Raw genomic sequence first — 227,271 nt, 5'->3', positions numbered from 1 at the left:
CATGGGAGTCCTGAAGAAGTTCGAGCAGCGTCTCGAAGGTCTGGTGAACGGCACCTTCGCCAAGGTCTTCAAGTCCGAGGTCCAGCCCGTGGAGATCGCCGGCGCGCTCCAGCGGGAGTGCGACAACAACGCCACCATCTGGAACCGTGACCGGACGGTCGTACCCAACGACTTCATCGTGGAGCTGAGCACGCCGGACTACGAGCGGCTGAGCCCCTACTCGGGCCAGCTCGGCGACGAGCTGGCCGGCATGGTGCGCGACTACGCCAAGCAGCAGCGCTACACCTTCATGGGACCGATCAAGGTCCACCTGGAGAAGGCCGACGATCTCGACACCGGCCTGTACCGGGTGCGCAGCCGTACCCTCGCCTCCTCCAGCAGCCAGCAGGCAGCACCTGCGCCGCAGGCCCCGCAGGCCCCCGGCGGCTACGGCCGCCCGCCGGCCGCCGCGCCCGCCGGCGCGCCCCCGATGCCCGCCACCCCGCCCCCCGGCGCCCGGCCCGGCGGCTACGGCTACCCGCAGCCCGCCCCGCAGCGGCCCGGAGCCGCGCCGGCGAGCGGCGGGCGCACCCGCTACTGGATCGAGATCAACGGCACCCGCCACCAGATCTCCCGCCCGACGCTGGTGCTGGGCCGCAGCACCGAGGCCGACGTGCGGATCGACGACCCCGGCGTCTCCCGCAGACACTGCGAGATCCGGACCGGGACGCCCTCGACGATCCAGGACCTCGGTTCCACCAACGGCATCGTGGTGGACGGGCAGCACACCACCCGCGCTACGCTCCGCGACGGCTCGCGGATCGTCGTGGGCAGCACCACCGTTATCTATAGGCAAGCCGAAGGGTGAAGCGGGGGCAATGTCAGAGCTGACCCTCACGGTCATGCGGCTGGGTTTCCTGGCCGTACTGTGGCTGTTCGTGATCGTGGCCGTGCAGGTCATCCGCAGCGACCTGTTCGGTACGCGCGTCACCCAGCGCGGATCGCGTAGGGAGGCCGGGCGCCAGCAGCAGACGGGCCGGCAGCCGGCGGCCCGGCAGCAGGCCGCGCCCCCGCAGCAGCGCGGGCAGCAGAGCGGTGGCCGGCGCGGTGGCCGCAACGCCCCCACCAAGCTGGTCGTGACCGAAGGCACACTGACCGGCACCACCGTCGCGCTCCAGGGCCAGACGGTCACGCTGGGCCGGGCGCACGACTCCACGATCGTGCTGGACGACGACTACGCCTCCAGCCGCCATGCCAGGATCTACCCGGACCAGGGCGGTCAGTGGATCGTCGAGGACCTGGGCTCCACCAACGGCACCTACCTGGACCGGTCCCGGCTGACGACTCCCACGCCGATCCCGCTGGGCGCGCCGATCCGCATCGGCAAGACCGTCATCGAGCTGCGGAAGTAGTGCTACATCATGAGTGAGCGCGAGCGGAGCGAGCACGCAGCGGCAGGCCGCCACCCGGCCGCCGCCGGCGCGCTCCCGACCGGAGGGTGGGCAGTGTGGCTCGACACGACCGGCTGTACCCGGAGCCGACGGGCGAGGTGGGCATGAGTCTGTCACTGCGCTTTGCCGCCGGATCGCACAAGGGCATGATCCGCGAGGGCAACGAGGACTCCGGTTACGCCGGCCCGCGGCTGCTCGCGATCGCCGACGGCATGGGCGGCCAGGCCGCCGGCGAGGTCGCCTCCTCCGAGGTGATCTCCACCCTGGTCACGCTCGACGACGACGTGCCCGGCTCCGACATCCTCACCTCGCTCGGCGCCGCCGTGCAGCGCGCCAACGACCAGCTGCGCACCATGGTCGAGGAGGACCCCCAGCTCGAGGGCATGGGCACCACCCTGACCGCGCTGCTGTGGACCGGACAGCGGCTCGGTCTCGTGCACGTCGGCGACTCGCGCGCCTATCTGCTGCGCGACGGCGCCCTCACCCAGATCACCCAGGACCACACCTGGGTGCAGCGGCTGGTGGACGAGGGCCGGATCACCGAGGAAGAGGCCACCACCCATCCGCAGCGTTCCCTGCTGATGCGCGCCCTCGGCAGCGGCGAGCACGTCGAGCCCGACCTGTCGATCCGCGAGGTCCGCGCCGGCGACCGCTATCTGATCTGCTCCGACGGCCTGTCCGGCGTCGTCTCCCACCAGACGATGGAGGAGACCCTCGCCAGCTACCAGGGCCCGCAGGAGACCGTGCAGGAGCTGATCCAGCTCGCGCTGCGCGGCGGCGGCCCCGACAACATCACCGTCATCGTCGCCGACGTCCTCGACCTGGACACCGGTGACACCCTCGCCGGGCAGCTGTCCGACCAGCCGGTCGTGGTCGGCGCCGTCGCCGAGAACCAGCACCACCTGCACGACAACGGCATCATGCAGACCCCCGCCGGCCGCGCCTCCCACCTGGGCCGGCAGTCCGGCAAGCACGGCCACGGCGGCGGCGAGTTCGGCCCGCCCGGCTCCGGCGACACCACCGGCTACGTCCCGGCCGGCTCCTTCGGCGACTACGCCGACGGCGAGTTCACCAAGCCGCGCGCCCGGCGCCCCTGGCTGAAGAGATCCCTGTACGGCGCCCTCGCCCTCGCCGTGATCGGCGGCGGCCTGTACGGCGGCTACCGGTGGACGCAGACCCAGTACTACGTCGGCGCCAACGGCGAGCACGTCGCGCTGTACCGCGGCATCAGCCAGAACCTGGCCTGGGTGTCGCTGTCGCAGGTGGAGAAGGACCACCCCGAGATCGAACTCAAGTACCTGCCGCCCTACCAGCAGAAGCAGGTCAAGGGCACGATCGCGGCGGGCGGTCTGCAACAGGCCCAGACGAAGATCGACGCGCTGTCCGTGCAGGCCTCCGCCTGCCGCAAGCAGGCCGAGCGGGCGGCCGCGGAGAAGAACGCCAAGACGAACCGGATCAAGGCCGCGGGCGGCACCGGAACCACCGCCGCCTCCTTCACGTCCAAGGCATCACCGACGCCGCACCCATCGGCGCCGACCTCCCCGACGTCCCCGACCGCGCCCTCCAAGTCCCCGTCCGCGACCGCCACTCCCCACCCCGGCCCGAGCCTCTCCGAGGATGAGCAGAAGGTCGTCGATCAGTGCGGCAAGCAGTGAGCCAGCCGTGAGAGGCCCCGTCACACGATGAGCAGTACGACAAACCCGCCGACGCACCACACGTCCACGATCGGCGCCATCGGCGCGCCGAGCCGCCGCAACACCGAGCTGGCCCTGCTGGTCTTCGCCGTGGCCATCCCGGTGTTCGCCTATGCCAACGTGGGCCTGGCCATCAGCGACAAGGTGCCCTCCGGGCTGCTGAGCTACGGACTGGGCCTCGGTCTGCTGGCCGGCGTCGCCCATCTCGTCGTACGGAAGTTCGCGCCGTACGCCGACCCGCTGCTGCTGCCGCTGGCGACGCTGCTCAACGGACTCGGACTCGTCGTGATCTGGCGCCTTGACCAGTCCAGGCTGCTCCAGAACCTGCCCCACTTCGCCCCCTCCGCGCCCAAGCAGCTGCTGAACAGCGCGCTGGGCATCGCCCTGTTCGCCGCGGTGCTGTTCTTCCTGAAGGACCACCGGGTCCTCCAGCGCTACACCTACATCTCGATGTTCGGCGCGCTGATCCTGCTGATCCTGCCGCTGGTGCCGGGCCTCGGCGCCGACATCTTCGGCGCCAAGATCTGGATCAGGGTGCCCGGCCTGGGCTCCCTCCAGCCCGGCGAGTTCGCCAAGATCGTCCTGGCGGTCTTCTTCGCCGGCTACCTGATGGTGAAGCGGGACGCCCTGGCCCTGGCCAGCCGCCGCTTCATGGGGCTCTACCTGCCGCGCGGCCGCGACCTCGGCCCGATCCTGGTCGTCTGGGCGATCTCGATCCTGATCCTGGTCTTCGAGACCGACCTCGGCACCTCGCTGCTGTTCTTCGGCATGTTCGTGATCATGCTGTACGTCGCCACCGAGCGGACCAGCTGGATCGTCTTCGGTCTGCTGATGTCCGCGGTCGGCGCCGTCGGCGTGGCCAGCTTCGAGCACCACATCCAGACGCGTGTGAACGCCTGGCTGGACCCGATGCGCGAGTACCAGCTGAGCCGTCAGATCACCCACGACGGCGTCCTCCACTCCGACCAGCTCCAGCAGTCGCTGTGGGCGTTCGGCTCCGGCGGCACCCTCGGCACCGGCTGGGGCCAGGGCCACTCGGACCTGATCAAGTTCGCCGCCAACTCCGACTTCGTCCTCGCCACCTTCGGCGAGGAGCTGGGCCTCGCCGGGATCATGGCGATCCTGCTGGTGTACGGCCTGATCGTGGAGCGCGGCCTGCGCACCGCCCTCGCCGCCCGCGACCCGTTCGGCAAGCTGCTCGCCGTCGGTCTGTCCGGCGCCTTCGCCCTCCAGGTCTTCGTCGTGGCCGGCGGTGTCATGGGGCTCATCCCGCTGACCGGTATGACCATGCCGTTCCTGGCCGCCGGTGGTTCGTCCGTGCTCGCCAACTGGGCGCTGATCGCCATCCTGATCCGGATCAGCGACACGGCGCGCCGCCCGGCGCCCGCGCCCGCCGCCAATCCCGACGCCGAGATGACCCAGGTGGTCCGCCCGTCATGAACAAGCCCCTGCGCCGGATCGCGATCTTCTGCGGCCTGCTCGTGCTGGCCCTGCTGATCCGCGACAACTACCTCCAGTACGTCCGGGCCGACCAGCTGAGCAGCGACAAGGACAACCGCCGGGTCGCCATCGAGCGCTACGCCCACCCGCGCGGCGACATCATCGTCGACGGCAAGGCGATAACCGGATCGGTCGAGGCCCAGAACGGCGACTTCAAGTACAAGCGGACCTACAAGGACGGCCCCATGTGGGCCCCGGTCACCGGCTACTCCTCGCAGGCCTTCGACGGCAGCCAGCTGGAGAAGATCAACGACGGCATCCTCAGCGGCACCGACGACCGGCTCTTCTTCCGCAACACCCTCGACATGCTCACGGGCAAGCAGAAGCAGGGCGGCAACGTCGTCACCACCCTCAACGCGGCCGCGCAGAAGGCGGCCTGGGACGGGCTGAAGTCGCGGGGCGGCAAGGGCGCCGTGGTCGCCCTGGAGCCGTCCACCGGCAAGATCCTCGCGCTGGCCTCCTACCCGTCGTACGACCCCTCGTCCTTCGCGGGCAACTCCACCAGCGTGGACGCCAAGAACTGGAACGCGCTCCAGAAGAAGAACAACCCCGCCGACCCGATGCTCAACCGGGCGCTGCGCGAGACCTACCCGCCGGGCTCCACCTTCAAGGTGGTCACGGCCGCGGCCGCGCTGGAGAACGGGCTGTACACCTCGGCCGACCAGAACACGAACTCCCCGCTGCCGTGGACCATGCCGGGCACCCGGACCGAGCTGAAGAACGAGGGCAGCATCCCCTGCAAGAACGCCACCATGCGCGAGGCGCTGCGCTGGTCCTGCAACACCGTCTTCGGCAAGATCGGCGCGGACCTCGGCAACGACAAGATGCTGGCGGAGGCGAAGAAGTTCGGCTTCGACGCCGAGCAGTTCACCCCGGTCCGCTCCAACGCGTCGGTGTTCTCCAACGGCATGAACCAGTCGCAGACCGCGCTGTCCTCCATCGGCCAGTACAACACCGCCGCCACCCCGCTCCAGATGGCCATGGTCGTCTCGGCGGTCGCCAACGACGGCAAGCTGATGAAGCCGTACATGGTCGACAAGCTCCAGTCGTCCAACCTCGACACCCTGGAGCAGACCCAGCCGAAGGAGCTGAGCCAGCCGCTCTCCTCCAAGAACGCCCAGATCCTCCAGGACATGATGAAGACGGTCGTGGAGAAGGGCACCGGAACCAGGGCCCAGATCCCCGGCGTCACCGTCGGCGGCAAGACCGGCACCGCCCAGCACGGTGTGGCGAACAGCGCCAACCCGTACGCCTGGTTCATCTCCTTCGCCAAGCTCCCGGACGGCAGCAGCCCGGTCGCGGTGGCCGTGGTGATCGAGGACGAGAGTGCCAACCGTGACGACATCTCCGGCGGCGGCCTGGCCGCGCCGATCGCGAAGAACGTGATGGAGGCGGTCATCAAGTCCAAGAAGTGAGACCGTGGGCCCAGGGAGGCACGACAGTCACTCACACAAGTGAGCCCCCTCACACCTCCTTCACATCAGCGCACGTTGCGATACCGGTCCTGTATCGGGTTCCGGGCTTGGCCAGGTCATACAAAGCGAGCCGGGTACCGTAGGCCCGGACGGCAGCCTCGGACGCACACCTCTGTGACGGCCGAGACCGACGGAGAGGGCTGGTAGGTAGCTATGGAAGAGCCGCGTCGCCTCGGCGGCCGGTACGAGCTGGGCCAAGTGCTCGGCCGTGGTGGCATGGCGGAGGTCTACCTCGCGCATGACACCCGCCTCGGCCGCACCGTGGCGGTGAAGACCCTGCGCGCGGACCTCGCGCGTGACCCGTCCTTCCAGGCCCGCTTCCGCCGGGAGGCCCAGTCGGCCGCCTCGCTCAACCATCCCGCGATCGTCGCGGTCTACGACACGGGCGAGGACTACATCGACGGGGTCTCCATCCCGTACATCGTGATGGAGTACGTCGACGGCTCCACGCTCCGTGAGCTGCTGCACTCCGGCCGCAAGCTGCTGCCCGAGCGCGCGATGGAGATGACCATCGGCATCCTCCAGGGCCTGGAGTACGCGCACCGCAACGGCATCGTGCACCGCGACATCAAGCCGGCCAACGTCATGCTGACCCGCAACGGCCAGGTCAAGGTGATGGACTTCGGCATCGCCCGGGCGATGGGCGACTCCGGCATGACCATGACCCAGACGGCCGCGGTCATCGGCACGGCCCAGTACCTCTCGCCGGAGCAGGCGAAGGGCGAGCAGGTCGACGCCCGCTCCGACCTGTACTCCACCGGCTGCCTGCTGTACGAGCTGCTGACCGTCCGGCCGCCCTTCGTCGGCGACTCCCCGGTCGCGGTCGCCTACCAGCACGTCCGCGAGGAGCCCCAGCCGCCGAGCGTCTTCGATCCGGAGATCACCCCGGAGATGGACGCGATCGTGATGAAGGCGCTGGTCAAGGACCCGAACTACCGCTACCAGTCGGCCGACGAGATGCGCGCCGACATCGAGGCGTGTCTGGACGGCCAGCCGGTCGCCGCCACGGCCGCGATGGGCGCGGTCGGCTACGGCGGCTACCCCGACGAGCAGCCCACCACCGCCCTCCGCCAGGAGCAGGGCGGCGGGGCGACCACCGTGCTCCCGCCGATGGGCCCGGACGACGGCTACGGCTACGACGACCGGCCCGACCGGCGCCGCCAGCAGCCGAAGAAGTCCCACACCTCCACGATCCTGCTGGTGGTCGCGGGCATCCTGGTGCTGATCGGCGCGATCCTGATCGGCAAGTGGGTGACCAGCAGCCACAACACGGGCGACGGTCAGGTGGAGGTCCCGAACTTCGTCGGCCAGACGGTGAGCAGCGCGCGCAGCATGGCCGACAACGTCGATCTGAAGGTGACGGTCGGCTCCCGCAAGGCCTGCCAGGAGCAGCCCAAGGGCAATGTCTGCGCGCAGAACCCGGACGCCAAGACGAGCGTCGACAAGGGCACGACGATCACTCTGACGGTGTCCACCGGCGCCCCGAAGGTCCAGGTGCCCGACGTCCGCGGCCTCCAGTTCGACCAGGCGGAGAGCCAGCTCAAGGGCAAGGGCTTCCAGGTCGAGAAGAAGACCGTGGTGTCCACCCAGACCCCCGGTGTCGTCACCGCGCAGGACCCGGTGAACGTCGAGAAGGAGAAGGGCACGGTGATCACCCTCACCGTGGCCAAGGCGGAGGAGAAGGTCACCGTCCCGAACGACGTCGTCGGCAAGTCCTGTGACGACGCCAAGACCGAGCTCCAGAACCTGGGCCTGACCCCCACCTGCAACGACGTCGCGGTGACCGACCCCGCCCAGGACGGCAAGGTGCAGAGCACCAACCCGGGGGCGGGCACGCAGGTCTCCAAGAACACGCCCATCGCGGTCAACGTCGGCAAGCTCCAGAACAACCAGGTGCAGGTGCCGGGCATCCAGGGCCAGAAGCTCAAGGACGCCAAGCAGATGCTCGCGCAGGCAGGCCTCCAGCTCGGCAACGTCCAGGGCTCGAACGACGACAACGCGGTCGTCGTCTCCTCGAACCCGACGCCGGGCAGCACGGTCAACTCCGGCCAGACCGTCGATGTGATCACCATCGGCGGCGGGGGCAACGGCAACGGCAACAACGGCGGCAACAACGGCGGAGGCACCCTCTTCGGCGGTCTCAACGGCTGACGCCTCCCCGCTGCTACGAGAACGAGCCCCTGCCGGTGCATCACCGGCAGGGGCTCGTTCGTGGCGTCAGGGCATGTGGCTTCAGGGCCTGGCTTCAGGGCTCAGCGCAGCTCCGCCGGAGGCGTCCGCTTGCTGTCGACCTTGTCCACCCGGACCAGCTCGCCCCAGACCACATAGCGGTACAGGGACGTGTACACCGGGGTGCAGGTCGTCAGGGTGATGTAGTGGCCCGGCTTCTTCCGGCCGGCCTCGGTGGGGATCTGGGAGATGACCTTGACGTTGTACTTCGAGGTCTCGGGGAGGATCGCGAAGACCTTGTAGACGTACCAGTCGTCCCGCGTCTCGAAGACGATCGGGTCGCCCTTCTCCACCTTGTCGATGTTGTGGAACTTGGCGCCGTGGCCGTCGCGGTGGGCGGCCAGGGTGAAGTTGCCGTCCTTGCCGGACATGGGCAGGACCGCCTTGACCGGGTCGGTGTAGTAGCCGGCCACACCGTCGTTGAGGACGTCGGTGCCGGTGCCCTTCTCGACCAGGACCTCGCCGTTGTGCATCGACGGCACGTGCAGGAAGCCGATGCCGTCCTTGGTGTCCAGCGCGCCGGGGGTGTCGTCCGTGGACCGGGCCCAGTGCTGGCGGACCCGGTCGGCCCGCTGGTCCGCCTTGCGGTCCGCTATCACGTTCGTCCACCACAGGGAGTAGACGACGAAGAGGGCGAGCACCAGGCCCGCCGTGATGAGGAGTTCGCCGAGGACGCTGACCGCGGTCGCGATCCTGCCGAGGCGCCGGGGGCGCTCCCCGGCGGGCGGGGCGGGGTCGGACGCGTCCGTGTGTTCTTCGGTCTCGTCGGCGGTCGCTGCCACAGTTCCTCTGCCCTTACTCGCTGAGCCCTACTCGATGAGCGCGTCCGGCTTTCCCTTGCTGCGCGGGCGTTCCTCGACCATCTTGCCCCAGACGATCAGCCGGTACGTGCTGGTGAACTCCGGGGTGCAGGTGGTCAGGGTGATGTACCGGCCCGGCTTGGTGAACCCGGAGCCCTTGGGTACGGGGTCCAGCACACTGGTGTTGGCGGGCGAGGTGACCGGCAGCGTCGAGGTCACCTTGTACACGAAGTACGTGTCCTGCGTCTCGACCACCACCGCGTCGCCCGGCACGAGCCGGTTGATGTAACGGAACGGTTCGCCGTGGGTGTTGCGGTGCGCCGCGAGGCCGAAGTTGCCGGTCTTCGCGTCGGGCATCGCCGTCTTCAGCGGGGGCTCGCCGTAGTGCCCGACCATGCCCTTGTCGAGCACCTTCTCCTTGCTGACGCCCTCCGCGATCGGCGCGACCACGTCCAGCTTGGGGATGTGCAGGATGGCGAAGCCCTGACCGGGTTCGAAGACGCCCGGGTTGCGCCGGCCGTTCGCCCAGTCGTCCTGGAGCTGGTGCGTCTCGTTGCCGGCCTGCGCGTGCGCGCGGATGTTGGTCCACCACAGCTGGTAGGTGACGAACAGCAGCATCAGGACGCCGGTGGTGATGAACACCTCGCCGATCACCCGGCTCGCGATGACCGCCGGCCCGGGCTTGGCCAGCCGCGCCTGTCGGCGGGCCTCCACCCGGGACAGCGGCCGCCGCGCCGACTGGGCGGGGGACGCGTTCTCCGGGCTGCTGTGGCGCCCGCCGCGCCGCTTGGCGGCCTTTCTGCGGGCCGCACGGCCACCGGCGGGGGTTCCAGGCACCGGAGGGGCTGTTGGGGCCGCAGGGTCCCGTAGCGGGAGCCGCAGCGCCATCGTCTGCTCGTCCCCGCCGGCCGCCGGGCGGATGCGGGACAACACCACCGTCGACTCACTGGTGACCGGCGGCAGCCCGGCCGGCGGCTCTCCGAAAACGGGCGGGAGGACCATCGTCGGCTCCCCGGAAACGGGCGGCAGAACGGCCGTCTGGTCCCCGGAGACCGGGGGTAGGACGACCGTCTGATCCCCGACCGGCGGCAACACGACCGTCGGCTCCCCGGACGCGGGGGGCGGCGGTGCGGTCCGGGGGTCGGCGTAAGGCGCACCGCCGTAGGGCTCGTACGGTCTCTCCCCGCCGTACAAGTCCTCGCGCTCGGGGCGCAGCGAGGTCACGCCGTGGCCCTGCCCACCACCGGGGCCAGCCCCGCCGACCTCGCCACGGCACCCTGGTCGCCGCACTCCACCAGCCAGTTGGCCAGCATCCGGTGCCCGTGCTCGGTCAGGACCGACTCGGGGTGGAACTGCACGCCCTCGACCGGGAGTTCACGGTGGCGCAGGCCCATGATGATGCCGTCGTGGGTGCGGGCCGTGACCTCCAGCTCGGCGGGGACGGTGGCCGGTTCGGCGGCCAGGGAGTGGTAGCGGGTGGCCGTGAAGGGGGAGGGCAGGCCGGCGAAGACGCCCTTGCCCTCGTGCTCCACCGGCGAGGTCTTGCCGTGCAGCAGTTCCGGCGCCCGGTCGACCACACCGCCGTACGCGACCTGCATCGACTGCATGCCCAGGCAGACCCCGAAGACCGGGACGCCGGTGGCCGCGCAGTGCCGGACCATGTCCACGCAGACCCCGGCCTCCTCGGGCGTGCCCGGGCCCGGCGAGAGCAGGACGCCGTCGAAGCCGTCCTGGGCGTGCGAGGTCGACACCTCGTCGTTGCGCAGCACCTCGCACTCGGCACCCAGCTGATACAGGTACTGGACGAGGTTGAAGACGAAGCTGTCGTAGTTGTCGACGACGAGAATCCGCGCAGTCACTGGTTGTCCACCGTCACATCGTTGAAGGGCAGCAGCGGTTCCGCCCACGGGAAGACGTACTGGAAGAGGACGTAGACCACGGCCAGAATCAGTACGAGCGAGATGAGTGCCTTCATCCACGCGTTCCCCGGCAGATGCCGCCAGATCCAGCCGTACATGCCGTCCCTTCCGTTTCGCCACGGCACCGGAAACCCACGCCGTACCGCACCAGACTAACGGCGCAGGGCCTTCGGTGGCCCGGACTCCACAGGCTGTGTGGAGTCCAGGTGCGCCCACACGATCAGCCGGTGGCTGTGCCCCCATTCCGGATCGCAGGTGGTCAGGGTGAGATACCGGCCCGGGCGCCGGTAACCGGACGCGCCGGGCACCGGGTCGATCACCGCGACATCCGTGGGAACCGTCCGGTAGGGCCCTGTGTCGATCCGGTACGTGAACCAGGTCGTCCCGTCCGTGAGGACGACCGCGTCTCCCGGGCGCAGCCGGGGGAAGTCCTTGAACGGGTCGCCGTAGGTGCGCCGGTGCCCGGCGACCGCGAAGTTGCCCGTCCGCCCGAGCCGGGCCGTCCCCCGGTAGTGGGCGAGGCCCTTCGCCAGGACGTCCCGGCCGGTGCCCTCCAGCACCGGCTTGTTCCACGTGAAACCGAACCGCGGGATGTACATGATCGCGAAGGCCTCACCGTAGTGGTACGGCGCGGGGCGCGAGGGAGCGGAGGCGGCCGGCGCGGTCCCCCGCGACCACTGCCGGTGCAGCTGGTCGATCTGGTCGCTCATCGCGCCGTCGGCCCGCACTCCGGTCCAGAACAGCACGTACACGACGAAGAGCACGATCAGGGTGCCGGCGGTGATGCACAGTTCGCTGAGCGTCCTCACGATCACGCGCACCGGCGGCTCCTGACGGGGGCCTGGCTACTCCACTGGCTTCGCGTAGTGCAGGTCCACTGTGCCGGAGTAGCCGGGCAGAGTCACCGTCCCGTCCTCGGTGACTTTCCAGCCGAGGCCGTAGACGTTGACGTACACCATGTAGGTCTGGATCGCCTTGCTCGCCGCGAGCGCCTTCTGGAGCCGCCCCGGGTCCCCGATCGCCGTGATCTTGTACGGCGGTGAGTAGACCCGGCCCTGGAGGATCAGCGTGTTGCCCACGCAGCGCACGGCGCTGGTGGAGATCAGCCGCTGGTCCATGACCCGGATGCCCCGGGCGCCGCCCTGCCAGAGTGCGTTCACCACGGCCTGGAGGTCCTGCTGGTGGATGACCAGGTAGTCGGGCTGCGGCTCGGGATAGCCGGGGAGCTTGGCGGTGGCGTTGGGCGGGGCGTCGTTGAGGGTGACGGTGAGCCCGTCGCCGGTGAGCGGCTGGGTGCCGGCGCTGCGCTCCAGCCCGGTCAGCCGCCGGTCCTGGGCCTTGCTGCTGCCGTCGTCGCTCTCGGCCAGCGACTCCACGCCATGGCGCAGGGCCGCGTTGGAGTCGTCCAGCTCCTTGTTCTTGCGGCTGCGCTCCTGGATCAGGTCGGACAGCTTCAGCAGCGAGCCGTCCTGCCGGATGTCGGTGCCCTTGGCGGTGTCGAAGCTGGTGAAGAAGATGAGCCCCGCGAGGGCGAAGACCGCGGCCGTCAGGATGCGCACCGGCCGGACGCGCAGCCCACGGCCGGGGCGGGAACCCATTGATCCCGTCCCGGGGGAGTCGGCAGAATTGCTCAACGTACCCTTATCTCCTTCGGCGCCACGGAAGCACTACGCTAACGGACGCGCCCGACCCAGTTACCTGCGCGGCCACGCAGCGCATCGACAGGAGAGACCCTCGTGCCGAAGTCACGTATCCGCAAGAAGGCCGACTACACGCCGCCGCCGGCGAAGCAGGCACAGGCGATCAAGCTGAACAGTCGCGCCTGGGTCGCCCCCGTCATGCTGGCCATGTTCCTGATCGGCCTGGCCTGGATCGTGGTCTTCTACGTGACCGACGGCTCGCTGCCCATCGACGCACTCGACAACTGGAACATCGTGGTCGGCTTCGGCTTCATCGCGGCCGGGTTCGGTGTCTCCACGCAGTGGAAGTAGCGGTCGAGTGACCGTTTGAGTTATCCACAGGCCTGAGCTTCTGTCCACATGTTCCTGGGGAAAGAAACTACGATCTGTGGATAACTCCTCGGGGGTTGACGCTGGTACGACTGCACAGCTGGCCCTCGCACATCTCTTCGCCCTCTGTCTGACCTGCGAGAACTCATTCGAGCGGCAGGGGGCGCAGGCGTGCCCGCACACTGTGCACAAGATCCGCCACCCGCTGTGGACAACGGTTCGCCCCGGCCGGGCCGATCAGGTCAGCTGAGCCGTTCTCACCAGGGTCAGGACGACCACCACGGCCAGGACCAGCGCACATGTGCCGTACTGGACCAGCGTCCGCTTCTGGCGCGGGGCGTGGATCATGGCGTAGCCGGTGACGACACCGGCGACCAGACCGCCGATATGGGCCTGCCAGGCGATGTTCATGCCGGGGCTGAAGGTGATGACCAGGTTGATCACCAGCAGAGCGACGAGCGGGCGCAGGTCGTAGTTGAGCCGGCGCATGAGGACGCCCGTCGCGCCGAACAGTCCGAAGATCGCTCCGGAGGCGCCGAGCGACGGCTGGTTGGGCGCGGCCAGCAGAAAGGTCAGCGCGCTGCCGGCGAGACCGGAGACGAAGTACAGGGTGAGATAGCGGGCGCGGCCGAGGGCCGCCTCCAGGGGGCCGCCGATCCACCACAGGCTGAGCATGTTGAACGCGATGTGGGCATAGCCGCCGTGCAGGAACATCGCGGTCAGCAGGCGGTAGTACTGGCCCGCGGCGACGCCCTGCACCCCGGTCAGATCGGGGGCGTAGGCCTGGCCGATCAGCTCGAACCGGTGGGTGAAGCCGTCGCCGACGGCCATCTGGACCAGGAAGACCGCGAGGTTGATCCCGATGAGGATCTTGGTGAGCAGGCGCGGGTCGGCGGTCAGCGTGCCGCCGGCGACGGTGCGCGGGCGGGCGGCGGCCGCCGCCCGGCCGGCCTCGGAGTCTCCGCGCACACAATCGGGGCACTGGAAACCGACCGAGGCGCTGACCATGCACTCGGGGCAGATGGGCCGCTCACAGCGGGTGCAGTGCACGCCGGTCTCGCGGTCCGGGTGCCGGTAGCACCCGGGCACGCGAGGGGCCTGCTGCGCGCTGCCTGCGGGCTGGTCCATCGGTTCCCCTCGCATGTCGTGATGCATGTCCTGCTCATCCTGACGGACGAGCGGGGCGTTTTGTTCCCGTGCGGCCCGGCCTCGGCGCTTCTCGATGACGGCCGGGAGCGGCCTCAGCGCTTCTCGATGACGACCGACTCGATGACGACGTCCTCGAGCGGGCGGTCGGTGCGGGGGTTGGTGGGGACGGCCGCAATGGCGTCGACGACCCTGCGGCTGGCGTCGGCGACGACCTCGCCGAAGATGGTGTGCTTGCGGCTCAGCCAGGCGGTCGGGGACACCGTGATGAAGAACTGCGAGCCGTTGGTGCCCGGGCCGGCGTTGGCCATGGCCAGCAGGTACGGCTTGTTGAAGGCCAGGTCCGGGTGGAACTCGTCCTTGAACGTGTAGCCGGGACCGCCCATGCCGGTGCCCAGCGGGTCACCGCCCTGGATCATGAAGCCGCTGATGACCCGGTGGAAGATCGTGCCGTCGTAGAGCCGGTTCTTGCCCTTCACACCGGTCTCGGGGTGCGTCCACTCCCGCTCGCCCTGCGCCAGCTCGACAAAGTTCCTGACCGTGGCCGGCGCATGGTTCGGGAGAAGCAGGATCTCGATGTCGCCGCGGTTGGTCTTCAGGGTGGCGTACAGCTGCTCGGCCACGGTCTGCCTTCCGTTGTCCTCCTGTGGTGCCCCCGATCCTCGCACGGCCCGGAACGCTCGCCGCGCGTCGGTCATCAGGTGCATGAGATCCACCGACACGGCCGGTGAGGCGGCGCGCGGCGGCGATTCGTGGCAGGGTCGACGGAAGGTGCGGTTGCCCGGAATTCACCTGTGATGGAGGCGAACGAAGCGATCGGCACCCATATGCCCGCCCGCGCATGCCGCACAGGCTGTCGGCAGGCATGATCCGTAAAAGGGTGGAAAGTCGAAATACCGTACGCCACCGAGGAGGAGGAACCCGTGACCCGCATCGACAGCGTGCGCGCCGCGACCGGCTCGGCGAAGGACAGCGTGCTGCACGCCGCGGAAGTGGTGGCGCCCTACGCCGACACGGCCAAGGAGCGTGCCGCGTACTACGCGCAGGAGGCACGCGTACGGCTGGCGCCCGTGGTGTCGCAGGCCGCCGAACAGGCCCGCGTGCAGTACGACGCCCGGCTCGCCCCGCGTCTGGAGCAGGCTCGTACCCATGTGCCGACCAAGGTGGACCTGGCCGCGCACGAAGCCGCCGTACGCACCCGCAAGGCGGCCCAGCAGGCCGCCGAGTACTCCCGTCCGAAGATCGAACAGGCCATGGCCGCGGCCGCGCCCGTGTACGACGAGGCCGCGCTGCGCGGTGCCGCCGCGCTGGCCGCGCTGCGCGGCAATGTCTCGGCCGAGGAGATCCAGAAGCTGGCCGAGCGCAATGTCCGCCGGTCCCGGCGCGGCCGGGCGCTGAAGGGGCTGGCGGTGCTCACCGTGCTGGCGGCCGGCGCCTTCGCGGCCTGGAAGTGGTGGGACAAGCAGGCCAACCCCGACTGGCTGGTCGAGCCGCCGGCCGCGACGGAGGTCCCGGAGACCGGCCGGCTGAGTTCGGTGGACGGCACCGGGCCCTCGGTGCTGGACCCGGAGGTACAGGCCAAGCAGGCGGAGGAGGAGGGGGACGGGGACGACCGGGGGTGAGCCGGCCGGCACCGCGAGAGGGCTCGGCGAGAGGGCTCGGCGAGAGGGCTCGGCGAGAGGGCTCAGTGAGAGGGCTCAGTGCTCGCAGAGGGAGAACTCCCGCTCGTAGAGCTGCTCGTTGTGTTCGTTTACGAAGAACTTGCGTTCCTGCATGAGCTCTTCGCGGTATCCCCTGGCCTCTTCCAGTGTCATGGTCGAGGTGTCGGACCACGGCTGCTGCGGTGGCACATCGGAGGTCGAGACGATCTTCTGCTCCGGGTCGACCAGGAAGAACGCGAGGATCTTGCGGTGCCCGGGGCGGCCGGGGTCGGCGAGGCGGAACGAGCCGACCCGGTGTTGCAGGACGTTCGGGAACGCCAGGCAGCGGCCCGCCGGGGTCGCTGCCGATCCCAGCACCTGGTTCAGCGCGTCCTCGTCCTCCAGGCCGTAGACCTCGCGCACGCCGTTGTCGTCGTTCTGCTCGTAGTGCGGGTCGTCGAGCGCGGTCCGGAAGCTCAGCCGGCTCTCGGTGATGTTCTCGCTGTCCCAGTAGTAGAGCGCGGTCGAGACGATCCGCTCGTTCAGCATCCCCTCGACGTGCCAGGAGCCGCCGGGGTACTCGGGCTTGTCCGGGGTGAGATGGATGGTGGCGAGCTTGACGATGACCTGGAGACCGCGGCCGCGCAGATCGACCCGGGCGGAGGCGTCGGGCGGCTCCGGCGGGGTGAAGGCCGGGGCGTCCGGGACGACCGGGCGGCGGTTCTCCCACCACTCCTCGTGGACCGTCTCCCAGGCACGGATGGCTTCGCCGTAGGCCTTCTTGTCACTGTAGGAGGATTTGTCCGGATACTCGGGCTCAGAGTCGTACCAGCCGTAGGGATCGACCTCGATCCGCAGCGGCCGCGGATGACGCAGATCGGTGAGCACGTTCTCCAGCAGCGGGCGCATGCGCGCGAACACGTCCGGCAGGACGGCGGCCAGGTCCCGGTGGTTCTCCGGGTGGACGTTGTTGACGTACGACCGGAAGGTGACGTCACCGTCGTCACTGACGTCGACGTCCGTGGGCAGCCACTGGAACCGCTCCGAGAACTCGTACCGCGCATGCCGGTCCGTCGGGTTTCGCCAGGCCCGCTCGGGCTCGCCGCTCACCCCTCTGACCAGGCAGAACAGTGAGGGATGCACCAGGTCCAGCACCTGGCCGCCGGAGCCGGGATGCCAGTCCCGTTCCGCTTCGGGAACCTCTTCCAGAACCCGGACCGCCTCGCGCAGCCGGGCCCTGAGCCCCTCGTCGACCAGCGTGTCCGACTGCCACACCCCGTCGACGGCGGACACCTCGACGCCGGTCCGCCCGTCCCGCAGCGCCGCGTAGTGCCCGAGCTCGTCGAGCACATAGCGGACCTGCGCCTCGGTGAGGCCCTGGGCGAGCGCTTCCCGGGTCCACCGGGCGACGATGCCGGCGTCGTGCATCTTGTCGAACCACCCCGGCTTGGCCCGGATGTGGGCGCTGCACTCCATCATCTCGAGCTCCCGCAGCGTCCGAGGTGTCGCGTACGGCAGGGAACGGGAAGCGTGAAAGGGGAGCGGGAAGGCAGGCAGGCCGGTCAATTCTCTTGTTCCTCCGGGGCGATGTGCGGTGACCGGAAGGCTACGGGAGGGCACTGACACCGCGGCCGGGGCGGGGCACGGCGGGGACAAGAACACCCCCCTGCCAGCGTTTCCGCAGGTCAGGGGGGTGTAAGGAGTGGAGCCTAGGGGAGTCGAACCCCTGACATCCGCCATGCAAAGACGGCGCTCTACCAACTGAGCTAAGGCCCCGGGAAGGAGCGGCCGACCGGAGGAAGCGGGTTCCGGTGGCGCCGCAGACCAGAGTACCGGGTGACCCCGGGTATCCCGCAAAAAGATTGGGGGTCCCCGCCGATGACCACTCTCCGTAAGATGCTCGACGTGGTTCGCGTGAGCGAACCGCGGTTTTTTTAGGGGAAGCGATGGGGAGACGCAATGGACGCCGCACAGCAGGAAGCCACCGCCAGAGCGCGGGAGCTCCAGCGGAACTGGTACGGGGAGCCGTTGGGGGCGCTCTTCCGTAAGCTCATCGACGATCTCGGGCTCAACCAGGCCCGTCTCGCGGCGGTCCTCGGCCTGTCCGCTCCGATGCTGTCGCAGCTGATGAGCGGCCAGCGGGCGAAGATCGGCAATCCTGCGGTGGTCCAGCGGGTGCAGCTGCTCCAGGAGCTGGCGGCCCAGGTCGCGGACGGCAGCGTCAGCGCCGCCGAGGCGACCGAGCGGATGGACGAGATCAAGAAGTCACAGGGGGGCTCCGTGCTCAGCAACACCACGCAGACCACGAGCAGCTCGGGGGCGCCCACGGTCAAGCGGGTGGTCCGGGAGATCCAGTCGCTGCTGCGCTCGGTCGCGGCCGCCGGCGACATCATCGAGGCCGCCGACAGCCTCGCCCCCGCCCACCCCGAACTCGCCGAGTTCCTGCGGGTGTACGGCGCCGGGCGCACCTCGGACGCGGTCGCGCACTACCAGTCCCACCAGAACTGACCGGAGGCGGGCGCGCGGGGCTCGGGGGGAAGAGCACCGGGGCGCGACGCCACGGGCGTACCGCCCGTCACGGGGGCGTTCGTATCGCTCATCACCGGGGAAGCAAGGGGTAACCGCACGGGGTACCGGGGTGAGCCGAGGGGGAGGAGCGTCGGGCTGTCATGGGTGAGGTCTTCGCCGGCCGGTACGAGCTGGCCGACCCGATCGGACGCGGCGGTGTGGGGGCCGTATGGCGCGCCTGGGACCACCGCCGACGCCGTTATGTGGCCGCCAAGGTGCTCCAGCAGCGCGATGCCCACTCCCTGCTGCGCTTCGTCCGCGAGCAGGCGCTGCGGATCGACCACCCCCATGTCCTCGCCCCGGCCAGCTGGGCCGCCGACGACGACCAGGTGCTGTTCACCATGGACCTGGTCGGCGGCGGTTCGCTGGTCCACCTGGTCGGCGACTACGGCCCGCTGCCCCCGGCCTATGTGTGCACCCTGCTCGACCAGCTGCTGTCCGGCCTCGCCGCCGTCCACGCCGAGGGCGTCGTCCACCGTGACATCAAGCCCGCCAACCTGCTGCTCGAAGCCACCGGCACCGGCCGGCCGCGGCTGCGGCTGTCCGACTTCGGCATCGCCATGCGGCTCGGCGAACCCCGTCTGACGGAGACCAACCTCGTCGTGGGAACGCCGGGCTATCTCGCCCCCGAGCAGATGCTGGGCGCCGACCCCGACTACCCGGCCGACCTGTTCGCCGTGGGCCTGGTCGCCCTGTATCTGCTTGAGGGCGCCAAGCCGGACGCCAAGGCGCTGGTCGAGTACTTCGTGGAGCAGGGCACGCCCGGCCCGCCCAAGGGCGTCCCCGAACCGCTCTGGCAGGTCGTCGCCGGCCTGCTCCAGCCCGACCCGGCGGCCCGGTTCCGCACCGCCACCGGCGCGCGCAAGGCCCTCGCCGCCGCCGCGGAACTCCTGCCGGAGCCCGGCCCGGACGACGAGCTGATCGAGGTCTTCGACCAACTCGGCCCGCTGCCGCCCGGTTTCGGACCCGACGGCCCGCTCAAACCGGCCCGTGGGGTGCGTTCGTTCAGGGACCGTGCCGATGACGCGGGCGGCAGTCCGGGTGACAGTACGGGGACCGGCGGGGCCGGGTCTGCGGTTTCCGAGCGGGTCTCCGACGTGCCGACCCCTTCCGACACCGGCAGTTTCCGGCTGCCGCCGCCCCCGGAGGAGCGGGCCGCCTCCTTCGGGCCGTACACCCCGCCGTCCGTCCCCCAATCCCCCTACGGGCACCAGGCGTTCGATCCGGCGCAGCACCCGGCCTGGCCCCCCGCGAGTCCTCCCACGGCGACTCCCTCCTCCCCGACTCCCCCCACCGCCGCGTACACCGCCCGGGACCCGCGGACCCCGCCTCCCTTCGCCCCGCCGATGCCGATGCCGACGGCGGCGCCGGTGCGGGCGGTGGCTCCGGTGCGCGGCCGGCGAGCGCGCCGTACCCGCCGGGCCGGGCCTCCGGCCAGGGCCGCGATCCCGATCCTGCTGCTGGCGCTGGCCTGTTACGCGGTCGGCTTCTGGGCGTTGACCCGGGTCTGAGCCCGCCGGGCGGCCAGCGTCCAGACCGCGAGCACCAGCAGCAGCGCGGTCCCGAGCCCGATCCCGGTGGCCGCGACCAGCTTCATCCGGGTGCCGCCCCCGCCGGCCCCGGTCAGCACCGCCTCCCGGTCCCGGGCCGTGACCGTGAAGACGCCGGCCGGCTCCGGCCGCCCGGCGTACTCCGGCCCGGCCTGCGCCGCCCCGGACAGCCGGACCCGCAGCGTCACGGCGAACGGCCCCTGCCCGAAGGTGGCCGCCACCCGCTCGCTGAGGTGCAGCACCAGGTAGTAGTCCCCGGCGAAGCGGACGGAGGTCACCGCGGCGGGGACGGCGTACCGGTTGGCGTACGCCACCGGCGGGAGCGGGGCGAGGGCGGCCGACTTCGGGGTGCCGGTGTAGCCGAGGGAGGTGTCGTCGACGAGACCGCGCACCGGGTTGTGCAGGGAGAGGGTCAGGGCGCCGCCGACATAGCCGTGGCCGGGGGAGCCGGCCAGCTCGGCGGAGGCGTACAGCTGCCGCCCCCAGTCCAGCGGCACCCTGTAGAACTGGGTCGCGCCGGGCGCCAGGGCGGTACGCCAGACGCCCGGGCCGAGGGAGCGGGCCCAGGCGAAGCCGGCGCCGCCGGAGCGGTCGCGGGGCGCGCCGCCGAGCGGTTCGGGTGTGGCGGAGTCCCATGTCTGCGGCGCGCCGGTGGGTCCGGGGTGGGCCAGGCGCGGTTCCGTGACGGGCACGATCTCCAGATCCCAGGGCCGCGCCGCCGCTCCCTCCCCGCCAAAGGTGCCGAGGCGTTCGACCACCACGTAGTACGTCCCAGCGCCCTGGCACACCGTCCTGTCCGCCTCCCGCCGCCCCAGTGCGGTGACCGGCCGCGGGCTGATCGCGGCGCCGAAGCGGGCGGCGGAGTAGGAGCACGGCGTGCCGCGCGCGTCCTGCACGGACACCCGGATGCCGTCGGTGGCGGAGACGGTGGCGTCCGCCGGGGGTACGGCGGTGACCGGGACGTAGGCCGTGTCGGCGGCGGTGAGATCCAGGCGGTAGGAGAGGGTGCCGTGCGCCGGGAGGTGGCTGCGGTAGGTGCGGCCGGGGGCGAGGTGCCCGGCGTCCGCCCGTCCGACCCCGCCCTCCACGCTCCGGGCGCCGGGGGCGAAGGCGTACGACCCCGGTCCGGACGGCGCGGCGACGGCGGGCCCGGCCGGCACCCCGACGAGCAGCCCGGTCAGCACGGTCAGCACAGCCAGAACAGCCGGAAGGGCCGGAACGGCGCGAGTGGTCGACCGCCGGCCGCCCCGCCTCGACCCCGCTGTACGCCCCCGCACGCGCCACCCCCTGTCGCTCACCGCCCATCCTGCCCCGTGGGTCACTGCGCCATCCGGGCAACGCACACGTCCGTCCGAAACACCCCGCCAACACGCTGCCCCGCACGCCGCCCCCGATCACCGCCGTACCCCACCCCCCGCGACCTCGCAACGCGAACCGTGAGCCGGGAGCCGGGAGCCGGGAGCCGGGAACAGCACAGGACCCCGGCCGCGACGGCGGCCGGGGTCCTGGTCAGATTCTGGTGTCGGTACTCACGAACCCGTGGGCACGGAGTCAGTCGCCTCCGTCCACAGGTCCTGCTCGGCGCGATCCGCCTGGATCTGGCGGTACACGAGGAGACCGCCGATGGCGGCCAGTGCGACCAGGAGCAGCTTCTTCACCGCGCGACCTCGTCTTTCGTTGACGTAGGGGACCTCTGGCGCCCGACTATACACACCGACCGATATCGATCGGTGACCTGCGTCGGGCCCCAACTCCCGCCCGCCGGAGCCCAGTAGGCACGCCCCGCACCGTTCCGATCGGAGGGTGATCACACCCCCACGGACGGTCACTTTTGCTCCCCCTTCGCTCACTCTCGCCAGCTTTCAGGGGTTTTGTGGGCCTCTTAGGGCCATCCGAGTGGTGTTCATCTGAACATCGCCGCGCCACGGGCGTCGGTCCACCACTTCGCGATCCGCATACACATCATGAGGAAAGTACGCAAATCGCCCAACCCGAAAGTGAGGGGCCATGACCCAGAACAAGGTCATGAAGCTGTGGACCGCCATCGTCACCACCTTCCTCGCGCTGTGCACGGCGCTCGGACTCGCCTCCGCCACGACCGCCACGGCCGCGGCGGCCACACCCCGGACCGAGAACACCGGCACCGGAGCGAGCACCGCGACGAACACCGCGACCAGGACCGTCCCGACGATCCCGGCACCACGCCACTGGGCCTGGTCCCACGGCAAGGCCCTGCCCCCCACGATGAAGCAGCGGATCCGGGCCGAGGCCCACGGCAAGACCCCCCGCTGCCGGCGCCGGGGACTGCCCGGCACGCAGGAGAACGCCCAGGACGACCCCCAGGAGCCCGCCCATACCTCCGCGACCGGGACCGGACACCGGACGGACGACCAGCGGTCGGCGCCCCTGGCCTGCTGACCCCCGGCTCACCCGCAGTACCGCAACGTCTCGACCCAGGCGACTTGCGTACGCACCAGTCGACACGGAAAGACCCCCGGCCGGGCTCGGCCGGGGGTCTCGCGCTGTACCGGGCACCCCGAACCGGACGCCATGCCCGGACGCCATGCCCGGACGCCATGCCCGGACGCCATGCCCGGACGCCATGCCCCCGAGGAACCCTCGGCTCACTCCGTCAGCACGATCGCCTGCGAGGGGCACCGCTCGGCCGCCTCCCGCACCTCCGGCGCGCCGCCCGACTCCTCCCGTCCGGGCCGTACGACGCCGTACCCGTCCTCGAACGCGAACACGGCCGGCGCCCGGTGCGCGCACTCGGCGGAGCCGTAGCACAGCGAGCGGTCGACGGAGACCTTCATGCATCCTCCAGCCCTCAGCGGTGACTGCCTGACTTCCAGGACGTCACTGCCCGGCGGAGGACACACCGAACCGAGCGGCCCCGCGCGGTCCCTCCCGCCCTCCGGCTACCGCTCCCCGCCCGCGGCCGACAGCCAGTGGGCCACCCGGCGGACCGTGGGCTCGTCGAGCCGGTCGGCCAGCGCCCGGACCGCCGCCTCGTCCTCGGGCCCCAGCTCGTACAGGCCCGCCTTGGCCAGCCCGGCGACGAGCACCTGGTGCCGACGGCCCGCCATGCGCTCCGCGAACCGGGCGGGTGCCGGGGCGGATGCCGGGGCGGGCGGCCCGGACCGGTGGGCGGCGGTGGCCTGGGCGTCGTAGCGGTGCCAGGCGCCCTCGCGCGGCCCCCACAGCGCGACCGTCACCTGCTCCCCCCGCGCGCGCAGGGTCCGGGTCATGTCCCCCACGGCGTACAGCACGGGCGCCCGGTACGGCGACTGCGCGCCCACGCTCCAGGAACCATCGCCGGATCCCCGGGCGGGCCGGTGGAACAGCGCGACCCAGCGCGGCTCGCCGGACGGTCGCGGGCAGGCAGGACTGCTCTCCATCCCTCACTCACCCCTTCTCTCCCCGGCCCACAGGCCCTGGGGGACGGCCGGAGGGCGACCGTAGCTGACATACCGTCAGATAGCCATGGCGTCCTTCTGGTCTCTTCACGGCCGGCGTGACACCCTGCCCGCGCCCACGCCCGCCCCGGAACGGACCGAGAGGGAGGCCGAGGATGAGCGCAGAGACAACCGAAGAGAGCGCGGGGGCCGCGAGCGAGGCCGCCGTGTGCGCGGCCCACCGGGCCCGTGCGCACAGCGCCTACGCCCGTGCCGTCGCCGCGTGCCGGTACGCCGGAGTCGGCCGGGAGGCCGCCGAGACCGTGCCCAGGGACCTGGCCGCCAGGGCCGCGAGCGCGCTGCGGCTGACGGAACGGTCGCTCGCCGCGCTGGCGTCGGCCGCGCCGGACCCCGCGGCCGACGCCCGCTGCGCCCGCAACGCCGCCGCCGGCGCGGCCCTGGCCGCCCAACTGGCCGCGTCGGCACACGAACCCGATTGGGTCGGAGCATCCGGGGCATCCGGTCCAGGCGGGGCATCCGGGGCGGCGGCCCTGCGGGCGGCGCTGGCCGCCTCCCTGGCGGCCGCGGCCGCGGCGGGCGGCAGTGCGCCGGGCCGGGATCCGTCGCTGAACGCCGCCGCCGAGCGGGCCGAGCACGACGCCCGCACCGCGGCACGCGCGGCGGGCTGGCCGGAGCCTCGCCCGTAGCCGAACCCTGAGACAGAGACGGGGGCCAGGATGGGGAGCCGACCCGTGGTTTCTCCCGCCCGTCCGGTACCGGTCCCTCCCCTCGTGGGGACCGGTACCGAACGGTGCAGGAGCGTCGGCCCGTACCTGGTCGGCGAAACGGCACGGGTCGAAGCAAAGGGGGCGAAACATCTCCGGGCGACCCGCATGGGCTCACCCCATGGAGCGGTCGTCGCTCCCCGCGTTCGGCATCGACAGAAGTTGACCGAGAACATTCGGCGCCATGGGCTGCCTCTTTCGAGCACTGAGCCGGTGGCCTGTTCGGACGGTCCGTGACCGTCCCGCTACCGGGGTTGCGATCCTGCCATCTGTTCCGGCCCCCGAGGAGATTCCGGTGTCCGGTCCAGGCCTTATCCGCAGGTCAGGCGTATAAGGTGAGTTTTCCGGTCCGGACGTCCAGATGCGGGGGGAAGTAAGGGGTGGGACCTTGGGTTCCGACTCAGGGGCACGCACAGCTTTCGCCGAGCGCCTCGCGCTGCTGTACAAGGAGGCCGGAAACCCTCCCCTCAAGAGCGTCGCGGAGTCGGTCGTACGGCTCCAGCGTGTCGACGAGCGCGGCCGGCCCGTACGGGTGTCGGCCCAGCGGATCAGTGACTGGCGCCGTGCCAAGAACGTGCCGGCCCAGTTCGCCGCCCTGGCGGCCGTCCTCCAGATCCTGATCCCGGAGGCCCGGCGCGCCCGGCCCGCCCCGGTCTCCAGCGGGCTGTACGACATCGGCCACTGGCAGCGGCTGTGGGAACGCGCCCTGGCCGACCCGGTCGGCGACCGTCCGGTGCCCGCCGGATCGGCCGAGGAGCAGAACCAGCCGCCCCCGGCCCAGGCGCCGCCCCTCAGCGGAGGCGTGTGCCCGTACCGCGGGCTGGCCCCGTACCGGCAGGAGGACGCCCGCTGGTTCTTCGGCCGCGAACGCAGCACCAACGCGCTCGTCGAGCAGCTCCGCGCCGCCGCGCGCACCGGCGGGCTGGTGATGCTGGTCGGCGCCTCGGGCGCCGGCAAGTCCTCCCTGCTGAACGCCGGCCTGGTCCCCGTGGTCCGGAACGGCTCCCTGAACGGCATCACCGGCACCGCCCGCACCGATCCGCCGCTCCCGGCGGGCACCGCACCATCCGGGACCTCCGCGGACGGCGGAACGGCCGCCGAAGCCCCCGGCGCCGCCCCGGGCGGCACCACCACAACAGCACCCCCCGCCCCGCACGGCCTGGTCGTCCAGCTGGTCCCCGGCGCCGACCCGCTCGCCGAGCTGGTGCGCCGTATCCCCGACCTCGGCCCGGTCGCCGCGAAGGCGCGCGAGGCGGAGCGGGAGGCCTCCCGGAACCCGGCCGCGCCGGGCTGCGACGCCCCGGAGATCGCCGCCGCCGTACGCGAGGCCGTCACCGCGTGGGCGGACCGGGAAACCGCGTCCGCCTGCCGGCCGGTCGTGGTGGTGGACCAGTTCGAGGAGGCCTTCACCCTCTGCCCGGACGAGGCGGACCGCCGTACCTTCATCCAGCTTCTGCACGCCGCCTGCACCCCGCCCGCCGACGCCTCGGCGGACGCCCCCGTCCTGGTCGTCCTCGGCATCCGCGCCGACTTCTACGAACAGTGCCTCGGCTATCCGGAGCTGTCCGACGCGCTCCAGCACCGGCACATGGTGCTCGGCCCGCTGACCAGCGGCGAGCTGCGCGAGGCGGTGACCGGCCCGGCCAAGGCGGTGGGCCTGGAGCTGGAGCCGGGGCTCGCCGAGCTGATCGTGCGCGAGGTCAGCGCCGACGGCCCGCGCGGGGCGCACGACGCCGGTGTGCTCCCGCTGCTCTCGCACGCCCTGCTGGCCACCTGGCAGCGCCGCAAGGGCGGAAAGCTGACGCTGGCCGGCTACCGCGCGGCGGGCGGCATCCAGGGCGCGGTGGCCGCCACCGCCGAGCGCGCCTGGTCCGGCCTGGACCCGGCCGCCCGGTCCGCCGCCCGGCTGCTGCTGCTGCGCCTGGTCCGGCTCGGCGAGGACACCCAGGCCACCCGCCGCCGCGGCACCCGGCGCCAGCTGGCCGAGGAGTCGGCGGACCCCGGCAAGACGGAGGAGTCCCTCGAGGCGCTGGTCCGGGCCCGGCTGGTGACCCTGGACGCGGACACCGTGGAGATCACCCACGAGGCGCTGCTGCACGCCTGGCCGCGGCTGCGCCACTGGATCGACGACAACCGCAACGACCATCTGCTGCGCCAGCGGCTGGAGGAGGACGGCCGGGCCTGGGAGGACTCGGGCCGGGACTCCTCGCTGCTGTACCGGGGCTCCCGGCTGGAGCAGGCCCGCAGCTGGGCGCGGTCGGCCGGGGACACCTATCTGACCCGCAGCGCGGTGGAGTTCCTCGCCGCCTCGGTACGGCTGCGCAAGCGCACGGTGTGGATCAGCCGGGCCGCGGTGGCGGCGCTGGTGGTGCTGGCGATCCTCGCCGGCGGTACGGCTGTGATCGCCTGGCAGCAGCGGGACGACGCCGTGTTCGAACAGGTGCTCGCCGAAGCCGACCGGGCGCAGCGCACGGACCCCTCGCTCGCCGCCCAGCTGGACCTGGTCGCCCACCGGCTGCGCCCCGACGACGAGGGCACGTACAGCAGGCTGATCTCCATCGTGAACGCCCCGCTGGCCACCCCGCTGTCCGGGCACACCGGCGCGGTCTACCTGACCTCCTTCAGCCCCGACGGCCACACGCTGGCCACCGCCAGCTACGACCGGACCGTCCGGCTGTGGAACGTGACCGACCCGAGCCGCCCCACGCCCCTCGGCGCCCCGCTCACCGGCCACACCAGCTGGGTGAGCAGCGCGGTGTTCAGCCCGGACGGCCACACGCTGGCCAGCGCCGGCGACGACGGCACCATCCGGCTGTGGGACGTGACCGACCCCGCCCACCCGTCCCCCGTCGGCCGGCCGCTCACCGGTCACAAGGGCACGATCTACCTGGTCGCCTTCAGCCCCGACGGCCACACCCTGGCCTCGGTCGGCGAGGACAGCACGGTACGGCTGTGGGACGTGGCCGACCCGCACCGGGCGCGGCAGCTCCAGGCGCTGCACGGGCACACCGCCGCCGTGCGCTCGGTGGCGTTCAGCCCCGACGGGCGGCTCCTCGCCGCGGGCAGCGATGACGACACCGTGCTGCTGTGGAACACGGCCGACCCGCGCCACCCCAAGGCGCTGCCGACCGCCCTCCGGGGCCACACGGACATCGTGCACTCGGTGGCCTTCAGCCCGGACGGCCACACCCTGGCCAGCGGCAGCGCCGACGACACCATCCGGCTGTGGGACCTCACCGACCCCGCGCACCCGGCCCCGCTCGGCCAGCCGCTGACCGGGCACACCGGCCCGATCTGGTCGGTGGCGTTCAGCCCCGACGGCGGACGGCTGGCCGCGGCGAGCGCGGACTCCACGGCCAGCCTGTGGAACGTCAGCGACCCGTCGTCCCCCTCGCAGATCGGCGAGCCGCTCACCGGCAGCAGCGGGGAGATGTACGCGCTGGGCTTCAGCCCGGACGGCCGCACCCTCGCCACCGGCAGCGGTGACAGCAAGGTGCGCCTGTGGTCGGTCCCGGCCTCGGACATGATCGGCCGCAGTGCCGCCTTCCGGCCGGACGGGCGGGTCCTCGCCACGGCCGCCCGGGACGGCAGGCTCCGGCTGTGGAACGTGACGCGGTCCGGCCGGCCCGTGGCACTCGGCAAGCCCTTCATGCGGGCCGACGACGGCTCGCGCGACCTGCGCTTCTCGCCGGACGGCCGCACCCTCGCCGTCCTCACCGGCGCCCGCAGGATCTACCTCTGGAACGTCACCGACCCGGCCCACCCGGTCGTCGCCGGACCGCCGCTGGTCCTGGCGACCCGTTTCATGGGCCCGGACGCGCTCGCGTTCAGCCCGGACGGCCGCACCCTCGCCACCGCCTGGGACGACCACACGCTACGGCTGTGGAACGTCTCCGACCCGGCCCGCCCCGCACCCCTCGGCGCCCCGCTCACCGGGCACCGGGGCTATGTCAACGCCCTGGTCTTCAGCCCGGACGGCCGCACCCTGGCCAGCGGCAGCGCGGACAGCACCATCCGGCTCTGGCGGGTCACCGACCCGGCCCGCCCGGTGCCGCTCGGCCGGCCGCTCGCCGAACACTCCGGCCCCGTCAACTCGCTCGCCTTCAGCCCGGACGGGCACACCCTGGCCAGCGGAAGCGACGACGACACGGTCCGGCTGTGGAACGTCACCGACCCGACCGCCGCGAGCGCGCTCGGCGCCCCGCTCACCGGGCACACCGAGGCCGTCACCTCGCTGACTTTCAGCCAGAGTGGCAGCACGCTGGCGAGCGGCGGCAACGACAACACGGTCCGGCTGTGGAACGTCACCGACCCCGCCTCGGCCGCCCCGATCGGCCAGTCGATGACCCCCAACGCCAAGACGGGCAACTTCCTGGCGTTCAGCCCCGGCAGCCGGGTCCTGGGCGTGTCCAGCGGCACCGACACGGTCCGGCTGTGGAGCCTGGACGACGAGGCGGCGATCCGGCACATCTGCTCGGTGACCCGCGGCGTCCTCACCCCGGAAAAGTGGCACGAGTACCTCCCGCGCCTCTCCTACGACCCTCCGTGTGGGCGATGATCGGCCAACCCGCCTGATTTCCCCGCGACTTGGCCCCGCGGACCGCCCAATGTTGTTACCCTTGGCCATAGCCCGATCGCTGGTGCATCCCCCGTCGCCAGCGGTCGGGTCTTTTCATGCCCCGGTTCATGCCCCGGTCACCACGACTCGGCCTCGACGAACAGCCTGACCGCCTCCACCAGGCACCAGACGGAGAACACCAGACAGCCGGCCCACAAGCCCCACAGCCCCCACCTGACCTCCCGCCGCACCCGCATCCCGCGATCGCCTCCCCCACTACGTCGGATAAGCAGTGTCCCAGCGGGAACCCGGATCAGAGGCGGCCCAGGCAATCTCCGGGACGGGGGTCCGGCGGGAGTCTCTGGTGACGGGAGGCGGCGATGACGGGCCCGGACGGTTCACAGGAAGCGGTTGCGCGGGCGCTCGACAGCCTCGGCACGGGCGCTTACCTGACGGACGAGCAGGGGGTGATCGTCGCCGTCAACCCGCGGGGCGAACAGCTCCTGGCCCGGCCCGCCGATCATCTGGTCGGCCGGGACGCCCACGATCTGCTGCACCGCACCGGTTGCGGGGAGCCCGTGCCGCTGGTCCAGTGCCGCCTCAGGCAGAGCGCGCTCGGCGGGCACACGGAGCAGGGTGAGGACGAGTGGTTCGAGCGCGGAGACGGCACGCTGGTGCCGGTGGGATGGCTGGTCACGCCCGTCCGCCCGGCGGCCACGCTCGTCCTCTTCCACTCCCTGGAGCGCCCCACGCGCCCCGCCCAGCGGCCACCGGCCGGCGGACGCCTCTCCGAACTGGAACGGCTCGCGCTGCTCGCCGAGACGACCACCCTGCTCACCTCCACCCTGGACATCCACGAGGCGCTGCGCCGCCTGATCAGCCTCGTGGTGCCCCGGATCGCCGACTGGAGCGTCATCGACCTGATCGGCGAACGGGACGACGTCCGGCGCTTCGCGGTCGCCCATGCCGAGAACGGCACCGTGGTGTTCCGGGAGGACCTCCAGGGGCCCATGCCGCCGGTGCCGCAGGAGTCCTCGATGCCCCTGTCCCTCGCCCTGCGCGGCGTCGCGTCCTCCATGGCCGGCCCCGAGACCTATCAGGGCCCGCCCGACTCCGGGATCGCGGTGGAACAGCGGCGCCTGTTCGAGGTGACCGGCATGCACTCGGCCACCGTGGTCCCGCTGCGCAGCCTGCACGAGGTAATGGGCGCCCTCACGCTGGGCCGCGCCGACCAGCCCGAGCGGTTCACCGCGGCGGAGACCGCCCTGCTGGAGGACATCGCCCGGCGGGCCGGCCTCGCTCTGGAGAACGCCCGCCTCTACCAGCGCCAGCGCCAGGTCGCCGAGACCATGCAGCGCCATCTGCTGCCGAAGCTGCCGCGTTCGCCCGGCCGCAGCATGAGCGCCCGCTACCTGCCCGCGCCGGACGCCTCCCACGTCGGCGGCGACTGGTACGACGCGTTCACCCTGACGGACGGCACCACCGCGCTCGCCGTGGGGGACGTCGTCGGCCACGACCTGGAGGCCGCGGCCGGCATGGCCCAGCTGCGCAACATGCTCCGGGCGTACGCCGTGTCCCAGCAGAAACCGCCGAGCAAGATCGTGGAATGGCTCGACCAGGCGACCCTGCACATCGCGGAGGTCTCCATGGCCACGCTGATCTTCGCCCGCATGAGCGAGAGTCCCGACGGCCGGTGCGAGCTGTCCTGGACCAACGCGGGCCATCCGCCACCCCTGCTGGTCACCAGCGGGGGTGAGGCCCGCTATCTGACCGACGGCCACGGGATCCTGCTGGGCGTCACCCCCGAGCAACCCCGCCCCGACGCCACGGCGGAACTGCTGCCCGGCTCGACCCTGGTCCTCTACACCGACGGTCTGATCGAGTCCCCGGGCCACACCCTGGACGAGGGCCTGGACCGGCTGCGCCGGCACGCCGCAGCCCTGGCCGGTCGCCCCCTGGACCCCTTCACCGACGAACTGCTGGCCCGGGCCCGCCCACCGGACAACGACGACGACGTGGCCCTCCTGGCCGTCCGCCACGGCACGGACACGGCTTGCTGACGTCTGACGGAGGATGGGGGGGAGCGAGCGGGTCTGCGCGGTGAAGTGTGGGCCTCCGATCACTCCGACAGCAGGGAGCGCTTCGTCCGATGCCCACACAGTCCACACGCCCTGGGCGCGGCGGTGCCGGAACCGCCCCGGTCATGGACGTCCCGCCGTTCAGGCCTCCTCTCGTCAAAGCGGTCTTCAGGGACGTGACCTCGATGCACGTCTCCCGGCCGGCCGCGTGGGCCGCCGCGTCGGTGACACGGACGGTGCTGACGGAGATCATCGGCGGCGCGAGGAGAGCGGCGGCGGCGGAAGCCCGGAAGAAGCTGATTCCCCGTGACCTTCTCTCGGCGATCGACCGGAACGTCGAGCTCGAGGTGGGGACCACGTGGTACGACCACAGCCCGACGTTTCACGGCCTGACCGGTGTCCTGTACGACGCCGAGGGCGTCCTCGTGCCTTCTCGTCGGCGCAGCAGGTCGCGCAAACCGAGTGCTGTGGTCGGCGCCCACAGGTTCGAGGCCGGGGTCAGGAAGCTGCTGCGGAGCCAGGGGGCGACGGCCGTCCCGGCGATGGTCCGCGACCTGGACGGAATCGCGAGCGTGTTCCTGACGGACCTCGCCCGGGACGCGGCCTCCACCCGGAGGGGGCACGGGCGGACCATCGGCAGGGACGACATCCTGGCCGCCCTCACGATCCAGTTGTTCGGCGGCAACCTCAGACAGCGAGCCCTCACCGCAGCACGCCAGGGCGCCGAGCTGCTGGAGGATCCGCTCATCGGCTGACCGCCGCTGTTGGTGTCAACCATGGACGCCAAAAGACCCCCGGCCCAAGGGACCGGGGGTCTTCTCGCTGGTGGGGCTAACAGGATTTGAACCTGTGGCCTCATCCTTATCAGGGATGCGCTCTAACCAACTGAGCTATAGCCCCGCCGCGCTGTGCGGTGTGTGTCCCGCGCGCTGACTCCTGAAGATTAGCGCACGACCACGCCAGTCCCAAAATCGGTTGTCGGGGGACCGTCAGGTCAGGGGCCCGCAGGCGTCACTCGTCCTCCGCGAGGGTCAGCTCGACGCCGCCCACGAAGCCCGCGGAGAGGTTGTAGATGAACGCGCCGAGCGTCGCCAGCGCCGTCGCCAGGACGACGTCGATGACCGCGATGATCGACGTGAACGTCAGCACATGGGGGAGCGACAGGAAGGACTGGAGGTCGAAGCCGTTCGCCTCGTTCGAGCCCGTCGCCTCCGAGATGGTGCCGCCCACCGTGGAGAACACACCCATCGCGTCCATCACCATCCACAGCACCGCCGCGGCGACGACCGTACAGATGCCCAGCGCGATGGAGAGCAGGAAGCTGACCTTCATCACCGACCACGGGTCGGCCTTGGCCACCCGCAGCCGCGCCTTGCGGGTCCGCGGAGCCGTGCGCACGCCGGTACGCGGCACGCGCACCCCGCCGGTGGACTGCTGCGCCACATACGCCTGCGGCGGGTGGTACGGCCCGTCGGGCTGCTGCGGGCGCCGCTCACCGGGCAGCGGCGACGCCGGACGCGCCTCGCCGGACGCGGCCGGGCCTCGGGTGTCCGTCACTGTTCCCCCCTGGGAAGCGGATGGACCGGCGGAGTCCTGCGCGGACACCTTCACCGGCTTGAGGTTGGTCGTCTGCGGGTCGGTCGCGAGAGCAGCGCCCTGGGACGCGCCCGACGCACCCTGAACACCCCCGGTGGAGGCGGCAGACGCGGCGGAGCCACGGCCGCCGCCGTCCGTTTCCGTACCCCTGGAGGTACCGGCCGATCCGGCGCCCGTGGCTCCGCTCACGATGACTCACTCCTCGTGCCTACTCGGCCGAGGGCGCCTCACCCTCGTCCGTGCCGATGGTCACGGCGTCCTCGGCGGCCTCGCCGACGGCCTCCTCGCCGTCGACCTCCTCCGCCTCACGCCCCGCCTCGGCGTTACGTGCGATACCGACCACGGCATCGCGCTTGCCCAGGTTGATCAGTTGGACGCCCATGGTGTCACGGCCCGTCTCCCTGATCTCGTTGACTCGCGTACGAATCACACCGCCGGACAGGGTGATGGCGAGGATCTCGTCGGTCTCCTCGACCACCAGCGCGCCGACCAGCGAACCACGGTCCTCCACGATCTTGGCGGCCTTGATGCCGAGGCCACCGCGACCCTGGACGCGGTACTCGTCGACGGCGGTCCGCTTCGCGTACCCACCGTCCGTGGCAGTGAACACGAACGTACCGGGTCGAACGACATTCATCGAGAGAAGCTCGTCGCCCTCCCGGAAACTCATCCCCTTGACGCCGGAGGTGGCGCGGCCCATCGGGCGCAGGGAGTCGTCCGAGGCGGTGAACCGGATCGACTGTGCCTTCTTGCTGATCAGCAGCAGATCGTCGTCCGCCGAGACCAGCTCCGCACCGATCAGCTCGTCGTCGCCGCCGTCCTCCCGCTCGCGCAGGTTGATCGCGATCACACCGCCGGAGCGGGGCGAATCGTAATCCTTCAGAGGCGTCTTCTTGACCAAGCCGGACTTGGTGGCCAGCACCAGGTACGGCGCCGCCTCGTAGTCCCGGATCGCGAGGATCTCGGCGATCGCCTCGTCCGGCTGGAAGGCGAGCAGGTTCGCCACGTGCTGGCCACGCGCGTCCCGGCCGGCCTCGGGCAGCTCGTACGCCTTCGCCCGGTACACCCGGCCCTTGTTGGTGAAGAACAGCAGCCAGTGATGCGTGGTGGAGACGAAGAAGTGGTCGACGATGTCGTCTTCCTTCAGCTTCGTACCCCGCACGCCCTTGCCGCCGCGCTTCTGCGCCCGGTAGTCGTCCGTCTTGGTCCGCTTGACATAGCCGCCGCGCGTGACGGTGACGACGATGTCCTCCTCGGCGATCAGGTCCTCGATGGACATGTCGCCCTCGTACGGGATCAGCTTGGTCTTGCGGTCGTCGCCGTACTTCTCGACGATCGCCGCCAGCTCCTCGCTGACGATCCCGCGCTGACGCACCGGCGAGGCGAGGATCTGGTTGTACTCGTTGATCTTCGCCTGGAGTTCGTCGTGCTCCTGGACGATCTTCTGCCGCTCCAGGGCCGCCAGGCGCCGCAGCTGCATCTCGAGGATCGCGTTGGCCTGGATCTCGTCGATCTCCAGGAGGCCCATCAGGCCGGTGCGCGCGATGTCGACGGTCTCGCTGCGCCGGATCAGCGCGATGACCTCGTCGATGGCGTCCAGGGCCTTGAGCAGGCCGCGCAGGATGTGCGCGCGCTCCTCGGCCTTGCGCAGCCGGAAGCGGGTACGGCGGACGATGACCTCGATCTGGTGCGTCACCCAGTGCCGGATGAACGCGTCCAGGGAGAGGGTGCGCGGCACGCCGTCGACCAGCGCGAGCATGTTCGCGCCGAAGTTCGTCTGGAGGTCGGTGTGCTTGTACAGGTTGTTCAGGACGACCTTGGCGACCGCGTCCCGCTTGAGCACGATGACCAGGCGCTGACCGGTGCGCGAGGACGTCTCGTCGCGGACGTCGGCGATGCCGCCGATCTTGCCGTCCTTCACCAGGTCGGCGATCTTCTGCGCCAGGTTGTCCGGGTTCACCTGGTACGGCAGCTCGGTGACCACCAGGCACTGCCGGCCCTGGATCTCCTCGACCTCGACCACCGCGCGCATCGTGATGGAGCCGCGCCCGGTGCGGTACGCCTCCTCGATGCCCTTGCGGCCCACGACCAGCGCGCCGGTCGGGAAGTCCGGGCCCTTGATGCGCTCGATCAGCGCGTCCAGCAGCTCCTCGTGGCTGACGTCCGGGTTCTCCAGGTACCACTGGGCGCCGGCCGCGACCTCGCGCAGGTTGTGCGGCGGGATGTTGGTCGCCATACCGACCGCGATGCCGGCGGAGCCGTTGATCAGCAGGTTCGGGAAGCGGGCCGGCAGGACGGTCGGCTCCTGGGAGCGGCCGTCGTAGTTGTCCGTGAAGTCGACGGTCTCCTCGTCGATGTCCCGGACCATCTCCATCGACAGCGGCGCCATCTTGCACTCGGTGTAGCGCATGGCCGCCGCCGGGTCGTTGCCCGGCGAGCCGAAGTTGCCGTTGGAGTCCACCAGCGGCATCCGCATCGCCCACGGCTGGGCCAGCCGGACCAGGGCGTCGTAGATGGAGGAGTCGCCGTGCGGGTGGTAGTTGCCCATGACGTCGCCGACGACACGGGCGCACTTGTAGAAGCCGCGCTCGGGGCGGTAGCCGCCGTCGTACATCGCGTACAGCACGCGGCGGTGGACGGGCTTGAGACCGTCCCGGACGTCCGGCAGCGCACGGGACACGATGACGGACATCGCGTAGTCCAGGTACGAACGCTGCATCTCCGTCTCGAGCCCGACCGGCTCGACACGCAGGACGGCCTCGCCGCCCTCGGTCCCGGGGGTCTCTGGAGTGTTCTCGTCGGCCATTGCTGGTGAAGATCCTTCCTGGTGCGGTCAGCTGAGACCGACTCAGATGTCGAGGAAGCGGACGTCCTTGGCGTTGCGCTGGATGAACTGGCGGCGGGCCTCGACGTCCTCGCCCATCAGGACCGAGAACAGGTCGTCGGCCTGGGCGGCGTCGTCCAGGGTGACCTGGCCGAGGACCCGGTGCTCCTGGTCCATCGTGGTCACCCGCAGCTCCTCGGCGTTCATCTCGCCGAGACCCTTGAAGCGCTGGATCGAGTCCTCGCGCACCCGCTTGCCGCGCTGGCGGCCCATCTCGATCAGCGCGTCGCGCTCGCGGTCCGAGTACGCGTACTCGATGTCGTCCCGGCCCCACTTGATCTTGTACAGCGGGGGACGGGAGAGGTACACGTGCCCGGCCTCGACCAGCGGCCGCATGAAGCGGAACAGGAAGGTCAGCAGCAGGGTGCTGATGTGCTGGCCGTCGACGTCGGCGTCCGCCATCAGGATGATCTTGTGATAGCGGAGCTTCTCGATGTCGAAGTCCTCGTGCACACCCGTGCCGAAGGCGGAGATCAGCGCCTGGATCTCCTGGTTCTGGAGGATCTTGTCGATCCTGGCCTTCTCGACGTTGAGGATCTTGCCGCGGATCGGGAGGATCGCCTGGTACTGCGGGTTGCGGCCGGACTTGGCCGAGCCGCCGGCGGAGTCACCCTCGACGATGAAGATCTCGCACTTGGTGGGGTCGTTCGACTGGCAGTCGGACAGCTTGCCCGGCAGCGAGGCCGACTCCAGCAGACCCTTGCGACGCGTCAGGTCGCGCGCCTTGCGGGCCGCCACGCGCGCGGTGGCCGCCTGGATGCCCTTGCGGATGATGTCCGCGGCCTCGTTCGGGTTGCGGTCCAGCCAGTCGTTGAGGTGCTCGTAGACCGCCTTCTGCACGAAGGTCTTGGCCTCCGTGTTGCCCAGCTTGGTCTTCGTCTGGCCCTCGAACTGCGGCTCGCTCAGCTTCACCGAGATGATCGCCGTCAGACCCTCGCGGATGTCGTCACCCGTGAGGTTGTCGTCCTTCTCCCGCAGCAGCTTCTTGTCGCGCGCGTACTTGTTGATCAGCGACGTGAGCGCGGCCCGGAAGCCCTCTTCGTGGGTACCGCCCTCATGGGTGTGGATGATGTTCGCGAAGGAGTACACGCCCTCGCTGTAGCCGCTGTTCCACTGCATCGCGACCTCGAGGGACAGGCTCTTGTCCTTGTCCTCGGCCTCCAGGTCGATGACGGTGGGGTGCACCACCTCGCCCTTGCGGGAGTTGAGGTACTTCACGAAGTCGACGATGCCGCCCTCGTAGTGGTACGTGACCGTCTTGACCTCGGCGGTCTCGTCCGCGCCCGCCTCGTCCGCACCGCTGGTGGCCTTCGCCGACTCGCGCTCGTCGGTGAGTTTGATCGTCAAACCCTTGTTGAGAAACGCCATCTCCTGGAAACGCCGCGACAGCGTCTCGAAGGAGTACTCGGTGGTCTCGAAGATGTCCGGGTCGGCCCAGAAGGTGACCGAGGTGCCGGTCTCGTCCGTGGCCTCGTGCTGGGCCAGGGGAGCCGTCGGGACGCCCAGCTTGTAGTCCTGCGTCCAGCGGTGGCCGTCGGTCTTGATCTCGACGGAGACCTTGGTCGACAGCGCGTTGACGACGGAGACGCCGACGCCGTGCAGACCACCGGAGACCGCGTAGCCGCCGCCGCCGAACTTGCCGCCCGCGTGCAGCACGGTCAGCACGACCTCGACGGCCGGCTTGCCCTCGGAGGCCACGATGCCGACGGGGATGCCACGGCCGTTGTCGGTGACACGCACCCCGCCGTCGGCGAGGATCGTCACGTCGATCGTGTCCGCGTACCCGGCCAGCGCCTCGTCGACCGAGTTGTCGACGACCTCGTACACGAGGTGGTGCAGACCGCGCTCGCCCGTGGAGCCGATGTACATGCCGGGCCGCTTGCGGACCGCGTCCAGCCCTTCGAGCACGGTGATGGCGCTGGCGTCGTACGAGGCGGAGGTGCCGGCCTCGGCGGCGACGCCGGCGTCGGTGGACGGGATGTTCTCGTTGGGGTTGCCGGAATCGGCCACGAAGCGCCCTTTCTGGCACAGCACGAGCCGGGCTTCTCGGCGGGTTGCCGGAGCGGCTGCGGCATGTTGCGTTGGTAAGCCTTGATCAGCGTTGCTCAGCTTTTCCCGGGCGGTCCCCACGTTGGGGCGGGATTGTCTTCCAGTCTACCGGTAGCACTGACATCGATGGGGGTTTGCCGGTACCTGAGTCCCCATGTGCCGCCCTGAACCGGCCTCGACCGGGTCCCGATATGCGGAAGGGGGCTCCAAGGGGCTCACAGCGGCGCTCAGCGCTTCGGGCCGTCATCCCTTGGCTACTGGGGGGTCAGCTCACCGGTCGCACCCGTGTACGGACGTACGACAACGCCCCACATCGGCACGATCGACGTGAGGTACGTCACCCATAGGTGTCGCCGGAACCGCCGCTTCCCGGAGCCCGCAAAGGCCCGTACCGGCGGGCCGGACCACCCGGACCCTGCACCTTGAGCAACCGGACCGTGCCGTGCCCGAGATCCTCGTTGAGCCGGCGGACCAGCTCCGGCGCCAGCAGCCGCAGCTGCGTCGCCCACACCGTCGAGTCGCACTGCACCGTCAGCACGCGCTCGTCCTCGTCGTACCGCTGCGGCACACAGTGCTTGGCCAGGTCCTCGCCGACGATCTGCGGCCAGCGGCCCATCACCCCGCCCACCGCCGCGGGCGTCTCCCAGCCGCGCTCGCTGATCAGCCGGTTGATCGCCGCGCCGAGCGCCATCGGATCACGGCCGTCGGCGCGCGCCCCGGAGCGCAGCCCGCCGCCCCGCCGGGCCTGCTTCTTCTGCCGCACCGCGTCCCCACGCGCGCGTGCCTGCTCCTTCGCCGCGCGCAACGCCACGCGCGCGAGGTCGACACCGGAGGGCTCGGCCTTCTTCCCCTTGCCGTCGTCGGTGCTCATACGCGCTCCACGCTCCCGCCGGACACGGCGAACCGCGCCCCGGCCAGCACATGCGGTACGTCGTCGTCCACGGCCGCGGTGACCAGCACCTGCTCACCGGGCGCGACCAGCTCCGCCAGCCGCTCCCGGCGGCGGGCGTCCAGCTCGGCGAAGACGTCGTCCAGGATCAGCACCGGCTCGTTGCCCTCGGCGCGCAGCAGGTCGTACGAGGCCAGCCGCAGCGCCAGCGCGTACGACCAGGACTCGCCGTGCGAGGCGTACCCCTTGGCCGGCAGCTGCCCCAGCTTGAGCAGCAGCTCGTCCCGGTGCGGCCCGACCAGCGTGACCCCCCGCTCGATCTCCTGCCTGCGCGCCTCCGCCAGGGCCGCCATCAGCTGCGCGTACAGCTCCTCGCGGGTGTGCGCCTCCCCCGGCGCGGACGGCTTGTACTCCAGCGCCACCGGACCACCGCCCGGCGCCAGCTGCTCGTACGCCTTGTCCGCCAGCGGCTGGAGCGCGGCGATCAGATCGAGCCGCTGGGCCAGCAGCTCGGCACCCGCCCGCGCCAGATGCTGGTCCCACACGTCCAGCGTGGACAGGTCCATCGACCGCCCGCCGTGCCGACGGGCCAGCGCGGCGGTCTTCAGCAGGGTGTTCCGCTGCTTGAGCACCCGCTCGTAGTCGGACCGCACCCCCGCCATCCGCGGCGACCGCGCGGTGATCAGCTCGTCGAGGAACCGCCGCCGCTCCCCGGGATCGCCCTTCACCAGCGCGAGATCCTCGGGCGCGAACAGCACGGTCCGTACGATCCCCAGCACATCCCGGGGCCTGACCTGCGAGGACCGGTTGATCCGGGCACGGTTGGCCCGGCCCGGGTTCAGCTCCAGCTCGACCAGCTGCTGCCGCTCACCCTGCCGGACCTGCGCCCGGATCACCGCCCGCTCGGCGCCCATGCGGACCAGGGGCGCGTCGGAGGAGACCCGGTGGCTGCCCAGGGTCGCCAGATAGCCGACGGCCTCGACCAGATTGGTCTTCCCCTGCCCGTTGGGGCCGACGAAGGCGGTGACGCCCGGGTCGAGCGGGACCTCGGCCCGGGCGTACGAGCGGAAGTCGGCCAGCGAAAGATGCGTGACGTGCATGGTCGTCCGCCGACCTCCCTGCTTCTCTACGGCTGTACGGCCCGCCGGTGGGCCTTACTTCTTCTCCACTGCGTGACCACCGAACTGGTTGCGCAGCGCGGCGATCATCTTCATCTGCGGCGAGTCCTCCTGCCGCGAGGCGAACCGGGCGAACAGCGACGCGGTGATCGCCGGCAGCGGCACCGCGTTGTCGATCGCGGCCTCCACCGTCCAGCGTCCCTCACCGGAGTCCTGTGCGTAACCGCGCAGCCCGTCCAGGTGCTCGTCCTCGTCCAGCGCGTTGACGGCCAGGTCGAGCAGCCAGGACCGGATGACGGTGCCCTCCTGCCAGGACCGGAACACCTCGCGGACGTCCGTGACGGAGTCGACCTTCTCCAGCAGCTCCCAGCCCTCGGCGTAGGCCTGCATCATCGCGTACTCGATGCCGTTGTGGACCATCTTCGCGAAGTGGCCCGCGCCGACCTTGCCGGCGTGCACGGCACCGAAGTCGCCCTCCGGCTTCAGCGCGTCGAAGACCGGCTGCACCTTGGCGACGTTCTCGGCGTCGCCGCCGTACATCAGCGCGTACCCGTTCTCCAGGCCCCAGACGCCGCCGGAGACACCGCAGTCGACGAAACCTATGCCCTTGGCGGCCAGCTCCTCGGCGTGCTTCTCGTCGTCGGTCCAGCGGGAGTTCCCGCCGTCCACGACCACGTCACCGGGCTCCAGCAGCTCGGCGAGCCGGTCGATGGTCGACTGGGTGGCCTCGCCGGCCGGGACCATCACCCAGACCACCCGCGGACCGCTGAGCTTGCCCACAAGCTCTTCCAGGCTGTGGACATCCGCGAGGTCGGGGTTGCGGTCGTAACCGATGACGGTGTGGCCCGCGCGGCGGATCCGCTCGCGCATGTTGCCGCCCATCTTCCCGAGTCCGACGAGACCGAGCTCCATCAGTGGTGTTCCTTAAGGTCGCTGTGTGGCGTGAGAGGCACCCACGTGCCGAGCCGAGCCTAAACCCGCCCACTCCTGCACAGTTGTGGGCATACACGCTCACCTGGGAGAACACACACGGCGGCCGCCCGTCCCCGCCGACCCGCAGCGCCGGGCACCCACAGGGGCACCCGGCGCTGTGGACAACCGCGCGGACAACCGCGACCGGCTCAGCCGCTGAGCCGCACCGGCATGATCAGGTACTTGTACGCCTCGTCCGCCTCGGCGTCCACGGCGGGCTTGCCGCTCAGCAGCGCCGGCTTGGTGGACGTCGTGAACGAAAGCTGGGCCACCGGGGAGTCGATCGCGCTCAGACCGTCCAGCAGGAAGGTCGGGTTGAAGGCGATGGAGATGTCATCGCCCTCCAGCTGCGCGTCCACCCTTTCCACAGCCTGTGCGTCGTCGCTGGAGCCCGCCTCCAGGATCAGCACGCCCTGCTCGAAGCTCAGCCGCACCGGGGTGTTCCGCTCGGCCACCAGCGCCACACGCTTGACGGCCTCGACGAACGGCGCGGTCTCGATCACGGCCACGGAGTTGAACTCGGTCGGGAACAGCGTCCGGTACTTCGGCAGATCGCCCTCGAGCAGCCGCGTGGTCGTACGCCGCCCGGCGCCCTCGAAACCGATCAGGCCCTCGCCCGCGCCCGAGCCCGACAGCGCCAGCGTGACGCTGTCACCCGCGCCCAGCGACTTGGCGGTGTCCAGCAGCGTCTTGGCGGGCACCAGGGCGACCGCGGAGGCGTCCGGGTTCTCCGGCTTCCACAGGAACTCCCGGACCGCGAAGCGGTAGCGGTCGGTGGAGGCCAGGGTGACCGTGTCGCCCTCGATCTCGATGCGCACACCGGTGAGCACGGGCAGCGTGTCGTCACGGCCGGCGGCGATGGCCACCTGGGAGACGGCGGCGGCGAACACCTCGCCCGGCACGGTGCCGGTCGCGTTCGGCATCTGCGGCAGCGCCGGGTACTCCTCCACGGGCAGCGTGTGCAGGGTGAAGCGGGAGGATCCACAGACCACCGTCGCCCGTACACCGTCTGTGGAAATCTCCACCGGCCGGTTGGGCAGGGCACGGGAGATGTCGGCGAGCAGCCGGCCGGAGACGAGGACCGTGCCCTCCTCCTCGACCTCGGCCTCGACGTTCACCCGCGCGGAGACCTCGTAGTCGAAGCTCGACAGGCTCAGCTTGCCGTCCTCGGCCTTGAGCAGCAGGCCGGCGAGGACAGGCGCCGGCGGACGGGCCGGGAGGCTGCGTGCCGCCCAGGCCACTGCCTCCGCGAGTACGTCGCGTTCCACCCGGATCTTCACCGTAAGCCGCCTCCTGCTGCTGTTGCTCTCGAGTCCTCCGACTCGGTGTCACCGCTCCCTGCGAAGGGAAGGACACCGGGGACCAGTCTGACGCACCCCACTGACAGTAGGTGCCCGTCGGGGTCAAGTCGGTCCGGGAGGCGGCCGGACGCGAGACCGCGAGTTGTGCACAGCCCCCGCTTCAAAACGATTGCCGAGCTCTCTCTAGTCGGGAGTAGTAGTAGGGGCTGTGGATACCGTGGATAACCACGTTTGCCCAGCTCAGCGCAGGAATTTTGTCCACCGGTCCTGTGGGTGGAGGCAGTGGACAACTGGGCTCTTCTGTGGAGAACAGAAAGTTCTGCACACACCGCCCACAGGGAGAGGGCAGTTCTCCCCAGCTGCATCCCCAGGTTTACCCACGTTTCCCACACCCCAATCCGGCACCTTCGTGTGACGCCTTTCACTCGACGCGGTGAGAGGGGGCGTCGCCTTGCCGAACAGTGGACAGTCATGTGGAGAAGCCGGTGATCGCTGGGGACAACCGGCTCCAACCTGTGGGGTACCGGTGGAAAACCTCATGCACAGCCTGTGGATCTCCAGTTTTTCCACACCCTGTGGAGAGTCTTCGTCCACGATTCCACAGGCCCTTGAGCTGGGCGAACGCCACGCTTACAGGCTCCCTGTGGACACCGTTCGGGACAACTTCGCAGTCCCCAGCGTGTGGACACAAAAAAGTCCGTACATCTGTGGAGAGCAGCCGTAACCCACCCCAAAATCGAACACCCAGCAGCCGCCAGGTCGCCCCAGCTGCGGGCAGTCGTGCCGCTGGGGCGGCACGGGTGGGCGCAGCGGCACCTCTCAGCGAGCAGCGCTTCCACCGGCCCCCGCCCAGCCACAGCGCCGGGCACCACGCCGAGACGCCCCCGGGAACGCAAAGGGCGCCTTCGGGGAGCAGATCCCCGAAGGCGCCCTCAGCCAGGCCTCGCCGCCGGCCTCAGCCGTTCTTGATGCGGTTGGTCAGCTCGGTCACCTGGTTGTAGATCGACCGCCGCTCGGCCATCAACGCCCGGATCTTGCGGTCCGCGTGCATGACGGTCGTATGGTCCCGCCCGCCGAACTGCGCCCCGATCTTCGGCAGCGACAGATCCGTCAGCTCACGGCACAGGTACATGGCGATCTGCCGCGCGGTGACCAGCGCCCGCCCGCGCGAGGTGCCGCACAGGTCCTCCACGGTCAGCCCGAAGTAGTCCGCGGTCGCCGCCATGATCGCCGTGGCCGTGATCTCGGGCGCCGAGTCCTCGCCCCCCGGGATCAGATCCTTCAGCACGATCTCGGTCAGGCCCAGGTCCACCGGCTGCCGGTTGAGCGAGGCGAACGCCGTCACCCGGATCAGCGCGCCCTCCAGCTCGCGGATGTTCCGCGAGATCCGGGAGGCGATGAACTCCAGCACCTCCGGCGGGGCGTTGAGCTGCTCCTGCACCGCCTTCTTGCGCAGGATCGCGATCCGCGTCTCCAGCTCGGGCGGCTGGACGTCGGTGATCAGGCCCCACTCGAAACGGTTCCGCAGCCGGTCCTCCAGCGTGACCAGCTGCTTGGGCGGCCGGTCGCTGGAGAGCACGATCTGCTTGTTGGCGTTGTGCAGGGTGTTGAAGGTGTGGAAGAACTCCTCCTGCGTCGACTCCTTGTCCGCGAGGAACTGGATGTCGTCGACGAGCAGGATGTCCATCTCCCGGTACCGCTTGCGGAAGCTGTCGCCCTTGCCGTCGCGGATGGAGTTGATGAACTCGTTGGTGAACTCCTCCGAGCTGACGTACCGCACCCGGGTGCCCGGGTAGAGGCTGCGCGCGTAGTGCCCGATCGCGTGCAGCAGATGGGTCTTGCCGAGCCCGGACTCCCCGTAGATGAACAGGGGGTTGTACGCCTTGGCCGGCGCCTCGGCGACCGCCACCGCGGCCGCGTGCGCGAACCGGTTGGAGGCGCCGATGACGAACGTGTCGAACAGGTACTTGGGGTTCAGCCGTGCCGTCGGCTCACCGGGCCCGCTCGCGGCCGCGGACGACGCCGACGGCGCACCACCGGGCGCACCCGCCGGGGGCAGGTCCGGGCGGCCGGGGCCGCCGCGGTGCGCCGGGCCGCCCGCCGGCTGCTCGGGCAGCTCGCGGCGGACGGGGTCGCGCTGGTCGTACTCGGCGCGGGAGGGGTCGTAGGCGTCGCGCCCGGAGTCGTAGTCCTGCCGGGGCGGTTCGTAGTCGCCGCGCGGGCCCTCGTACTCGCCGCGCTGCTGCTCGTACGACGGGCGCTCCCGGCCCTGCGAGCGGTAGTCGTGCGTGCCGTAGCTGTCCGGGCCCGGGCCGTAGGCGTCCTGGGACGACGGCGAGGCGTAGGGGTCGCGCTCGGGGAAGCCGAGCCGCGGCTGCTGCCAGCCGTAGTCGTCCTGCCCGGGGCGCGGCCAGCCGCCGGGCTCGGGGCGCTGGTACTCCGAAGGGTAGGCGGGCCGGACCGTGGGCATCTGGTGGTCCCCGCGGCCGGACTGCGGCTGGTCGCCGCGCGGCTGGGGCTCGGTGCCCGGCAGCGGGTCTGGGGCGCGGTGCCGGCCGTAGCCCTCGTACGCCGGCCCGGAGGGCAGCTCGGGCTCCTCGTAGCGCGGCTTGGGCGGCTGCGGGGCGGGCGGCGCGGCGGGGGCCGGCGGCTCGCCCGCGGTGTCGTCCACGGTGATCGCGATGCGGATGGGGCGGCCGCACTCACGGCTCAGGGTCTCGCTGACGATCGGCGCGAGACGTCCCTCCAGTACGCCCTTCGCGAACTCGTTCGGTACGGCGAGCAGCGCGGTGTCGGCGACCAGCGCGAGGGGCTGGCAGCGTCGGATCCAGTGCTCGTCCTTCGCCTCGACACCCTGTCCGCGGCCCTCGCCGAGGAGCTGCTCCAGTACGCGTGGCCACACTGCGGCAAGATCGGCAGGTACGTCAGCCACAGGGCACGCTCTCTCACAGGTCCCACGAACGTGTGATCGCGGGACGGGTCGGGGGGTACAGCGGGTGGTCGGTGGGGCAAACCCGCCGGGGCGGGGGACAAAAGAACGAATGGGAGTTCAGCCACGGTAGTCAGCGCGGCGGGTACGGTTCAAGTTGTTGTCCCCAGCCTGTGGATAGTGTCTCTCGGTGACCCTCGGTTTGACCGAATGGCGCAGTCCCGCGTACCGTAACCAGGTCGAGTTGTCGATGGCTGCTGCCGCCTGCCTCCGATGGGCACAGGTCACGTCAGGTGATCGGTAAGCGGTGCACTCGGGCGTGAAGCGAGCTACTCGTGGGCGCACGGTGACAGCCAGGACGGCACCCCGCCACTACTGAACCTTTCTGGAGCCCCCGAGTGAGCAAGCGCACCTTCCAGCCGAACAACCGTCGTCGCGCGAAGACCCACGGCTTCCGGCTGCGTATGCGCACCCGTGCCGGCCGCGCGATTCTCGCGTCCCGCCGTAGCAAGGGTCGCGCCCGCCTGTCCGCCTGATCCCGATCAGGTCATGACGTCGTGCTGCCCACCGAGAACCGGCTGAGGCGGCGCGAGGACTTCGCGACCGCGGTACGGCGAGGGCGCAGGGCAGGTCGCCCGACCCTCGTCGTCCACCTTCGTAGCGGTGCCACGGACCCGCACGCGCCTGGGGAGAGCGCTCCTCCGACGCGTGCGGGTTTCGTCGTGAGCAAGGCCGTGGGTGGCGCGGTCGTGCGCAACACAGTGAAGCGCAGACTGCGTCATCTGATGCGTGACCGAGTCGCCCTGTTTCCCCCCGGTAGCCTGGTAGTCGTACGAGCGCTGCCCGGAGCGGGCGACGCAGACCACGCACAGCTGGCCCGAGACCTGGACGCCGCCCTTCAGCGGCTACTGGGAGGGGGCGCGCGATGAAGTACCCGCTGCTGGCTCTGATCAAGCTGTACCAGTGGACGATCAGTCCGCTGCTGGGGCCGGTGTGCAAGTACTACCCGTCGTGCTCCCACTACGGATATACGGCCATCGACCGGCATGGTGCGATCAAGGGAACGGCACTGACCGCTTGGCGCATCCTCCGGTGCAATCCGTGGTCGCTGGGCGGTGTGGACCATGTCCCGCCGCGCAAGCGACCGCGGTGGCACGAAATGCTGCGCAACGCCTGGCGCGCACGCAGGGGCGGGTCCTCCGCCGCCGAACCGGCCACCGAAGCGAAGCTCTCCTCCAACTCTTCCGAGCTTGGCTCGAGCCCGGCCGCAGAGACCTCGTCCCATGCCCAAGGAGCATGATTAGTGGACACGATTGCCAGCCTGTTCAGTTTCATCACCTGGCCCGTCTCCTGGGTCATCGTCCAGTTCCACGCGGTGTACGGGGCGATCTTCGGACCTGACTCCGGGTGGGCCTGGGGCCTGTCCATCGTGTCCCTGGTGATCCTGATCCGCATCTGCCTGATCCCGCTCTTCGTGAAGCAGATCAAGGCCACGCGTGCGATGCAGACGCTCCAGCCGGAGATGAAGAAGATCCAGGAGCGCTACAAGAACGACCGGCAGCGCCAGTCCGAAGAGATGATGAAGCTGTACAAGGAGACGGGTACCAACCCGCTCTCCTCGTGCCTTCCCATCCTGGCGCAGTCCCCGTTCTTCTTCGCCCTGTACCACGTGCTCAACGGCATCGCGACGGGCACGCAGATCGGCGCCATCAACGAGTCGCTGCTCAACAGCGCCCGGCACGCGCACATCTTCGGCGCCCCGCTCGCCGCGAAGTTCATGAACAGCGAGGCGCAGGTCGCCGCGCTGGGCGCCTCCCTGACCGACGTCCGCGTCGTCACCGCGCTCATGATCGTCCTGATGTCGCTGTCGCAGTTCTACACGCAGCGCCAGCTGATGACGAAGAACGTCGACACCACGGTGAAGACGCCGTTCATGCAGCAGCAGAAGATGCTGATGTACGTCTTCCCGGTCATGTTCGCCATCTTCGGCATCAACTTCCCGGTCGGTGTCCTCGTCTACTGGCTGACCACCAACGTGTGGACCATGGGCCAGCAGATGTATGTCATCCGCAACAACCCCACCCCGGGTTCCAAGGCTCAGGCCGCCTACCTGGAGCGTCTGACCAAGCACGTCACGCAGCACGGCAAGATCCGCCGGCGCAGCGAGAAGACCATCGTCAAGGCGATCGTCAGCAAGGGCCGGGACCGCAACGAGTTCGAGCGCAAGTTCATCAACGCGCTGAACAAGGCGGGTCTCGCCGCTCAGCCCGACGGCAGCGTGGTGAAGAGCGCGGCCCAGGCCGCGGCGCAGACCGAGGACGGCGCGGTGATCACCGAGACGGCCGCCGGCAGCGCCGCCGCCCGGCGTCAGCAGCCCAAGCGCCAGTCCAAGTCCCAGCGCCAGTCCGGCGGTGCCAAGCAGGCCGACGAGACCACCTCGCTGGAGAAGTCCGACGAGCCGCAGGACGCCAAGCCCGCCGCCGCCAAGCAGGCGCCGAAGACCGGTTCCGGCACCCGCAGCCGGGCCCAGTCCGGCCAGCGCAAGGGTGGCCCGCAGCGGCCCAAGTCCCCGTCCAAGAAGTAAGAAGGAGCCCATCCCGTGACGGAAGGCACCACCTCCGCCGCTGCCGAGGGTGCAGACGCCCTCACCCGCCTGGAGCAGGAGGGTGACATCGCAGCGGACTACCTGGAGGGTCTGCTCGACATCGCCGACCTCGACGGCGACATCGACATGGACGTCGAGGGCGACCGCGCCTCCGTGTCGATCATCAGCGACGCCGGCAGCCGCGACCTGCTGAAGCTCGTCGGCCACGACGGCGAGGTGCTGGAGGCGCTGCAAGAGCTGACGCGTCTGGCCGTGCACCGGGAGACCGGTGACCGCAGCCGGCTGATGCTGGACATCGCGGGCTTCCGGGCCAAGAAGCGGTCCGAGCTGTCCGAGCTGGGCGCCAAGGCCGCCGCCGAGGTGAAGGCCAACGGCGAGCCCGTGAAGCTCAAGCCGATGACCCCGTTCGAGCGCAAGGTCGTGCACGACGCGGTCAAGGCTGCCGGGCTGCGCAGCGAGTCCGAGGGCGAGGAGCCGCAGCGGTTCGTCGTCGTGCTGCCCGCCTGATCGGCCCCACGTTTCACCGGCCCCGTCTGTAGCGCAGACGGGGCCGAACTTTGTCAGCCTGTAGTTCTGGTGGCCGGCGCGCGAAGCGCCGGTGCTGTACGGAAGGACGGTCCCCGTGACGGAGGCAGCGGAGCTTCCCCCCGCGCCCGAGCAGGCTCGGGAAGTGTTTGGTGATCGCTTCGCCGATGCGGTCCGCTATGCGGAGCTGCTCGCCGAGGCCGGTGTGCAGCGCGGACTGATCGGCCCGCGGGAAGTGCCCCGTCTGTGGGAGCGGCATCTGCTGAACTGCGCGGTGCTCTCCGAGGCCGTTCCCGAGGGAGTGACGGTCTGCGACGTCGGCTCCGGCGCGGGGCTCCCGGGCATCCCGCTCGCCCTGGTCCGGGAGGACCTCAACATCACCCTCCTGGAGCCGCTGCTGCGGCGCACCAACTTCCTGACCGAGGTCGTCGAGCTGCTCGGCCTGGACCATGTCACCGTGGTGCGCGGCCGTGCCGAGGAGGTCATGGGCAAGCTGCCCCCGGTCCATGTGGTGACCGCCCGGGCCGTCGCCCCGCTGGACCGCCTGGCCACCTGGGGCATCCCGCTTCTGCGCCCGTACGGCGAGATGCTGGCCCTGAAGGGCGACACGGCCGAGGAGGAGCTGAAGGCCGCGGCCACCGCGCTCACCAAGCTGGGTGCGGTGGAGACGTCGATCCTGCATGTGGGCGAGGGCGTCGTGGACCCGTTGTCCACGGTGGTGCGGGTGGAGGTCGGGGAGAGCCCCGGCGGTGTCCGCTTCGCCGCCAAGCGCGCGAAGGCGGCGCGGACCGGCCGAGCCCGCCGCCGTCGCTGAGACGTACTCCACACAAGCTGCCAAACCCGCTCAAGTCGGAGTGTCGCGAAGGTCCGGCCGACGGCGCTGTGCATCGTGTTTCACGTGAAACGTCGCTCACTGCTGCACGGCATCATCAGTCGTGGCCGCGCCGCGGCCGAACCTCGCGACCGTAAGCCCCTCGGGTCACTCGGAGGGGCATCGGAGTTGTCCACAGAGGTGGATTTCTCCACAGAACGCCAGACCTCACTGGTTCGCGACCCCGAAGACATGGGAGGCTCTGTTCATTGCGAGCCTGAAGTCGAGGAGAGTGAATCCTTGCGGTCCGACGCCAACATCGCGGGACCGATGACCGATCCGGTCCCCGGTCCCCGTACCGAGTCGATGGGGGCGGATGTTTCACGTGAAACACCGCCCCCGATGGACGACACTCCGATCGGTCGTGCGGCCCAACTGGCGGTGGAGGCTCTCGGTCGCGCCGGGGAAGGCCTGCCACGACCGGAGCAGACCCGTGTCATCGTGGTCGCCAACCAGAAGGGCGGCGTGGGCAAGACGACGACGACCGTCAACCTTGCCGCTTCGCTGGCTCTGCACGGGGGCCGCGTCCTCGTGATCGACCTCGACCCGCAGGGCAACGCATCCACGGCCCTCGGGATCGACCACCACGCGGAAGTGCCCTCCATCTACGACGTCTTGGTCGAGAGCAAGCCGCTTGCCGAGGTCGTCCAGCCCGTCCCGGACGTCGAAGGCCTCTTCTGCGCCCCCGCCACCATCGATCTCGCCGGTGCGGAGATCGAGCTGGTCTCGCTGGTCGCCCGCGAAAGCCGGCTCCACCGTGCGATCCAGGCGTATGAGCAGCCGCTGGACTACATCCTCATCGACTGTCCGCCCTCCCTCGGTCTGCTGACGGTCAACGCATTGGTCGCGGGCCAGGAGGTCCTCATCCCGATCCAGTGCGAGTACTACGCCCTCGAAGGGCTGGGACAGCTGCTGCGCAATGTCGACCTGGTGCGGGGCCACCTCAACCCCGGGCTGCATGTGTCGACCATCCTGCTCACCATGTACGACGGCCGGACGCGTCTCGCCTCCCAGGTCGCGGAAGAGGTGCGCACCCACTTCGGGGACGAGGTGCTGCGGACGAGTATTCCCCGCTCGGTCCGCATCTCCGAGGCACCGAGCTATGGACAGACGGTGCTGACCTACGATCCAGGATCGAGCGGTGCCCTCTCGTATCTTGAGGCGGCCCGAGAAATCGCGCTGAGGGGTGTCGGCATCAGCTATGACGCGAGCCATGCCCACATCGGCGCCCAGAACGACCCGAGCATGGTGGAGGGGATCCAGTGAGTGAGCGACGGAGGGGGCTGGGCCGTGGGCTCGGCGCACTGATCCCCGCTGCCCCGACCGAGAAGAACCCGGCCCCGGCCGCACTGGGAGGGGCTGCATCCGCCTCCCCCGCCGCCGTCCCGGTGCTGACGACCGACCGTGGCGTGGCCGCGGCAAAGGTGGCCACCCTGCCGCCTGTTTCACGTGAAACCGAGGCGCGTCCGGCGAGTCCGGCCACGGACCTGCCCGCGGCGCCGGTAGGGGCGCACTTCGCCGAGATCCCCCTCGACGCGATCACGCCGAACCCGCGCCAGCCGCGCGACGTCTTCGACGAGGACGCGCTGCACGAGCTGGTGACCTCCATCAAGGAGGTCGGCCTTCTCCAGCCCGTCGTCGTACGGCAGCTGGGGCCGGCCCGCTATGAACTCATCATGGGTGAGCGCCGCTGGCGCGCCTGCCGTGAGGCCGGCCTGGAGGCCATCCCGGCCATCGTCCGGGCCACCGAGGACGAGAAGCTCCTTCTGGACGCGCTGCTGGAGAACCTGCACCGCGCGCAGCTGAACCCGCTGGAAGAGGCCGCCGCCTATGACCAGCTCCTGAAGGACTTCAACTGCACCCACGACCAGCTGGCCGACCGGATCGGGCGCTCGCGCCCCCAGGTCTCCAACACCCTGCGGCTGCTGAAGCTGTCGCCGACGGTGCAGAAGAGGGTCGCCGCCGGGGTGCTGTCCGCCGGTCATGCCCGGGCTCTGCTGTCCGTGACGGACTCGGAGGAGCAGGACCGGCTGGCCCACCGCATTGTCGCCGAGGGGCTGTCCGTGCGGGCCGTCGAGGAGATCGTGACCCTCATGGGCTCGCGACCGCAGAAGCCTCAGCGCCCCAAGGGGCCGCGGGCCGGCTCCCGGCTCTCTCCGGCGCTGAACGAGCTGGCGACCCGGCTGTCGGACCGCTTCGAGACCCGGGTGAAGGTCGACCTCGGTCAGAAGAAGGGCAAGATCACCGTGGAGTTCGCCTCCGTGGAGGACTTGCAGCGGATCCTGAGCACCCTCGCCCCGGAAGAGGGTCCGGTCCTGCACAAGGAGATGCAGGACAGTGAGGGGGAGGAGCAGGAGGACTGATCCTCGTGTGACCCCGCCCGACCGTGTGAGGAGCGGGCCGTGTCCGGTGTGCACCGGAACACGGCCCGCTCTTTGCTGGCATGCAGTATCGAGTGCATCGCATCGTGGATACGATGCGAACGGGTATGGCGCATCCACCGGACAGCATCTGCATCTCTGAGTGGGGAGACGGGGCCATGCGAACGATGAGCCGCACCGGACTGGTGAGCGCGGGCCTGGGCCTTGGAGCGGTCGGCGGATTCGTCGGCAGTCTGCTCAGGGGACGGAGCACTCTGTCAGCCGCTCGGTCTGCGGCGGGCGAAGGAAGCGAGGATCAGCCTTCATGGGGCGTCGGCTCGTACCGCTCACGCTGGACAACCTTCAGGACCTTCCCCCACGCTGTCGCTCGTGCGTCTTCTGGGAGCTGGATCCCGTCAGCGGCGAAGCGGCGGTGAAGGCGGGCACCTCCGCGCTCGAGAAGGAGTCCTGGATCTCGGCCGTCCTGCTGGACTGGGGCTCGTGCGGCCGGATCGTCTATGTCGACGACCTACCGGTCGGCTATGTGCTCTACGCCCCGCCGGCCTATGTCCCGCGCTCGGCGGCCTTTCCCACCAGCCCGCTCTCGCCGGACGCCGTCCAGCTGATAACCGGCTTCGTCCTGCCGGGGTACCAGGGCCAGGGACTGGGCCGGGTGCTGGTGCAGACGGTCGCCAAGGATCTGCTGCGCCGGGGCTTCAAGGCGATCGAGGCCTTCGGTGACGCCCGCTGGAAGGAGCCTGCCTGCCTGCTGCCGGCCGAGCATCTCCTCGCCGTGGGTTTCAAGACGGTCCGGCAGCATCCCGCACACCCTCGGCTGAGGCTGGAGCTGCGATCCACGCTCTCCTGGAAGGAAGACGTGGAGATGGCGCTCGACCGGCTTCTGGGGGCGGTCCACAAGGAGCCCGCGCTCAGGCCGCTGTAGCGTCAGGACGCCGGCACAAGCGAATGGGCCAACCCCAAGGGGTTGGCCCATTCGTGTTTCACGTGAAACGTCACTCGGCGATGAAGTCGGCGAGGTCGCGCTCGATCGCCGCCTTCGGCTTGGCGCCGACGATCGTCTTGACGACCTCTCCACCCTGGTAGACGTTCAGGGTCGGGATGGACATGACGCCGTACTTGGCGGCCGTCCCCGGGTTCTCGTCGATGTTCAGCTTGACGATCTCGATCTTCTCGCCGTGCTCGGCGGCGATGGCCTCGAGGGACGGGGCGATCTGACGGCACGGACCGCACCACGCGGCCCAGAAGTCCACCAGGACGGGCTTGCCACTCTTGAGAACAGCCTCATCGAAATCGGCGTCGGTCACTGCCTTCAGGGCCACGGCTGGCTCCTTATCTTGATCATGCGGTGGGGCGGGGAAGGGGCGAAAGATCAGACAGCGGCGGTCTTCTCGGGCTCCGCCTTCTCCTCGTCCGCGAGGGCGGCGAGGAAGCGCTCGGCGTCGAGGGCGGCAGAGCAGCCGGTGCCGGCCGCGGTGATCGCCTGACGGTACGTGTGGTCGACCACGTCACCGGCGGCGAAGACACCGGTCACATTGGTGCGGGTGGACGGCGAGGCGACCTTCAGGTAGCCCTCCTCGTCCAGGTCCAGCTGGCCCTTGAACAGCTCGGTGCGCGGGTCGTGGCCGATCGCGATGAACAGACCCGTGACGGGCAGCTCGGACAGCTCGCCGGTCTTGACGTTGCGCAGCTTCAGGCCCGACAGCTTCTGCTCGCCCTGGATCTCGGCGACCTCGCTGTCCCAGACGAACTTGATCTTCGGGTCGGCGAAGGCGCGCTCCTGCATCGCCTTGGAGGCGCGCAGGGTGTCCCGGCGGTGGACGATCGTCACGGACTTGGCGAAGCGCGAGAGGAAGGTGGCCTCCTCCATCGCGGTGTCGCCGCCGCCGATCACGGCGATGTCGTGGTCCTTGAAGAAGAACCCGTCACAGGTGGCGCACCAGGAGACACCGCGGCCGGAGAGAGCGTCCTCGTTCGGCAGGCCCAGCTTGCGGTGCTGGGAGCCGGTGGTGACGATGACGGCCTTCGCCCGGTGCACGGTACCGGCGGTGTCGGTGACGGTCTTGATCTCACCGGTCAGATCGACGGAGACGATGTCGTCCGGCACCAGCTCGGCGCCGAAGCGCTCGGCCTGCGCGCGCATGTTGTCCATGAGGTCGGGGCCCATGATGCCGTCGCGGAAGCCCGGGAAGTTCTCGACCTCGGTGGTGTTCATCAGCGCACCACCAGCGGTGACGGCACCCTCGAACACCAGGGGCTTCAGCGACGCACGGGCGGTGTACAGCGCCGCCGTGTAGCCTGCGGGCCCGGAGCCGATGATGATCACGTTACGGACATCGCTCACGGCTTGATTCCTCGTCTCTGGTCTGCGTCGATCGACCGGGGGGAGCCCCTTTCGGAACTCTCACCCCACCCAACGGATCCTACGGGGCGCGCATTCCCACTGTGTCCGGGCACACGCGTACGCATGCCGTGGGGGCGGAGCCGCCCGGCGGGTCACGGAGCCCAGGGAGTGCTCCGGCGGGTTCAGGGCCTGGGGAAGGACTGCTTGAGCAGCACCGTGCCGGTGGAGCCGGGCTGTCGGCCGACGCAGGCCGCGTCGACGACATAGGCCGTGACCTGTCGGCTGTCGGCCGTGTCGGGCACCACGACCAGATAGGCGGACTTCCCGGCGTAGCTGCCGGTCTTGGCACCCAGGACGTCCTTGTCCGGAAGGATCGCCTGCTTCACACACTCGGGGACGGCCGTGTTGGTCCCCAGAAGGGTGTGCGCGCTCGCGGTCGAGCCCGGGACGTTCTGCTCGGTCTCGGTGCCCTTCCGGGAGCGCGGGCTGTTGGCCGCGTCCGGGTTCTTCTCCGTGGCGAGCAGGGAGTCCACCTGGTGGTGGACGCTGCTGCCGGAGAAGGCCACGGCAGGCGGGGGCGCCTGGTCGTGAGCGGTGGAGTGCGAGGAGTGGCCGCCCAGCGACTGGATCACCAGGGATCCGGCGCCCAGCGCGGCCACGGTGAGGACAGCGCCGAGCGCCAGGCGCCTGCGGCGTCGGGCCCGGTCGTGCCCCTTGCGTCCAGGCCCGGTCGCAGCGTGCGGACGTCCGGCCGGCCGGTCCGGTGCGAGCGATGTTTCACGTGAAACATGCGCTGCCTCGTCAGCCTCCGCGGAGCCTGGAGCCTGGGCGGTCTCGACAGCCTGTGCCGCCTCGGCGGCGAGGGCGGCATCGATACGGAGGGCCACGTCGTCGGGCATGCGGTCCGGCACCGGCACGGATCCCAGCAGCCCCCGGATCTCCTCCAGCGACACCTGCACATCCGCGCACAGCGCGCAGTCGTCCAGGTGTCGCCGTAGATCCGCGGCGCGCTCCGGAGGGAGGAGGCCTTCGGCAAGCTCGGAGATCGCCGCGACGTCCGGGTGCCCGGCCGTGTCTGTCGTGGAAGTCACGCTCGCCCACCTCCGCCCTTCACTACGGCTGAATCATTCGGTCCCGCGTTCCTGGGGCGTGCGCCAGGAGGCTCCGTTGCCGGTGGGACGGATGCCTGCTGCATCCGGTTCCGTTCCGGGCCGGATTCCCTTGAGCGCCCTCTCGCGTCCCCGCCCGGACCGCCTTCGGGCCGTAGGTGGGTGAGCAGCGGCAGGAGTCTGGCTCTCCCCCGGGCGCACCGGCTCTTCACCGTTCCCGCCGGCACCTCGAGGATCCGTGCGGCCTCGGCGACCGGGTAGCCCTGCATGTCCACGAGGACGAGCGCCGCCCGCTGTTCCTTCGGAAGGGTGCCGAGCGCTTCGAGGAGCTGGCGGTGCACGTCGTTCCGCTCGGCCGGTGCCGAAGCCGATTCGTGCGGCTCCAGCAGCTGCTCCAGCCGCTCGGTGTCGTCGACCGGGGCGGTCTTGCGCGAGGCGGCCTTGCGGGCACGGTCCAGGCAGGCGTTCACGGTGATCCGGTGCAGCCACGTGGTGACGGCCGACTGGCCCCGGAAGGTGTGAGCGGCCCGGTAGGCCGACACCAGGGCGTCCTGGACCGCGTCGGCGGCCTCCTCGCGGTCCCCGAGCGTCCGCAGCGCGACCGCCCAGAGCCGGTCCCGATGCCGCCGCACGATCTCACCGAAGGCGTCGGGGTCGCCCTGCACATGGCGGGCGAGCAGGTCCTGGTCGCCCACTCCGTCGTAGCCGGTGCCCTCCGCCATCTGCCCCCTCCGCTCCGGGTGAGACGTCAGCCCGTGAACTGCACTTCGCCGATGGCCTGCTTGTAGCCGGCCATGGAGTACGTCTGCGGGTCCTCTCCCGAGTACGGCACGGCGGTCAGCCACACGAGGACGTACTGCGTCTTCACCGGCTTGCCGAGCTTCACCGTGACGGAGGTGCCGCTGGTCTGGGCCGAGCCGAGCCGGTGCATCGAGGCCAGGGACGGCGGCGTCAGCGAGTCGGCCGAGTAGAGCTCGACCGTGGTGTGGTCGTTGCCGTAGCGCAGGCTGAGGGTGGCCGTGCTGAGATTCCTCGCCGAGCCCAGGTCGTAGACGATTCCCACGCCCGGCTTGTAGGGCGCCAGCTCCGGGCCCTCGGTGAAGCTCCTGGTGCGCCAGTACGTGGACGGGTTCCCGTCGTACGTCTTGGCCGTGTCGCTGGGGTGCTGGGCGCCTCCGTCGGCGATGAACTCCCGGCTGTCCTTGATGCTTATCCTCGTCGGCTTCGGCGCGGGGTTGTTCTTGTCGCCGTTGTCCGAGGTCTGGCTCTTGTTGGTGTCGTTCGACGTGTCGTGGTCCATCAGCGCGTCCGCCAACTGCCAGCTGCCCAGGCCGAGAGCGGCGATGAGGAGGGCGGAGACCGCCCACTTCAGGGCCTTGCCGGTGCGGCTCTGCAACGGCGGCGGCGGGGCCGTGATCGGCTGCGTGGCGCCCGGATGCGGTGCGGTACGGCCGTACGTGCCCTGCTGGTAGGCGGTGCGCTGGTACTCCGGAGGCGCGGTGAACGCCGGCTCCGGCGGGCGGATGCGCGGCATCTCGCCGATCGCCTTGACGAGTTCCTCCGGCGTGGTGCACGGGGACTCGTGGCGGGAGGCGGTGGCGCCGTCGTTGGCGAGGGCGCGCATGGCCAGCTCGGACAGGCCGCGGTGGACCCCGGCCCGTACCTGGTCCGGGGCGATCAGACCGATGTCCTTGGGCAGGCCGGACAGCCCGTAGGCGTCGTTCTCGTACGGCCAGCGCTGGGTCAGCGCGGCGTACAGCAGGGCGCCGATGGACTCGGTGTCGGTGCGCTGCGGGGTGTCGGAGCTGATGCCGCGCAGCGCGGCGTTGACCGCGAGGCCGCGCAGCCGCCACTGGCCGGTGGAGGTGCGCAGCACGGCGTTCGGGTTCAGCCGCAGATGGGCGAGGCCTTCGCGGTGCGCGGCGGCCATGGCGGAGGCCACCTGACTGACCATCTGGTAGGCGTCGTGCGGTTCCAGCGGTCCGGCCGCGAGAAGCGTGGTCAGCTCGGTCGCGTCGGGCAGCCATTCGTGCACGACGTAGACGAGGTCGTTCTCCTCGACGGCGTCGAGGACCTGGACGAAGCGGGGGTCGCCGAGCAGCGCGGAGGCCCGGGCGGCGGCCAGGACGGAACGGGCCCGTGCATGGTCCGCGGGCAGGATGTGGACGCCGACGGCCCGGCGGAGTTTCTCGTCGACCGCACGCCAGCTGCTGAATCCGTCCAGACGGGTGACGCACTCCTCCAGGCGGTACCGTCTGGCCAGCTTGTGGCCGCTGTGCAGTTCGGGAGGCGAGGCCTTCTTCGCGGCACCGTCGGTGCCGCCGCTCATTCCTTCGTCGCTGTCCGTATCCCGCTCCGGGTTCTGGGCCACCCCGTCGGCCGTGGACTGGTCCGCCTTGGCGGTCAGCGGTTGCTCACCACTGGTGTCTGCCACGTCGACGGCAGCCGTGCTCCGTTCCGCCACCGTCGTCCCTGCCTCCCCATCCGTTGCGCGCTGTCCGACGCCGAAACCAATTGTGCCCATAGTCCGCTGCTATGCACGACACACAGCGGCGGACGATGGTTGTGCCCCTACCCTCGCCTCAGCGCCCCAGACGCCCGCGGACCATTCCCACGAGCGAGTTGAGTTCCTCGATGCGCATCCTGCGGGCGGCGACGAAGAAGACACCGAGCAGGACGGCACCACCGACGATCAGCGCGGCGAACGAGCCGAGGACGCCCTGGCCGAGAGTGTGCCCGATGCCGTAGCAGGCCGCGCCGCTGAGCAGGGCCGCCGGGATCGAGGCGATGCACAGGCGCGCGTAGGTCCGCAGCACCCGGGAGCCGTCCAGGTCGCCGGCGAGCCGCTTGCGCAGCCGCCGCCAGGCGACCCCCACCCCGATGGCGTAGGCGAGGCCGTACGCGGCGGCCATGCCGGCGACCGCCCAGCGGGCCGGGAGCAGGAAGTAGCAGAGCGCGGAGGCTCCGGCGTTCACCACGGCCACGATGACGGTGTTGTAGAAGGGGGTGCGGGTGTCCTCGTAGGCGTAGAACGCGCGGAGGACGACGTACTGCACCGAGTACGGGATCAGGCCGAGGCCGAAGGCCATCAGCATGTAGCCCATGTTGGTGGCCTCGCCGGTACCCGAGGAGCCGAAGATCAGCGTGCACATCGGGATGCCGAGCGAGAGGAAGCCGAAGGCGATCGGGACGATCGCGACCGCGGTGGTGCGCAGGCCCTGGGAGATGTCGTCGCGCACGGCGCCGCCGTCGCCCTCGGCGGCCGAGCGCGAGATGCGCGGCAGCAGGGCGGCCATCAGGGAGACGGTGATGATGGCCTGCGGCAGGCCCCAGATCAGCTGGGCGTTGGCGTAGGCGGCGAAGCCGGTGCCCGCGACGCCGGAGTCCTTGCCGGCCGCCGTGGACAGCTGGGTGACGATCATGGCGCCGGCCTGGTTGGCGAGGACGAACAGCACCGTCCACTTGGCGAGCATCGCGGCCTTGCCCAGGCCGTGGCCCCGCCAGTCGAACCGCAGCCGGATCCGGAACCCGGTCTCGCGCAGATACGGGATCATCGCCAGCGCCTGGACGACCAGGCCGAGCAGCACCCCGACGCCGAGCAGGCGCTGCCCCTGCGGCGGGATGTTGGTGACCTTCATGTGGGAGTCGGCGGCGGTGCCGTAGACCCAGATGAACATGCCGAGCGTCACGATGATGACGATGTTGTTCAGGACCGGGGTCCACATCATCGCGCCGAACTTGCCGCGGGCGTTGAGGATCTGACCCATCACCACATGGATGCCCATGAAGAAGATCGAGGGCAGGAAGTAGCGGGTGAAGGTGACCGCGACGTCGTTGGCCGCCGGGTTGGTGGCGACCGGGTTGGACAGCATGCGCACCAGCAGCGGCGCCGCGAACATCGCGAGACCGGTCAGTGCGGCCAGGGCCACCATCACCAGGGTCAGCAGCCGGTTGGCGAAGGCCTCGCCGCCGTCGTCGTCCTCCTTCATCGCCCGCACCAGCTGGGGCACGAAGACGGAGTTCAGACCGCCGCCGACGGTGAGGATGTAGATCATCGTCGGCAGCTGGTAGGCGACCTGGAAGGAGTCGCCGAGGAAGCCGAGACCGAGCGCGGAGACGATCAGCGCGGAGCGCACGAAGCCGGTGAGGCGGGAGACCATCGTGCCCGCCGCCATGACGGCGCTGGACTTGAGCAGGTTGGCCGCCTTGCCGCCCTTCTTCGCGGGAGCGGTGGTGGCCACGGCAGCCTCGGGCTCGACGGTCACGGCCGGGCCGACGGGCTCCGGCACCCCGACCGGACCCGGCACCGGGGGCTGCCCCGGCCGGCCGGCGGCGGCAGCGGACGCGTAGGCCGCCTCGGCGTACGGGTCGGGCTGCTGCGGGGCCTGACCGGGCTGGGCCTGGTACGGCCCCGGCGCTGCGGGTCCCTGAGCGGGGCCGGGCGGGGCGGCGGGGCCCGGGACGGCGGTGGGGTCCAGGGGCGTGTGCCCGCCGCTGTGCTGCTGGTCCTTGAAGAGATGCGCGAAGGCGTCCGGCTCGTGGTACTCCTCACCGGAGTGCGAGACGAGGTCGTCCACGCCCACGTACTGGGTGGTGCGCGGGTCGTCGCCGTAGGGCAGGTACGGGGACGGGCTCTCCGGCTCGGGCGCAGGAGTCTGCGCCCACACGCGCGGGTCGGGGGCGTACGGGGACTGGGCGGGCGCGGCGTACAGCGGCTGCTGGCGGTCGTGCGGGCCGGGAGCCGGCGGCGGGTGCGCGGCACGGTCGTAGAGCGCCTCGGCGACCGGGTCCTGCGCGGAAAGGTCCTGTGCGCGGTAGGGGTCCTGGTCGTAGGCGTCCTGGAGGTACATGTCCGCCGCGTGCTGCGGCGGCACCTGGCCGGGCTCGGGCGGCGGCTCGGGGTAGCTCGAGCCGGCCGCGCCCTGGCCGCGATCACCGTCGTACGGCGCGTTCATGCTTACCCCACCTCATCGTCCCGGGCCCACCGGCCACGACATCGCTCAACGGTCCACTCTCTCACCCGTCCCGGACGGGTCGGCGCTTTCCGGTGCGGTGTCCGGCGCAGGGTCACTCGGCTGCTCCGGGTCGTCTGCCCCGGACACGGAGTCGGACTCCTCCGGGAGACGGTCGCCGGACGGTCCGGGGTTCCCCGGCTCCTCGGCGCCCTCACCCGCGGCGTCGGGACCGGACTCCTCGGCCCGGCGGGCGGCCGCGCGCTTGCGCTGGGTGTACATCCGGAAGCCGGCGAGGACCAGCAGCAGCACGCCGCCGCCGATGACCAGCATCACGGTGGGCGTGACCTCGGTGACCTTCACGTCGAAGGTGACCGCGTCACCGTACGGCTGGCCGTCCTCGGTGTAGAGCCGTGCGACGACCGTGACCCGGCCGTTGGCGTTGGCCGAGGTGGTGAACTTCACCGACTGGCTGTGTCCGCCGGAGATCTCGACGGGCTCCTCGTCGTAGGCCTTGCCGCCGATCTTCAGGCGGGTCGGCATGGTCGAGGTGAGGCGCAGCACCAGGTGGCCGACCGGCTGCACCAGGTTGTTCTGGACGGTCACCGGGATGGTGGCGCTGCGGCCGGAGAGCTTGGTCTCCGACTTGTCGATCAGTTTGACCTGGTCGGCCAGCTCGTCGAGCCATGCCTTCACGCCGCTGCGGTAGGCATCGGCCCGGCCGCTGCGACCGCGCCACGACGTGGACATCTCCCGGTTTATGGCCAGCCCGAACGGGGTCACCACCCGGGACTGGTCGGAGAGGATCACCCGGAAGCTGTCGAGCTTCCCCTGGGTGCTCGCGATCTCCTCGAACGCCGCCTGCGGCAGCTCCTGCCGGCGCAGCGACGAGGGGTAGCCGGACGTCGACGGAATCCGCGTGGTGGCGTTCGGGTCCGGCTTGTCCTTGGCGGCCGCGCTGAGGTCCTCGGACTGCGACCAGGTGCCGCCCTGGAGCGCCTTCAGCGCCGTCGCCATCGCCTGCGCCTGGCCCGCCGTGGGCATTCGCTGCGGGGCGACGACGATGCTGCGCTGCTTGTCCGTCTGCTCGTTCACCTCGAGGCTCTGGGCCAGGAACTGCTGCACCGCGAGCGTGGCGGCACCCGCCTTCGACAGATCGCCGTCGAACGCGGTGGACAGCCGGGCGTCCGCGACCACCGCCGTGGTGCCGCCGCCGACCGGGCGGGCGGCGGAGGGCGTGTAGGACAGCCCCGCGGTCTCCTGGAGGCTGTCGCTGCGGGCGATCACCCGGTCGGCTCCGGCGGAGGTCGCGACCTTGATGATCGAGGGGTCCACGGCGCCGTCCACCGGCCAGGCGAAGTCGGTGGTGGGTGTGACGTGCAGCACCGTCTTGACGGTGGTGGCGGCGACGTCGGTGGCGTCCTTGAGGTGGCTGAGCGAGCCGGTGACGCGGGTGCCGTTGTGCGCGAGGGAAGCCAGGTCCGGGTCCGCGAACGGCAGCGCGACGACCTCCTTGCCCGTCACCGCCTGTTGCAGGTTCGCCAGCCACTGCTTGGCGACGGCCTGGTGCTCGGCCGAGCCGGGCGTGGTGGTGCCGCCGGCGCCCTGGAGCCGGTAGTTGCCGGTCGCCATCCTGTCGACCGAGGCCAGCAGGTCCGGGTCGATCACCCAGGTGACGTCGAGGTCCTTGCCGAGGTCCACCATCCGGGCCAGCCGGCCGCCGGGTGCCAGCTCCTTGGCCAGGTCGTCGTCGAGGAAGACCGGGGTCTGCAACTCACCGGCGCCGGTCTTGGCCGTCATATGGACCGTGGAGAGCAGCGGCCACAGGAACGTCGTCTTCGTCTTGGTGTCGGCGTCGGACGGCTGCCACGGCAGGAAGGTCCGCTGGATGCCCAGCGGCTGGTCCCAGGGCTGGGCGGCGGTCTTGCCGGACAGGGAGACACCGAACTCGTAGACGCCCTCGTCACCGAGGTCGAGCTTGTCCACGGGCACGGAGATGCTGAAGCGCTCGGCGACGCCCGGGGCCAGCTTGGCGAACTTCTGCTGGTACTTGCCGCCGACCTGGGAGCCCGTACCGCTCTGGAGATCGTCGGCGTGCCGGGCGACGTCGTCGATCGCCGCGCGGGTGGTCAGCGGGGCGCCGACCTCCAGATCGACATGGGCGCCGGTGACGGGCTGTTTGCCGTTGTTGGTCACCGTGCCCGAGACGGTCAGCGTGTCGCCGTCCGTGGGGGCGTTCGGCGTGAGTGAGTCCAGGGAGACGGCCACCGTGTCCGAGGAGGCCGCCTGTGCGGGCGCCGCGGCGGGCAGCTGGAACAGACCGGCCAGCAGCGGTGCCCCGGCGAACAGCGCTCCTGTACGCCGGAGCCACCGGCGGGCAGGTGCGGCACTGGTCCCGTGCAAGTCAGCCGCCTCGGCCACGCGCTCGCCCGTCCCTCGTCGTGTCAGTGGTCGTCGGATTGTGCGTCCACGCATGGTAACGATGCGCGCGAAGAGGAAGTGCCGCGGTCTCCTCCACAAGATCGGGGAGCTGAGGTCTGCCGTCCTCTCTATCCAGTATCGGGGGAAGAGCCGCTATGCGCCGCAAGCACCGTGCTTGCGGCCGGTATGACAGAGAGTGTCCCCGGCCCCTTATGCGGGAGCCTCCGGGCGCCCGGGGCACGTACCCTCTTCTGTTGTGCCGAACCCCAACGAAGACACTCCCTCTGCCCTGAGCCAGGCGCAGCACCGCGCGGTCGCCGAGCTGCTGCGGGTGGCGCCCGTCGCCGACGACCTCGCCCGCCGATTCCAGGAGGCCGGGTTCTCGCTCGCCCTGGTCGGCGGATCGGTCCGCGACGCGCTGCTCGGCCGGCTCGGCAACGACCTGGACTTCACCACCGACGCCCGTCCCGAGGACGTGCTGAAGATCGTCCGACCATGGGCGGACGCCGTCTGGGAGGTGGGGATCGCCTTCGGCACCGTCGGCGCGCACAAGGGTGGCTACCAGATCGAGATCACCACCTACCGGTCGGAGGCGTACGACCGCACCTCGCGCAAGCCCGAGGTGTCCTACGGCGACTCCATCGAGGACGACCTGGTCCGCCGTGACTTCACGGTCAACGCGATGGCCGTGGCGCTGCCGCAGAAGGAGTTCATCGACCCGCACGGTGGCCTGGAGGATCTCGCGGCGCGGGTGCTGCGGACGCCGGGCACCCCGGAGGAGTCGTTCTCGGACGATCCGCTGCGGATGATGCGGGCCGCCCGCTTCGCCGCCCAGCTGGACTTCGAGGTCGCCCCCGAGGTCATCACCGCCATGACCGACATGGCCGGGCGCATCGAGATCGTCTCCGCGGAGCGGGTCCGTGACGAGCTGAACAAGCTGGTCCTCTCCGCGCACCCGCGCAAGGGCCTGACCCTGCTGGTGGACACCGGGCTGGCCGACCATGTGCTGCCCGAGCTGCCGGCGCTGCGTCTGGAGCGCGACGAGCACCACCGGCACAAGGATGTCTACGAGCACACGCTGATCGTTCTGGAGCAGGCGATCGAGCTGGAGCAGGACGGTCCCGACCTCACGCTGCGGCTGGCCGCCCTGCTGCACGACATCGGCAAGCCGCGGACGCGCCGCTTCGAGAAGGACGGCCGGGTCTCGTTCCACCACCACGAGGTGGTCGGCGCCAAGATGACCAAGAAGCGCATGACCGCCTTGAAGTACTCCAACGAGCTGGTGAAGGACGTCTCCCGGCTGGTCGAGCTCCACCTGCGCTTCCACGGCTATGGGACCGGGGAGTGGACGGACTCGGCGGTCCGCCGCTACGTCCGCGACGCGGGCCCGCTGCTGGACCGGCTGCACAAGCTGACCCGCTCCGACTGCACCACCCGCAACAAGCGGAAGGCGGCCGCGCTGTCCCGGGCCTACGACGGCCTGGAGGAGCGCATCGCCCAGCTCCAGGAGCAGGAGGAGCTGGACGCGATCCGCCCGGACCTCGACGGCAACCAGATCATGGAGATTCTGGGCGTCGGTCCCGGCCCGGCCGTCGGCAAGGCGTACAAGCACATGCTGGAGCTGCGCCTGGAGAACGGCCCGATGGAGCATGACGCCGCGGTGGCGGCGCTCAAGGAATGGTGGGCTGAGCAGAGCTGAGCCGCTTCGGGCTGGGCGCCGGAGATGTTTCACGTGAAACACTCCGCCGTCCCGACGGGCCGAGGGGTCGGTGTTTGACGTGAAACATCGACCCCTTTGCCGTTGTGCCGGCCGTCTCAGCGCCGCTGGAAGCGAGCCAGGGCCACGGCGACCCCGCCGTAGACGAGGGCCACCAGGACGACCAGCGCTGGGGAACGGCCGTCCGGCGGGAGCATGAGAGCGGCCACTCCGGCTGCCCCGACGAACGCCACATTGAAGAGGACGTCGTACACGGAGAAGATCCGGCCGCGGAAGCCGTCCTCGACACAGGCCTGCACGATCGTGTCCGTGGCGATCTTCGCGCCCTGGGTGATCAGACCCAGGACGAAGGCCGCGACCAGGAGCGGCCCGGTGGCGAAGGGCAGGCCGAGGGCGGGTTCGAGCACGGCGGCGGAGCCGGAGCACACCACGATCCAGCGGCCCGGGCCGAGCCGTCCCGCTGCCCAGGGCGTCACCACGGCCGCCGCGAAGAATCCCGCCCCGGACAGGGCGAGCGCCAGACCGAGCAGCCGGAGTCCTTCGTCCGGACTGGAGGACAGGGTGTAGCGGCACAGCATGAGCAGCAGGACGAGGAGCGCGCCGTAGCAGAAGCGCATCAGCGTCATCGCGGCCAGCGCCCAGGCCGCGCTTCTCCGGCCGGGGGTGGTCAGATGCCGGACGGCGGCGAGCAGCTCGCGGGCCGTGCGGGCGAGCGCCGTCCCCAGCCGGGGCCGGTCGGGCGGTGGCTCGGGGCCGAGGAGAGCGGGCGGCATGCTCAGGGCCGCGAGGCCGGCGCACAGATAGAGAAAGGCGCCCAGCAGCACGACGGCGGCATCGGAGCCGGATGCCACGAGCCGTACGAGGAAGGCGAGGCCGCCGCCGGCGGTCGCGGCGAGGGTCCCGGCCGTCGGGGAGAGGGAGTTGGCGAGCACCAGGCGTTCGCTGTCGACCACCCGGGGCAGGGCGGCGGACAGCCCTGCCAGGATGAAGCGGTTGACGGCCGTGACGCACAGGGCGGAGAGATAGAAGAGCCAGCTCGGTGCGGGGCCGAGCATCAGCGCGGCCGTGACCGCGGCCAGCAGGGCGCGCAGCAGGTTGCCGTACAGGAAGACCTGACGGCGCCGCCAGTGGTCGAGCAGGATGCCTGCGAAGGGGCCGACCAGCGAGTAGGGGAGCAGCAGGACGGCCATCGCCGAGGCGATCGCCGTGGCCGAGGTCTGTTTCTCCGGGGAGAAGACGACGTACGCGGCGAGCGCGACCTGGTAGACGCCGTCGGCGCCCTGGGAGAGCAGGCGAACGCAGAGCAGACGCCGGAAGTGCCGCAGGCGCAGCAGGACACGCAGGTCACGGACGACGGGCATGGGGCACAGCCTCACACATGCGGAAGGTCCCCGGGTCGGGCAACCCGGGGACCCTCACAGCCCTGGCAGGAGCGTTCTCGTGCGAGCGGTCGCCCTCAGGCGGTTTAGCGCTCGACCTCGCCGCGGATGAACTTCTCGACGTTCTCGCGGGCCTCGTCGTCGAAGTACTGGACCGGCGGGGACTTCATGAAGTACGAGGACGCCGACAGGATCGGGCCGCCGATGCCGCGGTCCTTGGCGATCTTCGCGGCGCGCAGGGCGTCGATGATGACACCCGCGGAGTTCGGGGAGTCCCAGACCTCGAGCTTGTACTCCAGGTTCAGCGGGACGTCACCGAAGGCACGGCCCTCGAGGCGGACGTAGGCCCACTTGCGGTCGTCCAGCCAGGCCACGTAGTCGGACGGGCCGATGTGGACGTTCTTCTCGCCGAGGTCCCGGTCGGGGATCTGGGAGGTGACGGCCTGCGTCTTGGAGATCTTCTTGGACTCCAGGCGCTCGCGCTCGAGCATGTTCTTGAAGTCCATGTTGCCGCCGACGTTCAGCTGCATGGTGCGGTCCAGGATGACACCGCGGTCCTCGAACAGCTTCGCCATGACGCGGTGCGTGATGGTGGCGCCGACCTGGGACTTGATGTCGTCACCGACGATCGGGACGCCCGCCTCGGTGAACTTGTCCGCCCACTCCTTGGTGCCGGCGATGAAGACCGGGAGGGCGTTGACGAAGGCGACCTTGGCGTCGATGGCGCACTGCGCGTAGAACTTCGCCGCGTCCTCGGAGCCCACGGGCAGGTAGCAGACCAGGACGTCGACCTGCTTGTCCTTCAGGACCTGGACGACGTCGACCGGCTCGGCGTCCGACTCCTCGATGGTGGCGCGGTAGTACTTGCCGAGGCCGTCGAGGGTGTGGCCGCGCTGGACGGTGACACCGGTGGTGGGCACGTCGCAGATCTTGATGGTGTTGTTCTCGGAGGCGCCGATCGCGTCCGCGAGGTCGAGGCCGACCTTCTTGGCGTCCACGTCGAACGCGGCGACGAACTCGACGTCACGGACGTGGTAGTCACCGAACTGGACATGCATCAGGCCGGGGACCTTGGACGCCGGGTCGGCGTCCTTGTAGTACTCGACTCCCTGCACCAGCGACGCGGCGCAGTTGCCCACGCCGACGATGGCTACGCGAACCGAACCCATTCCGGTTGCTCCCTGTGTGTACGAGTGAGGCCCTGAATGGGTCTCACGTGGCGGTGTCGTCGGGCGTATCCGTCCGGGGGGTTTCCCCGGTACGGGGCAGGCCGCCCGTCGATCCAGTGGTGGTGTCCTGCTGAGCGGACTCCCCGGATGCGGAACCCCTCAGGTCCCGCCCGGCCCGCTCGCTCTCGATGAGCTCGTTCAGCCAGCGCACTTCGCGCTCCACGGACTCCATCCCGTGGCGCTGGAGCTCAAGCGTGTAGTCGTCGAGGCGCTCCCGGGTGCGCGCCACGGAGGCGCGCATCTTCTCCAGGCGCTCCTCCAGGCGGCTGCGCCGGCCCTCCAGCACGCGCATGCGCACATCGCGCGAGGTCTGCCCGAAGAAGGCGAACCGCGCGGCGAAGTGCTCGTCCTCGTACGCGTCGGGGCCGGTCTGTGAGAGCAGCTCCTCGAAGTGCTCCTTACCTGCCGCCGTCAGCCGATAGACGATCTTGGCGCGGCGTCCGGCGAGCGGAGCGGCGAGGGCGTCCTCATGGGTGCTTCCGGGCTCCTCGGTCAACCAGCCGTTGGCGAGCAGCGTCTTGAGGCAGGGATACAGGGTCCCGTAGCTGAAGGCTCGGAACACACCCAGAGACGTATTGAGTCGTTTGCGCAGCTCATAGCCGTGCATCGGGGACTCGCGGAGCAGGCCGAGCACGGCGAACTCAAGGATGCCGGAGCGCCGGCTCATGGTCGCCTCCTCTCGGTCCCACAGGTCGGTCCCGCGGGCCTCGCTGTGCTTCTCAGCGTCTTTATCTCGTGCTGATGTATCGACTCGATACATCAGCACGATAGAACGGCCTGAGGTATGCGACAAGAGGGGCCGCGGTGAACGGGATCACATCACCGATTCGTACGAGGTGAGTTGCCTGATTTGCGGTGAACTTCGGGGCTCGGCGGGTTTTGGCGGTGCGTAGTCTGTGCGGCATGCAGACCACCGGGAACCAAGCGACGCCTGGGGAGCGTCGTCGTCCCCGGTGCAGTACGGGTGAATGCGCAACCGCCCACATCCGTACTTCGGGGGGACCGGAAACCAGCCGCTGTTCCAGGCGCGCACGGGCGCGCCTGCCCGAGGAGTAATCGTTCGATGAGCGAGCACCGTCGCAAACCGCCGCAGCCGCAGGATGGCGGACGTGCCGCGGCCCGGCGCGGCCAGTCCGGCTCGTCCTCCGGTCGCCGTGCGGCACCGCGAAGCGCCACCGGGTCTTCTGCCGACTCCTATGGGTCCAGTTCCTATGGGACCGGCTCCCCTGACCCGGGAGGTGAACAGCGTCCCCCTGGTGGCCGGGCCGAGGCCCGCCGGGCGGCGCAGAAGGGCGGACGCCGCAGAGGCGCCGACAACGCGGGCCCCGGCGGTCGGCGCGGTGGTCCGGGCGGTCCGACGGGCCCCGGGCGCGGCAGGGGCCGTGCGGCGACGGCGCCCGGCAAGAAGCGGATCATCGACTACCCCCGGGCCGAGAAGTTCGGGTGGCGGCGCTGGGTCCCGTCCTGGAAGCTCGTGACGGGCCTGTTCATCGGCTTCCTCGGAAGTCTGGTGGCGGTCGCGGGCATCGGGTACGCGATGGTGAGCGTGCCGAACGTCCAGCAGATCGCGACGGCGCAGAACAACGTCTACTACTGGTCCGACGGCTCGCAGATGGTCGCCACCGGTGGCGAGGTCAACCGGCAGATCATCAACTACGCCGACATCCCCAAGGAGATGCGCTACGCCGTCATCTCCCAGGAGAACAAGACCTTCGAGACGGACAGCGGCGTGGACCCGAAGGGCATCGCGCGCGCCGTCCTGAACATGGCGCGGGGCGGCGAGACGCAGGGTGGTTCGACGATCACCCAGCAGTACGTCAAGAACGCGATGCTGAACGACCAGTCGCAGACGATCTCCCGCAAGTTCAAGGAGATCTTCGTCGCGATCAAGGTAGGCGCCACCGTCAAGAAGAAGGACATCATGGCGGGCTACCTGAACTCGGCCTACTTCGGCCGGGGTGCCTACGGCCTCGAAGCCGCCTCCCGCGCCTACTTCAACGAGGAGGCCAAGAACCTGAACCCGGGCCAGTGCGCCTTCCTCGCGGCCATGCTGAAGGGCGCCACCTACTACGACCCGGCGGGCGCGGTCTCACTGGACCCGGCGGCCACTCCCGACGCGAACAAGAAGCGTGCCCAGCTCCAGATGCAGGACACCCTCGACAAGATGGTGAAGTACGGCCATCTGAGCCAGGCGGAGCGGGCCAAGTACACGACCCTGCCGAAGGTCCAGAACCCCCGGTCGAACAGCCGGCTGAGCGGTCAGATCGGTTACCTGGTCGACCTCGCCAAGTCCTACCTGATCAACAACAGCGACAAGACCCACGTCACCGCGGACGATCTCCAGAAGGGCGGCTACCGGATCTACACCACCTTCGACAAGAAGAAGGTCCAGGCGCTCGAAGCCGCGGTGAAGAAGGTCCAGAAGACGAACATCAAGCCCAAGCTGCGGCCGAAGACGGACACCCACGTCCAGTTCGGCGGCGCCTCGGTGGATCCGTCCACGGGTGCCATCCGGGCCATCTACGGCGGTGAGGACGCGACCAAGCACTTCACCGATAACGCCGACTCGACCGGTGCCCAGGTGGGCTCGACGTTCAAGCCGTTCGTGCTGGCGGCGGCCATGAAGTGGGGCGTGCGCAACCCGGACGGGCCGCCCAACCAGGCCCAGGACGAACGCACCATCGCCTCCCCCAAGAGCCTCTACAGCGGCGAGAACAAGCTCAAGATCCGGAACTACGACCACACCGTCTGGAAGGACAAGGACGGCAACGAGTGGCTCCAGACGAACGACGGCGGCGAGTCCATCGGTCACGCGCCCGACTACAAGATCGACCTGCGTGAGGCCATGCAGTACTCGGTCAACTCCGCGTACGTCCAGCTCGGCATGGACGTCGGGCTCGACAAGGTGAAGTCGACGGCGCTGGACGCGGGCATCCTGGACAGCAGCCTCGCCAGCGCGAACTACCCGTCGTTCTCGATCGGTACCTCCTCCCCGAGCGCGATCCGGATGGCCGGCGCTTATGCCACCTTCGCCGCCAGCGGCGAGCAGAACGACCCCTACTCGGTCCAGAAGGTCGAGAACAAGGACGGTCTTGTCTACCGGCACACCGCCGAGGCCCATGACGTCTTCACCCCGGCCGTGGCGGACAACGTCACCGACGTCCTGAAGACCGTGGTCGAGAAGGGCACCGGTACCAACGCCCAGCTGCCCGGCCGTGAGGTGGCCGGTAAGACCGGTACCACGGACGGCAACAAGTCCGCCTGGTTCGTCGGCTACACCCCGCAGCTCTCCACCGCGATCAGCATGTTCCGCCTGGACGACAACGCGAACAACAAGACGCGGACCTTCCTGGAGATGTATGGGACCGGCGGCAAGGAGGAGATCCACGGTGCGTCGTTCCCGGCCGAGATCTGGCACGACTACATGTTCCAGGCGCTGAAGGGCCAGCCGGCGCAGCCGTTCCCGACCCCGGAGCCGATCGGCAAGGTGCTCAACGCCGCGCCCAGCCCGGCACCGACGCCGTCGGCCACCCAGAGCCCGACCCAGAGCGCGTCGCCGAGCCCGTCGCCCAGCGCGTCCTCTCCGTCCCCCTCGCCGTCGGCGAGCCAGACGTGCAACGGCTGGGGCTGGAAGTGTGACACCACCGGAGGTACCGACACGGGCGGTGGTACCGACGGCGGCCCGTCGCCGTCGCCCAGCGTCACGGACACCTCCACGACCGGAGGCACCACCCGGGGCAACGGCAACGGCAATGGCAACGGAGGCATCTTCGCTGGTCCGACCGGTTAACCAAGCGGTCTGACCGTTGGGCGGCGCTCAGGCCCGCCCCGTGTGTTTCACGTGAAACAAGGGCCGCCGCACCTCCAGGTGCGGCGGCCCTCGGCGTTTTCCTGGGCAGGTACGGCAGGATGTGGCCCATGCCCAGTGCAGAGACGACGCCCGCGAGCGTGCATGAGCCCGAGTACGGGCGGCCCGCCCCGGCGGAAACGGTGCAGCCGACCAAGGAGGACGAGGTCGCCGCGGCCGGCAGTGAGCTGATCGGTGGTCCCATCGGGCGGCGCGCCCTGCTCGGGACCTCCTGGTGGACCCCTGTCCGAGTCGTCGCACTCGTGGCGATCGGCATGTTCGCCCTCGGACTGGTCCAGAAGGCGCCGTGCTATCACACCGCCTGGTTCTACGGCGCGAGCAGCCAGTACACGAAGGCCTGCTACTCGGACATCCCGCACCTCTACCAGGGGCGCGGGTTCGCCGACCATCTCGTGCCCTACTTCGACAGACTCCCGGACACCATCTCGGGAGGCATGGGCTACCTCGAATACCCGGTGCTGACCGGCGTGTTCATGGAGGTGGCCTCCTGGCTGACGCCGCACAGCGGCACCATCCAGCACCAGGAGCAGTGGTACTGGTTCGTCAACGCCGGGATGCTGATGGCGTGCGCGGCGGTCATCGCCGTATGCGTGGCCCGTACGCACCGCCGGCGTCCCTGGGACGGACTGCTGGTCGCCCTGGCGCCCGCCTTCGCGCTGACGGCGACCATCAACTGGGATCTGCTGGCGGTGGCGCTGACGGCCGCCGCGATGCTGATGTGGGCCCGGAGCCGTCCGGTGGCCTTCGGTGTCCTCCTGGGGCTCGCCACGGCCGCCAAGCTCTATCCGGTGTTCCTGCTCGCCCCGCTGTTCGTGCTGTGCTGGCGGGCCGGCAAATGGCGGGAGTACGCCCAGGCCGTGGGCGGTGCGGTGATCGCCTGGCTCGTGGTGAACCTGCCGGTGATGCTCTTCGCCTGGGAGGGCTGGTCGAAGTTCTACACCTTCAGCCAGGAGCGGGGCGTGGACTTCGGTTCCTTCTGGCTGCTCTGGGCCCAGAACACGACCAACCCGCCCAGCACCGACTTCGTGAACTCCGCCGCCATGGTGCTCGTGGTGCTGTGCTTCCTGGGGATCGGCGCGCTGACGTTCGTCGCCCCGCGCCGGCCGCGCTTCGCCCAGCTGGCCTTCCTGATGGTCGCGGCCTTCATCCTCACCAACAAGGTCTACTCCCCGCAGTACGTCCTGTGGCTGGTGCCGCTGGCCGTCCTCGCCCGGCCCAAGTGGCGGGACTTCCTGATCTGGCAGGCCTGCGAGGTGGCGTACTTCCTGGGCATCTGGATGTACCTCGCCTACACGACGAGCGGAGAAGCCCACAAGGGCCTGCCGCCGCACGGCTACCACTGGGCGATCGCGCTGCATCTGCTCGGCACGCTCTACCTGTGCACCGTCGTCGTACGGGACATCCTGATGCCCGAGCGGGACGTGGTGCGCCGGTCCGGCGACGACGATCCCTCGGGCGGGGTACTCGACGGCGCGGAGGACGTCTTCGTGCTCACCAGCGTGGCCCACACCCCGCGGCACGCGGCCCAGTTCGGCACTCCGCAGGTGGACTGGGGGCGCCCGGAAGTGGCACCTCACCAGGACGGTTCGCTCTGAGCGAACGCGCTGGGCGGCGCATCCGAGGGCATGAAGAAGGCCGTACACGAGGAATCGTGTACGGCCTTCCCGCTGTTCGGTGCGGAGCTGCTCCGGAAGGGGGGTCAGTTGTCCACGAGACGGTCGAACTGCGTGGTGGTGTGCCGCAGGTGGGCCACCAGTTCGTCACCGACCTTCGGCTCCGGCGCGTCCGACGGCACGAACAGGATCGACACCTGCATGTGCGGCGGCTCGGCGAACCAGCGCTGCTTGCCGCCCCAGACGAACGGAGAAAGGTTCCGGTTGACCGTGGCCAGGCCGGCCCGGGCGACGCCCTTGGCGCGCGGCATGACGCCGTGCAGGGCCTTCGGGGCCTCCAGGCCCACCCCGTGCGACGTGCCGCCCGCCACGACCACCAGGAAGCCGTCGGAGGCCGCCTTCTGCTGCCGGTAGCCGAACCGGTCGCCCTTGGAGACACGGGTGACGTCCAGGACGGCGCCGCGGTACTGGGTGGCCTCGTGGTCCCCCAGCCACAGCCGGGTGCCGATCCGGGCGCGGAACCGGGTCTGCGGGAACTGCTGCTGGAGCCGGATGAGTTCGTCCGCCTTGAGGTGGCTGACGAACATCGTGTGCAGCGGCAGCCGGGCCGCGCGCAGCCGGTCCATCCAGCCGATGACCTCCTCGACGGCGTCCGAACCGTCGGTGCGGTCCAGCGGCAGGTGGATCGCGAAACCCTCCAGGCGGACGTTCTCTATGGCCTGGTGCAGCTGCGGCAGCTCCTGCTCGCTGATGCCGTGCCGCTTCATCGAGGACATCACCTCGATGACCACGCGGGCGCCGACGAGGCCGTACACGCCGTCGACCGACGACACCGAGCGCACCACCCGGTCGGGCAGCGGCACGGGCTCCTCGCCGCGCCGGTACGGCGTCAGCACCAGCAGGTCGCCACCGTAGAAGTCCTTGATGCGCGCGGCCTCGTAGGTCGTGCCCACGGCGAGGAGGTCCGTCCCGAGCCGGGTGGCCTCCTCCGCCAGCCGTTCGTGTCCGAAGCCGTAGCCGTTGCCCTTGCAGACCGGGACGAGCCCCGGGAACTGCTCCTGCACGTGCTTGTGGTGCGCCCGCCAGCGCGCGGTGTCGACGTAAAGCGTGAGCGCCATGGCCGGACCAGGACCTTTCTCGTGGCTGCGGTGGATCGAAGGGGTGCGAACTGTGAGGCTATGGAATCAAACGGCCGCGGCTCAGCGGCGCGACATGTAGATGTCCAGCGCCTTGTGGAGCAGCTTGTTCAGCGGGAAGTCCCACTCGCCGAGGTACTCGGCGGCCTGCCCGCCCGTGCCGACCTTGAACTGGATCAGGCCGAACAGGTGGTCCGTCTCGTCCAGTGAGTCGGAGATGCCGCGCAGGTCGTACACGGTGGCGCCCATCGCGTAGGCGTCGCGCAGCATCCGCCACTGCATGGCGTTCGACGGCCGGACCTCGCGGCCGATGTTGTCGGAGGCGCCGTAGGAGTACCAGACGTGCCCGCCGACGATCAGCATCGTCGCGGCCGAGAGGTTCACGCCGTTGTGCCGCGCGAAGTACAGCCGCATCCGGTTGGGGTCCTCGGTGTTGAGGGCCGTCCACATGCGCTGGAAGTACGACAGCGGGCGGGGCCGGAAGTGGTCGCGCACGGCCGTGATCTCGTACAGCCGCTGCCACTCGGCGAGGTCCTGGTAGCCGCCCTGGACGACCTCCACGCCGGCCTTCTCGGCCTTCTTGATGTTGCGGCGCCACAGCTGGTTGAAGTTCTTGTGGACCTCTTCCAGGGACCGGTTCGCGAGCGGCACCTGGTAGACGTAGCGCGGCTGGACGTCGCCGAAGCCGGCGCCGCCGTCCTCGCCCTGCTGCCAGCCCATGCGGCGCAGCTTGTCGGCCACCTCGAAGGCGCGCGGCTCGATGAAGTCGGCCTCCAGGTCGCGCAGGCGCTTCACGTCCTGGTCCTGGATGCCCTTCTTGATCGTCTCCGCGTTCCAGCGGCGGATGATCACCGGGGGGCCCATCTTCACGGAGAAGGCGCCCTGCTGCTTCAGGTGGGCCAGCATCGGCTGGATCCAGTCGTCCAGGTTCGGCGCGAACCAGTTGATGACCGGGCCCTCGGGGAGGTACGCGAGGTAACGCTTGATCTTGGGCAGCTGCCGGTAGAGGACCAGGCCCGCGCCGACCATCTCGCCGGTGCGGTCGTCGAACCAGCCGAGGTTCTCCGAGCGCCACTCCGCCTTCACATCAGCCCAGGCCGGAACCTGCATGTGGCTCGCCGACGGCAGGCTCTGGATGTATGCCAGATGCTGCTCGCGACTGATGGTCCTCAGGGTCAGGCTCATTCGGGGCGCTCCTCGGGCTGGTGTGTCCCCATGGGTACAGGGGCTCCGGCTCTCGCGCCGAAGCCTACTGCGCCGTGCGAGCGCCCCGACTGGGGCGTACGGGCCTTGGGGCCGGACGGGTTCAGCCGATGATCCCCCCGAAGAGCCCGCCGTGGGCCATGCCGATCAGGAAACCGACCCCCGAGGCACCGAGACCCAGGATCAGGAAGAAGCGCTCCCGCGTGGTCACCGAGATCCACTGTCCGTACGCGCCGATGCCGATTCCCACCAGGCCGGCCCATGAGGCGATCAGGTGGAGGCCGTGGAAGAAAGACGTGATGAAGGACAGCAGCCCGAGGACGAACGTGGCCGCCGTGAGGCTGTCCTCGAGCGGATGGGGCTTGCCGTCGGTGGCGAAGAGGGAGCCGGCGGTGTTGGGTCGCAATGCCTGGGTCATGGGCACCTCCTGCGGACAGCGGCGCACAGTAGCGCCGCACACACCCGATGTGTACAGAGTGACCGCCCCTGCCGCCGGATTTCAACCGGAAGCGGGTGTGCGGGTAGTCTGTACCGTCTGCACTGGTGTCTGCCCAGACCTGCCCAGGTCACACTGCGGGATCTCCCTGAGGGACCCCCATTGTCAGTGGCGGCCGATACCGTTGCGTACGCATCACAACCCTCCTGCCACGGAACGACCGTGGCCGCTGAGTCCAAAGGAGGTGGGTTCCACATGCGTCACTACGAGGTGATGGTCATCCTCGACCCCGATCTCGAGGAGCGTGCTGTCTCCCCGCTGATCGAGAACTTCCTGTCTGTCGTCCGTGACGGCGGCGGCAAGGTTGAGAAGGTCGACACCTGGGGCCGTCGTCGTCTCGCCTACGAGATCAAGAAGAAGCCCGAGGGCATCTACTCGGTCATCGACCTTCAGGCCGAGCCTGCGGTCGTCAAGGAGCTCGACCGCCAGATGAACCTGAACGAGTCGGTCCTCCGGACCAAGGTCCTCCGCCCCGAGACCCACTGAGCCTCTCGCTCAGCTGATCTCGGGATTCGAGTAGCACCAAGCAGCCAGCAGCAAACCCGCCGAGAGGTTCCCCCATGGCAGGCGAGACCGTCATCACGGTCATCGGCAATCTTGTCGACGACCCCGAGCTGCGCTTCACCCCTTCCGGTGCGGCGGTCGCGAAGTTTCGCGTCGCGTCCACTCCGCGCACCTTCGACCGTCAGACGAACGAGTGGAAGGACGGCGAGAGCCTGTTCCTGACCTGCTCGGTCTGGCGTCAGGCGGCGGAGAACGTCGCCGAGTCGCTCCAGCGAGGCATGCGCGTCATCGTGCAGGGCCGGCTGAAGCAGCGGTCCTACGAGGACCGTGAGGGCGTCAAGCGCACGGTCTACGAGCTGGACGTCGAGGAAGTCGGCCCCAGCCTGCGCAACGCCACGGCCAAGGTCACCAAGACCGCCGGTGGTGGCGCTCGCGGTGGCCAGGGCGGTTACGGCGGCGGTGGCCAGGGCGGCGGTCAGGGCGGCGGCTGGGGCGGCGGCCCCGGCGGCGGTCAGGGCGGTGCTCCGGCCGACGACCCCTGGGCGACCGGCGCTCCCGCCGGTGGCAACCAGGGCGGCGGCGGCTGGGGCGGCGGCTCCGGCGGCGGTGGCGGCTACTCGGACGAGCCCCCCTTCTAGGCCTTGGATCCGGTCCTGCGGGACCGGCCGGTCGAAGGCGGGCCCACCCCAACTTCTTGATCACACAGGAGAAACACCATGGCGAAGCCGCCTGTGCGCAAGCCGAAGAAGAAGGTCTGCGCGTTCTGCAAGGACAAGGTCACGTACGTGGACTACAAGGACACGAACATGCTGCGGAAGTTCATTTCCGACCGCGGCAAGATCCGTGCCCGCCGCGTGACCGGCAACTGCACCCAGCACCAGCGTGATGTCGCCACGGCTGTGAAGAACAGCCGTGAGATGGCGCTGCTGCCCTACACCTCCACCGCGCGCTAAGGGAAGGGTGACCGACACATGAAGATCATCCTCACCCACGAGGTCACCGGCCTCGGTGCCGCGGGCGACGTCGTGGACGTCAAGGACGGCTACGCTCGCAACTACCTGATCCCGCGGAAGTTCGCTATCCGCTGGACCAAGGGCGGCGAGAAGGACGTCGAGCAGATCCGTCGTGCTCGCAAGATCCACGAGATCCAGACCATCGAGCAGGCCAACCAGGTGAAGGCCCAGCTCGAGGGCGTCAAGGTCCGCCTGGCCGTCCGTGCCGGCGAGGCCGGCCGTCTCTTCGGTTCCGTCACCCAGGCCGACATCGCTTCCGCGATCAAGGCTGCCGGTGGCCCCGAGGTCGACAAGCGCCGCATCGAGGTCGGTTCGCCGATCAAGACCCTGGGCGCCCACGAGACGTCCGTGCGTCTGCACCCCGAGGTTGCCGCCAAGGTCAACATCGAGGTCGTCGCGGCCTGACCGCTGCGCTCGGTCTGAGCAGTGACGACAGGGGCCGCACCCTTCGGGGTGCGGCCCCTGTCGCATGTTTCACGTGAAACGGTCAGCGGGTGGCACCGGTGACGATCCAGCGGCCGGAGCGGCTGCGCAGCCACAGGGTCGCCATGCGGACGGCCATCATCAGGGTCATCGCCGCCCAGAGCGCGGTGAGACCGCCGCCGAGCGCCGGGACGAGCAGGGCCACCGGGGCGAACACGGCCAGGGTGAGAACCATCGCCCAGGCCAGATAGGGCCCATCGCCCGCGCCCATCAGAACGCCGTCCAGGACGAACACGATCCCGCAGACGGGCTGCGACAGGGCCACCATCAGAAGCGCGGGCAGCGCCGCCTCCCGGACCGCGGTGTCACTGGTGAACAGCGGGAGGAAGAGCGGCCGGGCCGTCACCACGAGCAGACCGAGGACGACACCGGTGGCGATGCCCCAGTGGACCATGCGCCGACAGGCCTCGCGGGCGCCCATGGCGTCGTCCGCCCCGAGATAGCGGCCGATGATGGCCTGACCCGCGATCGCTATCGCGTCGAGCGCGAAGGCCAGCAGGCTCCACAGGGACAGGATGATCTGGTGCGCGGCGATGTCCGCGTCTCCGAGGTGCGCCGCGACAGCGGTGGCGATCACGAGGATGGCCCGCAGTGACACGGTGCGGACCAGCAGTGGGACGCCGGCCTGGGCCGATGCCCGGATACCGGCGGCGTCCGGGCGGAGCGAGGCGCCGTGCCGACGTGCCCCCCGCACGACGACCAGCAGATAGACGGCCGCCATGCCGCACTGAGCGATGACCGTGCCCCAGGCCGACCCCGCGATGCCGAGGCCGGCGCCGTAGACGAGGCCCACGTTCAGTCCGGCGTTGGCGATGAAGCCGGCGATGGCGACGTAGAGCGGGGTCCGGGTGTCCTGGAGGCCGCGCAGGACACCGGTGGCGGCCAGGACCATGAGCATGGGCGGAATGCCGAGCGAGGAGATCCGCAGATAGGTCGTGGCGTACGGCGCCGAGGTCGGGGAGGCGCCGAGGAGGCCTACGATGCCGGGGGCCAGTGGCAGGACGACGGCGATGACGGCGGCGCCGAGGAGCAGTGCCAGCCAGATGCCGTCCATGCCCTGACGGAGGGCTGCCCGGAGATCACCGGCGCCGAGGCGGCGGGCCACCGCGGCCGTGGTGGCGTAGGCGAGGAAGACGAAGACGCTCACGGCGGTGGTGAGCAGGGCCGAGGCGACACCGAGGCCGGCGAGCTGAGCGGTCCCGAGGTGGCCGACGATCGCGCTGTCGGCCATGACGAACAGCGGCTCGGCGACGAGGGCTCCGAAGGCAGGAACGGCCAGGGCGACTATTTCTCGGTCGTGCCGTCGCCGGGTGGCCTTGGGTATCGCGGGCGCCTGTGTCATGTGCACCAATCTAATCGTCCACAGGTAAGAGATGCAAAGGGATTGAGACCCTTACTTGAGGTCTCGGGCTGTGTCCTTTCGCGCACCGTTCGAAGCGAGGGTGGGCCGAGTGGGGAAGTTTTTCTTCTGCACAGCCGGTGGACGCTAAAGCCGCAGGTCAGCGTCGTCACCTAGGCGAGATCGAGGGCTTGTTCACAGCACTGTCCACCGGGTCGTGCACAGGTTACGGGCAGTTCTCCACAGCATCCGGGCCGTCGTCCACATGGCCTGTGGATAACCAGATTGGCTGACGGTGCCGACGGGCCTACCGTGGTCCGGCGCCCGCTCCCTTCCCCCGGCCCGGGAAGCACCGCTTCCACGGTCCGGGAACCAGCACAAAACCGACGTGCCACAAGTGGAGTTGGGCATCTCGATTTGTCAGTGTCGTGCCGTACAACTGAGGGCACGGCGAGGTCCGCCGTGCGGACGGGAGGAGGTCGCTCGGTGAGCATTTCCGAGCCCCTGGACGATCCGTGGGCCGACAGCGGACCCAGTGATCGTCTGCCTGCCCGTCGGCGCGCTGACGGCGGCCGGGGTCGTGACGAACAGCATGACCGGGGCCGGGAGAACGGGGACTGGGACTCCGGGGGCTCGTCCTTCGAGCGCGTTCCCCCGCAGGACCTGGACGCGGAACAGTCCGTGCTGGGCGGCATGCTGCTGTCCAAGGACGCGATCGCCGACGTCGTGGAGATCCTCAAGGGCCACGACTTCTACAAGCCCGCGCACGAGACGATCTACCAGGCCATCCTGGACGTCTACGCCAAGGGCGAGCCGGCCGACCCCATCACCATCGCCGCGGAGCTGACCAAGCGCGGTGAGATCAACAAGGTCGGCGGCGCCGCGTATCTGCACACCCTCGTGCAAACCGTGCCGACGGCGGCCAACGCCGAGTACTACGCCGAAATCGTCCACGAGCGCGCCGTGCTGCGCCGTCTGGTCGAAGCCGGCACACGCATCACGCAGATGGGATACGCGGCCGACGGAGACGTGGACGAGATCGTCAACCGCGCCCAGGCGGAGATCTACGCCGTCACCGAGCAGCGCACCAGCGAGGACTACCTGCCGCTCGGCGACATCATGGAAGGCGCCCTCGACGAGATCGAGGCGATCGGCTCGCGCAGCGGCGAGATGACGGGCGTGCCCACCGGCTTCACCGACTTCGACTCACTGACGAACGGCCTGCACCCGGGACAGATGATCGTCATCGCGGCCCGTCCGGCCATGGGTAAGTCGACCCTCGCACTGGACTTCGCGCGAGCAGCCGCGATCAAGAACAACCTGCCCAGCGTCATCTTCTCCCTCGAAATGGGCCGCAACGAGATCGCGATGCGTCTGCTGTCCGCCGAGGCGCGGGTGGCCCTGCACCACATGCGGTCCGGCACGATGACCGACGAGGACTGGACGCGGCTCGCCCGCCGGATGCCGGACGTCTCGGCCGCCCCCCTCTACATCGACGACTCCCCGAACCTGTCGATGATGGAGATCCGCGCCAAGTGCCGGCGCCTGAAGCAGCGCAACGACCTGAAGCTCGTCGTCATCGACTACCTCCAGCTGATGCAGTCCGGCGGCTCCAAGCGCGCCGAGTCCCGTCAGCAGGAGGTCTCGGACATGTCCCGTAACCTCAAGCTGCTCGCCAAGGAGCTGGAGATCCCGGTCATCGCGCTGTCGCAGCTGAACCGTGGCCCGGAGCAGCGCACCGACAAGAAGCCGATGGTCTCCGACCTGCGTGAGTCCGGCTCCATCGAGCAGGACGCCGACATGGTCATCCTGCTGCACCGTGAGGACGCGTACGAGAAGGAGTCACCGCGCGCGGGCGAGGCCGACCTGATCGTGGCCAAGCACCGTAACGGCCCCACGGCCACCATCACGGTCGCCTTCCAGGGCCACTACTCCCGTTTCGTGGACATGGCCCAGACCTGATCCGCAGGGCGCGGTGGAGCTGCGTCCGGGTGGTGGATTCGACGGTTGTCCCGTCAACCGGTGGACTTGGCCGCATGACGACATCTCAGGAACTGTTGCTGCCGGGTACGCGGCGTGCCCTGCTGCACCGGATCGCCGTCGCCCAGTCCGAAGGGCGGGCGCCCTCGCTGGTCGCCGCGGTGGTGCGGGGCGGACAGGCCGTGTGGCACGGGGCGCGGAGCTCGGTGGACGGCCAGGCTCCGGACGAGGACGTGCAGTACAGGATCGGTTCCATCACCAAGACCTTCACCGCCGTCCTCGTGCTGCGGCTGCGTGACGAGGGGGTGCTCGGCCTCGGGGACCCGCTGGAGCAGCATCTGCCGGGTACCGGTGTGGGGGAGGCGACGATCGCCGAACTCCTCGCACACACCGCCGGTCTGGCGGCCGAGTCGCCCGCGCCGTGGTGGGAGCGGACCCCGGGTTCGCTGCGGCCCGAGCTGAGCGATGTGCTCGGTGAGCAGCCGCTGGTCCATCCGGTGGGTCTTCGGCACCACTACTCCAACACCGGCTACACCCTGCTCGGTGCGCTGGTGGAGAAACTGCGCGGCGCGCCCTGGGAGGAGGTGCTGCGCGGCGAGGTGCTGGAACCGCTCGGCCTGCACCGTACGAGCGCGCAGCCACAGGCTCCGCACGCGGATGGATGGGCCGTGCATCCCTGGGCCGACGCCCTGCTGCCCGAGCCGCTGGAGGATCTCGGCCGGATGGCACCGGCGGGTCAACTGTGGTCGACCACGGGGGACCTGGCGCGGTTCGCCGCCTTCCTGGCTCGGGGGGACGACCGTGTGCTCAGCGCGGCATCGGTCCAGGCGATGCGTACACCGGCGGCGCCGGCCGAGCCGGTGGACCTGATGGACGGGGCCACCTACGGCCTCGGTATGCAGATCCAGCTTCGCGACGGCAGGCTGCTCGTCGGCCACTCGGGCTCGCTGCCGGGCTTTCTGGCGAACCTCACCATCAGCACGGAGGACGATGTCGCCGCGGTGGTGCTCGCCAACTGCACCAGCGGACCGCTGCTCGGGGGCGTGGGAGCCGACCTCGTACGGATCGTCGCCGAGGCGGAACCCCGGATCCCCGAGCCCTGGCGGCCGCTGCGCGTGGTCGATCCGGCGGTTCTGGAACTGGCGGGGCAGTGGTACTGGGGGACCAACGCCTTCGGGCTGCGCGTGACGTCCGACGGTCTGCTCGTGCTGGGCCCGCTGAGCGGTGGTGGCCGGCGCTCCCGTCTGCGAGCGAACGGAGACGGCACCTGGACCGGGCTGGAGGGGTACTGGGCCGGTGAGCTGCTGAGACCGGTACGGCGCTCCGACGGCACGGTGAGCCATTTCGATCTTGGCTCGTTTGTGTTCACTCGGCAGCCGTACGACCCGGAGGCCGCGGTGCCCGGCGGGGTGGACCCGGAGGGGTGGCGGGGGATCGGCTGAGGGATGAGCCGGGGGTGTGTTTCACGTGAAACGCACCCCGCCGTGTGGGCGTCCGGCCCTTCAGAGCTGGAACTTGAATCCCTCGTGGGAGGCGGTGAACCCGAGCCGCTCGTAGAAGCGGTGGGCGTCGGGGCGGGTCTTGTCCGAGGTCAGCTGCACCATCTGGCAGTTCAGCCGGCGGGCCGTGTCGACCGCCCACTCGATGAGCCGGCTGCCCAGTCCGCTGCCCCGTTCGTCGGCGTGGATGCGCACGGCCTCGATGAGCGCCCGGGTCGCTCCCTTGCGGGAGAGGCCGGGGATGATCGTGAGCTGGAGGGTCCCGATCACCCCGTCTGCGCGCACAGCGACGACGAGGTGCTGGTTCGGGTCCGCCTCCAGGCGCTGCCAGGCGGCCTGGTACGGGGTCAGGTCGCCTGGCGACTCGCGCTGGGCGCCCAGGGGATCGTCGGCGAGCAGCGCGACGATGGCCGGGAGGTCCTCGGCGGTCGCATCGCGTATCTCAAGATCGTCCATGGCCGCAGCCTATGCGGATACGTCGAGGGACTCCACGACGCGTACCAGCGGGGCCAGTTCAGGGTTCTGGGACGCCTGGTCGAGGGCTTCGCGGAGGGCGGCGTCATTGGTGGGCCGGGCCTCCTCCAGCAACCGCAGACCGGACTCGGTCACGTTGGTGTAGATACCGCGCCGGTCGGTGGGGCACAGGTAGCGCTCCAGCAGCCCGCGGTCCTCCAGGCGGGTCACCAGGCGGGTGGTGGCGCTCTGGCTGAGGACGACCGCGTCGGCGACCTGCTTCATCTGTAGATGTCCGCCTTCGCCGTCGTGCTGCCGGCTGAGCACGTCCAGCAGGGAGTACTCGCGCACGCTCAGGTCGTGCCGGGTCTGGAGGGCGCGCTCGATGTGCGCCTCGATCCGTCCGTGCAGCGCAGAGAGGGCGCACCAGCCCTGGGCGAGGGCGGTGAGCGCGGGGTCCGTCGCTGTCATGGGTCCTCTTCCTCCGTCCAGGAGCGGCTGTCTCCAGGGTAGGGCACCCCTGCAATAGTCATCGCTTGCAAGTATCCCGCGTCTGCAACTATTGTGGACGCACGCAAAGCGCTCCTGCAATCGTTTGGGAAGGTGTACCCCTCCATGCCTCTCGCGCTTCTGGCCCTCGCGATCGGGGCCTTCGGAATCGGCACGACCGAGTTCGTGATCATGGGTCTGCTGCCCGAGGTCGCGGGTGACTTCGGGGTGTCCATCCCCACGGCGGGCCTGCTCGTCACCGGCTATGCGCTCGGGGTGGTGATCGGCGCTCCGCTGATGACCGTCCTCGGGACGAAGGTGCCGCGCAAGCGGATGCTGATGCTGCTGATGGGCCTCTTCATCGCCGGCAACCTGATCTCGGCGGTGGCCCCGGTCTTCGCGGTGATGCTGATCGGCCGAGTGGTCGCCTCCCTCGCCCACGGAGCCTTCTTCGGCATCGGCTCGGTCGTCGCCGCCGGTCTGGTGGCCCCCGACAAGAAGGCCGGCGCCATCGCCATGATGTTCACCGGACTCACCGTCGCCAACGTCGTCGGCGTCCCGCTGGGCACGCTCATCGGGCAGCACGTCGGCTGGCGCGTCACCTTCGGCATCGTCGCGGCCCTCGGCGTCGTCGGGCTCGCCGGCATCGCGCGGCTGGTACCGGAGCTGCCGCGGCCCGCGGGCGTGCATCTCCGGCATGAACTGGCCGCCTTCAAGAACACCCAGGTTCTGCTCGCCATGGCGATGACGGTCCTCGGCTTCGGCGGTGTGTTCGCCGCCATCACCTACATCGCGCCGATGATGACCCACATCGCCGGTTTCGCCGACGGCTCGGTCACCTGGCTGCTGGTCCTGTTCGGCCTCGGCATGGTCGGCGGCAACCTCGTCGGCGGCAGGTTCGCCGACCGCGCCCTCATGCCGATGCTGTACGTCTCCCTGGGCGCGCTCGCCCTCGTCCTGGCGCTCTTCTCGCTCACGGCCCACAACAAGATCGCGGCCGCCGTGACCATCGCCCTGATCGGCGCACTGGGCTTCGCCACCGTCCCGCCGCTTCAGAAGCGCGTCCTCGACCAGGCGCACGGTGCCCCGACGCTCGCATCGGCCGTGAACATCGGCGCCTTCAACCTCGGCAACGCCCTGTCCGCCTGGCTCGGCGGCCTGGTGATCGCGGCCGGCTACGGCTACACCGCCCCCAACTGGGTCGGCGCCGTGCTCGCCGCGGGCGCCCTGGTCCTCGCCGTCCTGTCCGCGGCCCTGGAACGCCGTGACAGCGCCCGCAGCGCCGTGGTCGCCTCCGGGGCGCCCACCGGGCAGCGGACCCCCGTGCACCACTGAGCCGCCGCAACACCACCCCTCCCCCCACCAGCCACGTACCGGGACCGCGGCCCCGGTACGCCGGCGCCCACCCTCAGCACCCCCGAGGAGACATCCCCATGTCCACCACCGCCGTAGCCCCGATCACCGTCGAGGACGCCGAGCTGCTCGTCACCACCGCGCGCCGAGCGGCCGAGGAGGCCGGAGCCACCGTCAGCGTCACTGTCCTCGATGCCGGCGGCCACCTGCTCGCCTTCCGCCGGGACGACCGAGCCGTGCTGATCTCCGGCGAGACCAGCACCCGCAAGGCCTACACCGCGCTCCAGCTGGATGCCCCCACCGCCGACCTGGTCGACGCCGTCCAGCCGGGCGGTCTCTTCCACACCCTGCCCACGGCGCTCGACCGGCCGCTGCTCTTCATCGCAGGCGGTGTCCCCGTCCACCGTGACGGCCGGCTGATCGGCTCGATCGGCGTCGGCGGCGGCACGCCGGAGCAGGACCACGCCTTCGCCACCGCTGCCGTACGCGCACTCGGCTGAGCACCGGCCCGGACAACGCCACGCCGGCCCCGGCTCTCGAATCCGGGGCCGGCGTTCGCCGTACCGGGACTCAGCCCGCGGCCACCGTCAGCGGCGCGAAGCGCCGGGTCCAGTCCCCCGGGAGCTCCGCGATGCCGTACGTCATCACCGCGTTGAAGGCCACCGGCGCCAGCCCCCGGGCCTTCGCCCAGGTCAGCAGCGACTGGTGGCGTACGTCGATATCGGTGCGCAGCGGGCGGTCCGTCCCTGCCGCAAGCGAGGCGATGAGAGCCTTCGCGACTTCTGTGTCACGGGCGATCAGCGGGCCGACGACATGGGTGTGCATATTGGGCCACACGGCGCCGTAGCCGATGATCCGTCCGTTCTCCTCGGCCACCCGCAGCTGGTCGGCGAAGGCAGGCAGCCGGGTGATGAGAGGGGTTCGATCGACGCCGAACACCTCCTCGTCGAGCCGCAGGACCGAGGGAAGATCCTCAGCGGTCGCGGGGCGTGTCATGACGGCCGGTTCGGCTCCGCCGGGGACGAAGCGGCCCATCAGCATCTCCGCCCGGCCCGTCTGCTTGAAGCCCAGCTCCTCGTAGAGAGGCTGACCGTTCGGCGTGGCGTGCAGGGTGAGCGGGGTGGTCCCCATCGACTCCAGGACATGCCGCATCAGACGGCGTCCGACGCCCTGACGGGCATGCCGCTCGGCCACCAGCACCATGCCGATGGCGCCGAGGTCGGTGCGCTCCCATGAGCCGTACTCCGTGACGACGCAGGCGGCGACGAGACCACCCTCGGGGTCATCGATGCCGTAGCCCTTTCCGGCCGTGAGGAGGAAGCCCCACTTGTGTTCCTCGCGTGGCCACCCCCGATCTTCGGACAGGTCGGCGCAGGCGGCGCGATCGCGAAGGGTCAGACGTCGGATGGGCAGTGCGGCGAGGGAAGGAGTTGGCACGCACGTCAGGCTGACCGACCAGCACCCCTGGCGTCCACCCGTTTCGATACAGACACACGTGCTTTTGGTCATGCCGTCGCCGCGTGGACAGCTCGGAGTGTTTCACGTGAAACATCGGCAGGCGTTTAGCCTCGGCCCATGGCGAGACTGCATCTGTTCGATCTGGACGGCACGTTGCTGCACGGCACCACCGCACCACTGGAGATTTCCCGGCAGTTGGGCCGGGAGGCGGAGACGGTCGCGTTGGAGCGGGCGATCTCGCAAGGGCGGATCGGTCCGCCCGAGTACGCCCTGCGCGTGTACGAGCTGTGGGCCGAGCTGACCGAGGCGCATGTCAGCGCTGCGTTCCAGGGGGCGCCCTGGCTTGCCCGGATCCGAGAGGTCTGGGCCGATATCCGGCGAGTGGGCGACTACTGCGCCGTGGTGTCTCTCTCGCCCTCCTTCTTCGTGGAGCGGCTGCTCGGCTGGGGTGCGCATGCGGCCCATGGGTCCCGTTTCCCGGCCGTACCGTTCGCCGAGCCGGTCGATCCGGCAGGGGTGATGAGCGCTGCGGCCAAGGTGACCATCGCGGACCGGCTCTGCGCGGAGTTCGGCGTGGCACGCGCGGACTGTGTGGCATACGGCGACTCGTCGTCGGACAAGGAACTGTTCGCTGTCGTCCCGGTCTCCGTCGCGGTCAACGCGGACGCGCACCTGGCCGGCCTCGCGACCCACTCCTACTCCGGCCGGGATCTGTGGGACGCCTATGAGCTGGTCGGCGCCGCGGGGTGAGCGAAGGCAGGGCCGGAGGGGCTGCCGCCCGCCGGTCGTCGGCCGAGCGCATTCCGTCGCCCTGGAAGAAGCCTCCCTATCCCAGGTCGGGTGCGTGCATGGCCCGTACCCCCTCGATGTTGCCGTCCAGGTAGTGGCGCAGCGACAGGGGGACGAGATGGACGGAGGCGATGCCGACGCGGGTGAACGGGACGCGGACGATCTCGTACTCGCCGGCCGGTTCCTCCACCTCGGGCCCATGACGCAGGGACGGGTCCATGGACTCCAGCCGGCAGACGAAGAAGTGCTGCACCTTCACGCCGGTCGCGCCGCCGTCCTCACCGATGTGCTCCACGGTGTCCACGAAACACGGGACCACGTCGGAGATCTTGGCGCCCAGCTCCTCGTACACCTCTCGGTGCAGGGCGTCCACGACGGTCGGGTCCCGGGATTCGACCCCGCCACCGGGGGTGACCCAGTAGGGATCGACGCCGGGCTTGGTTCGTTTGATCAGGATCAGGTCGTCACCGTCCAGAAGAACGGCACGGGCGGTGCGCTTGACCACGGGTCGGACGGTCATGGGAGAAATGTGGCCCGGCTGGTTCCACGTGAAACATCGCAAAGCGCCACCGTCCGAGCGCACCGCGTGCACCCGGAGTACCGGTGTCAACACCAGCCCGCGGCCGCCCGCAGCAGCCACTCGTGGGCGCGCGCGATCTGCGGCATGGCCAGTGTGCCGGTACGCACCACCAGGAAGTAGGTGCGCAGCGGCGGCACCGCCGGTTCGTGCAGGGCGGCGATCGTGCCGCGGGCGAGGGCCGGACCGCACAGATAGCGGGGCAGCACCGCAAGGCCGGCGCCTGCGGTCGCACAGGCGAGGACCGCCCGTAGATCGGGGACGATGACCGTGCCCGAGGAGGCCGGACGGGAGTCGAAGACGGAGGCCCAGTAGCGCGAGACGAAGGGCAGGGACTCGTGGACCTCGACGACGGGCAGATGCTCCAGCGCCGGTGCGCCCTTCAGCCGTAGCGCGTCCGGGTCGATCCGCTTGGCCCAGCGTGGGGCGGCGACCAGCACATGCTCCTCGTCGCAGAGCGCGGTGGCGGTGAGCAGGGCGCCCCGCGGCCGGGCCGTGGTGATGGCCAGGTCGTGATGCCCGGCGGCCAGGCCCTCCAGAGTTTCCTCAGCGGTGCCGAAGGAGGCTCGCAGCGCGAAACCCTGGCTGTCCTCGCCGGTCAGCTCCGTGAGGGCGGGTAGGGCACGCTCGGCGATGAACTCCGGCGGGCCGGCGAGATGCAGCGTCCGTAACGAGGACTCGTCGTCCAGGCCGCTTTCCGCTATCTCCACCAGGGCGTCCAGATGGGGCGCGGCCTTGTGCGCGAGTTCGTCACCGATGGTCGTCGGGGTCACTCCGCGCGCCTGGCGGAGGAAGAGCGGCTTGCCCAGCTGGTGTTCCAGGGAGCGGATCTGCGCGGTGACGGCGGGCTGGGACAGCCCGAGCAGGGCTGCGGCACGCGTGAAGGACCCGGCCCGGTGCACGGTGACGAACGTGCGCAGCAAGGCCAGATCCATGGCATGCCTCCCTGTCCCTGCCCTCCTCCGTCCAGGCAGGCATCAACTATAAATATGTCGATACGTCCCTGTCGCTAGCGTGATTGGACACTGACACTGAGTCAACTAGCCTTGGTCGCGCGGTTCTTCGCACACAGAACCGACGACGGTCCGAGCCACGAGGGGGGAGGTTCGGACCGTCGGTGCGTCCGAGGCACCCGCGCTCATGCCGCCGATTCGTCCAGGGCGCGCAGGAGGTCGGCGATCAGGTCCTCGGGGTCTTCGGCGCCGACGGACATGCGGATGAAGCCCTCCGGGACCGGGTCCCCGCCCCAGCGGCCGCGCCGCTCGGCCGTGGAGCGCACTCCGCCGAAGCTCGTCGCGTCCTCCACCAGGCGCAGCGAGGCGAGAAAACGCTCGGCACGCGCGCGCGTGGGCAAGGTGAACGAGACGACGCAGCCGAAGCGGCGCATCTGCTGAGCCGCGATCGTGTGCGCGGGGTCGTCGGGCAGCCCCGGATAGCGCAGACAGGACACCTCGGGCCGCTGCCGCAGGGCCCGGGCGACGGCCAGGGCGGTGGCGTTCTGGCGGTCGACGCGCAACTGGAGCGTGGCGAGGGACCGGTGGGCGAGCCAGGCCTCCATCGGGCCGGAGATCGCCCCGACGATCTTGCGCCAGCGGCGTACGGCCGCCATCGCATCGGCGTCGCGGCCGCTGACGTAGCCCAGCAGCAGGTCTCCATGGCCGGTGAGCTGCTTGGTGCCGCTGGCCACAGAGAAGTCGGCGCCCAGCTCCAGCGGGCGCTGGCCGAGCGGGGTGGCGAGGGTGTTGTCGACGGCGACCAGGGCGCCGCGCGCGTGGGCCGCCGCCACCAGGCGACGGATGTCGCACACGTCGAGACCTGGGTTCGCCGGCGACTCGATCCACAGCAGCCGGGCGCCGTCGAGCAGCTCCAGCTGTGCGTCACCGCCGGTCGGCGCGGTGCGCACCTCGATGCCGTAGGCCGCCAGCTGGGCGCCGACCAGTGGCAGCACCTGGTAGCCGTCGGAGGGCAGGACGACCGCGTCCCCGGCGCCCAGCTGGGAGAACAGCACGGCGGAGATCGCGGCCATGCCGGAGGCGAACACCAGCGTCTCGACGCCATCGCGACCAGGTGCCTCCAGCTCCCCGATCGCGCGCTCCAGATGCGTCCAGGTCGGGTTGTCGTCCCGGGCGTAGGCGTACGGTCCCGACACCTCGCCCGGCAGGTGGTAGTGCGCGGCGAACACGGGCCCGGGCAGGGACGGCTCGTTCTTGACCGGCTCGGGCAGACCGGCCCGCACCGCGCGCGTGCCCTCGCCGGGCCGGCCGTCGTCGTGGGTGGCGTCGGTCATGCGGCCTGTCCCTCCAGCTGCTCCCGTACGGCGCTGAGCAGGCCGGTGCTCGCGGCCTCGACCATGGCGAGGCACTCCTCGAAGCCGTCCCGGCCTCCGTAGTACGGGTCGGGTACGTCGAGGTCGTCGCCGGCGGCGGGGTCGTACGAGCGCAGGAGGCGGATCTTGCGGGCGGCCTCCTGCGTGGGCGCGAGGCGGCGCAGGGCCTTGAGGTGGCTGGTGTCCAGGGCGATGACGAGATCGAGGCGGGCGAACCACGAGGGCTGGAACTGGCGCGCGACGTGCTCGGTGCCGTACCCGTTCTCGTCGAGGACCGAAACGGTACGCGGATCGGCGGCCTCACCCTCGTGCCAGCCACCGGTACCGGCGCTGTCCACCACCACGAGATCCTCGAGCCCGGCCTCCGCCACACGCGCGCGGAAGACGGATTCGGCCATCGGGGAACGGCAGATGTTGCCGGTGCACACGAAGCAGACGCGGTAGCTCATGGCGGGCTCAGTCCTCGTCCGGGAGGATCATGTGCAGGGCCCAGGAGACGACCGAGATGATCAGGCCGCCGACCACGGCCGTCCAGAAGCCCTCGACATGGAAGCTCAGCTGGAGCTTGCCGCACACCCAGGAGGTCAGCAGCAGCATCAGCGCGTTGACGACCAGGGTGATCAGCCCGAGGGTCAGGATGAACAGCGGGAAGGTGAGTACCTTCAGGATCGGCTTGACCAGGGAGTTCACCAAGCCGAAGATCAGCGCGACCACGATCAGGGTGCCGGCCTTCTTGGCCGTGTTGTCACCGGTGAGGGTGATCTTGTCGAGCAGCCACACGGCGACCGCGAGGGCGCCCGCGTTGGCGATCGTCTTGACTACGAAATTCTTCATGTGTCTGATCGTGGCAGACCAGGTCGGTGATGAGCAGTGAGAGTAGGGCGGCAACGGCGATGAGGGCATTCCGGCTGGACGAACTGGAGGCGGAGCGCGCCGCCCATGAGGGTGCCTACCTTCAGTTCCTGCGGGAGCGGAACATGTCGGTCGGCCTGTACGCCCTGAACGCGGGCGAGCACGACCCCCAGAAACCGCACAACCAGGACGAGGTGTACGTCGTCGTCAGCGGCCGCGCCTCAATCACCGTCGGCCTGGAGACGACCGAGGTGGCCCGGGGCAGCGTGGTCTACGTGCCCGCCGGCGTCGCGCACAAGTTCCACCACATCAGCGAGGATCTGAGGGTTCTCGTTGTCTTCTCTCCGCCCGAGGCGTGACTCCGGCCTCGGGGTTCCCTAGGGGACAGGTCAGGGGAGTACGGGGGTCGCGAGGCCCCCGCAGCACCGCTTCGCGGTCCTAGCATCGAGTGCAGAACGCAGAAACCAGACAACGCACGAGACGAAAAGGACGAGGGCGATGCGAGAGATCTTCGCGGGACTTCCGTGGTGGGTGAAGTGGGTCGCGGTGCCGGTCATCGCCCTGATGGTGTTCGGCGGCCTGATTCTGTCGGTGCTCGGCTTCGTGATCAGTCTGCTGTTCAAGGCACTGGTCTTCGTCGCGCTGGTCGGCGGACTCATCTACATCGTGCGCAAGTTCATGTCCAACTCCTCGTCGCGCAGCGACTGGTGAGCGAAGCGGGAGCCGGTGACCCTCAGGAGGATCGCCGGTTCCCTCGGCCGAGGGAAGTTTCCCCGCGAGGCGGTCTGCACCCGCCGCCAGGCGGTTAGAGTCCGGAACTCCCCGCGGGATCCGGCCCCGTGGGCAGCGCAGCCCCCTCCGTGCGCCTTCCCGCACGGCTGCCCCCCTCGCGCTCCGGGAGTGACCCTTGGCCACGGTTGACGTCGCATCGGCAACAGCCCCAGCACCGCCCCCTTCCCCGGCCGCTGCCACCCTCATCGGGTCCGTCCAGCGCGCCCTGCGCCTGCTGGAGACCGTCGCCGTCCATGACCAGGGCGTGCCTGCCAAACGGCTCGCCCGGGAGACGGGGCTGGCGCTGCCCACGACCTACCACCTGCTGCGCACGCTGGTGCACGAGGGCTATCTGCGCCGTGACAGGGGCCTGTTCTTCCTCGGCGACGCGGTCGAACGGCTGAGCGGCAGCGCGGCCCGGCAGAAACGTCGCAGCACTGTCGCCGACACTCTTGCGCACTGGCGCGATTCCATCGGTGTCCCGGTCTACTACGCCATGTACCGGGACGGCGAGATCGAGGTCATGTGCGTCTCCGACTCGCGTGCCGCCCCCGCGGTCGAGGAGTGGGTCGACTTCCGTGCGACCGGCCACGCGCACGCCATCGGGCAGTGCCTGCTCTCACAGCTGGACGAGGAGGCGCGGCGCGACCATCTCGCCCGCTATCCCGTGCAGGCCGTCACCCCGTACACGGTGCAGGACGACGAGACCCTGCTGCGGCGGCTGGCCCGGATGCCCCGCACGGAGCCCGTGGTGGAGCGCCAGGAGTACGCGCTGGGCACGGTCTGCGCGGCGATCCCGATCACGGTCGGCACCATGGCGGCCACCATGGCCATCTCGCTCCCCCTCCACCAGGCCGACCGTCTGCTGCCCGCCGCCCGTCTGCTCCAGGCGGAGATCGGGCGTCATCTGGGGTCGCTCGCCCTCTCTATCAGTATCTGAAAACTTACTCCTTGTGATCTGCTGTGTACGTTCAGCAAGATTTGACCGGTCAGAGGGACTAATCCCGGCCAATCGATGTCGTAAGACGGGGTAGGCGATGCACGAGTCCGTACAGGCAGAGGTCATGATGAATTTTCTCGTCTCGGAGGAACTCTCCTTCCGTATTCCGGTGGAGTTGCGCTACGAGACAGATGATCCCTATGCGGTGCGGCTCACCTTCCACCTGCCCGGTGATGCGCCGGTGACCTGGGCTTTCGGACGTGAACTGCTGATCGACGGGGTCGGCCGGCCCTGCGGGGAGGGTGATGTGCACATCGCCCCCGCGGATTCCGAGGTGCTCGGTGAGGTCCTGATCAGGCTTCAGGTGGGCAGCGACCACGCCCTGTTCCGTTCCTCGGCGCCGCCGCTCGTCGCCTTCCTGGACCGTACGGACAAGCTGGTGCCGCTCGGCCAGGAGGGCGCGCTGGCCGATTTCGACGCTCACCTGGACGAGGCCCTGGACCGGATCCTGGCCGAGGAACAGAGCGCCGGCTGAGGAGACGAGACACGGGGCGTCGGACGCTCCGCCACACCGCATGGAACGGTGCAGTAACGCTTCTGCGGATGTTGGTCACGCGGCGAGGCGGACGGCGCCCCAGGGCTCATCGCTTGCGGCGGCGGCCCCGGCCACCCCGCGCCGGTACGGGCTGGGCGCCGACGGGCGCCTGGCCGTCCGGCCCCGGACGGTCGGCCGCCACCACCAGCGCGGCGAGCGCGGTGGTGACCGGGACCGAGGCGACGAGACCGATCGATCCCACCAGCGTGCGCACGATCTCCTCGGCGACCAGCTCGCTGTTGGCCACGGTGCCCACACTGCTCTGGGCGATCGAGAAGAGCAGGAGCAGCGGCAGCGCGGCACCGGCATAGGCGAGGACGAGCGTGTTGACCACGGAGGCGATGTGGTCGCGGCCGATGCGGATGCCCGCCCGGTACAGCCCGCGCCAGCCCATCGAGGGGTTGGCCTCGTGCAGTTCCCAGACGGCCGACGTCTGGGTCACGGTCACATCGTCCAGGACGCCGAGCGAGCCGATGATGACACCCGCCAGCAGCAGACCACTCATGTCGATCTTCGGATACAGGCCATGGATCAGGCCGGTGCTGTCGTCGGTGTTTCCGGTCAGCGCGGCCCAGCCGATGAACAGCGAGCCGAGCAGACCGATCAGCGACAACGAGATCAGCGTGCCGAGCACGGCCACCGAGGTACGCGCCGACAGGCCGTGGCACATGTACAGAGCTATCAGCATGATGGCGCTGGAGCCGACCACGGCCACGAGCAGCGGGTTCGAGCCCTGGAGGACCGCCGGCAGGATGAACAGGGTCAGCACGAGGAAACTCACGGCCAGCGCCACCAGTGCCATGACACCGCGCAGCCGGCCCACCACCACGACGGCGATCGCGAAGATCCCCGCGAGCAGAGCCATCGGGAACTTCCGGTCCACATCGGTCACCGAGTACTGGAGGTCCTTCGGCGCCGACGGCTCGTAGGCGACGACGACCTTCTCGCCCTGCTCCAGCTGGCGTGACTGGTCCGGCTGCACGATCTCGGTGAACGTACGGCCCTTGTCCTTGCCGGTGTCGACCCGGACGGTGGCCTTCTTGCAGGAACCGCCCGCCTCCTGGACCGCAGAGGTGCCCTCGGCGGTGGAGGTGTCACCGGTCGGGGTCTCACCGGAGGCGTTCACCGAACGGCAGCTCACGTCGATGACCCGGGTGACCGTGGCCTGCTGCGTCTGCCGGTCGAAGCCGACGCCGCTGCGCTTGTGCGAAGGAGCTCCCCCGGGCCAGAGAACGACCAGGCCGACCACGACCGCCGCGGTGAACGGGATCAGGATCGCCGCGATGACCTTGCGGAGATGCCGGGAGACCGGTACGGCGGGGCCGTGGCTGTGACTGTGGCTGTGTCCATGGCCATGAGCGTGGCCCTGGCTGTGTCCGCCACCGGCCGCACGGCTGCCGTGGTCCCGTTCGCCGTCCCGGACCGAGCTGTCCGGCCGGGGCGGCTCGGGCGGCTGATACGGGTACTGCTCCATGCTGGTCATCGCCGCATCATCGCAAGAACGGTGGGGGCCCACTGTTCATCACGCCACACATGACGCTAGCGTGGGGGCACCTTTGCACACGCGGGAGCTCGGAGCACCGGGCTGAGAGGGCGCTGACCTTCGTACTCGCGATGTTTCACAGGGAACGAGCGATGTTCCACGTGAAACATCGGTGGACGGAAGCCGCTGCGTCGACCGCCGAACCTGTTACCGGGTAATGCCGGCGTAGGGAGTAGGTCTCATGACCAACAAGGACGCACGCACGCCTGCCTCTGTTCAGGACGAGAAGTCCCAGGAGGCCGGGAAGTCCATCGGATGGCACAAGGCATACGTCGAGGGCTCCCGCCCCGACCTGCGCGTGCCGGTCCGCCAGGTGCACCTCACCAACGGGCAGTCGGTCACGCTGTACGACACGTCAGGCCCGTACACCGATCCCCTCCAGGAGACCGACGTCCGCCGGGGACTGCCGGCCCTGCGGGAGAACTGGATCATCGCCCGCGGCGACACCGAGGAGTACGCGGGCCGTCCCGTCCGTCCGGAGGACGACGGGATCAAGCACACCTCGCCCCGGGGCGGACTGCGCAATCTCGACGCCGTCTTCCCCGGCCGGCCGCGCCAGCCGCGCCGGGGCCGGGACGGCCAGGCGGTGACGCAGCTCGCCTACGCACGCCGGGGCGAGATCACTCCCGAGATGGAGTTCGTGGCCCTCCGGGAGAACGTCTCTCCCGAGGTGGTCCGCGAGGAGATCGCGGCGGGCCGCGCGGTGCTGCCCGCCAACGTCAACCACCCGGAGATCGAGCCGATGATCATCGGCAAGCGGTTCCTGGTGAAGGTCAACGCCAACATCGGCAACTCCGCGGTGACCTCCTCCATCGAGGAGGAGGTGGAGAAGATGACCTGGGCGACCCGCTGGGGTGCCGACACGGTCATGGACCTGTCCACCGGCCGCAACATCCACACCACCCGCGAGTGGGTGCTGCGCAACTCCCCCGTCCCCATCGGCACGGTGCCGCTCTACCAGGCGCTGGAGAAGGTCGACGGCAAGGCCGAGGAACTGACCTGGGAGATCTACAAGGACACCGTCATCGAGCAGGCCGAGCAGGGCGTGGACTACATGACGGTCCACGCGGGCGTCCGGCTGCCGTACGTGCCGCTCACCGCCAACCGCAAGACGGGCATCGTCTCGCGTGGCGGCTCGATCATGGCCGCGTGGTGTCTGGCGCACCACAAGGAGTCGTTCCTGTACGAGAACTTCGAGGAGCTGTGCGAGATCCTCGCCGCCTACGACGTCACGTACTCGCTGGGTGACGGCCTCCGGCCCGGTTCGATCGCCGACGCCAACGACGAGGCGCAGTTCGCGGAGTTGAGGACGCTCGGGGAACTCAACCGGATCGCCAAGCGTTTCAATGTACAGACGATGATCGAGGGCCCCGGGCACGTCCCGATGCACAAGATCAAGGAGAACATCGACCTTCAGCAGGAGATCTGCGATGAAGCTCCGTTCTATACGCTCGGCCCGCTGACCACGGACGTCGCACCGGCCTACGACCACATCACCTCCGGCATCGGCGCCGCGATGATCGCCTGGTGGGGCACGGCGATGCTCTGCTACGTCACGCCCAAGGAGCACCTGGGCCTGCCCAACCGGGACGACGTCAAGACGGGTGTCATCACCTACAAGATCGCCGCCCACGCGGCGGACCTCGCCAAGGGGCACCCCGGCGCGCAGGAGTGGGACGACGCGCTGTCCGACGCCCGCTTCGAGTTCCGGTGGGAGGACCAGTTCAACCTCGCCCTGGACCCGGACACGGCGCGGGAGTTCCACGACGAGACCCTGCCGGCCGAGCCCGCCAAGACGGCCCACTTCTGCTCCATGTGCGGGCCGAAGTTCTGCAGCATGAAGATCTCGCAGGACATCCGCCGCGAGCACGGCGGCAGCCAGGCCGAGATCGAGGAGGGGATGGCGCAGAAGTCCCAGGAGTTCGCGGCCGCGGGCAACCGGGTCTATCTGCCGATCGCCGACTGATCCGGCGCGCGGTGAACTCGCCCCGTCCCAGGTCCCCTTGAGGGGACCCTGCACACGAGCGGGCTCGCGGCTGACCGGAGTGGTGGTGCCACACCGGCTCGGCCGCGCGGCCCGCCCCACTGGGCTCACGTCCGCTCGGCTCACGCCCGCCCAGGAGGCGGGCCGGGCTACTCGGGCTGGTGGTCCGGGCCGTCGAAGTCCGGGCTCGTGTAGTCCGGGCTGGTGAAGCCCGGGCGGCCGGACGCGCTGCCGGCGTCGGGGCTGCTGAAGCCGGGACGGTCATAGCCCAGACGCGGTATACGGCCGCTCGGGGCCGGCGGGGTCGTGCGGTGGAGCGCGGGCGGGCCGGACGCGGCCAGCGCCTCCCGCAGAAACGGCAGGATGCCGCGCTCCAGCAGCGCGCCCAGCCAGGCCTGCCTGGCCCTGGCCAGCTCCTCGTGCGCCGCGTCGCGAGCCTGCGCCTCGGGCGAGGTGCTGTTGCGCAGTGCGGTCAGCAGCAGACCGACGGCGGCGAGCAGGATCGCGGCCGCCGTCACCGCGCCGAACACCCAGCCGGTGGTCAGCATGGTCTGGGCGAGGGACTGCTCCGGGTTCAGCATCTTCAGGATGTAGCCGACGAGCAGGAAGATCGCCGCGGCCGTGCCCGACAGGACGGGCGCCAGTACGGCGACGACCGCGATGGCGCCCGCGCCGCTGTTCTCGGCGTCGTCGCCGAGGCCGGTGGCGGGGCCCGTCGTGTCCTCGTCCGGTTCCGTGGAGCCGGAGTCGGCCGGCGACGAGGGGGTCATCGCCGGCTGGCGCAGCTCCTGGCGGAGTTTCACATAGTGCTGGTACTCGGCCGCCGCGGCCTGGGTGATCAGGGCGGTGGCGTTGAGGGCCATGGTGCGCAGCTGCTCGGGATTGAGCCGCTGTCCGACACCGGTCAGTTCCGGTCGGTGTGGTGCGGAGCGCAGCGCCTCATCGAGGAGCCGCTCGAATTCCTGGCGGTCCTCGCTCTGAAGATGCTGCGGAACGCTGTTCATGTGCATCCCCCGGTGCTCCGTAGGGCTTGGGGCTCGCACGCCGGCGAGCCGTCGGGCAGAAACGGAGGGGAGCCTGCTACGGATACGCCGATGGTAGAGCCGTGACGGCACACGGTGACAGGGGGTTGCCGGAAATTGGGGTCCGGCCTGCACGTATCTCCGCCGGGGGACGCCTGCCCGGCGAACCGTCAGTTTTCCAGAGGGAGTTGTTCGACGAGCAGCTTTCCGGCCATGGTCACTCCGCCGTCCATGGCGATGGCGAGCCCGTCGGCGTAGACATGCGGTCCCTCGACGACCGGGCCGGTGCCCTCCTCGCCGTCCTCGGAGCCGACCTCGCCGAGCAGGTAGGGAATGGGGCTGTGCCCGTGAACGACCCGGGTGCCGCCGTACGTATCGAGAAGGGAGCGCACGGCGGCCGCGCCGCCCTCGTCGCGGAAGGAGAAGCGCTTGGTGAACTTGCGGAAGAGATCCCAGACCTCGTCGGCGTCGTTGCGGGTCAGGGTCTCGCGGACGGTGTCGTTGACGGCCTCGATCGAGTCCCCGTAGTCGAGATAAGCGGTGGTGTCGGAGTGCAGCAGCAGATAGCCGTCGACCTCCTCCACGGCGTCCAGGCGGGCCATCCACTGAAGGTGGTGGTCCTGGAGGCGGTCCATGTCGGTCTTCTGGCCGCCGTTGAGCAGCCAGGCCGCCTGGAAGGTGGCGGTGCCCGCGCCGGAGTTGACGGGGGTGTCGCCGAACCGTTTGGCGCCGAGCAGCAGCAGCTCGTGGTTGCCCATCAGGGCCTTGCAGTAGCCGCCGGCCGCGGCCGCCTCGGCGGACAGCCGCATGACCAGGTCGATGACGCCGATGCCGTCCGGACCGCGGTCGGTGAAGTCGCCGAGGAACCACAGCCGGGTGGTGCCCGCGCACCACTGGCCGGAGGCGTCGATCAGCCCCCGGTCCTGCAAGGCGGCCACCAGTTCGGCGAGGTAGCCGTGGACGTCGCCGACGACGTACAGCGGTCCGGGACCGGCCGCCGGCTGCGGAGCCGGGGCGGCGGGCGCCGGGTCCACGGGCAGCTGGAGCGTGTCACCTCGGTTGATGACGGGCAGGTCGCGCTGGGTGGGCGTGTAGTCCCCCGGGTAGGCCGTGTCGGCGGGCGGGACGGCGTCGCCGGGATGGACCTGGTGGACGTACGGACCGGTCTCGTGGACGTACGCGGGTACCCGGAAGTCGCGCAGCGTCGCCGTCCGCTCCACCTCGGGTCCCTGACCGGCCCCCTGAGTCATCAGACCCCTCCACCATCGCGCCGCATCTGCACCGCTTCGGACTGCCTGGTCGCAGCGGTCCGCGGTGTCGTGGGCCCATCATAGGAATGCGCGTCGCGCCGTGTGATGACCCAGGGGTGGTGAATCGGAACAAGACTCCGGTTCGCCGCGGCTTTCGCCCCGTTTGGGCAGGTGTTCGGCTGACAGCGGAGGCGCTGGCGGCCGCTTGCCGGTCCTGCGGTGCCGGGTACGACCGGTCCGTGGGGTGCCGGCCGACGCGCGGCGACCGGTCGGGCACGCGGCGGACGACCCTCCACGACCGTGGGTGATCCGTCGTCCGCGCGCCGTCCGGCCTTCGCTGCCCCCGGCCTTCGCTGCCCCCGGCCTCCGCTGCCCCTGGGCGCCGCTCGCCCGGCGGCTATGCCTCGTCCGGGGACCGCGGTGGACTGACCGTGGTCCGCGGGGGGCGGCGCTGGGAGGAGGTGCGCACGATCAGTTCGGTCGGTATCACCTGCTCGACCGGGTGGTCCGAGTCGACGCCCTCGATGGCGTCGATGAGCAGCTGCACCACGGCGGTGCCGATGCGGCGCGGCTTCAGCGACAGCGTGGTGATGGGCGGCTCGGTACTGGCGTACACGGTGGACTCGCTACAGCACACCAGCAGCAGGTCCTCCGGGACCCGGAGCCCATAGCGGCGGGCGGCGGCCAGCAGGTCGGTGCCGTTGGGGTCGAACAGGCCGTAGACGGCGTCGGGCCGGTCGGGGCGGGCGAGCAGCCGGTCGGCGGCGACGGCACCGGCGCACGGGTCGTGCGCGGGGTAGGCCTCGTAGACCGGATCCTGGCCGACGCGCTCGCACCAGCGCAGGTAGGCGGTGGTGGACAGATGGGTGTAGGTGTCCGTCGTGGTGCCCGTGAGCAGCCCGATACGGCGGGCGCCGGCGTCGGCGAGGTGGTCGAGGATGCCGAGGACGGCGGCCTCGTGGTCGTTGTCGACCCAGGCGGTCACGGGGAGCGAGCCGACCGGGCGGCCGTCGGATACGACGGGCAGTCCCTGGCGGACCAGTTCGCTGACCATCGGGTCCTGGTCGGAGGGGTCGATCACGACGGTGCCGTCCAGGGCGACGTTGGACCACACGTCGTGCCGGGAGGTCGCGGGCAGGATGACGAGGGCGTAGCCGCGGGCGAGTGCCGCCGAGGTCGCGGCCCGGGCCATCTCGGCGAAGTACGCGAACTCCGTGAAGGTGAAAGGTTCATCCCCGTACGTGGTCACCGTCAGGCCGATGAGGCCGGACTTGCCGGTACGGAGGGTTCGGGCGGCGGCCGAGGGTCGGTACCCCAGCCGGTCGGCGACCTCACGGACATGGCGCCGGGTGGCATCCGGGAGCCGGCCCTTGCCGTTGAGGGCGTCGGAGACGGTAGTGATGGAGACTCCGGCGGCGGCGGCCACGTCCCTGATGCCCGCTCGGCCCGGCCGGCTGCCTCGACGTGAGGTTTCCGCGCGGCTCACCTGATGCTTCCCTGCTGCTGTCATGGCGAGCCGATAGTAGGGCTCATGCGGTGGGGTAGTGCGGACGCATATGCACGCGTTGACAGGCACGTTTCTGCAAGGTCATGGGTAGTCAACTTCCTTTGAAGTAAAGGTAGTTGAGCGGTTCAGCAGGAAGACGTGTCGTGGTGACGCGTATGAACCTGCCAAGTGCCCGATGTCTCGAAGAGGTCTCAACTCACCTTCACGGGGGACGCGCGCCACGGCGTGAGCCACCGGCGCGTAGATATATGTACGGCGCGCCCCCTGAAACGTACGCCTTCGTGCGGTGATGCCCGTGATGACAGGGGGATCGACGTGGTTTGCCCGCAGCCAGTACTCAGGACTGCCGAATCCTCATAAGGTGAGGAGTATTGGAAGCCGGCGGCGTCGACGGTCCGCCGGTGGTCGCGAGGAGGACTGCGGTGAGCGAGACGAGCCCCAAGCTGCGCGCCGAGCTGGAGGGTATCCCCACCTATAAGCCGGGCAAGCCCGCCGCGGCCGGCGGGCCGGTCGCCTACAAGCTGTCCTCCAACGAGAACCCGTACCCGCCGCTGCCGGGCGTCATGGAGTCGGTGACCGCCGCGGCCTGCAACTTCAACCGCTATCCCGACATGGCCTGCACCGGCCTGATGGACGAGCTGTCGGACCGGTTCGGCGTCCCGGTCTCCCACCTGGCCACCGGCACCGGCTCGGTCGGTGTGGCCCAGCAGCTGCTCCAGGCGACCAGCGGCCCCGGCGACGAGGTGATCTTCGCCTGGCGGTCCTTCGAGGCGTACCCGATCATCACGCAGATCAGCGGTGCCCGGGCGGTGCCGGTGCCGCTCACGCCGGGCGATGTGCACGACCTGGACGCGATGGCGGAGGCGATCACCGACCGGACCCGGCTGATTTTCGTCTGCAACCCGAACAACCCGACCGGCACGGTGGTGCGGCGGGCCGAGCTGGAGCGCTTCCTCGACCGGGTGCCCAGCGATGTGCTGGTGGTGCTGGACGAGGCGTACCGCGAGTTCATCCGGGATCCCGAGGTGCCCGATGGTGTCGAGCTGTACCGGGAGCGGCCCAACGTCTGCGTCCTGCGCACGTTCTCCAAGGCGTACGGCCTTGCCGGACTGCGCGTCGGGTTTGCGATCGCCCATGAGCCGGTGGCGGCGGCGCTGCGCAAGACGGCGGTGCCGTTCGGCGTGAGCCAGCTGGCGCAGGAGGCGGCGATCGCCTCGCTGCGGGCCGAGGACGAACTGCTGGGCCGGGTCGGCTCGCTGGTGTGCGAGCGCACGCGCGTGGTCGACGCGCTGCGGGCCCAGGGCTGGACGGTGCCGGAGACGCAGGCCAACTTCGTATGGCTGCGGCTGGGGGAGCGGACGGTCGCGTTCGCGCAGGCCTGTGAGGAGCACGGAGTGGTGGTCCGGCCGTTCCCGGGCGAGGGTGTGCGGGTCACGATCGGCGAGACCGAGGCGAACGACATCTTCCTGAAGGTGACGGAGGCGTTCCACAAGGAGCTGTAGCTCCGCGTCCGCAGTGGTTGTAGCCCGACGTCGGCGGGAGCGGGTGTCTCGCTCCCCGCTCTACTCGTCGATCAGTTCCACCCGGATGGGGTCGCCGGCCCGTGCAGTCGCCAGGACGCCGGCGTCCCCGTCCACCCGCCCGAGGATGTTGCACGGGCTCGCGAGGCGGCACTCGGTCCCTCGCGAGATCGGTGTGGGGCCGTAGGGGAGGGCGAGCGAGTCGCCGTCCGTCCAGAACGCCACCGTGCCCGGCTCCACGACCTGCCGGGCGTCCGTTTCACGTGAAACAGAGACGCCTGTGTCGAAATAGACCTCCTCGCCCCATGTCTGAGCGGTAGAGGTGAGAGGCAGTGCCTTTGCCAGGGCCTGCGCGGTCGGTGTGGTGCCGTCGAGGGTCGCGGTGAGGTTTCCCGCGGGCCAGGAGATCCGTATCTGCATGGCGCGCAATTCAACAAGATGTTGAAGTCGCTGCCAAGGTCTTGACGCCATGGCGATAGAGCCACCCCACCCTGCCGGGCTGAAAATCAGTGCGTCATAATGGCTTGTGAATGTGAACGCGTTCACAAGCGTGTCCCGGTTGCTCCATTATGTGCGCGACAAAAGGGGCAAACCGCCGCTACCGCGGCGAAGTAAGGAGCTGACGACGTGGACTTGGCTTTGGCGCCGGAGACACTGGCGCGCTGGCAGTTCGGCATCACCACCGTCTACCACTTCCTGTTCGTCCCGCTGACGATCTCCCTGGCCGCGCTCACGGCCGGGCTCCAGACCGCCTGGGTACGTACGGACAAGGAGAAGTACCTCAGGGCCACCAAGTTCTGGGGCAAGCTTTTCCTGATCAACATCGCCATGGGTGTGGTCACCGGCATCGTGCAGGAGTTCCAGTTCGGCATGAACTGGTCCGATTACTCCCGCTTCGTCGGTGACATCTTCGGCGCCCCGCTCGCCTTCGAGTCGCTGATCGCGTTCTTCTTCGAGTCCACGTTCATCGGGCTGTGGATCTTCGGCTGGGACAAGCTGCCCAAGAAGATCCACCTGGCCTGCATCTGGATGGTGTCGATCGGCACGATCCTGTCGGCGTACTTCATCCTCGCGGCCAACTCCTGGATGCAGCACCCCGTCGGCTACCGGATCAACAAGGCCAAGGGCCGTGCCGAGCTGACCGACTTCTGGGCCGTGCTGTCCCAGAACACCGCACTGAGCCAGGTCTTCCACACCCTGTCCGCCGCCTTCCTGACCGGTGGCGCCTTCATGGTGGGCATCGCGGCCTACCACCTGGCCCGCAGGAAGCATGTGCGCGTGATGAAGACCTCGCTGCGGCTGGGCCTGGTCACGGTGGTCATCGCCGGTCTGCTCACCGCCGTCAGCGGCGATGTGCTCGGCAAGGTGATGTTCAAGCAGCAGCCGATGAAGATGGCGGCCGCCGAGGCGCTGTGGGACGGCCAGAAGCCGGCACCGTTCTCGATCTTCGCGTACGGCGATGTGCAGAAGGGCCACAACACCGTGGCCGTGGAGATCCCCGGCCTGCTGTCCTTCCTCGCCAACGACGACTTCACCTCGTACGTCCCCGGCATCAACGACGTCAACAAGGCCGAGCAGCAGAAGTTCGGGCCCGGTGACTACCGGCCCAACATCCCCGTCGCCTTCTGGGGCTTCCGCTGGATGATCGGCTTCGGCATGGCCTCCTTCGCCCTGGGCCTGGCCGGGCTCTGGCTGACCCGCAAGAAGTTCATGCTCCCCCGGCATCTGCGGGTCGGTGAGGACGAGGTGCCGCACCTGGTGCTCTTCAAGAGCAAGGCACTCGGCCCGAAGCTCACCCCCTGGTACTGGCGCATCGCGACCTGGACCCTGGCCTTCCCGCTGATCGCCAACTCCTGGGGCTGGATCTTCACCGAGATGGGCCGGCAGCCGTGGGTCGTCTACGGCGTCTTCCAGACCCGGCAGGCGGTCTCCCCCGGTGTCTCCCAGGGCGAGATCCTCACCTCGATGATCGTCTTCACGACGCTGTACGCGGTCCTCGCCGTGGTCGAGGTCAAGCTGCTCGCGAAGTACGTCAAGGCCGGTCCGCCCGAGCTGACCGAAGCCGACCTCAACCCGCCCACGAAGATCGGCGGCGACACCCGTGACGCCGACAAGCCGATGGCCTTCTCCTACTAGGCCGAGGGGACAGTCATGGAACTTCACGACGTCTGGTTCGTCCTGATCGCCGTCCTGTGGACCGGCTACTTCTTTCTGGAGGGATTCGACTTCGGGGTCGGCATCCTCACCAAGCTGCTGGCCCGGAACCGGTCCGAGCGCCGGGTGCTGATCAACACCATCGGCCCCGTCTGGGACGGCAACGAGGTGTGGCTGCTCACCGCCGGCGGCGCGACCTTCGCCGCTTTCCCCGAGTGGTACGCCACCCTCTTCTCCGGCTTCTACCTGCCCCTGCTGGTCATTCTGGTCTGCCTGATCATCCGGGGGGTCGCCTTCGAGTACCGGGCGAAGCGACCGAAGGAGAACTGGCAGCGCAACTGGGAGACGGCGATCTTCTGGACCTCGCTGATCCCGGCGTTCCTGTGGGGCGTGGTCTTCGCGAACCTCGTCTGGGGTGTGAAGATCGACCGGAACTTCGAGTACGTCGGCAGCGTCGGGGATCTGTTCCACCCCTACGCCCTGCTGGGTGGCCTGGTGACGCTCACGTTGTTCACCTTCCACGGAGCGGTGTTCACCGCGCTCAAGACCGTCGGTGACATCCGGGTGCGGGCGCGGAAGCTGGCGCTCTGGGTCGGTCTGGCCACGGCCGTGGTGGCACTCGCCTTCCTGCTGTGGACACAGGCCCACAGCGGTGACAGCGCGAGTCTGGTGGCTCTGATCGTCGCGGTCGTCGCGCTGGTGGCCGCCCTCGTGGCCAACCAGGCAGGCCGGGAGGGCTGGTCGTTCGCACTGTCCGGGGTCACCATCGTGGCCGCCGTGGCGATGCTCTTCCTCTCGCTCTTCCCGAACGTCATGCCGTCGACGCTCAACGGGGAGTGGAGCCTGACGGTCTCCAACGCCTCGTCGAGCCCCTACACCCTGAAGATCATGACCTGGTGCGCAGCGATCGCCATGCCGATCGTCCTGCTCTACCAGGGCTGGACCTACTGGGTGTTCCGCAAGCGGATCGGTACGCAGCACATCGCTCCTGACGCTGCTGCCGGCGCCGCACACTGAGTCCGCCGAGGGTGTGTTTCACGTGAAACACACCCTCTGGACCGAAGGGCATGTTTCACGTGAAACCCATCGATCCGCGTCTTCTGCGGTACGCCCGCGCCACCCGCCTCTTCCTGGTGGCGGTCATCGCTCTCGGGGCGGTCGGTGCCGGGCTGGTCATCGCTCAGGCGATGCTCATCGCCGACATCGTCGTCGGGGCCTTCCAGCACGGGCAGTCGGTCGCTGAGCTGCGCAGTCCGTTGCTGTTGCTGGCCGCCGTGGCGGTGGGGCGGTCGGTGGTCGCGTGGCTCACCGAACGCGCGGCCCACCGGGCCAGTGCGGCGGTGAAGTCGGAGCTGCGGAGGCGGCTCCTCGAGCGGGCGGCCGCTCTTGGTCCCGGTTGGCTGAGCGGTCAGCGGACGGGTTCTCTGGTCACTCTGGCCACGCGGGGCGTTGATGCCCTCGATGACTACTTCGCGCGCTATCTGCCGCAGCTGGGGCTTGCGGTGGTCGTACCGGTGGCCGTCCTGGCGCGGATCGTCACCGAGGACTGGGTGTCGGCGGCGATCATCGTCGGCACGCTGCCGCTGATCCCGCTCTTCATGGCTCTGATCGGCTGGGCCACGCAGTCCCGGATGGACCGGCAGTGGCAGCTGTTGTCCCGGCTGTCCGGCCATTTCCTGGACGTGGTCGCGGGGCTGCCCACGCTGAAGGTGTTCGGCCGGGCCAAGGCGCAGGCCGCGTCCATCCGCCGGATCACCGGGGAGTACCGCCAGGCGACCATGCGGACCCTGCGGATCGCCTTCCTGTCCTCCTTCGCACTGGAGCTGCTGGCCACGCTGTCGGTCGCGCTGGTCGCCGTGACGATCGGGATGCGGCTCGTCCATGGCGAGATGGATCTGTCCATCGGCCTGGTGATCCTGATCCTGGCGCCCGAGGCCTATCTGCCGGTGCGGCAGGTGGGGGCGCAGTACCACGCGGCGGCGGAGGGGCTCGCCGCTGCGGAGGAGATCTTCTCGGTGCTGGAGACGCCGGTTCCGGCGGCGGGCGAGGGCGCGGTGCCGGTGTCTGCGGAAGGCTCGGTGGGCGCGGTGGCCTTCGAGGGGGTCACCGTTCGCTATCCGGGGCGGTCGGCCGATGCCGTGACCGATGTGTCCTTCCGGGTGGAGCCCGGTGAGACCGTGGCGCTGGTCGGGCCGAGCGGGGCGGGCAAGTCGACGCTGCTGAACGTGTTGTTGGGGTTCGTCCGGCCCACCGGGGGCCGGGTGCGGGTGGGGGGAGCCGATCTCGCCGACCTCGACCCGGAGGCGTGGCGGTCGCGGATCGCCTGGGTGCCGCAGCGGCCGCATCTGTACGCCGGGACCATCGCGGAGAACGTACGGCTGGCCCGGCCCGGTGCGGACGACGGTGTGGTGCGGCAGGCGTTGCGGGACGCGGGGGCGCTGGAGTTCGTGGATGCGCTGCCGGAGGGGGCAGAGACGGTTCTCGGGGAGGACGGGGCCGGGTTGTCGGCGGGGCAGCGGCAGCGGCTCGCGTTGGCGCGGGCGTTTCTGGCGGATCGGCCGGTGCTGTTGCTGGATGAGCCGACGGCTGCGCTGGATGGGGGGACGGAGGCGGAGGTTGTGGCGGCGGTGCGGAGGCTGGCCGCTGGGCGGACGGTGTTGCTTGTGGTGCATCGGCCGGCGTTGCTGGGGGTTGCCGGGCGGGTGGTGCGGTTGGGTGTGGGCGGTGCGGTGGTGAGTGGCGCGGAGGTGGTGAGTGGCGCCGGGGTGTTGAGTGGCGCGGAGATGTTGGGTGGCCGGGGTGGCAGTGAGCGTCCCAGGGGGCTCCGCCCCCTGGACCCCCGTCCTCGCCCACCCGCCACCCGACTCCCTCGGCTGGAAGGTGAGCCCACAGCGTCTCCGCTCGGTCAGCTGGAAAGTGAGCCTGCTGCGTCTTCCGCGGCGAGGGGGCGGTCTCGGGGGTTGAGGTGGGTTCGGGGGCTTGCCGGGGAGTGGCGCGGGCGGCTGGGGTTGGCCCTGGTGCTTGGGAGTCTGGCGCTGGGGTGTGCCGTCGGGCTGATGGCGACCTCCGGGTGGCTCATCTCGCGGGCCTCGCAGCAGCCGCCGGTGCTGTACCTGATGGTGGCCGTGACGGCGACCCGGGCCTTCGGTATCGGGCGGGCCGTCTTCCGGTACGCGGAGCGGCTGGTGTCGCACGACGCCGTACTGCGGATGCTGGCCGACACCCGGGTCGCCGTGTACCGGCGGCTGGAGCGGCTCGCGCCCGCCGGGCTCCGGACGGTGCGCCGGGGGGACCTGCTCACCCGGCTGGTCGCCGATGTGGACGCGCTTCAGGACTACTGGCTGCGCTGGCTGCTGCCGGCCGGGGTCGCCCTGGTCGTCTCCGCCGCTTCCGTCGGCTTCACGGCGTGGCTGCTGCCCGAGGCGGGGGCCACCCTCGCGGCCGGCCTGCTGGTGGCCGGCGTGGGTGTGCCGCTGGTGACCGCGACGGCGGCCCGGCGCACCGAGCGGCGGCTGGCGCCCGCGCGGGGAGTGCTCGCCACCCGGGTGACCGATCTGCTCACCGGCACCGCCGAGCTGACCGTCGCCGGTGCACTGCCCGCCCGTGCCGAGGCGGCCCGGCGGGCCGACGCCACCCTCACCCGGATCGCCTCGCGGGCGGCGACCGTGACCGCGCTCGGCGACGGGCTCACCGCGCTGGTCTCCGGCCTGACCGTCACCGCCGCGGCACTGTTCGGCGCCCAGGCGGTGGCCGCGGGCCGGCTCGGCGGGGTGGCGATGGCCGTGGTGGTCCTCACGCCGCTGGCCGCCTTCGAGGCCGTCCTGGGACTGCCGCTCGCCGTGCGCTACCGCCAGCGGGTGCGGCGCAGCGCGGAGCGGGTGTACGAGGTGCTGGACGCCCCGGAGCCGGTGCGCGAGCCGGAGCGGCCGCGGCAGGCACCCGCCGTGCCCTTCCCGGTGGTCCTCAAGGGGCTGTCCGCGCGGCACGAGGGACAGCGGCGGGAGGCGCTGGCCGGGGTCGATCTCACGCTGGAGCAGGGCCGCCGGATCGCCGTGGTCGGGCCGTCGGGTTCCGGCAAGACGACTCTCGCCCAGGTGCTGCTGCGGTTCCTCGACGCCGAGGCAGGCTCGTACACGCTGGCCGGTGTGGACGCGTACACGGTGGCCGACGACGATGTACGGCGGCTGGTCGGACTGTGCGCGCAGGACGCGCATCTCTTCGACAGCTCGGTGCGCGAGAACCTGCTGCTGGCCAGGAAGGGCGCCACCGAGGAGGAGCTCCGCCGGGTGCTGGCGCGGGCGCGGCTGCTGGACTGGGTGGACGGGCTGCCCGACGGCCTGGACACGCTGGTGGGAGAGCACGGGGCCCGGCTGTCGGGTGGTCAGCGGCAGCGGCTGGCGCTGGCCCGCGCCCTGCTGGCGGACTTCCCCGTGCTGGTCCTGGACGAGCCGGCCGAGCATCTGGACCTGCCGACGGCCGACGCGCTCACCGCCGATCTGCTGGCCGCGACGGAGGGCCGTACGACCCTGCTGATCACCCATCGGCTGGCGGGTCTGGAGGCGGTGGACGAGGTGATCGTGCTGGACGGCGGCCGGGTGGTGCAGCGGGGTCCGTACGCGGAACTGGCCGCGGTGGACGGGCCGCTGCGCACGATGGCACGCCGGGAGGCGGAGGCGGAGTCGCTGGTGGGGGCGTCCTCCTCGTCCTCCTAGGGCCTCTCCTTCCGGAGCTTGCCGGCGGAAGAAAGGTGCTAGAGGTCCGCCAGCAGGCGCTCGATGATCACTGCGACGCCGTCGTCGTTGTTGGCGACCGTCCGGCCCGAGGCGGCGGCGACCACCTCGGGGTGGGCATTGCCCATCGCGTACGACTGTCCGGCCCAGGTGAGCATCTCGACGTCGTTGGGCATGTCGCCGAAGGCGACGACCTCCTCGTGCGAGATGCCGCGTTCGGCGCAGCACAGCGCGAGCGTGCTGGCCTTGGAGACCTCGGGGCCGCTCAGTTCCAGCAGGGCGCTGGGGCTGGAGCGGGTGACGTTGGCGTGGCCGCCGACGGCGAGCCGGGCGAGGCCCAGGAAGGCGTCGGGGTCGAGGTCGGGGTGGTAGGCGAGGATCTTCAGGACGGGCTGGTCGGCGTCCGGGCCGTCGGGAGCGAGGAGGTCCTCGGCGGGCAGCAGCCGGTCGGGTATCTCCATGTGCAGCTTGGGATAGGCCGGTTCCTGGTGGAAGCCGTAGGTCTGCTCGATCGCGAACACGGTGCCGGGAGCCGCGTCGCGCAGCAGTCCGACGGCACTCAGGGCGTTCTTGCGGTCCAGTTCGCGCACCTTCACGAAGCGGTGGGCGCCGGGGCCGCCGTGCAGGTCGACGACGGCGGCGCCGTTGCCGCAGATCGCCAGGCCGTGGCCGTGGACATGGTCGCTGACGACGTCCATCCAGCGGGCCGGGCGGCCGGTGACGAAGAAGACCTCGATGCCGGCCTCCTCGGCGCGGGCCAGCGCGGCGACGGTCCGCGGGGAGACCGACTTGTCGTCGCGCAGCAGGGTGCCGTCGAGGTCGGTGGCGATCAGCCGCGGCCGTACGGCGGCGGACGGGGTCCCGGGCTGTCTGGTCGCTGAGGTCACCCGGCCATTGTCGCGCATATGCCATCACGCCCGTGCGGAACTCCGCACAGATGAGACACAGATGACGTCCGGAGCCGTCAGCCCAGCTGGGCCAGGGCCTCCATGGCGATCTGCTCGAAGACCTTCTCGTCGGCGGCGAAGTCGGAGTCCGGGATCGGCCAGTGGACGACGATCTCGGTGAAGCCCAGCTCGCGGTGGCGGCCGGCGAAGTCCACGAACGCGTCCAGCGACCGAAGCGGCTGGTTCCGGTCCGGGGTGAAGCCGGTGAGCAGGACCTTCTCCAGGTCCGCCACGTCGCGCCCGGCGGCCGCGCACGCCTCGGACAGCTTGCCGAGCTGCCCGCGCAGGGCCGCTACGGACTGCTCGGGGGTGCCGGTCTCGTACAGCTTCGGGTCGCCGGTGGTCACCCAGGCCTGGCCGTGCCGCGCGGCGAGGCGGAGGCCGCGCGGGCCGGTGGCCGCCACCGCGAACGGCAGCCGGGGGCGCTGCACACAGCCGGGGATGTTCCGTGCCTCGTGCGCCGAGTAGAAACGGCCCTCCTGGGTCACCGCGTCCTCGGTGAGCAGCCGGTCGAGCAGCGGGATGAACTCGGCGAGCCGGTCGGCCCGCTCGCGCGGGGACCAGGGCTCCTGGCCGAGGGCGGTGGCGTCGAAGCCGGTGCCGCCGGCGCCGATGCCGAGGGTGATCCGGCCGCCCGAGATGTCGTCGAGGGAGATCAGCTCCTTGGCGAGGGTCACCGGGTGGCGGAAGTTCGGCGAGGTGACCAGGGTGCCGAGGCGGAGGGTGTCCGTGGCGGCCGCGGCGGCGGTCAGCGTCGGTACCGCGCCGAACCAGGGGCCGTCGCGGAAGCTGCGCCAGGACAGGTGGTCGTAGGTGTACGCGGTGTGGAAGCCGAGCTCCTCGGCGCGCGTCCAGGCCGCGCGGCCGCCTTCGCTCCAGCGGCGGTAGGGCAGGATCACGGTGCTCAGACGCAGGCTCATGCGTCCGAGACTAAGCGGCACCACTGACAACGGACGAAACGGTCACCGTGCGCGGCCGCTCCGCCACGGACGGGCAGGGATGCCGGGCTGCTCCGCATATATGGCGCATGTGTGGGGCTGCCGTCAGCGCGGGCCGGGAAAGCGCAGGTAGCGGGGCGGGACGGCGGCGGTCAGCCAGACGCCGTTGGCGCTGACGTGGAAGACGTGGCCGTCGCGGTGCATGGCACCGGCGTCGACGGCGAGCACCACGGGACGGCCCCGGCGGGCACCGACCCGGGTGGCGGTCTCCCGGTCGGCGGACAGGTGCACGGCGTGCCGGTTCATGGGCTTGAGCCCGTCGGCGCGGATCGCGTCGAGGCTGCGGGCGACCGTGCCGTGGTACAGGTACGGCGGCGGGGTCGCGGGCGGCAGGCCGAGATCGACGTCGATGCTGTGGCCCTGGCTGGCGCGGATGCGGGTGCCCTCGATCGCGAAGCGCTGCTTGTCGTTGCCGGCCACCACGTGGTCCAGTTCCGCACGGGTGAACCGGAACCCGTGTGCGGCGGCCGCGTCGATCAGTGTGTCGATCTCCACCCAGCCGCCGCGGTCCAGTGTGAGGCCGATGCGCTCGGGCTGGTGCCGGAGGTGTTTGGAGAGGTACTTGGACACCTTCACGGCACGTCTCTCGTCCGGCCGGCCCTCGCTCACATGTCCCTCGCTCACGCGTTTCCCGCTCACCTGTCTCTCGTTCATACGTCCAGCGTGCGGGAGAGACGCGGATCACGCAGGTTGTTTTCCTCCCGAGGTTTGATCCACAAGCAAGTGCAGTTATCCACAAGCCCAGTTGGCGGATCTGTGGACAAGTGCCCGGGGAATGGGGACGTTTGGCCAACTCCCCAGCGCCTCAAGGCACTCTCACAACTTCGGCTCCACACGGGCGAGTCGGCGCAGCGCACCCGGCAGGAAGCGGGACAGCAGATGGGCGCCCCGGGCTTCCGGAGTCACCGGGACGACCGCCTTGTTGCGGGCGACCGCGTCCAGTACCGCGTCGGCCACCTTCTCCGGCGGGTAGTTCCGAAGGCCGTACAGGCGGGCGGAGTTCTTCTGGCGGCGGCGCTCCTCCGCCTCGTCGACGCCGGTGAAGCGGGCGGTCGCGGTGATGTTGGTGTTGACCAGGCCGGGACAGATCGCGCTCACCCCGATGTCCAGTGCGGCGAGTTCGGCGCGCAGGCACTCGGAGAGCATCAACACGGCTGCTTTCGAGGTGCTGTAGGCCGGCAGCGCGCGGGACGGCTGGAAGGCGGCCGCCGACGCGATGTTGACGATATGGCCGCCCTGGCCGCGCTCGGCCATGCGGGCACCGAAGAGGCGGCAACCATGGATCACGCCCCAGAGGTTGACGTCCAGGACCCTGCGCCAGTCGTCGGTCGTCGTGGTGAAGAAGGAGCCGGACAGCCCGATGCCCGCGTTGTTGACCAGTACGTCCAGTGCGCCGTACTCGCGGTGCACCTTCTCGGCGAGTTTCTCCATGGCCTGCTCGTCGGCGACGTCGGCCGTCTCGGCCCATGCCCCGGACGCGCCGATCAGCCGGGCGAGTTCGGCGGTGCGGGCCGCCGTCTCGGCGTCGCGGTCCACGGCGATCACGCGCGCGCCCGCCTCCGCGAAGGCGAACGCGGTGGCCCGGCCGATTCCGCTGCCGGCCCCGGTCACCAGCACCAACTGGCCCGCGAACCGGTCGGCGTGGCGTCCGGTGGCCCGCTCCTCCGGCCGGCCGCCCTCGACGCCGGTGACGAACTCCTCGATCCAGCCGGCCACTTGGTCGGGGCGGGTGCGCGGCACCCAGTGCTTGGCCGGGAGGGTGCGGCGGGTCAACTGGGGCACCCACGCGTCCAGGTCGTCGTAGAGGCGCTCGGAGAGGAACGCGTCCCCCTGGGGCGTGATGAGCTGCACGGGCGCGTGTGCGTACGCGTCCGGGCGGGGCCTGCGCAGCCGGGCGCGGACGTTGTCCCGGTACAGCCAGGCGCCGTGGGCCGCGTCCGAGGGCAGGGAGGCGGTCGGGTAGTCGCCGGCGGGCACCTGCTCGACGCGCCGCAGGATCCCCGGCCAGCGCTTGCCGAGCGGGCCGCGCCAGGCCAGCTCCGGCAGCGCGGGGGTGTGCAGCAGATAGACGTACCAGGACTTGGCGCCCTGGCCGAGGAGCTGGCCCACCCTGCGGGGCGTCGGACGCTTCACGCGCGCGTTGATCCAGTGCCCGAAGTGGTCCAGGGACGGTCCGGAGATGGAGGTGAAGGAGGCGATACGGCCCTCGGTGCGGCCGGTCGTGGCGAACTCCCAGGACTGCACCGAGCCCCAGTCGTGGCCGACCAGGTGCACCGGCCGGTCCGGGCTGACCGCGTCCGCCACGGCCAGGAAGTCGTCCGTCAGCTTGGCGAGCGTGAAGCCGCCGCGCAGCGGCGCGGGAGCCGTCGACCGGCCGTGGCCCCGGACGTCGTAGAGGACGACATGGAAGCGGCCGGCCAGGCGCTGTGCGACCGGTGACCAGACCTCCTTGCTGTCCGGATAGCCGTGCACCAGCACCACCGTCGGCTGCTCCGGGTCGCCCAGCTCGGCCACGCACAGCTCGACCCCGCCGGTCCGCACCCAGCGCTCACGCGCACCCTCGAGTGTCACTTCTCCTCCGCCCAGCGCCGCACGTGCGGCAGATCGTCGTCCAGCCAGAACGCGCTCTCCTCGGGGTCCTTCGAGTCGGTGACCACGAGGATCTCCTCGAACTTGGCGCCCGTGCCGCGGAAGCCGAGGTGCGGTTCGACCGCCCACAGGCCCGGCTGCGGCGGGTGGTCCGAGAAGCGGTACGGCGACCACAGGGGCGACCAGCCCTCGCGGTGGCCGTGCAGCGCGTCGGCGGCGAGGCCCTTCAGGGACTGGGTGCCGAACCCGAAGAGATGCGGGGAGAAGCGACGCTGCCTGACCCGGTCCACCTTGTGGGCGATCACGCCGAACGGATACGCCCGGTGCCGGTTGGCGTAGCCCTGGCGGACCATGAGCCGGTCCACGTCCTCGTAGATGTCCCGCAGCGGGCGCCGCTCGCGCACCTCGCGCAGGATCAGCTCGCGGTGCGCCTCCAGGTCGGCCAGCAGCCGGTCCTGCACCGGGTTCACGCCGAGCGAGCCCGAGTAGCCGATGTCGGCCGTGTATCCCTCGTACACCGGCGCCATGTCCAGGATGAACGGCATCCCGGGCGCCAGCGCGCGGTCGGTGGGGAAGAACTGGAGCGGGACGCGGAAGTCCACGAACGCCGTACGGTCCCCGAACCAGGCGAAGGGCAGGTGGAACCAGTCCCGCACCCCGCGCTCGCGCAGCCACGCGCGCTGCATCCGTGCCGCCTCGCGCTCGGTCACGCCCGGCTCCAGGCGTGCCGCGACCGCCTCCGCGCACTCGTAGGCGAGGCGCTGCACCCGCCTGAACCCCCGCAGCTCCGCGGAGAGTTCCCTGCTCACTGCCGTCGTCATGCCGCCCGTCCCGTCGTCCGCGGTACGCGTCAGTAACTTGACTCTGGTGACACTCGCACTTGTTAGAGTCGGCGTCAATAGGCGCGTCGGCAGGGTGCCGGCGGACCCCCGAACGGCCCCGCAGGGGGGAATCCCCTAGGGCCCCGTAATACCTGGGTCTGAGGTGAAGACGGCTCTGTGGTCTGACGACGGGAGTGTCCCGGATCACTACCGTCGTAGACGTGACTGTGATCGCGACCGAAAGCCTGAGCAAGCGGTTCCCCCGGGTGACCGCGCTCGACCGGCTGTCCGTGGACATCGGACCCGGTGTGACCGGACTCGTCGGGGCCAACGGCGCCGGCAAGTCCACCCTGATCAAGATCCTGCTGGGTCTGTCCCCCGCCACGGAGGGCCGCGCCGAGGTGCTCGGCCTCGACGTCGCCACCGAGGGCGCCGCCATCCGTGAGCGCGTCGGCTACATGCCGGAACACGACTGCCTGCCGCCGGACGTCTCGGCCACCGAGTTCGTCGTCCACATGGCCCGCATGTCCGGCCTGCCGCCCACCGCGGCCCGCGAGCGCACCGCGGACACCCTGCGCCACGTCGGGCTGTACGAGGAGCGCTACCGCCCCATCGGCGGCTACTCCACCGGCATGAAACAGCGGGTCAAGCTCGCGCAGGCCCTGGTGCACGACCCGCAGCTGGTCTTCCTGGACGAGCCCACCAACGGCCTCGACCCGGTCGGCCGCGACGAGATGCTCGGCCTGATCCGCCGGGTGCACACCGAGTTCGGCATCTCGGTCCTGGTCACCTCCCATCTGCTCGGCGAGCTGGAGCGCACCTGCGACCACGTCGTCGTCATCGACGGCGGCAAGCTCCTGCGCTCCAGCTCCACCACCGACTTCACCCAGAGCACCGCCACCCTCGCGATCGAGGTCACCGACAGCGACACCCACCCGGACGGCACCAGCGCGGTCCGCGAGGCGCTCCACGCGCGCGGGGTGGACACCCGCGCGGAGGGCGCCGGACTGCCCGGCGCGGGCCACATCCTGCTGCTCACCGCACAGGGCGAGGAAACCTACGACCTGGTCCGGGACGTGGTCGCCGACCTCGGCCTCGGCCTGGTGCGCATGGAGCAGCGCCGGCACCACATCTCCGAGGTGTTCACCGGCGAGGACGCACACAGCAGCGACGAGCAGCGGAAGGAGGCCGTCGGCCATGGCGGTTGAGCAGCCCCTGACCACCTCCGCGGGCGACCAGACCCGCATCCACGACATCGGCTACCGCGGCTACGACGGCCCCCGCCTCGGCCGCGCCTACGCCCGCCGCTCGCTGTACTCGCAGTCCCTGCGCGGCTCCTACGGACTCGGCCGCTCGGCCAAGTCCAAGGTGCTGCCGATGCTGCTGTTCACGGTGATGTGCGTGCCCGCGGCCATCATGGTGGCCGTCGCGGTCGCCACCAAGGCACACGAACTGCCGGTCGCCTACACCCGCTACGGGATCATGCTCCAGGCCGTGATCAGCCTGTTCGTCGCCGCGCAGGCGCCGCAGTCCGTCTCCCGCGACCTGCGGTTCAAGACCGTACCGCTGTACTTCTCGCGGCCCATCGAGACCGCCGACTACGTCCGGGCCAAGTACGCGGCGCTCGCCTCGGCGGTCTTCGTCCTCACCGCCGCCCCGCTGGTCGTGATGTACGCGGGCGCCCTGCTGTCCAAGCTGGACTTCGCCCACCAGACGAAGGAATTCGCCGAGGGACTGGTCTCCGTGGCCCTGCTCTCCCTGCTCTTCGCCGGAATCGGCCTGGTCATCGCAGCCGTCACCCCGCGCCGCGGCTTCGGCATCGCCGCCGTGATCGCGGTCATGGTCATCTCCTATGGCGCGGTCTCCACGCTCCAGGCCATCGCCTACACCCAGGGACACAGCGGGGTCATCCCGTGGATCGGCCTGTTCTCGCCGGTCACCCTGATCGACGGGGTCCAGTCGGCCTTCCTGGGCGCGACCGCCCGCAACCCCGGAGGCGTCGACCCGTCGGCCGGACAGGGCGTGGTGTACGTCCTGGTGGTCCTCGGCCTCATCGCCGGCAGCTACGGCCTCCTGCTGCGCCGCTACAAGAAGGTGGGACTGTGACCACACTGAGCCTCGACCACGTCTCCCGCTGGTTCGGCAACGTGGTCGCCGTCAACGACATCACCATGACCATCGGCCCCGGAGTCACCGGCCTGCTCGGACCGAACGGCGCCGGCAAGTCCACCCTCATCAACATGATGGGCGGCTTCCTCGCCCCCTCCACCGGCACGGTCACCCTCGACGGACGGCCGGTCTGGCGCAACGAGGAGATCTACCGGCACATCGGCATCGTCCCCGAGCGCGAGGCGATGTACGACTTCCTCACCGGCCGCGAGTTCGTGCTCGCCAACGCCGAGCTGCACGGCCTCGGCGCCACGGCCGCCCAGCGGGCCCTCGCCACGGTGGAGATGGAGTACGCGCAGGACCGGAAGATCTCCACCTACTCCAAGGGCATGCGGCAGCGCGTGAAGATGGCGAGCGCCCTCGTCCACGACCCGTCGCTGCTGCTGCTCGACGAGCCGTTCAACGGCATGGACCCGCGGCAGCGCCTGCAACTCATGGACCTGCTGCGGAAGATGGGCGACGAGGGCCGCACCGTGCTGTTCTCCTCGCACATCCTCGAAGAGGTCGAGCAGCTGGCCCGGCACATCGAGGTCGTCGTCGCCGGACGCCACGCGGCCAGCGGTGACTTCCGCAGGATCCGCCGCCTGATGACCGACCGCCCGCACCGCTACCTGGTCCGCTCCAGCGACGACCGCGCCCTCGCCGCCGCGCTGATCGCCGACCCGTCCACCTCCGGGATCGAGGTCGACCACACCGAGGGCGCGCTGCGCATCCAGGCCGTCGACTTCGGCCGTTTCACCACCCTGCTGCCGAAGGTCGCCAGGGACCACGGCATCCGGCTGCTCACGGTCTCGCCGTCCGACGAGTCCCTGGAGTCCGTCTTCTCTTACCTGGTCGCGGCGTAGGAGGCCGAAGATGTACGACCCCACCGTCGCCCGGCTCACCTACCGGGCCCTGCTCGGCCGCCGTCGGGCCCTCATCCTCGGCGCGCTGCCGCTGCTGCTGATCGTGATCTCCGTGGTGGTGCGCTCCCTGACCGGCGCGGACGACCAGACCGCCGCCGACGTGCTCGGCGGGTTCGCGCTCGCCACCATGGTGCCGATCATCGGTGTCATCGCGGGCACCGGTGCGATCGGCCCCGAGATCGACGACGGCTCCGTCGTCTACCTGCTGGCCAAGCCGCTGAAGCGGCCGACGATCATCTTCACCAAGCTGATCGTCGCCATCGCGGTGACCATGGTGTTCTCGGCGGTGCCGACCCTGATCGCCGGTCTGATCCTGAACGGCAACGGCCAGCAGATCGCCGTCGCCTACACCGTCGCCGCGCTGGTCTCCTCCATCGCGTACTCGGCCCTGTTCCTGCTGCTCGGCACGGTCTCCCGGCACGCCGTGGTCTTCGGGCTGGTCTACGCGCTCGTGTGGGAGGCGCTGTTCGGCTCCCTGGTGCCCGGGGCGCGCACGCTGAGCGTCCAGCAGTGGTCGCTGGCCGTCGCCCACAAGCTGGCCGGCGGCGACCTGGTCACCTCCGAGGTGGGACTGCCGACCGCGGTGGTGCTGCTGGTGGCGGTCACCGTGCTGGCCACCTGGTACGCGGGCCAGAAGCTGCGCTCGCTGAAGCTGGCGGGCGAGGAGTAGGCCCCGGCTGCCTTGACGGGGACTTCATCCGGGGCTGGGCAGACTGGATACGGCGGACACGGCGAGGAGGCCGGTGATGGCAGAGGAAAGGGAGCCGCAGGACGGTCGCGGGCAGCCGCCGGCCGGGAGCGACGCCTGGGACGACCTCGTCCTGGACGAGGACTTCGTCCGCGCCGCCGGGACCGCCGAGCCGTCCGCGCGGGCCCGGATGCTCGCCGCCCGTTGGCAGGCCGAGGCGCCTCAGCCGCAGCCCTGGCGGTCCGACGAGCCGCCGGCCGGCTGGTTCTTCAGCAAGGCGCGCAGACGCAGATGGCGTCGGCGGTAGTGGAGCCGCCGTTATTCGGTGGCAGCCGACTCGGTGCCGGCGCAGAGTGGTTGTGCACCATCTGCCGGGAGTGTCCGGGCGGAACGGGCTGGGATTGCCGGCGGCCGCTTCGAGCATGTGAGCCTCGCGCTCGCGTGGGCCGCCCTCCCCGGTGCCCCCCTTGTCACAAGGGGGGCACTCTGCACCCGGGTTATCCCAGCAAGCGCTCCAGCACGACAGCGATGCCGTCCTCCTCGTTGGAGGTGGTCACCTCGTCGGCCACCGCGCGCAGTTCCTCGTGGGCGTTGGCCATGGCCACCCCTCGGGCGGACCAGGCGAACATCGGGATGTCGTTGGGCATGTCACCGAACGCGAGCGTGTCGGCGGCCTTCAGACCGAGGCGGCGGGCGGCGAGAGACAGACCCGTGGCCTTGGACAGCCCCAGCGGGAGCAGCTCCACGATGCCCTCGCCCGCCATGGCCACGCTGACGAAACCGCCGGCCGCGGTCCGTGCGGCCTCGGCCAGCTCGTCGTCGGTCAGCGTCGGATGCTGTATGTAGATCTTGCCGAGCGGGGCCGACCACAGGTCGGACGCGTCGGTGAAGGGGGTGGCCGGCAGCCTGCCCGTGACCGCGTAGCCCGGGCCCACCAGCACCTCGCCGTCGAGGCCGTCCCGGCTGGCCGCCAGATAGAGCGGGCCGACCTCGGCCTCGATCTTGGCCAGGGCCACGCCCGCCAGCTGCCGGTCCAGGGTGACCGAGGTCAGCAGGCGGTGCGCGCCGGCGTCGTAGACCTGGGCGCCCTGGCCGCAGACGGCGAGGCCGTCGTAGCCGAGGTCGTCCAGGATGTGCCGGGTCCAGGGGACCGCGCGGCCGGTGACGACGATATGGGCCGCGCCCGCCGCGGTGGCCGCGGCGAGCGCCTCACGGGTGCGCTGCGAGACCGACTCGTCGGAGCGCAGGAGCGTTCCGTCGAGGTCGGTGGCGATGAGCCGGAAGGGGAACCCGGTCACTTGGCGACCGGCTCCAGGACCTCCCGGCCGCCCAGGTACGGGCGCAGCACCTCGGGGACCCGGACGGAGCCGTCGGCCTGCTGGTGGTTCTCCAGGATCGCCACGATGGTGCGCGGTACGGCGCACAGCGTGCCGTTGAGGGTGGCGAGCGGCTTGACCTGCTTGCCGTCGCGGACCCGGATGGACAGCCGGCGGGACTGGAACTCGGTGCAGTCCGAGGTCGAGGTCAGCTCGCGGTACTTGCCCTGGGTCGGGACCCACGCCTCGCAGTCGTACTTGCGGGCGGCCGAGGCGCCGAGGTCACCGGAGGCGACGTCGATGACGCGGAACGGCAGCTCCAGCGAGGTCAGCCACTGCTTCTCCCACTCCAGCAGGCGCTGGTGCTCGGCCTGGGAGTCCTCGGGCGCGACGTACGAGAACATCTCGACCTTGTCGAACTGGTGCACGCGGAAGATGCCCCGGGTGTCCTTGCCGTGCGAGCCGGCCTCGCGGCGGAAGCAGGGCGAGAAGCCCGCGTACCGCAGCGGCAGCTTGTCGGCGTCGATGATCTCGTCCATGTGGTAGGCCGCCAGCGGGACCTCGGAGGTGCCGACCAGGTACAGGTCGTCCTTGTCGAGGTGGTAGACGTCCTGGGCGGCCTGGCCGAGGAAGCCGGTGCCCGCCATGGACTGCGGGCGGACCAGCGCCGGGGTGAGCATGGGGGTGAAGCCGGCCGCCGTGGCCTGGGCGATCGCCGCGTTCACCAGGGCCAGCTCGAGCAGGGCGCCGACGCCGGTGAGGAAGTAGAAGCGGGAGCCGGAGACCTTGGCGCCGCGCTCGACGTCGATGGCGCCGAGCAGCTGGCCCAGCTCCAGGTGGTCCTTGGGCTCGAAGCCCTCGGCGGCGAAGTCGCGGATGGTGCCGTGCGTCTCCAGCGTGACGAAGTCCTCCTCGCCGCCGACGGGGACGTCGGGGTGGACGAGGTTGCCGAGCCGGAGCAGCAGTTCCTGGGTCTCGGCGTCGGCCGCGTCGCGCTCGGCGTCGGCGGCCTTGACGTCGGCCTTCAGCTGCTCGGCGCGCTTGAGCAGTTCGGCCTTCTCGTCGCCGGTGGCCTTGGGGATGAGCTTGCCGAGCTGCTTCTGCTCGGCGCGCAGCTCGTCGAAGCGGACGCCGGAGGACCTGCGCCGCTCGTCGGCAGACAGGAGAGCGTCGACGAGCGCGACATCCTCTCCACGGGCGCGCTGAGACGCGCGCACACGGTCGGGGTCCTCACGAAGCAGGCGAAGGTCAATCACAGGGCCAAGGCTACCGGTGCGGGGTTGCCGCTCACGAATCACAATTCCGGGGAGTTCTGATTCGCTCCATACGTTCCGCTATGCGGTAATTGCCGACTGTGTCGAGTCCGGTCGAGTCCCGATCAAGGCAACGAGTCCGGTCAAGGGAAAGTGTCTCACTCCCTGGGACGGGGCAGGTCCGAGGTGCCTGGTTGACCGGATTTCCTTGTGGAGAGCGGCACTTGGCGGGCCGGTCGCGCCCCTGTTGTCCACAGGGACTCACGCCTCTCCGAGAGTTATCCACAGGCTGTGCGGAAGATCTGTGGATTTCGGAATCGATCACTCCGGAAGTGTCGAACACGGCGAAGAATTCCCCGGTCAAACCGCTTCGACACCCACTTTCGGTGGAAAACGGTCGCCCTGAAAGATGAACCAAAGGAAACAGGTGGACGAAGGGTGGCCGATGCGTCGGTAGACCCGCCTGTGGGGCGAAGGGGGATTTGTCGACCGACCGACCCTTCGTTGTCGACTTGTCCCCAGGTCGAGAAGAGGACCTGTGGATAACGTCTGTGGATAACGCCGGCCCGGGTGCGGCTGGCTGGAACCGGCCTAGAACCGGCCGTCCTGGCAGCGGGCCACCCAGTCGGCCGCCGCGATGAACTCCTGGTCCGAGGTCCCCGGCAGCGCCGGCCGGGCCTCCTTCGCCGTGATGTCCGCGCGCGGGTAGGAACCGAGGAAACGCACCTGGAGACAGATCCGCTTCAGCCCGGTCAGCGCCTCCGCCATCCGCCGGTCGGTGATGTGCCCCTCGGCGTCGATGCAGAAGCAGTAGTTGCCGATACCGGCGCCGGTCGGCCGGGACTGGAGCAGCATCAGGTTGATCCCGCGGGTGGCGAACTCGCCGAGCAGATCGCGCAGCGCGCCGGGGTGGTCGTCGCGCTGCCACAGCACCACCGAGGTCTTGTCGGCGCCGGTCGGCGCGGCGGGCCGGGCCGGGCGGCCGACCAGCACGAACCGGGTCTGCGCGTTCTCCGCGTCGTGGATCCCGGTCTCCAGGGCGGTGAGGCCGTACCGGGCGGCGGCGAACTCGCCGGCGAAGGCGGCGTCGTAGTGGCCCTCCTGGACCAGCCGGGCGGCGTCCGCGTTGGAGGCGGCGGACTCCCAGGTGGCGTCCGGGAGGTTGGTCCGCAGCCAGTTGCGCACCTGCGGCTGGGCCGCCGGGTGGGCGGAGACCGTCTTGATGTCCGCGAGCGTGGTGCCGGGCCGTACCAGCAGGGCGAAGGTGATGGACAGCAGCACCTCGCGGTAGATCATCAGCGGCTCGCCCGCGACCAGCTCGTCCAGCGTGGTGGTGATACCGCCCTCGACCGAGTTCTCGATCGGCACGAACGCCGCCTCGGCCTCGCCGGCCCGCACCGCGTCCAGCGCGGACTGCACCGACACATACGGGATCAGCTCCCGGGTGGCCGATTCCGGCAGCGTGCGCAGGGCCACCTCGGTGAAGGTGCCCTCGGGACCGAGATACGCATAGCTGGCTGGCATGTCCCTCACCCTAATGGCCGCAGGGAAAAGCGGCGGCCGCGTCTCATAAACGCCACTCGACCGGGTGGTTTGAAAGCGTGATCAGCACAGAATTGCCGCGCCGCGCTTGCGCACCCCGGAGCACCCCGGAGCACCCCGGAGCACCCCGGAGCACCCCAGGGCCGCGGCGCCCGGATCACCCCTCCAGCAGCCGCTGTCCCACGTATTCGCCCTTCGCCGCACCGCCCGGCACCGCGAACAGCCCGCTCGACTCGTGCCGGATGAACTTCGACAGCGCGTCGCCCCGGTCGAGCTTGCGCTGCACCGGGACGAAGCCGCGCAGCGGGTCCGCCTGCCAGCAGACGAAGAGCAGACCGGCGTCCGGGGTGCCGTCCGGGGCGAAGCCGTCGTGGTAGGAGAAGGGGCGCCGCAGCATGGCCGCCCCGCCGTTCTGGTCGGGCCGGGAGATCCGGGCGTGCGCGTTGACCGGGACCGCGTACCCGCCCCGGGCGTCGGTCTTCTCCAGGTCCATCGGGGTCGTCTCGGTGCCCCCGGACAGCGGCGCCCCGTTGTCCTTGCGCCGCCCGATGACCTGCTCCTGTGCGGACAGGGACAGCTTCTCCCAGTCGTCCAGCAGCATCCGGATCCGGCGTACGACGGCGTAGGAGCCGTTCGCCATCCAGGCGGGCTCGCCGTCGGCGGGCACGAAGATCCGCTGGTCGAAGTCGGCCTCGGCCGGCTTGGGGTTGCGGGTGCCGTCGAGCTGGCCCATGAGGTTGCGGGCGGTCATGGGGTGGGAGGTGGCGCCCGGGGTGCGGTTGAAGCCGTTCATCTGCCAGCGGATCCGGGCCGCGTCGCCCGCGTCCTTCTGGACGGCGCGCAGGGCGTGGAAGGCCACCAGGGCGTCGTCCGCGCCGATCTGCACCCACAGGTCGCCGTCGCTGCGCGCCTTGTCGAGCCGGTCGGAGGAGAAGTCGGGCAGCGGGTCCAGGGCGGTGGGCCGCTGCTTCTCCAGTCCGGTGCGGCCGAAGAAGCTGTGGCCGAAGCCGAAGGTGAGGGTCAGCGAGGAGGGGCCGGCGTCCCGGGCCACATCGGTGTCGCCGTGCGGCGCGGCCTCGCCCGCCATCAGCCGCTCGGCCGTCGCCGACCAGCGGCGCAGCAGGGCCGCCGCCTCCTTGCGGCCCGCGCCCGGCACCAGGTCGAAGGCGACCAGATGGCCGCGCGCCTGGAGCCCCTCGGTGATGCCGGGCTGATGTTTCCCGTGAAACATCGCGCGGCCGGTGCCGACGGAGGTCAGCGGGGTGGCCCGGGCGGGCGCGGCGGCGTAGCCCGCGACCCCGCCGGCCGCGCCGAGCACCAGCCCGGTGGCGCCGGCGGTGCCGAGCAGCGTGCGCCGGGAGACGCCCGCGGGAGCGGTCTCCTGCACCGGCGCGTCGGAGGTGCGGGGCTGCGGAATGGACTGGTGCTCTGGCATGGTGTCGTTCAGCCGATCTGCGCGTTCTTGGAGACGGTCACCTGGTCGATGTCGGAGGTGCGCACGGTGACGGCGATCTTCCAGTCGCCCGCCATCGGGATCTGCACCCCCTCCGCCGCCCAGTGGCCGGTGGTGATGTGGTCGGGGGTCACGGGGAGCGGGCCGATCTTCTTCGCGTCGAGGGTGAAGGCGATCTTCACCTCGGGGACGTCGAAGGCCTGTCCGCCCGGCTTCTGGACGTAGACGTGCATCTCGTTGGCGCCCGTGCGCGCGGGGTCGAGATCGACGCTGACGACGCCCTTGCCGCCCGTGCCGCCGGTGTCGAAGGGCATGTCCAGGGTGAGGGCGCCGTTCGACGGCACCGCGGCGGTGCCGGACGACGAGGTGGCGGCCCTGGCCTCCTGCTCGGTGCGGCCCGGCTCGGTCTGGGTCAGTGCGGTGGTGACGGCGAGCAGGACGACGGCGACACCGGCCTCGGCCAGCACCGAGCGGCGCAGTCCGAAGCGGTTCGGATCGGCGTCCCGCAGCCGCTTCTGCCGAGCGGCGTCCATCGCGGCCCGCTGCCGGGCGAGCTGGGCGGCACGCTGCGAGCCGGCGGAGCCGGAGCCGGACTTGGCGGTGCCGGTGCTCCCGCCCTTGGCCGCGACGGGCTTCTTCGCCGCTGCGGGCTCCTTCGCCTGCTCGGCGGCGGCGACGGCGGCACGGGACGCAAGGGCGTCGTCCCCGTCCCGGTCGGCGAGCCGTGCCGTCCACCGTCGGGACACCGCCGCGATGCCGGTCATCAGCGCCACCAGCCCGATCTTGACCAGCAGCAGCTGGCCGTACCGGGTGCCGGTGAACGCCGACCAGGAGCCGAGCTGGCGCCAGGACTGATAGGCGCCGGTGGCGACCAGTGCGAGGACGGAGCCGAAGGCCAGCCGGGAGAAGCGGTGGACGGCGGCGGCCTCGACCGGGGTCTCGGCGGGCGCTCGGTACAGCGCCACCAGCAGGGCGGCGAGCCCGCCCAGCCAGGCGGCGACGGCGAGCAGATGGACGACGTCGACGGGCATGGCGATGCCCGGCTGGAGCCCGGTGGAGGCGTGCTCGGCCATCGCCCAGCTCGCCGCGAGCCCGGCCGCGACGACCAGCCCGCCGACCGCGAGCCCGAAGGTCAGGTCCCGCTTCTCCGCGCCCTCCTCGCGCCGCTGGTAGGCGCCGAAGAGGACGGCGATGAACAGCGCGGCGGCGGCGAGCAGCAGCAGCCGGGAGACCAGCGCGGCACCGGTCTTGGTCTGGAGCACCTGGCCGAGCAGATCGAGGTCGAGGACGTCGGCGAGCTTGCCCGAGGTGGTGTAGGAGCCGCGCAGGAGCAGCAGCCACAGGGTGGCCGCGGTGAGGGTGAGCCAGCCGCCGACGACCAGCCGCTGCACGGGCCGTACGCCCGCGCCGGGCCGCCAGCAGGCGAGGACGAAGGCCGCGCCGCCCGCGAGCACGATGAACCCCGCGTACGAGGCGTACCGGCCGAGGGCGTAGAGCCAGCCGACGGCGCCGCCGCCCGCGGTCGGCCCGGTGCCGGTGACCACGGTCGGCGAGGGCGCCCCGACGGAGAAGGTGTAGGCGCCGCCGACGGGGTGGCTGTCGGCGGAGACGACCTGGTAGGTGACCGTGTAGGTGCCCTTGCCGAGGCCGCTCTTGAGCCGTACGGCGTAGGTCGTGCCGCCGGTCTCGGCGGGGGCGCCGGTCTGCACCGGCCTGCCCCGGGGGTCGAGGACGCGCAGCGAGTCGTCGTTCATCGCCACCTTCTCGGAGAAGGTGAGCGACACCTGGGTGGGGGCCTGCTTGACCACCACCCCCTGGGCGGGGTCGCTGCCGGTCAGCGCGGCGTGCGCGGAGGCCGGTGCGGCGCCCGCCAGCAGGGCGCCGGCGACGGTGAGGAGCAGCAGCACCACTGCCCGCAGACGGGGGGTGATGGTCCGGATCACGGTGGTCCCTCCCTCAGTGGCCGGTCGGTGGGTGGTACGTGGCGGACTTCACCGGCATCTCGACCGTCAGGGGCCCTGATTCGGCGAAGGTCAGCTTTACGGCGACCGTCTGGCCCTGCCTGGGCGCGCGCTTCAGCTTCTCGAACATCAGGTGGTTGCCACCGCTTTTGAACACGAGTTGACCATGGGCGGGTATGGCGAAGGAGGTCTGCTCCGCCATGGCGCCGCCGACGGTGCTGTGCATGGTGACCTGGCCGGCCACCTCGCTGGTGACCGAGGTCAGCCGGTCGTCCGCCCCGCCCTTGTTGGTGATGGTCAGGAACCCGGCGGCCATGTCGGCGGAGACCGGCTGGGGCATGTAGGGCCCGCTCACCGACAGTTCGGCCTTCGCGGAGTCCGAGCCCGAGCAGCCGGTGAGGATCAGGGCACCGGCGAGCGCGGCCGGTGCGAGAACGGCGCGGCGCCTCACGGCTTGGCCCCCTTGACGAGCTTGGGCAGGTCCTTGGTGTAGTCGTCGACGGTGGCGCTCTCGCCGTAGAGGACGTACCCGGCGTCGGTCTTCGGGGAGAAGGCGATGACCTGGGTGCCGTGGACGGAGACGGTCTTGCCGTTCTTGTCCTTGGTGGTCGGCTCCACGGAGATGCCGAGGGAGCGGGCGCCGGCCTGGACGGTGGCGAAGTCACCGGTCAGACCGATGAACTGGGGGTCGATGCCCTTGAGCCACTTGCCCAGCTCGGCGGGGGTGTCGCGGCCGGGGTCGGTGGTGACGAAGACGACCCGGAGGTCGTCCTGCTCGGCCTTGGGCAGCGCCTTCTTGGCGACGGCGATGTTGCTCATCGTGGTGGGGCAGATGTCCGGGCAGTGCGTGTAGCCGAAGTAGACCAGGGTCGGGTGGCCCTTGGTCTCCTTGCGGAGGTCGTACTTATGGCCGTGGGTGTCGGTGAGGACCAGGTCCGGCTTGGTGAACGGCTGGTCGAGGACGGTGGCGGCCTTGCCCGAGCCGGAATCCGCCGAGACGACGGTGACCGGTGACGCGGTGTCGTTCCCGCTGCCGCAGGCGGTCAGGGTCAGGGTGGCGGCGGCGAGCAGGGTGGCGGCCGCGGCGAACGTCTTCTTGCGCATAGAGAAATGTCCCAGATGTGTGAACTCCGGCGCGCACCGGGGTCGTACGACGGGCCCTGCCTGGTCGTACGACGGGCATGACCTGGTCGTGCGACCGGCACGACCAGGCAGGGCGGGCGGGTACGGCCCCGGTGCGCGGTCCGGAAGGGAGGCTAGGCGGAGCGGCGGCGGCCGGCGAGGACGCCGTACGCCACGCCCGCGGCGCCGATGACGATGCCCGCCACGCCGAGCACGCGGGCGGTGGTGTCGGTGTCGTCCGAGGTGGTCGCGGCGGCCACGTTCTCGGTCCGGCCGGCGACGGTCGTGCCGTGGTGGTCGTCGGCCGCGGCGGACAGCTCCAGCACCGGGGCCGGGTTCTCCGGCTCGGCCTGGCCCTGCTGCGGCACCTCGATCCAGCGGACGACCTCCTTGTCGGAGTACGTCTGGACCGCCTTGAACACCAGCTGGTCGGTGTTCTCGGGCAGCGCGCCGAGGGAGAGCGGGAACTTCTGGAAGTAGCCGGGCTGGATGCCCTTGCCGTCGGCGGTCCAGGTGACCTTGGTGACGGCCTCGGCGATCTTCTCGCCGTGCAGGGTCAGCGGCTTGTCCAGCTTGGACTTGGTGACCTGCACGGTCCAGCCGGGCAGCGGCTCGGGCATGGCCGAGGCCAGCGGGTGGTCGGCCGGGAGAGTCACCTCGAGCTTGGTGGTGGAGGCGTTGTCGCGCTCGTTGGGGACCTTGAAGTCCACGACCGCGAAACCGCCCTTGGCCGCGGGCCCCTCGGGCTGCACGGAGACATGGGCGAAGGCCGGGGCGGCGAGCGCGAGGACGGCGGTGCCCGCGACGGCAGCGGCGGCGGTGATACGGGAAGCCTTCATGGCAGGGAGTACTCCACTGGGAGAGGTGCTGAGGAGAGGTACGCGTGCGCGTGCCGCGCGACGGCGGCCTCTCCCCGGCAGCGGGGCGGAGTGCTCGCGTCGCGTCAGGCGGCGAGAAGGAAGGCGGCGGCGGGCGGGCCGCGCCGGATCACCGTGTGCTGGAGCGCGGTGGTGTGCGGGGCGGGCACCGCGTCCTGGTCGGTACGACGTGCGCGCGGGCCGGGCCCGGCGGTGGGCAGCAGACCCGCACACAGGGCGTGCGCCAGCGCGAGCGCCGCGCGCAGGGATCGTACGAGCGCCCCCTCGGCGACTCCGTGCGCCGACAGCTCGATCAGCCGCAGCAGGGCGAGATCGCCCCGGCGCAGCAGCCAGCCCGTGGTGACGGCCGCGAGGAGGTGGCCGAGCAGCATCGGCAGCGAGGGCAGCAGGGAGGCGGAGGCTCCGGCGGCGTCGTACGCGTGCGGCAGGGCGCCGGACGCGGCCGGGGGCCGGGCGGAGCGGTCGATCAGGTGCGCGTTCAGCAGCAGCCGGTAGGCGTGCCCGGGGGTGAGCGCGGTGGGGCTCGATCCGCACACCAGCCGGGCGGCCTGCTCGACCAGTGCGGCGCCGCTCGACGCGGAGCCGCGGGAGCCCGCCACGGCCGACCCCATGGGCATCGAGCCCATGGACATCGCGGTGCCGTGCTGGCCCAGCCCGAACAGCGTGTGCAGCACGGTCTGGCCGAGCGCGAGCAGCGCGGCGATGCCCGGCAGCGAGCGGGCCCGCCCGGCGAGCGGGGCCACCAGCAGCAGCGCGCCGAGGAAGCCCGCCCCGAGCGTCCACAGCGGCACCCGCGCACAGGAGGCCAGGGTGTGCCCGGCCGCGGCCAGCACGACGCAGACCGCGGCGAACACCGCGGCCCGCAGCAACCGGAGGCCGGCTCCGGGGCGCGCTGTGCGGGGGTGGGGGGCAGTCATGGCGGGGTCATCATCCCACTGCCTTCGGCGTCGTCGTACGGCAGGGCACGGCAGCGGTGTCCGACGCGCCCCTCATACACCGGTTCCTCCCCGCGCGCATCGGCCGAATGGGCGGACTCACGTCAACAGCGTGCTTACACCCCCTTACGGACGGCAATACGTATCGGTATGTCGAGCCGCGGCCAGGAGGCTGGAGCATGAGCATCTGGTGGTCACTCCATCTGCGGCGCGAGGCCGCGAGCGTGCCGCTGGCCCGGCGCCTGCTGCTCGGCACCATGGAGACGGCGGGCGTCGACCCGGAGATCTCCTACGACCTGTCCGTCGCCCTCAGCGAGGCCTGCGCGAACGCCGTCGAGCACGGCGGGGGCACCGTGCGGGGCGGCGCCTCGGAGGCGTACCGGGTGACCGCGTACCTCGACGGCGAGAAGTGCCGGATCGAAGTGGCCGATTCCGGTCCCGGTCTCGGGGGTGTGCAGGAGATCCGCCCGGCCCGCACGGACGCCGAGCACGGCCGGGGTCTCGGGCTGATCCGGGAGCTGGCGGACCACGTCCACATCGCCGCGCGACCGGGCCGCCGCGGGACGGTGGTCAGCTTCGACAAGATGCTCAAGTGGACGAAGGACCCGTCCCTGCTGACGGCCTGACACCTGGACCGCGTCGGCCGGCTCAGGCCTCCAGTACCTTCGCCAGCGCCTCCAGCGCCTCCGGGTAGGCCCGCTCGCGCGGGGTGCCGTAGCCGATGACCAGCCCCTGGGGGCGGTCCGGGGCGGGGGTGTGCCAGTGGTCGCCGAGGGCGCCGACGGCCAGGCCCGCCGTCTCCGCGCGGGCCAGCACCTCCGCCTCGTCGGGCACGTCGATCAGCGCGTGCAGCCCGGCCGCGATCCCCCGCACGCCCCGCCGCGCCCCCAGCCGGTCCAGGAGCTGGTCCCGGCGGCGCCGGTAGCGCAGCCGGCACGCGCGCACGTGCCGGTCGTAGGCGTGGCTGTCGATCAGCTCGGCGAGGGCGAGCTGGCCGATGGTCTCGGTGTGCAGGTCGGTGTGGAGCTTGGCGTCGGCGACCGCGTCGACCAGGTGCGGCGGCAGCACCATCCAGCCGAGGCGCAGGGCGGGGCCGAGCGTCTTGGAGGCGGTGCCGAGGTAGACCGTCCGGTTCGGTGCCATGCCCTGGAGCGCGCCGACCGGCTGACGGTCGTAGCGGAACTCGCCGTCGTAGTCGTCCTCCACGATCAGTCCGTCGTGCGCGCGTGCCCAGTCGCCGAGCGCGCGGCGCCGCTCCGGGTGCAGGGTCACCCCGGTCGGGTACTGGTGGGCCGGGGTGACCACCACGGCCCGTGCCTCGCCCAGCTCCTCGGGGCGCACCCCGCGCGCGTCGACCGGCACCGGGTGCACCGGGGAGCCGTTGCGCCGGACGACCTCCCGGTGGAAGGGCAGCCCCGGGTCCTCCATGGCGACGGTGGCGCCGTCCAGCACGCGCGTGAGGAGCGCGAGCCCCTGCACGTATCCGGAGGTGATGACGATCCGCTCGGGGGGCGCGATGACCCCGCGCGCCCGGCCCAGATAGCCGGACAGGGCGGTGCGCAGTTCGACCCGGCCGCGCGGGTCGCCGTAGTCGTACGCCAGTGAGGGCGCCGTCGCGATCGCGCGGCGCAGGGCGCGCAGCCAGGCCGCGGCCGGGAACGCGCCGACGTCCGGGCTGCCGGGGCGCAGGTCGAAACGGGGGGCGTGGCTGCGGGTCGCCGTGCCGGGTGTCACCGACTCCACGGTCGGCAGCTCGGCGACCCGGGTGCCGGAGCCCTGCCGCGCCGTCAGATAGCCCTCCGCGACGAGCTGGTCGTACGCCGCCTTCGCGGTGCCGCGCGAGACCCCGAGGTCGGTGGCGAGCCGCCGGGTGGCCGGCAGCCGGGTGCCGGGGGCGAGCCGGCCGTCCCGTACGGCGTCCCTGAGTGCCCGCTCCAGCCCGGCTCTGCGGCCGTCCGCGGCGTCGGGTTCGAGATGCAGGTCCACACCGACGCTCGACCAGAAGTCGTCCATGAAAGCCTCCCCCTAGGCATGTCAATGGCCGGGCACCTTCCCGGTACCCGGCCATTGAATCTCAGATCAGCCCTTCAGCGACGCCATCCATGCCTCGACCTCGTCGGAGCGGCGCGGCAGACCGGCCGAAAGGTTTCGGTTGCCGTCCTCGGTGACGAGGATGTCGTCCTCGATCCGGACGCCGATGCCCCGGTACTCCTCGGGGACGGTCAGGTCGTCGGCCTGGAAGTACAGACCCGGCTCGACGGTGAGGACCATGCCCGGCTCCAGCGTGCCCTCGACGTACGTCTCGGTCCGCGCGGCCGCGCAGTCGTGGACGTCCATGCCGAGCATGTGGCCGGTGCCGTGCAGGGTCCAGCGGCGCTGGAGGCCCAGCTCCAGGACGCGCTCCACCGGGCCCTCGACCAGGCCCCACTCGACCAGCTTCTCGGTGAGCACCCGCTGGGCGGCGTCGTGGAAGTCGCGGAACTTGGCGCCCGGCTGCACGGCCGCGATACCGGCCTCCTGGGCCTCGTACACGGCGTCGTAGATCTTCTTCTGGATCTCGCTGTACGTGCCGTCGACCGGCAGCGTGCGCGTGACGTCGGCGGTGTAGAGGGTGTGCGTCTCCACGCCCGCGTCCAGCAGCAGCAGGTCGCCGGAGCGGACCGGGCCGTCGTTGCGGACCCAGTGCAGGGTGCAGGCGTGCGGGCCGGCGGCGCAGATGGAGCCGTAACCGACGTCGTTGCCCTCCACGCGCGCGCGGAGGAAGAAGGTGCCCTCGATGTAGCGCTCGCTGGTCGCCTCGGCCTTGTCCAGGACCTTCACGACGTCCTCGAAGCCGCGGACCGTCGAGTCGACGGCCTTCTGGAGCTCGCCGATCTCGAACTCGTCCTTGACCAGCCGCATCTCGGAGAGGAAGACGCGCAGCTCCTCGTCGCGCTCGGCGGTGACCTTGTCGGTCAGGGCGGCCTCGATGCCGGCGTCGTGGCCGCGCACCACGCGGACCGGGCCGGTGGCCTCGCGCAGCGCGCCGGCCAGCTCGCGCACATCGGCGGCGGGGATGCCGTAGAGCGCCTCGGACTCGGTGAGGGAGTGGCGGCGGCCGACCCACAGCTCGCCCTGGCCGGACAGCCAGAACTCGCCGTTCTCGCGGTCGGAGCGGGGCAGCAGGTAGATCGTCTCCTGGTGGCCCTCGTCCTTCGGCTCCAGCACCAGGACGCCGTCCTCGGTCTGGTTGCCGGTGAGGTACGCGTACTCGACCGAGGCGCGGAAGGGGTACTCCGTGTCGTTCGAGCGGGTCTTCAGGTTGCCCGCCGGGATCACCAGGCGCTCGCCCGGGAAGCGGGCGGAGAGTGCGGCGCGGCGGCGCGCGGTCTCGGCGGCCTGCGGGATCGGCTCCAGGTCACGCAGCTCGGTGTCGGCCCAGCCGGACTTCATGTTCTCGGCCAGCTCGTCGGAGACGCCCGGGTACAGGCCGTTCTTCCGCTGCTTGATGGGCTCCTCGGACTCGGTCTCGGGGCCCTCCGCGGTAGCGGAGTCGGGCACAGCCGGGTTGAGCTCGTCGGACACGTGATCCTCCTCGATACGCCTGATGATCTCCCCCGGGCCCGCGACGCTCCTGCTTGTGGCCGAGCGGGGACCCCCATCATCGTACGGTCGTATCCGTGGCGGGACAGGGTCGGATGACCTGTTATGCCCGGTCATCGCAGGTGGGCTCAGTCGAAGCGGGCCGCCAGCAGGACCACGTCCTCCTCGCTCTCGGCCGCGTCCAGGCCGTCCGGCAGGACGGTGCGCAGGACGTGGTCGGCGACCGCGGCCGGATCGTGGCGGGCCGCGCGCGGCACGCTCGCGGCGGCGGCGTGCAGCCGGGTGAAGGCGCGGTCCACGGGGTCACCGGTACGGTGCAGCAGCCCGTCGGTGTAGAACAGCACCGTCTCGCCGGGCTGGGCCTCGATCTCCACGCTGGGCGCCTCCCAGCAGGCCAGCATGCCGAGCGGCGCGGAGACGGAGGTCTCGGCGAACTCGGTGCGCCGCTCGCCGATCAGCAGCGGCGGGCTGTGCCCGGCACCGGCCAGGGTGATCCTGCGCAGGGCGGGCTCGCAGTAGGCGAACAGGGCGGTGGCCGACCGGGCGGGCTCGGTCAGCCGCAGCAGCAGCTCCAGGTCGGACAGGACGGCGACCGGGTCCTCGCCCTCCATCACGGCGTACGCGCGCAGGCTGGCGCGCAGCCGGCCCATGGCGGCCACGGCGCTCGGCCCGGAGCCGGTGACCGAGCCGACGGCCAGGCCGAGGGCGGCGTCGGGCAGCGGCAGCGCGTCGTACCAGTCGCCGCCGCCGCGCGGGCCGGTACGGTGCCGGGCGGCGAGCTGGACGCCGGCCACCCGGGGCAGCCGGGAGGGCAGCAGTTCCTCGGTGAGGGTCGCCACGCGCGCGCGTGCGCGTTCCACCTCCACCAGGCGGGCCAGGTGCTCCGCCGCGTGGCGCAGGTAGAGGCGGGCCAGGTGGCGCCGGCGCTCGTGCGGTTCGGCGGGTTCGTCGTAGAGCCAGACGGCGGCGCCGAGGCGGCCGGCACAGTCGCCGGCGAGGGGCAGGGCGTAGCTGGCGGCGTAGCCGAGGCGGGCGGCGACCTCGCGGTGGCGCGGGTCGAGGCCGTCCTCGGCGAACAGGTCGGCGTGGACCGTCTCGCCGGCGGCGGTGGTGTCGTACGGCAGGGCGCCGTGCGGAACGGTCTCGATGTGGCCGAGGTCGGCGCGGCCGAGGCCGAGGCCGAGGGTGGTGCGGGGGCCGAGTCCGTCGCCCGGTTCCAGGACGACCAGGCCGCGGCGGGCGCCGACGAGGGCGGCTCCGGCGCGCAGCAGTTCGTGGAGGGCGGGGTCGAGCGCGTGGGTGCGGGAGAGGCGCTCGGTGAGTTCGTGCAGGGTCGTGAGGTCCGAGACCCAGCCGGCCAGCCGGTCCTGGAGGAGGGTGCCGGGAGCGGGGGTGTTCGGGGCGGGGACCGCGGGTCCGCCCGGGACGGGGGTGGTCCCCGAGGTGTGAGAGGTCGGCGCGACAGTCTGTGCGGGTGGGGGAAGAGTGGGATCGATTCCGGCCACTTTCGGAGGGTGCGGGGCGTTCATGGCGTCCGGCTCTCAGACCGGTGCGTATTGCTGAAAAGCATCGCAAACCCCCATGTCATTCTGCGCCGCTAGCAGTGTCTCCACATGTACACGCACTCGTGAGGGGATGTCCAGCATTGTCCTGCGAGGATTCCTGGTGTCCGTGAGCCGGGTGGGGTTTTGGCAGCGCTTTTCCCGAACCCCTTGCCTTACTGGCAAGTTGGCTAAAAACTGCCTTAGGTATCGCCTGATTGCGGTCGACTGGGCTCGCTCCACGGAGCGTCACAGCGGTCGTGATGGGTACGTACTCGGAGAAGGCCAGGGGTGGTTGGGGGCCACCCGGAACCTGGCGACGGACCCGGGCGTCATAGCCACCGACGGCCGAGCCCCATCCTCCCGTGGCGGAGGCGGAGAGAACCACGCGCGACGGCAAAACGCCAGACTTCGCCACCCCCAGGCCGCACCCGCTCTGCTGATGGACGCACCATGGACCCCATGGGCCCCGCCACGGACGCGGACGCGGCCCGTGCTCGACCCCTTGGGGTTCCCCCTGCCGGACGCGGGGGCGTGATGCGCCAACAGGTACGCACAGTGAAGTGATCGACACATGTTGTGATGTGGACCACGGTGTTGCCAGCGGTGCAACGGAAAGGACGAGCGCTCATGCGCGAGATCCCCGGAAGGCGACGCAGGCTCCTGTCCAGGCGGAACAGGCGGAACGACGGGAGCACCGAGCTGATCGGCGCGGCCCTGACCTTCGCGACCGGGTGGCAGTGGCCCGTACTCCCGGGCGTGGGCCCGGACCCCGAGGGGCGCGGCCGGTGCGGCTGCCCCGACCCCGAGTGCACGGTTCCCGGTGCGCACCCCTTCGACCCGGGTCTGCTCGCGGCCACCACGGACGAGCGCATGGTGCGCTGGTGGTGGACCAACCGGCCCGCCGCGCCGATCGTCCTGGCCACCGGCGGCAAGGCGCCCTGCGCGGTGAGCCTGCCGGCGCTCGCCGCCGCCCGCGCCCTGACCCAGCTCGACCGCCGGGGCATGCGCCTCGGCCCGGTGGTGGCCTCGCCGACCCGCTGGGCGCTGCTGGTCAAGCCGTACTCCCTGGAGCAGCTGGGCGAGCTGCTGTACGCCAAGGACTTCGTCCCCGGCTCGCTGCGCTTCCACGGCGAGGGCGGCTATCTCGCCCTGCCGCCGTCCGAGACCGGCCAGGGCGCCGTCCGCTGGGAGCGGGCCCCGCTGCCGGGTTCGGCCGCGCCCTGGGTGCCGGATGTGGAGGCCGTGGTGGACGCCGTGGTCGACGCCCTCACTCGTACGGGTGTGAGCGCGCCCGAGTTGTAGGAGTGTCCGGCGCGCGGGGGACGGCCGGGACCCGCCTGCTCTGTATCGTCCGCTCATGCTGCATCGCTCCGGGGGCCGCCCCGCACACTCCCCGGACCCCCGAAGGATCCGGCTGCTCGCCCTGGTGGGCGTGTCGCTGGCCGCGGTCGTGCTGCCGCTGGCCGTGGCGTCCGCCGGGCAGGTGGGCGACGCGGGGCCGTCAGCCGTACGGACGTCTCCGCGGCCCGCGCCGAGCGGCGCGGGCGGACGGCAGGCGGGCCCCGAGGGGGACGCCAAGCGCTCCTCGGCCGGTGCCCGTGCTCCCCGGCTGCTCGGCCTCGGCCTGGCCACCGCCGCGCGCTGCGGTCCGGAACTCAGCTCGCCCGAGGGTGTCGAGGCGCAGACCTGTGTGCTGACCCAGGGCAGCGACACCTGGGCGCGCACCTACTACCGCAACGCCACCGGGGCGGCGCTGGACTCCGTGCTGAGCCTGATGGGGCCGGGCGGCCGCAGCATCGAGACGCGCTGTGCCATGGGCGCCGACGACGAGCCCGCCACCTGCGAGACGCCCCGCGAACCCAGCAGGGGCGCGCCCGACGCGTATACGGCCGTCACGGAGTTCGCCGAGCCGGGGGCCGACGGCGAGCTGCTGCTGCGCTCGGGCAGCAACGCGGCGGTCGGGGACGGCAACACGGAAGGGCCCGGCGGGAGTTGACATCCGGGGGCCGGACGGCCGGCGGACGCGGGCATGGAAAGGCCCGGTTGCTGGCGACGGGGGATGCACCAGCAACCGGGCTACTGGAACGGTAACAAGAGATCGCCCGTTCGCAAATTCCTGCCGGGGCATTCGGCCATCGAATTCGCCCTCAAGGAGGGGAGTTGTGACAGGAGTCACCCGTTCCGCCGCCCGGGGCCGGGGCTGACCGACCGGTCAGCCGCGACCCCGCCGCGTGGCCCGTCAGCTGAGCGTGACCTGCCGGTTGGTCAGTCCGCCGCGCGCCCGGCGCTCGTCCGCGGTGAGCGGTTCCGTCACCGCGAGGGCGGCGGCGAGCCGCTCGGCGAACTCGGCGGCCGGCTTCTCCACATCGTCGGCACCGACCCCGCTCGGCAGGTCCCACACCGGCACGGTGAGGCCGTGAGCACGGAAGGAGCCCACGAGCCGGGTCCCCTCGCCGAGGCCGGAGCGGCCCGCCGCGTGCAGCCGCGCGAGAGCGTCCAGAAGCTGCTCCTCCGGGTGCGGCATGACCCAGCGCAGGTGGTTCTTCTCCGGGGTCTCGCACCAGTAGGCGGCGTCCACGCCGGACAGCTTCGCCGTCGGGATGGCGGCGGAGTTGGCACGCTCCAGCGAGGCGGCCACCTCCGGGGCGGCGTTCTCCGCGTCCGGCACCCAGAACTCGAAGCCGCTGTGCACGACCGGCTCCAACGGGGCCTCGAGGTCCAGCAGGTCCTGGAGCCGTGGACCGTCGGCCGGGGCGCGGCGGCCCTGCACCGGGGTGCCGGGCTGCGCCACGAGCGCCCGCTGGAGGGTGTCGGCGAGGTCGCGGCTGATGTCGCCGGACGCCGTGTCGTTCTGGAGGCCGATCAGGACCGAGCCGTCGTCGCGGCGCAGCGCGGGCCAGGCCATCGGCAGCACCGTGGCGAGCGTGACCGACGGGACGTCCTCGGGCAGGCCCTCCTTGAGGGTCAGTCCGGCCGTCGCCGCCGGGACCAGCTCGCGCAGCGCGACCCAGTCGCACTCGCCCGGCAGTCCCTCGAACGGGCGGTGCACCAGCTCGGTCGCGGCCTGGGCCGCCGCCCGGCCGTGGCACGCCTTGTAGCGCCGGCCGCTGCCGCACGGGCAGGGCTCGCGGGCACCGACGACCGGGATCTCACCGTCCGTGAGCTGCGGACGCTGGGCCTTCGTCTGGGGTCGCTTCTTGGCCATCGTGGGTGTCTCCCGGTTACGGCTCAACTCGTACGGGCGCGAGCCTAGCCGCTGCGGCCATGACCGACGGGAACCTGTGGACAACCCACGGGCGTTCGAGGCCGGTGGTGTGAACTTGTGGACGGCGCGGACGGCTCCGGCGCCGTGCCGTAGCGGTCTGCGGCACCGGTCTTCTGTGGCGGTCTGCCGTAGTGGTCAGTCGAGGTCGTCGAAAGCCGCGGCGAAGTCCAGTCCGGTCAGATCCGGCAATGTGTGTTCGGCCAGGTCCGGCAGCGCGGGCGCGGTGACGCGCGTAGCGAAACCGTCACGGCGGCACCGGGCGTCGGGATCGTGGACGTCCGCGTGGACCACCACCCAGACCGTCACCTCGCCCTGGATGTCGTCGCGTACACCCCAGTCGTCGGCGAGGGCCGTGATGATGTTCAGTCCGCGGCCGCCGTGCGCGGTCACCGAAGGGGTGGCCGGCGCCGGGCGGGTCGGGCCGCCGCCGTCCGTGACCTCCACGATGAGCCGGCCCCGGGCGTCCACCCGCCAGGCGGCGAGGACCGCGCCGTCCCCGGCCGGTGCGTCGTTCAGCGGGCGCCCGTGTTTGCAGGCATTGCTGAGCAGTTCCGAAAGGATCAGTACGGCATCGTCGATGACCGATTCCGCCACGCCGCCGTTGCGCAGCTGCGCGCGCATCCGATGCCGCGCCTTCCCCACGCCCGCAGGGCCATGGGGTACGGCCATGCTCGACGACGTGGGCACCTCCTGTGCGACCACCAACGCCACCCCCGAGACCTCCTTTGCCCCACGCCACGGTGTGGATGCCCCATTGGCCTGTACCGGAAACCGGCCAATCCTCTTCCGGTGACGCATTCGAAACGGCCGTACACGGAGCGAACGCGCCGGAGCACTCCCTGTGACAGGAACTCTGTTTCTGGTCTCGTCTGACGGGATTTCAGTGGCTGGATTTCGACGGCTATGGCCGAGACCGGAGAATTCAGGACACGCACAGCCGGGTCAAGGGGCGTGCACAGCTCTTTACCGGTCTCTTTACGTCACACCCCGCCGCGCGGGGTGCGCGGTCAGCGGCCCAGCCGGTCCAGCACCGCGCGCGGGCGGTTGGTGATGATGGCGTCGATGCCCAGCTCGACGCAGAGGTCGACGTCCTCGGGCTCGTTCACGGTCCAGACGTGTACCTGGTGGCCGTTGCGCTTCAGCCGCTCCACATAGGCGGGGTACTTGCGCACGATGCGGATCGAGGGGCCGGCGATCCGTACGCCCGCCGGAAGGCGTCCGTCGCGCAGTCGCGGCGAGAGGAACTGCACCAGATAGACCGTCGGGAGGGTCGGCGCGGCGGCACGCACGCGATGCAGCGAGCGCGCCGAGAAGCTCATGATCCGCACCGGGGACTCGGCGGCGCTGGCCGGCGCGTCCAGGCCGAACCGCTTCAGCAGCGTCAGCAGCCGCTCCTCCACCTGGCCCGCCCAGCGGGTGGGGTGCTTGGTCTCGATCGCCAGCTCCACCCGGCGCCCGGCATCGGAGACCAGCTCCAGCAGCCGCTCCAGGGTGAGGACGGAGGTCTCGGCCGGGTCCTCCGGCGGATGCTCCCAGTCGGGCTCCTCGTCCCGGCCGCGCCAGGCCTCCCGGGTCTTCCAGGAGCCGAAGTCCAGGGCGGCGAGATCGGCCAGCTCCAGCGCCGAGACGGCGCCGCGGCCGTTGGAGGTGCGGTTCACCCGCCGGTCGTGCACACAGACCAGATGGCCGTCCGCGGTCAGCCGGACGTCGCACTCGAGGGCGTCGGCGCCGTCCTCGATCGCCTTCTTGTAGGCGGCCAGGGTGTGTTCGGGGGCGTCCTCCGAGGCCCCGCGGTGGGCGACGACCTGGGGGGAGCGCTGTGGTGCTTCGGTCACCGCGTCATGGTGCCACCGTCGCCGGGTACGTGTGGCGGCGAGGACGCGACCGTGGGGCGAACGGGGATGTACGCCCTGCCGTTTTATGTAACTTTTGCGGTAAAGATCCCATATAAAGAGAGGTCCCGGACCCACAGGCACCGCTTATGGTGCTCTGACGGCCCGTGGGAAAAGCTGACTGCATACAAGAAGACAGACCATGCGCAGCCGCATCCGAGTGTGACCGAGCGCGACCGAGGAAAACAGCCGTGGATCGAGGAGAAGAGCTGTGAGCACCGAGAACGAGGGCAACGAGGTACCCGCGGCCCCGTCCGCACCTCCCGTGCCGGTGGCCTCTCCCCACACCTCCCCGCAGGGCGCCGCGCCATCCGCCCCGGAGGCCCCCGCCCCCGGCGGCCCCGAGGGGAACGCGCCGACGGCGCCGCTTCCGCCGGTGCCGGCCGAGGCACCCACCGCGCCGCCCCAGCCGAGCGCGCCGCCGGCCGCCGCCGCGGAGTCCGCCGCGCAGCAGACGCGGGCGCAGGCCCCGATGCCGACCGCCGAGGCGCCTTCCGGGCCGTCCGGCGCCCCGCATGCCTCCGGACCGGCCCCCGACGGCTCCTGGCCGCCGCCCGCCCCGCCCGCCGGTCCGGGCTACAGCGGTGCCGCAGGCTTCGGCAGCGGCGGGTACGGCGGCGGTGAGGGCGGCGCCGGCGGCATGGGTCCCGGTGGGACGGGTCCGGGTGGCATGGGTCCCGGTGGCGCCGGTCCCGGCGGCTGGGGCGCGACGTACGAGCCGCCCGCCCCCAAGCCGCGCAGCGGCCGTGGCGGACTGGTCGCCGCGGTGCTGGTGGCCGCGCTGGTCGCCGGCGGGCTGGGCGGCGGTATCGGCTACACCCTGGCCCGGAACCACGACGACCACGGCTCCACCACCATCTCCTCCTCCGACAGCAGCGCCACCCAGGTCAAGCGGGCCCCCGGCACCGTCGCCAACGTGGCCGCCCGGGCCCTGCCCAGCACGGTCACCATCGAGGCCGAGGGCAGCAACGGCGAGGGCGGCACCGGCACGGGCTTCGTCTTCGACACCCAGGGCCACATCGTCACCAACAACCACGTGGTGGCGGACGCGCTCAACGGCGGCAAGCTGACCGCGACCTTCCCGAACGGCAGGAAGTACGACGCCGAGGTCGTCGGGCACGCCCAGGGGTACGACGTGGCGGTCGTCAAGCTCAAGAACCCCCCGTCCGACCTCAAGCCGCTGGCCCTCGGCGACTCCGACAAGGTGGCGGTCGGCGACGAGACCATCGCGATCGGCGCCCCCTTCGGCCTGTCCAACACGGTGACGACGGGCATCATCAGCGCCAAGAACCGCCCGGTGGCCTCCAGCGACGGCAGCGCCACGAGCAAGGCCTCCTACATGAGCGCGCTCCAGACGGACGCGTCCATCAACCCCGGCAACTCCGGCGGGCCCCTGCTGGACGCCTCGGGCGCGGTGATCGGCATCAACTCCGCGATCCAGTCCACGAGCGGCGGCGGCCTCGGCGGCTCGGGCCAGTCCGGCTCGATCGGCCTGGGCTTCGCCATCCCGATCAACCAGGCCAAGTACGTCGCCCAGCAGCTGATCAAGACCGGTGTGCCGGTGTACGCCAAGATCGGCGCCTCCGTCTCCCTGGAGGATTCGACCGACGGCGCGAAGATCACCGACCAGGGCACCTCCGGTTCCGCCGCGGTGGAGCCGGGCGGCCCGGCGGCCCAGGCCGGCCTGAAGCCCGGCGACGTGATCACCAAGCTGGACGACTCGGTGATCGACAGCGGCCCGACCCTGATCGGCGAGATCTGGACCCACAAGCCCGGCGACAGGGTCACGATCACCTACAAGCGGGGCGGCCAGGAGCACACGGCGGTGGTGACGCTGGGCTCCCGCAAGGGCGACAACTGACGCTCGCACAGCCCGGCCTCGCCCGCCGCCGCCCGCGCGGGGCCGGTACGCTATACCCGCTCCGCCCCGGTGGGCGGCGCGGGGAGGCGTGCCCGAGCGGCCGAAGGGAACGGTCTTGAAAACCGTCGTGGCAGCGATGTCACCGTGGGTTCAAATCCCACCGCCTCCGCAGAGGTCGTAGAAGCGCAGTTCACAAGGGGTGTCCCTCGATGAGGGGCGCCCCTTCTGCATGGGGTCCGTCTCACCTTGATCCGGCCCTGTCGCCTTGTGGATCAGTGTGTGTGGACCAGGCGTGGACCAGATCGGGCACTCTTCTGTTCCTCGGTCAAGGCGGCCCGCCTTCGGCGGGCCGCGGGGGGGGGGGGGGGGCGCGCCGGCCCCCGCGCCCCCCGACCCCCCCCCCCCCCCCCCCCCCCCCCCCCCCGCCCCGCGCCCCCCCGCCCCGCGGAGCCGCGCCCGCCGCCCGCCCCCCCCCCCGCGCGCCCCCCCGCGCCCCCCCCCCGCCCCCCGCCCCCCGGCGGCGGGCCCCCCCCCCCCCCCCCGCCGCTCCTGTCTCCGCCCCGCTCCGGCGGCCCCCACCCGCTCAGCGCGCAGCATCGCCGAAGCGGTCGACCGGACCAGAAAGCACCCCGAGCGCTCCGAGCACCAGGACCAGGGCGACGCACTCCCAGCTGGGCCATGCCTCCCAAGTGCTCGCCACTTCAAAGCCGTATGGGCCGCCAAGCCGTAGTCCAGGACGTGTTGCTCCGCCGTGTCGGCAGCGGCCAGGCAGGGTCGTGGCGCGGCCCGTGACGCATGGACGAAGCGTGGCTGAGGTCGGCACGGGGTTGCTGGAAACACACGTGACGGGTGCTCGATCGGCGCACCCGCCGTCGTGGCTGACTTTCCCGGGCTCAGGTCAGGACCCCTCTCAAATCGACAACAAGAAGCCGGGGTTGCACCCGAGTTCGAGCACGCCAACCACCCCGGTACCATCGGCACCGGGGTCCTGATCAGGGCTTCCGCGACCGGATCACCCGGAATGCTGTCCAGGCTGAGGGGTGGTCCGGTCTTTCTTGTTACTGGTCCTCGCTGTGAGATGCGCCGTCGGGCAGCGTCGGCACTGCCGGGTTCAGCTCAGAGCCTTGCCGACCTCGTAGATCGTTGGCCTGTCCTCGGGAGCGTGGCTGAGCATGGCCTCGATCAGCTCGCCCAGTTCCCCCGGCATCCGGACGGATCGACGCTTGCCGGCTGCTACGGCCCTTCGCTGGACGGGGCGCGGTGCGTCGTCCGGGTACTCGACTGCCCGCCAGCCCGTGGCTGAGAGGAGCAGTGAGGCACCGAGCGCGTAGACATCCGCTTCCTGCGTGGGCTCAGCCTCTCCGGTCGCCAGCACGCTACGCGCGATCTCCGGCGCTTCGTAGTGGACCAGGCAGCCGCGGAACGGGAAGTCGTGACCCTCGGGAACATGCCGGCCGTGCGCGAGCGCCAGGTCGATGAGGTGGGTCCGCTCCGGCCCGATGATGAAGTGCGCGGGCTGCACGTCGCCGTGCGCCCAGCCCTGGGAGTGCAGTTCGGCCAACGCTTCCACGCAGCCGAGAGCCACACCGGTGTGCGGCAGGATGCGCGAGTCGGGCTTTCGGCAGGGCTCCCACAGCTGGTACAGGTCCGGCCCCTCGCGCCACGGCTGGAAGTTCCAGGTACCGCCTTCCCACTCGCCGTACGCGAAGTCATGGAAGCCGAGCCGGTGCAGTACGGCGCCTTCGCGCGCGGGGGCGAGCGCAGTCCATGGCTGCGCCGGCCACTCGGCCGTCGCCTTGATGGGATAGCCGACCTTCACGGCGTAGTGGCCCCGATGACTCTCGACCTCCCAGACCATGGAACCCCGGCGGTTGAGAACCAGGCGCTGAGCCGTGGGCATGAGGGCATCGAGCACGACGATCGGCAGTTCAGGGGGTGTCCCGAACAACGTCTGTTCTCCTTCCGGGCGACGCGGCCGACCCCGTAGGGAGGCCAGCCGCGCCGCTGCTGTCGTCGCTATGCCTGACCGTACGGTCGGCCGCAGTCCGCGTCGCACTGCGCGAGGTTCGCGCCGTCCACGGTCCAGAGGTCGTCGAAGACCATGAACCCGGCCGCCTTCATCGCGTGCGCGGACGCGGCGACCGCCTTCGGGTCACGGGGACCGCCGCCCGGCTTGGGGTTGTGGTGGAGGAAGCGGCCGGCGAACCGCTCGCACAGGTCGGCGTAGTCCTTGGTGTGGAGGATGAGGGCGTGGAGACCGAGGTCCACGTCCTCCGAGGGGACCATGGGAACGGTCGCCGTCGCTGCGGTGACCAGGAAGGCCACCGCCTGGTCCGCGATCCGCTCGGCGCGCTCGCGCGGCTGTCCGTTGTGGACGACCACGAAGTGCGCCAGGCTGTCGAACAGTTCCTCACCAGCCAGGGAGCGACCGGTCCTCTGGTCATTGGCCGTTGCTGTCATGCGAGTACTCCTTGAGTGTCGCTGTGCTCTGGCACGTGCACCCGCATCGGTTGCCGAGGTGTCGACCCCGGACCACCGCGGGGCTTGGAAGGCCGCCTCCGAACGGAGGGAGTGGCATCCCGCTCGGGGGCGGCCGGTCTACTGGCTGGTACCGAGGGCAATACCGATCACCAGGCCACAGGACCCGCTGATCATGATGATGAAGAGGACTCCCGCGTACCGGCCGATGGCGCGCATCACAGGCCGTCCCGGCTGTTGCCGTTCTTGATGGCGAGGCGGGCGCTCAGTTCCTCCCGCGCCGTCGGCGCCACCACATCGCTCGGCAGGGCATCCCACTCGGTGCCGCCGCCGATGGGCCTTATCTGCACCCGGGCGCCGACCTCGTCCATGACGACGCCAATCCGTCCACTGGCGGTGTCCTTCGCCAGTTCGCCGATGCCTGGTCTGGTCTGCTGGTTGCTCGCCATGGGCACGAGCATCCTGCCGCTCGTCAGGACACCGGAACCTCCGACAAACCCCACTTTGGGACGTCCCGCGTCGGGTAGAACGTCCCTAGTGCCGTCCCCGGGTGTTGGGAGAGATTGGGATGCCGAACGAGAGGCTACGTGCTGCCATGGCGGCCGGCGGTTGGACGTACACCGCCCTCGCGGACAAGGTCGAAGTCGATCCCAAGTCCGTCGAACGATGGGTGAATCTGGGCCGTACGCCGCGCCGCGCCACGGCCATGCTGGCAGCGGAAACGCTAGGAGAAGATGTGCACGCTCTTTGGCCTGCCCTTCGGCAGGCGCGTCCTGCCCGCGCCGTCAGTCCGGAACTTGTGGCGCTCTACGACCAGCGGGCCGACATCCCCGTGTCCGCATTCGTGGACATGCTGACGCAGGCCCGCGAGCACATCGACGTCTTGGTGTATGCCGCAGTCTTCCTGCACGAGGCGTACCCGCGTCTCAATGACCTGTTGCGAGAGCGAGCTGCCGACGGGTGCGCAGTCCGCATCGCGGTCGGCGACCCCGACAGTACGAATGTTCAGCAGCGCGGCAAGGAAGAGAAGTTCGGACACGGAATCGAGTCCCGTTGCCGACTCGCGCTCATGCACTATCGCCCTCTTGCCGGGGTACCGGGCATCGAGGTGCGGACCCATGCCACCACGCTCTACAACTCGATCTACCGTGCGGATGACCAGGCGCTGGTCAATGCCCATGTGTGGGGTGTGAACGCCTACGGTGCTCCCGTGTGGCACCTTCGGCGCAACGGAGCCGGCGGCATGTTCGACACCTACGCCCACAGCTTCGACGCTGTGTGGGAGACCGCGACGCCGGTAAGCGAAGAAGGGTGACCATGGCACGGACCGAGTACTACGACGACCCCGAGGCACCGCAGCCGAACAGCATGGTGGTCGCCGCGTCCGCCGTGGTCACCGACGACGAGGGGCGCGTGCTCCTTCAGCGGCGCCGGGACAACGATCTCTGGGCGCTCCCCGGTGGCGGCATGGAGATGACCGACTCACTGCCGGGGACGGCCGTCCGCGAGGTGAAGGAGGAGACGGGCCTGGACGTGGAGATCACCGGGCTCGTGGGCACCTACACCGACCCTCGCCACATCATCGCCTACTCGGACGGCGAGGTGCGCAGACAGTTCAACGTCTGCTTCACCGCCCGCGTGGTCGGCGGCCGGCTCGCGATCTCGGACGAGTCCACGGAACTGCGGTTCGTCCAGCCGGAGGAAATTGATCAACTGCCGATGCACCATACGCAGCGGCTCCGGATCCGTCACTTCGTGGAGCACCGGGAGCAGCCCTACCTCGGCTGATCTTCCAGCTTGCTGCCCCTGCTTCAGATCGGCTTTGCGTAGGCGCTCCCAGCCATTGGCTCTGGTCCAAATCAGGCGGGCGATGGGCTGTTCGCACAGTGAGCTGTTGACAGCAACGGACCATGACCTCAACTTCTTGGTTTCACAACACATCGCCTCGCCCAACTTCCTTATTCAATTATTTCAGCCTCAACGGCTGGGGGCTTTAGCACTCCAATTGCGATCACGGACTGCCGGGCGTAAGAAGGATGCGAGGGGATAGACCGGACTCAGCCAGCCTCGCGGTCGGTTGAGGCAACTAGCTGCGCTTCACGTCGAGTGATGTGCCGACGCTTTATGTAGCGTAACTCACATAGATATCAAAAACATGCGGGCAAGGGGTGTATTCACGTGCCTGCATCTGGCCCCTGGCAATGGCTCCTTGTTGGCACGCTCCTCGTTCTCGGAATGCTCTTTGCTGCGGACGCTTGGAGGCTGGCAGTCCATCAGACAGAAAAGGGCTCAAAGATCGGGGTTCTATCTGCTATTGGTGGAGGTCTTATCACGGGCTTGTCGGTGGGACTTGCAACGCTCATGTTGCAGGCTTCGTTCGATGCCTCGACGAGGTACGCGACATGGAGAGCAGATGTTGAGGCCGCCGAAAGCATCCCGGGATTTTCACCGGGTAATCGCGACATTCGAGGAATCAACTTTAGTGGGAAGTCCCTGTTTGACGCCGACTTCACCAATGCGGACCTTCGCGGCTCCCAATTGAGGGACACTAAGCTCTACGGCGCGCTGTTCGACAGGGCGCATATGGGCGGAGCCAACCTGGTAGGAGCAGACATGGAGGCGTCGAGTTTCGACCACACCGATTTGAGGGGAGCGCTACTGCAGAGCGCTAATCTAACTCACGCGAAGATGGTCGAAACTCCGCAAGAACTCGCCGGAGCGCAGGTGAATGCCCGCACATGCTGGCCCAAAGGAATTTCGCTACAAATGCTCAAAGAAGTAAAAGTGCGAAATTTCACAAACAAAGAAGGTGTTGTGATTACTGCCCAGCAGGATAAAAGGGAGGACGGGATCGCAGGCGGGGAGGTTGCTCCTCATTGCCATTTGATGGAACGGTGAGATCGCACAGTTATTTCTGGCCTGCGCCCTAGCGGTCTGGCGTACTCGCCGGGGGGCGGCAAGCCCCCGCTCCAGCGAGCGGGCAGTGCGGAAATCCCCGGCGCAATAAGCCAACGCATTCGGCCACTCCGGCGCCCCCGCCTTCTCGGTTCCTGCGGAGGACCACAGTGCCGTTTCCGCGAGTGCCCAATCCAAAGCGCATCCCCCCAATACCCGCCGAGGGTACGTCGAGGATGACTACGGTAACTGGGTGTACAGGGTGTGGGAGTGCTGATAGGCCGCTAGCCAGGGGGCCCCGGCTCTCCTGGCTAACAACGGCTAACACAATGAGGTGGATCGGCGTTGATGGCCGTTTCTGGAGCTGGAGTTGAGCGTTCGGTCCGGTGTGGGGACATCGCCGTGGATCGTGTCGGATGAACTGTGGGATCGCCTGGAGCCGCTGCTGCCGCAGCGCGAACGGCGCTTCCGGTACCCGGGCCGCAAGGCCTTACCGGACCGGGAGTGCTGTGCGGGATCCTGTATGTGCTCCACACCGGCATCCAGTGGGAGTACCTCCCGAAGGAGCTGGGCTTCGGCTCGGGCATGACCTGCTGGCGACGCTTGCGGGTCTGGAACGAGGCTGGCGTCTGGCAACGACTGCACGAGGTCCTGCTGGCCGAACTGAACGCAGCCTCTCGGCTGGACTGGTCCCGCTGCGTGGTCGACTCCTCCCACGTCAGGGCCCTAAAAGGGGGAGCCACACGGGCCCCTCGCCGGTCGACCGAGGCCGGGCCGGCTCGAAGCACCACCTGATCACCGACGGGCACGGCACCCCGCTCGCCGTCCTGCTGACCGGTGGCAACCGCAACGACGTCACCCAGCTCCTGCCCCTGCTCGACGCGATCCCGCCCGTCCGCGGCCGTATCGGACGGCCCCGCCGCAAACCCGACTCGCTCTTCGCCGACCGCGGCTACGACCACGACATCTACCGCGAGCAGGTCCGCGACCGCGGCATCGTGCCGGCCATCGCCCGCCGCGGAACACGACACGGCACCGGACTGGGCACCTACCGGTGGGTAATCGAGCGGAGTTTCGCGTGGCTGCACGGCTTCCGGCGCCTGAGGATCCGCTGGGAACGCCGAGCCGACATCCACGAAGCGTTCCTCAAACTCGCCTGCTGCCTGATCACCCACCGACAACTCAGCTCATTGTGTTAGCCGTTGTTAGGCAGTTTCGTTTGGATCAGCGGGCGGACCAGAGGAAGATGCCGGTGATGTGGAGTGCGCCCAGGTGGATGGTCGCCGTCTTCTCGTAGCGGGTCGCGATGCTACGCCACTGATTGAGGCGGTTGATGCACCGCTCGACGGTGTTCCATTGTCCGCTGCCGGAGCTGTGCGGGTCGGCGAGAGGGAGTGTCAGTAGGGCCATTCCGGGGCCTTGTAGACGGCCTCTCCAGCGACATAGGTGGCGAGCACCTTCACCTCTCTGAGGTCTTCTGCGGACGTGTTCTCGTCAAGCTTCTTGTTGAGGACCACGAAATCAGCGGCATGGCCCGAGACCAGGCTGCGGTCACCCCATCCGCCGGCCTGGGCAGAACCCGTTGTATAGGCGTCGAGGGCGTCCGTAAAGGACAGCTTCTCTTTCTCCGGCTCAAGGGGAGGAAGGTCGGGATCCTCCGGCGATTTCCGTGTCATGGCGACATAGATGCCCCCGAGCGGATCCACATTCCCTTTCGGCCACTTCTGCGTCCCGGACATGGAGCTGACCGGCCAGTCGGATCCCCCAGCCAGAATCGCACCTTTCTGCCGCAGGCTATTGAAGCGGTACATTCTCTTTGCTCGCACCGGTCCGAGTGCCTTGACGTTGTACTGCTCCATCTGTTGCCCTCCGCAGGCCCAGGACGGCTGAATGCTGGCGAACGCGATGCCTGCGAAACGTGCGAGATCGTTATCGGTGACGAGCTGCAGGTGTGCTATCTGGTGATGGGACGCCAATGTCCCCTTGACGGCGGTGAGCACTTTGAGAGCTTGTTCGACCGCCGCGTCGCCTATCGCGTGGAAATGGGTGGAGAGACCCATTTTGGCGAGGCCTCCGACAATTTCCCGGAGGGACTCTTCCTTATAGTGGAGCGTCCCACAATCCCCTGGCACCTGAGTTTTCATGGCGTACGGTTCCAGCAGTGCCGCAGTCCAGTTCTCCACGATCCCGTCAAGATATATCTTGACCGAGTCCGCAATGATGTGAGTCGAGTCCTGCAGACCATTTCTGGCCGCACACAGGTCGGCGATCTGATCCTTGACCGGCCGCTCGTCGAACGGATTCCAGAAGAAGGCGCACGTGGCCCGGCCCTTCAATGTCCCGTTGGCGAGTGCTGTGCGGTAGGTGTCGGCCTGGCCGCCAGGCGTGTAGACGATCCCCGCGTCCTGCCAGCCCGTGATACCGCGACGGAACAGCACCTCGTTCTGGGCATAGGTGAATACCCTCTGGACCAGCTTCTCATCGGGCACGGGGGATGGGCAGGAGTCCTTCACGTAGTTGGTGGCCCACTCGTGCAGGGTCCCGCTGGGGCGCCCGGAACTGTCCCGCTCGATCCATCCACCGATGACGTCGCGGTCGCTCTCGGGGAGAGCCGCCTTGTCCAGCGCGATGCTGTTCAGCCAAGCGGCGTGACCGTCGCGAAGACCGAGGAACGCCGGCCTGTCCGGCACCCACCTGTCCAGTATCTCGCGCGTCGGCCATCTCCTACCACTCTGCGGGTCGAAGAAGGCTTCCACGGCCCAGCCACTTCCAGCCACCCAGTCGTTCTCGGCTTGCCTGCTCGTATCCCTGTGGGTCACCGCCCATTTCTTGATGAGAGTTTCGTATTCGGCAGGTTCGACCGTCCCGCGGAGATCACATTCACCGCCGACCTCCGCCCAACCGCCTCCCATGAGGTGCAGGTGTGAGTCGTGGAAGCCCGGAATGATCGTGTAACCCTTCAGGTTGAGCCAGTCGCTTTCTCCAGGGCCACTCCACAGGGCGCAGGAAACTATCTTTCCGTTGCTCACCTGGAGAATTCCGCTTCCGTACCACCCGGTTCGCTCCGCATTATTGGGGTTCCTGCTCGACCCGGTGTAAATCGCTGCGTTTACGAACGTCGTAGCCTCGCCATTGCTCATATCGAACCCCTCGCCTGGCGGCGTAGTGAGCCTGTTCCCCGTGGCCGAGACGGTTCCTTTCTCGGCGGCACTCTTCTTCCAGCTTAAAAGATGAACCCGAATGGACCAACAAGGCGGAGGGGAATCACCCGAACGACGTAGCAGAGCAGGCACTCCAAGGAGGTGAACGCTATTATACGCGTCTATTGTCAAGCCAGTTCTCGGGCTTCCGTGAGAGGATGGCTGCCGCTGCAAGCTGAAATACTGGACACGCCTTACAGCACGCCGAGCAGGGCGTTGTCCTCCCACTGGTCGACGACCGCGAGGTAGCCGGCGAGGACCTTGGAGTGGGGGCCCATCCGCCTTGCTTGCCGATGACGATCTGGTCGTGGCCCTTCAGGCGGGAGGCGGTGGCGAGGCTGCGGCGGGGGGCTATGGCCGGTGAAGGGGGTCTCGATCCCGGCCCTCTCGCCGGCGCGGGTGACGATGTCGCCGATGGACTCGGGCGTCAGGCCGCCCCCCAGGACGGTGTGCCAGAGGTCGTGCAGGCGGCGCCAGACGTAGCCGTCCGGGTCGGTGAGGCCGGCGGCCTCCTTCCACGCCTGCCACGCGCGGACCGGGCAGATCGAGGGCCGGGAGCTGTGGGGGACGGGACGACGCGGGGGCGGACCTTGGACACACGCAGATCGGCTGGATGCCGCTGGGGGTTTCTGCGTGTGTAAGGACGTCCGATCGGATCTGCGTCATGGGGATCACGGCGGGTGTGAATGTGCAGGTCAGTTGGGGGCCTAGCCGGTGGCACCGTCCGGAGCCGACGGCAACCCTGACGGCAACGACGGCACACGGACACCGTTGATCACGATCGTCAGCGATCAGTCGGGAGTAAGGCGCAGCCCCCGCCCCACGGCCTGCCCGATCCTACGGATCAGAAGGTGCAGCGCTGTCCAGGCTCCGCCACCACGGGCGGTGGACCTAGGGAGGACGGATTCGGCCGGCGCGGCAGTAGGCTTCTGCGGTGTCGGGCAAGAACTGCGGGCGATCCAAGGGTCGCCCCTGATGGATCTTGGGCCGGGTCCGAGCCAGTGGACCCCGCGTGGACCACAGCCCCCGCGCGAGGTCCTTGGCCGATATGCCATACCTGTTCCGTTCCTGGTGAACGAGGTGGAAGGCGGCGTGCCCGAGCGGCCGAAGGGAACGGTCTTGAAAACCGTCGTGGCAGCGATGTCACCGTGGGTTCAAATCCCACCGCCTCCGCAGAGGTCATAGAAGCGCAGCTCAGAAGGGGCGCCCCGGCATCAGGGGCGCCCCTTTCTGCGTTCAGCTCCGCTCACTAGCGGGAGTGGATCAAGGCCGGTGTCCCGTCATCCGGGCCGCCGAGGCGATTGTTGCGCGGGCTTCCTGTTCGGAGAGGCCTGTGCGGCGGGCTGCTTCTGTGAGGGGGGTGGCCAGGGTGGGGCCGAGGCCGTTTTCGTAGGCGCGGCAGGCTGCCCAGAAGAGGCGGGTGTTGCGCTGGCCCTCGTGTGCGGAGAGGACGAAGGCGATCAGGCCGTGGCCCTGGCCGTACGCATGGCCGGCGCCGCCGGAGGCGGGGTGCGGTGGGGGCAGGAGGAGCCGGAGCAGGGAGGGCGGGCAGGGCGCCGGAGGCAGTCTTCCGGTGCCGGGGGCGGTGGTGTAGACGCCGTGGTCGGTGCGGGAGCCGGGGCCGACCAGATAGCCGCCGGCGCCGCGGATGTCGATGCCGGGGGCGAGCCGGCCGGCCGAGTTGGGGACGACGGTGTCGGCCGGGCCGGTGAGCCACAGATGGCGGCCGCCGCTCGGGGTGAGGACGACGACCGTCTCCGGGATCGTGAAGAGGTGCCGCAGGGCCAGCTCGCGCAGGGCGGCCGAGGAGTCGGTGCCGGACTTGGTGTCCAGGTCGACGCCGATCAGGTGGTACGGCGGGAGTCCGCAGGCGATGCCGTAGCCGGTGGCCCAGGGGGCGGCGGCGAACATCTCGCGGATCCGGGCGGGGTCGGTGGAGGCGTCGTACACCCCGTGGCCGAAGCGGCCGCAGGCACCGTGGCAGGGCGGTGCCGCGGGGACGGGGTCGTGGCGGTGCGGGGAGCGCAGGGCCGGGAGCTTCGTCCGGGACAGGGGGATGACGGCCAGGCCGTGCTCGGCGGCGGACAGGGCGTGGGCGAGGGCCAGCGTCGTGGCCTGCCGGTCGGTGGTGGCCATGGATCGATGGTCGTACATGCGTTCGAAAAAGGGAAGGGTGGCCGGCGGGGACACGCCGGGGGCGGGGGGAATGGCCGGAATGACGCAGGAACGGTTCCCCTCTTGTCGTGATTGCGGGGTGAACATCCCCGTCGAGCCGGAGTACGGCGGGAAGTGCCCAAAAATGGCGATACAGGTTTATCGACTTGTCCTCACGCTTGCGTGCGAATAGCGGCTTCCGTGGTGGTTCGCCGGGGATTCGGTGGGCAATTCTGAGAGCGCGACGTCGTCCACGAAGTCGAGGCGGTCGGCCAACTGCCTTGACGCAAGCCGTAGTTCGTGTACTGAGGCCCTCGGGTCCGCCGAGTGTCTGGTTCTGGGAGGAACAAACATGGCAAGCATCCGCACCGCCCGCGTTCTCGCCGCCGTCTCCGCTCTTCCGCTCGCTGCCGCTCTCTTCGCCGGGGTCGCGACGGCGGACAACGGCGCCATCGCGGGCGACGGATCGAACGCGGGGGTGGCGAGTGTCGTCGGCAGCGGGGTCGGCCACGACAACAACGGCAACTCGTCGACCACGCAGCAGAACGCGGTCGGCTCCGGCGCCTCGAACCAGAGCAACACCGCGCAGGTCAACGGCTCCGTCTGGTCCGCCATCCAGCAGGGCAACGAGAACGTCGCCGTCCACTTCGTCCAGCTGTGGTGACCGCCGGGCGGGGCCCCTCCCGGTGAGGGTTCCCGTGGGGTGTGCTTCGGGGTCGTCTCACGTCCGCGCGGCGGCACTTCGGTGCCGCCGCGCAGGCGTTTCCGCACGCCTTGACACTGCCTCCTATCTGACGGACAGTCAGAAACCTGTCGAGCGAGGGCGGGAGGCGCACGATGGCGGTACCGGAGGGGGCGGCCGGAGAAGAGCTGACGGCACGGCTCAGGGCGTACGAGGGGCGGCCCGCCGCCGTCGCCGGGACGGGCAAGGATCCGGTCAACGCGGCGATGATCCGGCACTGGTGCGAGGCGATGGGCGACACCAACCCCGCCTACCGGGGCCCGGACGCCATCGCGCCGCCCACCATGCTCCAGGCCTGGACGATGGGCGGCCTGTCCGGACACCAGGGCCGCAGCGGCGCCTACGACGAACTCCTCGGCCTGCTCGACGGGCTGGGCTGCACCTCCGTCGTCGCCACCGACTGCGAGCAGGAGTATCTGCGGCCGCTGCGCCCCGGCGACGAGGTCTCCTTCGACGCGGTGATCGAGTCGGTCTCGGCCCGCAAGACGACCAGCCTGGGCGCCGGCCACTTCGTCACCACCCGCATGGACATCCGCTCCGGCGGCGAGCCGGTCGGCACGCACCGCTTCCGCATCCTCAAGTACGCCCCGGCCCGCCGCCCCGGGCCCCGGCCCCGGCGCCCCCGGCCCGTGGTCAACCGGGACAACGCCGGCTTCTGGCAGGGCGTGGCCGAACACCGGCTCCTCATCCAGCGCTGCACCGGCTGCGGCACCCTGCGCCACCCCTGGCTGCCGGGCTGCAACGCCTGCGGCGGCCCGGACTGGGACACGGTCGAGGCGGCCGGCGCGGGAACGGTCCACTCGTACGTGGTCATGCACCACCCGCCCTTCCCGGCCTTCGACCCGCCGTACGCCGTCGGGCTGATCGAACTCGCCGAAGGGGTGCGGATGGTGGCCGGCGTGGTCGGGGTGCCGTACGACAAGGTGCGCATCGGGCTTCCGGTGCGGCTGGAGTTCCAGGTGTGCGACGAGGAGCTGACGCTGCCGGTGTTCCGGGTGGTGGAAGCGGCATGAGGGCCGGTGAGCAACTGCCCCCGCTGGAGATCCCGGTCACCCGCACGCTGATCGTGGCCGGCGCGATCGCCTCCCGGGACTACCAGGACGTCCACCACGACCCGGAGCTGGCCCGGCAGAAGGGCGCCCCGGACGTCTTCATGAACATCCTCACCACGAACGGCCTGGTCGGCCGGTACATCACCGACCACTTCGGTCCTACGGCGGTGCTCCGCAAGGTCGCCATCCGGCTCGGGGCGCCGAACTACCCGGGCGACCGCCTGGTGCTCACCGGCACCGTCGTGGCGGTGGCCGGCGACACCGCCACGGTCCGCGTCACCGGCGCCAACGGCCTCGGCACGCATGTCACGGGGACGGTGCAGGTCACGGTCCCGGAGCAGCACTCGGGCGCTCCCTTTGAAGCCGCGGTCCCGGAGGAACACTCGGGCGCTCCCTTTGAAGCCGCGGTCCCGGAGGAACACTCGGGCGCCCCCTTTGAAGCCGCGGTCCCGGAGCGGCACCCGGGCGGCACCTCAAGACCCGGCGACTTCGAAACCGCCGACCCGGAGGCCGCCCCATGAGTCTGCGCGCACGCGACACCCTCGGCGGGCGGGCCGCGGTCGTCGGGATCGGAGCCACCGAGTTCTCCAAGGACTCCGGACGCAGCGAGCTGCGGCTCGCGGTGGAGGCGGTGCGGGCCGCGCTGGACGACGCGGGGCTCACACCCGCGGACGTGGACGGCCTGGTCACCTTCACGATGGACACCAGCCCGGAGATCACCGTGGCGCAGGCCTGCGGGATGGGGGAGCTGTCCTTCTTCTCCCGGGTGCACTACGGCGGCGGCGCGGCCTGCGCGACCGTGCAGCAGGCGGCGCTCGCCGTGGCGACCGGGCTGGCCGAGGTGGTGGTCTGCTACCGGGCCTTCAACGAGCGCTCGGGACGAAGGTTCGGCGCGGGCGTACAGCACCGGGAGCCGTCGGCGGAGGGCGCCGCGCTCGGCTGGATGCTGCCGTTCGGGCTGCTCACCCCGGCCTCCTGGGTGGCGATGGCGGCGCGGCGCTATCTGCACGTGCACGGGCTGACACCGGAGGCGTTCGGGCAGGTGGCCGTGGTGGGCCGGCGGTACGCGGCGACCAATCCGGCCGCGTACTTCCACGGCCGCCCGATCACCCTCGCCGAACACGCGGCCTCCCGCTGGATCGTGGAACCGCTGCGGCTGCTGGACTGCTGCCAGGAGACCGACGGCGGCCAGGCCCTCGTCGTCACCTCGCTGGAGCGGGCCCGGGACCTGCCGCGGCCGCCGGCCGTGATCGCGGCGGCCGCCCAGGGCGCGGGCTGGGCGCAGGAGCAGATGACGAGCTTCTCCCGGGCCGACCTGACCGGTCTGCCGGAGATGGGCGCGGTCGCCCGCCAGCTGTGGCGCACCTCGGGGCTCGGCCCGGCCGACATCGACGTGGGGATCCTGTACGACCACTTCACCCCGTTCGTGCTGATGCAGCTGGAGGAGTTCGGGTTCTGCGGGAAGGGCGAGGCGGCGGACTTCGTGGCCGCGGGTCGGCTGCCGCTGAACACGCACGGGGGCCAGCTCGGGGAGGCGTATCTGCACGGGATGAACGGCATCGCGGAGGCGGTGCGCCAGCTGCGGGGCACCGCCGTGAACCAGATCCCGGGTGCCGCCCGGACCCTGGTGACGGCCGGCACCGGCGTGCCGACCTCGGGGCTGGTCCTGACGGCGGACGGCTGAGGTCAGCGGCTCGCCGGGACTCAGGTGCCGGGGCCGGGGCGGCGCCGGACCCGCAGGTTCTCAGGGTCGAACCCGTAGAAGGACTCCTCCTTCGGTCCACCTTCAGGAGGTGGGGGCAGCCCTACCCCTACAACCTGAGTCGGACTCGTCTTCGGGACCTGCGGGCGATCCGCGGGCCGGGTGCCCGCTCCTAGCGTGGAGCCATGACCACACCCGTCTGCACCAGCGCCTCGGCCGCCGCCGCACCAGCGCGGCAGACCCCGTATCCGTCGTTCGCGTCGTACGTGCGGGCGCGGCAGCCGGTCCTGCTGCGCACCGCGCGCTCGCTGACCGCCAACCCCCTCGATGCCGAGGACCTGTTGCAGACCGCGCTCGCCAAGACCTATCTGGCCTGGGAGCGGATAGAGGACCAGCGGGCGCTGGACGGCTATGTGCGCCGGGCGCTGCTGAACACCCGGACCTCGCAGTGGCGCAAGCGCCGGGTGGACGAGTTCGCCTGCGACGAGCTGCCCGAGCCGGAGCCGGTGCCGGGCGGGGACGACCCGGCGGAGCGGCAGGCGCTGCACGACGCCATGTGGCGGGCGATCACCAAGCTGCCGGCCCGGCAGCGGGCGATGGTCGTCCTGCGGTACTACGAGGATCTCAGCGAGGCCCAGACCGCCGAGGTCCTCGGGGTCTCCGTGGGCACGGTGAAGTCGGCGGTGTCGCGGGCGCTCGGCAAGCTCCGTGAGGACCCGGAGCTGGTGCTCGTCCGCTGACCGGAAATGCGCCCCGGGGTCACGGATTTTCCACCCCGTGACCTGCGCCCTAGTGACATACCGAATGGTATGTGCGCAGAATCAGGCCATCCCTACGACCGCGTAGGCATCCACTACCGCGTAGGCAACGCCGCCCCGGGAGGACCGCCGTGCTGAGCACCATGCAGGACGTACCACTGACCGTCACCCGCATCCTGGAGCACGGGATGACGGCGCACGGCCGGTCCCGGATCACCACCTGGACCGGAGAGGCCGAGCCGCAGCGGCGCAGCTTCGCCGAGGCGGGCGCCCGCGCGGTGCAGCTGGCGAACGCCCTCCGGGACGAGCTGGGGGTGCGCGGCGACGACCGGGTGGCCACGCTGATGTGGAACAACGCCGAGCATGTGGAGGCGTACTTCGCGGTGCCGTCCATGGGCGCGGTGCTGCACACCCTCAACCTGCGGCTGCCCGCCGACCAGCTGGTGTGGATCGTCAACCACGCGGCCGACAAGGTCGTCATCGTCAACGGCTCGCTGGTCCCGCTGCTCGCGCCGCTGCTGCCGAAGCTGCCGACGGTCGAGCACATCGTCGTCTCCGGCCCCGGCGACCGCACCCCGCTGCACGGCTCGCACGCGCGCGTGCACGACTACGAAGAGCTGATCGCGGACCGGCCGATCAGCTATGACTGGCCGGAGCTGGACGAACGCCAGGCCGCTGCCATGTGCTACACCTCCGGCACCACCGGCGACCCCAAGGGCGTGGTCTACAGCCACCGTTCGATCTATCTGCACTCCATGCAGGTCAACATGGCCCAGTCGATGGGGCTGACCGACCGGGACACCTCGCTGGTCGTCGTCCCCCAGTTCCACGTCAACGCCTGGGGCCTGCCGCACGCCACCTTCATGACCGGTGTGAGCATGCTGATGCCGGATCGTTTCCTCCAGTCCGGCCCGCTCGCCGAGATGATCGAGCGGGAGCGGCCGACCCACGCGGCCGCCGTCCCGACCATCTGGCAGGGTCTGCTCGCCGAGCTGACGGACCGGCCCCGGGACATCTCCTCCCTCACCCAGGTCACCATCGGCGGCGCGGCCTGTCCGCCCGCCCTGATGGCCGCCTTCGACCGGCTCGGCATGCGGCTCTGCCAGGCCTGGGGGATGACCGAGACGTCCCCGCTGGGCACGGTGGCCCGCCCGCCGGCCCACGCGGTCGGCCCCGAGGAGGAGTTCGCCTACCGGATCACCCAGGGCCGGTTCCCCGCCGGAGTCGAGGCCCGCCTCACCGGCCCCGACGGCGAGCGGCTGCCCTGGGACGGCGAGTCGGCGGGCGAGCTGGAGGTCCGCGGCCCGTGGATCGCCGCCGCCTACTACAACGGCCCCGACGCCGAACCGCTGCGCCCCGACGACAAGTTCAGCGCGGACGGCTGGCTGAAGACCGGTGACGTCGGCACCATCTCCCCCGACGGCTTCCTCACCCTCACCGACCGCGCCAAGGACGTCATCAAGTCCGGCGGCGAGTGGATCTCCTCGGTGGAGCTGGAGAACGCGCTGATGGCCCACCCGGATGTCGCCGAGGCCGCGGTGGTCGCCGTACCCGACGACAAGTGGGGCGAGCGGCCCCTGGCCACGGTCGTCCTCAAGGAGGGCGCACAGACCGACTTCGCAGCCCTGCGCGCCTTCCTCCTGGAAGAGGCCCACATCGCCAAGTGGCAACTGCCCGAGCGCTGGACGGTGATCGAGTCGGTCCCGAAGACGAGCGTGGGCAAGTTCGACAAGAAGGTGCTCCGCAGGCGGTACGCGGAGGGCGACCTGGACATCACGACGCTGTGACGCGTGGGGCGCCTTGGCGGGGGCGTGGGGGCCCGGTGGGGTGCCTTGGCCGTTGACCGGTCGGGGGGCGGCGGTGACTTGGGCTTGGGCTTGGGCTTGGGCCGGTCGGGCATGCCTACCCCGCTGAGACCCCGTGTCCTGGAGCAGCGCGGCCCCTGCCGAACCCCGGGGTGGGGTTACGACGCCTTCGCCGGGCTCCCGGTTCGGCGTGTCGCCGTCGTGGCCCAGCCCAGGGTCAGCCATATCGCCGCCACCGCGCAGACTCCGGTCCAGCCCCAGTGGCCGTAGGCCGGGCCGGCCAGGGCGGAGGCGAGGGCGCCGCCGGCGAAACTCGCCACCACGTACGCGGTGTTGGCGGTGGCCGGCGCGGAGGTGGTGGTCAGGGCGAGGGTCTGGTTGGCGACGTGCGCGGCGACCAGCGCGGCGTGGATCGCGACCGCCCCGACCACGAGCGCGGCGAGCGCGTGCCCGCCGAGCCAGAACAGCGGGACGCAGACGGCGGCGAGGAGGTAGGCCGAGCGGACCACCTTGGCGGCGCCGAAACGGTCCACGAGTCCGCCCGCGAGCGGTGCCACCGCGCTCGCCGAGAGCCCGAACAGGCCGAACAGTCCGGCCACCGCGGTCGACAGGCCGTACCGGGGTCCGGTCAGCAGCAGCGCCAGCGAGGTCCACAGGGCGCTCCAGGCGCCGTACATCCCGGCCTGCCGCACGCAGGCCCGCCACAGGTCGGGCGAGCGGCGGACCATCCCGGGCAGCGCGCCGAGCCCGGCGAACAGCGGGCCGGTGCGGCGGGGCCGGTCCTCGCGCGGCAGCGCCCGGGCGGTGGCCAGGCCCAGCAGGGCGGTCAGCACGGCCGCCCCGGCGAAGACGACCCGCCAGCCGTACGCCTGCCCGATCAGACCGCCGAGCACCCGGGCCGCCACGATCCCGGTGAACAGTCCGGCGATGACGGCGGCGACATGGCGGGCCCGCCGGTCGGCGGGGGCCCGGGCGGCGACCAGGGGCACGAGCAACTGCGGTACGACGGTGGCGGCGGAGGCCACCAGGACGGCGGCCGCGAGCGCGGTGGTCCCGGTCGCCGCGGCGGCGGCCGCCAGCGCGGCGGCGGCGACCAGCGACAGGACGCCGACCAGCCGGCGCCGGTCGACGCTGTCGCCGAGCGGGGCGAAGAAGAGCAGTCCGGCCGCGTACCCGAACTGGGCGACCGAGGCGATCCAGGCCACGCCGGACGGGGTGGCCCCGAAGCCGTGGGCGATCAGCGGGAGCAGGGGTGCCGCGAGGTAGATGTTGGCGGCGGTGACCGCGGTGCAGACGGCGATGAGAAGGAGGAGGGCGGTGCCCGGGGCGGGCCGCCGCTTCCGGGCGGAGCCGAGCGCGGGCTCCCGGTGGGCGGTAGGGGTGGCTGCTGACGGCATGAGGGACGGCATCTCCTCGCTGAGCCTCAACTAACTGGTTGGTTGGAACGCTCAACAGCCTGCACCCCGGACGCATTCCTCGTCAACCAAATAGTTGGTTACAAGCGGTACCCTGACCTCATGGCAGCAGTCAGGGACCCAGAGGCCACCAAGGCCCGCATCTTCGCCGCGGCGGTCGACGAGTTCGCCCGGCACGGCATCGCGGGCGCCCGCATCGACCGCATCGCCGCCGCGGCCAAGGCCAACAAGCAGCTGATCTACGCCTACTTCGGCAACAAGGCGGAGCTGTTCACCCATGTCCTCAGCAGGTGCATGACCGACCTGGCCGCCGCCGTCCCCGTCGACCCCGACGACATCGACGCCTGGGTCGACCACCTCCTCGACTACCACGCCGCCCACCCCGAGCTGCTCCGCCTGCTCTTCTGGGAGGGCCTCGAGTACGGCACCGCCGAGCTGCCCGACGAACCGGCCCGCCAGGAGCACTACGCCCGCAAGGTCGCCGCCTTCGCCGACGGCCAGGCCCGCGGTGTGATCACCGACGCCATCCCGCCCGGCGACCTGCTGCTCCTGCTGACCGGGCTGACCAACTGGATGGCCGTGGTCCCGCAGATGCGGCGCATCCTCACGGGAACGCAGGACACCGACCGCGACCGCCTGCGCGCCTCCATCAAGGAGGCGGCCCGCAGGCTGGTCGCACGCTAGCCGGACCGCCCAGGCGTCAGTTGGTGCCGATCCGGGCCAGCAGGTCCACGATCCGGGCCTGCACCTCGGTGCTCGTGGACCGCTCCGCCAGGAACAGCACCGTCTCGCCCGAGGCCAGCCGGGGCAGCTCGGCCGGGTCGACGGCGGCCGTGTAGACGACCAGCGGGGTGTGGTTGAGCTGCCCGTTCGCGCGCAGCCAGTCCACGATCCCGGCCCGCCGGCGGTGCACCTGCATCAGGTCCATCACCACCAGGTTCGGCCGGAACTGCCCGGCGAGCGTCACCGCGTCGGTGTCCGTGGCCGCCCGCGCCACCTGCATCCCGCGCCGCTCCAGCGTCGCGGTCAGCGCCAGCGCGATCTCCGCGTGCTCCTCGATGAGCAGCACCCGCGGCGGATGCTGCTCGCTGTCCCGCGGCGCCAGCGCCTTCAGCAGTACGGCGGGATCGGCACCGTACGCCGCCTCGCGCGTCGCCTGCCCGAGCCCGGCCGTGACCAGCACCGGCACCTCGGCGGCCACCGCGGCCTGGCGCAGCGACTGGAGCGCCGTACGGGTGATCGGTCCGGTCAGCGGGTCCACGAACAGCGCGGCCGGGAACGCCGCGATCTGCGCGTCGACCTCCTCGCGCGAGTGCACGACGACGGGACGGTAGCCGCGGTCGCTGAGCGCCTGCTGGGTCGTCACGTCCGGCGCGGGCCACACCAGCAGCCGGCGCGGGTTGTCGAGCGGCTCCGGCGGCAGTTCGTCGTCCAGCGGCTGCGGCCGCGGGGTGTCCGCCACCTCGACCGCGCCGCCCGGCCCGTCGAGCGGCTCCGGCCCCTCGGCGGCGTCGGCGTCCGGAGCGCCTATGGCGTACGACCGTCCGGCACCCTCGGTGCCGGGGGCGAGCCGGGACTGCCCGGGCAGCGACGGCTGCGGCACGGGCGGCTGTCCGGCGAGCGGGGACTGCGGCAGGGCCGACTGGCCCCCTGGCGCGGGCTGCGCGGGCGCCGGGTGGGCCGACGGGACCGGCCGGCCGGCCTGCTGCGGCTGGGCCGCCTCCGAGCCGGACTGCGGCTGGGGCTGGGGCTGGGTCTCCGGGCGGGTGGCCGGGTCCGGCGGCGTGCCCAGCTTGCGGCGGCGGCCGGAACCGCCCGGCGCGTGCGGGGGCGGGGTCGCCGTCGGCTGCTGGACCTGCGCGACCTGCCGTGCGAACGGCACGCCCTGGCCGAGGGTGCGGACACTGATGGCCCGCCCCTGGGTCGAGTTCGGGTCGAGGGCGGCCGGTGCGGCGGCTCCGGCCGCGGCTCCCGCCCGGGCCGCCTCCGCCGCCTTCGCCGCCTCGGCGGGCAGCGGCTGCGCGGCGCGCTGCGGTCCGGCACCCGGCTGTTCCGCCGGGAGCGGCGCCACGGGCGCACCGGCCCCGGAGGTGTCACCGGTGCCGGGCCACTGCTGCGGTACGGCGGCCGGTGCGGCGGGTGCCACGGGTACGGCAGGAGCGGCGGCCTCGGAGGGCAGCGGCTGGGCGGATACGGGGGCCACCGGGGTACCGGCGGCGGGCGTACCGGCCCCGGCCGGGGTGGCTTGCTGCGGCTGCTCGGCAGGGGGCGCCGCGGCCGGCACGGCCTCCACGGCGGCGGGTCCACCGGCGACCGCCGGGACACCCTGGGCGGGCGTCGGCGTCGGAAGGCCCTGGGCCGGAGCCGAAACCCCCTGGCCGGGCGCCGCTACCGGAGGCACGGGCGTGCCGGGGGCCGGTACGGGCGTGCCGGGGGCCGGGGTGGTCTGCTCGACGGGGGTGCCCTGCGCGGGGACGACCGGGTGCGGTCCGGCCGCACCGGGCACGGGAACGGTCGTACCGGGTGCGGGAGTGGCCGTACCGGGCGTGGGGACGGCCGTACCGGCAGCCGTGCCCGCGGCAGCCGCGGCCTCGGCACCCACCGGGGCGACGGGCTGGGCGACCGGCGGCACCACAGGCTGCACGACCGGCTGCACGACCGACTGGCCGACAGGACCGGCCTGGACGGGGATGCCCGCGGCACCCGGAACCGGAGCCGTACCCGGAGCCGTACCCGGAGCCGTACCCGGAGTCGGAACCGTGGCCGGAGCCGGCTGCGCTGCGGACCCGGGGTCCACGTCCGTCGGCTGGCCCATGGCCCGGCGGCGCCGGCCGGTCGGCGCGTCGGCCGGATGCGGCTGCGGCGGGGTGTGGTCGGCGGACTGGTCGAGCGGTACGGCGTCATGGCGGCCGTCGGCCTCCGGGACGTGCTCCACGGCCAGCGGCAGCTGAGCGGGCATCTGCACCTGACCGGGCAACGCGCCCGGCACGGCACCCGGAGCCCCAGGCGTATCCGCAGGGGCGTCCACGGCGTCCGGGGCCGCCGGGGCCCGGTCGGCCTCGGCCGGGGGCAGGGCGAAGACCGTACGGCCGCCGCCCGCCTCCTGCGCCGCCGCACGCTCCGCCGCCGCGGCCAGCGCACGCCGGCGCCGCCCGGTCGGCTGACCCTCGTCCGCCGCCTGATCGGCACCCGGCACCGGGTCCGCGCCCGGAGCCTGGGCCGGTACGGGCGCGGCCGCGGGGAGCGCGGGCGGCAGGGCGGCCTGCGGGGCGTCGGAGTCCCGGCGGGCGCGTCGGCCCGAGGGCACCGGCACGCCCTGCGGCGGCACGGTGCCGCCGAGTCCGGTGTTGGAGGCGGCCGCCCCCGCGGCATGCTCGGCCGCGGTGACCACGGCACCCGCCGTCACACCCTGGCCGGTACCGGCAGCGAGCTCGGCGGGCCGTCCCCGGCGCCGCCCGGTCCCGCCGGACGCGCCGTCCGCGCTCTCCACCGCCTCGACGGACACGCTGCCCGTCTCCTCGGCGGGCGCGCCCGCACGCCGGCGGCGGCGCCCGGTCGGCAGGGACGCCTCGCCCTCACCGGCCTCGCCCGCGCCGGGCACGTCACTCTCCAGGAAGGCATCGGTGGAGGCCCGCCGGGCCCGCCGCCGCCCGCCGGTGGAACCCTGCTCGCCGGCCCCGGCGTCCTCGCCCGGCGCCTCCGCTGTGTTCGGGGTCCCCGGGCCGCCGACGGCCCCGGCCCCGCCGCCCAGCGGCACCTCCAGGACGTACGCGCTGCCGCTCATGCCCGGCACCTCGTGCGTCTGGAGCACGCCACCGTGGGCGCGCACGATCCCGCGCACGATCGGCTCGTGCACCGGATCGCCACCGGCGTACGGCCCGCGCACCTCGATCCGCGCGACCTCACCGCGCTGCGCGGCGGCGACCACGACCGTGTTGTCCAGGTAACCGCCCGCCGAGACGGGCGTGTTGCCGGTGGCGTCGACGCCCGCGACGTCCGCCACCAGATGGGCGAGCGCGGTGGCGAGCCGCAGCGGGTCGACCTCGGCCTCGATGGGCGGCGCGTGCACGGCGAACTGCACCCGCCCGGGCCCGACCAGCTCCACCGCCCCGTCCACACCGGCGGCGACGACGGCGTCCAGCATCACCTTCGTCCGGGTGATGTCCTCGCCGCCCGCGTCCAGCCGCTGGTACCCGAGGACGTTGTCGATGAGCGTGGTGATCCGCGAGTAGCCGGCGCAGAGGTGGTGCAGCACCTGGTTGGCCTCGGGCCACAGCTGCCCGGCGTCGTCCGCGGCCAGCGCGGACAGCTCGCGCCGCAGTTCGTCGAGGGGGCCGCGCAGCGACTGCCCGAGCAGGGTCGCCAGCTGCTCGTACCGCCCGGCGAGCGCCTCGTACCGGTCCTTCTCCCGCTCGGCGAGCGAGGCGTACCGCTCCTCGCCGGCGGTCAGCTCCTCCGCGTGCTTCTCGCGCAGTTCCGCCAGCTCGGAGACGTGCTGCTGGCGCAGCGCGGTCAGATCGGAGGCGTGCTTCTCGGCGAGCTGCTCCAGCTCCTCGGCGTGCGCCTTCTCCAGCGCCTCCTTCTCCTCGACGAGGGCGTCGTACGGCCGCCGGTCGGTGAAGGTCATGACGGCGCCGACGAGCTGGTCCCCGTCCCGCACCGGCGCGGTGGTCAGATCGACGGAGACCTTCTCGTCCCCCTTGGACCACAGCACCTGCCCGCGCACCCGGTGCTTGCGCCCGGAGCGCAGGGTGTCGGCGAGCGGCGACTCCTCGTACGGGAAGGGGGATCCGTCGGGGCGCGAGTGCAGCACCAGCGTGTGCAGCTCCTTGCCGCCCAGCTCCCCGGCCCGGTACCCCAGTATCTGGGCGGCGGCCGGGTTGACGAGCACGATCCGCCCGTCGGTGTCGGTGCCCACGACGCCTTCCGCCGCGGCCCGCAGGATCATCTCGGTCTGCCGCTGCGACCGGGCCAGCTCGGCCTCGGTGTCGACGGTGCCGGACAGGTCGCGTACGACGATCATCAGCAGCTCGTCGCCGGTGTAGCCGTAACCGTCGTACGCCTGCTGGCCGTTCTCCAGGTTCGCGCTGGTGACCTCGACCGGGAACTCGGTCCCGTCGGTGCGCCGCGCGACCATCCGTGTCGGCTTGGTCCGCCCGCGCGGGTCCATGTGGTCGGGCCGTCGCATCGAACCGGGGATCAGCCGGGAGTCGAACTGCGGCAGCAGATCGAGCAGCCCGCGCCCGACGAGCGCGGTGCCCGGCGCCTCGAAGGCCTCCAGCGCGATGGTGTTCGCGTTGACGACGGTGCCGTTGGCGTTGACCAGGACCAACGCGTCGGGCAGCGCGTCGAGTATGGCTGCGAGGCGAGCAGCGCCTCGGGATGGCCTGCTGCTCACGAGACGCTTCCCTCCTGTTACCGCACCTTGCCGACCGCTCCGGCCATCTTGCCAACCGGCCCGCGACGTGTCACGCGAGGGAGTCTAAGGGCACGCGTTGCGCTCGTGGCGCCGGATGAGAGGGACGTCCCACGGGGAAGTGAAGGCGAACGCGTGACCGTACGCCCCGGCTCCCCGAGACCTTCGCCGGACCTTTACGCGACCGGTACCTCGGCGCCGTCCGCCCGGGGCAGCAGCGGCACCATCCGGTCCCACCGTCCGGCCTCGCATCCGTTGCCCCGGTCGTAGACGGCGTCGACCGGGCGGCCGGCCCAGGTGCCGGTGACATGGGCGGTGGCCGGGCCGCCGTAGAGCATGGTGCAGGTGCTGCCGGGGGCCACCGGCGCGAAGGGGTCACGCCCCCACCGGGTGTTCTCGTCCAGCACCCGGCAGGCCCCGGCCGGGTCCGGGTGGCGGCCGGCGCTCGGATGGCAGGACAGCTCGTACGTCCCGTCCCGCCCGGCCCCGGCGTGCCGGACGACGAGGGTCAGTCGGTCCCCGGCGCGCTCCGGCCCGCCCCGGTCCTCGGGCCGCACGGGCGGCGGCACGGCAGCGGCGGCGGGTACGGCGGTGAGGGCGAGCTGGGCGAGGGTGGCCGACGGGACCAGGGAGACGAGGGAAGCGAGCGAGACGGCGGCGGCGAAGGGGGACGCGAGGGAACGCCGCCCGCGACCGGACAGGACGGAAACCATGCCCTGCCCAACGCCCCCACCCCCCGAACGTTGCGCCTCTCCCCACCCCTGGGCCGTTCTCCGCCGCACCGTCGGCAAAGCCCTTTGCTCTGTGCCCCGCCTGCCTAGTACCGTAGGGGGCGATTGGTGACACCGCACTCGACTGTGTCATCATCTGCACGCACCACTCTCGCGCTCGCGTGAGCGGTTGTGCTGGAGGCGTCGCCTAGTCCGGTCTATGGCGCCGCACTGCTAATGCGGTTTGGGCCTTAAAGCCCATCGAGGGTTCAAATCCCTCCGCCTCCGCACCGATCCCGAAGCCCCGGTCCCCAGGACCGGGGCTTCGGCGTTTCCACCCCACCGGCCTCCATGGGGCCTCCAGGCACGTTTCCGCAGGTCACAAGGGGTGTGCCGATCGGATTTCACATGTCGGCGGCAGTCATGTAATGTTCTTCCTGTCGCCGGGACGGGCCGAAAGGCCGGGAAACGGAGACAAGAACAAAAGAACAAGCACTCGTAGCTTAACGGATAGAGCATCTGACTACGGATCAGAAGGTTGCAGGTTCGAATCCTGCCGAGTGCACACAGACAAGAGGCCCCGGAGAGATCCGGGGCCTCTTGCGTTTCAGGGGCGTACCGCAGCGAAGTACGGCAACGGGCTCTGCATCAGCCGACCGGCGCAGCCCCGGCAGCTCACCCCGACGCAGGCCGACGCGGACCGCCGGCTCCTCCCCTCTCGGTCCTGCATCTTTCGGGTGAAAGGCAATTTGAGCTGCAAAAGGTGCGGGGTCTAGCGTGCGCGCACGAGCGCCGTCTTCCTCCCCTCGCACCCTGGAAGGAACAGCCCACCGTGATCCAACCGGGTACCGTTCACCTGCCCGCAGGGCTGGCCGTTCTCCTGGCGGTCATCGCCGGTGAGCGTCTGCTGGAACTCGTGGTGGCCCATCGGCACGCGCGCTGGGCCACGGCTCGTGGAGGCACGGAGTACGGCCGCGGCCACTATCCCGTGATGGTCGTCCTTCACGTCGGGCTCCTCCTCGGCACCCTCGCCGAAGCAGTGCTGGGGCACCACGCGTTCGTTCCCGCCCTGGGCTGGCCGGCCCTGAGCGCGGTCATCGTGGCGAACCTCGGGCGCTGGTGGTGCATCCGTTCCCTCGGCCCTCAGTGGAACACCCGCGTCATCATCGTCCCGAACCTGGCCTTGGTCAGCAGGGGCCCCTACCGCTGGATGCGCCACCCCAACTACGTCTTCGTGATCATGGAAGGCCTGGCGTTGCCGCTGGTCTACGGCGCCTGGCTGACAGCCCTCCTGTTCACGGCCGCCAACGCGGCACTGCTGACGGTGCGCCTGAGGGTGGAGAACGAAGCGCTGCAACTGGCCGCGTAGGGCTCCTTCGCCCCACTCTGCGGGTTGGTCATGCACCGTTAAAAAAATTGTTCTATCCCGTACAACTGTTCCCAGGGGTCGCGGGTCTTCGCAGGTGAGTCAAGAGACTCATCAGACCTCGGGCTCACCAGTGCCCCCCACTGCTGGTGGCCCTCTGTCCTTTTGGGGAAGACAGATGCGCATTCGTGCCAGCGTGGCCGCCGCGACGGTTTCCGGCGCCGTGGCACTCACCGCCCTCGTCGCTCCGGCCGCTCAGGCGGCGGACGGCCCGGCCGGTGTCGCCGCCAAGATGTCGGGCGTGACGATGTCGCCGGCGGACGAGAGCCAGGGCGACACGACGATCACCAAGGTGACCGTCAACGGCAACAAGGACGTCGTCGTCGGCGTCAGCAAGAAGTCCTTCACCATCTACGTGACGGCGACCGACCCGTCCGGCATCTACAGCGCCGGCGCCTTCCTGTGGCACGGCACCAGCCTCGACAAGGACAACCCGGACGTCGACGGGGTGCTCGGCACCGACGACGACGCCACCTGCGACAACTGGAGCGCCACCTCCGCCACCTGCAAGATCACCATCACGGCCACGTCGGACGACCTGTACGACAGCATCCTGGCCGGCAAGTGGAACGTCGCCGCCTGGGCGGTCGGCAATGACGCCGACTACATCCAGACGGAGGTCTACAAGAACCACTGGGTGAAGCGCGCCGCCAGCTTCAGCGGCTTCAACGCCGGTCCCGAGCCGGTCGCCAAGGGCAAGGCCGTCACGCTCACGGGCACCCTGAAGCGCGCGAGCTGGACCAACCTGAAGTACTACGGCTACGGCAGCCAGTCCGTGGACGTGCAGTTCAAGAAGTCCGGCGCCAGCACCTACAGCACCGTGAAGACGATCAAGGCCTCGTCGAGCGGCTACCTGAAGACCTCGGTGACCGCCTCCGTGGACGGCACCTGGCGCTTCCACTACAACGGCAGCAGCACCACCTCGGGCGCGGACGCCTACGACTACGTCGACGTCCGCTGACCTGGCTGAATAGTGGAGTAGAGCGAAGGCCCCGGAGTGATCCGGGGCCTTCGTCGTTCCCAGGACCAGGGCCGGTCAGCACTCCTCGTCCGGGTCGTTCCGGTTCAGCTTCTCCAGGTACTCGTGGGCCAGGCCGGTGGCCCGGGTGAACCAGTCGGTGACGACCGCCAGCTCCTCCGGGGAGTACTCGGCGAACAGCGCCGTCAGCCGCTTGTAGTGGCCGGCGTACACCGCCTCGACCCGGGAGACCGCGTCGGGTACGGCGGCCACGCGCACGCGGCGGCGGTCGGCCGGGTCGGGGCGACGGGTGACGTATCCGGCGCGTTCGAGGCGGTTGAGGATGCCCGTCACCGCACCGGTGGTGACATGGGCGCGGGCCGCCAGGTCACCGGCCGTCAGCAGGTCCTCGCCGGCCTCCAGGACGAAGGCGAAGCAGGTCAGGTCGGTGACGGTCAGGCCGAGCCGGCGGGCCAGCTCCTGCTGGCCGATCAGATGGGCGGCGATGAGGTGGTCCATGGCCGACAGCGCCTCGGCCGGAGTGGCGGGCGGTCGTGGCGTGCCGTGCATCTTCCCAAGTCCCTTAGTTCGTGAGAGGTTTGTTCAGTAAATTTCTTAGCGGGTAAGAGGAACGCTGTGGGCGTTCCCCGTGGAGGCGGTTCCATGAGTCTGTACGACGAGGGTCACACCATCGCCGGCTGGACCGGCTTCGGCATCGCGACCGCCGGGGCCGGTGTCATCGGAGTGGGGGTGTGCACGGGCTCGCTGCCGCTGGCCGGCGTGGGGCTGGGCGTGGTGGCGGTGAGCGTCCTGGTGACCTGGCTGCTCCATCTGTCCGGCTGGGGCAAGCCCCCGGGCGTACGGCCCCGGGCGGACTGGCCGATGCGCGCCCGGGACCCGCAGGCCCGAGCCGGCCACCCCGGCTGCGTGAGCTGCCGGCTGGCGGGGCGCAGCAGGGGGCGGGGAGAGCGGGCCGGTGCCGGGTCGCCGTACGAGGTCGCCTCCGAGGGGGCGCGGGCGTCCTAGGCATAGAGGGCCCGGGCCCGTTGTCGGACCTCGCCTCTACGCTCGGAGGTGATGGCACAGGTATGGAAGTGCGCGGGGCTGCGCTGGGCGCCGGAGGGGCCCGCGCTGGTGTGGGACGGCGGGCGGCGCAGTGCGCTGCCCCGGGGGAAGCGGGTCGCCTTCGCCGTGCCGGAGGGCGGGGTGCGCAGGTGTGTGGGGGCGCGCGGGCATGCCTGTCCGGTGCGGGCGGCCGTGCCGGGGAGGGGCATGGGCGCGCGGTGCGAGGAGTGTGCGCGGCTGGACCGGGCGCACTCCGTGGCCGCCGACACGCTCGCCGACGACCCGCGTCCGTACCGGGTGTATCTCGCCTGGTTCGGGCCCGGCATGGTGAAGGTCGGGATCACCGCCGTCGAGCGGGGTCCGGCGCGGCTGCTGGAGCAGGGTGCCGTCTGCTTCAGCTGGCTCGGCACCGGTCCGCTGATGGCCGCCCGGCGCGCCGAGGAGCTGCTGCGGGCCGCGCTGCGGGTGCCGGACCGGATTCCGTACGGCGAGAAGCGGGCGGTGCGGGCGGCACTGCCGGTGGAGGCGGTGGAACGGGCGGCTGAGGTAAGGGAGTTGCACGCCCGCGCCGGGGCGCTTGCCGGCTGGCCGGAGTCCCTGCGCCCCGAGCCCTGCCATGTCGTCGACCACATGGGGGTGTTCGGGCTCGCCGGGGCGCCGGCGGCGCGCGGCGCGGTCGTGGAGCTGGTGCCGGGGGGTGCGGTGAGCGGTGCGCTGGTCGCCGCCGCCGGGCCGGATCTGCATCTGGCGGTCGACGGGTGGGGGGTCGTCGTGCTCGACACCCGGCTGATGGCGGGGTGGGAGCTGGTGGCTCCGGACGGGAGCGGGGGGCCGTCCCAGCGCGCCTTTCCCGTAAGGGAGTTCCCGGCGGAGGCCACCGTCCAGGACGAGCTGTTCTGAGGGGAGCCAAGGGTCAAGACGTGGATCCCGTTCGGATCCCGTTCGGCAAGACCGGCGGGTCCGGGTACCCGGGCGGGTCATGGTGGAGGGCATGAGTGATCAGCCCACCGCACCCGAAACGCCGTACTACGCCGTCGTGTTCACCGCCGTACGCACCGATGAGGGAGCCGAGGACTACGACGCGGCCGCCGCTCGGCTGAGCGGCCTCGTCCGGGACATCCCCGGCTTCCTCGGTGAGGACTTCGCCCGCACTCCGGGCGGACTCGCCATCAGCGTGGCCTACTTCCGCGACCTCGACGGCATCGAGCGCTGGCGGCGGCACCCCGAGCACCGTGCGGCCAAGGAGCGCGGCCGGAAGGAGTGGTACGAGCGGTACACGATCCACATCGCCCGGGTCGAGCACTCCTACTCCTTCCAGCGGCCCTGACCGGCCCCCAGGGTTTTCCCGAGCGGGGCCCGGGGGTTTCTCAGGGAAATCACAGACACGTGAAAGCGTGTTCTCAGAGGGCCTCGTCACGGTGTGCACCATGACCACGACCTCGCCCCAGGGGCGCACCGAACTGCTGAGGCCGGACGGGAGCCCCGTCCGCGTGCTGGTGGTGGACGACGAGCTGTCGATCACCGAACTGCTGAGCATGGCCCTGCGCTACGAGGGCTGGCAGATCAGGAGCGCGGGGGACGGGCAGGGCGCCGTACAGACCGCGCGGGAGTTCCGGCCCGACGCCGTCGTGCTCGACATGATGCTGCCCGACATGGACGGCCTCGCCGTGCTGGGCCGGCTGCGCCGCGAACTGCCGGACGTGCCGGTGCTGTTCCTGACCGCCAAGGACGCGGTGGAGGACCGTATCGCCGGGCTCACGGCCGGTGGCGACGACTACGTCACCAAGCCGTTCAGCCTGGAGGAGGTCGTGGCCCGGCTGCGCGGGCTCATCCGCAGGTCCGGGGCGGCCGACCGGCGCTCGGACTCGGTGCTCGTCGTCGGGGACCTGACCCTGGACGAGGACAGCCACGAGGTGACCCGGGCCGGGCAGTCCATCCACCTGACCGCCACCGAGTTCGAGCTGCTGCGCTTCCTCATGCGCAACCCCCGGCGGGTGCTCAGCAAGGCGCAGATCCTGGACCGGGTGTGGTCGTACGACTTCGGCGGCCAGGCCAACGTGGTCGAGCTGTACATCTCGTATCTGCGCAGGAAGATCGACGCGGGCCGGGAGCCGATGATCCACACCCGGCGCGGGGCCGGTTACCTGATCAAGCCCGCCGTGTCATGAGCGGACGGCGCCGGCCGGGTCCGCAGGCGCGACAGCAGCGACGGCAGCGGCACATGCCACGGGTGGGGCGGCCGCGCACCCTGCGGACCCGGCTCGTCGTCGCCTCGGTGGTGCTGATCGCGGTGGTGTGCGCGGTGATCGGCACTGTCACCACGCTCGCGCTGCGCTCGCATCTGTACGACCAGCTGAACCGGCAGCTCATCGAGGCCTCCGCCCGCGCGGCCGGCGGGTTCCGGCTGCCGGACGGGATGAGGAACGGCGCCGCCCCGCCCGGCCGGCAGGACGTTTCCGAGGGGACGAGGCTCGGCGACTTCGTCGCCCACGGCCCGCAGCCCAGCGGCACCATCGCCGCCAGGGTCGAGCACGGCGCCGTCACCGACGCCAAGGTCGGCCACAAGGCCGAGGACGGCAACGGCATCCCGCAGATGAGCGCCAGATCGCTGACGTCCGCCCAGAGCAGGGCGCTGGCCGCCGTCCCCCGGGACGGAAATGTGCACAGCGTGGAGATCCCCGGACTCGGCGACTACCAGGCGGTGTACGCCGACGGCAACAACGGCACGTACTACGTCGCCCTCCCCACCAAGGAGACCGACGACAACATCGACGCGCTGGTCCTCATCGAGGTCAGTGTCACCGTGGCCGGTCTCGTCGCCGCCGGGATCGCCGGCTGGGTGCTCGTCGGCGTCGCCACCCGCCCCCTGCGCCGGGTCGCCGCCACCGCGACCCGCGTCTCCGAACTCCCGCTGCACACCGGCGAGGTGCACCTCAGCGAACGGGTCCCCGAGTCCGAGTGCGACCCGCACACCGAGGTCGGCCGGGTCGGTGCCGCGCTCAACCGGATGCTGGACCATGTGCACGGCGCCCTGCACGCCCGGCAGCAGAGCGAGACGCGGGTACGGCAGTTCGTCGCCGACGCCAGCCATGAGCTGCGCACCCCGCTCGCGTCCATCCGGGGGTACGCCGAGCTGACCCGGCGCGGCCGGGAGCAGGTCGGGCCCGACACCCGGCACGCCCTGGGCCGTATCGAGTCCGAGGCGGGGCGGATGACGCTCCTCGTGGAGGACCTTCTGCTGCTCGCGCGGCTGGACGCGGGGCGGCCGCTCCGGTTCGAGCGGACGGATCTGGTTCCGCTGGTCGTGGACACGGTCAGCGACTCCCACGCGGCCGGCAGGGACCACACCTGGCGGCTCGACCTGCCCGACGAGCCCGCCCTCGTCTCCGCCGACGCCGCCCGCGTCCAGCAGGTGCTGGTCAATCTGCTGGGCAACGCCCGCACCCACACTCCGCCCGGTACGACGGTCACCGCACGGGTGCGGCGGCACGGGGCGTGGACGTGCGTCGACGTCGAGGACGACGGGCCGGGGATTCCTCCGGAGCTGTTGCCGCACGTCTTCGAGCGGTTCGCCCGGGGCGACTCCGCGCGGTCCCGGGCGACCGGGTCCACCGGGCTCGGGCTCGCCATCGTGCAGGCCGTCGCGGCGGCGCACGGCGGTGCCGTGACCGTGGACAGCGCGCCGGGGCGGACGGTGTTCACCCTGCACCTGCCCGCGGCCCCTCCGGCCGTCCCGGAAACAGACCGGCCCTCGGACTCACAGGCACAGCACAGTGCCACCACATGGGTGCGACAGGGCGCCTGACGAAAGTCGGGGCCATGCGAACCGACTCTTCTCCCGGCACCCTGCCGGCGCGGGAGCACCTCCCGGCCACCGACGCCGGAGCGCCTGTCCTGGACGTCGTGATCCCCGTGTACAACGAGGAGAAGGACCTCCAGCCGTGCGTCCGCAGACTGCACGAGCATCTCGCGCGGACCTTCCCGTACGCGTTCCGCATCACGATCGCGGACAACGCGTCCACGGACACCACCCCGCTGGTGGCGGCGCGGCTGGCGGCGGAGATCCCCGAGGTCGGCACCGTCCGCCTGGAGCAGAAGGGGCGGGGGCGGGCCCTGCGGGCCGTGTGGTCCGCCTCCGAGGCACCGGTCCTCGCCTACATGGACGTCGATCTGTCCACCGACCTCAACGCTCTGCTGCCGCTGGTGGCGCCGCTGATCTCCGGTCACTCGGACCTGGCGATCGGCTCCCGGCTGGCCCGCAGCTCCCGGGTGGTCCGCGGCCCCAAGCGGGAGTTGATCAGCCGGGCCTACAACCTGATCCTGCGCGGCTCGCTCCACGCCCGCTTCTCCGACGCCCAGTGCGGCTTCAAGGCCATCCGGCGGGATGTGGCGCAGGTGCTGCTGCCGCTGGTGGAGGACACCGGCTGGTTCTTCGACACCGAGATGCTGGTGCTCGCCGAGCGGGCGGGCCTGCGGATCCACGAGGTGCCGGTCGACTGGGTGGACGACCCGGACTCCACCGTGCACCTCGTGCAGACCGCCACCGACGACCTCAAGGGCGTGTGGCGTGTGGGCAGGGCCCTGGCCACCGGTTCGCTGCCGCTGGACCGGCTCACCCGCCCCTTCGGCGACGACCCGCGCGACCGCGAACTGACCGATGTGCCCAAGGGCCTGGCCCGCCAGCTGGTCGGATTCTGTGTCGTCGGCGGTCTGTCGACCCTCTTCTACCTCCTGCTGTACGGCGTCTTCCGGCAGTTCTGCGGCGCGCAGATGGCCAACGCGCTCGCGCTGCTGGTCTCCGCGACCGCCAACACGGCCGCCAACCGCCGGCTCACCTTCGGGGTGCGCGGCCGGGGCGGTGCCGTCCGGCACCAGGCGCAGGGCCTGGTGGTCTTCGGTATCGGCCTGGCCCTGACCAGCGGTTCCCTGGCCGCCCTGAACGCGGCCGGCGACCACCCGGCGCACTCCACCGAACTGGCGGTGCTGGTCGCCGCCAACCTCGCCGCGACCGTACTGCGCTTCCTGCTCTTCCGCGCCTGGGTCTTCCCCGACCGGGACGAGCCGGCGCCGACCGCTCCCACCGCGCCGCTCCCGCAGCGTCCGGTCCCGCACCAGCAGTCGTACGACCCCTACGACCCGTACGGCCCCTACACCCCGTACCAGGGGGAGGAATCCCGATGACCGTCCACGATCCGATCGGTACGACCGTCTGGGGGCCGCCCCCGACCGCACCCCCGACCCCAACCCCGACCGCATCCCCGCGCTGGGTCCGCCCGGCCTTCCTCGGCCTGCTCGCGGCCACCCTCCTCCTCTACCTCTACGACCTCAGCGCCTCCGGCTACGCCAACTCCTTCTACTCGGCAGCCGTTCAGGCGGGCAGCAGGTCCTGGAAGGCGTTCTTCTTCGGCTCGCTGGACGCGGGCAACGCCATCACCGTCGACAAGCCGCCGGCCTCGCTGTGGCCGATGGAGCTGTCGGTGCGGGTCTTCGGGCTGAACTCGTGGGCGATCCTGGCCCCCGAGGTGCTGATGGGGGTGGCGACCGTCGCGGTCGTGTACGCGGCCGTACGGCGCCGGTTCGGCCCGGTGTCCGGTCTGATCGCGGGTGCGGTGCTCGCGCTCACCCCCGTCGCGGCGCTGATGTTCCGGTTCAACAACCCGGACGCGATGCTGGCCCTGCTGATGGCGGTGGCCTGCTATCTCGTCGTGCGGGCGGTGGAGGACGGCCGGACCCGGTGGCTGGTGTGGGCCGGTGTGGCGATCGGTCTCGCGTTCCTCGCCAAGACGCTCCAGGCCTTCCTGATCCTTCCGGCGCTGGCGCTCGTGTACGCGGTCTGCGCGCCGGTGTCGCTGAGGAAGCGGTGCGCGCAGCTGGCCGCGGCGGCGCTCGCGCTGGTCGTCTCCGGCGGCTGGTGGGTGGCGGTGGTCGAGCTGTGGCCCGCGTCCTCGCGGCCGTACGTGGGCGGCTCGCAGCACAACAGCTTCCTGGAGCTGACCTTCGGCTACAACGGGCTGGGCCGGCTCAACGGCGAGGAGACCGGCAGCGTCGGCGGCGGGGGCGGGGGCGGTGGCACCGGGATGTGGGGTGCGACCGGCTGGAACCGGATGTTCAACTCCGAGATCGGCGGCCAGATCTCCTGGCTGCTGCCGTCCGCGCTGATCCTGCTCGGCGCGGGCCTGGTCGCCACGCGCAGACTGAAGCGGACCTCCGTCACCCGTGCGTCGTTCCTGGTGTGGGGCGGCTCGCTGCTGGTGACCATGGCGGTCTTCAGCTACATGGCGGGCATCTTCCACCAGTACTACACCGTGGCCCTCGCGCCCTATCTGGCCGCCGTCGTCGGCATGGGCGCCGGGCTGCTGTGGGAGAGGCGGCGGGAGACGTGGGCGTCGATCACCCTCGCCGCCTCCGTGGTCGCGGCCGCGGCCTGGGGCTATGTCCTGCTCCACCGCACCTCCGGCTATCTGCCGTGGCTGAAATGGCTGGTGCTGGTCGGCGGCCTCACCGCGGCGCTCAGCCTGGTCTTCGCCGGCCGGATCCCCCGGCGGCTCGCTCTCGCCTCGGCGGCGGTGGGCCTGGTGGCGGCGCTGGCCGGTCCGACGGCGTACACCCTGAGCACGCTCCAGCAGGGTCACACCGGCTCGATCGTCACGGCCGGTCCGGCGGGCGCGAGCAGGATGGGCGGCCCCGGCGGCGGTGGCCGGCCGGGCGGTGGCATGGGCCGCGGCGGCTTCGGCGGCGGCATGCCGGGCCAGAGCCGGCAGGGAGGCCGGCTGAACGGCAACGGATTCCCGGGCGGTGGCATGCCGGGCCGGAACCAGCCGGGCCCGCAGGGGCAGCAGAACGGCAACGGGTTCCCCGGCGGCGGCCGGACGGGCGAGGGCGGCATGGGCGGCGGCGGAGGCGTCGGCGGCCTGCTGAACGGCGCGTCCGTCTCCGCCGGGGCCAGGAAGCTGCTGGAGACGGACGCGGCGAAGTACACCTGGGTGGCCGCGTCCATCGGCTCCCAGAACGCGGCCGCCTACCAGCTCGCCACCGGCGATCCGGTGATGGCGATCGGCGGCTTCAACGGCACCGACCCGTCGCCCACGCTGGCCCGGTTCAAGCAGTACGTGGCCGACGGGAGGATCCACTACTTCATCGCGGGCGGCGGCATGGGCAGGGGCGGCAACAGCGGCACCGCCTCCCAGATCAGCTCGTGGGTCCAGAGCACCTTCAAGAAGGTGACGGTCGGTTCGGCCACCTTCTACGACCTGACGCAGAGGAAGACCGGCTGACGGACGGGCCGGGGAACGGGCGTACGAGAAAAGTGTTGTACACCGTATAGCTGCCAGCTATACGGTGTACAGCATGTCAACGAGTCCGCACACCCCGCAGGGCCACCCCCAGCGCTGGCTGATCCTCGGTGTCATCTGTCTCGCCCAGCTCACCGTGCTGCTGGACAACACCGTCCTGAACGTGGCCATCCCCTCGCTCACCCGCGAACTGCACGCGGCCACCTCCGACATCCAGTGGATGATCAACGCCTACTCGCTGGTGCAGTCCGGCCTGCTGCTCACCGCGGGCAGCGCCGCCGACCGGTACGGCCGTAAGAAGATGCTGGTCACGGGGCTCGCCCTGTTCGGCCTCGGCTCCCTCACGGCGGCCCTCGCCGGTTCCACCGCCCAGCTGATCGTCGCCCGGGCCGGCATGGGCATCGGCGGCGCGCTGCTGATGACGACCACGCTCGCCGTCGCCATGCAGATCTTCGCCCCCGAGGAGCAGCCGAAGGCCATCGGCATATGGGCCGCGGTCAACGCCCTGGGCTTCGCCGCCGGGCCCCTCATCGGCGGCTTCCTGCTGAACCACTTCTGGTGGGGCTCGATCTTCCTGATCAACCTTCCGGTGGCGGCACTGGGCCTGGTCGCGGCCGTCGTCCTCGTACCGGAGTCCAAGGCGCCGCGCGGCGACCGGCCGGACCTGGTGGGCGCACTGCTGTCCACGGTCGGCATGGCCGCGCTCGTCTACGCGATCATCGCCGGGCCGGTGCACGGCTGGACCTCGCCGCGCGTGCTGGTCACGGCGGCCGTGGCGGTGGTGGTGCTCGGGCTCTTCGGCTATGCCGAGAGCAGGGTCGCCGAGCCGATGCTCGATCCGCACTTCTTCCGCGACCGGAAGTTCACCGGGGCCGTCGCCGGGGCGGTGCTGATCGCCTTCGGGATGGGCGGGTCGCTGTTCCTGCTGACCCAGCACCTCCAGTTCGTGCTCGGCTACGAGCCCCTGGAGGCGGGGCTGCGCACGGCTCCGCTGGCGCTGACGGTCGTACTGCTGAACTTCTCCGGACTGGCGGCCAAGCTGTCGCAGCGGCTGGGCACACCGGTCTCGATCGCCCTGGGGATGGCGCTGATGGCCCTCGGGCTGGTGTCGATCGCCGAGCTGGACTCCGGCGGGTACGCCGGGACGCTGGCCGGGCTGGTGGGCATCGGCGCCGGCGCCGCGGTGGCCTCGCCGGCGATGGCGCACGCCATCATGAGCGCGATACCGCCGGCGAAGGCCGGGGTGGGCGCCGGGATCAACGGAACGTTGGCCGAATTCGGGAACGGTCTTGGTGTCGCCGTCCTGGGCGCCGTGCTCAGCTCTTCACTGGCCTCGGGGAAGTCGCTGTCCGCGGGGCTGGGAGCCGGTCAACTGGTGGGAGCGGCGGCCGTGCTGACGGGCGGTCTGCTGGCCGCGGTGCTGCTCCGGCGGGCGGAGCGGAGCGTCACCTGACGGTTCGGATGGTATGGGTATGTCGGGGGCCGCGGGTGTGCACAGCGGGCCGGGACAGTGATCGGTAACGAGGAAGGGCGCCGGTGGCGAAGGACTCAGGGCGGTCGGCGCGGGCCAGTGTCTGGCTGGAACGCAAGGCCCCGCGCGGCGGGCGCAGCGGCCAGCCCTCCGGGCTCGACCGGGAGCGGATCACCGCGGCGTCGGTACGGCTGCTCGACGCCGAGGGGCTGGCCAAGTTCTCCATGCGGCGGCTGGCCGGTGAGCTGAACGTCACCGCGATGTCCCTGTACTGGTACGTCGACACCAAGGACGACCTGCTGGAACTCGCCCTGGACGCGGCCTTCGGGGAACTGCGGCTGCCCGACCCGGACGGCGCCGAGGAGCCCGACTGGCGGGCCCAGCTGCGCGACCTGGCCGCCGGGTACCGGGCCCTGCTGCTGCGTCACCCCTGGCTGTCCCGGCTGGCCGGGCAGTACCTCAACATCGGGCCCAACGCGCTGGCCTTCTCCCGTACCGTGCAGCGCGTCGTCCGGCGCACCGGGCTGCCGGCGCACCGGGTGATGAGCGCCATCTCGGCCGTGTTCCAGTTCGTGTACGGCTACGGCACGCTGGAGTCCCAGTTCATGTCCCGGATCGCCGACTCCGGGCTGAGCGCGGACGACTACTACCAGCAGGCCCTGACCGAGGCGCAGCGGCATCCCCAGGCCGCGGACATGATCCAGGAGTCCAGGGAGTTCATGGAGGCCCGCGGCGGGGACACGGTCGCCGAGATGATGGACCGGGACTTCACCTTCGCCCTGGACCTGCTGATCGCCGGTATCGAGGTGATGGTCGAGCGCGGCTGATCAGCCCTGGTCCGTCACCAGCCGGGCCGGGAAGCCGCCGGTGGCCACCGGGCCCCAGCGCTCCGGGGTGATCCGGATGATCGACTTGCCCTGCTTGACCATCGCCGCGCGGTACTCGTCCCAGTCGGGGTGCTCGCCGGCGATGTTGCGGTAGTACTCGACCAGCGGTTCCACCGAGTCGGGGGTGTCGACGACCTCGGCCGTGCCGTCGATCTGGACCCACGGGCCGTTCCAGTCGTCGCTCAGGACGACCAGCGCGACCCGCGGATCCCGCCGGGCGTTGCGGGCCTTGGCCCGCTCCGGGTAGGTGGAGACCACGATCCGGCCGGAGTCGTCGACCCCGCAGGTCAACGGGGAGGCCTGCGGCCCGCCGTCGGCCCGGCGGGTGATCAGCAGGGCCCGGTGCCGGGGCCGTACGAACTCCAGCAACTCGTCCAGGGATACCCGGGTGTTGGTAGCGATGTTCGGTGCCATGACAGCAGCCTAGGGGCAGCCGGCCACCGGGAGGGTGACCCTGTTGTGCCTACGCCTGGGGCAGCGTGTCGCCCTGGACCGCCTGGATGTCCAGCTCCACCTTCAGGGTGGTGCCGATCGCGGCGATCCCCGCCTGGAGCACCTGGTTGTAGTTCATCGCGAAGTCCTCCCGGTGCAGTTCCGCCGTCGCCCGGAAGGCCGCCCGGGTGCCGCCCCAGGGGTCGGCGCCGGTGCCCAGGTAGGCCAGGTCGAGGTCCACCGGTCGTACGATCCCGTGCATGGACAGCTCGCCGTGCACCGTCCAGCGGTCGGGGCCGGACTGGGTCAGGCCCGTCGACCGGTAGGTGATCTCCGGGTGGTTCTCGACGTCGAGGAAGTCGCCCGAGCGCAGGTGCGTGTCGCGCATGCCGTTGCCGGTGTCGACGGACGCGGCCCTGATGACCGCCTCCACCCGGGACTTGCCGATGTCGTCGGGGGCGATCTCGATCGTGCCGCCGAACTCGGTGAACCGGCCGTGCACGCTGGAGATGCCCAGGTGCTGGGCGACCGCGGCGACGGAGGAGTGCACCGGGTCGATGGTCCAGGGGCCGGGCGGCGGCAGTTCGGAGCCGCCCTGCCGGGCCAGTGTGACCGTGCCGACCTCGGCCCGGCCGCTCGCGGTGACGATCGCGGAGGAGGCCGCGGGCGCGTACCCGACGGCCGTCACGATCACCGTGTACGCCCCCGGCGCCAGCTCGGTGGTGTCCCGCACGGCCCCCTCGGCGTCCGCCTCGGCCCGCAGCACCTGCGTACCGGTCATGTCGGTCACCGTGACGACCGCGTGCGACACGGCCCACCCGTCCCGCGTACGGATCTTCGCGGTCAGTCCCATCCCGTTCTTCTCCCTGAAAAAGCCTAATAAATAGGTCGTAATGGACCGGCCCGTGGCGCGCACGAGGGGCGCGCACCACGGGCCGGGGGCCGGACTACTCGCCGGGGTGGGCGAGTTCGATCTCGTGGCCGTCGACTCCGGGGCCGGAGACGGTGAGGGCCGTGGCCACCGGCGGGTAGCCCGTCGCGATGACGGTGTACTCGCCGCTGTCCAGGTCGGTGAAGGCGTACGCCCCGTCCGCGCCGGTGGTGGCGGTGCCGACCACGTTGCCGGCCTGGTCGACCAGGGTCACCCGGGCGTCGGCGAGCAGGCCGTGCGGGGACCGGACGACACCCTGGAGGCGGGCGCCGGCGTCCAGGTCGATCTCGACCCGGGTGACCCCGGTGGTGCCGACCTCGACCGGCAGCGCGCGGGGCCGGAAGCCCTGCGCGTTGACCGCGACGGTGACGGTGCCGGGCACCAGGTCGGTGAGGGCGAAGTCGCCCTGCTCCCCGGTGGCGGCGGTGGCCAGCAGATCACCGCGGACGTCGGTGACGATCACCATGGCGTCCTTGACCGGCAGCGCGCTCCCGGCGGCCCGGACCACACCGGTCAGCCCGCTGGTGCCGCTGAGCAGGATGTCGTACGACAGCGGTTCCTCGCCCACCACGACGGTGGAGGCCTGCGGCTGGTAGCCGTCGGCGGAGGCGATCAGGACGTACGAGCCGGTGCCCGGGGCGTCGATCGCGTAGCCGCCGTCGGCCTGGGCGACCGCGCGGCCCAGCTGGCGGCCGGACAGCGAGATCAGGGTGACCGCGGCCTGCGGGACCGGGGCGCTCTCGGCGCCGCGGACGAAGCCGTGCACCGGGGTGCCGCCGGTGGTGCCGGGCCCGGCGACCGTGGCGACGGCGGTGGCCAGCGGCTGGGTGGCCGTGGCGGCGGCCGGGGTCTGCGCGGCGTCGGCGGCCGGGGTGGCGGCGACGGCGGCCGGGACCGGCTGCTCGGCGACCGGAGCGGCCTCGGCGGCGACCGGGGTGGCCTCGGCGGGGGCGCTGTCGCCCTCGGCGGCCTGGGCCAGGGCTCCCTTGGTCTTCAGCGGAACCTCCTTGATGAACAGCACGACGACGAAGGCGATCAGGGCGAACGGCGCCGCGTAGAGGAAGACGTCGGCGATGCCGTGGCCGTAGGCGCCCTCCAGCCAGGTGCGGACCGGGGCGGGCAGCTTGTCCATGTCGGGCAGGCCGTTGCCGCCCGCCGCGTGCGCGGCGGCCATCCGGGCCTTCGGGCTCAGCTCGGTGATGGTGTCCTTGGCGTAGTGGGTGATCCGCTCGGACATGACCGAGCCGAGCACGCCGACGCCGACCGCACCGCCGAGGGAGCGGAAGAAGCTCACCACGGAGGAGGCGACACCGAGGTCCTGCGGGGCGACCTGGTTCTGCGTGGACAGCACCAGGTTCTGCATCATCATGCCGACGCCGATGCCCAGCAGCGCCATGTAGATCGACAGCTCCCAGTAGGGGGTGTCGTAGCGCATCAGGCCGAGCAGGCCCAGGCCCGCCGTGAGGAAGACACCGCCGGCGACCAGCCAGCCCTTCCAGCGTCCGGTGCTGGTGATGAACCGGCCGGAGACCATCGACGCGACGAACAGACCGCCGATCATCGGGATGGTCATCACACCCGACATGGTCGGGGACTTGTCGCGGGCCAGCTGGAAGTACTGCGAGAAGAAGACGGTGCCCGAGTACATGCCGACACCGACGAACAGCGAGGCCAGGGAGGCCAGCGAGATGGTGCGGTTGCGGAACAGGCGCAGCGGGATGATCGGCTCGGAGGCCTTGGTCTCGGTGTACACGAAGAGCAGCGCGAGCACGATCGTGCCGCCCACCATCGTGTACGTCTGCCAGGACAGCCAGTCGTACTTGTCGTTGGCGAAGGTGACCCAGATCAGCAGCAGCGAGGCCGCGGCGGTGATGAAGAAGGCGCCGAGCCAGTCGACCTTGACCTGGCGCTTGACCACCGGCAGGTGCAGGGTCTTCTGGAGGACGATCAGCGCGATCAGCGCGAACGGGATACCGACGAAGAGGCAGTAGCGCCAGCCGAGCCAGTCGGTGTCGGTGATGACACCGCCGAGCAGCGGGCCGCCGACGGTGGCCACGGCGAAGGTGGCACCGGTGTAACCGCTGTACCGGCCGCGCTCACGCGGGGAGATCATCGCGGCCATGATCACCTGGACCAGGGCGGACAGACCGCCGGCGCCCAGGCCCTGCACCACACGGGCGGTGATCAGCATGGCCGGGTTCTGCGCCGTACCGGCGATGACCGAGCCGATGATGTAGATCACCAGGGATATCTGGACCAGGGCCTTCTTGCTGACCAGGTCGGCCAGCTTGCCCCACAGCGGCACCGAGGCGGTCATCGAGAGCAGCGCCGCGGTGACGACCCAGGTGTACGCGGACTGGCCGCCGCCGAGGTCCTTGATGATCGTCGGCAGGGCGTTGGTGACGATGGTCGAGGACAGGATGGCGGCGAACAGGCCGAGCAGCAGGCCGGACAGCGCCTCCATGATCTGCCGGTGCGTCATCGGGGCGTGGCCCGCCGAGGAGCCTCCCCCGTGCTTGGCGTGAGCCCGCACACCGGCTGGTGTGGTCGTTGCCATGGGCTTCCTTCTCTTACGTGGTTGCGGGTGTACGGGTGGTCTCTGCGACTACGGGGGCGGGCTCCGCGGGGAGCCGGACCGGCGTCGAGCGGCAGTCGCCGAAGGACGCCCGCAGGCGGGTCATCAGCCGGATGAGCTGGCCGACCTCGTCGTCGGTCCAGTCGGCGAGCCGCTCGGCGAGCAGATGCGAGGTCCGCCGGGACAGCTCGTCGCACTGCTCCAGGCCCGAGGGGGTCAGGCGCAGGATGCGCGAGCGCTTGTCCGCCGGGTCCGGGTGCCGTTCGATCCAGCCGCGTGCGGCGACGTGTGCGACATGGCGGCTGGTGACCGACATGTCCACGGCCAGCAGCTCGGCGAGCTTGCTCATGCGCATGTCGCCGTGGCGGCTGAGGAGCGTCAGCACGGCGGCCGAGCCGGCCGGGCAGTCGTGGGGCAGGATCCGCCCCAGGTCCCGTTTCACGGCCCCGACGGCACTGAGCTGACGCGCCAGCTCTTCGAACTGCGTCTGCTCGGCCATCACACCTCCCGTATTCGTTGCTTGGGGCAACCATACGCTCGATTGGTTGCTACAGGCAAATAAGTCGGGCGAGAGCTGACGCAAAACCTTGGCAAAGGCAAGTATTGCGATCGTAAATGTGCAGGTCGGTGCGGGTGGGCTGCGGGTGGGCTGCCCCCGTCTGTCCCGGTGGCCCCCCACTTGGGTGCCCGGCCCCGTCTTCGCTAAGGTCTCGGGCCATGGCTAACACCCAGGGCCCCCAGGGCAATTACGACCCCGCCGGCAGCACCCAGATGTTCCGCGCGTTCGTCGACGAGGCTCCCCAGGGACGGCAGCAGCAGGCGGCGGCCTCCTCCGGCCCCCGCGTCGGCCTGATCATCGGCGTGATCGTGGCGATCGCGGTGGTGGCGGGTGTGGCCTGGCTGGCCCTGTCGTAGGACGCGCCGACGGGCCGACCGGCTCGTGCGGGCCGACCGGCTTGTGCGGGCTGACCGGCTTGTGCGGGCTGACCGGCTTGTGCGGGCTGACCGGCTCGTGCGGGCTCATTTCCACCGTACGGAGACGTCCCGCGTCTCGATGTGCATGCCGAGCGGCACTTGCCAGGCTTCCACGCACACCGTCCAGGCGGTGCTCTTCTCCGCTCCGGCGGCGATCGGCACCGGCAGGTCCGCGGTGGACTCGACGGTTCCCCAGTCGATGCCGAGCGCCCCGATGATGTGCGTCCCGAAGGTCACCGAGCCGGAAGCCACCGCCGTACCGCCCGCGTTGCGGAAGTCGACGGTCACCTTCTGGCACCAGCGGTGATCCGTCGGTGCGGTGACAGGGGTGCCCCAGGAGAGATCGGCGGGGGCGGCCGGAGTGGTCGTCGGCGCGGTGGACGGGCCGGTCGACGAGGTGGGGCCGGAGGTCGGACCGGTTGTCGGGCCAGGCCTCGGGCTGCGGCTCGGGCTCGGTCTCGGGGAGGCGGCCGTCGGGCGTTCCGGGCTGCCGCTGGCACCCGAGGCCGGAGTGGTGGCCGGGGGTGCGGACGTAGGGGTCGCCCCCGGAGGTGAGTCGCCGCTCGCCCGGGTACGGCCGTGACTGCGCCGGCCGGCTCCGTCGAGCGGTACCAGCGTCACCGATCCCGTCGGCGTCGCGGCCGACGGGCGTCCCGGCGAGGAGCCGCCGCCCACCGCGGCATAGCCGCCACCCGGTCCGCCGCCTTGGCAGGCGGCGATCACCCCGCCGAGGCAGACGAAAACCACCGAAGCCGCCGCGAGGGCCCCGCGGCGGCCACGCATCCATGTCGTCGCATGAAGCATCGCCCCATGGTGGCTGACGTACCGTCAGATAGGAATACCGGCGCGGGTGCCGTCCGGCGGACCGTTAGTCCGAGATGAGGCCTTCGCGGAGCTGCGACAGCGTCCGGGTCAGCAGCCGGGACACGTGCATCTGCGAGATCCCGACCTCCTCGCCGATCTGCGACTGGGTCATGTTCGCGAAGAACCGCAGCATGATGATCCGCCGCTCCCGGGGCGGGAGTTTGGCCAGCAGCGGCTTGAGCGACTCGCGGTACTCCACGCCCTCCAGGGCCGTGTCCTCGTAGCCGAGCCGGTCGGCCAGGGAGGCCTCGCCGCCGTCGTCCTCGGGGGCGGGGGAGTCCAGGGAGGAGGCGGTGTACGCGTTGCCGACCGCGAGGCCGTCGACCACGTCCTCCTCGGAGACGCCGAGCGCGGCGGCCAGCTCCGTGACCGTCGGCGAGCGGTCCAGCTTCTGGGACAGCTCGTCGCTCGCCTTGGTCAGGGCCAGGCGCAGCTCCTGGAGCCGGCGCGGGACGCGCACCGACCAGGAGGTGTCCCGGAAGAAGCGCTTGATCTCGCCGACCACGGTCGGCATCGCGAAGGTCGGGAACTCCACGCCCCGTTCGCAGTCGAAGCGGTCGATCGCCTTGATCAGGCCGATGGTGCCGACCTGGACGATGTCCTCCATCGGCTCGTTGCGCGAGCGGAAGCGCGCGGCCGCGTAGCGGACCAGCGGCAGGTTCAGCTCGATCAGGGTGTCCCTGACGTAGGCCCGCTCGGGGCTGTCCTCGCCGAGCGCGGCGAGTCGCAGGAACAGGGAGCGGGACAGGGTGCGGGTGTCGATGTCCCCGGTGGCCGGCAGGACCGGCGGGGCCTCGACGGCGAGCGGGGACTCGAGGTCGGCCCCGGCGTCGGCGGCGGCCTCGGCGAGGGGAACGGTCGGGGACGGCACGGCGGCGAGGGGCGTGATGCCCTCGATGCCGTCGAGGACGTCGAGAGCGTCGAGCTCCTTGGGCGCAACCTCGCTCATCGCGGGCGTCAGCACCTTCGAGCTGCCCTGGTCTGCGGACATGCCACCCCCTTTGGGTCGCGGGACGGTCGCGGCGGCGGCGCCGTCTTCCGGGCAACGCAGCCTTCACCTGAATACCGGAGCCGAAGCCCCGGCAAACGCTCTTCCCGCAGAATGTCACATGTCGGCAACACGCTGTAGTGACATGTCGACATGCAAGATGCGAATCGCCCCTGGATAAAAGGGGTCTGACGCTTTTTCGGGGCACAACTGTCGGCATCGGTGCTGGTGAGCGATTCGCTCTGCGCGGTGAGGCATCGATCGCGTTTGCGATGCAGGCCGTGATCCCCGCCGTGCTTCCGTGCGCCTGCCGTGCACCGGCCCAAAGGGTGGGTCGGAAGTCCCCTAAGGGGCTATGCGTCGATGCGATTCGCGGAGCGCAGTCGCTGGAAGCTGCGGGCGAGCAGCCGGGAGACATGCATCTGGGAGACGCCGAGTTCCGCGCTGATCTGGCTCTGGGTGAGATTGCTGTAGTAGCGCAGCAGCAGGATGCGCTGCTCCCTCTCGGGGAGTTGGACGAGGAGATGGCGGACCAGGTCGCGGTGTTCCACGCCGTCCAGGGCGGGATCCTCGTATCCGATGCGGTCCAGCAGGCCGGGCAGCCCGTCGCCCTCCTGCGCGGCCTCCAGCGAGGTGGCGTGGTACGACCGCCCCGCCTCGATGCAGGACAGCACCTCGTCCTCGCTGATCCGCAGCCGCTCGGCGATCTCGGCGGTGGTGGGCGAGCGGCCGTAGAGCGTGGTCAGGTCCTCGGTGGCGCTGTTCACCTGCACCCACAGCTCGTGCAGCCGGCGCGGTACGTGGACCGTGCGGACGTTGTCGCGGAAGTACCGCTTGATCTCGCCGACGACGGTGGGCATCGCGAAGGTCGGGAACTGCACGCCGCGGTCGGGGTCGAAGCGGTCGATGGCGTTGATCAGCCCGATGGTGCCGACCTGGACGACGTCCTCCATCGGCTCGTTGCGGGAGCGGAAGCGGGCGGCCGCGTAGCGCACGAGCGGGAGGTTCGCCTCGATCAGCGCCCCCCGCACCCGGTTGTGCTCCGGCGTGCCCGGGGTGAGCTGCTTCAGCTCGGCGAAGAGCACCTGGGTCAGCGCCCGGGTGTCGGCGCCGCGGCGTTTTCCGGGGCCGGGAGGGTCGGGCGCGGGGTCCGAGAGGGCGGGTGCGGGGGCGGGAGCGGGCGCCTCTTCCTGGGGCGGCGCAGTACTGGCCGACACGGTCAACGCCACCTCTTCATCGGTCAATCATCCGTCAAAAGCGGTCATAGCATCACAAGACATGTGCACTGTGTGCAAGCACCCCATAACCCCGTGTTGTGTTCAAACGCCGACAAGTTGGGGAAGACGGACCAGGATGCAGGTGCCCGGGTGCAGGGACCGGGTGCAGGACGCGCGGAAGCCCCCCGCCGTCCGGCGAGGGGCTTCCGGGAGAACTCGGGGGAGCCGGGGTGGCCTAGAACTCGTAGTCCGCGATCACCCAGGTGGCGAACTCGCGCCACAGCGCGACGCCCGCCTGGTGGGCCGGGTGCTCCAGGTAGCGCTTGAGGGCGTCCGCGTCCTCGACGGCCGAGTTGATCGCGAAGTCGTACGCGATCGGCCGGTCGCTGATGTTCCAGGCGCACTCCCAGAAGCGCAGCTCCTCGATCTGGCCGCCCAGTGCCCGGAACGCCTCCACGCCCGCCGTGACCCGCGGATCGTCGCGCTCGACGCCCTCGTTGAGCTTGAACAGGACCAGGTGGCGGATCATGGGGTGTACCTCAGCTCTTTCCTCCGTTGGCGACCCAGGTCATGAAGTCGCCTATGGCCTTGGCCGCGTCAGATATGCCCTCGAAGCCTATCTGGACGTACGAGGCCGCCTTGGCCGGGTCCGTGATGATCACGTAGAGCACGAAGACCACGAGCGCGTACACCACGATCTTCTTGGCGTTCACCGCCACCGCGGCCTCCCCTCTGCCTTGGCCTCGTGGGCCGCTGCCGACGGCCGCGAGTCTAACCTTCACGGCCTTTTCCAGGGCCAACGGCCCACTGCCCGAGGCCCTTTGCCGCGCGGGCGGCCACCGTGGGGCGCACGCACGAAGGGCCCCGTCTTTCGACGGGGCCCTTCCAGGAGCGGTAGCGGAGGGATTTGAACCCTCGGTGACTTGCGCCACACTCGCTTTCGAGGCGAGCTCCTTCGGCCGCTCGGACACGCTACCGAGGGAGACCCTACAGCAAGGTGGGGCAAGGTTTGAAATCGGTATCCGGTGGTGCCGGGACCGGTGCCGTGCCTGCTGCCGCGGCCGGTGCCGTCAGCGGTTGCGGAAGAAGTCGGTGAGGAGGCGGGCGCAGTCCTCGGCGAGGACGCCCTCGATGACCTCCGGGCGGTGGTTGAGCCGCCGGTCGCGCACCACGTCCCAGAGCGAGCCGGTCGCGCCGGCCTTGTCGTCGCGGGCGCCGTAGACCACCCGGTCCACCCGGGACTGGACCAGCGCGCCCGCGCACATCGTGCAGGGCTCCAGGGTGACGACGAGCGTGCAGCCGGTCAGCCGCCACTCCCCGAGCCTGGCCGCGGCCCGCCTGAGCGCGAGGACCTCCGCGTGGGCCGTGGGATCACCCGTGACCTCGCGCTCGTTGTGCCCGGCCGCGAGCACCGTCGTACCGTCCGGGCCCAGCACGAGCGCGCCGACCGGGACGTCCCCGCCCCGGGCGGCCAGCCCGGCCTCGTCCAGGGCGAGCCGCATCGCGGCTTGCCAGCGGTCGCGTACCGGGTCCGGCGTGCCCTGCCCGTGCTGTGCTGCGGTCAGCGGACGGTCTCCAGCACCTCCGAGGCACCCAGGGCCTCGGCGATCGTGTTCAGCGCGTCGTCGGCGTCCAGGGTGCGCAGCTCCTTCTCGCTGATGCCCAGGTCGTCGAGGATCCGGCTGTCGCCCACCGGGGTGTGCGACACCGCGTCGCCCCCGGTGCCGTCCGTGTCCTCGTCCTGGTCCTCGTCGTCGGACTCGCCGTCCTCGGTGCCGTCGAGGTCCAGGGAGTCCAGGTCGGGGCCGTCGTCGGCACCGGGCTCCCGGCCGAGCAGCTCGTCGGTGAGCAACAGCTCCCCGTACGCGCTGCGCTGGGCGGCGGCCGCGTCCGAGACGTAGATGCGAGGGTCGTCCTCGCCGTCCACGCGGACGACGCCGAACCAGGCGTCCTCCTGCTCGATCAGCACGAGCACCGTGTCCTCGTCGGGAGAGGCTTCCCGGGCCAGGTCGGCCAGATCCGACAGGGTCTCCACATCGTCGAGCTCTGTGTCGCTCGCTTCCCACCCGTCTTCGGTGCGCGCGAGCAGTGCGGCGAAGTACACCGTGACTCTCCCACTGGTCATAGGCGTGCCGGTTGGGGGTCCCCCCGGCGGAGGTTCTTGGGCGGAGAGAGCTGGGCTCCGAGCCCCACCCACTCGGAATCGTGGCAGAAACAAGGCGTTCAGGGGACGTCTTCGGCTCCCTGTGTCCGGCAGTTTCGAGCGTGGATCCGTAATCGACTCACCAGCGCACTTGTTGCCGCCACCTGCGGATCGTACGCGGCTTTTCGAAGCACTCACGCACCCCCGCCCGCCAAACGCCCAAGCGGACCTGGATCTTCCCCGCCGGGGGGCGGTCCACCGGCCGCGCGTGGCTACCAGCGGAAGGTCCGCATCCGCATCGCGTGGCGCAGGCGCGCGGCCTTGGTGCGCCGGGGCTGGACGCGGGCGCGCAGGGCGCGGGCCTCGGCGAGGTCGCGCAGGAACTGGGCGCGCCGGCGGCGCCGCTCGGCGTCGCTCTCCGGCGCCTTCGCCCCGGCTGTCTCGGATTCGCCCGCGTCGCGCGGGTCAGGCAGGTCAGGCACGTCACACCACCCCGGTCCTCCCTCCCACTTTCCCCCGGACGGCCGGTTTGACGCCAGGGCGGGGCGGTCGTCGGCGCAGGTACCGTTATGGGCATGCGTCTCCACGTCGTCGACCACCCCCTGGTCGCTCACAAGCTCACCACGCTGCGCGACCAGCGCACCGACTCCGCGACCTTCCGCCGGCTCGCCGACGAACTGGTCACCCTGCTCGCCTACGAGGCCACGCGGGACGTACGCACCGAGACCGTCGACATCCGGACGCCGGTCGCGCAGACCACCGGCGTCAAGCTCGCCCGGCCCCGCCCGCTGGTGGTGCCGATCCTGCGCGCCGGTCTCGGCATGCTGGACGGCATGGTCCGGCTGCTGCCGACCGCCGAGGTGGGCTTCCTCGGCATGATCCGCAACGAGGAGACGCTCCAGGCCTCCACCTACGCCTCGCGGATGCCGGAGGACCTCTCGGGCCGCCAGGTGTACGTCCTCGACCCGATGCTGGCCACCGGCGGCACGCTGGTCGCGGCGATCCAGGAGCTGATCAAGCGGGGCGCCGACGATGTCACGGCGGTGGTGCTGCTGGCCGCTCCCGAGGGCGTCGAGGTCATGGAGCGGGAGCTGGCGGGCACGCCGGTGACGGTCGTGACGGCCGCGGTGGACGACCACCTCAACGAGCTGGGCTACATCGTGCCGGGGCTGGGCGACGCGGGCGACCGCCTGTACGGCGCGGCCGAGTAGGTTTCCCCGCCTGCGGGCGGCTCAGGGGAGCCCAGGGGTGCCTGAGGAGGCGCCCAGGGTTCCCCTTTTCTTACGCGCCTTTTCCTACGCGTTTCCTACGAGCAGCCCTTCTTGGCGGATTCCGCCGTCGCGTCGGGCGTGGTCAGCGCCGCCAGGGCCTGCTGTGCGTCCGCCGGCTTGGCCAGGCCCTTGAAACCGTCCCCGATGATGAGGTCGAGGTCGGCTCCCTTGCGGCCGTCGACCCGCTGCTCGGCGGCGGCCAGCTGGGTGGCCAGCACCGGGAGCGAGGTGTTCCGGGCGCCGGCGGGGCCGAGCAGTATCCCGGTGCCCTTGACCTTCTTGTCGTACTCCTTGCCGGCGTTGCCCACGTCACCGATCTTGAAGCCGCGCTTCTTCAGCGCGTCGGCGGTGTCCTTGGCGAGTCCGGTGCGCTTCGTGGCGTTGTAGACGTTCACCGTGATCTGGCCCGGCTCGGGCAGGGCCTTGGCGTGGGCGGCAGGGGCGACCTTGGTCCGGCAGCCGGCCTTGGGCGTGGCCGCTGTCGCCTTCTCGCCGCCGGTGAAGACGTCGATGAGCTGCACGGTGCCCCAGCCGATCAGACCGAGCGCGGCGGCGGACGCCACCACGGCGGCGACGAGCCTGCCGCGTCGCCGGGGCGGACGCATCCGAGGGTATTTGTCCCCCGTGATCCGGTACTGGCCGCCCATGCCGGGAGGAGTCAGCATGCTCATGGGCGCAGCGTAGTGCGCCCGGGCGGCGCTGCCTATTAGATGATCAGTCGATGCCGCCCAGTGGAACCCGAAAGGGCCAACGGCCGTGTCGCGCCGGGCCGGTCGGGGCCGGTCAGTCCAGCTCGAGCACGCGCGCGTGCAGCACCTGGCGCTGCTGGAGGGCGGCGCGGACGGCGCGGTGCAGTCCGTCCTCCAGGTAGAGGTCGCCCTGCCACTTCACGACGTGCGCGAAGAGGTCGCCGTAGAACGTCGAGTCCTCCGCCAGCAGGGTCTCGAGATCGAGCTGCTGCTTGGTGGTGACGAGCTGATCGAGGCGGACCGGGCGCGGCGCGACGTCCGCCCACTGCCGGGTGCTTTCCCGGCCGTGGTCGGGGTACGGCCGGCCGTTTCCGATGCGCTTGAAGATCACACGGAAAGCCTACCGGTCAAGACGTTCCGGGCGCAGCCATGGCGACGGAGTGCCAGCCCGGAAAAGATCTCGCAAACAGAACATAACGGGGATTACCGGGAGCATGCGTGGGCGGAGCAGGGGTCACCGCGCTGGGCGCTGCGCCCGCCCGGCCGTTATGCACAGGCTGTGGACCGGGAGCCGGGTGAACGGGGTGGGTGCGGGGTTGACCGGGTTCACACGGTCCGTGGGATCTGGCGGGCCCGGCTGCGGATGCCGAAGGCGGTGACGATCTCCACGATGCCGACCACGACCAGCCAGATGCCGCCGACGAGGGTCAGTACGGCGACCGAGCGGAACGGTGAGTCGATCAGCACGATGCCGGCGAGGAAGGTGAGGACCCCGAGGAACACCTGCCAGCCGCGGGCGGGCATGCGGGGGTCGGAGGCGGCCGCCAGGGTCTGGGTGATGCCGCGGATCACCCAGCCGATGCCGATCCACAGGGCGAGCAGCAGGATCGACTGCATGGGCCCGCGGAAGCAGAACAGGCCGAGCACGACCGACAGGGCGCCGCTGACGAAGGCCAGCACCCGCAGCGAGGTCGCCTTGTGCGTGCCGAAGGCGGCGACCAGCTGGAAGACGCCGCTGATCAGCAGGTAGACGCCGAAGAGGACGCCGACCACGAGCAGCGAGGGGCCGGGCCAGACGAGCACCAGGACGCCCAGGATCAGCGAGGCGATGCCGGTGACCAGGACGACCTGCCAGGCGGCCTGCGACAGGGCGTGCAGCGGCCCCTCGAACGGCGGCTCGGGTTCCCGGTGGCCGCCACCCGGCGGCGCGGACTCCCGGGTGCCGCCAGCGGGTGGCGTACTCGCGTGCACATGCCGGTCGTCGTACTCGCGGCCCCAGTCCGGGCCGCTGTTCGGTGCCTCGGTCATGATCCATCGTTGGCCCGGCGCCCACGGCCCTGCCAGCGGGCAGCGTCCGAACGGGTGACACCGCGGCCCGCCCGGCCGGGGCCGGGGCGGGCCGGGTCAGCCGGTGCCGCTCGACGTGCCGGAGGCCTTCGCCGCCTTCGCCGCCGCCTTCATCTCCTGCTTGTGGGCGCGCACCTTGGCCAGCGACTCGGGTCCGGTGATGTCGGCGACGGACCGGAAGGACTTCGCCTCGCCGTACGGCCCCGCGGCCTCCAGCCAGCCCTCGGGCGCGACCCCGAGCTGCTTGCCCAGCAGGGCGAGGAAGATCTGCGCCTTCTGCTTGCCGAACCCCGGCAGCTCCTCCAGTCGTTTCCGCAGCTCGGCGCCGGTGGCGACGCCCCGCCAGACGGCCTCGGCGTCACCGTCGTAGTGCTCGGTCAGGTACTGGCACAGCTGTTGCACCCGCTTGGCCATCGAGCCCGGGTACCGGTGCACCGCCGGCTTCTCGGAGAGCACCGCGGCGAAGGCCTCCGGGTCCATCGCGGCGATGTCGTGCGCGTCCAGGTCCTCGGCGCCGAGCCGGTCGGCGATGGTCCGGGGCCCCTTGAACGCCCACTCCATCGGGATCTGCTGGTCCAGCAGCATGCCGACGAGCGCGGCGAGCGGGGAGCGTCCGAGCAGCGCGTCGGCGTCGGGGTCCTGGGCGAGGTGGAGGGTGACGTCCATGGGTCGATGATCCCGCGCGCCCGGTGATCCGGCATGGCCGGTCTCCCGCGACCCGGGTGCGGGTGCCGTGCAGGGTCACCGCTCACGTACGATTCGACCATTAAGTTAGGCAAGGCTAACCTAAAGTGAAGGGGGTCCCGGGTGACCACCGAGACCTGGCGCGACGCCTGGGGCATCCCGCACCTGCGCGCCGCCGACGCCCGCGAACTCGCCCGCGCCCAGGGCCGGGTGACCGCGCTGGACCGCGCCTGGCAACTGGAGGTCGAGCGCCACCGCGCCCAGGGCACCTCGGCCGCCTTCCTCGGCGCCGCCGCCCTCTCCTGGGACGTCCTCGCCCGCCGCGCCCGCCTCGACGACACCGCCCGCCGCTGCTTCACCGCGCTGGAACGCCGGGACGCGGAGACGGCGGACTGGGTCCGCGCCTATGTCGAGGGGGTCAACGAGGGCCTGCCGCGCGGCGCCCGCCGGGCCCCCGAGTTCGCCCGCACCGGTCTCACCCCCGGCCCCTGGCAGCCCTGGACACCCCTCGCCGTCTGGCTCTCCACCCACATCCTCTTCGCCGGCTTCCCCGCCAAGCTCTGGCGCGAGCAGGCGATCCGGCACCTCGGCCCCGACGCCGTCGGCCTGTTCGCCACGGACGGCCCCGGCACGGCCGGCAGCAACGGCTGGCTGGTCACCGGCGACCGCACGGACACCGGGCACGCCCTGATCGCCGGCGACCCCCACCGCTTCATCGAGGACCCCGGTGTCTACCAGCAGATCCGCCTGTCCTGCCCCGAGTTCGACGTGGTCGGCCTGGCCGTCCCCGGCATCCCCGGCATCGCCCACTTCGGGCACACCGGCCAGGTCGCCTGGGCCATCACCCACGCCATGGCCGACTACCAGGACCTCTACCGCGAGCGGCTGCGCCGCACCGGCGCGGGAGTGGAGGCCCTGGGCCCCGACGGCCACTGGCACCGCGCCACCCGGCACACCGAGACGGTCCACATCGCGCACGAACCCCCGCTGGAGATCGAGCTGATCGAGACCCCGCGCGGCCCGGTGATCGCCGGAGGGCCGGAGGGCCTGGACGCGGGCGTCATAGAGGGTGCCGATCCGGGCGTCGTGGGCGACGGCGACGACACCACCGCCCTGGCCCTGCGCTACCCGCCCCGGGTCACGGAGGACCTCGGCTTCAGCGCCCTCCTCCCCCTCCTGCGCGCCCGCACCGTCGCCGACGTCGACCGGGCGCTGGACTCCTGGGCCGAACCGGTCAACACCGTCCTGGCCGCCGACACCGCCGGAGGCACCCTGCACCGCATCGCCGGCCGGGTCCCGCTCCGCGCCCACGCCAACCGCCTGCACCCCGTCCCCGCCTGGCTCCCCGGCCACGAGTGGCAGGGCTGGCACGAGACGCCGTACGCGCCCACGCCCGACGGCACCGCCGTCATGGCCAACGAGCGCGGCCTCGCCTCCCCCCTCGGCGTCGAGTTCGCCCCGCCGCACCGCGCCACCCGCATCCAGGACCTGCTCGACGCGCGCCCCGCCTGGACCGCCGACGCGATGCCCGCGATCCACACCGACACCCACCTCGGCTCCGCCGGCCCCCTCCTCGACCACCTCGCCGCCCTCGACGGGCTGACCCCCGCCGCGGCCCGGCTGCGTGACCGCCTGCTCGCCTGGGACCGCCGTATGGACGCCGACAGCACCGACGCGGCGGCCTACGCAGCGCTGCGCGGCGCGGTCGTACGCCGGCTCGCCGCGCACCCCGTCCTCGCCCCGCTCGCCGAGCCCCCGGCCTACCCCGACCTGCTGCTCCCCTGGCTGGCCCTGCTCCCGCGCGTCGGCTACGCCCTGGAGCACCTGCTCCGCGCCGAGAAGCTGTACGGCATCGACCGCCCCGCCCTGGTCCGCGCCGCCCTGGAGGAGACCGCGGCCGCGCCGCCCACCGGCACCTGGGCGGACACCCACCGGCTCGCCGCCTGGCGGGCCCTGCCCGAGGAGCCGGAGCAGGAGCCGGAGCCGGAACCCGGTCTCGCCGGGGACCACGACTGCGTGCTGTGCACCTCCGCCGTGCCCGGCGTCACCGACCGCGCGGCCCGCGGTCCCGCCGCCCGCTACGTCTGGGACCTCGCCGACCGCGCCAACAGCCGCTGGGTGGTCCCCTTCGGCGCCGACGGCGTCCCCGGCAGCCCGCACCACCGCGACCAGCTCCCGCTGTGGCGGGCGGGAGAACTGGCCCCGGTCGTCACCGACTGGACCTCGCTCACCCCCGACCCCACCGAGGAGACCGATGACTGACCCGCACCTCCCCCACGAAGAGCACATCGACGGCTACGGCACCGTCCGCGTCCGCCCCCTCGACCCGGCCGCCGACGCGGACGTGATCCACGCCTGGGTCAGCGAGGAGCGCGCCGCCTTCTGGGGCATGACCGGCCTCACCCGCGACCAGGTCGCCGAGATCTACACCCACATGGCCGGCCTCGACACCCACCACGCCCACCTGGTCACCAGGGACGGCGTGCCGGCGGCCCTGCTCCAGACGTACGAACCGGCCGCCGACCGGGTCGGCGAGGTCTACGACGTACGCCCCGGCGACCTCGGCGTCCACCTGCTGCTCGCCCCGGCCGGGCCGGAGGGTCCGCGCCCCGGCTGGACGTCCGCCCTGCTCACCGCGGTCACCGGATACGCCCTGCTGGTCCTCGACCGGCAGCGGCTCGTGGTCGACCCCGACGTCCGCAACGCCAAGGCGATCGCCCGCTTCGAACGCCAGGGATTCGTCCGGGGGCCGGCGGTCGTCCTCCCGGAGGTCGACCTCCCCGAGGTGCACCTCCCGGAGAAGCGGGCTCAACTCGCCTTCCTGCCGCGGGAGGTAGCCTTCCCCGGGTGACGAACCCGGACCCGCACCCGGCCCGCACGTCCGGCGCGCCGACCCCCGAGGAACTGATCGCTCACTACAACCTGGAACCCATCCCCCGCGAGGGCGGCCTGTTCCGGCGCACCTGGGCCGGGCCCGAGCGGCCGGACGGCCGGCCGGAGGGGACGGCCATCGTCGCCCTGCTCACCGCCGACGACTTCTCCGCCCTGCACCGCCTGCCCTTCGCCGAGATCTGGCACTTCTACCTCGGCGACCCGCTCCACCTGCTGCTCCTCGCCCCCGACGGCAGCACCCGCACGGCCGTCCTCGGCCCCGCCCTGCGCGCCGGCCAGCACCTCCAGTTCACCGTCCCGGCGGGCACCTGGATGGGGGCCCGGGTGGCGCAGGGCGGGGCCTGGAGCCTGTTCGGCTGCACCATGGCCCCCGGGTTCACCTACCCGGACTACGAACACGGCGACGCGGACGTCCTTGCGGCGCGTTATCCGGCCGAGGCCGCCCGGATCAGGGAACTGTGCCGTCCATGAGCCGGCCCACCCCTCTGCTGGCGGGACAGACCGCCCTCGTCACCGGTGCCGGCGGCGGCATCGGCCGCGCCATCGCCCTGCGGTTCGCCGAGGAGGGCGCGAAGGTGGCCCTGCACTGCCGTACCTCCCGCGCGGCGGCCGAGGACACCGCCGGGCGGATCCGGGGCGCGGGCGGCGAGGCGGTCGTACTCCAGGCCGACCTGACGGACGAACAGGCCTGCCACCGGCTGATCCGGGAGACGGTGCGGTGGTCCGGCGGCACGCTCACCGCGCTGGTCAACAACGCGGCCGTGCAGCCCGTCCAGCCGCTGCCCGGGATGACGGCGGCCGAGTGGCGCACGGTCGTCGACACCGACCTCACCGGTGTCTTCTCCTGCACCCAGGCCGCCGCCGCGCATCTGCGCGCCCACGGCGGCGGCACCGTCACCCACATCGCCTCCATCGAGGCCGGCCACCCGGCCCCGGGCCACGCCCACTACAGCGCGGCCAAGGCGGCGGTGGTGACGCACGCGCGCGCGGCGGCCCTGGAGTACGGTCCGTTCGGCATCCGCGTCAACACCGTGTCACCGGGGCTGATCGACCGCCCGGGGCTGGCCGGGGACTGGCCGGACGGCGTCCGCCGCTGGCTCGCCGCCGCCCCCGCGGGCCGCCTCGGCCGCCCGAAGGACGTGGCGGACGCATGCGTGTTCCTCGCCTCCCCGCTCGCCTCCTGGATCACCGGGCACGACCTGGTGGTGGACGGCGGCGTCTCGGCCCGCCCGACCTGGTGAGCAGCTCGGCCCGTCGCTGCGTACCTCTACCGAGGCGACAGGCGACAGGCGGCAGGCGGCCGAGCGCAGGCGGCAGGCCGGCATCCGGTGAGGGAGGGACCAGGTGGACGACGTGCGCCGGACGGACGAGGCACGCCCGGGCCGTCTTCCGTTGCGGAACCTCCTTCTCGGACTGCTCCTGTTCCCGCTGCTGCTGCTCGGCACCGCGGCCCCCGCCGCGGCGCACGCCGCCCTGCGCGGCACGGACCCCGCCGACGGCAGCGTGGTGCGCACCGCGCCCCGGCAGCTGACCCTCGCCTTCACCGAGTCGGTCGCCCTCCTCACCGACTCCGTCCGGATCTACGACCCGCACAACCACCCCGTCCGCACCGGCCCCGCCGAGCACGCCCCGGGCCGCCCGGACACCGTCCGGGTCGGCTTCCCGGCCCGGGCCGCGTCCGGCACCTACACGGTCGCCTGGCGGGTGGTCTCGGCCGACAGCCACCCGGTGTCCGGCGCGTTCACCTTCTCGGTGGGCGAGCCCAGCGCCACACCGCCGGGACCGCCGCCGCAGCGCGCGGAGAACCCGGTCACCACCGCCCTGCACACCATCGCGCGCTACCTCGCCTACCTCTCCCTGGCCCTCCTGCTGGGCACGGCCGCGTTCGTGGCGTACTGCCGCCCGCCCACGACCGCCCCCCTGCGCACCCCGGCCACGGCCGCCGCCGGCACCCTCGCGGCCACCACCATCGCCCTCTTCCTGCTGCGCGCCCCCTACGAGGAGGGCACCTCCCCCACCAGCGCCCTCACCCTCTCCGCCCTCGCCCACACGGCGACGACCCGCCCCGGCGCGCTGCTCCTCGCCCGCCTGGCGCTGCTGCTCCTGGCCGGTGCCGTCGTGCTGCTGCGGCGGACCCAGCGCACCGCCCTGGTCACCGCGGCGGCCCTCGCCCTGCCCCTGGCGCTGACCTGGACGGCGGCCGGACACGCCGCGGCCGGCATCCAGGTGGTGCCCGCGATCACCGTGGCGACCGTGCATCTGCTGGCCATGGCCGCCTGGCTCGGCGGTCTCGCCGCGCTCCTGCGGATCCTGCCGAGCGCCTCCGACGCCCGCACGACGGTGACCCGCTTCTCCCGGCTGGCCCTCGCCTCGGTGGCGGTCCTGGCCGTGACCGGCGTCTACCAGTCCTGGCGGGGCCTCGGCTCCTGGCAGGCGCTCACCGAGACGTCGTACGGCCGCACCCTGCTGGCCAAGCTGGCCGCGGTCGCCGCGCTGCTGCTGGCGGCGGCCTGCTCGCGCACCTGGACGTCCCGGCTGTCCACCGGGGCCGCCCTGCCCCAGCTGCGCCGCTCGGTGCTGGCCGAGGCGGCCGTGGCCCTGGTGGTGATGGCCCTGACGACCCTGCTCACGGCGACCGCCCCGGGGCGCACGGCCGCAGCGGAGGCCACCGGGCCCACGGCCACCGCCGGCATCCCGACCGCCTCGGTCATCACCCTCCCCTTCGACACCGGCAGCCCCGGCGGTCACGGCAGTGTGCAGATCACCCTCGACCCCGGACGGGTCGGCCGCACCTCCGTCCAGGCGGTGGTCTACGGCCCCGACGGCGGCCTGTCCACGGTCCCCGAACTCCGGGTCACCCTGACCCTGGACGCCCGGCGCATCGGCCCCCTGGACACGCGGATCACCGACCGCGGCGGCTACTGGGCCACCGACTCCTTCCGCCTCCCGCTGCCCGGCACCTGGACCCTGAAGGCGACGGTCCGCACCTCGGAGACGGACCAGACGACGGTGTCGGCACCCGTACGGGTCGCCCCGTAGGCCGCCTTGCCGGGTCGGTGGCGGGCGGCGGGCACTGTTAGGCTGCGCCACCCGTTGTTGTTAAACGCGCAACCAACGCGCACATCATCTGCCAGGAGAGGGCGACCGGGGGATGGTCCTCGACGACGCGTCCGCGGAGTTCCATGAGTTCTTCGAGCGCCACTATGCCGAACTCGCCCGTCTCGCACACCTGCTGACCGGCGAGACCGACGCGGCGGACGACCTCGCGGCGGACGCCCTGGTTGCCCTGTGGCAGCGCTGGGACCGGTTGCGGCGGGCCGACCATCCGCTCGCGTACGCCCGCGGGGTGGTGGCCAACCTGGCGCGCGGCCGGATCCGCAGCGCGGTGCGCGAGCGACGCCGGATCACGCTGTTCTGGTCCCGCACCGCCGAGAAAGTGGACGGGCCGGACGTGGCCGCCGTGCTGGACGTCCGCGGGGCGCTCGCCCGGCTGCCGTTCCGCAAGCGGGCCTGCGTGGTGCTGCGGCACGCCTTCGACCTGTCGGAGAAGGACACGGCGGCGGCGCTGGGCATCTCGGTCGGTACGGTCAAGAGCCAGACCTCGAAGGGCATGGCCGAGTTGGAGAGGATGCTGGGCGCACGCGCGGCCGGGGACCTGGTGGCAGGGAGGAGGAACCGGTGAACGAGGAGATCACCCGTCGGCTGCGCGAGGCCGCCGAGGACCACCGGCCCGACCGCGTAAGGATGCTGGCCCGGGTGCAGCGCGGCATGGCCGGCCCGGCCGTCCGGCACCGCGCGCGGCCGTTCGCGAGGTCCGGGATCAGGATCGCGCTCGCCGGGCTCGCCGCCACCGGCATCCTGGCGACCGGCGGCCTGGCCGTCGCCGCGATCGTCGCGCACTCGTCGCCGCCGGCCACCGTGACCACGCCCGCCACCCCGTCCCCGACCGTCGGCTCCCCGCACCCGACCTCGGCCCGGCCCACCCCTGCGGCGCCGGCCCCGGTCACCACCCCAGGCAGCGCGCGCCCGACTCCGCCGGCCACCAGCCCCTCGCCGAGCGCCGGCGAGAGCCCCGGCGGCGCGCTGTCGGCGGCCGGCTCCTTGGACCCGAAAAGCACCGTCTACTGGACGCAGAGCAACCTCGTCCTCAAGACGACCCGGCCGCTCACCTCGCTCACGGTCGAGATGCGGATCGCGCAGACCGGCGGGGTGCAGAGCACCGGCACCTGGCAGACCCTGCCGGGCGCCTACTTCACCGTCACCGTCCAGGAGGCCGGCGGCACGCTGGTCTACCGCTGGGTTCTCAAGCCGGGCCTGACCGTGCCGGCCGGGGGTTATGAGTTCGCCGCCCAGTTCAACAACGGCAGCGGCAAGCGCACTGCCGCGGGCGACGGCTACCGCGTCGACGCGCAGGGTCCGGGCGGCTCCGGGTCGGTCCGGGGAGGGTTCGTCCCGACCCGCTGAACGCCGCGGCACCGGGTGGGGGGACGGCGACCGGGAAAACTCCTTCCTCCATCGCGGCAACCCTTTGTGCGCGTGGCGGCAACTGACGGGTAACCGGGGCCGGATCAAGGCCCGTTGTGCCAGAAGGACATGCCCTTGTCAGATCAGAACCGCCCTCATCGCCGCCGTCCGGCGGCCCGTCGCGTGCTCGCCGCCGCCGCGGTCCTCGCCGCCGCCGGTGCCGCCGTACCCCTGGTCGCCCAGGCCGCACGCACGCCGCACGCCGGTACGCCGACCCTGGCCGGTGCGGCGGCCGGCAGCGGCCGCTACTTCGGTACGGCAGTGGCCTCGGGCAGGCTCGGCGACTCGACGTACTCCACCGTTCTCGACCGGGAATTCAACATGGTCACCCCGGAGAACGAGATGAAGTGGGACGCCACCGAGCCGTCCCGCGGCACCTTCACCTTCGGCCCGGCCGACTCGATCGTCGCCCACGCCTCCGCGCACGGCCAGCGGATGCGCGGCCACACCCTCGTCTGGTACCGCCAGCTGCCCGCGTGGGTGAAGTCCATCACCGACCCGAACACCCTGCGCAGGGTGATGGACAACCACATCACCACCGAGATGTCCCACTACAAGGGCAAGATCTACGCCTGGGACGTGGTCAACGAGGCGTTCGCCGACGGCGGCAGCGGACAGCACCGCAGCTCGGTCTTCCAGGACGTGCTGGGCAACGGCTTCATCGAGGAGGCGTTCCGCACCGCCCGGACCGCCGACCCCTCGGCCAAGCTCTGCTACAACGACTACAACATCGAGAACTGGACCGACGCCAAGACCCAGGGCGTCTACGCGATGGTCAAGGACTTCAAGTCGCGCGGAGTGCCCATCGACTGCGTCGGCTTCCAGTCCCACTTCGGCGCCGGCGGACCGCCCGCGAGCTTCCAGACCACCCTGTCCAAGTTCGCCGCGCTCGGCGTCGACGTCCAGATCACCGAGCTGGACATCGCCCAGGCGTCGCCGTCGGCGTACGCGGGCGCCGTCCAGGCGTGCATGAACGTCGCCCGCTGCACCGGCATCACGGTGTGGGGGATCCGGGACAGCGACTCCTGGCGCACCGGTGAGAACCCGCTGCTGTTCGACGGGGGCGGCAACAAGAAGCCCGCGTACAGCTCGGTGCTCACAGCCCTGGGCGGCAGCGGCAGCGGCGACGGCTCGCAGGCCGCGGGCATCACCCCCGGCACCGTCTACACGCTCTCCAACGCGGCCTCCGGACGCGTTCTCGACGAGCCCGCGGGATACAACGGCAACGGCACCCCGCTCCAGGTGTGGGGCGCCGGCGGTGCCTCCAACCAGCAGTGGCGGGCGAGCCGGAACAGCGACGGCACCTACACGCTGACCAACGTCGCCAGCGGCCGGGTGCTGGACGAGCCGGGCAACCAGACGGCCAACGGCACGCGGGTGCAGGTCTGGGACGCCAACGGCGGCGCCAACCAGCACTGGCGGGCCCACCGGAACGACGACGGCTCCTACACGCTGACCAACGCCGCCAGCGGCCGGGCGCTGGAGACTCCCGGCGGCCGGACCGCCGACGGCACTCCCGTCCAGATCTGGGACGCGGGCGCCGGCGGCGCCAACCAGCACTGGAACTTCAGGCCGTCGACCGCGACCACGTCCCCGCAGACGGGCAGCACCTGTGCTCTTCCGTCGACGTACCGGTGGGCGTCCACGGGTGCGCTGGCGCAGCCGGCGAACGGGTGGGACGCGGTGAAGGACTTCACCACCGTGACGTACAACGGCAAGCACCTGGTCTACGCGTCGAGCGTGGCGGGGGCGTCGTACGGCTCGATGATGTTCCGGCCCTTCACGAACTGGTCGGACATGGCGTCGGCCGGCCAGAGCGGGATGAGCCAGTCCGCGGTGGCGCCCACGCTGTTCTACTTCGCGCCCAAGAAGATCTGGGTGCTGGCGTCCCAGTGGGGCGGGTCGGCCTTCACCTACCGCACGTCGAGCGACCCCACCAACCCGGGCGGCTGGTCCGCACCGCAGCCGCTGTTCACCGGCAGCCTCCCCAAGACCGAGTCCTCCACCGGTCCGATCGACCAGACCCTGATCGCCGACGACCAGAACATGTACCTGTTCTTCGCCGGTGACAACGGCAAGATCTACCGGGCGAGCATGCCGATCGGGAACTTCCCGGGCAACTTCGGGTCGTCGTACACGACGGTCATGAGCGACTCGGTGAAGAACCTGTTCGAGGCGCCGCAGGTCTACAAGGTCAAGGGCCAGAACCAGTACCTGATGATCGTGGAGGCGCGGGGTGCGAACGAGCAGCGCTACTTCCGCTCCTTCACCGCCACGAGCCTGAACGGATCGTGGACCCCGCAGGCCGCCACCGAGAGCAACCCCTTCGCCGGCAAGGCCAACAGCGGTGCCTCCTGGACCAACGACATCAGCCACGGTGACCTGGTCCGCGACAACCCCGACCAGACCATGACCGTCGACCCCTGCAACCTCCAGCTCCTCTACCAGGGCAAGTCGCCGTCCGCGAGCGGTCCCTACGACCGACTGCCGTGGCGGCCGGGCGTCCTCACCCTCCAGCGCTGAACCGGTCTGATCCGGACTGACCATCCGGCTGACAAGACGAATGCGACCCCATCTCTTCGATGGGGTCGCATTCGCATGTCTCGCCGGCTTGCCTACTTGAGGGCCGTACCGCCCGCGTTGTGGTAGGCGATGGTCTTGTTGATCAGGTTTCCGCCGTCGGTCTCAGCGGTGGTCTGCTCCTGCTGCCCCGGACCGAACAGCAGGCCGGCGATGTGTGCGTTCGCCACCTGGTCCATGTGCCCGAACAGCCAGTCCACCTTGTCGTCCTTGTAGTGGTTCAGGGTGTTGTTCTGCGCCATGTTGCCCACGGGGATCTGCCACAGGACCACCGGCTTGCCCACGGACTCGGCCATCGTCTTGTAGAACGCCAGGCGGGCAGCGGCCTTCTGGTCGTTCCAGAAGGTGTCACGGCCGCCGTGGGCCGGCTGTGCGTACCAGCCCGCATCGCGGTCCGTCACATCGGAGACCAGGAAGTCGGCGTTCTGCGCCCCGAGGCTCGCGTAGTCCTTGACGCACTTCTGGGTGTCGTTCTCCCAGTCGAAGCAGGAAAGGTGCATCCCCACGGCGGCGTTCGGCGCGTACTTGTGCGCCATGCCGATCAAGCAGCGGGAGAGTCCGGCGGCGCTGTTCTCCTGCGATCCGCAGTCCGTCGGATTCGCGGCCGAGACCTGCGCGGCGACCTTGTGGGGATCGCCGAGCGACCGGACGTAACCCCAGAAGTCGGGCTCGAGGTCGATCATGTCGTTCGAGTTGCCGATCTTCTGGAGGAAGAACCGGTAGTCGTTCATGTACCGGGTGAGCAGGTCGCGCCGGTTGATGGCCACGACCTCGCCCGGACCGTCGCCCTGGCCCGCAGCGTCCCCGAGGTCGCGCAGCGAGTACCAGGTCCAGAGCATCTTCTGCGGACGCGGGCTGCCCTTGTACGTCGCGTGGGCCACCACCGAGTCCCGCCAGGTCACGTAGGTGCCGGGCGCCGTGGTGCTGCCGTTCCAGCAGCCCCACCAGCCCGACCAATCGTCGTGGCAGCGCGCCGCCGAGTAGTAGTCCGACGAGGGCGCGGGCTGGCTGTGCACATAGGCGTACCGCACGTCGAACGGCGCGGCGGCCGCCGAGGCGTCGGACACCGAGCCGCCGATGAGCACCGTGCTGCTGCCCATGAAGCGCTTCGTCGAGCTGTCGCCCGGCGCGGTGGGCGTACCGCTGCCGACACTCCCGGCCGGGACGAGCTGCCACTGCTGGTCGGCGCCGCCCCGGTCGCGGTCCTGGACGACATCGGCCCCGTCGGCCTTGGCGCCGTTGCGGACATCGACGGCCAGGCCACTGAAGCGATTGACCAGACGTACGTAGCCGCCCTGCGACTTGGCCAGCTTGAACTGCTGGTTGGTGCCGTTCAGGTCCTTCCACTGCACCAGGGCGGAACCGGCGCTCTTCGACCAGCCGAGGTCGTCCAGCACCTTGCCGGAGCTGCGGTTCTGGAGCCGGTAGTAGCCGTCACCCGCGTCGATGAACCGCCACTGCTGGTTGGCCCCGCCGTGACGCGCCCACTGCACCACCGGCGCGCCGTCGTTCGTGGCGGCACCGCGGTCGTCCAGCACCTTGCCGCTGTCGCGGTTGACCAGCACGTACCACTTCTTCAGATCCAGGGTCTTCTGCTCCGCCGACGCCTGGTTGACCACGACAGCCGAGCCGGCCGCCACCACCAGGGCGAGACCCGCCCAGAAACCCCGACGCGCGAGCAACCGACGGCCACGGTGCTTCGGACGACCACCGCGCTCGCCGTCGGCGCGGGACGCCCCCGATGACGTGGGCGGGCCGGGGACATGTCTGGGCTCTCGTTCCAGGGACACGCGTGTGCTCTCTTTCAGCCGTTGCGTCTGACCGGACCACTTGGCCGGACACCACCGAGTGGTCACAGAGGCCGAAAAGGTTGCCGCGGAGATCCCCAGATCTTTCGCGAGCCGAGCGACGAGGAGGAGTGACACCTCCACCGGGGACCGTGCCTGCCGGTGATGTCGGTCGTTGCACGACACATGCGCAAGATCATCGCGACTGTGGCCCTCACCGCGGCCGCCCTGGCCATCGCCGCCCCCGCCGACGCCGACACCGGCGACGTCCTGGGGAACGCCGTCAACGCCGCGAACAACTGGAAACTTCTCCGCCGCAGCGGTCTGCCTCCAAGAGGTGGCCGTCGTGCCTGTCCTCGGTGACTGGGTGGGCGATCACACCAACAACTGCTCGAACGGCAACGTGATCGACCACTCGGGCCGTTAGCCGGTCACCTACCAGTCACGGACCCGCAGTCGGCGACGCTGCCCCGACATGACCTACGTCCTCGGCCACTGGGGCTTCGCCGGCATCGGCCTCAGCGCCGCCGAGACGTGGCTCGTCGCCTCACTTTCGGCCGTACGAGGTGCTTCCGGCTCGTCCTGGCTGGAGAGATCGAGTCGGTCATGGTCGGGCGGCTTCACGACGGCCGCCACACCGCCGTGACCGTGCTTCTGATCCTCGTGACTCGGGAGGGGGTGCCCCCACACGCTTTCCACATGTTCGTCCGGTTGTCCGGCGAGGTCCGCAGGCGTCCCGGCCTGCGGCGGAGCGTCCCGATGGTTGGGCTCTGAACCGTGCCGGCAGGAGCTCAGGCACGTTCCTCCGGGGTGTCCATCAGCCGGCTCTCCCAGGCCCAGGCGGCGATCTCGACGCGGTTGCGGACGCCGAGCTTGTTCTGGATGGTCGCCAGGTGGCTCTTGACCGTGCTGAGCGTGATGAAGAGAGCGGCGGCGATCTCCTGGTTGGTGCGGCCCCGGGCGATGGCCCTGATCACCTCCGTCTCCCGCGCGGAGAGCGGCTGGGCGGGTGAGGCGGCCGAGGGGGTGCGGGCGGGGGCCAGGTTGCGTAGCAGGCGCAGGGTGACGGCCGGAGAGATCAGGGCGTCTCCGGCGTGCGCGGCTCGGACGGCTTCGACGAGGAGGGCGGGCGCGGCGCCCTTGAGGACGAAGCCGACCGCCCCCGCGTGGAGCGCCCCCTGTACGTATTCGTCCAGGTCGAAGGTGGTGACGATGACCACCCTGAGAGGGTCGGCGACCCCGGGCCCGGCGAGGGCACGGGTGACGGCGATGCCGTCCAGCCCCGGCATCCGGATGTCGACCAGGCACACGTCCGGCCGAAGCCGGCGGGCGAGTTCGACCGCCTCCGCGCCATCCGCGGCCTCGCCGATCACGGTGATGTCGTCCTGGTCCTCCAGGATGAGGCGCAGGCCGCCGCGGATCATCGCCTGGTCGTCGGCGAGCAGGACGCGGATGCTCAACGGGTCGCCCTCCCCGGTACCGGCAGGGTGGCGCGGACCGACCAGCCGCCGTCCTGGCCGGGCCCGGCCGACAGCCGTCCGTCGATGGCCTCGACCCGTTCGCGCATGCCGATGAGGCCGTAGCCGCCGTGGTGCTTGTGCCGGGTGCGCCCGGGGGCGGCGTCATCGGTGACCGTGACGGTGACCTCCGCCGTGCCGTGGGTGATGTCGACGGTGGCGGTGCGGGCGTGTGCGGCGTGGCGGGCGATGTTGGTCAGCGCCTCCTGGACGATCCGGTGGACGGTGGTGGCGACCTCGGGCGGCCATTCGGTCGGTCCGGCGGGCATCCTCAGCTCCACCTCGGGCCCGTGACCATCGAACCGTCGTACCAGTTCGGCCAGTTGCTCTTGGCTGGGCGCCGTGGGGGCGGTGGTGGCGACGTCTTCGGTGTCGCGGAGCAGGCCGACCACTCGGCGCATCGCGGCGAGTGCTTCGCCGCCGGCGTCCTCGACGTCGGCGAGGGTGGAGTCCAGGCTCTCGGGCCGGCGCCTGGCCACGATCCGGGCGGCCTGCGTCTGGACGACCATGCCGGTGATGTGATGGGCGACCACATCGTGCAACTCCCGTGCCAGGGCGAGCCGTTCGTCCTGGCGTACGGCCTCGGCGGCGGCCAGGCGGCGGTGGTCGAGGAAGCGCAGGCCGAGCCCGGCCCCCAGCGCCAGAGTCCAGACCTCGATCCCGACCCGGAACGGGGTGCCCGGCGCCTCGACGGTCAGCAGACCAGCCGCCATCAGAGCCAGTCCGGCCGCCGCAAGGGCGCCGGCCTGCCGCCAGGCGAGCACTCGTGCGGCGGAGCCCCCGAGGACGAGTAGCCCGAGCACCGCGGCGGCTCCCGGCTCACCGGGCAGATGGGCGAACCGGGCGATCACCGCTGCGATGCCTGCCACCAGCAGCCCGAGGGCCGCCGCCCAGCCCCGGTGCCGTTCGCGGCCGAGCGCGAGCAGGCACACCATGGTGCCGACCGCCACGTCGAATGCCCAGATCCTGCCCTGGGCCGCGTACTGGGCGGCCATGATGATCAGCACTGAGGCGAACAGCAATCCCAGTGCGGCGTTCACCATGGTCGCCGGCCGCCGGACCAGCCGTTCCGCTCTACTCACCCGTACCACGCTAGGCGATCCCGTCCGGCCCCGAACCAGCCGAAAGTACGACTCGACGGCCTGCGGACCGTCCTTTCGGTCGCTGTGGTGGCCGTGGCCGGTCCGCAGGCTGGGCGCATGCTTCATTTCACCTCTGCACCCACCGAGATTGCCGCCCCTGTCGTGTTCGCCATGGCAGCCCAGGCCGAGAAGACCGAGCGGAGCCCGCTGCTGTACGCCTGGTGGGCCCTGAATCTGGCCGTCCTGATCGCGGTCGGCTACGGCGTGTACCGCCTCGTCCGGTCGTTGCGCGCGCAGCGCGCCCCCCGGCGCGGCTGACCGGGGGGAGCGACATGACACCGGTCCTCGAAGCCGTGCGTCTGGGCAAGCGGTACGGCCGCCACCACGCCCTCACCGACGTCGACCTGAACGTTCCGCCCGGCCGCGTGATCGGGCTGGTCGGCCCGAACGGCGCGGGCAAGTCGACGCTGCTGCAACTGGCCTGCGGCCTGATCACGCCCAGCTCCGGCACGATCCGCGTGCTGGGCGACACCCCCGCCGCCGGGCCGGCCCACCTGGCCAAGGTGGGCTTCGTCGCCCAGGACACCCCGGTCTACGCCGACCTGTCCGTCGCCGACCACCTGCGGATGGGTGCCCGGCTCAACCCGGGCTGGGACGCGGACCTCGCCCACCGCCGACTCGCCCGGATCGACCTCGACCCCCGGCACAAGGCCGGCCGGCTTTCCGGCGGCCAGCGCGCCCAGCTCGCCCTGACCATCGCCGCCGCCAAACGCCCCGAGCTGCTGATCTTCGACGAGCCCGCCGCCGCCCTGGACCCGCTGGCTCGGCACACGTTCCTGGACGACCTGATGGAGTCCGTCACGGAGCTCGGCGCCGCCGCCGTCCTCTCCTCCCACGCCCTCCCTGACGTGGAGCGGGTGTGCGACCACCTGATCGTGCTGGCCGACTCGCGCGTTCAACTGGCCGGCGACGTCGTGGACCTGCTACACCGCCACGTCCGGGTGACCGCCCGCCGTACGGACCTTGCAGCCTTGCCCGCCGGTGCCGAGAGCATCCTGCGCACCGACCGGACCGAACACGAGAGCATCGCCGTCGTGCGCGCCGACCGCGCACTGCTGGCCGGTGGCCCCTGGGCCGTCGCCGAGGTCGGCCTCGAAGAGCTGGTCCTCGCCTACCTCGGCCGGGTGGAACAGTCCGGCCGCCGCCCCACCCCGACCGTTGCAGAGGCTCACCTATGATCTGGATGACCTGGCGCCAGTTCCGCGCCCAGGCGCTCATCGGCCTCGGGGCACTTGTGCTCCTGGCCGTCTACCTGGTCGTGCTCGGCGGGCAGATCCACGGCGCGTACGACGACACCCTCGCCCACTGCGCCACCCGCGAGTCCTGCGCGGGACCGCTCGGAGCCTTCGCCGACCGCTACAGCCTCCAGACCGACCTGCTCGGCTACCTGCTGCTTGCCGCCCCCGGCGCCCTCGGCGTCTTCTGGGGAGCCCCGCTGATCGCCAGGGAACTGGAGGCCGGCACCCATCGCCTGGCGTGGAACCAGAGCGTGACCCGTGGTCGCTGGCTCGCCGCCAAACTCGGACTGGTCGGCCTGCTGAGCGTGGCCACCGCGGGCCTGTACAGCCTGCTGCTCACCTGGGCGGCGGGCCCGGTCACCACCGTCCTCAACAACCGGTTCGAGCCGGTGCTCTTTGCCTCCCGCAACCTCGCCCCGCTCGCCTACACGGGCTTCTCCTTCGTCCTGGGCGCCACCCTGGGCCTGGTCCTGCGCCGTGCCGTCCCGGCCATGGCCGCCACCGTGGTGGTCTTCGCCGCCCTCCAGATCGCCGTCCCCGCCCTGATCCGCCCCCACTACCAGACGCCGACCCGCACCTCGGTCCCGCTCACCGCCGAACTGATCGGCCGCCTGACCAAGATCGGCACCTACGGCGACATCGGCGGCCTGCGCATCCCAGGCGGCCCATGGGTCGTCGAGACCAGCGCCATCCTCGACTCCTCCGGCAAGGAGGTCGGCCACACACCCTGGTTCCAGGACTGCATGAACCACAGCTCACTCTCGGAATTGCCCACCTGCCTGGCCAAGGGCAACGTCCACGTCGAGATTGCCGAACAGCCGGCCGACCGCTACTGGACCTTCCAGTTCGTGGAGACCGCACTCTTCGCTGCCCTGACAGCCCTCCTGGCCGCCCTCGCCTTCTGGCGCATCCGCAAGCAACCCGCCTGACGGAATCGCCGGAAGCACCCCTGGCGGCTCGCCTCCGACATGACGAAGGCCCCGACCGGCGAACCGGTCGGGGCCTTCGTGAAGGCGGAGGATACGAGATTCGAACTCGTGAGGGGTTGCCCCCAACACGCTTTCCAAGCGTGCGCCCTAGGCCTCTAGGCGAATCCTCCGCGGCAAACATTACATGACCGACGGGAGTGCTTGCGAACTCGTTCTCGCAGGCCGGCATCGGGTACGCTGTGCGCAGCCCCTCACGCGGCGCTATCTGACTGAACTCCCCCAGGGCCGGAAGGCAGCAAGGGTAGGTCGGCTCTGGCGGGTGCGTGGGGGGCGTTCGCGTTCCTGCGGCCGGGGCCCTTTGTCGGTGGGCGCCTATAACCTCGTATGCGTGTCGTCTCTCGCGCTGTACCGCCGCTACCGTCCCGAGACCTTTGCCGAGGTCATCGGGCAGGAGCATGTCACCGACCCGTTGCAGCAGGCGCTGCGGAACAACCGGGTCAATCACGCGTACCTGTTCAGCGGACCGCGTGGCTGCGGGAAGACCACCAGCGCGCGCATCCTCGCCCGCTGTCTGAACTGTGAGCAGGGTCCCACCCCCACGCCGTGCGGGGAGTGCCAGTCCTGCCAGGACCTCGCCCGCAACGGCCCGGGTTCGATCGACGTCATCGAGATCGACGCCGCCTCCCACGGTGGCGTGGACGACGCCCGCGAGCTGCGCGAGAAGGCCTTCTTCGGGCCCGCGAGCAGCCGCTACAAGATCTACATCATCGACGAGGCCCACATGGTCACGTCGGCCGGCTTCAACGCGCTCCTGAAGGTCGTCGAGGAGCCGCCGGAGCATCTGAAGTTCATCTTCGCCACGACCGAGCCGGAGAAGGTCATCGGGACCATCCGGTCCCGTACCCACCACTACCCCTTCCGGCTCGTGCCCCCCGGCACCCTGCGGGAGTACCTCGCCGAGGTGTGCCAGAAGGAGGGCATCGCGGTCGAGGAAGGCGTGCTGCCGCTGGTCGTGCGCGCCGGTGCCGGCTCCGTCCGTGACTCCATGTCCGTCATGGACCAGCTCCTCGCCGGTGCGGGCGCCGAGGGTGTGACCTATGCCATGGCCACCTCCCTCCTCGGCTACACCGACGGCTCGCTGCTCGACTCCGTCGTGGAGGCCTTCGCCACCGGTGACGGGGCCGCGGCCTTCGAGGTCGTGGACCGCGTCATCGAGGGCGGGAACGACCCGCGGCGGTTCGTCGCCGACCTGCTGGAGCGGCTGCGCGACCTGGTGATCCTCGCGGCCGTGCCGGACGCCACGGAGAAGGGGCTCATCGACGCCCCGGCCGACGTCCTGGAGCGCATGCAGGCCCAGGCCTCCACCTTCGGCGCCGCCGAGCTGAGCCGCGCCGCCGACCTGGTCAACGAGGGCCTGACGGAGATGCGCGGCGCCACCTCGCCCCGGCTCCAGCTGGAGCTGATCTGCGCGCGCGTGCTGCTGCCCGCCGCGTACGGCGACGAGCGCTCGATGATGGCCCGCCTGGACCGCCTGGAGCGCGGCGTCAACTTCTCGGCCGGGAGCGGCGCGCCCGCCATGGGGTACGTCCCCGGTCCCGAGGCCCATGGTGGCCACGCGGGCCACGGCGGCGGTGTCCCCGTGCCGTCGGTGCCGCCCGGCGGCGGCCCCGCCGCGGCCCGCGCGGCCGTACGGTCCAACGGCGGTGGCGCGGATGCCTCCGCCCCGGCCGTTCCATCTACTCCGGCTCCGGCTCCGGCTCCGGCTCCTGCTCCGACCCCTTCTGCCTCTCCGGCCACTCCTGCCGGGCCGCCCGCCCCGGCCGCGCCCCCGGCTCCCGCAGCACCCGCCCCCACCGCGCCCGAGCCCGCCGCTCCCGCCCCGGCCGCGGCCGGGTCCGCCCCCGGCGCCTGGCCCACCGCCGCCCCGGCGGGCGCAGGCCGGCGGCCCGGCGGCTGGCCCACGGCCGCCGCTCCGGGCAGCGGACCGGGCGGTCCAGGTGGACCGGGCGGCCAAGGCGGTCACGTCGGTCAGACCGCTCAGGGCGGACCGCAGGCGCAGGCCACCCCCAGCCGTCCCGCGGCCGCACAGCCGCAGCACCAGCCCCAGCACCAGGCGCAGCCGCAGCACCACCCCGCGCCGGCCGCCACCCCCGCTCCGGTCCCGGCCGCCGCTCCCGTCGGCGGTCTCGACCCCCGCGCGCTGTGGCCGAACATCCTGGAGGCCGTCAAGAACCGCCGCCGCTTCACCTGGATCCTGCTCAGCCAGAACGCCCAGGTGACCGGCTTCGACGGCACCACCCTCCAGCTCGGCTTCGTCAACGCCGGCGCTCGCGACAACTTCGCCGGCAGCGGCAGCGAGGACGTGCTGCGGGCGGCGCTGGCCGAGCAGTTCAACGTGCAGTGGAAGATCGAGGCGGTCGTCGACCCGTCCGGTGGCTCCGCGCCCCCGGCCGGCGCGCAGGGCTTCGGCGGCACAGGCGGTTACGGCGGCGCCTCCGCGGGCGGCTACGGCGGCGCGTCCGCCGGCGGTCACGGCAGCGCGCCCGGCGGTGGCTACGGCGCCCCCTCGGCCCCCCGCCCCGCCGCCCCCCAGCAGGGCTCCCCCCAGGCCTCTGCCGCCGGGCAGGGCCGTCCCGGGGCCCAGTCGGCGCCCCCCTCCGCCCCTCAGCGGTCGGCGGCCCCCGAACCGCCGCCCATGCCTCCGGTGGCCCCGGAGGACGACATCCCGGAGGACGACGACCCGGACCTGGACGAGTCGGCCCTCTCCGGCCATGAACTGATCGTCCGGGAGCTGGGGGCGACCGTGGTGGAGGAGTTCTCCAACGAGTAGGCGAGCAACGGAGGCCTCCCGAACGAGCAACGGAGGCCTCCCGAACGGGCAGCGGAGATCTCCGAGCAGACGGGTAGCGGAGGCCTCCCACACGAGGAGAAGAGGCCCTTTGGAGGAAAGTCCGACAAACCCGGGCCCCGGGCTTCGGCGACCTTGCCAGTAGGCTGACCCCCGTGAAGGTCCTCGTCATCGGCAGCGGCGCCCGCGAACACGCCCTGTGCCACTCCCTGTCCCTCGACCCCGACGTCACCGCGCTGCACTGCGCCCCCGGCAACGCCGGCATCGCCGAGGTCGCCGAGCTGCACCCGGTCGACGCGCTCGACGGCGCGGCCGTGGCCGGGCTGGCCGGCCGCCTCGGCGCCGACCTGGTCGTCGTGGGCCCGGAGGCCCCGCTGGTCGCCGGGGTCGCCGATGCCGTCCGCGAGGCCGGCATCCCCGTCTTCGGCCCCTCCCGCGAGGCCGCCCGCCTGGAAGGCTCCAAGGCCTTCGCCAAGGACGTCATGGCGGCGGCGGGGGTGCCCACCGCCCGCTCCTACGTCTGCACCACGCCGGAGGAGGTCGCCGACGCCCTGGACGCCTTCGGTCCCCCCTACGTCGTCAAGGACGACGGGCTGGCCGCCGGCAAGGGCGTGGTCGTCACCGACGACCTGGCCGCCGCCAAGGAGCACGCGGCCGGCTGCGAGCGCGTGGTCATCGAGGAGTTCCTGGACGGCCCCGAGGTCTCCCTCTTCGCCGTGACCGACGGTGAGACGGTCGTCCCGCTCCAGCCCGCCCAGGACTTCAAGCGTGCCCTGGACGGCGACGAGGGCCCGAACACCGGCGGCATGGGCGCGTACTCCCCGCTGCCGTGGGCCGACCCCAAGCTCGTCGACGAGGTGCTCCAGACGGTGCTCCAGCCGACGGTGGACGAGCTGCACCGCCGCGGCACCCCGTTCTCCGGGCTGCTCTACGCCGGTCTGGCCATCACCAGCCGCGGCGTCCGGGTCATCGAGTTCAACGCCCGCTTCGGCGACCCCGAGACCCAGGTCGTACTGGCCCGGCTGAAGACCCCGCTGGCCGGTGTCCTGCTGGCCGCCGCGACCGGCACCCTCGCCGATCTGGCGCCGCTGCGCTGGAGCGAGGACGCGGCCGTCACCGTGGTCGTCGCCTCGCACAACTACCCCGGCGCCCCGCGCACCGGCGACCCCATCACCGGCCTGGACGAGGTGGCCGCCGAGGACGCCCCGCACGCGTACGTGCTGCACGCCGGGACCCGGCGGGACGGCGACGCGGTGGTCAGCGCGGGCGGCCGGGTGCTGTCCGTCACGGCGACCGGCAAGGACCTGACCGAGGCGCGCGAGCGCGCGTACCGGGCGGTGGGCCGGATCCGCCTCGACGGCGCCCAGCACCGCACGGACATCGCGGCCAAGGCGGCGGCAGAGGCGGCCACCCAGGCGTAAGCGCAGGCGGCCAGCCAGGCGTAAGCCGAGGTGACGGCAGCGGACGTACCCGATCGGGCCCCGGAACGGAATCCGGGGCCCGATCTTCGCTTTCTGTCACCCACCTCTGCCCAAAGCCATTCCATCGAGTGAGCAATCGCCCATACGGCTGACGGGGGCCGGACCCCCAACTAGGGTGCCGCGCAAGCGTTCCGGCACTTGGCCCACCGGCATTGCGATGTCAGTGGCGGGTGCCACAGTGGGGGAGTGAGCAAGACCAGGACGGCACGGCATCGGCAGGGAGGGGGCGAGGACGGCTCGTGACCGGGATCGGTATGGAGATGGGCGCGCAGGCCGCGCGCTCCCGCGCCCTTGCCGTGCTGCGGGTCCGGGGCCGGGCGCTGGCGGTGGCCGTGCTGCCCGCGGGCGCCGCGGTGATCCTGCTGGCCGGTGGCTCCACCGGCCATCTCGTCGGCCCCGGCTGGGACGCGGCCCGCTGGATCGTGGGCGTGCTCGCCGTGCTGGTGCTGCTGGCCGCGGCCGGCGTCGCCCTGGTCGTGGCCCGCGCCCGCCCCGCCATGAGTCCCACGGTGCCGATCCGGGAGGAGTCCGCCCCGGACCTGTACCGGATGGTGCGGGACCTGGCCGACCGGCTGGACGTGCCCGCGCCCTCGGCCATAGCGCTCACCCCGGACTGCGACAGCTGGCTGGAGGACCGCAGCCGCTCGGCCCACGGCCCGCCGCCGCGCCCGGCGCCCGGCGGGACGGCGCCCCCGGGCCGTCGGCACCGCGCCCCCGCGGCGCCGGTGCTGGTCATCGGCTCCCCGTTCCTGTGGTGGATGCGCGTCGGCGAGCTGCGCGCCGTCCTCGCCCCGGTCGTCGCCGGTACGGGCCCCTCCGCCCACCCCGACATAGCCGCCGCCCGGCGCTTCGTGCGCGGGCTGGACGCGGCGGTGGCGGTCGCCTCGGCGCAGGGCCGCCGACCGCTGGCCCGAGGGGCGTGCGGGGCGCTCGGCTGGGTGGCGCGGCTGATGCTGCGCGGCTGCCAGGAGCATGCGACGCAGATGGAGCGCGGGGTGGCGGCCGCGGCGGCGGAGCGGGCCCAGTCGGTGGACTACGGCCTGCGGATCGTCGCCCAGGAACAGGTCGGCCTCGCCTACGCGGGCTGGGACCGGCTGCTGACCCGGGTCGCGCTGCCCGCCTGGCGGATGGGCCGCTGGCCGTCCCGGCTGGACGCGGGTGTGGTGGCCGCGCTCACCGAGCTGTCCCGCCGCGACCGCCTGGCCGAGGGCTTCGCCTCCCGGCTCGGCGAGCGGCCCGCCTGCGACCTCCTGGAGGAGCCCGGCTCGGTGGACGAGGCCACCTCCCTGCTCGCCGCCCGCCTCTTCCACGGCGGCCCCGCCGAGCCCGGCCCCGACTGGGCCCCGGTCGACTGGCAGGCGTACCCGGAGGAGGTGGTGGACCGCACCTGGCGCGCGGACGCGGCCCGGCTGCACCGGGTCCTGGACTCCCTCGGCGTCCGCCCCTCCCTCGACCCGGCGGTCCCCGACCCCGGCGGACCCACGCTGGCCCGGGTCCTGGACCACCTCACCGAGCTCCCGCCCGAGGACCCGCCCCTCGCCCGGCCCCCGCACCCCCGCCCCACGGCCGCCGGCCCGGACCCGGACCCGGACCCGAATGCCGAGCCGTACGACGCCGACGGCTACCCGGGCCCGTACGACGCCGACGCCTATCCGGACCCGTGCGACGCCGACGCCTACCCGGCCCCGTACGACGCCGACGGCTGCCCGAACCTGAACGACGACGAGGACACCGACCCCGGCACCGAACGCAGCGCCGCGCTGGCCGCCGGGCTCTGCGCCCAGCTGGCCCGCGAGGAGGCCGCCGCGCCGGCCGGTCCCGGCACCCCCGGCCAGGGCCCCGAGAGCGCCCTGTGGGACGGCGGCGGACTTCCGCTGTCCCCGCTGCAACCTCCGCGCACGGCACGGGAGTTGCTCACCGACCACGTCACGGCGATGGTGTGCTGTGCGGCCGTCGACACCGCCGGAGCGGTCCCGGCCCTGGACTGGCTGGACGGCCCGGCACTGCTGCTCGACGGTGAGCGGGCCGCCGATCTGACACCCCGCGTGCTCCGCCTGATCGAGGAGGGAGACCCGGGCCCGCTGCGCGACTGGCTGGCCGCGTCCGGGATACGCCCGGAGAAGCCCGTACGACTCGTCTGAGGGCCCTGGTCCGACGGTCGTTTCACCGGCTGTAACGGAGCAGGGACTTCCACTTCAGGTCAATTCGCAACGAGTAGTGACCGAGCCCGTGCGTTATGTGATGTGCTGGGACGACCACGCCCTTGGCAAAGGCGTGCGACATACGACAGCACAGCCGGGCACCGTGAGCCGGCCGCGCCCGCCGAGCACCACCCCAGCACCGCGAGCGATCACCACCGACCACCACCGTTCACCACCGACACAGCACACGGGGGCACGAGGGAGGGGAAGCGACCATGGCCTCGGACCACATCCCCCGCTGGGAGTCCGGAGCACTCGCGCACGCCGTCACGGACCCCTTCGGCCTGGGCCCGGTGCCCTGGCTGCGCGGAAGCGAGACCTACTACGACTCCGGCGCCATCCTGCCCTGGTACGTCGACCCGGGCCCGCAGCAGCTGACCGGCGTGCGCACCGCCCCGCGCGTGCCCGGCCCGCGCTCGGCCGACGACGTGCACCGGCAGATCAAGGGCTTCACCGCCACCGGCGCGGTCGCGCCCGGCGAGGCGATCGACTTCCACATCACCGTCGACCCGCCGCAGGAGTTCGGTGTCGACGTCTACCGGATCGGCCACTACGGCGGCGACGGCGCAGCCAAGATCACCACCAGCCCCCGGCTGTCGGGCATCGTGCAGCCGCCGCCGCTGGCCGCCGACCGCACCGTCTCCTGCCACCACTGGTGGCTGTCCTGGCGCCTCCAGGTGCCCGCCCACTGGCACACCGGCGCCTATGTGGCCGTGCTGACCACCGCCGACGGCTACCGCTCCCATGTGCCCTTCACGGTCCGCGACGACCGCCCGGCGGACCTGCTCCTGCTGCTGCCGGACATCACCTGGCAGGCGTACAACCTCTATCCGGAGGACGGCCGCACCGGCGCCAGCCTCTACCACGCCTGGGACGAGCAGGGCCGGCTGCTGGGCGAGGCGGACGCGGCCACCACGGTCTCCTTCGACCGCCCCTACGCCGGCGCCGGCCTCCCGCTCCACGTGGGCCACGCCTACGACTTCATCCGCTGGGCCGAGCGCTACGGCTACGACCTGGCCTACGCCGACGCCCGCGACCTGCACGCCGGCCGCGTCGACCCCGCCCGCTACCGGGGGCTGGTCTTCCCCGGCCACGACGAGTACTGGTCGGTGCCGATGCGCCGGGCCGTCGAGGGCGCCCGGGACCGGGGCACCTCGCTGGTGTTCCTGTCCGCCAACACCATGTACTGGCAGGTGGAGTTGGCCCCCTCGCCGTCCGGCGTCCCGGACCGGCTGCTGACCTGCCGCAAGCGCAAGGGCCCCGGCAAACCGGTGCTGTGGCGGGAGATCGACCGGCCCGAGCAGCAACTGGTCGGCATCCAGTACGCGGGCCGCGTCCCCGAGCCGCACCCGCTGGTCGTCCGCAACGCCGGCCACTGGCTGTGGGAGGCGACCGGGGCGGTCGAGGGCGACGAGATCCCGGGGCTGGTGGCCGGTGAGGCGGACCGCTACTTCCCGCGCACCCCGCTGCCCGAGCACGACGAGCGCATCCTGCTCGCCCACTCGCCCTACACCGACACCGCCGGCGTCCTGCGCCACCAGGAGACCTCCCTCTACCGGGCCCCCTCCGGCGCCTGGGTGTTCGCCTCCGGCACCTTCGCCTGGTCCCCGGCGCTGGACCGCCCCGGCCATGTGGACCCCCGGATCCAGCGCGCCACGGCGAACCTGCTGGACCGCATCTGCAAACGCGACTGACCCCTGACCGAAACCCATCGCCCCCGTAAGGGAGAATCGAGGCACTTGGACAGAACCACGGGGAGGAACCGTGTCCGGATTCGTAGAAAAGCCCGAGCCGATTCAGGTTCCGGGCCTGGTGCACCTGCACACCGGAAAGGTGCGCGAGCTGTACCGGAACGAGGCGGGCGACCTCGTGATGGTCGCCAGCGACCGTATGTCCGCCTACGACTGGGTGCTGCCCACGGAGATCCCCGACAAGGGGCGCATCCTCACCCAGCTCTCCCTGTGGTGGTTCGACCAGCTGCGTGACCTGGCCACCAACCATGTGATCAGCACCGAGCTGCCCGAGGGCGCCCCCGCCGACTGGGCGGGCCGCACGCTGATCTGCAAGTCCCTGAAGATGGTCCCCGTGGAGTGCGTGGCGCGCGGCTATCTCACCGGCTCGGGCCTGCTGGAGTACGACGAGTCCCGGACGGTCTGCGGCCTGGCCCTCCCCGAGGGCCTGGTCGACGGCTCCGAACTGCCCGCCCCGATCTTCACCCCGGCCACCAAGGCCGAGGTCGGCGAGCACGACGAGAACGTCTCCTACGAGGAGGTCGCCCGCCAGGTCGGCGCCGAGACCGCCGCCCAGCTGCGCCAGGCCACCCTGGCGGTGTACTCGCGCGCCCGGGACATCGCCCGCGAACGGGGGATCATCCTGGCGGACACCAAGTTCGAGTTCGGCTTCGAGGGCGACGAGCTGGTGCTGGCCGACGAGGTCCTCACCCCGGACTCCTCCCGCTTCTGGCCGGCCGACCAGTGGCAGCCGGGCCGGGCGCAGCCGTCGTACGACAAGCAGTTCGTCCGGGACTGGCTGACCTCCGCCGAGTCCGGCTGGGACCGCAAGAGCGAGCAGCCGCCGCCGGAGCTGCCGGAACACGTCGTGGCCGCGACCCGGCAGAAGTACGTGGAGGCCTACGAGCGGCTGACCGGCACCCGCTGGTCGTAGGGCGCGCCGACGGAATGCCGTAGAACACGAAGAAGCCCCCCGGTGGAAGCCGGGGGGCTTTTCTCTGGAGCGGACGACGAGGCTCGAACTCGCGACCTCAACCTTGGCAAGGTTGCGCTCTACCAACTGAGCTACGTCCGCCTTGCGCCGTGGCGCGAGAGCAACTATACCCAACCCGGCGGGGGTGCGGGACACACTTCCGCGGAGAGGTGCTCGGCACTGGATCCGGCAGTGGTGGGGAAGGGGCGCTCCGGCGATCTCCGTGAGTTCCCCCGGCCGGCCTTCCGGCAGTCAACTTCGGCCTGCTGTCAGGGCTTTCGCCGTCCCCTACAGGATGTCTCGCGAGTCCTCGGCGCCGATCGCGGGGCCTTTCCGGTGCGCTCGGGGAAGGCGTGGATGTGGCGACGTTCACAGGTGTTCGAGCGGGGGCGTGCGAGCGGGTCGCTCCGATATCGGAAGCACGCGCATAGAAAAGACCCCGGTCCAGAGGACCGGGGTCTTTTTCCCGAGCGGACGACGAGGCTCGAACTCGCGACCTCAACCTTGGCAAGGTTGCGCTCTACCAACTGAGCTACGTCCGCACTGCTCCCGACCGGCTCCCACCGATCGGTGCGAACACCAGCCTACCTGATCCACAAGAGTGGTTCTGACCGGTGTCAGAGCGGGTGACAGGAATCGCACACTGCGCCTTCCCCCTGGAAGGGGGATGTTCTACTACTGAACTACACCCGCATGTCCTTGGGATCCGGCCTTTCGGCCTCGCCCCTCGGCGTGCTCCAGACATTAGCTGATCAGCAGGGGGGTAGCGCAAGTCGGCTCCCCGTAGACCGCCCGCGCACCGTCGCCGGGCCCAAGTGAACGGCCCTCAGGGAGCGCTGACGGACCCTGAGGGCTGCCCCTTCGCGGGCTCGGCCGGCCCCTGGGCGGGGCTCACTGCGCGGCGCTGAACGCCTCGTAGACCTTCTTGGGGATGCGTCCGCGCGCGGGGACGTCCATCTTGTTGGCCTGTGCCCAGGCGCGGACGGCCGCCGGGTCGGGCGCGACCTCGGTCTGCTTGTACGCCTTGCCGGACCGCGAGCGCTTGCGGCCGGCCTCGACGTAGGGCGCGAGCGCCGTACGCAGTTTCTTGGCGTTGGTTTCGTTCAGGTCGATCTCGTACGACTTGCCGTCGAGTCCGAAGGCGATCGTTTCCGCTGCTTCAGAGCCGTCGATGTCGTCGAAGAGAGTGACCACGACCTTTTGCGCCACGAATATCGGTCCCTTCGTGCGGCACGTCGATACAGCTCAACGCGATGACGTGCCGAGTATCGGCTATTGCCAATTCATTTGTACAGTGCCTGGCAATGCAAAGTGAAGCCCGACTAAATCCCTCCGCGTGTCCCGGATCAATAGGTCTCGCGGGCGGACTGGGGAACTTTCCCAGAATTTTTGCCGAGCGTACGGCTTCGACACCCGATCGTGATGCGCCTCACGTAGTTTCCTACAACTCTACCCGCGTAGAAATTTTGTGCGGGTAGTCTGAAGGAACCTGCTCAGCACCACACACCGGGAGTGCCAGTGGCACGCGTCGTAGTCGACGTCATGCTCAAGCCGGAGATCCTCGACCCCCAGGGCCAGGCGGTCCAGCGTGCGCTGCCGCGCCTGGGATTCGAGGGGATCTCGGACGTACGTCAGGGAAAGCGTTTCGAACTGGAAGTTGACGGGCCGGTTGACGAGGCCGTGCTCGCCCGCATCCACGATCTTGCGGAATCCTTCCTCGCCAACACCGTGATCGAGGACTTCACCGTCAAGGTGGAAGAGCCGGCGGAAGTCGCGGAGGCGGCCAAGTGACCGCTCGTATTGGCGTCGTCACTTTCCCGGGCAGCCTCGACGACCGGGACACCCAGCGCGCGATCCGCCTCGCGGGCGCCGAGCCGGTCGCCCTGTGGCACAAGGACAAGGACCTCAAGCAGGTCGACGCCGTGGTGCTGCCCGGCGGCTTCTCCTACGGCGACTATCTGCGGGCCGGGGCCATCTCCCGGTTCTCGCCGGTGATGGACTCCGTGATCGAACAGGCGAAGGCCGGTCTGCCGGTCCTCGGTATCTGCAACGGCTTCCAGATCCTGACCGAGGCCCACCTCCTCCCGGGCGGGATGCTCGGCAACGACCACCTCCACTTCATCTGCCGCGACCAGAAGCTGCGGGTGGAGAACGCGGAGACGGCCTGGACCGGCGACTACCGCCAGGGCCAGGAGATCCACATCCCGCTGAAGAACATGGACGGCCGGTACGTCGCCGACGAGTACACGCTCGACAAGCTGGAGGCGGAGGGCCGGGTCGTCTTCCGGTACCTGGACTTCAATCCCAACGGCTCGCTCCGCGACATCGCCGGCATCACCAACGAGGCCGGCAACGTCGTGGGCCTCATGCCTCACCCGGAGCACGCCGTCGAGCCGCTGATCGGCACCGGCCGCACCGACGGCCTCCCCTTCTTCACCTCGATCCTCAAGAAGCTGGTCAACGCATGAGCCGGACGCCTCTGGACACGGTCGAGCACGCGGCCGCGACCCCCGACGTCGAGCTGCCCTGGGCCGAACTCGGCCTGAAGAAGGACGAGTACGAGCGGGTGGTGGAGATCCTCGGCCGCCGCCCGACCGGCGCCGAACTCGCCATGTACTCGGTCATGTGGTCCGAGCACTGCTCGTACAAGTCCTCCAAGGTCCACCTGCGCCAGTTCGGCGAGAAGGCGCCCCAGTCGGACGCGATGCTCGTCGGCATCGGCGAGAACGCGGGCGTGGTGGACGTCGGCCAGGGTTACGCCGTGACCTTCAAGGTCGAGTCGCACAACCACCCGTCGTACGTCGAGCCCTACCAGGGCGCGGCCACGGGTGTCGGCGGCATCGTCCGCGACATCATCGCGATGGGCGCCCGCCCGGTCGCCGTGGTGGACCCGCTGCGCTTCGGCGCGGCCGACCACCCCGACACCAAGCGCGTGCTGCCGGGCGTGGTCGCCGGCATCGGCGGCTACGGCAACTGCCTGGGCCTGCCCAACATCGGCGGCGAGGTCGTCTTCGACGCCTGCTACCAGGGCAACCCGCTGGTCAACGCGGGTGCCATCGGCGTGATGCGGCACGAGGACATCCACCTGGCGAAGGCCTCCGGCGCGGGCAACAAGGTCATCCTGTACGGCGCCCGGACCGGCGGCGACGGCATCGGCGGCGCCTCGATCCTCGCCTCGGAGACCTTCGACGACGCCAAGCCGTCGAAGCGCCCCGCCGTCCAGGTCGGCGACCCCTTCCAGGAGAAGCTCCTCATCGAGTGCACCCTGGAGGCGTTCCGGGAGAAGCTGGTCGTCGGCATCCAGGACCTCGGCGCCGCCGGTCTGTCCTGCGCCACCTCCGAGCTGGCCTCCAACGGCTCCGGCGGCATGACCGTCACCCTGGACGACGTGCCGCTGCGCGACTCCACGCTCTCGCCCGAGGAGATCCTCATGAGCGAGTCGCAGGAGCGCATGTGCGCGGTCGTGGAGCCCGAGAAGGTCGACCGCTTCCTGGAGATCTGCGAGAAGTGGGACGTCATCGCCACCGTCATCGGTGAGGTGACCGACGGCGACCGGCTGGAGATCTTCTGGCACGGCGAGAAGATCGTGGACGTCGACCCGCGCACGGTCGCCCACGAGGGCCCGACCTACGAGCGCCCGTACGCCCGTCCCGACTGGCAGGACGCCCTCCAGGCGGACGACGCGAACAAGCTGCCGCGCCCGCGGACGAGCGAGGAGCTGAGGGAGCAGGTCCTGAAGCTGGTCGGCTCCCCGAACCAGGCCTCCAAGAAGTGGATCACGTCCCAGTACGACCACTTCGTGCAGGGCAACACGGTGCTGGCGCAGCCCGAGGACTCGGGCATGATCCGCATCGACGAGGAGAGCGGCCTCGGCGTCGCCATCGCGACGGACGGCAACGGCCGCTACGCCAAGCTGGACCCGTACACCGGCGCCCAGCTGGCCCTCGCGGAGGCGTACCGCAACGTCGCCACCACCGGTGCGAAGCCGCTCGCGGTCTCCGACTGCCTGAACTTCGGCTCGCCCGAGGACCCGGCGGTGATGTGGCAGTTCGCCGAGGCCGTGCGCGGTCTGGCGGACGGCTGCCTCCAGCTCGGCACCCCGGTGACCGGCGGCAACGTCTCCCTGTACAACCAGACCGGCGAGGCCGCCATCCACCCGACCCCGGTCGTGGCGGTCCTCGGTGTGATCGACGACGTCGCGCGCCGCACCCCGGTCGCCTTCCAGGAGGAGGGCCAGCTGCTCTACCTCCTCGGCGACACCCGCGAGGAGTTCGGCGGCTCGGCCTGGTCCCAGGTGATCCACGACCACCTGGGCGGTCTGCCCCCGAAGGTCGACCTGGAGCGGGAGCGGCTGCTGGCCGAGATCCTGATCTCCGCCTCCCGCGATGGCATGATCGACTCCGCGCACGACCTGTCCGACGGCGGTCTGATCCAGGCCGTGGTCGAGTCGGCCCTGCTCGGCGGCAAGGGCGCACGTCTGGTCGTCCCCGACGGCCTGGACGCCTTCACCTTCCTGCTGTCCGAGTCGGCCGGCCGTGCGATCGTCGCCGTGCCGCGCTCGGAGGAGGTCCGCTTCAACGACATGTGCGGTGCGCGTGGTCTGCCGGCCACCCGGATCGGTGTCGTCGACGGCGACTCGGTGGACGTCCAGGGCGAGTTCACCCTCTCCCTGGAGGAGCTGCGCACGGCCCACGAGGAGACGATCCCGGCGCTCCTGGCGTAAGCGGTCGTACGACCCGAGGGCCCGCCCGGCACCGTCCGGGCGGGCCCTTCGCCGGTGAATGTGGCGGAGGTCGCATCCGGCGGTACGCCGTCAAGCCAACCTGACGGCTGATCGCAATGCGCGTAGACGCCGGTGCGGTCGTGTGCCGCCGGGGACCGGGGGCCCGGCCGGTCCGGTACTAAATGACTGAAAAATGAAGTAATGCCCGGCGGGCGCACTACGGTTGCGGCGGTTGCTGTTCCACCGAGAGGACACCCCTCATGACCGCCGCCGACAGCACGCCGAGAACGGCCCGGATCCTCACCGGTTACCGCGCCGAGGACGGCTTCGTGGCCGTACAGCTGAATCCGCCCCCCGCCGAGTACGTCTGGCACGACGAGGACGCCGAACAGCAGGAGGAGCGGTACGGCCCCGGGACCGGCTACCACCAGTGGCTGGCCGTCGATGTGAACAGCGGCACGGTCTGGTTCGGCGACGTCGACTGGCGGGCCCCGCGCGAGCAGCTCGACAGCCGGCTTCCGGGCGTGCCGCGCGGGGCGCTCGACGACGGGGCACTGCCCGCCCCCGGTGTGCTGGTGCACCTGCTGACCCACCTGTCCCACGACGAACAGCGCGGCTACTCCTGGCACTTCTTCACCGCCGAGGAACTGCACGGGCTCTGCTCGCGGATCCTGCCCGCCGTGCAGCGGCTGGTGGACTCGGTGCACCGGGTGGGCCCGGCCGGGGAGTTGGAGTGGTCCGCCGAGGCCGCCACCGCCTGGGACGACATCGAGCAGGCCGCGACCTACGCCTTCGACGCCTCCGGGGCGGTCGTCTGGCCCCGGCTGCGGATGAGCCCGGTGCCGGACCGGCGGGTCGAGGTCGGCACGTTCCTCGCCCGCAACCCCGGTCTGTGCGACCCCTCCTGGGCCACGGCCACCGACGCCGAACTGGACGCCTACGCCGACTACCGGCCCGAGCCGGACCCCGAGTCCGGTTCCGGCTCCGGTTCCGGTTACGGCGGGGTGCCGGGGCGGATCTGCCAGGACAGCGGCCTGCGGATCGAGGAGGGGTACCGCTTCTACGGCCACCGCGCCGCGCTGTACGCCTGGCGGGCCCGGGCCTGCGGCGACCGCACCCCGACGGAGGCCCGGGGCTGGCTGGAGGCGACGGAGGCGGGCCGGCGCACCTGGGAGGCGGCCAAGCCGCCCGGGGCCACCCTCGCCGATGTGCCGGACTGCGTGCTGAGCGCCCTCGCCGAACGCTTCCAGAACGCCGCACACGAGGAGGGCCTGGTCCTCACCGGCCTGCCCGGCTATCTGTGGCGGATGCGCGCCGAGGAACGGGCCGCCGTGGACCGGCAGCTCGTGCAGGAGGGCGAGGAGGTGGAACGCCTCGAAGGGATGCTCAGGGACTTCCGCGCCGCCCGGAACCGCACCGTGACCCGCGTGCTGGCGTGGGGCGACGGACGTGACGACGCGGAGATAGCCCGCCTGGCCGCCCTGTCCCCGTCTTGCGTCCGCGAGTGGCGGGAGCGCCTGACCGCCGACCAGGACGCGGCGACTCCGCACCGGTGACCGGCGGCGCCCCGGAAACGCCCTGAAGAGCGCCGCCCCGACGGCATAAGCTCGCCGGCATGTCCCCGGCCAAGAAGCGCGCCCGCAGCTACGACCCCGCCCGGACCCGTGCCGCGGTCCTCGCCCAGTGGGGCCATGTCCGCACGGCCGTCCGCGGTCTCGGTCCGGAGCAGCTCGCGCTGCCCACCCGGCTCGGCGCCTGGACCGTCAGCGAGCTGGTCGCGCACATCGGGATGGCGGTCACCGCCGTACACCGGGCCCTCGCCCTGCCCGCGCCGGCCCGCGCGGACGCCGTCCTGCTCGACTGGCCCTTCGCCACCGCGGCCAGCTCCGCCGCCATCGACGAGTTCACCCGCGCCCTGGCCGCCGAACACCCCGACCTCGACGCCTATCTCGCGGACGTCGACGCCACCCTGCGCGAGCTGCTCGCCGAGCACCCCGGCAGCCGGCTGCTCCAGACCAACGCGGGCGCGCTGTCCCTGGACGACTACCTGGTCACCCGGGCCGTCGAACTCGTCGTCCACACCGACGACCTGGCCGCCGCCGTACCCGGCCTGGAGATCCCGTACGACCGGCAGGCCCTGGCCGCCACCACCCGGCTGCTCGCCGACGCGCTCGCGGTGAAGGCGCCCGGCGGCTCGACCGAGGTGCGGGTGCCGCCGTACGCCGTCGTGCAGTGCGTCGAGGGGCCCCGGCACACCCGTGGCACCCCGCCCAACGTGGTGGAGACCGACCCGCTGACCTGGACCCGGCTCGCCACCGGGCGGCTGGCCTGGGCGGACGCCGTCGCGGCGGCGAAGGTCAGCGCGAGCGGGGAGCGCGCGGACATCGGGGGCCTGCTGCCGCTGATGAGCTGAGGGAACCGCCCCGGCCGGCCGGGCGTCGAACCACCATGAACCGGTACAAGCAGCACCTGGCCTCCGCCGCCGCCACCCTGCTCCTGCCGCTCACCCTGGCCTGCGCCGGCAACCCGGCGCACAGTGGTGCGGTGACCTCACAGGCGACCCCACGGGAACCGGTGACCGGCGTCGAGTGGCGGGTCGAGAGCCTCACCGCCGACGGCACCACCCGGCACGCCCCCGCCACCGCCCGGCTGCGCATCGACGCGGACGGCCGCGCGGCGGGCAACCTCGGCTGCAACGGCTTCAGCGCCGAGGCCACCGTGCACGGCGACCACGTCACCTTCGGCGGTCTGCGGACCACCCGGATGGCCTGCGACCCGGCGCGGATGACCTTCGAACGGGCCCTCGCCCGGGCCCTCGCCGGGCACACCCTCACCGCCGCCCGCGACCACGACCGGCTCGTGCTCACCACACGTGACGGAGACCTCGTACGCCTCGTGCGCACCACCGCCGAATGATGTGCGACACCTCACTCGCGCATACGACAGAGGCCGCCACGGGCCGCCCGCACGCGCCGCCCACGGGCCGCACCCACCACCATCACGCCGCGCTGACCTGCACAAACGCAGGATCCGCCAAACTGATCGGTATCCTCCGCCCGGTTACGGGCCGGTATCCCCAATTCGGACCAGTGGTCGACCTCGCCTACACTCGGTGGCGTGCCACGTGGTGACGGTCGACTCAATCACGATCTGCTTCCCGGCGAAAAAGGCCCCCAGGACGCTTGCGGCGTCTTCGGTGTCTGGGCTCCGGGCGAAGAGGTCGCAAAGCTCACGTACTTCGGGCTCTACGCCCTCCAGCACCGGGGTCAGGAATCCGCGGGAATCGCGGTAAGCAACGGCTCCCAGATCCTCGTCTTCAAGGACATGGGCCTGGTCTCCCAGGTCTTCGACGAAACCTCTCTCGGTTCGCTCCAGGGTCATATCGCGGTCGGACACGCCCGCTACTCGACCACCGGTGCCTCCGTGTGGGAGAACGCCCAGCCGACGTTCCGCGCCACCGCGCACGGTTCGATCGCGCTCGGCCACAACGGCAACCTGGTCAACACGGCGCAGCTCGCCGAGATGGTCGCCGACCTCCCGAACGACAACAACAGCCGCTCCACCCGGGTCGCGGCCACCAACGACACCGACCTGCTGACGGCGCTGCTCGCCGCCCAGGTCGACGCGGACGGCAAGCCGCTGACCATCGAGGAGGCCGCTCACACGGTCCTCCCGAAGGTGCGCGGTGCCTTCTCCCTCGTCTTCATGGACGAGCACACCCTCTACGCCGCCCGTGACCCGCAGGGCATCCGCCCGCTGGTCCTCGGCCGCCTGGAGCGCGGCTGGGTGGTCGCCTCGGAGAGTGCCGCCCTCGACATCTGCGGCGCCAGCTACGTGCGCGAGATCGAGCCCGGCGAGTTCGTCGCCATCGACGAGAACGGCCTGCGCTCCTCCCGGTTCGCGGAAGCGAAGCCCAAGGGCTGTGTCTTCGAGTACGTCTACCTGGCCCGCCCGGACACCGACATCGCCGGCCGGAACGTGTACCTCTCCCGGGTGGAGATGGGCCGCCGGCTCGCGAAGGAGGCGCCGGTCGAGGCCGACCTCGTCATAGCGACCCCGGAGTCCGGCACCCCGGCCGCGATCGGCTACGCCGAGGCCTCCGGGATCCCCTTCGGCGCGGGTCTGGTGAAGAACGCCTACGTCGGCCGCACCTTCATCCAGCCCTCGCAGACCATCCGCCAGCTGGGCATCAGGCTGAAGCTGAACCCGCTGAAGGAAGTCATCAAGGGCAAGCGCCTGGTCGTCGTCGACGACTCCATCGTGCGCGGCAACACCCAGCGGGCCCTGGTCCGCATGCTTCGCGAGGCCGGCGCCGCCGAGGTCCACATCCGGATCTCCTCGCCGCCCGTGAAGTGGCCCTGCTTCTTCGGCATCGACTTCGCCACGCGCGCGGAGCTGATCGCCAACGGCATGACGATCGAGGAGATCGGCACCAGCCTCGGCGCCGACTCGCTCTCCTACATCTCCATCGACGGCATGATCGAGGCGACCACCATCGCCAAGCCGAACCTGTGCCGTGCCTGCTTCGACGGCGAGTACCCGATGGAGCTGCCGGACCCGGAGCTGCTCGGCAAGCAGCTGCTGGAGACCGAGCTGGCCGCCGGGCCCGCCGCCACGGCCGCGGCCGACGCCATCCGTCGCCCGTAGACCCCCGCAGTACGACACGAAAGCTCTCACAGTCATGTCTGAGACAACTGGTGCCAGCTACGCAGCAGCGGGCGTCGACATCGAGGCGGGCGACCGCGCCGTCGAGCTCATGAAGGAGTGGGTGAAGAAGACGCAGCGTCCCGAGGTCCTCGGCGGCCTCGGCGGCTTCGCCGGCCTCTTCGACGCCTCCGCCCTCAAGCGCTACGAGCGCCCGCTGCTCGCCTCCGCCACGGACGGCGTCGGCACCAAGGTCGACATCGCGCGGCAGCTCGGTGTGTACGACACCATCGGCCACGACCTGGTCGCCATGGTCATGGACGACATCGTGGTGTGCGGTGCCGAGCCGCTGTTCATGACCGACTACATCTGCGTCGGCAAGGTGCACCCCGAGCGGGTCGCGGCGATCGTCAAGGGCATCGCGGAGGGCTGTGTGCTGGCCGGGTGCGCCCTGGTGGGCGGCGAGACGGCCGAACACCCGGGTCTGCTGGGCGAGGACGACTTCGACGTCGCCGGCGCCGGTACGGGCGTCGTGGAGGCCGACCGGCTGCTGGGCGCGGATCGTATCCGCACGGGTGACGCGGTCATCGCCATGGCGTCCTCCGGTCTTCACTCGAACGGGTACTCCCTGGTCCGCCATGTCCTGCTGAAGACGGCCGGGCTGGCCCTGGAGGCGGAGATCGCGGAGCTGGGCCGCACCCTCGGCGAGGAGCTGCTGGAGCCGACGAAGATCTACTCGCTGGACTGCCTGGCGCTGACCCGTACGACGGATGTGCACGCCTTCTCGCACATCACCGGCGGCGGGCTCGCGGCCAACCTGGCCCGGGTGATCCCGGACGGGCTGCACGCCACCGTCGACCGCTCCACCTGGACCCCGGGTGCGATCTTCGACCTGGTCGGCAGGACCGGCAACGTCGAGCGCCTGGAGCTGGAGAAGACCCTGAACATGGGCGTCGGCATGATGGCGATCGTCCCGCAGGAGTCGGTCGAGGTGGCCCTCACGACGCTGGCCGACCGGGGTGTCGAGTCCTGGGTCGCGGGCGAGATCACCGAGCGTGGCGCGCAGGAGACCGGCGCGGAGCTGGTGGGGGACTACGCCGTCTGACCGGACGCCGCCCGTTCGCGCGGGCGGCTGTACGGACCGCTGCGCGGACCGTTGTGCAGACCTGTGTGCGGACAGCACAGAAGCGGGGGGGGGGGGGGGGGGGGCGGCCCGGGCCCCGGGGGCCGGGCCCCCACCAGCCCCCTGCGGCGTGGGGTGATTGTGTTTTAAAAAGAAAATATCACCCAGCAAAAAAGAAAATGTCG

At 71.1% G+C, this 227,271-nt stretch carries 201 protein-coding genes, 11 tRNA genes, 1 other RNA gene, 2 pseudogenes and 1 riboswitch; of the genes and pseudogenes, 110 read left to right on the top strand and 105 right to left on the bottom strand.

The genetic code is table 11. The annotated features are described in order from the left end of the window. Position 1: 1 nt before the first annotated feature. The 6 genes from ACFVIU_RS09230 to pknB all read left to right on the top strand — a co-directional run bounded on the left by ACFVIU_RS09230 (position 2) and on the right by pknB (position 8,250). Positions 2-847 carry an FhaA domain-containing protein gene (locus tag ACFVIU_RS09230; protein ID WP_385841594.1) on the top strand — a complete coding sequence of 282 codons (846 nt, stop codon included), beginning with the start codon at positions 2-4 and terminating at the stop codon, positions 845-847. Between the two features lie 10 nt (positions 848-857). Continuing rightward, positions 858-1,391 (top strand): FHA domain-containing protein, encoded by a 534-nt coding sequence (locus ACFVIU_RS09225; RefSeq protein ID WP_385841592.1) that lies wholly within the window; start codon positions 858-860, stop codon positions 1,389-1,391. A 143-nt stretch (positions 1,392-1,534) separates the two neighbouring features. Then, positions 1,535-3,085 carry a Stp1/IreP family PP2C-type Ser/Thr phosphatase gene (locus ACFVIU_RS09220; RefSeq protein WP_385841807.1) on the top strand — a complete coding sequence of 517 codons (1,551 nt, stop codon included), beginning with the start codon at positions 1,535-1,537 and terminating at the stop codon, positions 3,083-3,085. A 27-nt stretch (positions 3,086-3,112) separates the two neighbouring features. Next, positions 3,113-4,564 carry an FtsW/RodA/SpoVE family cell cycle protein gene (locus ACFVIU_RS09215; RefSeq protein WP_385841591.1) on the top strand — a complete coding sequence of 484 codons (1,452 nt, stop codon included), beginning with the start codon at positions 3,113-3,115 and terminating at the stop codon, positions 4,562-4,564. Then, positions 4,561-6,039: a peptidoglycan D,D-transpeptidase FtsI family protein gene (locus ACFVIU_RS09210; protein ID WP_385841590.1), complete on the top strand. Its 1,479-nt coding sequence runs from the start codon at positions 4,561-4,563 to the stop codon at positions 6,037-6,039. Before ACFVIU_RS09215 ends, ACFVIU_RS09210 begins: the two co-directional genes overlap by 4 nt. 213 nt (positions 6,040-6,252) lie before the next feature. Continuing rightward, positions 6,253-8,250 carry a Stk1 family PASTA domain-containing Ser/Thr kinase gene (pknB, locus tag ACFVIU_RS09205; protein WP_385841588.1) on the top strand — a complete coding sequence of 666 codons (1,998 nt, stop codon included), beginning with the start codon at positions 6,253-6,255 and terminating at the stop codon, positions 8,248-8,250. Positions 8,251-8,351: 101 nt separating this feature from the next. Here pknB and ACFVIU_RS09200 read toward each other — a convergent pair whose 3' ends face one another. The 6 genes from ACFVIU_RS09200 to ACFVIU_RS09175 are packed head-to-tail and all read right to left on the bottom strand — an operon-like array spanning position 8,352 to position 12,681. Continuing rightward, entirely contained in the window at positions 8,352-9,110 is a 759-nt protein-coding gene (locus tag ACFVIU_RS09200) for a class E sortase (RefSeq protein ID WP_385841586.1), read from the bottom strand. A gap of 27 nt (positions 9,111-9,137) precedes the next feature. After that, positions 9,138-10,352: a class E sortase gene (locus tag ACFVIU_RS09195; protein WP_385841585.1), complete on the bottom strand. Its 1,215-nt coding sequence runs from the start codon at positions 10,350-10,352 to the stop codon at positions 9,138-9,140. After that, positions 10,349-10,987, bottom strand: coding sequence for an aminodeoxychorismate/anthranilate synthase component II (locus tag ACFVIU_RS09190; RefSeq protein WP_385841584.1), 639 nt, complete (start codon positions 10,985-10,987; stop codon positions 10,349-10,351). Before ACFVIU_RS09190 ends, ACFVIU_RS09195 begins: the two co-directional genes overlap by 4 nt. After that, positions 10,984-11,145 carry a hypothetical protein gene (locus ACFVIU_RS09185; RefSeq protein WP_385841583.1) on the bottom strand — a complete coding sequence of 54 codons (162 nt, stop codon included), beginning with the start codon at positions 11,143-11,145 and terminating at the stop codon, positions 10,984-10,986. Before ACFVIU_RS09185 ends, ACFVIU_RS09190 begins: the two co-directional genes overlap by 4 nt. Positions 11,146-11,199: 54 nt before the next feature. After that, positions 11,200-11,868, bottom strand: a complete 669-nt coding sequence (locus ACFVIU_RS09180; protein WP_385841581.1) for a class E sortase — start codon at positions 11,866-11,868, stop codon at positions 11,200-11,202. A 24-nt stretch (positions 11,869-11,892) separates the two neighbouring features. Further along, the gene (locus tag ACFVIU_RS09175; protein WP_385841580.1) at positions 11,893-12,681 is read right to left on the bottom strand and encodes a DUF881 domain-containing protein; all 789 of its coding nucleotides are present in this window, start codon (positions 12,679-12,681) and stop codon (positions 11,893-11,895) included. Between the two features lie 102 nt (positions 12,682-12,783). Between ACFVIU_RS09175 and crgA the strand changes: the two genes are divergently transcribed. Then, entirely contained in the window at positions 12,784-13,038 is a 255-nt protein-coding gene (gene crgA, locus ACFVIU_RS09170; protein WP_073887398.1) for a cell division protein CrgA, read from the top strand. A 255-nt stretch (positions 13,039-13,293) separates the two neighbouring features. Here the strand turns inward: crgA and ACFVIU_RS09165 are convergent, their stop codons facing one another. Beyond that, positions 13,294-14,184: a rhomboid family intramembrane serine protease gene (locus tag ACFVIU_RS09165; protein ID WP_385841579.1), complete on the bottom strand. Its 891-nt coding sequence runs from the start codon at positions 14,182-14,184 to the stop codon at positions 13,294-13,296. Positions 14,185-14,297: 113 nt separating this feature from the next. Continuing rightward, entirely contained in the window at positions 14,298-14,825 is a 528-nt protein-coding gene (locus ACFVIU_RS09160) for a peptidylprolyl isomerase (RefSeq protein ID WP_385841578.1), read from the bottom strand. Positions 14,826-15,125: 300 nt separating this feature from the next. Between ACFVIU_RS09160 and ACFVIU_RS09155 the strand changes: the two genes are divergently transcribed. Beyond that, positions 15,126-15,824 (top strand): DUF5324 family protein, encoded by a 699-nt coding sequence (locus ACFVIU_RS09155; protein WP_385841577.1) that lies wholly within the window; start codon positions 15,126-15,128, stop codon positions 15,822-15,824. Between the two features lie 75 nt (positions 15,825-15,899). On the opposite strand, the gene ACFVIU_RS09150 is transcribed toward ACFVIU_RS09155, so the two are convergent. Both ACFVIU_RS09150 and ACFVIU_RS09145 read right to left on the bottom strand, forming a co-directional pair. Beyond that, complete coding sequence (locus ACFVIU_RS09150; protein WP_385841806.1) at positions 15,900-17,582, bottom strand: DUF4246 domain-containing protein; 1,683 nt, start codon at positions 17,580-17,582, stop codon at positions 15,900-15,902. Next, positions 17,546-17,618 (bottom strand) — tRNA-Ala (locus ACFVIU_RS09145). The genes ACFVIU_RS09150 and ACFVIU_RS09145 overlap by 37 nt, the downstream gene beginning before the upstream one ends. A 183-nt stretch (positions 17,619-17,801) precedes the next feature. On the opposite strand from ACFVIU_RS09145, the gene ACFVIU_RS09140 reads away from it, so the two are divergent. Both ACFVIU_RS09140 and ACFVIU_RS09135 read left to right on the top strand, forming a co-directional pair. Then, complete coding sequence (locus tag ACFVIU_RS09140; protein WP_385841576.1) at positions 17,802-18,350, top strand: helix-turn-helix domain-containing protein; 549 nt, start codon at positions 17,802-17,804, stop codon at positions 18,348-18,350. A 161-nt stretch (positions 18,351-18,511) separates the two neighbouring features. After that, a complete protein-coding gene (locus tag ACFVIU_RS09135; protein ID WP_385841575.1) occupies positions 18,512-19,921 on the top strand; it encodes a protein kinase in 1,410 nt (469 codons plus the stop codon). Here the strand turns inward: ACFVIU_RS09135 and ACFVIU_RS09130 are convergent. Together ACFVIU_RS09130 and ACFVIU_RS09125 are read right to left on the bottom strand one after the other, a co-directional pair. Then, on the bottom strand, positions 19,885-21,153 hold the full coding sequence (locus tag ACFVIU_RS09130; protein ID WP_385841573.1) for a hypothetical protein: 1,269 nt from the start codon (positions 21,151-21,153) through the stop codon (positions 19,885-19,887). The two genes, ACFVIU_RS09135 and ACFVIU_RS09130, sit on opposite strands and share 37 nt — an antisense overlap. Before the next feature lie 336 nt (positions 21,154-21,489). Then, the gene (locus tag ACFVIU_RS09125; protein WP_003999697.1) at positions 21,490-21,618 is read right to left on the bottom strand and encodes a DLW-39 family protein; all 129 of its coding nucleotides are present in this window, start codon (positions 21,616-21,618) and stop codon (positions 21,490-21,492) included. Positions 21,619-21,967: 349 nt separating this feature from the next. Here ACFVIU_RS09125 and ACFVIU_RS09120 point away from each other — a divergent pair, with 349 nt between their 5' ends. After that, positions 21,968-22,378 (top strand): DUF6344 domain-containing protein, encoded by a 411-nt coding sequence (locus ACFVIU_RS09120; RefSeq protein WP_385841572.1) that lies wholly within the window; start codon positions 21,968-21,970, stop codon positions 22,376-22,378. 206 nt (positions 22,379-22,584) lie between these two features. Here the strand turns inward: ACFVIU_RS09120 and ACFVIU_RS09115 are convergent, their stop codons facing one another. Together ACFVIU_RS09115 and ACFVIU_RS09110 are read right to left on the bottom strand one after the other, a co-directional pair. Further along, the gene (locus ACFVIU_RS09115) at positions 22,585-22,773 is read right to left on the bottom strand and encodes a ferredoxin (protein ID WP_385841571.1); all 189 of its coding nucleotides are present in this window, start codon (positions 22,771-22,773) and stop codon (positions 22,585-22,587) included. Positions 22,774-22,878: 105 nt separating this feature from the next. Further along, positions 22,879-23,358, bottom strand: a complete 480-nt coding sequence (locus tag ACFVIU_RS09110) for a hypothetical protein (RefSeq protein ID WP_385841570.1) — start codon at positions 23,356-23,358, stop codon at positions 22,879-22,881. 173 nt (positions 23,359-23,531) lie between these two features. On the opposite strand from ACFVIU_RS09110, the gene ACFVIU_RS09105 reads away from it, so the two are divergent. The 4 genes from ACFVIU_RS09105 to ACFVIU_RS09090 all read left to right on the top strand — a co-directional run bounded on the left by ACFVIU_RS09105 (position 23,532) and on the right by ACFVIU_RS09090 (position 31,531). After that, positions 23,532-24,062, top strand: coding sequence for a hypothetical protein (locus ACFVIU_RS09105; protein WP_385841569.1), 531 nt, complete (start codon positions 23,532-23,534; stop codon positions 24,060-24,062). Between the two features lie 439 nt (positions 24,063-24,501). Then, positions 24,502-28,698 (top strand): hypothetical protein, encoded by a 4,197-nt coding sequence (locus ACFVIU_RS09100; RefSeq protein WP_385841568.1) that lies wholly within the window; start codon positions 24,502-24,504, stop codon positions 28,696-28,698. A 380-nt stretch (positions 28,699-29,078) separates the two neighbouring features. Then, the gene (locus ACFVIU_RS09095; RefSeq protein WP_385841567.1) at positions 29,079-30,758 is read left to right on the top strand and encodes a SpoIIE family protein phosphatase; all 1,680 of its coding nucleotides are present in this window, start codon (positions 29,079-29,081) and stop codon (positions 30,756-30,758) included. An 89-nt stretch (positions 30,759-30,847) separates the two neighbouring features. Next, positions 30,848-31,531 (top strand): hypothetical protein, encoded by a 684-nt coding sequence (locus ACFVIU_RS09090; RefSeq protein WP_385841566.1) that lies wholly within the window; start codon positions 30,848-30,850, stop codon positions 31,529-31,531. A 68-nt stretch (positions 31,532-31,599) separates the two neighbouring features. On the opposite strand, the gene ACFVIU_RS09085 is transcribed toward ACFVIU_RS09090, so the two are convergent. From ACFVIU_RS09085 to dnaA, 9 genes are all read right to left on the bottom strand, one after another. Further along, a tRNA-Ile gene (locus ACFVIU_RS09085) sits at positions 31,600-31,676 on the bottom strand. Positions 31,677-31,787: 111 nt separating this feature from the next. Beyond that, the gene (locus ACFVIU_RS09080) at positions 31,788-32,561 is read right to left on the bottom strand and encodes a DUF3566 domain-containing protein (protein ID WP_385841565.1); all 774 of its coding nucleotides are present in this window, start codon (positions 32,559-32,561) and stop codon (positions 31,788-31,790) included. A gap of 19 nt (positions 32,562-32,580) precedes the next feature. Beyond that, the gene (gene gyrA, locus ACFVIU_RS09075) at positions 32,581-35,178 is read right to left on the bottom strand and encodes a DNA gyrase subunit A (protein WP_385841563.1); all 2,598 of its coding nucleotides are present in this window, start codon (positions 35,176-35,178) and stop codon (positions 32,581-32,583) included. A 42-nt stretch (positions 35,179-35,220) separates the two neighbouring features. Then, the gene (gene gyrB, locus ACFVIU_RS09070) at positions 35,221-37,290 is read right to left on the bottom strand and encodes a DNA topoisomerase (ATP-hydrolyzing) subunit B (RefSeq protein WP_385841562.1); all 2,070 of its coding nucleotides are present in this window, start codon (positions 37,288-37,290) and stop codon (positions 35,221-35,223) included. Between the two features lie 352 nt (positions 37,291-37,642). Then, positions 37,643-38,176 (bottom strand): DUF721 domain-containing protein, encoded by a 534-nt coding sequence (locus ACFVIU_RS09065; RefSeq protein ID WP_385841561.1) that lies wholly within the window; start codon positions 38,174-38,176, stop codon positions 37,643-37,645. Beyond that, a complete protein-coding gene (gene recF, locus ACFVIU_RS09060; protein ID WP_385841560.1) occupies positions 38,173-39,294 on the bottom strand; it encodes a DNA replication/repair protein RecF in 1,122 nt (373 codons plus the stop codon). Before recF ends, ACFVIU_RS09065 begins: the two co-directional genes overlap by 4 nt. Before the next feature lie 54 nt (positions 39,295-39,348). Continuing rightward, on the bottom strand, positions 39,349-40,224 hold the full coding sequence (gene gnd, locus ACFVIU_RS09055) for a phosphogluconate dehydrogenase (NAD(+)-dependent, decarboxylating) (RefSeq protein WP_385841559.1): 876 nt from the start codon (positions 40,222-40,224) through the stop codon (positions 39,349-39,351). Between the two features lie 209 nt (positions 40,225-40,433). Continuing rightward, the gene (gene dnaN / locus ACFVIU_RS09050) at positions 40,434-41,564 is read right to left on the bottom strand and encodes a DNA polymerase III subunit beta (RefSeq protein ID WP_385841558.1); all 1,131 of its coding nucleotides are present in this window, start codon (positions 41,562-41,564) and stop codon (positions 40,434-40,436) included. 976 nt (positions 41,565-42,540) lie between these two features. Next, the gene (gene dnaA / locus ACFVIU_RS09045; protein ID WP_385841557.1) at positions 42,541-44,517 is read right to left on the bottom strand and encodes a chromosomal replication initiator protein DnaA; all 1,977 of its coding nucleotides are present in this window, start codon (positions 44,515-44,517) and stop codon (positions 42,541-42,543) included. A gap of 395 nt (positions 44,518-44,912) precedes the next feature. Between dnaA and rpmH the strand changes: the two genes are divergently transcribed. The 9 genes from rpmH (at position 44,913) to ACFVIU_RS09000 (ending at position 51,818) form a co-directional block, all read left to right on the top strand. Beyond that, on the top strand, positions 44,913-45,050 hold the full coding sequence (gene rpmH / locus ACFVIU_RS09040; protein WP_003956500.1) for a 50S ribosomal protein L34: 138 nt from the start codon (positions 44,913-44,915) through the stop codon (positions 45,048-45,050). Positions 45,051-45,071: 21 nt separating this feature from the next. Beyond that, positions 45,072-45,443 (top strand): ribonuclease P protein component, encoded by a 372-nt coding sequence (gene rnpA, locus ACFVIU_RS09035; RefSeq protein WP_078611778.1) that lies wholly within the window; start codon positions 45,072-45,074, stop codon positions 45,441-45,443. Continuing rightward, positions 45,440-45,814 (top strand): membrane protein insertion efficiency factor YidD, encoded by a 375-nt coding sequence (yidD, locus tag ACFVIU_RS09030; protein WP_385841556.1) that lies wholly within the window; start codon positions 45,440-45,442, stop codon positions 45,812-45,814. The genes rnpA and yidD overlap by 4 nt, the downstream gene beginning before the upstream one ends. Positions 45,815-45,817: 3 nt before the next feature. Continuing rightward, complete coding sequence (gene yidC / locus ACFVIU_RS09025; protein WP_385841555.1) at positions 45,818-47,098, top strand: membrane protein insertase YidC; 1,281 nt, start codon at positions 45,818-45,820, stop codon at positions 47,096-47,098. A gap of 15 nt (positions 47,099-47,113) precedes the next feature. After that, positions 47,114-47,626 carry a protein jag gene (locus tag ACFVIU_RS09020; RefSeq protein WP_385841553.1) on the top strand — a complete coding sequence of 171 codons (513 nt, stop codon included), beginning with the start codon at positions 47,114-47,116 and terminating at the stop codon, positions 47,624-47,626. A gap of 115 nt (positions 47,627-47,741) precedes the next feature. Further along, positions 47,742-48,458: a 16S rRNA (guanine(527)-N(7))-methyltransferase RsmG gene (gene rsmG / locus ACFVIU_RS09015; protein ID WP_385841552.1), complete on the top strand. Its 717-nt coding sequence runs from the start codon at positions 47,742-47,744 to the stop codon at positions 48,456-48,458. Between the two features lie 249 nt (positions 48,459-48,707). Beyond that, entirely contained in the window at positions 48,708-49,781 is a 1,074-nt protein-coding gene (locus tag ACFVIU_RS09010; RefSeq protein ID WP_385841805.1) for a ParA family protein, read from the top strand. Continuing rightward, positions 49,778-50,878: a ParB/RepB/Spo0J family partition protein gene (locus tag ACFVIU_RS09005; protein WP_385841551.1), complete on the top strand. Its 1,101-nt coding sequence runs from the start codon at positions 49,778-49,780 to the stop codon at positions 50,876-50,878. The genes ACFVIU_RS09010 and ACFVIU_RS09005 overlap by 4 nt, the downstream gene beginning before the upstream one ends. A gap of 322 nt (positions 50,879-51,200) precedes the next feature. Then, complete coding sequence (locus tag ACFVIU_RS09000) at positions 51,201-51,818, top strand: GNAT family N-acetyltransferase (RefSeq protein ID WP_385841549.1); 618 nt, start codon at positions 51,201-51,203, stop codon at positions 51,816-51,818. Between the two features lie 70 nt (positions 51,819-51,888). Here ACFVIU_RS09000 and trxA read toward each other — a convergent pair whose 3' ends face one another. From trxA to ACFVIU_RS08965, 7 genes are all read right to left on the bottom strand, one after another. After that, the gene (gene trxA, locus ACFVIU_RS08995; protein WP_385841804.1) at positions 51,889-52,266 is read right to left on the bottom strand and encodes a thioredoxin; all 378 of its coding nucleotides are present in this window, start codon (positions 52,264-52,266) and stop codon (positions 51,889-51,891) included. Next, entirely contained in the window at positions 52,266-53,237 is a 972-nt protein-coding gene (gene trxB, locus ACFVIU_RS08990; protein ID WP_385841548.1) for a thioredoxin-disulfide reductase, read from the bottom strand. The genes trxA and trxB overlap by 1 nt, the downstream gene beginning before the upstream one ends. 182 nt (positions 53,238-53,419) lie before the next feature. Continuing rightward, complete coding sequence (locus tag ACFVIU_RS08985) at positions 53,420-54,328, bottom strand: hypothetical protein (protein WP_385841547.1); 909 nt, start codon at positions 54,326-54,328, stop codon at positions 53,420-53,422. Beyond that, a complete protein-coding gene (gene sigM, locus ACFVIU_RS08980) occupies positions 54,325-55,068 on the bottom strand; it encodes an RNA polymerase sigma factor SigM (RefSeq protein WP_385841545.1) in 744 nt (247 codons plus the stop codon). The genes ACFVIU_RS08985 and sigM overlap by 4 nt, the downstream gene beginning before the upstream one ends. 26 nt (positions 55,069-55,094) lie before the next feature. Then, on the bottom strand, positions 55,095-56,810 hold the full coding sequence (locus ACFVIU_RS08975; protein WP_385841544.1) for a protein kinase family protein: 1,716 nt from the start codon (positions 56,808-56,810) through the stop codon (positions 55,095-55,097). 118 nt (positions 56,811-56,928) lie between these two features. After that, complete coding sequence (gene murJ / locus ACFVIU_RS08970) at positions 56,929-59,301, bottom strand: murein biosynthesis integral membrane protein MurJ (protein ID WP_385841543.1); 2,373 nt, start codon at positions 59,299-59,301, stop codon at positions 56,929-56,931. Between the two features lie 45 nt (positions 59,302-59,346). Continuing rightward, a complete protein-coding gene (locus tag ACFVIU_RS08965; RefSeq protein ID WP_385841542.1) occupies positions 59,347-61,719 on the bottom strand; it encodes a DUF6049 family protein in 2,373 nt (790 codons plus the stop codon). A gap of 256 nt (positions 61,720-61,975) precedes the next feature. On the opposite strand from ACFVIU_RS08965, the gene ACFVIU_RS08960 reads away from it, so the two are divergent. Then, positions 61,976-63,418, top strand: coding sequence for a CCA tRNA nucleotidyltransferase (locus tag ACFVIU_RS08960; RefSeq protein WP_385841541.1), 1,443 nt, complete (start codon positions 61,976-61,978; stop codon positions 63,416-63,418). A 116-nt stretch (positions 63,419-63,534) separates the two neighbouring features. On the opposite strand, the gene ACFVIU_RS08955 is transcribed toward ACFVIU_RS08960, so the two are convergent. The 3 genes from ACFVIU_RS08955 to ACFVIU_RS08945 all read right to left on the bottom strand — a co-directional run bounded on the left by ACFVIU_RS08955 (position 63,535) and on the right by ACFVIU_RS08945 (position 66,711). After that, positions 63,535-64,797 carry an MFS transporter gene (locus ACFVIU_RS08955; RefSeq protein WP_385841540.1) on the bottom strand — a complete coding sequence of 421 codons (1,263 nt, stop codon included), beginning with the start codon at positions 64,795-64,797 and terminating at the stop codon, positions 63,535-63,537. Positions 64,798-64,901: 104 nt separating this feature from the next. Next, positions 64,902-65,984, bottom strand: a complete 1,083-nt coding sequence (locus ACFVIU_RS08950) for an inositol-3-phosphate synthase (protein ID WP_014673757.1) — start codon at positions 65,982-65,984, stop codon at positions 64,902-64,904. Positions 65,985-66,027: 43 nt separating this feature from the next. After that, positions 66,028-66,711, bottom strand: a complete 684-nt coding sequence (locus ACFVIU_RS08945; RefSeq protein WP_385841539.1) for a PadR family transcriptional regulator — start codon at positions 66,709-66,711, stop codon at positions 66,028-66,030. 396 nt (positions 66,712-67,107) lie between these two features. On the opposite strand from ACFVIU_RS08945, the gene ACFVIU_RS08940 reads away from it, so the two are divergent. Together ACFVIU_RS08940 and ACFVIU_RS08935 are read left to right on the top strand one after the other, a co-directional pair. Further along, the gene (locus ACFVIU_RS08940) at positions 67,108-69,834 is read left to right on the top strand and encodes a transglycosylase domain-containing protein (RefSeq protein WP_385841537.1); all 2,727 of its coding nucleotides are present in this window, start codon (positions 67,108-67,110) and stop codon (positions 69,832-69,834) included. 128 nt (positions 69,835-69,962) lie between these two features. Continuing rightward, the gene (locus ACFVIU_RS08935) at positions 69,963-71,507 is read left to right on the top strand and encodes a glycosyltransferase family 87 protein (protein ID WP_385841536.1); all 1,545 of its coding nucleotides are present in this window, start codon (positions 69,963-69,965) and stop codon (positions 71,505-71,507) included. A gap of 104 nt (positions 71,508-71,611) precedes the next feature. Here the strand turns inward: ACFVIU_RS08935 and ACFVIU_RS08930 are convergent, their stop codons facing one another. The 3 genes from ACFVIU_RS08930 to ACFVIU_RS08920 form a co-directional block, all read right to left on the bottom strand. Next, the gene (locus tag ACFVIU_RS08930) at positions 71,612-72,643 is read right to left on the bottom strand and encodes an alanine racemase (RefSeq protein WP_385841535.1); all 1,032 of its coding nucleotides are present in this window, start codon (positions 72,641-72,643) and stop codon (positions 71,612-71,614) included. Positions 72,644-72,724: 81 nt separating this feature from the next. Further along, positions 72,725-73,846: a peptidoglycan bridge formation glycyltransferase FemX gene (femX, locus tag ACFVIU_RS08925; protein ID WP_385841533.1), complete on the bottom strand. Its 1,122-nt coding sequence runs from the start codon at positions 73,844-73,846 to the stop codon at positions 72,725-72,727. A 121-nt stretch (positions 73,847-73,967) separates the two neighbouring features. Further along, entirely contained in the window at positions 73,968-74,282 is a 315-nt protein-coding gene (locus ACFVIU_RS08920) for a hypothetical protein (protein WP_385841532.1), read from the bottom strand. 273 nt (positions 74,283-74,555) lie between these two features. Between ACFVIU_RS08920 and rpsF the strand changes: the two genes are divergently transcribed. The 4 genes from rpsF to rplI all read left to right on the top strand — a co-directional run bounded on the left by rpsF (position 74,556) and on the right by rplI (position 76,282). Then, a complete protein-coding gene (rpsF, locus tag ACFVIU_RS08915; RefSeq protein WP_014673750.1) occupies positions 74,556-74,846 on the top strand; it encodes a 30S ribosomal protein S6 in 291 nt (96 codons plus the stop codon). 74 nt (positions 74,847-74,920) lie between these two features. Next, positions 74,921-75,502, top strand: a complete 582-nt coding sequence (locus ACFVIU_RS08910; RefSeq protein ID WP_385841530.1) for a single-stranded DNA-binding protein — start codon at positions 74,921-74,923, stop codon at positions 75,500-75,502. Positions 75,503-75,580: 78 nt separating this feature from the next. Next, positions 75,581-75,817, top strand: a complete 237-nt coding sequence (gene rpsR / locus ACFVIU_RS08905; RefSeq protein WP_003949403.1) for a 30S ribosomal protein S18 — start codon at positions 75,581-75,583, stop codon at positions 75,815-75,817. Positions 75,818-75,835: 18 nt separating this feature from the next. Further along, positions 75,836-76,282 carry a 50S ribosomal protein L9 gene (gene rplI, locus ACFVIU_RS08900; RefSeq protein ID WP_385841529.1) on the top strand — a complete coding sequence of 149 codons (447 nt, stop codon included), beginning with the start codon at positions 75,836-75,838 and terminating at the stop codon, positions 76,280-76,282. A gap of 82 nt (positions 76,283-76,364) precedes the next feature. Here rplI and ACFVIU_RS08895 read toward each other — a convergent pair whose 3' ends face one another. Beyond that, positions 76,365-77,702, bottom strand: a complete 1,338-nt coding sequence (locus ACFVIU_RS08895) for an MATE family efflux transporter (protein ID WP_385841528.1) — start codon at positions 77,700-77,702, stop codon at positions 76,365-76,367. Positions 77,703-78,185: 483 nt separating this feature from the next. Between ACFVIU_RS08895 and dnaB the strand changes: the two genes are divergently transcribed. Continuing rightward, positions 78,186-79,661 (top strand): replicative DNA helicase, encoded by a 1,476-nt coding sequence (gene dnaB / locus ACFVIU_RS08890; RefSeq protein ID WP_385841527.1) that lies wholly within the window; start codon positions 78,186-78,188, stop codon positions 79,659-79,661. 74 nt (positions 79,662-79,735) lie between these two features. After that, positions 79,736-81,121, top strand: coding sequence for a serine hydrolase domain-containing protein (locus ACFVIU_RS08885; protein WP_385841525.1), 1,386 nt, complete (start codon positions 79,736-79,738; stop codon positions 81,119-81,121). Between the two features lie 60 nt (positions 81,122-81,181). Here ACFVIU_RS08885 and ACFVIU_RS08880 read toward each other — a convergent pair whose 3' ends face one another. Together ACFVIU_RS08880 and ACFVIU_RS08875 are read right to left on the bottom strand one after the other, a co-directional pair. Further along, the gene (locus ACFVIU_RS08880; protein WP_385841524.1) at positions 81,182-81,634 is read right to left on the bottom strand and encodes a GNAT family N-acetyltransferase; all 453 of its coding nucleotides are present in this window, start codon (positions 81,632-81,634) and stop codon (positions 81,182-81,184) included. A 9-nt stretch (positions 81,635-81,643) separates the two neighbouring features. Beyond that, complete coding sequence (locus ACFVIU_RS08875) at positions 81,644-82,102, bottom strand: MarR family winged helix-turn-helix transcriptional regulator (protein WP_385841523.1); 459 nt, start codon at positions 82,100-82,102, stop codon at positions 81,644-81,646. Between the two features lie 144 nt (positions 82,103-82,246). Between ACFVIU_RS08875 and ACFVIU_RS08870 the strand changes: the two genes are divergently transcribed. Both ACFVIU_RS08870 and ACFVIU_RS08865 read left to right on the top strand, forming a co-directional pair. Continuing rightward, positions 82,247-83,455 carry an MFS transporter gene (locus ACFVIU_RS08870; protein ID WP_385841522.1) on the top strand — a complete coding sequence of 403 codons (1,209 nt, stop codon included), beginning with the start codon at positions 82,247-82,249 and terminating at the stop codon, positions 83,453-83,455. Between the two features lie 98 nt (positions 83,456-83,553). After that, positions 83,554-83,973: a heme-binding protein gene (locus tag ACFVIU_RS08865; RefSeq protein ID WP_385841521.1), complete on the top strand. Its 420-nt coding sequence runs from the start codon at positions 83,554-83,556 to the stop codon at positions 83,971-83,973. Between the two features lie 70 nt (positions 83,974-84,043). Here the strand turns inward: ACFVIU_RS08865 and ACFVIU_RS08860 are convergent, their stop codons facing one another. Further along, positions 84,044-84,910, bottom strand: a complete 867-nt coding sequence (locus tag ACFVIU_RS08860; protein ID WP_385841519.1) for a GNAT family N-acetyltransferase — start codon at positions 84,908-84,910, stop codon at positions 84,044-84,046. 138 nt (positions 84,911-85,048) lie between these two features. Here ACFVIU_RS08860 and ACFVIU_RS08855 point away from each other — a divergent pair, with 138 nt between their 5' ends. After that, positions 85,049-85,681, top strand: coding sequence for an HAD family hydrolase (locus tag ACFVIU_RS08855; RefSeq protein ID WP_385841518.1), 633 nt, complete (start codon positions 85,049-85,051; stop codon positions 85,679-85,681). 76 nt (positions 85,682-85,757) lie between these two features. On the opposite strand, the gene ACFVIU_RS08850 is transcribed toward ACFVIU_RS08855, so the two are convergent. From ACFVIU_RS08850 to ACFVIU_RS08830, 5 genes are all read right to left on the bottom strand, one after another. Continuing rightward, entirely contained in the window at positions 85,758-86,240 is a 483-nt protein-coding gene (locus ACFVIU_RS08850) for an NUDIX domain-containing protein (protein WP_385841517.1), read from the bottom strand. 86 nt (positions 86,241-86,326) lie between these two features. Then, positions 86,327-87,232, bottom strand: coding sequence for a LysR family transcriptional regulator (locus tag ACFVIU_RS08845; protein ID WP_385841516.1), 906 nt, complete (start codon positions 87,230-87,232; stop codon positions 86,327-86,329). Positions 87,233-87,435: 203 nt separating this feature from the next. Continuing rightward, entirely contained in the window at positions 87,436-88,584 is a 1,149-nt protein-coding gene (locus ACFVIU_RS08840) for a cystathionine gamma-lyase (RefSeq protein WP_385841515.1), read from the bottom strand. Then, complete coding sequence (locus ACFVIU_RS08835) at positions 88,581-89,072, bottom strand: low molecular weight protein-tyrosine-phosphatase (protein WP_385841514.1); 492 nt, start codon at positions 89,070-89,072, stop codon at positions 88,581-88,583. The genes ACFVIU_RS08840 and ACFVIU_RS08835 overlap by 4 nt, the downstream gene beginning before the upstream one ends. A 7-nt stretch (positions 89,073-89,079) precedes the next feature. Beyond that, on the bottom strand, positions 89,080-89,457 hold the full coding sequence (locus tag ACFVIU_RS08830; RefSeq protein WP_385841512.1) for a phage holin family protein: 378 nt from the start codon (positions 89,455-89,457) through the stop codon (positions 89,080-89,082). 59 nt (positions 89,458-89,516) lie between these two features. On the opposite strand from ACFVIU_RS08830, the gene ACFVIU_RS08825 reads away from it, so the two are divergent. The 4 genes from ACFVIU_RS08825 (at position 89,517) to ACFVIU_RS08810 (ending at position 91,721) form a co-directional block, all read left to right on the top strand. Then, a complete protein-coding gene (locus ACFVIU_RS08825; protein ID WP_385841511.1) occupies positions 89,517-89,834 on the top strand; it encodes a cupin domain-containing protein in 318 nt (105 codons plus the stop codon). A 139-nt stretch (positions 89,835-89,973) separates the two neighbouring features. Continuing rightward, positions 89,974-90,186, top strand: coding sequence for a DUF5326 family protein (locus ACFVIU_RS08820; protein WP_385841510.1), 213 nt, complete (start codon positions 89,974-89,976; stop codon positions 90,184-90,186). Between the two features lie 196 nt (positions 90,187-90,382). Continuing rightward, complete coding sequence (locus ACFVIU_RS08815; RefSeq protein ID WP_385841509.1) at positions 90,383-91,186, top strand: IclR family transcriptional regulator; 804 nt, start codon at positions 90,383-90,385, stop codon at positions 91,184-91,186. A 97-nt stretch (positions 91,187-91,283) separates the two neighbouring features. Continuing rightward, the gene (locus tag ACFVIU_RS08810; RefSeq protein WP_385841507.1) at positions 91,284-91,721 is read left to right on the top strand and encodes an SsgA family sporulation/cell division regulator; all 438 of its coding nucleotides are present in this window, start codon (positions 91,284-91,286) and stop codon (positions 91,719-91,721) included. A gap of 106 nt (positions 91,722-91,827) precedes the next feature. Here the strand turns inward: ACFVIU_RS08810 and ACFVIU_RS08805 are convergent, their stop codons facing one another. Then, a complete protein-coding gene (locus ACFVIU_RS08805; RefSeq protein WP_385841506.1) occupies positions 91,828-93,264 on the bottom strand; it encodes a YibE/F family protein in 1,437 nt (478 codons plus the stop codon). A 71-nt stretch (positions 93,265-93,335) separates the two neighbouring features. Further along, positions 93,336-93,513, top strand: a riboswitch (TPP riboswitch). On the opposite strand from ACFVIU_RS08805, the gene thiC reads away from it, so the two are divergent. Next, positions 93,506-95,290, top strand: coding sequence for a phosphomethylpyrimidine synthase ThiC (thiC, locus tag ACFVIU_RS08800; protein WP_385841505.1), 1,785 nt, complete (start codon positions 93,506-93,508; stop codon positions 95,288-95,290). Its footprint overlaps the riboswitch before it by 8 nt. Before the next feature lie 167 nt (positions 95,291-95,457). On the opposite strand, the gene ACFVIU_RS08795 is transcribed toward thiC, so the two are convergent. The 3 genes from ACFVIU_RS08795 to ACFVIU_RS08785 form a co-directional block, all read right to left on the bottom strand. Then, the gene (locus ACFVIU_RS08795; RefSeq protein WP_385841503.1) at positions 95,458-96,318 is read right to left on the bottom strand and encodes a hypothetical protein; all 861 of its coding nucleotides are present in this window, start codon (positions 96,316-96,318) and stop codon (positions 95,458-95,460) included. Positions 96,319-96,500: 182 nt separating this feature from the next. After that, positions 96,501-97,580 carry a metallophosphoesterase gene (locus ACFVIU_RS08790; protein WP_385841502.1) on the bottom strand — a complete coding sequence of 360 codons (1,080 nt, stop codon included), beginning with the start codon at positions 97,578-97,580 and terminating at the stop codon, positions 96,501-96,503. Positions 97,581-97,977: 397 nt separating this feature from the next. Further along, positions 97,978-99,090, bottom strand: a complete 1,113-nt coding sequence (locus ACFVIU_RS08785; RefSeq protein WP_385841501.1) for a LacI family DNA-binding transcriptional regulator — start codon at positions 99,088-99,090, stop codon at positions 97,978-97,980. 419 nt (positions 99,091-99,509) lie between these two features. On the opposite strand from ACFVIU_RS08785, the gene hisC reads away from it, so the two are divergent. Beyond that, positions 99,510-100,589 (top strand): histidinol-phosphate transaminase, encoded by a 1,080-nt coding sequence (gene hisC / locus ACFVIU_RS08780; RefSeq protein ID WP_385841500.1) that lies wholly within the window; start codon positions 99,510-99,512, stop codon positions 100,587-100,589. Positions 100,590-100,649: 60 nt separating this feature from the next. On the opposite strand, the gene ACFVIU_RS08775 is transcribed toward hisC, so the two are convergent. Continuing rightward, positions 100,650-101,027, bottom strand: a complete 378-nt coding sequence (locus ACFVIU_RS08775) for a cyclophilin-like fold protein (RefSeq protein ID WP_385841499.1) — start codon at positions 101,025-101,027, stop codon at positions 100,650-100,652. A gap of 207 nt (positions 101,028-101,234) precedes the next feature. Here ACFVIU_RS08775 and ACFVIU_RS08770 point away from each other — a divergent pair, with 207 nt between their 5' ends. The 3 genes from ACFVIU_RS08770 to cydD are packed head-to-tail and all read left to right on the top strand — an operon-like array spanning position 101,235 to position 107,473. Beyond that, positions 101,235-102,743: a cytochrome ubiquinol oxidase subunit I gene (locus ACFVIU_RS08770; RefSeq protein ID WP_385841498.1), complete on the top strand. Its 1,509-nt coding sequence runs from the start codon at positions 101,235-101,237 to the stop codon at positions 102,741-102,743. 15 nt (positions 102,744-102,758) lie between these two features. Further along, positions 102,759-103,778, top strand: a complete 1,020-nt coding sequence (gene cydB / locus ACFVIU_RS08765) for a cytochrome d ubiquinol oxidase subunit II (RefSeq protein WP_385841497.1) — start codon at positions 102,759-102,761, stop codon at positions 103,776-103,778. Between the two features lie 59 nt (positions 103,779-103,837). Next, positions 103,838-107,473 (top strand): thiol reductant ABC exporter subunit CydD, encoded by a 3,636-nt coding sequence (gene cydD / locus ACFVIU_RS08760; RefSeq protein ID WP_385841496.1) that lies wholly within the window; start codon positions 103,838-103,840, stop codon positions 107,471-107,473. Positions 107,474-107,511: 38 nt separating this feature from the next. On the opposite strand, the gene ACFVIU_RS08755 is transcribed toward cydD, so the two are convergent. The 5 genes from ACFVIU_RS08755 to ACFVIU_RS08735 form a co-directional block, all read right to left on the bottom strand. After that, entirely contained in the window at positions 107,512-108,396 is an 885-nt protein-coding gene (locus ACFVIU_RS08755; RefSeq protein WP_385841495.1) for a Cof-type HAD-IIB family hydrolase, read from the bottom strand. Between the two features lie 59 nt (positions 108,397-108,455). Continuing rightward, positions 108,456-109,358, bottom strand: a complete 903-nt coding sequence (locus ACFVIU_RS08750) for an LLM class flavin-dependent oxidoreductase (RefSeq protein WP_385841494.1) — start codon at positions 109,356-109,358, stop codon at positions 108,456-108,458. 123 nt (positions 109,359-109,481) lie between these two features. Further along, positions 109,482-110,045 (bottom strand): RNA 2'-phosphotransferase, encoded by a 564-nt coding sequence (locus tag ACFVIU_RS08745; protein ID WP_385841803.1) that lies wholly within the window; start codon positions 110,043-110,045, stop codon positions 109,482-109,484. 207 nt (positions 110,046-110,252) lie between these two features. Beyond that, positions 110,253-112,007, bottom strand: coding sequence for an SDR family oxidoreductase (locus ACFVIU_RS08740; protein ID WP_385841493.1), 1,755 nt, complete (start codon positions 112,005-112,007; stop codon positions 110,253-110,255). Further along, entirely contained in the window at positions 112,004-112,846 is an 843-nt protein-coding gene (locus ACFVIU_RS08735) for a M24 family metallopeptidase (RefSeq protein WP_385841492.1), read from the bottom strand. Before ACFVIU_RS08735 ends, ACFVIU_RS08740 begins: the two co-directional genes overlap by 4 nt. Positions 112,847-113,073: 227 nt before the next feature. Here ACFVIU_RS08735 and ACFVIU_RS08730 point away from each other — a divergent pair, with 227 nt between their 5' ends. From ACFVIU_RS08730 to ACFVIU_RS08710, 5 genes are all read left to right on the top strand, one after another. Further along, the gene (locus ACFVIU_RS08730) at positions 113,074-114,054 is read left to right on the top strand and encodes an ABC transporter ATP-binding protein (RefSeq protein ID WP_385841802.1); all 981 of its coding nucleotides are present in this window, start codon (positions 113,074-113,076) and stop codon (positions 114,052-114,054) included. Further along, positions 114,044-114,952: an ABC transporter permease gene (locus ACFVIU_RS08725; protein ID WP_385841491.1), complete on the top strand. Its 909-nt coding sequence runs from the start codon at positions 114,044-114,046 to the stop codon at positions 114,950-114,952. Before ACFVIU_RS08730 ends, ACFVIU_RS08725 begins: the two co-directional genes overlap by 11 nt. Continuing rightward, complete coding sequence (locus tag ACFVIU_RS08720) at positions 114,949-115,860, top strand: ABC transporter ATP-binding protein (protein ID WP_385841490.1); 912 nt, start codon at positions 114,949-114,951, stop codon at positions 115,858-115,860. The genes ACFVIU_RS08725 and ACFVIU_RS08720 overlap by 4 nt, the downstream gene beginning before the upstream one ends. A gap of 10 nt (positions 115,861-115,870) precedes the next feature. Next, the gene (locus tag ACFVIU_RS08715; RefSeq protein WP_385841488.1) at positions 115,871-116,590 is read left to right on the top strand and encodes an ABC transporter permease subunit; all 720 of its coding nucleotides are present in this window, start codon (positions 115,871-115,873) and stop codon (positions 116,588-116,590) included. Between the two features lie 76 nt (positions 116,591-116,666). Next, positions 116,667-116,915 (top strand): hypothetical protein, encoded by a 249-nt coding sequence (locus tag ACFVIU_RS08710; protein WP_385841487.1) that lies wholly within the window; start codon positions 116,667-116,669, stop codon positions 116,913-116,915. Positions 116,916-117,105: 190 nt separating this feature from the next. Here ACFVIU_RS08710 and ACFVIU_RS08705 read toward each other — a convergent pair whose 3' ends face one another. The 9 genes from ACFVIU_RS08705 to ACFVIU_RS08665 form a co-directional block, all read right to left on the bottom strand. Further along, positions 117,106-117,906 (bottom strand): HAD family hydrolase, encoded by an 801-nt coding sequence (locus ACFVIU_RS08705; protein WP_385841486.1) that lies wholly within the window; start codon positions 117,904-117,906, stop codon positions 117,106-117,108. Beyond that, positions 117,903-119,180, bottom strand: a complete 1,278-nt coding sequence (gene serS / locus ACFVIU_RS08700; RefSeq protein WP_385841485.1) for a serine--tRNA ligase — start codon at positions 119,178-119,180, stop codon at positions 117,903-117,905. Before serS ends, ACFVIU_RS08705 begins: the two co-directional genes overlap by 4 nt. A gap of 588 nt (positions 119,181-119,768) precedes the next feature. Next, positions 119,769-120,701, bottom strand: a complete 933-nt coding sequence (pheA, locus tag ACFVIU_RS08695; protein ID WP_385841483.1) for a prephenate dehydratase — start codon at positions 120,699-120,701, stop codon at positions 119,769-119,771. 175 nt (positions 120,702-120,876) lie between these two features. After that, a complete protein-coding gene (efeB, locus tag ACFVIU_RS08690; RefSeq protein WP_385841482.1) occupies positions 120,877-122,154 on the bottom strand; it encodes an iron uptake transporter deferrochelatase/peroxidase subunit in 1,278 nt (425 codons plus the stop codon). A gap of 8 nt (positions 122,155-122,162) precedes the next feature. Further along, positions 122,163-124,115, bottom strand: coding sequence for a copper resistance CopC/CopD family protein (locus ACFVIU_RS08685; RefSeq protein WP_385841480.1), 1,953 nt, complete (start codon positions 124,113-124,115; stop codon positions 122,163-122,165). Positions 124,116-124,128: 13 nt separating this feature from the next. Then, the gene (locus tag ACFVIU_RS08680) at positions 124,129-124,584 is read right to left on the bottom strand and encodes a copper chaperone PCu(A)C (RefSeq protein WP_385841479.1); all 456 of its coding nucleotides are present in this window, start codon (positions 124,582-124,584) and stop codon (positions 124,129-124,131) included. Next, a complete protein-coding gene (locus ACFVIU_RS08675) occupies positions 124,581-125,237 on the bottom strand; it encodes an SCO family protein (RefSeq protein WP_385841478.1) in 657 nt (218 codons plus the stop codon). Before ACFVIU_RS08675 ends, ACFVIU_RS08680 begins: the two co-directional genes overlap by 4 nt. A gap of 152 nt (positions 125,238-125,389) precedes the next feature. Further along, positions 125,390-126,094, bottom strand: coding sequence for a YcnI family protein (locus ACFVIU_RS08670; RefSeq protein WP_385841477.1), 705 nt, complete (start codon positions 126,092-126,094; stop codon positions 125,390-125,392). A gap of 104 nt (positions 126,095-126,198) precedes the next feature. Beyond that, the gene (locus tag ACFVIU_RS08665; protein WP_385841476.1) at positions 126,199-127,050 is read right to left on the bottom strand and encodes a hypothetical protein; all 852 of its coding nucleotides are present in this window, start codon (positions 127,048-127,050) and stop codon (positions 126,199-126,201) included. A gap of 197 nt (positions 127,051-127,247) precedes the next feature. On the opposite strand from ACFVIU_RS08665, the gene ACFVIU_RS08660 reads away from it, so the two are divergent. Beyond that, positions 127,248-127,694, top strand: a complete 447-nt coding sequence (locus ACFVIU_RS08660; protein ID WP_385841475.1) for an ATP-binding protein — start codon at positions 127,248-127,250, stop codon at positions 127,692-127,694. A 22-nt stretch (positions 127,695-127,716) separates the two neighbouring features. Here ACFVIU_RS08660 and ACFVIU_RS08655 read toward each other — a convergent pair whose 3' ends face one another. From ACFVIU_RS08655 to ACFVIU_RS08645, 3 genes are all read right to left on the bottom strand, one after another. Next, positions 127,717-129,081, bottom strand: a complete 1,365-nt coding sequence (locus tag ACFVIU_RS08655) for a PLP-dependent aminotransferase family protein (protein WP_385841474.1) — start codon at positions 129,079-129,081, stop codon at positions 127,717-127,719. A gap of 66 nt (positions 129,082-129,147) precedes the next feature. Further along, complete coding sequence (locus tag ACFVIU_RS08650) at positions 129,148-130,632, bottom strand: aminopeptidase P family protein (protein ID WP_385841473.1); 1,485 nt, start codon at positions 130,630-130,632, stop codon at positions 129,148-129,150. 146 nt (positions 130,633-130,778) lie between these two features. Next, positions 130,779-132,179 carry a PP2C family protein-serine/threonine phosphatase gene (locus tag ACFVIU_RS08645; protein ID WP_385841472.1) on the bottom strand — a complete coding sequence of 467 codons (1,401 nt, stop codon included), beginning with the start codon at positions 132,177-132,179 and terminating at the stop codon, positions 130,779-130,781. A 642-nt stretch (positions 132,180-132,821) separates the two neighbouring features. Between ACFVIU_RS08645 and ACFVIU_RS08640 the strand changes: the two genes are divergently transcribed. Next, entirely contained in the window at positions 132,822-133,496 is a 675-nt protein-coding gene (locus ACFVIU_RS08640) for a bifunctional DNA primase/polymerase (protein WP_385841471.1), read from the top strand. 55 nt (positions 133,497-133,551) lie between these two features. Continuing rightward, on the top strand, positions 133,552-134,190 hold the full coding sequence (locus tag ACFVIU_RS08635) for a hypothetical protein (RefSeq protein ID WP_385841470.1): 639 nt from the start codon (positions 133,552-133,554) through the stop codon (positions 134,188-134,190). Positions 134,191-134,433: 243 nt separating this feature from the next. On the opposite strand, the gene ACFVIU_RS08630 is transcribed toward ACFVIU_RS08635, so the two are convergent. The 3 genes from ACFVIU_RS08630 to ACFVIU_RS08620 form a co-directional block, all read right to left on the bottom strand. Beyond that, the gene (locus ACFVIU_RS08630; RefSeq protein ID WP_385841469.1) at positions 134,434-135,399 is read right to left on the bottom strand and encodes a DUF5926 family protein; all 966 of its coding nucleotides are present in this window, start codon (positions 135,397-135,399) and stop codon (positions 134,434-134,436) included. 195 nt (positions 135,400-135,594) lie between these two features. Beyond that, positions 135,595-136,257 carry an ATP-binding protein gene (locus tag ACFVIU_RS08625; protein WP_385841467.1) on the bottom strand — a complete coding sequence of 221 codons (663 nt, stop codon included), beginning with the start codon at positions 136,255-136,257 and terminating at the stop codon, positions 135,595-135,597. A gap of 209 nt (positions 136,258-136,466) precedes the next feature. Next, positions 136,467-137,294: a glycerophosphodiester phosphodiesterase gene (locus ACFVIU_RS08620; RefSeq protein WP_385841466.1), complete on the bottom strand. Its 828-nt coding sequence runs from the start codon at positions 137,292-137,294 to the stop codon at positions 136,467-136,469. A gap of 268 nt (positions 137,295-137,562) precedes the next feature. Here ACFVIU_RS08620 and ACFVIU_RS08615 point away from each other — a divergent pair, with 268 nt between their 5' ends. Both ACFVIU_RS08615 and ACFVIU_RS08610 read left to right on the top strand, forming a co-directional pair. After that, on the top strand, positions 137,563-139,212 hold the full coding sequence (locus ACFVIU_RS08615) for a S1C family serine protease (RefSeq protein WP_385841465.1): 1,650 nt from the start codon (positions 137,563-137,565) through the stop codon (positions 139,210-139,212). 82 nt (positions 139,213-139,294) lie between these two features. Then, positions 139,295-139,381 (top strand) — tRNA-Ser (locus tag ACFVIU_RS08610). A 942-nt stretch (positions 139,382-140,323) separates the two neighbouring features. On the opposite strand, the gene ACFVIU_RS08605 is transcribed toward ACFVIU_RS08610, so the two are convergent. From ACFVIU_RS08605 to ACFVIU_RS08595, 3 genes are all read right to left on the bottom strand, one after another. After that, complete coding sequence (locus tag ACFVIU_RS08605; RefSeq protein ID WP_385841464.1) at positions 140,324-141,160, bottom strand: protein kinase; 837 nt, start codon at positions 141,158-141,160, stop codon at positions 140,324-140,326. A 68-nt stretch (positions 141,161-141,228) separates the two neighbouring features. Next, a complete protein-coding gene (locus ACFVIU_RS08600; protein WP_385841462.1) occupies positions 141,229-141,672 on the bottom strand; it encodes a glycine-rich domain-containing protein in 444 nt (147 codons plus the stop codon). Positions 141,673-141,908: 236 nt separating this feature from the next. After that, positions 141,909-142,139 (bottom strand): hypothetical protein, encoded by a 231-nt coding sequence (locus tag ACFVIU_RS08595; RefSeq protein ID WP_385841461.1) that lies wholly within the window; start codon positions 142,137-142,139, stop codon positions 141,909-141,911. A gap of 119 nt (positions 142,140-142,258) precedes the next feature. On the opposite strand from ACFVIU_RS08595, the gene ACFVIU_RS08590 reads away from it, so the two are divergent. The 4 genes and pseudogenes from ACFVIU_RS08590 (at position 142,259) to ACFVIU_RS08575 (ending at position 145,784) form a co-directional block, all read left to right on the top strand. After that, positions 142,259-143,005: an XRE family transcriptional regulator gene (locus ACFVIU_RS08590; RefSeq protein ID WP_385841460.1), complete on the top strand. Its 747-nt coding sequence runs from the start codon at positions 142,259-142,261 to the stop codon at positions 143,003-143,005. A gap of 2 nt (positions 143,006-143,007) precedes the next feature. Beyond that, positions 143,008-143,478, top strand: coding sequence for an NUDIX domain-containing protein (locus ACFVIU_RS08585; protein ID WP_385841458.1), 471 nt, complete (start codon positions 143,008-143,010; stop codon positions 143,476-143,478). 390 nt (positions 143,479-143,868) lie between these two features. Continuing rightward, complete coding sequence (locus tag ACFVIU_RS08580; protein ID WP_385841457.1) at positions 143,869-144,588, top strand: pentapeptide repeat-containing protein; 720 nt, start codon at positions 143,869-143,871, stop codon at positions 144,586-144,588. A gap of 385 nt (positions 144,589-144,973) precedes the next feature. Beyond that, positions 144,974-145,784, top strand: a pseudogene (locus tag ACFVIU_RS08575) (IS5 family transposase). A gap of 25 nt (positions 145,785-145,809) precedes the next feature. Here the strand turns inward: ACFVIU_RS08575 and ACFVIU_RS08570 are convergent. Both ACFVIU_RS08570 and ACFVIU_RS08565 read right to left on the bottom strand, forming a co-directional pair. Further along, positions 145,810-145,995, bottom strand: a complete 186-nt coding sequence (locus tag ACFVIU_RS08570) for a hypothetical protein (RefSeq protein WP_385841456.1) — start codon at positions 145,993-145,995, stop codon at positions 145,810-145,812. Then, positions 145,983-147,725, bottom strand: a complete 1,743-nt coding sequence (locus ACFVIU_RS08565; protein ID WP_385841454.1) for an amidohydrolase — start codon at positions 147,723-147,725, stop codon at positions 145,983-145,985. Before ACFVIU_RS08565 ends, ACFVIU_RS08570 begins: the two co-directional genes overlap by 13 nt. A gap of 1,146 nt (positions 147,726-148,871) precedes the next feature. On the opposite strand from ACFVIU_RS08565, the gene ACFVIU_RS08560 reads away from it, so the two are divergent. Further along, a tRNA-Ser gene (locus ACFVIU_RS08560) sits at positions 148,872-148,958 on the top strand. A gap of 90 nt (positions 148,959-149,048) precedes the next feature. Here ACFVIU_RS08560 and ACFVIU_RS08555 read toward each other — a convergent pair. Then, positions 149,049-149,921 (bottom strand): bifunctional DNA primase/polymerase, encoded by an 873-nt coding sequence (locus ACFVIU_RS08555; protein ID WP_385841453.1) that lies wholly within the window; start codon positions 149,919-149,921, stop codon positions 149,049-149,051. 370 nt (positions 149,922-150,291) lie between these two features. Between ACFVIU_RS08555 and ACFVIU_RS08550 the strand changes: the two genes are divergently transcribed. From ACFVIU_RS08550 to ACFVIU_RS08525, 6 genes and pseudogenes are all read left to right on the top strand, one after another. Beyond that, on the top strand, positions 150,292-150,603 hold the full coding sequence (locus ACFVIU_RS08550; RefSeq protein WP_385841452.1) for a hypothetical protein: 312 nt from the start codon (positions 150,292-150,294) through the stop codon (positions 150,601-150,603). Between the two features lie 173 nt (positions 150,604-150,776). Then, positions 150,777-151,694: a bifunctional MaoC family dehydratase N-terminal/OB-fold nucleic acid binding domain-containing protein gene (locus tag ACFVIU_RS08545; protein WP_385841451.1), complete on the top strand. Its 918-nt coding sequence runs from the start codon at positions 150,777-150,779 to the stop codon at positions 151,692-151,694. Next, positions 151,691-152,068 (top strand): annotated as a pseudogene (locus tag ACFVIU_RS08540) (MaoC family dehydratase); the annotation flags it as partial. The gene ACFVIU_RS08545 and the pseudogene ACFVIU_RS08540, both read left to right, overlap by 4 nt. Positions 152,069-152,250: 182 nt before the next feature. Beyond that, positions 152,251-153,417, top strand: a complete 1,167-nt coding sequence (locus ACFVIU_RS08535; RefSeq protein WP_385841449.1) for a lipid-transfer protein — start codon at positions 152,251-152,253, stop codon at positions 153,415-153,417. 203 nt (positions 153,418-153,620) lie between these two features. Continuing rightward, a complete protein-coding gene (locus ACFVIU_RS08530; RefSeq protein ID WP_385841448.1) occupies positions 153,621-154,175 on the top strand; it encodes a SigE family RNA polymerase sigma factor in 555 nt (184 codons plus the stop codon). 149 nt (positions 154,176-154,324) lie between these two features. Continuing rightward, on the top strand, positions 154,325-155,980 hold the full coding sequence (locus tag ACFVIU_RS08525) for a long-chain fatty acid--CoA ligase (RefSeq protein WP_385841447.1): 1,656 nt from the start codon (positions 154,325-154,327) through the stop codon (positions 155,978-155,980). 176 nt (positions 155,981-156,156) lie between these two features. Here ACFVIU_RS08525 and ACFVIU_RS08520 read toward each other — a convergent pair whose 3' ends face one another. Then, the gene (locus ACFVIU_RS08520) at positions 156,157-157,395 is read right to left on the bottom strand and encodes an MFS transporter (RefSeq protein ID WP_385841446.1); all 1,239 of its coding nucleotides are present in this window, start codon (positions 157,393-157,395) and stop codon (positions 156,157-156,159) included. A gap of 120 nt (positions 157,396-157,515) precedes the next feature. On the opposite strand from ACFVIU_RS08520, the gene ACFVIU_RS08515 reads away from it, so the two are divergent. Continuing rightward, on the top strand, positions 157,516-158,097 hold the full coding sequence (locus tag ACFVIU_RS08515; RefSeq protein ID WP_385841445.1) for a TetR family transcriptional regulator: 582 nt from the start codon (positions 157,516-157,518) through the stop codon (positions 158,095-158,097). A 16-nt stretch (positions 158,098-158,113) separates the two neighbouring features. Here the strand turns inward: ACFVIU_RS08515 and ACFVIU_RS08510 are convergent, their stop codons facing one another. Together ACFVIU_RS08510 and ACFVIU_RS08505 are read right to left on the bottom strand one after the other, a co-directional pair. Then, complete coding sequence (locus ACFVIU_RS08510; RefSeq protein WP_385841443.1) at positions 158,114-162,811, bottom strand: PAS domain-containing protein; 4,698 nt, start codon at positions 162,809-162,811, stop codon at positions 158,114-158,116. 194 nt (positions 162,812-163,005) lie between these two features. Then, positions 163,006-163,542: an SSI family serine proteinase inhibitor gene (locus ACFVIU_RS08505; RefSeq protein ID WP_385841441.1), complete on the bottom strand. Its 537-nt coding sequence runs from the start codon at positions 163,540-163,542 to the stop codon at positions 163,006-163,008. A 194-nt stretch (positions 163,543-163,736) separates the two neighbouring features. On the opposite strand from ACFVIU_RS08505, the gene ACFVIU_RS08500 reads away from it, so the two are divergent. The 4 genes from ACFVIU_RS08500 (at position 163,737) to ACFVIU_RS08485 (ending at position 165,926) form a co-directional block, all read left to right on the top strand. Beyond that, positions 163,737-163,827 (top strand) — tRNA-Ser (locus tag ACFVIU_RS08500). 204 nt (positions 163,828-164,031) lie between these two features. Beyond that, positions 164,032-164,104 (top strand) — tRNA-Arg (locus ACFVIU_RS08495). A gap of 267 nt (positions 164,105-164,371) precedes the next feature. Next, positions 164,372-164,908, top strand: a complete 537-nt coding sequence (locus tag ACFVIU_RS08490) for an isoprenylcysteine carboxyl methyltransferase family protein (protein WP_385841440.1) — start codon at positions 164,372-164,374, stop codon at positions 164,906-164,908. Between the two features lie 175 nt (positions 164,909-165,083). Next, entirely contained in the window at positions 165,084-165,926 is an 843-nt protein-coding gene (locus tag ACFVIU_RS08485; protein WP_385841439.1) for a DUF5707 domain-containing protein, read from the top strand. Between the two features lie 75 nt (positions 165,927-166,001). Here ACFVIU_RS08485 and ACFVIU_RS08480 read toward each other — a convergent pair whose 3' ends face one another. Beyond that, complete coding sequence (locus ACFVIU_RS08480; RefSeq protein WP_385841438.1) at positions 166,002-166,493, bottom strand: MarR family winged helix-turn-helix transcriptional regulator; 492 nt, start codon at positions 166,491-166,493, stop codon at positions 166,002-166,004. A 93-nt stretch (positions 166,494-166,586) separates the two neighbouring features. Between ACFVIU_RS08480 and ACFVIU_RS08475 the strand changes: the two genes are divergently transcribed. The 9 genes from ACFVIU_RS08475 to ACFVIU_RS08435 all read left to right on the top strand — a co-directional run bounded on the left by ACFVIU_RS08475 (position 166,587) and on the right by ACFVIU_RS08435 (position 176,578). Beyond that, the gene (locus tag ACFVIU_RS08475) at positions 166,587-166,949 is read left to right on the top strand and encodes an HGxxPAAW family protein (RefSeq protein WP_385841437.1); all 363 of its coding nucleotides are present in this window, start codon (positions 166,587-166,589) and stop codon (positions 166,947-166,949) included. Positions 166,950-167,000: 51 nt separating this feature from the next. Continuing rightward, positions 167,001-167,888: a DUF2797 domain-containing protein gene (locus ACFVIU_RS08470; protein WP_385841436.1), complete on the top strand. Its 888-nt coding sequence runs from the start codon at positions 167,001-167,003 to the stop codon at positions 167,886-167,888. A 91-nt stretch (positions 167,889-167,979) separates the two neighbouring features. Then, positions 167,980-168,315 carry an antibiotic biosynthesis monooxygenase family protein gene (locus ACFVIU_RS08465; RefSeq protein ID WP_385841435.1) on the top strand — a complete coding sequence of 112 codons (336 nt, stop codon included), beginning with the start codon at positions 167,980-167,982 and terminating at the stop codon, positions 168,313-168,315. Between the two features lie 100 nt (positions 168,316-168,415). Beyond that, positions 168,416-169,156: a response regulator transcription factor gene (locus tag ACFVIU_RS08460; RefSeq protein WP_385841433.1), complete on the top strand. Its 741-nt coding sequence runs from the start codon at positions 168,416-168,418 to the stop codon at positions 169,154-169,156. Further along, positions 169,153-170,793, top strand: a complete 1,641-nt coding sequence (locus ACFVIU_RS08455) for an ATP-binding protein (RefSeq protein WP_385841432.1) — start codon at positions 169,153-169,155, stop codon at positions 170,791-170,793. The genes ACFVIU_RS08460 and ACFVIU_RS08455 overlap by 4 nt, the downstream gene beginning before the upstream one ends. Positions 170,794-170,807: 14 nt before the next feature. Beyond that, a complete protein-coding gene (locus ACFVIU_RS08450) occupies positions 170,808-172,169 on the top strand; it encodes a glycosyltransferase (protein WP_385841431.1) in 1,362 nt (453 codons plus the stop codon). Next, the gene (locus ACFVIU_RS08445) at positions 172,166-174,262 is read left to right on the top strand and encodes a glycosyltransferase family 39 protein (protein WP_385841430.1); all 2,097 of its coding nucleotides are present in this window, start codon (positions 172,166-172,168) and stop codon (positions 174,260-174,262) included. The genes ACFVIU_RS08450 and ACFVIU_RS08445 overlap by 4 nt, the downstream gene beginning before the upstream one ends. 73 nt (positions 174,263-174,335) lie before the next feature. Beyond that, positions 174,336-175,733, top strand: a complete 1,398-nt coding sequence (locus ACFVIU_RS08440) for an MFS transporter (RefSeq protein WP_385841429.1) — start codon at positions 174,336-174,338, stop codon at positions 175,731-175,733. Between the two features lie 83 nt (positions 175,734-175,816). Further along, on the top strand, positions 175,817-176,578 hold the full coding sequence (locus ACFVIU_RS08435; protein WP_385841427.1) for a TetR/AcrR family transcriptional regulator: 762 nt from the start codon (positions 175,817-175,819) through the stop codon (positions 176,576-176,578). On the opposite strand, the gene ACFVIU_RS08430 is transcribed toward ACFVIU_RS08435, so the two are convergent. The 4 genes from ACFVIU_RS08430 to ACFVIU_RS08415 all read right to left on the bottom strand — a co-directional run bounded on the left by ACFVIU_RS08430 (position 176,579) and on the right by ACFVIU_RS08415 (position 181,075). Further along, entirely contained in the window at positions 176,579-177,052 is a 474-nt protein-coding gene (locus tag ACFVIU_RS08430; protein WP_385841426.1) for a PPOX class F420-dependent oxidoreductase, read from the bottom strand. 49 nt (positions 177,053-177,101) lie between these two features. Beyond that, positions 177,102-177,923: a YceI family protein gene (locus ACFVIU_RS08425; protein WP_385841425.1), complete on the bottom strand. Its 822-nt coding sequence runs from the start codon at positions 177,921-177,923 to the stop codon at positions 177,102-177,104. A 94-nt stretch (positions 177,924-178,017) separates the two neighbouring features. Continuing rightward, positions 178,018-180,558, bottom strand: coding sequence for an MFS transporter (locus tag ACFVIU_RS08420; protein WP_385841424.1), 2,541 nt, complete (start codon positions 180,556-180,558; stop codon positions 178,018-178,020). A gap of 13 nt (positions 180,559-180,571) precedes the next feature. Next, positions 180,572-181,075, bottom strand: coding sequence for a MarR family winged helix-turn-helix transcriptional regulator (locus ACFVIU_RS08415; RefSeq protein ID WP_385841423.1), 504 nt, complete (start codon positions 181,073-181,075; stop codon positions 180,572-180,574). 218 nt (positions 181,076-181,293) lie between these two features. On the opposite strand from ACFVIU_RS08415, the gene ACFVIU_RS08410 reads away from it, so the two are divergent. Continuing rightward, positions 181,294-181,491 carry a hypothetical protein gene (locus tag ACFVIU_RS08410; RefSeq protein WP_385841422.1) on the top strand — a complete coding sequence of 66 codons (198 nt, stop codon included), beginning with the start codon at positions 181,294-181,296 and terminating at the stop codon, positions 181,489-181,491. 105 nt (positions 181,492-181,596) lie between these two features. Here ACFVIU_RS08410 and ACFVIU_RS08405 read toward each other — a convergent pair whose 3' ends face one another. Beyond that, positions 181,597-181,839 carry a hypothetical protein gene (locus ACFVIU_RS08405; protein ID WP_385841421.1) on the bottom strand — a complete coding sequence of 81 codons (243 nt, stop codon included), beginning with the start codon at positions 181,837-181,839 and terminating at the stop codon, positions 181,597-181,599. 40 nt (positions 181,840-181,879) lie between these two features. Between ACFVIU_RS08405 and ACFVIU_RS08400 the strand changes: the two genes are divergently transcribed. Further along, positions 181,880-182,134, top strand: coding sequence for a hypothetical protein (locus ACFVIU_RS08400; protein WP_385841420.1), 255 nt, complete (start codon positions 181,880-181,882; stop codon positions 182,132-182,134). A gap of 285 nt (positions 182,135-182,419) precedes the next feature. Here the strand turns inward: ACFVIU_RS08400 and ACFVIU_RS08395 are convergent, their stop codons facing one another. From ACFVIU_RS08395 to ACFVIU_RS08360, 8 genes are all read right to left on the bottom strand, one after another. Further along, positions 182,420-183,406, bottom strand: coding sequence for an RNA polymerase sigma factor SigF (locus ACFVIU_RS08395; RefSeq protein WP_385841419.1), 987 nt, complete (start codon positions 183,404-183,406; stop codon positions 182,420-182,422). 350 nt (positions 183,407-183,756) lie between these two features. Further along, positions 183,757-184,626, bottom strand: a complete 870-nt coding sequence (locus ACFVIU_RS08390) for an RNA polymerase sigma factor SigF (RefSeq protein ID WP_385841801.1) — start codon at positions 184,624-184,626, stop codon at positions 183,757-183,759. A 229-nt stretch (positions 184,627-184,855) separates the two neighbouring features. Next, positions 184,856-185,149 (bottom strand): Dabb family protein, encoded by a 294-nt coding sequence (locus tag ACFVIU_RS08385; RefSeq protein WP_385841417.1) that lies wholly within the window; start codon positions 185,147-185,149, stop codon positions 184,856-184,858. A 10-nt stretch (positions 185,150-185,159) separates the two neighbouring features. Further along, a complete protein-coding gene (locus tag ACFVIU_RS08380; RefSeq protein ID WP_385841416.1) occupies positions 185,160-185,339 on the bottom strand; it encodes a hypothetical protein in 180 nt (59 codons plus the stop codon). A gap of 173 nt (positions 185,340-185,512) precedes the next feature. Beyond that, a tRNA-Ser gene (locus ACFVIU_RS08375) sits at positions 185,513-185,597 on the bottom strand. Positions 185,598-185,690: 93 nt separating this feature from the next. Beyond that, positions 185,691-186,122: a tRNA adenosine(34) deaminase TadA gene (tadA, locus tag ACFVIU_RS08370; RefSeq protein WP_385841414.1), complete on the bottom strand. Its 432-nt coding sequence runs from the start codon at positions 186,120-186,122 to the stop codon at positions 185,691-185,693. A gap of 59 nt (positions 186,123-186,181) precedes the next feature. Then, a complete protein-coding gene (locus ACFVIU_RS08365) occupies positions 186,182-186,724 on the bottom strand; it encodes a hypothetical protein (RefSeq protein ID WP_385841800.1) in 543 nt (180 codons plus the stop codon). Between the two features lie 311 nt (positions 186,725-187,035). Next, entirely contained in the window at positions 187,036-187,236 is a 201-nt protein-coding gene (locus ACFVIU_RS08360) for a hypothetical protein (RefSeq protein WP_385841799.1), read from the bottom strand. 102 nt (positions 187,237-187,338) lie between these two features. Between ACFVIU_RS08360 and upp the strand changes: the two genes are divergently transcribed. Then, positions 187,339-187,974 (top strand): uracil phosphoribosyltransferase, encoded by a 636-nt coding sequence (upp, locus tag ACFVIU_RS08355; RefSeq protein ID WP_385841413.1) that lies wholly within the window; start codon positions 187,339-187,341, stop codon positions 187,972-187,974. Between the two features lie 95 nt (positions 187,975-188,069). On the opposite strand, the gene ACFVIU_RS08350 is transcribed toward upp, so the two are convergent. The 4 genes from ACFVIU_RS08350 to ACFVIU_RS08335 form a co-directional block, all read right to left on the bottom strand. After that, on the bottom strand, positions 188,070-188,705 hold the full coding sequence (locus ACFVIU_RS08350) for a LytR C-terminal domain-containing protein (RefSeq protein WP_385841412.1): 636 nt from the start codon (positions 188,703-188,705) through the stop codon (positions 188,070-188,072). 112 nt (positions 188,706-188,817) lie between these two features. Then, the gene (locus tag ACFVIU_RS08345; protein ID WP_004943146.1) at positions 188,818-189,114 is read right to left on the bottom strand and encodes a type II toxin-antitoxin system VapB family antitoxin; all 297 of its coding nucleotides are present in this window, start codon (positions 189,112-189,114) and stop codon (positions 188,818-188,820) included. A 215-nt stretch (positions 189,115-189,329) separates the two neighbouring features. After that, positions 189,330-190,031, bottom strand: coding sequence for an HdeD family acid-resistance protein (locus ACFVIU_RS08340; protein WP_385841410.1), 702 nt, complete (start codon positions 190,029-190,031; stop codon positions 189,330-189,332). Positions 190,032-190,127: 96 nt separating this feature from the next. Beyond that, positions 190,128-190,736: an HhH-GPD-type base excision DNA repair protein gene (locus ACFVIU_RS08335; protein ID WP_385841409.1), complete on the bottom strand. Its 609-nt coding sequence runs from the start codon at positions 190,734-190,736 to the stop codon at positions 190,128-190,130. Positions 190,737-190,877: 141 nt separating this feature from the next. Here ACFVIU_RS08335 and ACFVIU_RS08330 point away from each other — a divergent pair, with 141 nt between their 5' ends. From ACFVIU_RS08330 to ACFVIU_RS08295, 8 genes are all read left to right on the top strand, one after another. Beyond that, positions 190,878-193,016 (top strand): penicillin acylase family protein, encoded by a 2,139-nt coding sequence (locus tag ACFVIU_RS08330; protein WP_385841408.1) that lies wholly within the window; start codon positions 190,878-190,880, stop codon positions 193,014-193,016. Beyond that, a complete protein-coding gene (locus ACFVIU_RS08325) occupies positions 193,009-193,605 on the top strand; it encodes a GNAT family N-acetyltransferase (RefSeq protein WP_385841407.1) in 597 nt (198 codons plus the stop codon). Before ACFVIU_RS08330 ends, ACFVIU_RS08325 begins: the two co-directional genes overlap by 8 nt. After that, a complete protein-coding gene (locus ACFVIU_RS08320) occupies positions 193,602-194,117 on the top strand; it encodes a cupin domain-containing protein (protein ID WP_385841406.1) in 516 nt (171 codons plus the stop codon). Before ACFVIU_RS08325 ends, ACFVIU_RS08320 begins: the two co-directional genes overlap by 4 nt. Further along, a complete protein-coding gene (locus ACFVIU_RS08315; RefSeq protein ID WP_385841405.1) occupies positions 194,114-194,887 on the top strand; it encodes an SDR family NAD(P)-dependent oxidoreductase in 774 nt (257 codons plus the stop codon). The genes ACFVIU_RS08320 and ACFVIU_RS08315 overlap by 4 nt, the downstream gene beginning before the upstream one ends. Positions 194,888-194,990: 103 nt before the next feature. Continuing rightward, positions 194,991-196,685 (top strand): copper resistance protein CopC, encoded by a 1,695-nt coding sequence (locus tag ACFVIU_RS08310; protein WP_385841404.1) that lies wholly within the window; start codon positions 194,991-194,993, stop codon positions 196,683-196,685. 112 nt (positions 196,686-196,797) lie between these two features. After that, entirely contained in the window at positions 196,798-197,328 is a 531-nt protein-coding gene (locus ACFVIU_RS08305; RefSeq protein ID WP_385841402.1) for a SigE family RNA polymerase sigma factor, read from the top strand. After that, the gene (locus ACFVIU_RS08300; RefSeq protein ID WP_385841401.1) at positions 197,325-198,110 is read left to right on the top strand and encodes a hypothetical protein; all 786 of its coding nucleotides are present in this window, start codon (positions 197,325-197,327) and stop codon (positions 198,108-198,110) included. The genes ACFVIU_RS08305 and ACFVIU_RS08300 overlap by 4 nt, the downstream gene beginning before the upstream one ends. A 129-nt stretch (positions 198,111-198,239) precedes the next feature. Next, positions 198,240-200,693, top strand: coding sequence for a non-reducing end alpha-L-arabinofuranosidase family hydrolase (locus ACFVIU_RS08295; RefSeq protein WP_385841400.1), 2,454 nt, complete (start codon positions 198,240-198,242; stop codon positions 200,691-200,693). A 92-nt stretch (positions 200,694-200,785) separates the two neighbouring features. On the opposite strand, the gene ACFVIU_RS08290 is transcribed toward ACFVIU_RS08295, so the two are convergent. Further along, positions 200,786-202,432 carry an RICIN domain-containing protein gene (locus ACFVIU_RS08290; protein WP_385841399.1) on the bottom strand — a complete coding sequence of 549 codons (1,647 nt, stop codon included), beginning with the start codon at positions 202,430-202,432 and terminating at the stop codon, positions 200,786-200,788. A 291-nt stretch (positions 202,433-202,723) separates the two neighbouring features. Between ACFVIU_RS08290 and ACFVIU_RS08285 the strand changes: the two genes are divergently transcribed. Together ACFVIU_RS08285 and ACFVIU_RS08280 are read left to right on the top strand one after the other, a co-directional pair. Next, positions 202,724-202,900 (top strand): hypothetical protein, encoded by a 177-nt coding sequence (locus ACFVIU_RS08285; RefSeq protein WP_385841398.1) that lies wholly within the window; start codon positions 202,724-202,726, stop codon positions 202,898-202,900. A gap of 112 nt (positions 202,901-203,012) precedes the next feature. Next, positions 203,013-203,183 (top strand): hypothetical protein, encoded by a 171-nt coding sequence (locus ACFVIU_RS08280; RefSeq protein ID WP_385841396.1) that lies wholly within the window; start codon positions 203,013-203,015, stop codon positions 203,181-203,183. A gap of 145 nt (positions 203,184-203,328) precedes the next feature. On the opposite strand, the gene ACFVIU_RS08275 is transcribed toward ACFVIU_RS08280, so the two are convergent. Next, positions 203,329-203,997 carry a response regulator gene (locus ACFVIU_RS08275; RefSeq protein ID WP_385841395.1) on the bottom strand — a complete coding sequence of 223 codons (669 nt, stop codon included), beginning with the start codon at positions 203,995-203,997 and terminating at the stop codon, positions 203,329-203,331. After that, the gene (locus ACFVIU_RS08270; protein WP_385841394.1) at positions 203,994-205,136 is read right to left on the bottom strand and encodes a sensor histidine kinase; all 1,143 of its coding nucleotides are present in this window, start codon (positions 205,134-205,136) and stop codon (positions 203,994-203,996) included. Before ACFVIU_RS08270 ends, ACFVIU_RS08275 begins: the two co-directional genes overlap by 4 nt. Positions 205,137-205,307: 171 nt before the next feature. Between ACFVIU_RS08270 and ACFVIU_RS08265 the strand changes: the two genes are divergently transcribed. From ACFVIU_RS08265 to ACFVIU_RS08255, 3 genes are read left to right on the top strand one after another with little or no spacing between them, the layout of a single operon-like run. Further along, on the top strand, positions 205,308-205,454 hold the full coding sequence (locus ACFVIU_RS08265; protein ID WP_385841392.1) for a hypothetical protein: 147 nt from the start codon (positions 205,308-205,310) through the stop codon (positions 205,452-205,454). 14 nt (positions 205,455-205,468) lie between these two features. Then, positions 205,469-206,374, top strand: a complete 906-nt coding sequence (locus tag ACFVIU_RS08260) for an ABC transporter ATP-binding protein (RefSeq protein WP_385841391.1) — start codon at positions 205,469-205,471, stop codon at positions 206,372-206,374. After that, positions 206,371-207,363 (top strand): hypothetical protein, encoded by a 993-nt coding sequence (locus ACFVIU_RS08255; RefSeq protein ID WP_385841390.1) that lies wholly within the window; start codon positions 206,371-206,373, stop codon positions 207,361-207,363. The genes ACFVIU_RS08260 and ACFVIU_RS08255 overlap by 4 nt, the downstream gene beginning before the upstream one ends. Positions 207,364-207,448: 85 nt before the next feature. Here ACFVIU_RS08255 and ACFVIU_RS08250 read toward each other — a convergent pair. Continuing rightward, positions 207,449-207,533 (bottom strand) — tRNA-Ser (locus ACFVIU_RS08250). Between the two features lie 72 nt (positions 207,534-207,605). Here ACFVIU_RS08250 and ffs point away from each other — a divergent pair. From ffs to ACFVIU_RS08220, 6 genes are all read left to right on the top strand, one after another. Continuing rightward, an RNA gene (gene ffs, locus ACFVIU_RS08245) (signal recognition particle sRNA small type) lies at positions 207,606-207,704 on the top strand. A gap of 47 nt (positions 207,705-207,751) precedes the next feature. Continuing rightward, positions 207,752-210,193, top strand: coding sequence for a DNA polymerase III subunit gamma and tau (locus ACFVIU_RS08240; protein WP_385841388.1), 2,442 nt, complete (start codon positions 207,752-207,754; stop codon positions 210,191-210,193). A 173-nt stretch (positions 210,194-210,366) separates the two neighbouring features. Further along, positions 210,367-211,632 carry a phosphoribosylamine--glycine ligase gene (purD, locus tag ACFVIU_RS08235; RefSeq protein ID WP_385841387.1) on the top strand — a complete coding sequence of 422 codons (1,266 nt, stop codon included), beginning with the start codon at positions 210,367-210,369 and terminating at the stop codon, positions 211,630-211,632. A gap of 299 nt (positions 211,633-211,931) precedes the next feature. After that, entirely contained in the window at positions 211,932-213,833 is a 1,902-nt protein-coding gene (locus ACFVIU_RS08230) for a hypothetical protein (protein ID WP_385841386.1), read from the top strand. Positions 213,834-214,108: 275 nt separating this feature from the next. Further along, the gene (locus ACFVIU_RS08225; protein ID WP_385841385.1) at positions 214,109-215,587 is read left to right on the top strand and encodes a N,N-dimethylformamidase beta subunit family domain-containing protein; all 1,479 of its coding nucleotides are present in this window, start codon (positions 214,109-214,111) and stop codon (positions 215,585-215,587) included. A gap of 70 nt (positions 215,588-215,657) precedes the next feature. Then, positions 215,658-216,557, top strand: a complete 900-nt coding sequence (locus ACFVIU_RS08220) for a phosphoribosylaminoimidazolesuccinocarboxamide synthase (RefSeq protein ID WP_385841384.1) — start codon at positions 215,658-215,660, stop codon at positions 216,555-216,557. A gap of 65 nt (positions 216,558-216,622) precedes the next feature. Here the strand turns inward: ACFVIU_RS08220 and ACFVIU_RS08215 are convergent. The 4 genes from ACFVIU_RS08215 to ACFVIU_RS08200 all read right to left on the bottom strand — a co-directional run bounded on the left by ACFVIU_RS08215 (position 216,623) and on the right by ACFVIU_RS08200 (position 217,805). Continuing rightward, positions 216,623-216,698, bottom strand: a tRNA-Gly gene (locus ACFVIU_RS08215). Positions 216,699-217,065: 367 nt separating this feature from the next. Continuing rightward, a tRNA-Gly gene (locus ACFVIU_RS08210) sits at positions 217,066-217,138 on the bottom strand. A gap of 79 nt (positions 217,139-217,217) precedes the next feature. After that, positions 217,218-217,289 (bottom strand) — tRNA-Gly (locus ACFVIU_RS08205). 198 nt (positions 217,290-217,487) lie between these two features. After that, on the bottom strand, positions 217,488-217,805 hold the full coding sequence (locus ACFVIU_RS08200; protein WP_385841383.1) for an Lsr2 family protein: 318 nt from the start codon (positions 217,803-217,805) through the stop codon (positions 217,488-217,490). Positions 217,806-218,114: 309 nt separating this feature from the next. Here ACFVIU_RS08200 and purS point away from each other — a divergent pair, with 309 nt between their 5' ends. The 8 genes from purS (at position 218,115) to purM (ending at position 227,068) form a co-directional block, all read left to right on the top strand. Beyond that, complete coding sequence (purS, locus tag ACFVIU_RS08195; RefSeq protein WP_385841381.1) at positions 218,115-218,387, top strand: phosphoribosylformylglycinamidine synthase subunit PurS; 273 nt, start codon at positions 218,115-218,117, stop codon at positions 218,385-218,387. Next, positions 218,384-219,064, top strand: a complete 681-nt coding sequence (gene purQ / locus ACFVIU_RS08190) for a phosphoribosylformylglycinamidine synthase subunit PurQ (RefSeq protein ID WP_385841380.1) — start codon at positions 218,384-218,386, stop codon at positions 219,062-219,064. The genes purS and purQ overlap by 4 nt, the downstream gene beginning before the upstream one ends. Continuing rightward, entirely contained in the window at positions 219,061-221,319 is a 2,259-nt protein-coding gene (gene purL / locus ACFVIU_RS08185) for a phosphoribosylformylglycinamidine synthase subunit PurL (protein ID WP_385841379.1), read from the top strand. Before purQ ends, purL begins: the two co-directional genes overlap by 4 nt. 260 nt (positions 221,320-221,579) lie before the next feature. Then, on the top strand, positions 221,580-222,875 hold the full coding sequence (locus ACFVIU_RS08180; RefSeq protein WP_385841378.1) for a hypothetical protein: 1,296 nt from the start codon (positions 221,580-221,582) through the stop codon (positions 222,873-222,875). 59 nt (positions 222,876-222,934) lie between these two features. Next, complete coding sequence (locus ACFVIU_RS08175) at positions 222,935-223,732, top strand: sterol carrier family protein (RefSeq protein ID WP_385841376.1); 798 nt, start codon at positions 222,935-222,937, stop codon at positions 223,730-223,732. Between the two features lie 35 nt (positions 223,733-223,767). Then, positions 223,768-224,235: an META domain-containing protein gene (locus ACFVIU_RS08170; protein ID WP_385841375.1), complete on the top strand. Its 468-nt coding sequence runs from the start codon at positions 223,768-223,770 to the stop codon at positions 224,233-224,235. A gap of 201 nt (positions 224,236-224,436) precedes the next feature. Continuing rightward, a complete protein-coding gene (gene purF / locus ACFVIU_RS08165; protein ID WP_385841374.1) occupies positions 224,437-225,966 on the top strand; it encodes an amidophosphoribosyltransferase in 1,530 nt (509 codons plus the stop codon). 34 nt (positions 225,967-226,000) lie between these two features. Beyond that, positions 226,001-227,068 (top strand): phosphoribosylformylglycinamidine cyclo-ligase, encoded by a 1,068-nt coding sequence (gene purM / locus ACFVIU_RS08160; RefSeq protein ID WP_385841373.1) that lies wholly within the window; start codon positions 226,001-226,003, stop codon positions 227,066-227,068. Positions 227,069-227,271: the final 203 nt, after the last annotated feature.

Source organism: Streptomyces sp. NPDC127190 (assembly GCF_042672505.1).
Taxonomy (GTDB): domain Bacteria; phylum Actinomycetota; class Actinomycetes; order Streptomycetales; family Streptomycetaceae; genus Streptomyces.
This window is presented reverse-complemented; position numbering and strand designations above follow the sequence as displayed.

Excerpts from the sequence above, each read along its gene's own strand:
- ACFVIU_RS09230 (WP_385841594.1), top strand. The coding sequence starts at position 2 with ATGGGAGTCCTGAAGAAGTTCGAGCAGCGTCTCGAAGGTCTGGTGAAC.
- ACFVIU_RS09225 (WP_385841592.1), top strand. The coding sequence starts at position 858 with ATGTCAGAGCTGACCCTCACGGTCATGCGGCTGGGTTTCCTGGCCGTA.
- ACFVIU_RS09220 (WP_385841807.1), top strand. The coding sequence starts at position 1,535 with ATGAGTCTGTCACTGCGCTTTGCCGCCGGATCGCACAAGGGCATGATC.
- ACFVIU_RS09215 (WP_385841591.1), top strand. The coding sequence starts at position 3,113 with ATGAGCAGTACGACAAACCCGCCGACGCACCACACGTCCACGATCGGC.
- ACFVIU_RS09210 (WP_385841590.1), top strand. The coding sequence starts at position 4,561 with ATGAACAAGCCCCTGCGCCGGATCGCGATCTTCTGCGGCCTGCTCGTG.
- pknB (WP_385841588.1), top strand. The coding sequence starts at position 6,253 with ATGGAAGAGCCGCGTCGCCTCGGCGGCCGGTACGAGCTGGGCCAAGTG.
- ACFVIU_RS09185 (WP_385841583.1), bottom strand. The coding sequence starts at position 11,145 with ATGTACGGCTGGATCTGGCGGCATCTGCCGGGGAACGCGTGGATGAAG.
- ACFVIU_RS09165 (WP_385841579.1), bottom strand. The coding sequence starts at position 14,184 with ATGGACCAGCCCGCAGGCAGCGCGCAGCAGGCCCCTCGCGTGCCCGGG.
- ACFVIU_RS09150 (WP_385841806.1), bottom strand. The coding sequence starts at position 17,582 with ATGGCGGATGTCAGGGGTTCGACTCCCCTAGGCTCCACTCCTTACACC.
- ACFVIU_RS09140 (WP_385841576.1), top strand. The coding sequence starts at position 17,802 with ATGGACGCCGCACAGCAGGAAGCCACCGCCAGAGCGCGGGAGCTCCAG.
- ACFVIU_RS09135 (WP_385841575.1), top strand. The coding sequence starts at position 18,512 with ATGGGTGAGGTCTTCGCCGGCCGGTACGAGCTGGCCGACCCGATCGGA.
- ACFVIU_RS09120 (WP_385841572.1), top strand. The coding sequence starts at position 21,968 with ATGACCCAGAACAAGGTCATGAAGCTGTGGACCGCCATCGTCACCACC.
- ACFVIU_RS09115 (WP_385841571.1), bottom strand. The coding sequence starts at position 22,773 with ATGAAGGTCTCCGTCGACCGCTCGCTGTGCTACGGCTCCGCCGAGTGC.
- ACFVIU_RS09110 (WP_385841570.1), bottom strand. The coding sequence starts at position 23,358 with ATGGAGAGCAGTCCTGCCTGCCCGCGACCGTCCGGCGAGCCGCGCTGG.
- ACFVIU_RS09105 (WP_385841569.1), top strand. The coding sequence starts at position 23,532 with ATGAGCGCAGAGACAACCGAAGAGAGCGCGGGGGCCGCGAGCGAGGCC.
- ACFVIU_RS09100 (WP_385841568.1), top strand. The coding sequence starts at position 24,502 with ATGCGGGGGGAAGTAAGGGGTGGGACCTTGGGTTCCGACTCAGGGGCA.
- ACFVIU_RS09095 (WP_385841567.1), top strand. The coding sequence starts at position 29,079 with ATGACGGGCCCGGACGGTTCACAGGAAGCGGTTGCGCGGGCGCTCGAC.
- ACFVIU_RS09090 (WP_385841566.1), top strand. The coding sequence starts at position 30,848 with ATGCCCACACAGTCCACACGCCCTGGGCGCGGCGGTGCCGGAACCGCC.
- gyrA (WP_385841563.1), bottom strand. The coding sequence starts at position 35,178 with ATGGCCGACGAGAACACTCCAGAGACCCCCGGGACCGAGGGCGGCGAG.
- ACFVIU_RS09065 (WP_385841561.1), bottom strand. The coding sequence starts at position 38,176 with ATGAGCACCGACGACGGCAAGGGGAAGAAGGCCGAGCCCTCCGGTGTC.
- recF (WP_385841560.1), bottom strand. The coding sequence starts at position 39,294 with ATGCACGTCACGCATCTTTCGCTGGCCGACTTCCGCTCGTACGCCCGG.
- gnd (WP_385841559.1), bottom strand. The coding sequence starts at position 40,224 with ATGGAGCTCGGTCTCGTCGGACTCGGGAAGATGGGCGGCAACATGCGC.
- yidD (WP_385841556.1), top strand. The coding sequence starts at position 45,440 with ATGAAGTACCCGCTGCTGGCTCTGATCAAGCTGTACCAGTGGACGATC.
- ACFVIU_RS09010 (WP_385841805.1), top strand. The coding sequence starts at position 48,708 with ATGGGAGGCTCTGTTCATTGCGAGCCTGAAGTCGAGGAGAGTGAATCC.
- ACFVIU_RS09000 (WP_385841549.1), top strand. The coding sequence starts at position 51,201 with ATGGGGCGTCGGCTCGTACCGCTCACGCTGGACAACCTTCAGGACCTT.
- sigM (WP_385841545.1), bottom strand. The coding sequence starts at position 55,068 with ATGGCGGAGGGCACCGGCTACGACGGAGTGGGCGACCAGGACCTGCTC.
- murJ (WP_385841543.1), bottom strand. The coding sequence starts at position 59,301 with ATGAACGCGCCGTACGACGGTGATCGCGGCCAGGGCGCGGCCGGCTCG.
- ACFVIU_RS08955 (WP_385841540.1), bottom strand. The coding sequence starts at position 64,797 with ATGCCCGTCGTCCGTGACCTGCGTGTCCTGCTGCGCCTGCGGCACTTC.
- ACFVIU_RS08950 (WP_014673757.1), bottom strand. The coding sequence starts at position 65,984 with ATGGGTTCGGTTCGCGTAGCCATCGTCGGCGTGGGCAACTGCGCCGCG.
- ACFVIU_RS08945 (WP_385841539.1), bottom strand. The coding sequence starts at position 66,711 with ATGAGCCGGCGCTCCGGCATCCTTGAGTTCGCCGTGCTCGGCCTGCTC.
- ACFVIU_RS08940 (WP_385841537.1), top strand. The coding sequence starts at position 67,108 with ATGAGCGAGCACCGTCGCAAACCGCCGCAGCCGCAGGATGGCGGACGT.
- ACFVIU_RS08935 (WP_385841536.1), top strand. The coding sequence starts at position 69,963 with ATGCCCAGTGCAGAGACGACGCCCGCGAGCGTGCATGAGCCCGAGTAC.
- ACFVIU_RS08930 (WP_385841535.1), bottom strand. The coding sequence starts at position 72,643 with ATGGCGCTCACGCTTTACGTCGACACCGCGCGCTGGCGGGCGCACCAC.
- femX (WP_385841533.1), bottom strand. The coding sequence starts at position 73,846 with ATGAGCCTGACCCTGAGGACCATCAGTCGCGAGCAGCATCTGGCATAC.
- ACFVIU_RS08920 (WP_385841532.1), bottom strand. The coding sequence starts at position 74,282 with ATGACCCAGGCATTGCGACCCAACACCGCCGGCTCCCTCTTCGCCACC.
- rpsF (WP_014673750.1), top strand. The coding sequence starts at position 74,556 with ATGCGTCACTACGAGGTGATGGTCATCCTCGACCCCGATCTCGAGGAG.
- ACFVIU_RS08910 (WP_385841530.1), top strand. The coding sequence starts at position 74,921 with ATGGCAGGCGAGACCGTCATCACGGTCATCGGCAATCTTGTCGACGAC.
- rpsR (WP_003949403.1), top strand. The coding sequence starts at position 75,581 with ATGGCGAAGCCGCCTGTGCGCAAGCCGAAGAAGAAGGTCTGCGCGTTC.
- rplI (WP_385841529.1), top strand. The coding sequence starts at position 75,836 with ATGAAGATCATCCTCACCCACGAGGTCACCGGCCTCGGTGCCGCGGGC.
- ACFVIU_RS08895 (WP_385841528.1), bottom strand. The coding sequence starts at position 77,702 with ATGACACAGGCGCCCGCGATACCCAAGGCCACCCGGCGACGGCACGAC.
- ACFVIU_RS08885 (WP_385841525.1), top strand. The coding sequence starts at position 79,736 with ATGACGACATCTCAGGAACTGTTGCTGCCGGGTACGCGGCGTGCCCTG.
- ACFVIU_RS08880 (WP_385841524.1), bottom strand. The coding sequence starts at position 81,634 with ATGGACGATCTTGAGATACGCGATGCGACCGCCGAGGACCTCCCGGCC.
- ACFVIU_RS08875 (WP_385841523.1), bottom strand. The coding sequence starts at position 82,102 with ATGACAGCGACGGACCCCGCGCTCACCGCCCTCGCCCAGGGCTGGTGC.
- ACFVIU_RS08870 (WP_385841522.1), top strand. The coding sequence starts at position 82,247 with ATGCCTCTCGCGCTTCTGGCCCTCGCGATCGGGGCCTTCGGAATCGGC.
- ACFVIU_RS08865 (WP_385841521.1), top strand. The coding sequence starts at position 83,554 with ATGTCCACCACCGCCGTAGCCCCGATCACCGTCGAGGACGCCGAGCTG.
- ACFVIU_RS08855 (WP_385841518.1), top strand. The coding sequence starts at position 85,049 with ATGGCGAGACTGCATCTGTTCGATCTGGACGGCACGTTGCTGCACGGC.
- ACFVIU_RS08850 (WP_385841517.1), bottom strand. The coding sequence starts at position 86,240 with ATGACCGTCCGACCCGTGGTCAAGCGCACCGCCCGTGCCGTTCTTCTG.
- ACFVIU_RS08845 (WP_385841516.1), bottom strand. The coding sequence starts at position 87,232 with ATGGATCTGGCCTTGCTGCGCACGTTCGTCACCGTGCACCGGGCCGGG.
- ACFVIU_RS08840 (WP_385841515.1), bottom strand. The coding sequence starts at position 88,584 with ATGACCGACGCCACCCACGACGACGGCCGGCCCGGCGAGGGCACGCGC.
- ACFVIU_RS08835 (WP_385841514.1), bottom strand. The coding sequence starts at position 89,072 with ATGAGCTACCGCGTCTGCTTCGTGTGCACCGGCAACATCTGCCGTTCC.
- ACFVIU_RS08830 (WP_385841512.1), bottom strand. The coding sequence starts at position 89,457 with ATGAAGAATTTCGTAGTCAAGACGATCGCCAACGCGGGCGCCCTCGCG.
- ACFVIU_RS08825 (WP_385841511.1), top strand. The coding sequence starts at position 89,517 with ATGAGGGCATTCCGGCTGGACGAACTGGAGGCGGAGCGCGCCGCCCAT.
- ACFVIU_RS08820 (WP_385841510.1), top strand. The coding sequence starts at position 89,974 with ATGCGAGAGATCTTCGCGGGACTTCCGTGGTGGGTGAAGTGGGTCGCG.
- ACFVIU_RS08810 (WP_385841507.1), top strand. The coding sequence starts at position 91,284 with ATGCACGAGTCCGTACAGGCAGAGGTCATGATGAATTTTCTCGTCTCG.
- ACFVIU_RS08805 (WP_385841506.1), bottom strand. The coding sequence starts at position 93,264 with ATGACCAGCATGGAGCAGTACCCGTATCAGCCGCCCGAGCCGCCCCGG.
- thiC (WP_385841505.1), top strand. The coding sequence starts at position 93,506 with ATGACCAACAAGGACGCACGCACGCCTGCCTCTGTTCAGGACGAGAAG.
- ACFVIU_RS08795 (WP_385841503.1), bottom strand. The coding sequence starts at position 96,318 with ATGCACATGAACAGCGTTCCGCAGCATCTTCAGAGCGAGGACCGCCAG.
- ACFVIU_RS08790 (WP_385841502.1), bottom strand. The coding sequence starts at position 97,580 with ATGACTCAGGGGGCCGGTCAGGGACCCGAGGTGGAGCGGACGGCGACG.
- ACFVIU_RS08785 (WP_385841501.1), bottom strand. The coding sequence starts at position 99,090 with ATGACAGCAGCAGGGAAGCATCAGGTGAGCCGCGCGGAAACCTCACGT.
- ACFVIU_RS08775 (WP_385841499.1), bottom strand. The coding sequence starts at position 101,027 with ATGCAGATACGGATCTCCTGGCCCGCGGGAAACCTCACCGCGACCCTC.
- cydB (WP_385841497.1), top strand. The coding sequence starts at position 102,759 with ATGGAACTTCACGACGTCTGGTTCGTCCTGATCGCCGTCCTGTGGACC.
- ACFVIU_RS08755 (WP_385841495.1), bottom strand. The coding sequence starts at position 108,396 with ATGCGCGACAATGGCCGGGTGACCTCAGCGACCAGACAGCCCGGGACC.
- ACFVIU_RS08750 (WP_385841494.1), bottom strand. The coding sequence starts at position 109,358 with ATGAGCCTGCGTCTGAGCACCGTGATCCTGCCCTACCGCCGCTGGAGC.
- ACFVIU_RS08735 (WP_385841492.1), bottom strand. The coding sequence starts at position 112,846 with ATGACGACGGCAGTGAGCAGGGAACTCTCCGCGGAGCTGCGGGGGTTC.
- ACFVIU_RS08725 (WP_385841491.1), top strand. The coding sequence starts at position 114,044 with ATGGCGGTTGAGCAGCCCCTGACCACCTCCGCGGGCGACCAGACCCGC.
- ACFVIU_RS08715 (WP_385841488.1), top strand. The coding sequence starts at position 115,871 with ATGTACGACCCCACCGTCGCCCGGCTCACCTACCGGGCCCTGCTCGGC.
- ACFVIU_RS08710 (WP_385841487.1), top strand. The coding sequence starts at position 116,667 with ATGGCAGAGGAAAGGGAGCCGCAGGACGGTCGCGGGCAGCCGCCGGCC.
- pheA (WP_385841483.1), bottom strand. The coding sequence starts at position 120,701 with ATGCCAGCCAGCTATGCGTATCTCGGTCCCGAGGGCACCTTCACCGAG.
- efeB (WP_385841482.1), bottom strand. The coding sequence starts at position 122,154 with ATGCCAGAGCACCAGTCCATTCCGCAGCCCCGCACCTCCGACGCGCCG.
- ACFVIU_RS08675 (WP_385841478.1), bottom strand. The coding sequence starts at position 125,237 with ATGCGCAAGAAGACGTTCGCCGCGGCCGCCACCCTGCTCGCCGCCGCC.
- ACFVIU_RS08670 (WP_385841477.1), bottom strand. The coding sequence starts at position 126,094 with ATGAAGGCTTCCCGTATCACCGCCGCCGCTGCCGTCGCGGGCACCGCC.
- ACFVIU_RS08665 (WP_385841476.1), bottom strand. The coding sequence starts at position 127,050 with ATGACTGCCCCCCACCCCCGCACAGCGCGCCCCGGAGCCGGCCTCCGG.
- ACFVIU_RS08660 (WP_385841475.1), top strand. The coding sequence starts at position 127,248 with ATGAGCATCTGGTGGTCACTCCATCTGCGGCGCGAGGCCGCGAGCGTG.
- ACFVIU_RS08655 (WP_385841474.1), bottom strand. The coding sequence starts at position 129,081 with ATGGACGACTTCTGGTCGAGCGTCGGTGTGGACCTGCATCTCGAACCC.
- ACFVIU_RS08645 (WP_385841472.1), bottom strand. The coding sequence starts at position 132,179 with ATGAACGCCCCGCACCCTCCGAAAGTGGCCGGAATCGATCCCACTCTT.
- ACFVIU_RS08640 (WP_385841471.1), top strand. The coding sequence starts at position 132,822 with ATGCGCGAGATCCCCGGAAGGCGACGCAGGCTCCTGTCCAGGCGGAAC.
- ACFVIU_RS08635 (WP_385841470.1), top strand. The coding sequence starts at position 133,552 with ATGCTGCATCGCTCCGGGGGCCGCCCCGCACACTCCCCGGACCCCCGA.
- ACFVIU_RS08630 (WP_385841469.1), bottom strand. The coding sequence starts at position 135,399 with ATGGCCAAGAAGCGACCCCAGACGAAGGCCCAGCGTCCGCAGCTCACG.
- ACFVIU_RS08625 (WP_385841467.1), bottom strand. The coding sequence starts at position 136,257 with ATGCGTCACCGGAAGAGGATTGGCCGGTTTCCGGTACAGGCCAATGGG.
- ACFVIU_RS08600 (WP_385841462.1), bottom strand. The coding sequence starts at position 141,672 with ATGACAGCAACGGCCAATGACCAGAGGACCGGTCGCTCCCTGGCTGGT.
- ACFVIU_RS08595 (WP_385841461.1), bottom strand. The coding sequence starts at position 142,139 with ATGGCGAGCAACCAGCAGACCAGACCAGGCATCGGCGAACTGGCGAAG.
- ACFVIU_RS08590 (WP_385841460.1), top strand. The coding sequence starts at position 142,259 with ATGCCGAACGAGAGGCTACGTGCTGCCATGGCGGCCGGCGGTTGGACG.
- ACFVIU_RS08585 (WP_385841458.1), top strand. The coding sequence starts at position 143,008 with ATGGCACGGACCGAGTACTACGACGACCCCGAGGCACCGCAGCCGAAC.
- ACFVIU_RS08570 (WP_385841456.1), bottom strand. The coding sequence starts at position 145,995 with ATGGCCCTACTGACACTCCCTCTCGCCGACCCGCACAGCTCCGGCAGC.
- ACFVIU_RS08565 (WP_385841454.1), bottom strand. The coding sequence starts at position 147,725 with ATGAGCAATGGCGAGGCTACGACGTTCGTAAACGCAGCGATTTACACC.
- ACFVIU_RS08555 (WP_385841453.1), bottom strand. The coding sequence starts at position 149,921 with ATGGCCACCACCGACCGGCAGGCCACGACGCTGGCCCTCGCCCACGCC.
- ACFVIU_RS08550 (WP_385841452.1), top strand. The coding sequence starts at position 150,292 with ATGGCAAGCATCCGCACCGCCCGCGTTCTCGCCGCCGTCTCCGCTCTT.
- ACFVIU_RS08545 (WP_385841451.1), top strand. The coding sequence starts at position 150,777 with ATGGCGGTACCGGAGGGGGCGGCCGGAGAAGAGCTGACGGCACGGCTC.
- ACFVIU_RS08535 (WP_385841449.1), top strand. The coding sequence starts at position 152,251 with ATGAGTCTGCGCGCACGCGACACCCTCGGCGGGCGGGCCGCGGTCGTC.
- ACFVIU_RS08530 (WP_385841448.1), top strand. The coding sequence starts at position 153,621 with ATGACCACACCCGTCTGCACCAGCGCCTCGGCCGCCGCCGCACCAGCG.
- ACFVIU_RS08520 (WP_385841446.1), bottom strand. The coding sequence starts at position 157,395 with ATGCCGTCAGCAGCCACCCCTACCGCCCACCGGGAGCCCGCGCTCGGC.
- ACFVIU_RS08515 (WP_385841445.1), top strand. The coding sequence starts at position 157,516 with ATGGCAGCAGTCAGGGACCCAGAGGCCACCAAGGCCCGCATCTTCGCC.
- ACFVIU_RS08505 (WP_385841441.1), bottom strand. The coding sequence starts at position 163,542 with ATGGTTTCCGTCCTGTCCGGTCGCGGGCGGCGTTCCCTCGCGTCCCCC.
- ACFVIU_RS08485 (WP_385841439.1), top strand. The coding sequence starts at position 165,084 with ATGCGCATTCGTGCCAGCGTGGCCGCCGCGACGGTTTCCGGCGCCGTG.
- ACFVIU_RS08480 (WP_385841438.1), bottom strand. The coding sequence starts at position 166,493 with ATGCACGGCACGCCACGACCGCCCGCCACTCCGGCCGAGGCGCTGTCG.
- ACFVIU_RS08475 (WP_385841437.1), top strand. The coding sequence starts at position 166,587 with ATGAGTCTGTACGACGAGGGTCACACCATCGCCGGCTGGACCGGCTTC.
- ACFVIU_RS08470 (WP_385841436.1), top strand. The coding sequence starts at position 167,001 with ATGGCACAGGTATGGAAGTGCGCGGGGCTGCGCTGGGCGCCGGAGGGG.
- ACFVIU_RS08465 (WP_385841435.1), top strand. The coding sequence starts at position 167,980 with ATGAGTGATCAGCCCACCGCACCCGAAACGCCGTACTACGCCGTCGTG.
- ACFVIU_RS08460 (WP_385841433.1), top strand. The coding sequence starts at position 168,416 with ATGACCACGACCTCGCCCCAGGGGCGCACCGAACTGCTGAGGCCGGAC.
- ACFVIU_RS08455 (WP_385841432.1), top strand. The coding sequence starts at position 169,153 with ATGAGCGGACGGCGCCGGCCGGGTCCGCAGGCGCGACAGCAGCGACGG.
- ACFVIU_RS08450 (WP_385841431.1), top strand. The coding sequence starts at position 170,808 with ATGCGAACCGACTCTTCTCCCGGCACCCTGCCGGCGCGGGAGCACCTC.
- ACFVIU_RS08445 (WP_385841430.1), top strand. The coding sequence starts at position 172,166 with ATGACCGTCCACGATCCGATCGGTACGACCGTCTGGGGGCCGCCCCCG.
- ACFVIU_RS08440 (WP_385841429.1), top strand. The coding sequence starts at position 174,336 with ATGTCAACGAGTCCGCACACCCCGCAGGGCCACCCCCAGCGCTGGCTG.
- ACFVIU_RS08430 (WP_385841426.1), bottom strand. The coding sequence starts at position 177,052 with ATGGCACCGAACATCGCTACCAACACCCGGGTATCCCTGGACGAGTTG.
- ACFVIU_RS08425 (WP_385841425.1), bottom strand. The coding sequence starts at position 177,923 with ATGGGACTGACCGCGAAGATCCGTACGCGGGACGGGTGGGCCGTGTCG.
- ACFVIU_RS08420 (WP_385841424.1), bottom strand. The coding sequence starts at position 180,558 with ATGGCAACGACCACACCAGCCGGTGTGCGGGCTCACGCCAAGCACGGG.
- ACFVIU_RS08415 (WP_385841423.1), bottom strand. The coding sequence starts at position 181,075 with ATGGCCGAGCAGACGCAGTTCGAAGAGCTGGCGCGTCAGCTCAGTGCC.
- ACFVIU_RS08410 (WP_385841422.1), top strand. The coding sequence starts at position 181,294 with ATGGCTAACACCCAGGGCCCCCAGGGCAATTACGACCCCGCCGGCAGC.
- ACFVIU_RS08395 (WP_385841419.1), bottom strand. The coding sequence starts at position 183,406 with ATGTCCGCAGACCAGGGCAGCTCGAAGGTGCTGACGCCCGCGATGAGC.
- ACFVIU_RS08385 (WP_385841417.1), bottom strand. The coding sequence starts at position 185,149 with ATGATCCGCCACCTGGTCCTGTTCAAGCTCAACGAGGGCGTCGAGCGC.
- tadA (WP_385841414.1), bottom strand. The coding sequence starts at position 186,122 with ATGCGGCTCGCCCTGGACGAGGCCGGGCTGGCCGCCCGGGGCGGGGAC.
- upp (WP_385841413.1), top strand. The coding sequence starts at position 187,339 with ATGCGTCTCCACGTCGTCGACCACCCCCTGGTCGCTCACAAGCTCACC.
- ACFVIU_RS08350 (WP_385841412.1), bottom strand. The coding sequence starts at position 188,705 with ATGAGCATGCTGACTCCTCCCGGCATGGGCGGCCAGTACCGGATCACG.
- ACFVIU_RS08340 (WP_385841410.1), bottom strand. The coding sequence starts at position 190,031 with ATGACCGAGGCACCGAACAGCGGCCCGGACTGGGGCCGCGAGTACGAC.
- ACFVIU_RS08335 (WP_385841409.1), bottom strand. The coding sequence starts at position 190,736 with ATGGACGTCACCCTCCACCTCGCCCAGGACCCCGACGCCGACGCGCTG.
- ACFVIU_RS08325 (WP_385841407.1), top strand. The coding sequence starts at position 193,009 with ATGACTGACCCGCACCTCCCCCACGAAGAGCACATCGACGGCTACGGC.
- ACFVIU_RS08315 (WP_385841405.1), top strand. The coding sequence starts at position 194,114 with ATGAGCCGGCCCACCCCTCTGCTGGCGGGACAGACCGCCCTCGTCACC.
- ACFVIU_RS08305 (WP_385841402.1), top strand. The coding sequence starts at position 196,798 with ATGGTCCTCGACGACGCGTCCGCGGAGTTCCATGAGTTCTTCGAGCGC.
- ACFVIU_RS08295 (WP_385841400.1), top strand. The coding sequence starts at position 198,240 with ATGCCCTTGTCAGATCAGAACCGCCCTCATCGCCGCCGTCCGGCGGCC.
- ACFVIU_RS08285 (WP_385841398.1), top strand. The coding sequence starts at position 202,724 with ATGCGCAAGATCATCGCGACTGTGGCCCTCACCGCGGCCGCCCTGGCC.
- ACFVIU_RS08280 (WP_385841396.1), top strand. The coding sequence starts at position 203,013 with ATGACCTACGTCCTCGGCCACTGGGGCTTCGCCGGCATCGGCCTCAGC.
- ACFVIU_RS08265 (WP_385841392.1), top strand. The coding sequence starts at position 205,308 with ATGGCAGCCCAGGCCGAGAAGACCGAGCGGAGCCCGCTGCTGTACGCC.
- ACFVIU_RS08260 (WP_385841391.1), top strand. The coding sequence starts at position 205,469 with ATGACACCGGTCCTCGAAGCCGTGCGTCTGGGCAAGCGGTACGGCCGC.
- ACFVIU_RS08255 (WP_385841390.1), top strand. The coding sequence starts at position 206,371 with ATGATCTGGATGACCTGGCGCCAGTTCCGCGCCCAGGCGCTCATCGGC.
- ACFVIU_RS08225 (WP_385841385.1), top strand. The coding sequence starts at position 214,109 with ATGGCCTCGGACCACATCCCCCGCTGGGAGTCCGGAGCACTCGCGCAC.
- purL (WP_385841379.1), top strand. The coding sequence starts at position 219,061 with ATGAGCCGGACGCCTCTGGACACGGTCGAGCACGCGGCCGCGACCCCC.
- ACFVIU_RS08180 (WP_385841378.1), top strand. The coding sequence starts at position 221,580 with ATGACCGCCGCCGACAGCACGCCGAGAACGGCCCGGATCCTCACCGGT.
- ACFVIU_RS08175 (WP_385841376.1), top strand. The coding sequence starts at position 222,935 with ATGTCCCCGGCCAAGAAGCGCGCCCGCAGCTACGACCCCGCCCGGACC.
- ACFVIU_RS08170 (WP_385841375.1), top strand. The coding sequence starts at position 223,768 with ATGAACCGGTACAAGCAGCACCTGGCCTCCGCCGCCGCCACCCTGCTC.
- purM (WP_385841373.1), top strand. The coding sequence starts at position 226,001 with ATGTCTGAGACAACTGGTGCCAGCTACGCAGCAGCGGGCGTCGACATC.